The following is a 230,686-nucleotide window of genomic DNA, read 5'->3' as shown; positions in this document are numbered from 1 at the left end:
CTGGCGGAAGCCGTGCAAACCGTGATGCGCCGCTACGGCCTGCCCGAGCCCTACGAACAATTGAAGGCGCTCACGCGCGGTCAGGGCATCACCCCCGATTCGATGCGCGCCTTCGTCGACGGGCTGGACCTGCCGGCGGACGCCAAGCAGCGCCTGCTCGACATGACGCCCGGCAGCTACATCGGCCTGGCGGATCGTCTGGCGCGAGATATTTGACCCATCCCCCACCAGGAGTTTGCACATGATTCGTTCACTGTCGCCATCCCTGTTCGCTATTGCCATGCTCTCGTTGACAGCCTGTCAGCAAGCGGAAGCTCCACTTGCCGCTACCACCCCACAGGCGTCTGCTGCGCCCAACGCCAACCCCACGCCGGCTGAACCTGCATTGGCCGCGGCCACCGAAGCCGCCACGACTGCCAGCGCAGACGATGGCAAGCCCGTGCTTCGGGTGAATTCACGCAGCGGCAATATCGATTGCAACAACAAGCATGTCGAAGTGCTCGAAAATAATGCCCAGCTGACGTTCAAAGGCCAATGCCTGGACCTCTTTTTCATCGGCGACAACGTCACCGCCACGATTGCCGATGCGCGTCTGGTGCAGGTTGTGGGTAACCACGCAAAACTGACGATCGCCGGCGACATCAACGAATTGCGCCAGCTAGGCGATGGCGGCCAGCACACCCTGGCCAAGGTTGATGGCCTGCTCTATGTACAAGGCAACCAGAATCAAGTCGACCTTGTCACTGCAAAGGAGCTGCATGTGATTGGCCGGGACAATAATGTGCATTGGAGCGCAGCTACCCCTGAAATCAACGACCTTGGCAGCAGCAATGTATTGAAGGCCAAACAGTGATAAGAGCCTTGGCCGCCAGTGGCCTTCTCCTGGCCTGCGCACTAGCGTTCTCCGCTTGTCACGCCACGCCTGTTGCGCAGTCACCTGCACCACCGGTTTCCACCCAGCTACCCGTGCCCACACCCTGCGCCGAAGATGCAGGCTGGAGCGACCCGACCACGCCACGCCATGTGTTTGGCAACACCTGGTTTGTCGGCACCTGCTCCATCGGCGCGTTCCTGGTCACCTCACCGCAAGGCCATGTATTGATCGATGCGGCCACGGCTGAAGCGGCGCCGCACATCGCCGCCAATATTCGCGCCTCGGGTTTCAAGGTCGAGGACATCAAGACCATCCTTGTCACCCACGAACACAATGACCACGTCGGTGGCGTGTCGGAACTGCAAAGACTGAGCGGCGCCAAAGTGCTGGCCCGCAGCGCCGCCGCGGATGCATTGAAGGCCGGGATCGCGGATCGTCGCGATCCGCAATTCGACATTGCCGAACGTTTTCCCGTGGTCGCCAATGTGCACACACAAGTGGATGGCGAAGCTGTGGTGCTCGGCCCGCTGCGCATCGACCATCTGCCCAACACGGGCCACACCGCCGGTGGCTCGGGCTGGGCATGGACCAGTTGCGAAGGCGAGACTTGCCTTCGCATCGTCTATCCGGACAGCGTGACGGCGATTTCCGACAAGACGTATCGATACGTGGATCACCCCGCGCATGTCGCTGCCTTCCTCGAGACGCTAGCGCGCATCAAGGCAGAGCGATGCGACATCCTCCTCACCACCCACGTGCAAGCCAGTAACTTGCTGGCGCGCCTGGATGGCAAGCAAGCGTTGGTCGATACTGACGCGTGCAAGGCCTATGCGGACCGTGGCCTGCAGGTATTGGAGAAACGCTTGATGGATGAAAAGAACGGAGTCGCGCCATGATCGAAGTCGATGCCGCCAAGTCAAACCACGGCGTGCTGGGCATGCCGGCGGTGCAATTCCTGCGCGAGTACTGGCAGAAGAAGCCGCTGTTGATCCGCAATGCATTCCCGGCGTTTGACTCGCCGATCCAGCCGGAAGATCTGGCAGGCCTCGCCTGCGAGGAAGGCGCTTTGGCGCGCATCGTGCGCCACGACCGCAGCAACGACACCTGGCAGCTGGAAACCGGCCCGTTCCCGGAAGAAAAATTCCCGGACATGCCGCATCAGGACTGGACGCTCCTCGTGCAAGACGTGGACAAGTGGGATGCGGACGTGCGTGCGTTGTTCGATGCGTTTCCCTTCCTGCCGCGCTGGCGCATGGACGACATCATGGTGTCGTTCGCGGCGCCGGGCGGTTCGGTTGGAGCGCACATCGACAATTACGATGTGTTCCTGCTGCAGGGCGTGGGGCATCGCCGGTGGCAGATCGATACGCGTGCCAACCCCGACGAAGCGTATCGAGACGACGTTCCGCTTCGACTCCTCAAGCACTTCAACCCGAACCACGATTGGGTGCTGGGCCCGGGCGACATGCTGTACGTGCCGCCGGGCGTGCCGCATCACGGCACGGCCGAAGATGCCTGTCTGACCATTTCGGTGGGCCTGCGTGCGCCCTCCAGCGCGGAGTTGCTCGAGCACTATGCCGACACGCTGACCTTCGACGCCGACGAGCGCATCCGCTATGCCGATGGCGACATCGCCCTGCCGAAGGACCCGAACGAAATCGACGAGGCGGCGCTCGATCGCGCATTGGCCGCGCTGAACCAGTTGAAGCTCTCCAGCCGCGATGAACTCGGCGAATGGTTTGGCCGCTTCGTCAGTGCGTATCGCGTGGCGGAAGGACAAGCGCCCTCGTCCGCCGATGCAGTGGGCGAAGACATCGTTGCCAGCGTCAACGGCGGCGCTGCCTGGTTGCGCCATCCCTATAGCCGCATGGCCTGGCGCCGGATGGGCGATGGCGCGCTGTTGTTCGTCAACGGCGCGGCGTTCCAGACCTCGGTAGCTGATGCCAAGTTGATCGCTGCGACCGATGCGGTGGATGCCTCATTACCTGCCGGTCTGACTGCCAAGGGCCGCGAACTGTTGCAAACCCTGGCCGATGGCGGCCACTACCAACTGGACGAAGACCACGCGGAGGCTTGAGCATGGATACCCGGCGCGTGGAAACCGTGGACGAGATCATTGCGGCGATCAGCGACATCGCGGCAAATGCCGGGCGTCAGTTGATGTTCTTCCTCCCCGACGCGAGGGATGAAGTGTGGTCTTCGCCTGCCCTGCTGCAAATCGTGCGCAGCTACGCCACCGCCCGTAGTCATCGCGAGGCCAGCTGGCTATTCGGGGCGGTGGGCAACCTGGCCCGAGACCACGGCTCGCTGGCTGCCCTCGCCCAACGCCTGCCCAGTCTGGTGTTACTGCGCCAGGCTGATGTGGATTTCACGCTGCCTGCCGCGCAAGGCTTCGTCGCCAATGATCGCGGCCAGCTGTTGCTGCTCGATAGCGGCGAACGCCTGGCGGGCATCTTCACCAACACCAATGAGCGCTCACGGCCCTTGGCTGCGCGCTTTGACGAGGCCTGGGAGCGTGCTCGCCCCCTCTCGGAACTGCGCGCATTGGGTATTTGAATCAATCGGATCCCAACATCCAGCCAAGTCGTGATGCAGCGCAGCGCTGGGCGGCATATAATTTCAGGCCCTTCCAACCGGCCATTCAGCTTGTCTTCCGAGGCGGCGTGAAAACCTCGGGTAATTCAAACGCTTGGCCCATCGCAGACGTAGCGACCCGACATGGCGGATAGCCTCCTGAAGCAGTTTGCCCGGTCTTCCCAACTTGGCGCCAATGCGGCGTACATCGAAGACCTTTACGAGCAGTACCTTGCCGCGCCTGAGAGCGTCGGGCCGAAATGGAAGCAATATTTCGACGAATTCAAAGGCCGCGAGGCAGGTGATGTCCCGCACTCGGTGATCGCCGATGCTGTGGCTACGGCCGGCCGCGAGGCTAAGCGCGGGCAAGTCGGGGCCTCCACCGGTACCGGTGACGAGCGCGAACGCAATATCGGCCGCCTGATCACGGCGTACCGCTCACGCGGGCATCTGGCGGCGAAGATCGACCCGCTCGACATGCTGGTGCATCCGGACGCCCCCGATCTCTCGCTCGGCTTCCATCGCCTGTCCGATGCCGACCTCGGCAGCGAGTTCAGCACCGGCGGCGTGGCCGGTAAGGAGCGGATGAAGCTGGGCGATCTGCTGAGCACCCTTAAGGCTACTTACACCGGCTCGATCGGCGCCGAGTTCATGCACATCACCGACGCCGAACAGCGTCGCTTCATGTATGACCGTCTGGAAGCCGCCGCCGGCAAGTTCGGCCGCAGCGCCGACGACAAGAAGCGCATTCTCGAGCGCCTGACCGCCGCGGAAGGCCTGGAGCGCTACCTCGGCACCAAGTACGTCGGCCAGAAGCGTTTCTCGCTGGAAGGCGGTGACTCGCTGATCCCGATGATGGACCAGCTGATCCGCTACGCGGGTAGCGCCGGGGTCAAGGAAATGGTGATCGGCATGGCCCACCGTGGCCGCCTCAACGTGCTGGTCAACACGCTCGGCAAGCCGCCGCGCGCCCTGTTCGACGAGTTCGAAGGCAAGTTCGAGCACCCGACGCACGATCGCGCCCACACCGGCGACGTGAAGTACCACATGGGCTTCTCGGCCGATGTCGCGACACCCGGCGGCCCGATGCATTTGGCGCTGGCGTTCAACCCGTCGCATCTGGAAATCGTCAACCCGGTGGTCGCAGGCAGCGTCCGTTCGCGCCAGCTGCGTCGTGGCGGCAAGGAGCGCAAGCAGGTCGTGCCGGTGCTGCTGCACGGCGACGCCGCGTTCGCTGGCCAAGGCGTCGGCATGGAGCTGTTGCAGATGTCGCAGGCGCGCGGTTTCGCGGTCGGCGGCACGCTGCACATCGTCATCAACAACCAGGTCGGCTTCACCACCAGCGAGCGTCAGGACGCCCGCTCCACGCTGTACAGCACCGATGTCGCCAAGATGGTCGGCGCACCGGTCCTGCACGTGAACGGTGACGATCCGGAAGCCGTGGTGTTCTGCACCGAACTGGCCTTCGATTTCCGCCAACGCTTTGGCCGCGATGTCGTCATCGACCTCGTCTGCTATCGCCGCAACGGCCACAACGAGGCCGATGAGCCAGCCGCGACCCAGCCGCTGATGTACCAGAAGATCCGCGCGATGAAGACCACGCGCGAGCTCTACGGCAATGCCCTGGCCGCCGAAGGCGTGATCGGCGCGGATGCGGTGAAGGCCGCCGCCGATGCCTATCGCGACAAGTTGGATGCAGGCGAAGTCACCGCTGAAGTGGTCAAGGTCGCCCCCGATCCGCTGACGCCCGACTGGAGCAAGCTGCTCGAAGGCAAGCTGGACGACCAGGTCAATACCACCTTCCCGCGAGCCGAGCTTGATGCCTTGGCGGTGCAGATCAACACCATCCCGGCCGAAATCACCCTGCATCCGCGCGTCGCCAAGATCTACGACGACCGCATGAAGATGGCCAAGGGCGAGCAGCCGGGCGACTGGGGCTTTGCCGAGAACCTGGCCTACGCCACCTTGCTCAAGCAAGACTTCCGCCTGCGCCTGGTCGGCCAGGATTCTGGACGCGGCACCTTCTTCCATCGCCATGGCGTCCTGCATGATCAGAAGACAGACCAGTACTACCTGCCCCTGCAGCAACTGGTGAAGAATCCGGAATACGCGACCATCATCGATTCGCTGCTCAGCGAAGAAGCCGTTATGGCGTTCGAATACGGTTATTCCACCACCGATCCCAACACGCTCGACATCTGGGAAGCGCAGTTCGGCGACTTCGCCAATGGCGCGCAGGTGGTCATCGACCAGTTCATCGCCTCGGGCGAGGCCAAGTGGGGTCGCCTGTGCGGTCTGGCGCTGTTCCTGCCGCACGGTTACGAAGGCCAGGGCCCGGAACACAGCTCGGCGCGCTTGGAGCGCTTCCTGCAGCTGTGCGCGCTGGACAACATGATCGTCTGCGTGCCCACCACGCCGGCGCAGGCGTATCACATGATTCGCCGCCAGCTGTGCATGGATACCCGCAAGCCGCTGGTGGTGATGACGCCCAAGTCGCTGTTGCGCCACAAGCTGGCCGTGTCGTCGCTGGAAGAACTCGCCGACGGCGAATTCCAGCACCTGATCCCAGATGCCAAGGCCGATGCGAAAGCAGTCAAGCGCGTCGTGCTGTGCTCGGGCAAGGTCTATTACGACTTGCTGGAAGATGCAGAGAAGCGCGGCCAGACCGATGTCGCCCTTATCCGTGTCGAGCAGCTGTATCCGTTCCCGCGTCAGCAGCTGACGGCGGAGCTTTCCAAGTACCCGATGGCACGCGATGTCATCTGGTGCCAGGAAGAGCCGCAGAACCAGGGGGCGTGGTTCCAGATCCGTCATCACCTGGTCGCCTGTCTGGCCAACACGCAGTCGTTGTTCTACGCCGGTCGCGGACGTTCGCCGTCGCCCGCCGCGGGCCATTTCAGCGATCACGTCGCCGAGCAGCAGAAGCTGATCGCCGACGCCCTCGTCAACGAACCTGGCCTTGAGCCGGGCGTCGAGTAACCTTTCCAATTCATCGAACAATTCATCGGACCCCATCATGGCCACCGAAATCAAAGTCCCGGTTCTTCCCGAATCCGTCTCCGACGCCACCATCGCCGGTTGGCACAAGAAAGTGGGCGATGCCGTCAAACGCGACGAGAACCTGGTGGATCTGGAGACCGACAAGGTCGTGCTGGAAGTCCCCTCGCCCGCCGACGGCGTGCTGAAGGAAATCAAGTTCGACACCGGCGCGACCGTCAACAGCCAGCAAGTGATCGCGATCATCGAAGAAGGTGCGGTTGCTGAGGCCGCACCCGCAGTAGCACAGCCCGCCGCGGGTGCGCAGGAAGTGCAGCCGAAGGCTGAGGCCGCGAAGGAACAAGCGGCAGCACCGAGCAGCACCACCCCGCAGTCGGCCGCTGGCAACACCTCGCAGCTGCCGCCGGGCGCCGCCTTCACTGCGAAGAAGGAAGGCATCGATCCGGCGCAGGTCGAAGGCACTGGCCGTCGTGGGGCGGTGACCAAGGAAGACCTGATCAATTACGCCAGCGGCAAGACCGCGGGCGTCGGTGGTGGTGCACGCCCGGAAGAGCGCGTGCCGATGACGCGCATCCGCAAGACCATCGCCAAGCGCCTGATGGAGTCGAAGGAATCGATCGCCATGCTCACCTCGTTTAACGAGGTGAACCTCAGCAAGGTGATGGCGATGCGCACGGAGCTGCAGGACGACTTCGTCAAGGCCAACGGCATCAAGCTGGGCTTCATGAGCTTCTTCGCCAAGGCCGCCGCCAACGCACTGCAGAAGTACCCGGTGATCAACGCGTCCGTGGATGGCGACGACATCATCTATCACGGCTATGCCGACATCTCGATCGCCGTGTCCACCGACAAGGGCCTGGTGACGCCTGTGCTGCGCAACGTCGAGCGCATGGATTTCGCCGAGATCGAGAAGAGCATCGCCGGCTACGCCAAGGCGGCGCGTGATGGCGGCCTGAAGCTGGAAGACCTGCAGGGCGGCACCTTCACCATCACCAATGGCGGTACCTTCGGTTCGCTGTTCTCCACCCCGATCGTCAACCCACCGCAGTCGGCCATCCTGGGCATGCACGCCATCAAGGACCGCGCCATCGTCGAGGACGGCCAGGTCGTGGCCGCGCCGATGATGTACATCGCATTGTCCTATGACCACCGCATCATCGACGGCAAGGACGCAGTACTGTTCCTGGTCGACATCAAGAACCAACTCGAGAACCCGCATCGCATGCTGCTCGGCATGTAATCGGCCCTCGCCTCACGCCCCGCCCGTGCGGGGCGTGTCGTTTCAAGACTTCGCAAAGGAAGCAACATCATGTCCGAACAACAGCAATTCGATGTCGTCGTGATCGGCGGCGGTCCCGCCGGCTACCACGCCGCCATTCGCGCTGCCCAACTGGGCCTGAAAACGGCCTGCGTTGACGCCGCACTCGGCAAGGATGGCCAACCCGCCCTCGGCGGCACCTGTCTGCGCGTCGGCTGCATTCCGTCCAAGGCGCTGCTCGATTCCAGCCGCCAGTTCTGGAACATGGGTCATATCTTCGACCAGCACGGCATCAGCTTCAACGACGCCAAGATGGACGTCGCCACCATGATCGGTCGCAAGGACAAGATCGTGAAGCAGTTCACCGGCGGCATCGCTTCGCTGTTCAAGGCGAACAAGGTCGCGGCGTTCTATGGCTTCGGCCAGCTGCAGCCGGGCAACGTGGTGAAGGTGAAGCAGCACGATGGTTCGGAGATCGAGCTCAAGGGCACCAATGTGATCCTGGCCGTCGGCTCCGTCTCCATTGAACTGCCCTTCGCCAAGTTCGACGGCAATCACATCGTCGACAACGAAGGCGCGCTGGACTTCACCGAAGTACCGAAGCGCCTCGGCGTGATCGGTGCCGGCGTGATTGGCCTGGAGCTCGGCAGCGTGTGGAACCGCCTGGGTTCGGAGGTCACCATCCTTGAAGCGATGCCGGAATTCCTGGCTGCCGCCGACAAGGAAGTGGCCAAGGTGTCGGCCCGTGAGTTCAAGAAACAAGGCCTCGACATCAAACTTGGGGCGAAGCTGCTGAAGGCCGAGGTCAAGGGCAACGAAGTCGTCCTGACCTATAACGACGGCAAGGAAGACCAGACCCAGACCGTCGACAAGCTGCTGGTGGCCGTCGGCCGCCGCGCCGCCACTAAGGACGTGCTGGCCGAAGGTACGGGCGTCAAGCTCAACGAGCGCGGCCAGATCGAGGTGGACGAGCACTGCCACACCGGCGCCAATGGCGTGTGGGCGGTCGGTGACTGCGTGCGCGGGCCGATGCTGGCGCACAAGGGCTTCGAAGAGGGCATTGCGGTGGCGGAACTCATCGCCGGCCTACCCGGCCACGTCAACTTCGACACCATCCCGTGGGTCATTTACACCGAACCGGAAATCGCCTGGGTCGGCAAGACCGAAGAGCAACTCAAAGCCGAAGGCGTTGCCTACAAAGCCGGCAGCTTCCCGTTTGCAGCGGTCGGTCGCGCGGTCGCGATGGCCGAGCCGATTGGCTTCGTGAAAGTACTGGCCGATGCCGAGACCGATCGCATCCTGGGCATGCATCTGGTCGGCCCGAACGTGTCCGAGCTGGTGCACGAAGGCGTGATCTCGATGGAGTTCAAGGGCTCCGCCGACGATCTCGCTCGCATCTGCCACGCGCATCCCTCGCTGTCGGAAGCCGTGCACGATGCCGCAATGGCCGTGGACAAGCGCGCGATCCACAAAGCGAACTGATCTCACTCCAAGGACACGACGAAACGGCGCCGATGGCGCCGTTTTCGTTTCCAGCCGCCATCGCTGCGCCCCTGCCTCATAATCGAACCATGGCCGATCACTTCCATCACAACCCGCTCTGGACCGTTGCAGCCCCGTTGATTGGCGTGGTGACGCTGTTGTTGGCGATGTTCGCGCCTGCCATGCCCGGCGGCACCCTGCCTCTGGTCATCGGCCTGTTCGGCAGCGTCATCGCCGCGGTCCACCATGCGGAAGTCATCGCGCACAAGGTGGGCGAGCCCTTCGGCACGTTGGTGTTGGCGCTGGCGGTCACCGCGATTGAAGTCGCCCTGATCGTGACGATGATGCTGGCGGGTGGTGAATCCACCGCAGGCCTGCCGCGCGACACGGTGTTTGCCGCGGTCATGCTGATCTTGAACGGCATCATCGGATTCAGCTTGCTGGCGGGCAGCCGCCGCCACAGCATCCAACGCTATCGACTCGATGGCATGACCGCAGCACTGACCACCCTCACCGCGATTGTCGTGCTCACACTGGTACTGCCGAACGTCACCACCAGCGTACGCGGCCCGGTGTACGGCGATTCGCAACTCATCTTCATCGCCATCGTGACGTTGATCTTGTTCGGCTCGTTCACCGCGTTCCAGACGATGCGACATCGCGACTATTTCCTGCCGGTGGATGATGGCGATCCCACCACCGATGACCACGTCGAACCGCCCAGCCGGAAAGAAGCTCTGGCCAGCCTGGCGCTGCTGCTGGTCAGTCTGGTCGTGGTGGTGCTCTCGGCCAAGAAGCTCGCGCCAGGCATGGAGTCACTGCTGGCTGCGGCCGGCGCACCTCCGGCGGTGATCGGCATTGTGATCGCGGCGATCGTCTTGTTGCCCGAAGGCGTGGCCGCGGTACGCGCCGCGATCAACAACCGCGTGCAGACCAGCCTCAACCTGGCGATGGGCTCGGCGATTGCCAGCATCGGCTTGACCATTCCCACGGTTTCGATCGTCGCTTTGATGATGGATTGGGAACTGGCGCTGGGCCTGGACAACAAATCGACGGTCCTGCTCTTGCTGACCTTGTTCGTCACATCGATTTCCTTGCGCACCGGCAAGACCAACATCCAGATCGGCATCGTCCACGTGGTGCTGCTGGGCACCTACCTGTTCCTCAGCTTCGTACCCTGATGAACATCACATCACCCGAGGTCAAGATTTGAAGACGATTTGCGTGTACTGCGGCTCCAACGCTGGCGCCCGCCCCGTGTATGCCGAGGCCGCGAAGGCACTGGGCACACTCATCGCCCAGGAAGACGCTGCGTTGGTCTATGGCGGCGGCAATGTTGGTTTGATGGGCATCGTCGCCGATGCAGCGCTGGCAGCAGGCGGCCAAGTCATCGGCGTCATCCCGCAGCAATTGGTGGATTGGGAAGTCGCGCATCGCGGACTGACGCAGTTGGAAGTCGTCGATTCGATGCACACGCGTAAGATGCGGATGTTTGAATTGTCGGATGCCTTCATCGCCCTGCCCGGCGGCTTCGGCACGATGGACGAAATGTTCGAGATGCTGACTTGGCGGCAACTTGGGCTGGGCAAGAAGCCTTGCGCCTTTCTCGACGTGGATGGCTTCTGGCAACCCTTGATGACGATGATGGACACGATGGTGTGCGAACGCTTCCTGCACGCGGACCAACGCACGGATCTGTGGCACGGGGAAGATATCGACATGCTTTTTTCATGGTTGCGTGACTACGCACCGGCCGACGCCGACAAGTGGATGGACGAAAAACGCCGCAGCCAATTGACGTCACTGGAGGACGTATGAGCATTCCCGATCGCTTCAACGCGTTCCGCATCTTTGATGACGAACAGGGCTATCGAAGCGGCATCGAACACCTCACGCTGGATGATCTTTCGCCCGGCGAAATCGTGATCAAGACGGCGTTCTCCTCGATCAATTACAAGGATGCACTGGCGGGAACGGGCCAAGGCAAAATCCTGCGCCGTTTTCCGCTCAACGGCGGCATTGATGTAGCAGGCCACGTCGTGCGCTCCGAAGACCCGGCGTTCAAGGAAGGCGATGCGGTGGTGGTCACCGGCTGCGGCCTGTCCGAGACCCGCGATGGCGGCTACAGCGAATATGCGCGCATCGAATCGAAATGGGCGATCGCGCTGCCGCAAGGATTGAGTCTGCGTGAATCGATGATCCTCGGCACGGCGGGCTTCACCGCGGCGCTCGCGCTGTTTCGCATGCAGGACAACCGACAGACCCCGGATCTCGGCCCCATCGCCATCACCGGCGCGACCGGCGGCGTGGGCTCGCTCGCTACCGCCATCTTCAGCCGCGCAGGTTTCGACGTGCATGCGATCAGTGGCAAGGCCGACCAACGCACCTATCTGGAGGCCCTAGGTGCGAAAGAAGTGCTTGGCCGCGATGTACTGCAAATGGCTCGCCCACTGGAGTCGGCTCGATTCGGTGGTGCACTGGACAACGTGGGTGGCCCGATGCTGGCTAGCCTCCTGGCCCAGACGGCTCCTTACGGCAATGTCGCCACCGCGGGTCTGGCAGCCACCGCGGAGCTGCCCACCACCGTCATGCCCTTCATCATCCGCGGGGTGTCCCTTTTGGGCGTGGCATCGGCGGGCACGGCTCGTGACATCCGCGAACAAGTCTGGGCGCATCTTGCCAGCGACTGGAAGCCGGCCAACCTGGAGGCCATCTGCACGTCCGAGGTAGGCCTTGAGGGCCTACCGGCGATTTTTGACCGAATGTTGGCCGGCGGCTCGCTGGGTCGAACACTTGTCCGGCTTTAACACCATTCACGCGGGTACGGGAGACGCTAGAATGCCCGTATCCACAAGGGGGACTTATGGCGCGCATCTTGGTCATCGATGACTCACCGTCGCAGTTGATGGGTATTCGTCGCATCGTCGAAAAATTGGGTCACGATTGCATCACCGCCGAAGACGGCGCCCAGGGCGTCGAGCTCGCCAAGGCAGAATTGCCCGACCTCATCCTCATGGATGTGGTGATGCCGAATCTCAACGGCTTCCAAGCCACGCGTGCGATCAGCCGCCATGAAACCACTAGCCATATCCCGGTGATCCTGGTCACGACGAAGGATCAGGAAACCGACAAGGTCTGGGGCATGCGCCAAGGCGCGCGCGGCTACCTCACCAAGCCGTTCACTGAAGGCGAATTGTCTGAAGTCATCGCCGGTGCACTTTAAGCCCGGCGATTGACCAACTTGGCTCAGCCTTCACCGAAGGCTGATTTGAGATCTTCGTAAGCACTGCGTTGTCGCTCGTTCTGCGGCACGGGTGCCAACACTTCCAACTCGACGATTTGGTCACCCGCCGTCGCGCCCGGCAAGCCACGTCCGCGCAGGCGCAATTTTCGCCCAGCTTCCGAGCCTGCGGGAATCTTCAGATCCACCGCGCCGCCGAGGGTTGGCACCGTGACCGTGTCACCCAATGCAGCCTGCCATGGCATCACGGTGAGTACGTGGATAAGGTTGCGGCCGTCGACCTCGTATTGCGGATGCGCGGCGTATTCGATCTCCAGCAACAAGTCGCCATGCGCCCCCTGCCCCTTGAGGCGAATCGCCTGGCCCGGCTTGATGCCTTTGGGGATCTTCACGTCCAACGATTTGTTATTGACCCCAATGCGCACCGAATCGCCCCGATACACCGCTTCCAAAGGCACGCTCAGTTTCGCCCGGGTATCGCCGCGCGGCGCTGATTGCGGCCTGGCCCGCGGGCCGCCCCCCATGCCGCCACGTCCAAACACTTGCTCGAAGAAATCACTGAAACCGCCACCGGCACCGCCGCCCGCGAAGATTTCCTCGTAATCAAAATCCGGGTGGCCGCCGCCGGGACCGCCATAGCCGCCACCAAATCCACCGGGAGGCGGAACTTCGTCGCCGGGGCGATAGCCGCCTGCTCTCAACTGGTCATACGCAGCGCGTTTTTGCGGATCGCGAAGCGCTTCATAGGCCTCATTGACCGCCTTGAACTTTTCCTCGGCCCCAGCCTCTTTGCTGACGTCAGGGTGGTATTTGCGCGCCAAACGACGGTAAGCCGTTTTGATTTCGGCCTCGCCTGCGCCCGGCTCCACGCCCAGGGTTTCGTAATAGTCCTTGAACTGCATGTGCATCTCCGCGCCACAACCAAATCAAGATGAGGCCAATCGGCCTTCGCTTCAACCCGCCGCCCGGCATTGACGAGAATTTTCACATCATCGGCATAGACTGCGTCTTCACTTTGGCGAGTCCCCCGACATGAGCATCGAGACCGGGCAAAAAATACCCGAAAACGTGTTGCAGATCATTCGTACCGGCGTCGAGCAAATCGACACACATGCCATCTTCGGCGGCAAACGGGTGGTCATGTTCGCCGTGCCAGGCGCCTTCACCCCGACCTGCTCAGAGCGGCACTTGCCGGGTTACGTGCAGCATTACGATGAATTTCGTCAGCGTGGCGTCGAGGTCGTGTGTGTATCGGTAAACGATCCGTTTGTGATGCAAGCCTGGGGCGAAGCTGAGCAAGTGCCGGCGGGCATGTTGATGTTGGCCGATGGCAATGGCGACCTGACCAAAGCCCTTGGCCTACAAATGGACGCGAGCGCCTACGGCATGGGGCTGCGCAGTAAACGCTATGCCTTGTATGCCGAAGATGGGGTCGTGAAGGATCTAGAAGTCGAGGCTCCGGGCGAACTCCGCGTCTCCACCGCCGAGTACATGCTTTCCAAATTGCCTCCTGCTGGGTAATCATCCTGGGCAGGCAACGACGACGCTTGTCGATGATGCAAAGAAAAGGCGGCCATCGGCCGCCTTTTCAGTGGAGGAAGCAACACGGAGCCGTCAGTCTTGCTCGGTGCTCTCGACCACGACAACATCCGTAACCACGGTCTCCTCGGCCTCGTCGCTGTCCAGCGAGACATCCAGACGCTCGACAGCCTGCAACTTCTCGCCGGCCTGCACGCGCATCAGGGTCACACCCTGCGTATTGCGGCCTACCTGCGCGATATCCGCCGCCGGCGTGCGAACCAAGGTACCGCCATCGGAAATCAGCAACACGTCATGATGCTCGCTGAGCTGGATCGCACCGACCAATTGGCCATTGCGCTCCGTGGTCTTTAGCGCGATCACGCCCTGCGTGCCACGGCCCTTCTTCGGGAAATCGTCGATCGGCGTGCGCTTGCCAAAACCATTTTCGCTGGCGGTCAACACATCGCCATCGCCATCGACCACGATCAGACTGCGGACTTCCTCGCCCTCGGCCAAGCGCATGCCGCGTACGCCGGTCGCGGTGCGACCCATCGCACGGACCGTGCCTTCGTCGAAGCGCGAAGCCTTGCCGTTGCTGGCGAATAGCATGATGTCGCACTCGCCGTTGGTGAGCTCGGCGTTGACCAGCGCATCACCTTCGTCCAAGTTGATCGCGATCTTGCCGCGCTGCAGGCGATAGGCGAACTCGGTCAACGCGGTCTTCTTCACCGTGCCGTTCTTGGTGGCGAAAAACACGTACTTGCCGTCTTCGTAATCGCGCACCGGCAACACGGCTTGGACCTTCTCACCTTCTTCCAGCGAAATCCAGTTGATGATCGGACGACCACGCGCGTTCGGGCCCGCATCCGTCAACTGGTACACGGACAGCCAGAACACCCGGCCCGCGCTGGTGAAGGTCAACAACGTGTCATGCGTATTGACCAGCCAGAGCTTGTCGATGAAATCCTCGTCCTTGGTCGCGGCTGCATTCCGGCCCTTGCCGCCGCGCTTCTGCGCACGGTAGGTCGTCGCCGGCTGGCGCTTGGCGTAACCCGCGTGCGACAGCGTCACCACAACGTCTTCCGGCGCGATCAGGTCAAGGATGTCGAGGTCTTCTTCGCTGGCGCGAATCTCGCTGCGACGTTCATCGCCAAACTCTTCGCGCACGTTTTCAAGCTCGGTGCGGATAACCTGCATCAGCACGCCCGGGTTTTCGAGAATCTCGATCAGCCCACGAATGGTGTCGAGCAACGCACGATATTCGTCGGTGAGCTTTTCCTGCTCAAGGCCGGTCAGGCGATGCAGGCGCATTTCCAAAATCTGCTGTGCCTGGATCTCGGTGAGCTGATAGCCATCGGCCAAGAGGCCCACTCCCTTCGGCAGGTCTTCCGGACGCGAGGCTTCCGCACCCGCCGCGCCCAAGAGCGCACCAACCATGCCCGGCTGCCAGCGACGCGCCAGCATCTTCTGCCGTGCTTCATCGGGATTCGCTGAAGTCTTGATCAGCTCGATCATCTCGTCGATGTTGGCGAGTGCGACGGTCAGGCCTTCCAGGATGTGCGCGCGCGAACGTGCTTTGCGCAGCTCGAAGATCGTCCTGCGGGTCACTACCTCGCGGCGATGTTTGAGGAAGGCCTCAAGGATCTGCTTGAGATTGAGCAACTGCGGGCGGCCATCGACCAGCGCGACCATGTTGATGCCGAACACCGACTCCATCTGCGTCTGCGAATAGAGGTTGTTGAGCACCACTTCGGCGGATTCGCCGCGCTTGACCTCGATGTAGATGCGCATACCGTCCTTGTCGGACTCATCACGCAGCTCGCTGATGCCTTCGAGTTTCTTTTCCTTGACCAGCTCAGCGATCTTCTCGATCAACCGCGCCTTGTTCACCTGATACGGGATCTCGGTGACGACGATCGCTTCGCGGCCGTTGTCGGCCACCTCGATGTCGGCACGCGCACGCATCCGCACACGGCCCTTGCCGGTGCGATACGCCAAATGGATGCCGCCCACGCCATTGATGATGCCCGCGGTGGGGAAATCCGGGCCCGGGATGTATTCCATCAGGCCATCGATATCGATGTCGGGCGTTTCGATCATCGCCAGCAACGCGTTGATCACTTCGGTCAAGTTGTGCGGCGGGATGTTGGTCGCCATGCCGACCGCGATACCGGCCGAGCCATTGACCAGGAGATTCGGGAACCGGGTCGGCATGACCGTCGGCTCCAGTTCCTTCTCGTCGTAGTTGGGCTGGAAGTCGACAGTTTCCTTGTCGATGTCGGCCATCAACTCGTTGGCCATCTTCGACATGCGCGCCTCGGTGTAACGCATTGCCGCAGCGGGATCGCCATCGACCGAACCGAAGTTGCCCTGCCCGTCCACCAAGAGGTAACGCAGCGAGAACGGCTGCGCCATGCGCACCAGCGTGTCGTACACCGACGCATCGCCGTGCGGGTGGTATTTACCGATGACGTCACCGACGATACGGGCGGATTTGTAATAAGGCTTGTTGCTGTGCGCGCCAAGCTCGTTCATCGCGAACAACACGCGACGATGCACTGGCTTCAAGCCATCGCGCACGTCAGGGAGGGCGCGTCCCACGATCACGCTCATGGCGTAATCGAGGTAGCTTCGGCGCATTTCGTCTTCGAGGTTGACCGGGATGATTTCGCGGGCAGAATCGGTCGGCTGGGACATCAGGCATCCGTGTAAAGAGCGATTGGGCGTCCTTGCCAGCTGGCTTGCACAGCGCTTCCATCGCGCCTTGCGCGCCCCTGTTCAGGTCGCGCCGGAAAGACAGGAAATTCTACCATGTCCGACGCCTGAATGACAGCCGGAATTTCATGGAGAAACAATAAGTTACGCGTGTTTTTAGGGGTATTTACAGACTCAGGCGAAACGCGGGCCAAACATCACTTGCATGCTCATCGAATCAGGGCGCTCTACCACCCCGCGTTCGGTCACGATCGCATCGATCAACTCGTGCGGGGTTACGTCGAACACCGGGTTCCACGCAGCGATGCCTTCGGCCACGGTGCGCTCGCCGCGATGCGACAGCAACTCCGCTGGATCACGCTCCTCGATCTCGATTTGATCACCAGACGCCGTCGCCATGTCCACCGTCGATGACGGCGCGACCACCATGAATTTGACGCCGTGGTGACGCGCCGCGATCGCGAGCTGATAGGTGCCGATTTTGTTGGCTGTGTCGCCATTCGCGCAGATACGATCCGCGCCAACCACCACCCACTGCACCGCCCCACTCTTCATCAGGTGCGATGCGGCGGCGTCGGCGATCAAGGTGGCATCGATACCATCTTGCTGCAGCTCCCACACGGTCAGGCGTGCGCCCTGGTTCCACGGCCGCGTCTCGCCCGCAAACACCCGCGCGATGCGCTCTTCGGCCACGCCTGCACGAATTACACCAAGCGCCGTGCCGAAGCCCGCGGTCGCGAGCGATCCGGTGTTGCAATGCGTCAGCACACCACTGCCGGGCGCGATCAACGCCGCGCCCATCGCGCCCATCTCATGGTTGGCGGCCAAGTCCTCGGTTTCGATATTGCGTGCTTCGCGCTTGAGTACTTCACGCCAATCATCACCAGCACGATGCAGCACCTCGCGCATGCGCGCCAGTGCCCATGCAAGATTGACTGCGGTCGGTCGCGCTGCGTTGAGATGCTGCATCGCCGGTTCGAGTTTGATCAAAGCATCGACGCCGTTATCGGCATCGACATCACGTGCCGCAAGCACTACGCCCCACGCCGCGGCAATACCAATGGCTGGTGCGCCACGCACGATCAGTGCATGGATAGCATCAGCAACGGCATCACTGGTACTCGCACTGACATATTCCGTCTGGAACGGCAGCTTGCGTTGATCCAGCAACTCAAGTGCATCGCCCGTCCAGCGGATCGGGCGGATGCGGTCGTATCGGGCATAGTCGATGTCGGTCATGCGCTCAGTTTACCGGGCGCGGACGCCATCGATCACCAAGCGCGGAACTCGCCGCGACAGCCGTTACTTACCCACACGCCGCCTCGATCAAAGCCCCAGGTTTGACCCTGCACGCAAGCGCTGCGTGATGTTTGACGCAGTAATTCGACGCCACGATAGACATTGGTGCGACAGTAGTTCTGGCGGCCATCGTTGGAGGCGCAAGAAAACACTTGACCATTGCCGGCGTTGCCATACCCGCCCTGGCCATAACCGTTTTGAGGATAACGATTGCCATAGCTATTACCGTAGCGACCAGAGCCGGGGGCGAATTCGGCGCGGCAACCATGATCAACCCAGATCTCGCCACGCTCGGCGCCCCAGTTATGGCCTTCGCGGCAACGTGTATCGGAGAGCTGCCGGACCATGATCACGCCGTAACGCGTATCGATAGGGCATCGGTTGTGGCGTCCGCGCGGTGATTCACACACAACAACCCCATTACGGTAATAGTCGTTGTTATTGCCATAGCCGTAGCCGCTATTGCCATAACCGGCAGCTCCAACGGCAAATTCAGCGCGACACCCACGATCCACCCATACGCCGTTGCGATTCACGCCCCAACTTTGCCCTTCGATGCATTGTGAGCGTGATGTCTGCCTGACCAGCTGCACACCTTGCCGTACATCCACGCGACACTCACGATAGCGACCGTCGTTGGAGTCACAAGTGAAGCGCGTGCCGGGCGCATAACCACCCTGCCACTGCGCTTGGCTAGCACCAGGCAATGCCCACAGGACAACAGCGGTGGCGACGAAGGCAAAGGGGCGTAAAGGATTCATGGGCGTCTCCACAGTGGCGATTGGCCCCAAGATACGGCGCTCCAATTGAATCCAGAGCAAAAGAAGCACGTCTGGCCATTATTGGACCAGCTTCCATTCAGTTATCTGACTACCAGAGCAGGAACTCGGCGCGGCAGCCTTCGGCGACCCATACGCGCTGGGCATCCCAGCCCCAATTCCTGTTTACCTTGCAGGTAGCGCGTGAAAGTTGACGCACCAGCTCAACCCGCGTGGCCCCCTCCGTCCGACATTCCTTGCGCTGGCCATCGATGGATTCGCAGCGCAGTGGCCGTCCCATCTTGGCAACAGGGGGCGCTGCATCACCACGGCCAAACAAACGGCGCAGGAATTGCCCACTGGGTCTCGAAACGGCTTCCACTTCGAACTCGGCACGGCAGCCTCGGGCAACCCATACGCCTTTCTCGTCATAGCCCCAGCTCTCACCCAGCTCGCAATCCATGCTGGAAAGTTGCCGGGTCAGACGAACGCTGCCGGCGATCTCGATGGGGCAATGATCCATTCCGTGCCCGCGAGATTCGCAGCGCAGGACTCGCTTGCGCACTGCCGCGTCGCCACTGGATTCAACATTTTCTGCACTTTCGCGCCCAAATTCCGCACGACAGCCACGCGCGACCCACAGCCCTTCATCGTCCACGCCCCATGAATTATTGCGAATACAAGCATTGCGTGAAAGCTGGCGCAGCAAGATGACGTCGCCCTTTCCTTCGGGGAGGCGACAGTGCTGCCATCGCCCATCCTTGGACTCGCAACGAACACGCGATGCGGTCGCAGCCTCCGCGGGTGAAGGCCACGAGGCCAAAACGACACCGCCCGCCAGGGCAGTGGTGATGCATGCAAGTGTCAGTGTGGTGCGAGTCCCCATGTGGCGAATGTACCGCAGCCAGATGAACGTCTGGAGAAACTGCTCGCTTTGTTCAGGCACGAGAAAAATCAAACGCGAGCACGTCGGCGATGCGTGATGTAACCAGCATCGACATCATCAGGCGATCGACGCCCAACGCAACACCGGCGCAGGGTGGAAAACCATGCGCCAGTGCATCCAACAAAAATTGATCCATCGGTGATGCACTTCCATCACGCCGATGTCGAATGCTTGCATCACGCTCGAATCGCATACGTTGCTCGGACGCATCACCTAGCTCGTTGTAGCCATTGGCTAGCTCCAGCGGACCCAGATAAAGCTCGAAGCGCTCAGCCACGGGGTGCCCATCACTTTCATCGCGGATGCGTGCCAGTGCAGCTTGCGATGCCGGATAATCATGCATCACGGTTATCGTATCGTGCGCAAAATCAGGTTGGATGCGATGGGTCATCAGCAGGTCCAGCCAGTCATCGCGCGTTAGCCCTGCAGGGTCGATGACGACATCCCCCAGCGCATCGCGCAGCTCGTCGATGCTGGCAGTGAATGGATCAAGGCCGATCGTGCGTTGATACAGCTCACGATACGTGATGACGGTGGTTGATGATGCTCGCTTGCCCACCAATGCCAAGGCCGCTTGTACCAGGTAGACGGTTTCATCGATCAAACGATGATGGTCCCAACCCACGCGATACCACTCCAGCATCGTGAACTCGGGGTTATGCCGCCCACCTGCCTCACCATCGCGGAACACACGCCCCAACTCGTAGCAATCGCCGATGCCGGCGGCGAGCAAACGCTTCATCGGATATTCGGGAGAGGTGCGCAACCAACGTGTGCGCGATGCGCCATCGGTGCGACCAGAAAACTCCAGATGGAATGGTGCGATGTGCGGATCACTCACACCCGCGAGTGACATGACCGGCGTTTCTACTTCCAGCACGCCGTGCTCGTGGAAAAACTCGCGAATCAAGCGATTCAGCCGTGCACGCAGTCGCAGTACGTCGCGCGTGGCCGAAGGTGCCCACGATTGCGCTGACGTCACACCGTCTTTCCAGCCTTCTGCCGACTCGAAACGACTCATGCGGATGCATCTTGACTAGTGAGGAAAGCGAGCAGCGCAGCTTCGTCCCATATTTCGATACCGAGCTCCTCGGCTTTGGCGAGTTTGCTACCCGCCGCTTCGCCTGCGACAACAATCGAAGTCTTCTTCGACACGCTGCCAGAAACCTTTGCGCCCAACGCTTCCAGACGCGCTCCAGCCTGGTCTCGCGTCATCGCGCTAAGTCCGCCTGTGAGCACCACGGTCTTGCCTGCCAAGGGGCCGTCCGCTGAGCGTTGAGGCGCTCCTTCTGGCCAATGCACACCACGCTCGCGCAATGCATTGATCACCTCGCGGTTGTGTGACTCGGCAAAAAAATTGGCGATGTGAGCCGCGACGATCGGGCCAACATCCGGCACTTCACGCAATGCATTTTCATCCGCGTCCATCAAAGGATCTAGCGCACCAAAGTAGCGCGCCAGTGTCTTCGCCGTGGATTCGCCGACATCCGGAATACCCAGCGCAAACAGCAGTCGATCCAGCGTGGTAGCACGACTGACATCGATCGCATTAACCAAGTTGTGTGCCCATTTGTCCGCAACCTTGCCCGCCTTGACCGTCGCCGGAACCGTGCCGTCGCGCTCGTCGGCACGACGTTTCATTTCAAGGAGGTCATCGACGGTCAGCGTGTACAAGTCGTCGACCGTCTGCACGTAGTCGAATTCAACCAGTGCTTCGGCAAAACGCTCACCCAGGCCCTCGATGTCCATGGTTCGACGCCCCGCGAAGTGGAAAATAGCCTGCACGCGCTGCGCCGGACAGAACAGGCCGCCGCTACAGCGTGCGACGACTTCACCTTCCTCTCGCTCGATGGCCGAGCCGCATATTGGACATTCCGTCGGCAATGCGTATGGGGCATGCAATGGCTCGCCTCGCGCGTCCAGTGGCCGCTCGCCTTCGACGACGCGGACGACTTCGGGGATGACATCGCCCGCACGACGCACGATGACGGTATCGCCGACGCGCACATCGAGACGCGCGATCTGGTCAGCGTTATGCAGGGTGGCGCGAGTCACGGTGACACCGCCGACATGCACCGGTTTCATCAACACCCAGGGCGTGACCGCACCTGTGCGCCCGACATTCACTTCGATCGATTCCACCGTGGTGCTTGCTTCTTGCGCGGGGAATTTGTGCGCAATCGCCCAACGCGGCGCGCGCGAGACAAACCCCATCGCACGTTGCTGATCGAAGCGATCAAGCTTGTAAACCACACCATCGATGTCATACGGCAGTGCATCACGACGTTCACCGATGCGCTGGTAATAAGCCAGCAAGCCTTCGAGACCCTGCGCAGTGCCAACTTCGGCGCTCACAGGCAGACCCAATTCACGCAGCCATTGCAAGGTTTCCGAATGTGTCGGCGGCAAGGCCACGCCGTGGACCTCACCCAGTGCATAGGCGAAGAAAGACAAGGGGCGTTGTGCGCTAATGCGTGGGTCCAGCTGCCGCAGTGAGCCCGCTGCACCATTACGCGGATTGGCCAGCGTCTTCTGCCCGTGTTCCAGTGCCCAGGCGTTGTAGCGATCAAAGGCGGCTTTCAACATCACCACTTCGCCGCGCACCTCCAGCACCGGCGGCGCATTACCGCGCAGGCGCAGCGGCACGGATTTCACCGTGCGCAGGTTGGCCGTGACATCTTCACCCGTACTGCCATCGCCTCGTGTGGCACCGCGCACGAAGATGCCGTCTTCATAGCGAAGACTGATGGCAAGACCATCCAGCTTCGGCTCAACCGAAAATATCGGCGCGGCATCACCCGTCTCTTTTTCGATGCGGGCAACAAACTCCCCCACTTCTTCGTCGGTGAAGGCGTTGGCCAGCGACAACATCGGCACCGCATGCGCAACGCTGGCGAACTTGCCGGACGGCACAGCGCCAACGCGCTGTGTGGGTGAATCTGACGTGATGAGTTCCGGATGCGCACGCTCAAGCGCTTCCAGATCACGCATCAACCTGTCGTAGTCGACATCCGGCAGATTCGGATCATCGAGGACGTAATAACGATGGTTGGCCTCGCGGATGCGAGCCACCAGTTCTGCATGTTGGCGAGCGACGTCGGTCATGCCGTCATTATCGACGACCGCTCGCGTTCGGTGTCAGTCGGCGTTGCCGAACGTTGGTTTGCGATGATCGCGAAAATTGAACAAACCTTCGAGCAATACCATCGCAAAACCCCAGAACAGCAGCTGTGCACCCCAGCCGGCGCGGCCTCCCTGCCCGATCACCGTATCGGCCTGGTGATAGACGATGAAACCGACGATCAAGCCCAAGAGGCCCACGACGATCTGCACGTATTCTTCTTTGCGCGCCTTGCCAGCGAGCCCGGCCAAAGACGCAATGATGCCAAGCGCCGCCAGCACGTAGAGCAGGAAGGCCAAACCATCCGCCTGACCGACAAGGAAAGTACCGCTCGCGTTCGCGACGAGCGGCAGGAAGCAACCGGCCAGCGCACTTATGCCACCTACCAATCCCACGACGTTCTCAAGCTTCATGCGGCCTCCCGTCTGGCTTTGAATTCAAAACACGATGATGCGATCACCAACGTCCCGGCCGCGTGAGCGGCGGTGCTTCGCGTTGGCGATCGTAGGCACGCAGCTCGTCGCGGATATGGGCGATGCGCTGGCGGCCGAGCGCATTGCGCTCTTCATCCAGCACCACGCCATCAAGCAGCTCCGCCATGCGCTGCGCCGTGGGCAGCATGGTGTCCCACGCTTCCAGCGCACTGACAGGCGCGGGCAAGGTGAGGAAGAAGGCGATCGCCGGCGTTTCCAGTGACTGGATGCTCGCCATATCGAAGCTGCCCGGCTTGAGGATGTTGGCCACGCTGAAGATCGGACCGGCCTCGGGCTTGCGGTCGATCAGGCGATGGAACACGTCCATGTGACCATAGGTCAGGCCGGCTTTCTCAGCCGCCACGACGATATCCGGCCCGCGCAACAACTGGCCAGCACGCGCAGCGACGAACAACGACACGATCTTGTCGAAGTTTTCATCGACGCGTTTGCCGAGCTCTTGCCCTTGTGGCGGCGCTTCGAATCCCAAGTCTGCCTGGCGATCGACATCCGTCGGCTCTTCACCATCGGCATCCAGCTCGGCACGCACCTCGTCGCCCAAAGTGGGCGCGATGCGTTCACCGCGCGCATCCACACGCCGCCCCTGCCCCGGCTTCTTCGGCCTGCCGAACCAGAGGATAGCCGCGAACAAAATGATGCCGGCGACGAGAATGCCGATGCGAATGAGCGTGGTTTCGGACATGTTGTTCTTCCGTATGGCTTATGCAGCGCCGACCATGCGCGAGGCTTCCGCCAAATCCACGGAAACCAGGCGACTCACACCCGGCTCCCGCATGGTAACGCCAGATAGCTGCTCGGCGGCTTCCATCGTGGCTTTGTTATGGGTGACGAACAAGAACTGCACGGCTTCGCTCATCTCCTTCACCATGGCGGTGAAGCGACCGACATTGGCTTCGTCCAGCGGTGCATCCACCTCGTCCAGCAGGCAGAACGGCGCGGGGTTGAGGCGGAAGATGGCGAACACGAGCGCGACGGCCGTCATCGCCTTTTCACCGCCCGAGAGCAACGAGATATTGGCGACGCGCTTGCCGGGCGGACGCGCCATGATGGCGACGCCGGTGTCGAGCAGGTCTTCGCCCGTCAGCTCCAGATAGGCATGGCCACCACCGAACAGGCGCGGATAAAGCTCTTGCACGCCGGTGTTGACGCGATCGAAGGTGTCCTTGAAGCGGCCGCGGGTCTCGCGGTCGATCTTCTTGATGGCTTCTTCGAGTGTTTCCAAGGCAGCGGTGAGGTCCGCGTCCTGCGCGTCAAGGTATTCCTTGCGCTGCGCCGCTTCGGCGTGTTCGGCAATAGCGGCAAGGTTGACCGGCTCAAGGCGACGCAATTTGGCGTCGAAGTCAGCGACGGCTTTCTCCCACACGCTGGTTTCAGCTTCTTCGACCAAGGTGTTGATGACGTCTTGCAGCACGAAGCCGGCTTCGACGACTTCGGTCGAAAGGCGATTCGCGGCGATCATCGCGGCCTGTTGGTCCAACTTGCGCTGGCTGATCGCCTCGCGCTGCTGCAATGACTGGCCATCGCGCTCCTGACGCGTCTGCTCGAAACCGCGCAATTCGCCTTCGATGCTTTCCAAGGCAGCGCGCGCGGACGCCAAGGCCTGATCAACGCGCACGCGCTCATCGAGCGCGGACTGGCGTTCATCCTGCAATGCCTTGACCGGATCATCGCCGTCGGTCAATTGCGCAGCCAATTCACCCAGACGCGTATCCAGCTGGCCACGCTGCTGGCCCATGCGCGAAAGCGCTTGCGTCAGCGATACCACCTGCGTGCGCTGCGTTTCCACGGTCAGCGCCAAGGCATGCGCGGTTTCACGTGATTCGCGAGCACGATCACGCGCGGCGTCACGCGCTTCGGCCAAGGTGCGACGCTCATTTTCCAATACCTGGCGCGCGTCCTGCAGCTCGGCCATGCGGGCGATGGCGGTCTCGAGTTTTTCGCGCGCTTCGCGGGCCTGTGCGTTGCCGTCTTCGTTGAACTGGGTGATCTGCGCCAATTCGCTGTCGATGTTGGCAAGGCGCCCGCGCGCGGACTCGACGCGACCCTTGTGGCTCTGCAACTGGCCGGCCAATTCCGACACGCTGCGATGCGCCTGATACAGGCCGCGCTGCGCTTCCTCACGTGACTGCTCGGCTTCCAGCGCGCGTTGGCGCAGGCCCGCGATCTGTTCCTCCAGCGATTTTTCCTGCAGCTGGAGGGCTTCGATCTCGCCGCGCAGCGACTGGATCTCGCGCTCGCGCAGCAGCGCACCCTGTTTCGCAGCACCGGAACGCAGCACGCGCACCCAACCTGCACCCAGGCGCTCGCCTGCACGGGTAATGACCGAAGCACCATCGCCCAATTGCGGCAACAAAGTGCGCGCGTCGGCCAAGGTTTCGGCGACGTGCAGGTTGGCCAGCATGCGACGAATCGCCAATGGGCCACGCACCTTGGATGCCAGCGAAGTGGCAGCAAAACTTGCATCGGACTCTTCAGGCGAAACCAGGCTCAAACGCCCATCGGCGAGTTCGCCCAGCGCATCGACCAAGGCTTCCGGCGCCTCGACCAGCACGCCTTCGATCATCTGGCCCAGCGCGCCTTCGACCGCCGCTTCCCAGCCGCCTTCGACGCTGAGCTTCTCGCCCACGCGCGGCGCTTCATCCAGCCCACGTTGGCGCAACCATGCAACAGCCGCGCCTTGCTCCTGCCCGAGTGCAGCGCTCTGCAGGGTTTCCAGCGAACTCAAGCGGCCACGCTTGTCCTGCGCGGACTTGCGCGCATCGGCCAGCTGCGAGGCCAACTGGCGCTGTTCATCCTGCAGCGCGGTCACGGCTTGCTTGCGACTCTCAACATCAGCGGTCAGCGTGTCGATGCCGGCTTTTTGGGTGTCATGGCGCTGTTCGATGTCGGCGAAGGCGGCCGCCAACGCTTCCAGATCCAGCTGGGTGCGCTCGCCGGCCAGTTTTTCGCGGCGGCGCTCGGCGTCCAGCATCTGGCGGTCGAGGTAGTCGACGCGGGTGCGCTCGACATCGCCCGCACGCGCGGCTTCGGATTGATCCTTGTTGAGGGCATCCCAACGCTGCTGCCAATCGGCGAGTGCGGTTTCGGCTTCCTTCAATTCGGCTTGGCGCGCGTCATCGCCGCTGCGCAGCTCGGCAAGCTTGGGTTCGGCGTCCTGCAGGTTGGTCTGCAGGCTGGTTAGCGCAGCCTCGTCACTGCCGATGTGGGCGATGACTTCGGCCAGTGCCGTTTCAGCTTCCGCGCGCGCAGTGGTCAGGCGCGTTGACATCTCTTGTTGATGTTGAATCTGCTGCTCCAGGCGCGCGATCACGCCGCCGACGCGATACACCTCGGCCTGCGCCTGGGCATGACCATCGACGGCCGCCTGATGCCGCTCGCGGCCGGATTCGATCTCGCGTTCGGCCTGGCGCTGCTCGGCAATCAACTGCTCCAGCTTGGTTTCATCGGCGGCCAAGGCTTGGCGATGTTGCTGCAGGTCGGCATCCAGCGCACGGTATTGCAGCGCCTTCCATTCGGCATCCTTCACCTTGCGCTCGGCCTGGATGGCCGTGTACTGCTCGGCCTGACGCGCCTGGCGGGCAAGATGGGTCAGCTGCTTGCCGACTTCCTCGCGCAGATCATTCAAACGGTCCAGGTTCTCTCGGGTGGAGCGGATGCGGCTTTCGGTTTCCTTGCGGCGCTCCTTGTACTTGGAGATGCCGGCGGCCTCTTCCAGATACACGCGTAGTTCTTCGGGTTTCGCTTCGATGATCTGCGAGATCATCCCTTGCTCGATGATGGAATAGCTGCGCGGGCCCAGGCCGGTGCCCAGAAACAGATCCGTGATGTCCTTGCGGCGGCACTTCGACCCGTTGAGGTAGTAGGTGCTGTGACCATCGCGGCCCACCGTGCGCTTGACCGAGATCTCGTTGAACGCCGCGAATTCGCCGGTCACCGCGTGATCGCTGTTGTCGAAGATGAGCTCCACCGTCGCCTGCGACACCGGCTTGCGCGCGCTGGAGCCAGAGAAGATCACGTCGGTCGCATTGTCGCCGCGCAGGCGGCTGGCCGAGGACTCGCCCATCACCCAGCGCACGGCGTCGATGATGTTGGATTTGCCGCAGCCGTTCGGCCCCACCACGCCGGTCATGTTGGTCGGCAGGTGCAGCGTGGTCGGATCGACGAAGGATTTGAAACCGGCAAGCTTGATCGTGGACAGGCGCATGAACGATTCGCACCCGCCCACGCAGTCCGCGGGCGAGTCATTGAGGTTGGATTTATGCCTTCAACTTGTTGATTTTATTGATGGCGATGGAGTGGGTTTTGCAATTCCACAGCCGAGTATAAGCGGCTCGCGCCCTATCGGTTCAGGCTGAGCCTTCCGGCGCGCGGGCATCGATGGCAAGGGCATGGATATCGTCGGTCATCATCTGGCCCAGCGCGGCATAAATGGCGCGATGGCGAGCCAGCGGCAGCATCCCCGAGAACTTGTCGCTGACGATACGGACGCTGAAATGCCCATGGCCCTGCGCTCCACCGCCATGACCTGCATGCTTGTGGCTGTCATCGGTAATGACGAGCTCCACCGGCCAGAACGCATCGGTCAGCAGCTCGCGCATGCGTTCGATCCGCGCGGGGTTGAGGCGCGGGATGTCGGCTTCTGTATGTGTCATGGCAATACCTTGCGGAACGGACGCACTTCTACCCGCTCGTACACGCCGGCGGCGACATACGGGTCGGCATCGGCCCAGGCGCGTGCGGCCTCGAGCGCGTCGAATTCGGCGATCACCACGCTGCCGCTGAAACCGGCGGGGCCCGGGTCTTCACCGTCGATGGCCGGGCACGGGCCGGCTAGGAGCAGACGGCCTGCATCGCGCAAGGCCTCCAGCCGTGCGATGTGCTCGGGGCGCGCAGCCAGGCGCCTGGGCAACACATTCGGGCCGTCATAGCCTTCGATCACGTACCACATCGGGCGGCATTCCTTGTTCGGGACAATCCAACATTCTAAATGCCCCGCTGGACACGACGCCCACGTTCCGCTTACCCTAAGGTCAACGCAAGGCCCGTCCTGCTTGGGTTTCAAGCAACGCCGCCTGCACTTTCTTCCGATTTCCATGCGCGACCCGCCCGACGGCGAGACGGTCGTGGATCGGATATTGATGTTGTATCGATGCCCCGAACCCCGCCGTGCCACCCGGCCCGGCCATTGACGCATCCATGACCGAAGACCGCGCCCCCGAGGCCACCTCACCCGCCATGTCGCTTCACCCCCAGCAGCGTGCGCCCGAGCAGCACGAGATGCCGCTGGCGACCGTGCTTGGCCAGCCGGTGCTGGAGATCCCGAAGGATCTCTACATCCCGCCGGACGCGCTGGAAGTGATCCTGGAGGCGTTCGAGGGCCCGCTGGACCTCTTGCTGTACCTGATCCGCCGGCAGAACCTCGACATCCTGGATATCCCGGTCGCGGAAATCACCAAGCAGTACGTCGATTACATCCAGGCCATGCACGAGATGCGTTTCGAGCTGGCCGCCGAATACCTGGTGATGGCCGCGATCCTGGCCGAGATCAAATCGCGCATGTTGTTGCCGCGCCCACCCAACGAGGAAGGGCTGGAAGACGACCCGCGCGCGGACCTGGTCCGCCGCCTGCAGGAATACGAGCGTTACAAGCAGGCCGCCGAGGATCTGGACACCCTGCCCCGGCAGGAGCGCGACACCACCGCGGCTGCCGCGGCGTACATGCCCGATCGCAGCACCCTGCGCGAGCCGCCAGCGGTGGACATGCGCGAGATGTTGCTGGCCCTGCACGACGTGCTCAAGCGCGCCGAGTTGTTCACCCAGCACGCGATCAAGCGCGATGCGCTATCGGTCCGCCAGCGCATGGGCGAATTGCTCGACCGCCTGCACGATGGCGCCTTCCACCGCTTCGAGAGCCTATTCACGGCCGAAGAAGGCCGGCTGGGGGTCGTCGTCACCTTCCTGGGCCTCTTGACGCTGGCCAAGGAGCAACTGGTCGAGATCATCCAGGAAGCGCCACTTGCACCGATCTACGTGAAATCGCTCGCGACGCGGGACGCCCCGGCGGAACTGCCTGAAAGCGAATTCGACGAAGGCGATGGCATTGCCGCATCGACCGATACATCCGAAGCACCCGCGACGCCTGCGGCCTGAGCCGCCGACGCAACCACAGGTAACCCATGGACCAGACCCTCGTCACCCGCATCGTTGAAGGCGCCTTGCTCGCCGCCAGCCAGCCACTGACCGTGGCCCAGCTCGCCGCCCTCTTCACCCTGGACGAGCCCGCGCCCGACGGCAGCCTGCAGAACGCATTGGCCGAGTTGCAGGCGCAGTGCGCCGAGCGCGGCGTGGAGCTGGTCGAAGTCGCCTCCGGCTGGCGTTACCAGGTCAAGGCCGATGTCCACCCGTGGGTCACCCGCATGTGGGCCGAGCGCACCACCAAGTACACCCGCGCCACACTCGAAACGCTGGCGCTGATCGCCTACCGCCAGCCGATCACCCGCGGCGAGATCGAGCAGATCCGCGGCGTGGCGACCAACAGCAACATCATCAAGTCGCTGGAAGAACGCGACTGGATCCGCTCGGTCGGCCACCGCGACGTGCCCGGCCGCCCGGAACTGCTGGGCACCACCAAGACTTTCCTCGACTACTTTGGCCTGAAGCGCCTGGACGAATTGCCGCCGCTGTCGGAGCTGAAGGACTTCGGCGAGTTGGACCCGCAGCTGGATTTCGACGCCGCGCCGATCGCTGCGAATACCCCGGTGGAAGGGGATGTCGATGTCGCTTCGGATGGCGAAAACGCGCTGGATGTCGACGCCGCTTCCGATACCGACGCGAATGACCCCGATCACGGCGATGACGAAGCCGCATCGCCCACCCAAGACCACGACGCCGAGGCCGATGCCGCCGACGCACACCCCGAAGACGATGCCGGTTCTGATGCCGCATCCCACACTGAACAAGACAACGAAGAAGACATCGCCGCCGATGGCGAGGTCAGGAGCCACTGATGAGCAATAACGAACCCCGCAAACCCCTCTCCCTCAAGCGCGGCAGCGACGAAGCTCCGACCAGCAAACTGGAAGAACGCCTGCACAAGGTGCTGGCGCAGGCCGGCCTTGGCTCGCGTCGTGCGCTGGAGCAGCGCATCGCCGACGGCAAGGTCATCGTCAATGGCGAGCCGGCGAAAGTCGGCATGTCGATCAAGGCCGGTGACAAGGTGGAGATGGATGGCCGCGGCTTTGTCGCGAGCGCACTCACCGAGCCGCCGCGCGTGTTGATCTACAACAAGCCGGAAGGCGAAGTGACCACCCGCGAAGACCCCGAAGGCCGCCCGACCATTTTTGATGGCCTGCCGGTGCTGAAGGGCTCGCGCTGGATCTCGATCGGCCGCCTCGACATCAACACCAGTGGCCTGTTGCTGCTGACGACCGATGGCGAACTCGCCAACGCGATGATGCATCCCTCGCACGAGGTCGAGCGCGAGTACATCTGCCGTGTGCGCGCACCTGAAGGCGAAGACGAGGTCAGCGACAAATTGGTCGACCGCCTACGCCGCGGCGTGGCACTGGAAGACGGCCCGGCCAAATTCGACAAGATCGATCGGATGTCGGGCACCGACATGCCGCATGAGAGCCGGCACGACTGGTTCCGCGTCACCCTGACCGAAGGCCGCAACCGCGAAGTGCGCCGTTTGTGGGAATCGCAGGGCTGCCAGGTGTCGCGCCTCAAGCGCATTCGCTACGGCAAGGTCAGTCTGCCGCAGCCGCTGCTCCGCGGCCAATCGCAGGAACTGCCCGACGCGCAGGTCGAAACCATGCGCAAGGCCGTGGGCCTGGAAGACAGCGTGCCGGCCGCGCTGACCCTGTTGCCGGTGATCGGCCAGCGCCGTGCGGCGAAGTCCACCGTGCACCTCGGCAATGACCGTCGCGCCCAGGGTGGCTACGTCAACGGCCACAACGCCGCCGATGAAGGCCGCGAGTTGCGCCGCTTCGACCACGTCCGCGAGGACCGCAACCGCCGTGGCGGACCGCGCAAGTCCGGCGGCCTGACCGTCAGCGGTGAAGCCGCCGCCAACCAAGCCAACAAGCGCCTGAAGGTGAAGGGCCAGCAGCGCCAGCCCGGCCAGCGCATGCGTCCGGGTGAGCAACGCGGTGACAACCCGGCCGCGATGCGCACCTGGTACGTGCCCGAGGGTGTGGATACCGGCCCCAGCGGGCATCGCAACGCCGATGGCCGCGGCCCCAAGAAACCTTATGGCAACAAGCCGCGTCGTAGCGGTCCGGGCGGTGGCAGTGCTGGCGGTGGGTATCGCCAAGGCGGCGACGGCCCACGCGGCAATGCCGGTGGCGGTTACCGCCAGGGCGGCGATGGTCCACGTGGCCAAGGCGGTCAGGCCAAGCCGAAGCATCCGTACGGGCACCCGGGCAATGCGCCCAGTTTCCCGTCCGACCACGCCAACCCCGGCAGCCACAACCCTTACGGGCAGGCCCCGCGCCAGAACCGTGGCCCGCGCCCAGGCGGTCCAGGCGGCTCGCGTCCCGGCGGCAATCGTCCTGCTGGCAACCGTGGCCCACGTCCGGGCGGCGGCAATCGCGGTCCGCGTGGTGCAGGCGGTGGCGGCAATCGCTGAGCCGTATTCGGCCTGACACAGGATTGATCAACGACGCGCCTTCGGGCGCGTCGTTCGTTTCAGCGCTCGATCAACTCGAAAGCATCGCCATCATGCATCGCCGGGAAACGCTCGCGATGCTTCTGCAATTCGTCCCATTGCAGGGTGGTGGTCGCGACCATCTCGCCGTGGCCGTCTTCGCTGACCGGCTGGCCGAGGAAATCGATCACCGCGCTGTCGCCCGCGTAGTCGATGTCGTTGCCATCGCGACCGACGCGGTTGACGCCCGCCACGTAGGCCAAGTTTTCGATGGCACGCGCCCGTAGCAACGTCTTCCACGGATAGGCGCGCACTGCCGGCCAGTTGGCGACGAAGATCAACAGGTCGTAATCCGGCCCGTCCTTGCGTTCGACATCGAAACGGTTGCGCGCGAACACCGGGAAACGCAGGTCGTAGCAGACGAGTGGGCAGATGCGCCATCCCCGCCACTCCACCGTGAGGCGTTCGTTGCCTGCGGCGTAGCGCTCATGCTCTTTGGCAAAAGTGAAGAGGTGCCGCTTGTCGTAATGCTGCACATCGCCGCCCGGCGTCACGAACATCATCCGGTTGAACACATCCTTGCCCACGCGCAGTTGCACGCTGCCGCAGATCGCGGCATCAAGCTTGGCGGCTTGCTCGCGCATCCACGCGACCGTCGGGCCTTGCATGTCTTCAGCCGAGTCGATCGCGTCGTTGGAAAAGCCGCTGGTGAAGGTCTCCGGCAGGATGACGAGATCGGTCAACCCGCGCAGATGCGAGATTTTTTCGCCGTAATACGCGCGATTACCCGCCGGGTCATGCCAGCGGGTATCGCCCTGCACCAAGGAAACACGCAAGTCCTGCTGGGAGGTCATTGCTTGGCCACCGCCTCGTCCGGCACGAACTTCAGTACGTTGCCATTGATGCAATAACGCTTGCCGGTCGGCGGCGGGCCGTCGTCAAAGACGTGGCCGAGATGGATGCCGGAGCTCTTGCTCAACACCTCGACGCGGCGCATGCCGTGGCTGTTGTCCACGCGCAATTCCAGCGCGCCCTCGACCGGGTTGAAGAAGCTCGGCCAACCGGTACCGCTCTCGAACTTGGCGTCCGAGCGGAACAGATTCGCGCCGGTGATCGGATCGACATAGAAACCGGGACGCTTCTCGTCTAGATGCGAACCGCTGCCAGGCACCTCGGTGCCCTGCTCGAACGCGATTCGCTGCTGCGCGGGCGTCAACAGCTGGAACCCCAGCCACTTCCAGAACGCCTGCTGCTCGCCGTTGTAGCCGGTGTAGCGCGAGACCTCGCGGCCATTCTTGAACAGGACGATAGTCGGCGTGGCAAACAGCGCCTTCTCCAGCGTCCAGCCCTTCGGCGGTTGCGCGGACAAGGTGGTCGCTACGGGCACGTCAGCCTTCCACTTCGACAACACGTCGTTCTTGAACTTCTCGCAATACGGGCAAGTCTCGGCTTCAAACACGATCAGCTGGCGCTCGGCGTTGAGCGTCGCCGGATCCAGCGCGGGATGCGCCTGGCCACCGCTGCCGTCCATCGCATACTTCACGCCCGTGCCGCCCAGCCCGCAATAGCCGTTGGGGTTCTTCACCAGATAGTCCTGATGATATTCCTCGGCGCGCGTGTAGTTCTTGAGCGGCGCGATCTCTGTCGCGATCTTGCCGAAGCCTTCGCGCGTCAGCGATTGCTGGTAGATGTCGCGGGTCTGCTCGGCCAGGGCTTGCTGCTCGGGCGTCGAGGTGTAGATGGCGCTGCGATAGTTGGTGCCGATGTCGTTGCCCTGCCCGTCCACCTGGGTCGGGTCATGGTTTTCCCAGAACGCGGCCAAGATCGTCGCCAGCTCCACCTTCTTGGGGTCGAAGCTGACCTTGATCACTTCGGCGTGGTTACGCGCCTCGCTGCGGCCGCGTTTGATCTGGCGCTCAAGTTCCAACACGTCGTCGTAACTGGTCTTGCTGGCATCGCCATTGGCATAACCGGATTCAACATCCACTACACCCGGAATCGCAGACAAGCGCTTCTCCGCGCCCCAGAAACAGCCCATGCCGAAGACGATGCTTTGGACATCCGCACTCATGTGTTTTTCTCCCGATGACAACAACGGCGTGGCGGCAGGTGGCCGCAACACGAACATGGCGAGCAAGCCGGCGACCACCAGGGTGACGATGACGGCGATGAGGTTCACGGTTTTCATGGCCATTGGAGCCTAATCAGCAGTGATAAGTTCCTTACGCTTCCCAGGCCACTGGGGATGCAAGCAGCCTGGATGCCAACCCGGCGGTCAAGGCGCCTTCAAACGCTCGATCGCTGCATCCAAAGTGGGTTCGCTCTTCGCAAAACACAAGCGCAACAGGCGCTGCCCGGTTTGCGGCGTCTCGTAGAAGGGCGAGAGCGGAATGCCGGTGACGCCGTGCTCTTTGGTCAACCAACGGCTGAACTCGACATCATCCAGGTCACTGACCGCCGAGTAATCGACCAACTGGAAATAACCGCCGGGCACGGCCAGCGGGCGGAATTTCGTGCCTGCCAGCTGCTCGCGGAAACGGTCGCGCTTCTCCTGGTAGAACGCGCCCAGCGTTTCGTAGTGCGCGGGATCGGCCTCGATCATTTCGGCAAACGCGGCCTGCGCCGGGTGGAAGGTACAGAAGGTGTTGTACTGGTGCACCTTGCGCAGCTCCGCGCTCAACGCGGGCGGTGCCACCGCGTAGCCGACCTTCCAGCCGGTGCAGTGATAGGTCTTGCCAAAGCTCGAAATGACGAACGCACGCTCGCGCAGTTCGGGGTAATAGAGCGCGGATTCGTGGCGACGACCGTCGAACACAATGTGCTCGTACACCTCGTCGGAAATGAGGTAGAGGCCATTCTTCTGAACGATGTCGGCCAACTCGCGCATGTCGTCGGCGGTGAGCATCGCGCCCGACGGGTTGTGCGGCGTGTTGGTGATGATCATGCGCGTCTTGGATGTCACTGCATCGCGCACCTTCTGCCAATCGGGAGCGAAGGTTTCGGGATCCAAGGCCACGTGCACCGCGCGCGCACCAGCCAGGTCAATCGCCGGCTCGTAGCAGTCGTAGCACGGGTCCAGCACGATGACTTCCTCGCCCGCACGCACGACCGCATGCACGGCGTCGAAGATCGCCTCGGACGCGCCACTGGTGACGGTGATCTCGCTGTCCGGGTCCGGCCGGTAGCCGTAGCAGCGCTCGGTTTTGCCCGCGATAGCCTGCCGCAGCGCCGGGGTGCCGGTCATCATCGCGTACTGGTTTTGGCCTGCACGCATGGCCTTGTCCAACGCCTCGATCAATCGCTCGGGCACCGGGAAATCGGGGAAGCCCTGACCCAGATTGACCGCGCCGTGTTGGGCGGCCAGCTGCGACATGACGGTGAAAATGGTGGTGCCGACGTTCGGAAGCTTGCTCTGCATTGCGCGGGGGTCGATGCGGTGGGGGTCTGAGTTTACGTGCTGGCGGTTAAGATGCCGCATCGCCGCCCATCCACGCCCCGTGCCGATTTCGTCTTCCCCGTCCTTGCTCACCGTGCGTGGCCTCTCCTTCTCGCGCAACGAGGAACCGTTGTTCGGCCCGCTGGATTTCAGCGTCGATGTCGGCGAAGCCCTCTTGGTGCGCGGCGACAACGGCGTCGGCAAGACCACGCTCCTGCGCGTGCTGGCCGGCTTGCTGCGCGCGGACGAAGGCACGCTCGATATCAAAGGCCATGCCGCCGATCGCGAAAGCCGGGCTCGCGCCATCGCCTATCTCGGGCATTTGCCTGCCTTCAAGGCAGACCTGACCTCGCTGGAAAACCTTGAATTTCTCTGCGCGCTGCATGGCCGCCGCGAAGGCCGGTCGCTGGAAGCCGCGATGGCCACCGTGGGCCTGGCCGGTTACGAGGACAGCCCCGCGCGCACGCTGTCCGCCGGGCAAAAGAAGCGCCTCTCACTGGCACGCATGTGGCTGTCGCCCGCGCCGTTGTGGTTGTTGGATGAGCCTTACGCCAATCTGGATCTGGGCGGCATTGATCTGGTGAATCGGTTGATCGTCGGCCATCTGGACGATGGCGGCGCCACCCTGGTCACCACGCATGGTGCGTACGCCGCGCCGCCGGTGAAGACCCGTGAGTTGGTCATGCAACGCGCGGTTTGGAGTGGCGCCGAATGATCGCCGCTGGTTACGCCTTGCTGGTCCGCGACCTGCGCCTGTTGTGGCGCCGTCGTGGCGATGCCTTCCAGCCTGCGCTGTTCGCGGTGCTGGTCGTGGTGCTGTTCGCGCTGGGGCTGGGCGGCGAAGCCGAACTGCTTGCCCGGGTGGCACCTGCAGTGCTGTGGCTGGCCGTGTTGCTTTCGGGGATGTTGTCGTTGGACACGCTGTTGCGAGGGGATGCGGAAGATGGCTCCCTCGACCAATGGCTGCTCGCCCCGGTGCCGCTGTCCTGGCTGATCGCCGTACGCGTCTTCAGCCATTGGTTGACGACTGCGCTACCCCTGCTGATCGCGGTGCCGTTGCTGGCTGAACTCATGCAGCTGCCACGCGCACAATTGCCCTTGTTGATGATGTCGCTTCTCATCGGCACGCCGCTGCTGAGTTTGATCGGCGCGGTGGTCGCCGCGCTCACCGTCGGCATGCGCCGTGCGGGGATTTTGCTGGCGCTGCTCGCCCTGCCGCTCTACGTGCCTGTGCTGGTGTTCGGCGCGGGCGCGGTGGCCGCCGATGCGCAGGGGCTGGATGCCTCGGGCGCCTTGCTGATGATGGGCGCAGGCCTTGTCGCCGGTGCGGTCCTTGCACCGCTGACGGCAGCGGCAGCGCTGCGTATCGCACTCAGCGGCGAATAGTCCCAAACGCCCAACTCTTGAGCCAAGTCAACGTGTTGCTGGGTGCGATTGGGGACAATAGGTCATCGACGCCACGCTCGGCGCACCTGTTTCCCTCATGGAGATCGTGATGAAGCTTCGTTCCCCCTTGTTGGCCGCCGCCATCGTTTTGTCCCTGACTGCTTGCAGCCAGCCTGCCGAACCCGAGGCCAACACCCCCGCCGCCGCCGAAGCCGCGCCTGCACCCGAAGCGACATCGACCGCCCCCGAAACCGATGCCAACGCCGCGACCGATGCTGCGCCCGCGACGGGCGAATGTGCCTTCAACCTGGAAGGCAACGACGCCATGCAATACAACGTCAAGAACATCGACGTGCCGAAGTCCTGCGCGACATTCACCATCCACCTGAAGCATGTCGGCAGCATGCCGATCGCCGCCATGGGCCATAACGTCGTCATCGCCAAGACTGCGGATATCGGGGATGTCGCGGCCGACGGCTCCGCGGTTCAGCCCGATCATGTGATGGCCGGTGACACCCGCGTCATCGCCCACAGTCCGATGGTCGGTGGCGGCCAATCTACCTCGGTCACGTTCGAGACCGGCAAGCTGGCCGATGGCGGCTTTTCGTTCTTTTGCACCTTCCCGGGCCACTCCGGGATGATGCAGGGCACGCTCAGCCTCAAATAAGCTCCTTGTGTGCATGAACGCCCGCGCCTTGGGGTTGCGGGCGTTCGCGTACCCCACATGCCTCCGCGCGGGTCGGCTGGTATCCTTGGCGTTTGACCGACGCGGCCCGCCGCGCCCGGCCGCCCAGGTGCGCGGCCCCTGCCTGATCCGTGCAATGAATCCCCTCGTCCGCTGGTTCCATCAACTCGCCTCGCCCCCCTATTTCGACCGCTTCGCCGCGCGCTGGTCGCCGTGGTGCTATGGCGCTGGCCTGTTGATCATGCTCTTCGGCTTGTGGGGCGCCCTGTTCAATGTCCCCGCCGATTACCAGCAAGGCGACAGCTTCCGCATCCTCTACATCCACGTGCCGGCCGCATGGATGAGCTTGGGCGTATTTGCCGGCATGGCGATCTATTCGGCCATCGCGCTCATCTGGCGCATCAAGCTGTGCGAGATCCTGGCCATGGCCTGCGCCGCACCCGGCGCCGCCTTCACCTTGGTCACGCTGATCACCGGCGCGATCTGGGGCAAGCCGATGTGGGGCACTTGGTGGGATTGGGACCCGCGCCTGACCACTGAGCTGATCCTGCTTTTCATGTACCTCGGCGTCATTGGCTTGTATCACGCCATCGAAGACCGTCGCGCCGCTGCACGCGCCGCAGGCCTGTTGGCGATTGTCGGCGTGGTGTTGCTGCCGGTCATCCGTTATTCGGTGGTGTGGTGGAACTCGCTGCACCAGGGCCAGACGATCAAGATGTTCGGTGAATCCTCGATGGACCCCAGCATGGTGATGCCGCTCTGGGCGATGGTGATCGGCACGCATGTGTGGTTCGTCGGCTCGCTGTTGGCCCGCGCGCGCGCCGACAACCTGCGCCGCGAGGCCGGCAAGGACTGGGTGCTGCGCAGCGCCGGGGAACGCACATGAGCTATCGCGAATACGTCATCGCCGCTTACGTGGTGTTCGCCCTGATGCTGGCGTGGGATTGGCTGGCACCGAAGCTCACCATCGCGCGGGCACGCCGCGCGGCCTTGCAATTGGCCAAGCGCCGCGCCGCGCGTGATGGCCAGTCGGAGACCACACGATGAATCCCGTACGCAAACGCCGCTTGATCGTGATCGTAATGATCGTGGCGGCAGCAGCGCTCGCCGTCACCTTGTTGTCGATGGCCCTGCAGCGCAATGTGGCTTATCTCTACACGCCCAGCGAAGTGCTGCGTGGCGAGGCCGGCGACAAGGCGCGCTTCCGCCTGGGTGGCATGGTGGCGGAGCACTCCTTCAAGCGCGCGACCGGCTCGCTGGAGGCCCATTTCGAAGTCGATGATGGCGATGCGCGCATGCCGGTCGTCTACACCGGCATCCTGCCCGACCTGTTCCGCGAAAAGCAGGCGGTAATCGCGACCGGCTCGATGAAGGATGGCGTGTTTGTGGCGGAGCAAGTCCTGGCCAAGCACGACGAGACTTACATGCCGAAAGAAGTCGCCGACAAGATGGGCGCCGCGCACAAGAAGCACAACGTGGAAGACAAGCCGGCGGCGGCCAACTGATGCTGGGAGAACTGGGTCATTTCGCGCTGAACTTGGCGCTGTGGGTCGCCGTGATCCAGTCGGTCATCCCGCTGATCGGCGCACACAAAGGGCGCAACGACTGGATGGCGGTCGCGCGTCCGGCAGCCTTCGTCCAACTCGCGCTCATCGCTTTCGCTTTCATTCTGCTCACCCACGCGTTTGTGGTGCAAGACCGTTCGCTGCAATACGTGGCCGATAACAGCAACTCGCTGCTGCCGATGGTCTATCGCTTCACCGCCGTGTGGGGGGCGCACGAAGGCTCGCTGCTGCTGTGGCTGCTGGTGCTGGCCGGATGGACCGGCGCCGTCGCCGCGTTCTCGCGTCATCTACCGCTGTCGGTGATCGCGCGCGTCTTGGGTGTGATGGGCATCGTGTCGATCGGCTTCCAAGCTCTTTTGTTGTTCACCAGCGATCCGTTCGAGCGCTTGCTCCCCGCCGCCAGCGAAGGCCGCGATCTCAACCCGCTGCTGCAAGACCCGGGCATGATCATCCACCCGCCGATGCTCTATCTCGGCTACGTCGGTTTCGCGGTGCCATTCGCGTTCGCCATCGCCGCCTTGCTCGATGGAAAAGTGGACGTGCGCTGGCAGCGTTGGACGCGCCCGTGGACCAATATCGCGTGGGGCTTCCTCACCCTCGGCATCGGGCTCGGAAGCTGGTGGGCGTACTACGAACTGGGCTGGGGCGGCTGGTGGTTCTGGGACCCGGTCGAAAACGCCAGCTTCATGCCCTGGCTGGTCGGTGCCGCCCTCATCCACTCGCAGGCAGTCACCGAAAAACGCGGCAGCTTCGCCAACTGGACGCTGCTGCTGGCCATCGCCGCGTTCTCGCTGTCCTTGCTCGGCACCTTCCTGGTGCGCTCGGGCGCGATCACCAGCGTGCACGCCTTCGCGGCCGATCCCGAACGCGGCATGTTCATCCTGGCGTATCTCGGCGTGGTCGTTGGCGGCTCGTTGCTGCTGTACGCATTGCGCGCGCCCGGCGCGACGGCGGAAGCGCGCCCGTTCGCGCCGTTCTCGCGTGAAACCCTTCTACTCATCAACAACCTGCTGCTGACCACCGCCGGCGCGATGGTCTTGATCGGCACGCTTTACCCGATGCTGGCGGATGCGTTGGAGCTCGGCAAAGTCTCGGTTGGCCCGCCGTATTTCTCGTTGATGTTCGTGCTGCTCATGGCACCCGTGGTGATGCTGCTGCCGTTCGGCCCGCTGGTGCGCTGGCAGCGAGAACAGCCGCAACCGGTCATCGCGATGTTGATGCCGTGGGCCGCATTGGCCTTGGTCATCGGTGCCATCGCCTGGTGGATGGCACCGCAAGGCGCGATCAAGACCGGCGTCGGCATCGCAGCGGCGCTGTGGGTCGGTCTCGGCACGCTGTTGTTCGCATGGCAGCGCCTGCGCAAGTCGGGTCGGATGACGCGGGAGATGACCGGGATGACGCTCGCCCACGTCGGCGTCGCGCTGTTCGTCGCCGGCGCGCTGCTGAACGCTGCGCTCAACGAGCAACGTGAAGTCGCGCTCGCGCCCGGGCAAACGCTCAGCCTGCATGGCGATGACTATCGCTTCGACGGCGTGCGTCGCGAAGCCGGCCCCAACTACGATGCCGACATCGGCACGGTCACGCTGATGCGCGATGGCAAGCGCATCGCCACCCTGCATCCTGAAAAGCGCAGTTACGCCAGCGGCGGCCAGGTGATGACCGAGGCCGCCGTGGATTGGGGCGTCTTCCGCGACCGTTATGTGGCGCTGGGCGAATCGCTGGGCAATGGCAGCTGGGCCGTGCGCGTGCACAGCAAACCGATGATGGGCTTCATCTGGCTGGCCGTCGTGTTGATCGCGCTGGGCGGTTTCGTCACCGCCGCCGATCGCCGCTTCCGCCGCTATCAGGAGGAAAAAACCACATGAGCAAGAACCGCTGGATCCCCCTCGCCATCTTCATCGCGCTCGGCGCGTTGTTGGCAGCCGGCGTGTGGATGAGCCGTCGTCCGGATCGTGATGCACTGCCCTCGCCGCTGATCGGCAAGCCCGCGCCAGAATTTTCCCTGCCCGAACTCTTCGACCCCACGCGCACCGTCACGCTCGCCGATCTCAAGGGCGCCCCCTTTGTGATGAATGTGTGGGGCAGCTGGTGCGTGGCCTGCCGCGACGAACACGCCGCATTGACCGCGTTCTCCGAAACCAAGCGCGTGCGGGTCATCGGCTACAACTGGAAGGACGAGCCCGAAGACGCCAAGCGTTGGTTGGAACAACTCGGCAACCCTTACTTCATGATCCTGCAGGACATCGAAGGCCGCACTGCGCTCGATTTCGGCATCTACGGCGCACCCGAAACCTTCCTCATCGATGCCAAGGGCATGATCGTGTGGAAGCACGTCGGCGTACTCACGCCTGAGCTCATCCGCAACGAGCTGGAACCCAAACTGACCCAGTTGGAGGCCGCACGCTGATGCGCAAGGCGCTGGCCATCCTGTTGTTGGGCCTGTGGCTGCCGCTGGCGGCCTTGGCGCAAGTCAAAGGGGATGTCGCCCCGCCGGTGTTCCGCGACCAGTTCGAAGAGCAGCGCTTCCGCCAGCTCACCCATGAGCTGCGCTGCGTCATGTGCCAAAACCAGTCGCTCGCCGATTCCAACGCCGAGATCGCCCGCGACTTGCGCAACGAAGTCTTGGTGCTGATGCGCCAAGGCAAGACCGATGCCGAGATCCGCGATTTCATGGTCGCGCGTTACGGCGAATTCGTGCTGTACAAGCCGCGCCTGGAAGGCGGGACGATGTTGCTCTGGTTCGGCCCGCTGCTGCTGATATTGATCGGTGGCGCGCTGGTGTACGTGCTGGTGAAGCGCGGTGGCAAACGCAGCGCGGTGCCCATCGACGACAAGCAGGAGTGGTAGGGATGGCGATGTTCCTGATCGGCGCCGCAGTGCTGCTGTTGCTCACGTTGTACGCCGTGCTGCGCCCACTGCTGGGTCGCAGCAAGACGCTGGCTGCGGGCATCGCCTTCGCCGTCATCGCCGCCAGCACCGTGCTGTACCTGCAACTGGGTACGCCTGCCGCGCTCGATCCCGCGATGGTGCGCGCGCCGACCAATTTGGCGGAAGCCCGCGCGCAGCTGGAACGCAAATTGGCCGAAAGCCCGGGCGATGCCGAAGGCTGGCGCTTGCTGGGTCGCGCCTATGCCGCCGAAGGCAATGCGAAAGAGGCCGCACGCGCCTACGCCGAAGCCGCGAAGCGTGCCCCGCGCGACGCCGATGTGCTGACCGAAGCCGCCGAAGCCCGCGCACTCACGCGTGAAGATCGCCGCTTCGATGACATCGCCACCGCGCAGCTGGAACAAGCCATCGCCATCGAACCGATGCATCAGCGTGCACGCTGGTTCCTCGGCATCAGCCTGCGTCAGGCCGGCGAACACGCCAAGGCGGCCGAAGTCTGGTCGCCGCTGCTCTCGCGAATCGATGCCAAGACCGCCGCCACCTTGCTGGTGCAGATCAACCAAGCACGCACCGAAGCCGGGCTGGCACCGATGAAGCTGCCGACCGAAGCAACATCCACCTCAGGCTTGGCCGTTCAAGTCACCTTCGCGCCCGGCATCGATATCCAGCAACTCCCCGATACCGCTCGCATATTCGTGATCGCGCGCGCCGCGGGTGGCCCACCGATGCCTGTTGCCGTACAAAAGCATGAAGTGAGTGCGATGCCGCTATCGATTCGCTTGAGCGATGCCGACAGCCCCATGCCTACCGCCAAGCTGTCCAGCCTCAAGCAAGTCGAGGTGATCGCGCGTCTGTCGATGAATGGCATAGCCAATCGTCAGGCCGACGACATCGAATCCCGACCCGTGCAACTCAGCTTGCCGCACACGCAAGCCGTCGAACTGGTGATCGGCAACGAGTGAGCGACACGCTCGGTTAGCATTGTCGGCATGAGCGAATTCATACCGCCCGCGACGCGCTTCATCGCCTTGCCCTCGCCGTTCCCGATGAAGGATGGCGGCCAACTGCACGGTGCCCGCATCGCGTATGAAACCTGGGGCATGTTGGATGCGGACGCCGGCAACGCCATCCTGATCCACACCGGCCTCTCGCCCGATGCGCACGCCGCCAGCCATCCTGATGATCCCAGCGACGGGTGGTGGGAACGCATGATCGGCCCGGGCAAGGCCATCGACACGGATCGTTGGTTCGTGGTCTGCGTCAACACGCTGGGCAGCTGCAAGGGCTCGACCGGCGCCGCGTCGATCAACCCCGCCACAGGCAAGGCCTACCAACTCGATTTCCCTGAGCTTTCCGTCGAAGACTGCGCCGATGCCGCCGCCCATGTCGTGCGCGAACTCGGCATCACGCAGCTCGCCTGCGTCATCGGCAACTCGATGGGCGGCATGACGGCGTTGTCGATGATCGAGCGCCACCCCGGCCTTGCCCGCCACCTCATCGACATTTCCGGCGCGGCGCGCGCGCTGCCGTTCTCCATCGCGATTCGCTCGTTGCAGCGAGAGGCCATCCGCCTGGACCCGTTGTGGAACGAGGGCCAATACGATGATGAGCGTTACCCAGAATCGGGCATGCGTATCGCCCGCAAACTGGGCGTCATCACCTATCGCTCGGCGATGGAATGGGATGGCCGCTTCGGTCGTATCCGTTTGGACCCGGAAGCGCGCGAAGACGACATCCCGTTCGCCGCGGAATTCGAAGTGGAAGGCTATCTGGAGAACCATGCGCGTCGCTTCGTGCGCCGGTTCGACCCCAACTGCTATCTCTATCTTGGCCGTGCGATGGACCGCTACGACATCGGCGAATCCAGCCTGACGCCCTGCGGCGACCGTCATCGTGACGCGCTGGACGCCCTCGCCACGCTCAAGCTCGACAAGGCGCTGGTGATCGGCGTCGAGACCGACCTCTTGTTCCCGCTGGAGCAGCAGCAGGAAATCGCCGAAGGCCTGCGCCGCGGCGGCGTGGACGCGCAATTCGTGGCGATGCCGTCTCCCCAAGGCCACGATGCGTTTCTGGTAGACATCGAACGCTTCGGGCCTGCCGTGCGCGACTTCCTGAATACGCTTCTTCCGGCAGCTTGATGACGACTTGGAATGAGCAGGTAAAATAAAGCCATGAACACCAGCGACAGCAATGCCCTGCGCGATTTTCCCGGCCGCGATCGCCTCATCGAATCCGTGGACGAGGCCGTGTCGAATGGCGAATGTTGCGCCATCGCCCAGCAATTGCGTCGCAATCTGTGTGCGCTGATGCGCGATGGCAATGTCCAATTACCTGCCTGCGTATTCGAGTCCGTCGACGGTCACTACGCGCGCCGCGAGATCCACCGCAGCGAGGAACACGGCTACGCCATCATCGCCATGACCTGGGGCCCCAACCAAGGCACGCCCATCCACGACCACTCCGGTATGTGGTGCGTCGAAGGCGTCTGGGCGGGCCAGCTGGAAATCACCCAGTACGACTTGGCCGAACGTACCGGCGAAGAATTCCGTTTTGTCGAAGTGGGCACACTGATCGCCGGCACGGGTTCGGCCGGCAGCCTCATCCCGCCGCACGAATATCACGCGATTCGCAATGCGAGCGATAGCGATGTCGCCGTCTCCATCCACATCTACGCAGAGCCGATGACTTGCTGCGGCGTGTTTTCCGAAGCCGAGGAACAAGGGGATGGTTGGCACCGCTACATCGAAAAGCAACTGGCGTTGGATGCGGCGGCTTGATGCTGGCCAGGTTACGAAATATTGAAAAAGCCGCCTTGGGGCGGCTTTTTTACAGCCTCTGAAGGGGCAAACAGAATTTGCCCCTTGAACTTCAGAGACTGCTTTCGGCCAGAAAAGCGGTTATTCATCGAGTGCGCTTATACCGTGGCGCTCTTAGCGCTACACGATGATCTGAAAGTTTCAGGATGCACGTTCGTTTAAAAGACGCGCCAAGATGTGTTCACGGCATACATCGAGTATTTCGTCCGTCAGAGGTGAGTTGTCGGGACAGGACCTCGACAACACCACCGCCCCGACAGCTTGAGCCATCAGGACGATCCGACGTGCGCGCGCTTCGTCTTTTACGCTATCGGGCAACGCGTCTTCCTTGTGCGCTGGCGCAGACAACTGACGCTCGATGCCCGCTGCAAACGCCGCCTTGACCGATTCCGGTTGGCGCGCCGCATCCGCACATAGCGCGGCCATCGTGCAGCCGTCGCCCGGGTTGTCCCGATGCTCCCGGGAAACGTAATAGCTCAAGAAGTCACTCGGATCACCGCTCATCGCCGCGTCTGCCGAACGCGCCAGGCCGCAGCTTGCCGCTTCGGCCATCAGATCGGTCTTGGAGCCGAAATGCTTGTAGAAGCCGCCATGGGTGAAGCCGGCCGCCGCCATCAGATCCGCGACGCCCACACCGTCGTAGCCCCGCTCCCTGAAAAGGGTGGAGGCGGTTTCTACGATATGTGCCCTATTTGCCTGGGCTTGTTGCTTCGTGACCTTCATGGACCGTGTCTCTGGATGCCCCCCTGCGGAGGTTTTTCACTATACCACCAATAGATTATGGTCATAATCAAACCGTTGACATCAAAGATTATGGTCATCATCATTGAACTCTCAACCAGCACTAGACCAGGGGGAACGCTTCCCCGGCCATCCACCATTAGCTCTCAGGCACGACATGTCCGACACCACGCTATTCCAGCCCTATCCGCTTGGCCCGCTGACTCTGTCCAACCGCATCGTCATGGCACCTTTGACACGTAACCGTGCGGGCGCAGGGTTGGTGCCCAGCACCCATGCTGCCACTTATTACGCGCAGCGCGCCTCGGCCGGGCTAATCATTACCGAGGCCACCCAGGTCTCGGCGCAAGCCCAGGGCTATCAGGACACCCCCGGGCTGTACACGCAAGACCAGATTGATGGCTGGCGCGAGGTCACCGATGCCGTACATGCCCAAGGCGGGCGCATCTTCGTGCAGCTGTGGCACGTTGGTCGCATCTCACACGTCGATCTGCTCGGCGGTGCCGCGCCTGTCGCCCCTTCGGCCATCCGCGCGCAGACCAAGACCTTCGTCAATAACGGCTTTGCCGATGTTTCCGAGCCGCGTGCGCTCGTCATCAACGAATTACCGGGCATCGTTGACGACTTCCGCCAGGCCGCGGCCAACGCGATCGCGGCCGGTTTCGATGGCGTCGAAATCCACGGTGCCAACGGGTATCTGCTGGAACAATTCATCAAGGACGGCGCCAACCAGCGCACCGACGCCTATGGCGGCTCAGTCGAGAATCGCGCGCGCCTGTTGCTGGAAGTCACTGCCGCGGTGGTTGAGCAAATCGGTGCCGAGCGCACCGGCGTCCGCATCTCGCCGGTGTCGCCGGCCGGAGCCATCTCAAGCAGCAACCCGCAGGCGCAGTACGACTACATCGTCGAACAACTGGATGCGCTCGGCATCGTCTATCTGCACGTGGTGGAGGGCGCCACGGGGGGGCCCCGCGAGGTGGCGCCGTTCGACTTCGATGGTCTGCGCCGTCGCTTCACGCGCACCTATATTGCGAACAACGGCTACGACCTGCCGCTGGCCAGTGCCCGCCTTGCTGAGGGCAAAGCGGATCTGATTGCATTTGGCCGGGCCTTCATCAGCAACCCCGATCTGGTCGAGCGCCTGCAGTCCGGTGCCCCGCTTGCAGCGTTGAACCCTGCCACGTTGTACGGCGGTGGCGCCGAGGGCTACATCGACTATCCGACCTCGGCTGAAGTACACACGCAATAACGCCGCAAACACCGTGCTGACACTTGCCTATTAGTCAGGTGCAGCACCTGCCGGACTTTCTTCCTCATCCCCAGAGACAGCCGTCATGACCCTACTCCCTACCACCCTCATCACCGGCGCCTCCAGCGGCATCGGCGCCACGTACGCCGAACGATTCGCAGGGCGCGGCCACGGCCTCGTGCTTGTCGCACGCGACAACGCGCGCCTGGAAGCACTCGCCGCCCGCTTGCGTCAGGAGACAGGCGTCGCCATCGACGTACTGCCGGCTGACCTCACCCAACACGATGAACTGGCGACCGTCGAGGCGCGCCTGCGCGACGATGCCACCATCGGCATCCTCATCAACAACGCAGGCGTCGCCCAGTCCGGAGGATTCACCGACCAGTCGACCGACAGCATTGAGCGGCTGATCACCTTGAACACGACCGCATTGACGCGCCTGGCCGCCGCCGCCGCCCCGCGGATGGCGAAGGCCGGCGAAGGGGCGATCGTGAACATCGGGTCCGTTGTAAGCCTGGCACCGGAATTGGGCATGTCCGTCTACGGCGCGACGAAGGCCTTCGTGCTGTTTCTCTCCCAAGGGATGAGCCTGGAACTCGGCCCCAAAGGGGTCTACGTGCAAGCGGTGCTTCCCGCGGCGACCCGTACCGAAATCTGGGAGCGCTCCGGCATCGATGTCGACACACTGCCCGAGGTCATGGATGTCGGCGAAATGGTCGATGCGGCGCTGGTTGGATTCGATCGCCGCGAATCCGTCACCATTCCTCCTCTGCATGTGGCCACACGCTGGGACACCTTGGACGCCACGCGCCAGGCATTGCTTGGCGACATCCGCCAGGCGCAAGTTGCCGAGCGCTATCGCGTCACTGTTTAAGACTGGAATACGGCAGCCGCATCTTCTCCTCAGAGAACAAAATAATGAAAGCTTTCATCATTGATCGCTACGGCAAGCGCGAAGCCGGACGAATCAGCGATCAGCCCGAGCCACCGCTGCGGGATGATGATGTGCTGATCCAGGTCCATGCTGCGGGCGTTAACGCGCTTGACTCCAAGATCAAGAGCGGCGAGTTCAAACTGATCCTGCCCTACCGCCTTCCCTTGATCCTCGGTAACGACGTGGCCGGCACGGTCATTCGGGTCGGCACCCGCGTCGATCATTTCAAACCGGGCGACGAAGTCTTTGCACGCCCAGACGATGACCGCATCGGTACTTTCGCCGAGTTGATTGCCATCAAAGCATCGTCGGTGGCACGCAAGCCCAAGAATATTGACATGGTCGAAGCCGCCTCCCTGCCACTCGTGGCACTGACGGCATGGCAGGTGCTGGTGGAGACTGCCAAACTGAAAAAGGGCAGAAAGTCTTTATCCAGGCCGGTTCTGGTGGCGTCGGCACCATCGCCATACAGCTTGCCAAGCACCTTGGCGCTTTCGTCGCCACGACGACGAATACAGCCAACGTTGCTTGGGTGAAGGCCTTGGGCGCGGACGTCGTCATCGACTACAAGCGGCAGGACTTCGTTACAGAACTGCGCGACTACGACGTCGCACTCAACAGCCTCGGCAGCGATGAACTGGAGAAATCACTCCAGATTCTCAAGCCCGGCGGACATCTGATCTCGATATCCGGCCTGCCCCGACCTTCGCCACGGCACGCGGACTGCCATGGCCGCTCAAGCAGGTGATGCGTCTTTTGAGCCATGGCATTCGCAGCAAGGCGAAGCGCAAAGGCGTCGATTACACCTTCGTCTTCATGCGAGCAGACGGACAGCAATTGTGGGAGCTGGCCGCCCTTGTCGAATCAGGGGCAATCCGCCCTGTCGTGGACAAGGTGTTCGCGTTCGAGGACACCCAACAAGCTTTGGCCTACTCAGAAAGCGGGCGCGCTAAAGGCAAAGTGGTCGTGCAAGTGCTCTAGCTGTCCGCAAGCGGCCTGCCTAAGAGATCCCGTGTTACCTGACACAACAGCTGACGCGCAAGATGTTGCATCTCCACATCGCTGATGGCATTGCTTTCGGCCACAAGCCAACACCTGCGATCATGCACGGATGACCCAGCCCATCACCTTTGCCGACCTCGCCCTGGATGCATCCCTGCGCCCCGGCCTCGATGCCCTCGACTACGCCCACCTGACCCCGATCCAGGCACAAGCCTTGCCGGCAGTGCTCGAAGGCCGCGACCTGATCGCTCAGGCACCGACCGGTAGTGGCAAGACCGCGGCGTTCGGGCTGGGCCTGCTGCAGGGCATCGATGCGAGCGCGATGCACACCCAAGCGCTGGTGCTCTGCCCCACCCGCGAACTCGCCGACCAAGTCGGCAAGCAGCTGCGCAAGCTGGCGACCGGCATCGCCAACCTCAAGCTGTCTGTCCTGTGCGGCGGCATTCCGCTGGGGCCACAGCTGGCCTCGCTGACACATGCGCCGCATGTGGTGGTCGGCACGCCCGGACGCGTACTGGAACTGGTGCAGAAGGAGGCGCTGGACCTCGGCAATGTGCGCACCCTGGTGCTGGACGAGGCCGACCGCATGCTGGACATGGGCTTCGATGAGGCGATCCGCGCACTGGTCAAGCGCACACCCAAGGACCGGCAGACGCTGCTGTTCTCGGCCACCTTTCCCGACACCATCCGCACGCTGGCCAAGGCGATGCTGCGCGAGCCGTTGGAAATCAGCGTGGAGGGTGGTGCGCAACCGACGGCCATCCGCACACATTTCTTCGAGGCTGATGCCACGCGTCGCGCCCCGCAACTGGCTGCACTGCTGCTGCAGTTCAACCCCGAATCCACGGTGGTGTTCTGCAACATGCGCCGCGACACCGAGGAAGTGGCCGGATCACTGGCCCACTACGGCTTCACCGCACTCGCGCTGCACGGCGACATGGAACAGCGCGATAGGGACGAAGTGCTGGTGCGCTTCGCCAACCGCAGTTGCAGCGTGCTTGTGGCCAGCGACGTCGCCGCACGCGGGCTCGACATCGACGATATCGGCGCCGTGGTGAACTACGAGCTGCCCACCGACGCCGACACCTATCTGCATCGCGTGGGCCGCACCGGACGCGCCGGGCGCAATGGGCTTGCACTGAGTCTGGTCGCGCCACAGGAGCGCGGGCGCGCCGCCTTGATCGAGGAACGCCAAGGCAGTGCGATCCACTACGAACGCATCGCCCCGCTCGACGGCCGGCCACGCGGCGTTCCGCAGGCGGCGATGGTCACCCTGCGCATCGACGGCGGCCGCACCGACAAGCTGCGCCCCGGCGACATCGTCGGCGCACTGACCGGCGATTCAGGCGGCCTGGCGAAGGATGCGATCGGCAAGATCGACGTGTTCGCGACCCGCAGCTATGTCGCCATTGCACGCACCCAGGGCAACCATGCGCTGGCGCAGCTCCGCGCAGGCAAGATCAAGGGCCGCAAGTTCCGGGTCAACATGCTGTAAGCGGGTGCGTCGATGTAATTCGCGAATGGGTGAACGTCTCGAGCTATCGAAGTTTTACGCAGGTGGCTAGAGGATGACTGAAATTAGAGATTGAAGAAGTCGCCTTTGGGCGACTTTTTGCGGGAATGGCTCGGACATAAAAAGTCCGCTATCGGCCAGAAGCAGACTTTGGCCTCACTCTAAGGCCATGCGTGGCGACCTAGGATCAACTTAGGCATCGTGGGCTATAAATGGTCCGATATAAGCGACGTCAGCGCCCCAAGCGCTCATCGCGCCACCTGCGACGCAGCAGAACAACGAGATCTTCGGTGATGTTCCGCGAGCGCATCTTCAACGCTGCGCGCGGCATGTGCCCAGGCGACAGTTGCACGGCCTGCCCGCGCTCCACCTCGCGACCCATCATCGACCACGATCCACTGTTGGGGCTCGCGGCATGCTCTGCAGCCGTGCGCCAGCCCATGACACTGTCGCCAACGACGCGCGCCGCAACGCTTACGTGGGTCAACCGCTCCGTTGGGTCGACGTGGCCCAGCACCCAATCGGCGAACGTCAGTGCGGAAGCAACCGTTTCAGCGACCGCTTCCTCGATGACGTAGGACATGTGCGAACCCGTGCTTCGAGGGAGCGGAACGGACACGCGCAAGTCGCCAGTGGACCAAAACTGCACCTCGGCAGTCGGAGCGTTGCGCTCGCCCTGAAAGATGGATACGGCCTGGTCGACCACCGCCACGTCAGCTCCCAGTCGAACATCAAATAGTGGTTGTGGGCCGAACATCAGAGCTTGCTGCAACTGCGACGCCAAATCTCTACCTTCAAGTTCGGCAGGGCGAAGGATCGTGGCCACCGGTCCCGCGGCAACTCCCAGGTGCAGCACCGCGCCGTAGTGATTGCGCTCTCTAACCTGCTGCACTACTTCAACCGCGCGCGCGGATAGCGCGCCCGGGTTCATTGGAGTCGTTGCGCTAGACAGTGCCATGCGGTGCAGGGCACGGGTTACCAGCGCGTCTAGCTGCTGAGGGTCGGTATAGCTTTCGCGAAACAGTCCGCCCTCCCAGCCGCTGACCTCCGCGACGAAGTCAGCCTGCTCGAGCTCCGGGGTCTGCTCGCCATCTTTGAGAAAAATGATCACAGGCTTTTCGCCTTGAGCCGACCGGTATTCCTCGTGAGTCGCCGACAGGCCCGACGCCTGCTGAGCGCCGTAGCGGGCACCCAAAACCAATACAACCGCATCGGACCTGCGCAGTTCGCGCAAGCACGCCACTTGGGGTGAGTCGGGTCGCGCGCCAAAGTCCTCGGCCATTACCGCCCGGTGCCCCAGACGCTCAATGGCGCGTCTGACGGCCGCCCGGTCCTCCTCCATTCCCGAAATCAACGAGCTGACAAAGACTTCCATGGTGCCTCCTGATCTAAAGAGCCTACTAGATCAGGTCACAATGCGTGGGATAGCTCAACTAACGGGGTCTTATTCGCTTCCTGATGCCCGTACGTGAGAAGCTGCAGTACTGCGGGCCTTGTCTTTTCACATAATGCGAACGTCCGCAGTCGGTCGAATAACGCCTTGATACTGGATGTAGGAGAACACGGACCGCCCCCATCATTAGGAGTTGGTCATGGCAATTCTTCATGCAGCTCAGCCTCACGAGCCTTGGAACAAGGGAGGGCTGATTGGCCAAAAGTCGCCGCTCAAACTGAAAGATGTCTGGGCCATCCGGATCAGACTTCAGCTTGGCCACAAGGTCCGAGATCTCGCCCTATTCAATCTGGCGATCGACTCGAAGCTCCGCGCCTGCGACTTGGTGAAGCTCCGGTATCCGACGTATCTCATGCCGGGCAGATGTCTTCGCGAGCTATGGTGATGCAACAGAAGACCGGTCGCCCCGTGCAATTTGAAATCACCCAATCGACTCGTGAAGCCGTGCAGGCTTGGATCACATTGACCTGCCCCCACCGGACGTACCAGTGATTACTGATAAAGCCCGGGGTTGAAGGGTACTGCGTTGTTGCCGGTTTGCGCACGATGGTTGGTGGCGAACAGTGATGGCGGGATTCGCCCACAACTGCTGTGCGGTCTGACTTCGTTATAGTCGCGACGCCAAGTGGCGATGGCATCGCGGGCTTGGGCGAGCGAGGTGAACCAGTGCTCCTTGGGCACACGAAGCTGGAAAGCACGGTGCGCTACCTAGGCATCGAGGTAGATGATGCCCTAGAGATCGCGGAGCAGATGGATGTTTGAACCTAAAGTGCCCGATCCTCCACCTGAGAGGGTCGAGGATCGGACAGGGGCGGCCACGCTTTGGTTCGGCTGTGAAGATTGATGACGTGGTATGTGCCCTGTTGTGTAAGAGGGCATAACATGCGTTTCGCAAATCATATGAAGAGCTGCGTCGTCACGCATGCACATCATGATCACCACAGGGTACGGCCTCGACCTGCAAGGTTGCATGCTCAATCGCAAACTGCTCCTCGAGCATCGCGCTCAATGCAAGCCTCAACTGCTCCGCTGACGCCTTGGTTTCATCGCCCACCACATGAGCTGTCAAAACAGCCTCCTTCGACCCCAGCGCCCATGCGTGTAGGTCGTGAACCTCGGTGACGCCGGGGAATTCGCTCAGCGCTTTGCGAACTGCATCCATATCCAACCCATCGGGCACACCCTGCATCAAGATGTTCCCGGCTTGGCGCATCAACACCCATGTGCGCGGCAACACCCACAGGCCGATGAGGACAGCGATGATGGGGTCGGCAATGGTCCAGCCGGTAAGCTTGATCAGGATGGCGCCCGCGATCACACCGATGGACCCTAGCATGTCGGCCCACACTTCCAGATAGGCGCCTTTCACATTGAGGCTCTCGCCTGACCCGGCTTTGAGCAGGCGCATGGAGATCAAGTTCACCACCAGCCCCAGCGTGGCCACGACCAGCATGCCAGTGGACGCCACTTCCGGCGGCTGACTGAAGCGACCCACCGCCTCCCACAGGATGTAACCAGCCACCACGAACAGCAGTCCGCCGTTGATCATCGCGCCGATCGCTTCCATGCGGGCGTAGCCATACGTGCGCTTCGCGTCCGCTGGTCGGCGGCTCAAGCGCACGGCGAATAGTGAGATCGCCAAGGCGAGTACGTCGGTGCCCATGTGTGCGGCATCCGAGAGCAAGGCCAGGCTGTTGGTAATCAACCCCCCGATGACCTCCGCAACAAGAAACACAGAGGTCAATCCCAGTGCTATCCAGAGCGGTTTTTCATGCTTGATTTCACCGCCACCGTGATCGTGTCCAGCAGACATACGCTTACTCCATCAAATTTAAGTAGTTACGTGCTCCGCCAATTGGCCAGCACAATAATCGAAGCGCCCGGGATCATCATCGCGCCGCCCACCAGGTCCCATCTCCCGATGGGCACGCGGTCAACCAGTGCCAGCCAGATCAGTGCTACCGCGACATAGATGCCGCCATACGCCGCATACACGCGCCCGGATGCTGCGGGATGAAGGCTGAGTAGCCACGCGAAGGCCGCCAGACTAAGTGCGGCCGGCAGTAGCCACCCCAATGAACGACCGGGCTGCTTGGCAAACAGCACCAACCAGCACCCCAGAATTTCTGCCACTGCCGTTATCGCGAATAACGCCATTGTCTTCATGAGCATGGCGGTGTCTCCTTCAAGAGTCGGATAGCCATGCGAAGCGCAGCGCATTCGGCCGCGCTGGCGCGTTCGCAGCAGTCAGACATGAGCTTGCTCTTGTGGTGAAGTGTCATTTCGATGCAAGCGACGATAAAGCGCTGGCAGCACCAGCAGCGTGAGCAAGGTGGACGAGATGATGCCGCCGATCACTACCGTGGCCAGCGGCCGCTGCACTTCGGAACCCGCACCCACATTGAAGGCCATCGGGATGAAGCCCAGCGAGGCCACTAGCGCTGTCATCAGCACCGGGCGCAAACGACCGAGCGCGCCGTCCACCACGGCATCGTCCAGTGCATCACCCTGCTCACGCAGTTTGCGGATAAAGGCAATCATCACCAGCCCGTTGAGTACGGCAACGCCGGATAGCGCGATGAAACCCACGCCGGCCGAGATCGACAGCGGAATGCCGCGCAACGCCAATGCGATCACGCCGCCGGTCAGGGCCAGCGGCACGCCGGTGAACACGATGCCGGCGTCCTTGATGGAACCAAACGCCCAGAACAACAGCGCAAGGATCAATATCAGGGTGACCGGCACAACCACAGCCAGACGTTGGCTGGCGGAGATCAGTTGCTCGAACGTGCCGCCGTAATCGAGCCAATAGCCTGCGGGCATTTCGACCTCCGCGTCGATCGCGGTGCGCAACTCCTGTACGAAGCCACCCAAATCACGGCCCCGCACGTTGGCGGTCACCACCACGCGTCTTTTGCCGTTCTCGCGGTTGATCTGGTTTGGGCCCAGCGTCATCTCCAGCTTGGCGACTTCGCGCAATGGCACGGTGCCCGGCGCAGGCGCGTGACTGCCGACCGTGCCGCTGGATGCATCCGCTGTCGCGCTGGCGGCAGGATCGAGCGCGATGGGCAAGTCTTCCAGCGCAGCCGGGTCGCGGCGGATCGCTTCCGGCAATCGCACGACGATATCGAAGCGTCGGTCGCCTTCGAACAGTTGCCCTGCGGTTTCGCCGCCCACGGCCGTGGCAAGCGTTTCCTGCACGACACCCGGGTTGAGCCCGTAACCCGCCAAGGCCTGGCGGTTGGGAAGGATGCTGAGCAACGGCAGCCCCGTCGCTTGTTCAATCCGCACATCGGCGGCCCCCGGCACGGTTTTGGCGACCGCTTCGATGCGATTACCCACGTCGACCAAGGTGTCCAGGTCATCGCCGTAGACCTTGATCGCCACGTCCGCGCGCACACCCGAGATCAGCTCGTTCATTCGCATCTGGATCGGCTGGGTGAATTCGTAGTTGTTGCCGGGGATTTTCTTGACGGCCACTTCGATTTCATTGACCAGCACATCGCGCGGTTTACGCGGATCGGGCCACTCGCTGCGGGGTTTGAGCATGACGAAGGTGTCGGTCACCGATGGCGGCATCGGGTCGGTCGCGACTTCGGCCGTGCCGATCTTGCCAAACACGCGTTCGACCTCGGGGAATTGCTTGATGCGGCGTTCCAGCGTTGCCTGCATGGCAACCGCTTGATCCAATCCCGTGCCGGGAATGCGCATTGCGTGCACGGCGAGGTCGCCTTCGTCCAGATTGGGGATGAATTCGGTGCCCAAACGCGTGGCCAGCAGACCACTGAGCACCACCAAGGCCGCTGCGCCCGCAAACACCCATCGGCTGCGTTTGAGCGACCAGTCCAGCAGCGGCACGTAGCGCTTGCGAAGCCAGGCCATCACCCGGTTCTCTTTCTCTTCGACCTTTCCGCCGAGGAAAACGGCGATGGCAGCGGGGACGAAGGTCAGCGACAGCAGCATCGCGCCGGTCAGCGCCAGCACCACGGTGATCGCCATGGGGTGGAACATCTTTCCCTCCACGCCGGTCAACGCGAAGATCGGCAAGTAAACCGCCGCGATGATGCCGAGACCGAACAAGCTGGGACGAATCACTTCCGCTGTGGCCGAGGCCGTGGCATCGAAGCGTTCTTCCTTGGTGAGAATCCGGCCCAACTGATGTTGCAACTCGCCGAAGCGTCGCAGGCAGTTTTCGATGATGATCACCGCGCCATCGACGATCAGGCCGAAGTCCAAGGCGCCTAGACTCATCAGGTTGCCGGACACGCCGCCGCGCACCATGCCGAACACGGTGAACAACATCGATAGCGGAATGACTGCGGCTGTAATCAATGCGGCGCGGAAATTGCCGAGCAAGGCGAACAGCACCGCAATCACCAGCAAGGCGCCTTCCACCAGATTCTTGGTGACCGTCTTGATGGTGCGATCCACCAATGCGGTTCGGTCGTACACCGCATGCGCCTGCACGCCCTTGGGCAGACTCTTGTTGGCTTCTTCAAGCTTGGCAGCGGACGCTTGCGCCACCGTGCGGCTGTTGGAGCCGACCAGCATGAACACCGTGCCCAGCACAACTTCATCACCGTTCTGGGTCGCCGCACCGGTGCGCAATTCCGGGCCCTCGCCCACACCTGCCACGTCACGCACGCGGATCGGCACGCCTTCGCGGCGATCCAGCACGATGTCGCGGATCTCATCCAGATTCGCCACTTGGCCCGGCACGCGCACCAGAAACTGCTGCCCGTTGCGCTCGATATAGCCAGCGCCGACGTTCTGGTTGTTGGCGGCGACGGCGCGCACCACGTCTTCCAGAGTGAAGCCCAGCGTGCGCAAACGCGCAGGATCCGGGGTGATGTGGATCTGCCGCGCGTAACCACCAATCGTGTTGACCTCGGTCACGCCGGGCACGTTGCGCAGCTGCGGCCGGATCACCCAGTCCTGCAGCGTGCGCAAGTCAGTTGAGGTCCACGGCGCGCCATCAGGCTTGCGTGCGCCTTCTTTCGCCTCGACGGTGTACATGAAAATCTCGCCGAGGCCGGTGGCGATAGGTCCCATCTCGGGCTCGATGCCTGCCGGCAATTGCGACTTCACTTGCTGTAGGCGTTCGGCCACTTGCTGGCGGGCGAAGTACAGATCGGTGCCGTCCTTGAATGCCACGGTTACTTGCGACAGCCCGTAACGCGAGATCGAACGGCTGTAGTCCAAACCCGGGATGCCGGCCATGGCGGTTTCCACCGGCCAGGTGATGCGCTGCTCGGATTCCAGCGGCGAGTAGCCGGGCGCGGCGGTGTTGACCTGCACCTGCACATTGGTGATGTCAGGTGTGGCGTCGATCGGGAGTTTGGTGAAGCTCCACACGCCAAGCGCGACCAAGGCGAGGGTCAATGCCAGCATCAGCCATCGATGGGCGATGGCAAAGCGGATCATTCGCTCCAGCAGACCGGTGTCGTTAGTGGTCATGCGACGCCCCCGACTTCTCGATATCCGCCTTCACCAGGTAGCTCTGTTCCACCACCACCTGATCACCCGCCTTCAATCCTTCAAGAATCTCGACCTGAGCGGCGTCGCGCTTGCCCAAGGTGACCGGGCGGATCTCGTAGGTATCGCCGACGCGGATGAACACCACGTCCCAATCGCGGAACTTTTGCAGCGCGGCCAAGGGCACGACGAGTGCGGCCGGCTGTTGGTCAACGGTGATGCGCGCCTTGACCGCAGAACCGGGCCGCCACTGGCCATCAGCATTGGCGATGGTGGCGCGAGCCACGGTGCTCTGGCTGGCGGTTGCCGTGCCGGGCAGGATGCGGTCAATGACCGTGTCGAGCGTGGCGCCATCGCTCATGCGGGTGACCTGCACGCGGCCACCAGGTTGGATGTGCTGCGCATCCGCACCAAAGATGTGCAGGTCGACCCACAGGCGGGTGAGATCAGCCACTTCATACAGCACCATGCCTTCGCCTGCTACGGCGCCAACGGGGGCGTCGCGCGTCACCACCACGCCGGTCAGGGGCGAGGTGATGCTGTAATTGCTCAGGCTCAGGTTGCTCTCGATCACGGCAAGGGTCTGGCCGGCACCGACTCGGTCACCCACTTGCGCGGTCAATCGCCTGATCGGCCCGGGGAAGCGTGCGGTCACTTTGGCGCTGCGGCCTTCGATCGGCGTCAGCAACCCTTGCACTTCATGTTCGTCGGCGATGATGCCGGGGCTCGCCGGTGCGATTTTGATCCCCGATTGCTCCGCCATCGCACGCGCGATGGTGGTGCGGCCTTCATAGCTGTCGTAGGCCCAACGCAGCGGCTTGCCTTCGATCTGGGCCAGCACCTCGACATCGAACGAGTGCGGCTCGCCTACCGTGCTGGTCGCCATGAGGCTGCCATCCGCTTGCGGCGCGAGCGTGTGCGTTTCGGCAATATTGCCCAGACGCTTGAGCCTGACTTCCACTTTGCCAGCACTCGCCGGCAGTGCTTTGTCACCCTTGTATAGCCAGGCCTGATACTTCGGCGGCGTGCCATCCTCGGCAATGGCCAACTCGACGGCGTAGCCCTCTTGTTCCAGCAGGCGTCCGCCATGCGCACCCTTGACGGCTTCCTCGGTGAGCTCGGTGCCCGCTTCGCCTTCTTCGGCGTGACCATGCTCATCGTTGGCCGCATCACCGCCGCAAGCCGTGAGCGCCATCACCAAAGCGATCGGCAACATCCAGTGGCGCAGGTTCATTGGTCTTCCCCTTGTTCATTGGTGGCCGCGCCCTCGACAAATGGCTGGCCGGTGAGCCGCTGGATTTCGATCAGCGCACGCTGCGCTTCCAGAGCGGCTTCAAGTTGTTGTTTGCGCGCAATCGTGCGTTCGGACTGCAGCTGCGCCCATTCCAGATAACTGATCGCACCCGCGCGATATGCGCGTTCGGCCGCATTTTCCGCCTGACCCAGCTTGGGAATGACCTCGCGCCCAAGAAGCCTGACTTCCAACTGCGCGCTGAGGTAGCGCCCGTGCGCGTCAGCCAAGGTGGAGTACAGACTGAGATCGCGGGACTCGCGCTCGATCTCCAGCATCGCCAACTCGGCTTCTGCCGCACGGATCTCTGGCTGCGCGCGCGACCGGCTGCCGAGTGGGATGGAGATGCTCGCCAGCACTCCTACATCGTTGCCTTCACGGAAATGCCGCGCACCCACTTCCCAACTCCAGTCGGGCGTCGCCTGACTGCGGGCCAGCTGCAGGCGCGCCTCGCGGATGCGCCGCTCGCCCGTGAACTGCACAATCTCCGGCGTGCGGTCCAGCCACGCTGACAATGCCGAGAAGGCCTCCAAGGCAGGCAGCGCATAAGGGTTACCACTGGCCACGGCGAACTGCGGATCACGCTCGCCCCACAGCGCGGCCAGGTGCTGACGGGCGCTCCGCTCGCGTTGTTGTGCGCGGGCGCGCTCGAGTTCTGCGCGTGACAGCGCTGCCTCCGCTGCGAATACCACCGATTGGGGCGAGGCACCGGCGGTGAAGCGGTGACGTGCGCCGGCAACAGTTCGTCGGCGCTGGGCGATATCTTGCACTGCGACGTCACGCTGACGTTGCGCTGCGACCACCGCCAAATAACGGCGCGCGACTTCGGCAAGCAGATCAAGGCGTTTGGCCTCGCGATCAACAGCGAGGGCATCGATCCGCGATTGCGCCAACGTGCGCCGCGCCTCCAGCTTGCCACCTCGCTCGAACACCGAGGCCAGCGTCACCGTGGCTTCGGCGCTGTCGAGGAAACGGCGGTCGCCGGTGCCCATGACGTTCTCGACCGATGCCCCAAGCACCAATGGAGGGCGCAAGGAGGCCTGATCGAGGCCAGCGGCGAGCACGTCGCGCTTGGCGCCGACCAGACGCAGGTCTGGGTGGGCTTGTTCGACGCGACGAATCGCATCATCCAGGGTCAATCGATCAGCGGCCATCGCTGGCGCGCACGCCAGAAATGCCGCAAGGCACGCGGCAAGCGCCGCGATACGCATGTGCATGGAAGTCTCCGAAATGTCAGGCGAAACGGTTGCACGCAGCAGCAAGGCGTGCGATTGCGTTACGCCTGGATCGGAGGCCTGAGGACGTCGTCGAGTGCGTTCCTTAGCGCCAGCGCCAAACCACTCTCTGGCGGCATGATGGACCCGCTCAAGAACAACATGACCGGCGCACCATTGAGAACTGCACTCGACGCGTGGCCACAACAATGGGCGAGGTGCGACAGGACGTGCAGCGCTTCTCCACCTCCGTCCCCGCCCTCTCGGGAGGGGTCGGCCTTCCCAGCTTCATCGAACTCCGCATGCGCTGTCGTTGAGCCGTGACTGAGCTCGTGGACTTCACCGATGGCCGCCAAGGCTGGCTGAACCACGAACGCGAGCACCAGCAATCCGCTCCATAAGAAGCGGATCAACAAACCTTTTCGATGGGGTTTCAGCCCAAGCATGCGCAAGATGGTAGCGATCTTGGATTGCGGTACACAATCACAATCAAGACGTCTGCGATTCTTGCCCTGCACGGGGAATCCATGCAGCGACCAGCTGTTTTGATGGCGTCCGCTTTGGGTCGGAAGCAGACCCACACCCCCACAAAAAAACCGCCACAAAGGTGGTTTTTTCGTCTGGTGCCGGGGGTGGGACTCGAACCCACACGGTTTTAAGGCCGGCGGATTTTGAATCCGCTGCGTCTACCAATTCCGCCACTCCGGCGCGGAGGGCAAGTATACCGGTGAATGCGCTGCGGTGGCAGTGGGCGATTCATTTCTGTGGCACTTGGCGACGCGTTCATCACCACTATTACCTGGCAACCCGGCGGTGCCCCCAAGGCCACCACCCCTTCCCCGTATGCGCGTAGCGGTCGGCGGCGCGTTCCAGCGGATTACGCACGCTCACCCCACCCAGCAACAGGTACAAGGGCAGGAACAACGGCCCCAGCAGCATGTACTGGTAGACGTGGGCGCGCTCGTGGTCGCCCAGACGCACATGCGGCTCTTCGAGATGGCCGGCGCGGTGTTCGTAGGTCATGCATTGGGCGTCCAGCCCGTCATGCGTGTTGATGATGCAATTGCCCAGCGTCATCGCCCCACCCGGCCCCCAGGGCCAGCGGTCGAAGACGATGGCAAACTCCGCTCGCGACCATCGAGCCCGCGCGCCGAACGGCATGCCGGCCACGCCTGCGATCAACCCGAACAAGGTGTTGGGCACCGTCCATACGATGCCTAGCGTGCGCAGCAAGAACACCGTCACCGGGTGCATGGGCTTAGTCGTTGGCCTCGGGCATCAACAGCCAGAGGATCAGGTAGACGATGATGCCGGGAAACGCCGCCGACAACACCGAGACCACCACAAAGATGATGCGCAGAAGATTGGCATCCCAGCCATAGCGCTTGGCAATGCCGCCCATCACGCCGGCGATCATGCGGTGGCTGCGGGAGCGGGTAAAGCGGTTATCGATACTGTTCATGCGGGTCGTCGTTGAAATATGAAGATGAGCTGTTGCGCTCAACGCTTGCGCAACCACTCGTGGATGGTGTCTGGCACTTCCTTCTGCGCGCGGCTGGACACGTAGATGCCGATATGGCCGCCGCGGAAACTGAGCTCGGTGTAGTCACGCGTGCCGACCAGGCCCTGCATCGCCTTCGATGCCATCGGCGGCACCAGATGATCTTGCTCAGCAAAGATGTTCAGCACCGGCATGTCGACGAAGCCGAGGTCCACGTCTTCATCACCAATTTTCACGCCGCCGTTGATGAAGCCATTGCCTTGGTAGAACTGCTTGATGAACTGGCGGAACGCTTCACCGGCTTGGTCGGGTGAATCGAAGATCCACTTCTCCATGCGCAGGAAATCTTCCATTGCCTTCGCATCGTCCAGGATATCCACCATGCCGACGTACTTCTGCAAGTTGAGCCGGAACGGCTTCAACATGAGGTAGGACCAGTTCATCAAATCCGCGGGCACATTGCCCATGGTGTCGACGAACAGATCCACGTCCATCGCACGGGTCCAGTTGGACAGCATATTGTCCGGGGTCTGGAAATCCACCGGCGTCACCATGGTGATGAGGTTGCGTACCTTGTCCGGGTTGAGCGCGGAATAGCACAACGACAGCACGCCGCCCTGGCAGATGCCAAGCAGGTTGATCGCCGCCACACCATGCGATTCGCGCAGGTGGTCGATCGCGCCGCCGATGAAACGTTGCACGTAATCCTCAAGATCAAGGTAGCGATCAGAACGATCGGGATAGCCCCAGTCGAGCACGTAAACGTCCTCGCCGCGCTCCAGCAGGCCTTTCACCAGCGAGCGGTTGTCCTGCAGGTCGATCATGTACGGGCGATTGACCAGCGCGTAGCTGACCAGGATCGGCACGCGTGCGGTCGGCGCCTTGGGGCCGACGAAGCGATACAGCACCGTCTTGCCGTCGCGCCAGACCTCCTGCTTCTGGGTGACGCCGTAGTCGAATTTGTCCACCTCGCGCAGCGTTTCCAGACCGGCAGCCAGCTTGGACTGCATGCGCAGCGCTTCGTTGGCGAGTTCTTCTGGCGTGAGTTTCAGCGGGCTGGTCATCTCAGCGGCTCCGTTTCACGGTTTTGCGTGCGGTTTTCTTCGCAGGGGTCTTTTTCGCGGCAGTTTTTTTCGATGCGGCTTTCTTCGCGGCTGCTTTCTTGGCCGGCGTTTTGCGTGCTGAAGGTTTGGATGCCGGCTTCGTCGTAGCCTTGCGCGCGGCCGGGCGCTTGGGCGCTGCGTCACTGGCAGCGCGCGGCGAGGGCGCCGCTTCGCCCCGCATCATCCGGCGGACGATGCGTTCGAGTTCAGCGATCTTGCGATGCGCGGCTTCGATTTCGGTACGCGTCGGCATGCCCAGCTGGCCAGTGGCGTGTTCGATTTCCTTTTGCACGTCCTGACGCAGGCGCATCTGCGCATTGACCATCGCGCCATAGGCTTCGCGGTAATCGCCGGACAGCGCCATATCGGCAAACGCATCTTCCGCGGCATCGATCCACAAATCGAACAATGCGCGGGCGCTGGTGATCTCGAGGCCCGGCGATTCGTGCTCCGCCAATTTCTTCTCGAAGTTTTCGTACGCCTGCTGGGCCGACTTCGACAACATGGCGTTGTGCGCGGCGAGCGTGTCCTGATAATCCAGCTGCGCCTGCATCATCTTCTGCAAACGCTCTTGATGCTCGCGGCCAATGCCAAAGGTAGGCGTACCCAACCAGCCGCGCGCTTCGTTGCGCCAGCCGGCCAGCATCGGTTGCACGGATTCATACCACTGGTCGAAGCCGTGCATCTGCGGCGACTGCATGCTGCGGAACATCTCCAGCCAGGCGCCTTCGCCGTTCTGCTCGAGCAATTGCTTCCAGCGCTCGGCGATATCGCCCGCACTCACAGCCTGCCCGCTCAGCTCACCGGCAAGTTGCTGCATGCGGCCATACCAATCACCGGCTTGCTGTTGGAAGCGGCCCAGCGTGTCGTTGAGGGTCGCGTTCAAGTCCGGCGGCTGTTGCGCGCCCATCGATTGCGCGAAGCGGGTCCATTGACCCAGCGCATCCTGCCAGCCGCCCATGTTAGGCATGGCGCTGGGCCAGGCTGGTTGTGCAAACGCGGGGGCACCAAAACCCGGCATGGCGAAGCCCGGCCCCAGCCCGCCGAAAGGGGAAACAGGCGCCGATTGTGCGCCTGCGGCCTGCCGCATCATCTCGTTCCAACCCGCCCAATATTGCCGCGCGAGCGCGTCGAAATCACTGTTCCAATTCGCCATGGTTCCTCCTGTATGCGCCCGATGCTAGCACGCACCGATGACCGCTTTCGGTGCCCTCAGGGCTTGGGAATCCGCATCGTCTTACTGATCATCAGCGAGCCCGAAATGGCGAACATCAGCACCAGCGGATGGAACTGCCAAGGGCCGATCTTGATCATCCCGAACCACAGGTTGTCGCCGATCGCGCCCTGCATGGTGGCGATGGCCAGCACCACCACCAAGGCCAGGCTGGTGGGGATGGGCGTGCCTTCAAAGTATTTCACCTTGCCCTCGTCACCCGAGAGCTGTTCGGCGGTCACGTTGTAGCGCGCAAGTCGACTTACGCCACATCCCACGAAATAACTCAACACGATCCAGTCCCAGCCACCCTGCATGCCGCAGGCATAGGCCAGTGCGGCGGGCGCGACGCCGAAGGAAATGATGTCGGCCAATGAGTCCAGCTCGCGCCCCAATGTGGACGAGACCTTGCGCCAGCGCGCGATGCGGCCATCGAGCGCATCGAAAATGAAGGCGAGCGGGATCAGTGCCATGCCGATCATGAGGTCACGCACCACGCCGTCCTGCAGGAAGCGCATCGCGGCAAAAATGGCACCAGTGCCGCAGAAGGCGTTGGCCAAGGTGAACCAGTCGGCCAGGTGGAAGTCACGCAGCATCGAGAAATGACGTTGTTTCATCGGAAACCTCGGTGTTGATAGGCAAAGATTGCCAGAAAGCACGCGAGTCGCGAGTGAAGTCGCGGCGCGCTCGCACCTGCGGGACAATGTGCGAATGACAGACCCGCGCAAGATCATCCACGTCGACATGGACGCGTTCTACGCGTCCGTCGAACAGCGCGATGATCCGGCGCTGCGCGGCCGTCCGGTGGTGGTGGCATGGCGGGGGGCGCGCTCGGTGGTGTGCGCGGCCAGCTACGAGGCGCGCAAGTTTGGAGTGAGATCCGCGATGCCGGCCATTCGCGCCGAACGCCTATGCCCCGAAGCCGTCTTCGTGCCACCGGATTTCGTGCGCTACAAGGCGGTGTCCAGGCAGATCCGTGAGATCTTCGCCCGCCACACGGACTTGATCGAACCACTGTCGTTGGATGAGGCCTATCTGGATGTCACATCACCCAAACAGGACTTGGGCAGCGCGACCGCCATCGCACGGGACATCCGCGCGGCGATACGGGATGAGACATCGCTCACGGCGTCCGCAGGCATCGCGCCGAACAAGTTCCTGGCCAAGATCGCGAGTGACTGGAACAAGCCCGATGGGCAGTTTGTCCTGAAGCCGCAGCATGTCGATGCGTTTCTTTCCACGCTCGCCGTAGGCCGCCTGCCCGGGGTCGGTCGCGTCACCGAGGCGCGCATGCAGGCGATGGGCTTTCACACTTGCGCCGATATACGCGCGCAACCGGTGGAAATACTGGAACGCCAATTGGGACGTTGGGGCCGACGCCTGCATGAGCTGGCGCATGGCATTGATGAGCGCGCCGTGCAAAGCCAACGCGTCACCTTGCAAGTCAGCAGTGAAGATACTTTTCCGAGCGATTTGCCCTTGGACGCACTCGATGACGCCATCCGTGAGCTGGCGGGCAAGACTTGGCGCGCGTATCAGCGCGAGCGCGAGCAATATCCCGATCGCATCGCGCGCACGGTGGTACTGAAGCTGAAAACCAGCGATTTCCGCACGCTGACTCGTTCATTGACCAGTAGTGCTCCACCGGATGATGCCGAAACACTCGCGATGATCGCCTCTGGCCTGCGCTCGCGCGTGCAGCTGCCGGAGCAAACACGCTATCGATTGGTCGGCGTCGGGCTCAGTGGCTTCATCGACCAAGATGATCAACAAGGCGCCCTGTTGCTGGACACCGAGTAATCACGGCGCGCCCGCTCAGACATCGAAAGCCAGCAGATCCAGGCCCGTCATCGCACGTACCGCGCGTCGGTACAAAAGATTGCCTTGTGTCGCATTGGTGAGCACCACCAACGCACGCTGGCGCGCCGCGTCCCCCATCGCAAATGTCTTGAAGATGTTGCCATTGCTACCCGAGTGATAAAAGATCGCCCCTTGATGGGTGTGCTCGATGTTCCAGCCGAGCGCCTTGTCGGTCCAACGCCCCGTGACATTGATTTGTCGCGTCAACATGAGCTCGCGCGTCGCAGGACGCAGCGCCCAATCAGGCGATAGCGTGCTCACCATCAATGCCATGAAGCGCGCGTAATCCTGCACGGTGCAGCGCAAACTGGCCGCCGAATTGGCAAGGATGTCACCCGGCCAATTGACCAGACCTGCGGGTGCAGCGGCTTGCACGTCGGGCAGCGCGCGTTCGGCATCGACATAGCGCCAGTCGGATAACGGCCTACTCCAGCCCGTCGCGACTTTTTGCGCACCGCTCCATTGCTCGCGCAGCATTTGCGATGGCATGCCTTGGGTCATTTCATCCGGCGTGCCATGCCCGTAGACCGAGCGTTCGGCAAAGGCATCGCTCCATGCATAGCTGCTGTCGCGCATGCCTGCCGGTTGAAACAACAGGCGCTGCATCGTCTCATCCAGGCTTTCATCGGTGATCGATTCGACCACCAGCTGCAACCACATCAAGGCCTCGCCCGAGTAGTCGATGCGTTTGCCCGGCTCCACGAGCGGCATCAGCTTTTCCTTGGCTGGATCCTTGCGCCAATTCGGCATGCCGCTGGAGTGACGCAAGACATCGCGGGCGGTGATCTTGTCCACCCAAGGATGCCGGGCAAGATAATCGGGACGCCGATACTCCACTAGCGGCCTGTCAAGATCCAACAAGCCGCGATCGACCATCTGCAACACGGCATAGGCGAACACCGGCTTGCTGAGCGAGGCGACTTCGAAAATCGTGTCGCTGTTTGCCGGGGTTTTGTGTTGCGCATGCAACACGCCCGTCACCACTGACCAACTCAACCGCCCACGCTCGACCACGGCCATGCCGATCGCCGGTACACCCAGCGCCTGCATTTGTCGCGGCAGGTCATCCAGGAAAGACTGGGGCGGCATCCAATCGTGTTCTGGGTTGCACTCGGGCGGCGCGAAGGCACGCAAGGGCAAGCTCGTCAATGCAGCCATGCCCAAACCCGTGGTCAGTAACCGGCGGCGTGACAAATCGCTGATGGATTCGGGTCCGCTCATGACGTGCGCCACTCTCATTCAAACCAGATGCGATGGCCAGACTCTAGCATCGCCATCGAATCGCTTGCCTTTCAACTGATGCTCTCGAAGCAAATACTGAGATCACATCCTCCATCCATGCGCCATCGGCGAATCACTGCGCGTCTTTCTCGCAAAAGAAAAGCGGGCACCAAGCCCGCTTTTCCTAACTCACGGCGATTGCACGCGGCTTACTCAGCCGGCACGCCCTCGCCTTCTTCCACGGCCTTCATCGACAGGCGGATACGGCCCTGCTTGTCGACTTCCAGCACCTTGACCTTGACCACGTCGCCTTCTTTCAGCTTGTCGCTGACCTTTTCGACGCGCTCGTTGGAGATCTGCGACACGTGCACCAAGCCGTCCTTGCCCGGCAGGATGGTGACGAATGCGCCGAAGTCCATGATCTTGGCGACCTTGCCTTCGTAGATGCGGCCCGGCTCGACATCGCTGGTGATCTGCTCGATGCGGGCCTTGGCGGCCAGCGCAGCGGCGTTGTTGACCGAGGCAATCGTGATGGTGCCGTCGTCCTGGATGTCGATCTGGGTGCCGGTTTCCTTGGTGATGCCCTGAATGGTGGCACCGCCCTTGCCGATCACCTCGCGGATCTTGTCCGGGTGGATCTTGATCGTCAGCAGGCGCGGCGCGAACTCCGACAGCTCCTCACGCGGCGCGGTCATGGCATTGGCCATCTCGCCCAGGATGTGGATGCGGCCAGCCTTCGCCTGCACCAGTGCGGCTTTCATGATCTCTTCGGTGATGCCTTCGATCTTGATGTCCATCTGCAGCGCGGACACGCCATTGGCGGTACCGGCCACCTTGAAGTCCATGTCGCCGAGGTGATCTTCGTCACCCAGGATGTCGGACAGCACGACGAAGTTGTCGCCTTCCTTCACCAGGCCCATCGCGATGCCCGCAACCGGGGCCTTGATCGGCACGCCGGCATCCATAAGCGACAGCGAGCTGCCGCAGACCGAGGCCATCGAGGACGAACCGTTCGACTCGGTGATTTCCGAGACCACGCGGATGGTGTACGGGAACTCTTCCATCGTCGGCATGACGGCGAGCACGCCGCGCTTGGCCAGGCGGCCGTGGCCGATTTCGCGGCGCTTCGGACCCATCATGCGGCCGGCTTCGCCCACCGAGTACGGGGGGAAGTTGTAATGGAACAAGAAGTGATCCTTGTACTCGCCGGCGACCGAATCGATGATCTGGCCGTCGCGGGCGGTGCCCAGCGTGGTCACGACGATCGCCTGCGTCTCACCGCGGGTGAACAGCGCCGAGCCGTGCGTACGCGGCAACACGCTGACCTTCGAGGTGATCGGGCGGACGGTGTCCAGGGCGCGGCCGTCGATGCGGACCTTGGTGGCCAGGACCGAGCCACGCATGGTCTGGTATTCCAGCTCACCGAATTCCTTCGACAGCTCGCCGTTGCTCCAGCCTTCGGATTCAGCGCGGCCGGCCAACGACAGCAGTACGTCTTTCTTGATCGCGGCGATCGCGTCACGGCGCTGCAGCTTGTCGCGCACCTGGAAGGCGGCTTCCAGCTGGCTGCCCACGGCTTCCTTCAGCGCGGAGATCAGGGCTTCGTTCTTGGCCGGGGCCGACCAATCCCAATTCTTCGTGCCGGCTTCGACGCTCAGCTCGTTGATGGTGTTGATGACGACCTGCATCTCGCGGTGGCCAAACATCACCGCGCCCAGCATCACGTCTTCCGACAGCTCGGCGGCTTCGGATTCCACCATCAAGACGGCGTTCGACGTACCGGCGACGACGAGCTCCAGCTTCGAATCCTTAAGCTCGCTGACGGTCGGGTTGAGCACGTACTCACCATTGATGTAACCGACCTTGGCCGCACCAATCGGGCCGTTGAACGGCGCGCCGGTCAGGGTGACGGCAGCCGAAGCGCCGATCAGAGCCAGGATGTCACCGTCGATTTCCGGGTTCAGCGACATCACCGTGGTGATGACCTGCACTTCGTTGCGGAACTCTTCCGGGAACAGCGGACGCAGCGGGCGGTCGATCAGGCGGGAGATCAGCGTCTCCTTCTCGGTCGCGCGGCCTTCGCGCTTGAAGAAGCCACCCGGGATGCGGCCACCGGCGTAGAACTTCTCCTGGTAGTCCACCGTCAGCGGGAAGAAGTCCTGACCCTCGCGCGCCGACTTGGCAGCGACTGCCGTTGCCAGCACGACCGTGCCTTCGCACGAGACCAGCACCGCGCCGCCGGCTTGGCGGGCGACTTCGCCGGTTTCGAGGGTGACGGTCTTGCCGCCGTACTGGAAGCTCTTGGTGATTTTTGCCACGTTTATTCCTTGGTTGTCACTTGCGAATGAACCGTCGGGCCCCTGCCCGCTCGGCATGCATGTTTCGATGGGTATTGCGATGTTGCGATGGCGCACAAACGAAACCGCGGCGTTTTGCGACGCCGCGGTTTGGTGGAATCTTAGCGACGCAGACCCAGTTTCTGGATCAGTGCCTTGTAGCGCTCGGCATCCTTGTGGTGCAGGTAGTCGAGCAGGCTGCGGCGACGGTTGACCAGCTTGAGCAGGCCGCGGCGGCTGTGGTGATCCTTCTTGTGGATCTTGAAGTGCTCGGTCAGCTCCACGATGCGGGCGGTCATCAGTGCGATCTGCACTTCCGGCGAACCGGTGTCGTTCGCGCCACGCTTGTTTTCTTCGATGATCTTGCTGGTGTCAATGGACATTTCATGTTTCTCGGTAGATGCGAAACCCGCAGGAACCACCAGAAGGCAATGGCCTCTGGCGCACCGCTGGTCCGCCGTGAACTTAAGGGATAAATCGCCGTGAAAACGGCGCGCAAATTGTAGCCCCGATGGGGCATCCCGGGCAAGGCGGGCCGGTCAGCCCTCTGCCGTAGTCTGGACGGCTTCGTTGGCTTCGGGTTGGCGCGTGGCCCAGCTGAACAACCGTTTGGCGCGCAGGACGCCTTCAGCATCCACCATCCCCAAGCCCAGCGCGCGGCCATCTGCATCACATGCGGCGACCTCGCCCAAGGCGCGGAATGGGCCGCGCACAGCTTGGCCTTGTCCCAGTTTGGCGGCCTGGGCGGGTGTCAGGCGGATGTCGGGCCAGGCCACCATGCCGGACTCGATGGGTAGCAGGCAGGCTTCCAGATGGTGCTCGCCACGCGCAGCCATGGCCTCCAGGGCTTCGAAAGTCCATAGGCGCGGTTGCCGGAACGGGTCCACCCACAGGCGGCGCAGTTCGGCGACATGCGCGCCACAGCCCAGCAACTCGCCCAGATCGCGCACCAGCGAGCGCACATAGGTGCCGGAGCCGCACTCCACATGCAGGCGCAGCTTGGGCACCGGATCCAGAAGATCCGTCGCCGATTCAAGGGTAAATTCGTGAACGTCGACCGCGCGCGGCTCGATCTCGATGGTTTCGCCGCGACGCGCCTTCGCGTACAGCGGCTCGCCGCCACGCTTGAGCGCGGAATAGATCGGCGGCACTTGCTGGATACGCCCCGTCAGCTTGGCCAGGGCCGCATCGATGGTGGCGATGTCCAGCGGTGGCACCGGGCGCTCGCGCAACAATTCGCCTTCGGCATCATCGGTGTCGGTGGTCATGCCGAGGCGCGCGACGGTCTCGTAGGCCTTGCGTGCACCGAGCAAGCCGCCGGCAATCTTGGTCGCCTCGCCAAAACAAATGGGTAAGAGGCCAGTCGCCAACGGATCGAGTGCACCCGTGTGCCCTGCCTTGTCCGCGCGAAACAAATGCCGCACGCGCTGCAAGGCCTGATTGGAACTGGGCCCACTCGCCTTGTCGAGCAGCAGGATGCCGTGCAGCTTGCGAAAACGATGGCGCGTGCGCGGCTTGGACATGGTGGGGATTGTAAGCGGCTTCGCGCCGGTCATTTCCGTTGTTAGCGCAGCATCCATGCCGGGAACGTGCCCGGCACGGCGATCATTCTTCTTCGTCGCGGACGTCGGGCAGATCGCGCAGCAGGGCGTCGATGCGCTCGCCACGGTCCACCGAATCGTCGTACATGAAATGTAGCTCGGGCACGTGGCGAAGCTTCATCACCTGCGCCAGCTGGTAGCGGATTTCCTTGGCGTGCTCTTTCAAGCCTTTCACCGCCTCGACGGACTTTTCGCTTTGCAGCGCGGTCACGAAGACCTTGGCATGCGCCAGGTCACGCGTGACCTCGACATCCGACACGCTGACCGAAGGCAACCCCAGCTCGCGCACGGCGTCGTGCACGAGGGTGCCCAGGTCCCGACGCATCTGCGCCGAGACCCGATCGGTCCGATGGAACGACTTGCGTTGACCGGCCATTGATCAGAGCGTCCGCTGCACTTCGATGCGCTCGAAGCACTCGATCTGATCGCCGGCCTTGACGTCGTTGTAGGCCTTAACGCCGATGCCGCATTCGGTGCCTTCCTTGACCTCGTCCACGTTCTCCTTGTAGCGACGCAGCGATTCCAGCTCGCCTTCGAACACCACCACGGAATCGCGCAGGACGCGGATCGGCTTGGACTTGCGCACCACGCCTTCGATGATCATGCAGCCCGCGACCGCACCAAACTTGGAGCTGCGGAACACGTCGCGCACTTCGGCGATGCCGATGATCTCTTCGCGGATCTCGACGCCCAGAAGACCCGAGGCCACCTGCTTCACTTGGTCGATCACGTCATAGATGATCGAGAAGTAACGCAGGTCGACGCCGTTGCCTTCGATCACCTTGCGTGCGGAAGCATCTGCACGCACGTTGAAGCCGATCACGGTGGCCTTGGAGGTCGCGGCCAGCTGCGCATCGGATTCGGTGATGCCGCCGACGCCCGAGCCGATCACGTTGATGCGGATCTGGTCGTTGGACAGCGAGGTCAACGCATCGCGCAGTGCCTGCATGGAGCCATGCACGTCGGCCTTGACCACCAGGTTGAGCACCTGCTGCTCGGAGCCGGCGCCCATCTGCGCCATGATGTCTTCCATGCGGTTGCCCGCAGCGGCGACCAGGCGCGATTCGCGGCGCTTGGCATCACGCTGCTGCGCAACATCCTTGGCCAGACGCTCATCAGCGACGACGACGAAGTCATCGCCCGCGTCCGGCACGCCGGACAAGCCGAGCACCTGCACCGGGATCGACGGGCCTGCGGACTGCACCTGGCTGCCGGTTTCGTCGAACAGCGCACGCACGCGGCCGTACTGCACGCCGCACACCAGGTAATCGCCCTTCTCCAGCGTGCCCTGCTGCACCAGCACGGTGGCGACCGGGCCACGGCCCTTGTCGAGCGCAGATTCGATCACCACGCCCGCGGCGCGGCCGTTGACCGGTGCCTTCAATTCCAGCACTTCGGCCTGCAGGCTGATCGCATCCAGCAAATCGTCGACGCCCGCACCGGTCTTGGCCGAGAGTTCGACCATCTGCGTGTCGCCACCGAAATCTTCGGCGACCACTTCGCTTTCCAGCAGTTCATTCTTGACCCGCATCGGGTCAGCATCGGACTTGTCGATCTTGTTGATGGCGACGATCAGCGGCACGCCGGCAGACTTGGCATGCTGGATCGCTTCCTTGGTCTGCGGCATCACGCCGTCATCGGCCGCCACGACCAGCACCACGATGTCGGTGAGCTTGGCACCGCGCGCACGCATCTGGGTGAACGCCGCGTGGCCCGGTGTATCGAGGAAGCTGATCACGCCCTTGTCGGTTTCGACGTGGTAGGCACCGATGTGCTGGGTGATGCCGCCCGCTTCGCCCGAGGCGATCTTGGTGCGGCGGATGTAGTCCAGCAACGAAGTCTTGCCGTGATCGACGTGACCCATGATGGTCACGACCGGCGGACGCTGTTCCTGCTCGCCCGTGATTTCTTCGGCATGCGCGAGAAGTTCTGTCTCGGCATCGTCCGCATCGGCGCGCACGGCCTTGTGACCCAACTCTTCGGTGACCAGTACGGCGGTGTCGTGGTCGATGGACTGGGTGATGGTGGCCATCACGCCCATCTTGAACAGCGCCTTGACCACGTCGCCACCCTTGAGCGCGAGTTTCTGCGCCAGGTCGGCCACGGTGATCGCTTCGCCAATCGCGATTTCGCGCACGATCGGCGCAGTCGGGCGCTGGAAGCCATGCTCGCCGCCGCCACTGCGCGATTGCTCGACGGCGCGACGCGCCTTCGGCTTGCCACGCGTGGCACCGCGACGGGCGCGATCCGCCGCCGACAAGTGCAGTTGGCCGGCGAACTTGGAGGTGGAATCATCGTCTTCCACACCCGCGACCATCGCGTGGGAACCGCGCGGCTTGGGCGACTTGGCACCGCGATCATCGCGCTGCGGCTCGCGCGCGCGTGGTGCGTGCGGCGTGCCATGCGTGCCCGGCTTGCGCGCAGCAGGCGCTTCGCCTTCGACGCTGGCGGAAGCAGCGGCTTCGGCCGCTTCGGCTGCCAGGCGCTTGGCCTCTTCCTCGGCACGCAGACGTTCGGCCTCGGCTTCTTCAGCGCGACGACGATCGTCTTCCGCCAGACGCTGCTGTTCTTCCAGATTGCGCTGGCGCGACTCTTCAAGCTTGCGCAGGGCTTCGGCGCGCTCGTCGTCGACCGGGGCCTTGTCGCCGCCTGCGGCCTGACCTTTGTTGACCAGGGTGACTTTCTTGCGTACGACCACGTCGACGGTCTGCTTGTTGCGACCACCGCCCACGGTGATTTCCTGCACCTTGCGGCGTGCCAGCGTGATCTTCTTCGGCGCCTCGCTGGTCTCGGCGGCGGCATCGGCACGCCCATGGGTACGACGCAGGAAGCCGAGCAGCTTGACCTTCTGGGCGCTCGTGACTTCCTCGTCGGCATCCTTGAACGGCATACCGGCTTCGGAGAGTTGCTCCAACAGCTTCTCGACCGGCGTGTTGACCAGTTCGGCAAGCTTGCGGATGGTGGTTTTCTGCGACATGCGTTTTCCGTGTTCGGGCCGACGCGAGGGCGTTCGGCCAATTTTCCATTCTAGCGCGCGGCGGTTTTACAGCCCGTCATTCGAACCAGTGCTTGCGTGCTTCCATGATCAGCGCAGAGGCGCGCGCTTCGTCCATGTCCTCGAGGTCGGTGATCTCGTCCACCGCCAACTCGGCCAGGTCTTCGCGGGTGCGCACGCCGCGGCTGGCCAAGACGTAGGCGGTCGCCTCGTCCATGCCTTCGAGCGTGAGCAGGTCCTCGGCGGGCTGGTGCTCGTCCAGCTCTTCCTCGGCGGCCAGCGCTTCGTTGAGCAGGGCGTCGCGGGCGCGGGCGCGCAGCTCCTCGACGATGTCCTCGTCGAAGCCCTCCACGGCCAGCAACTCGCCGACGGGCACGTAGGCGATTTCCTCGACCGTGCTGAAGCCTTCGGCCACCAGGATGCCGGCGATTTCCTCGTCGACCTCGAGTTTGTCCACGAACAGCTGGCGGGCGACGGCCTGCTCGGCCTCCGACTTCGCCTGCACCTGGTCCGCGGTCATCACGTTGAGCTGCCAACCGGTCAGGCGGCTGGCGAGGCGCACGTTCTGGCCGCCCTTGCCGATCGCCTTGGCCAGCAGTTCTTCGGCCACGGCGAGGTCCATCGAGTGCTTTTCTTCATCGACGATGATCGACTGCACTTCCGCCGGTGCCATTGCGTTGATGACGAACTGCGCGGGGTTGTCGCTCCACAGCACGATGTCCACGCGCTCGCCGTTGAGCTCGTTGGTCACCGCCTGCACGCGCGAGCCGCGCATGCCGATGCAGGCGCCGATCGGATCAGTGCGGTTGTCGTAAGCCAGCACCGCGATCTTGGCGCGGTCGCCCGGGTCACGCGCACAGGCCTTGATGTCCACCAGGCCCTGGCCGACTTCCGGCACTTCCAGGCGGAAAAGTTCCATCATGAATTCCGGCGCGGCGCGGCTGATGAACAGCTGCGGGCCGCGTTGCTCGCTGCGCACGTCGTACAGATAGCCGCGCACGCGGTCGCCAGTGCGCAGGATGTCGCGCGGGATGCCCTTGTCCTTGGGGATGAAGCCTTCGGCGTTGCCGCCGAGGTCCACGTAGATGTTGCCGCGCTCCACGCGCTTGACCGTGCCATTGACCAGCTCGCCGACGCGATCCTTCCACGCATCGACCACCTGCTGGCGCTCGGCCTCGCGCACGCGCTGCACGATCACTTGCTTGGCGGCCTGGGCGGCGATGCGGCCGAACTCGGCGTTCTCGATCTGCTCTTCGATGAAGTCGCCGACCTCGACGCCTTCGCTCTCGTCCACCGCGTCCATCAGGCGCAGCTGGCGGTCGGGCGATTCCATCACCACGTCATCGGCCACCACTTCCCAGCGGCGGAATGTCTCGTAGCTGCCGTCCTTGGGGTCGACGACCACGCGGATGGCGACGTCCTGCTCGGGGTAGCGCTTCTTGGCGGCAGACGCCAGCGCGGCCTCGATGGCCTCGATGATGACTTCGCGCGGCACGCCCTTTTCGTTGGCAACCGCATCGACGACGAGCAACAACTCCTTACTCATGTTCAGACTCCGCATCGGCGGGGGTTTCCGCCTGCTTGGTGGATTCGGGGTTCTTCGGCTTGGCGCCGGATTTCTTGCCAGGCTTGCCGGGGGCATAGCCGAGTGCGGCCCAGTCGGGGACCAGCCGCGCCTTGTCGATGTTGTCGATGGCGGCCTCGAAGGGCTTTCCATCAACCTCGAAACGGATGCTGTCGTCGGTGATGTCGACGATGCGACCGGTCAGGCGACGACGACCTTCCTGCGGCAACTTCAACCCAACCTTCGCGGTTTGGCCAAGGAAGCGTTGGAACTGCGCCGGCGTGAACAACGGACGATCAATGCCCGGCGACGACACTTCCAGCGTGTAATTGCCGCTGATCGGATCTTCTACATCGAGCTGCGCGGAGACCTCGCGGCTGACCTGCTCGCATTCGTCGATGCCAACCATCGGCGGTGCCATCTGGCCGTCTTCACCAGCGACCGGTGTGGCATCGGCCGGATAATCGATATACAGGCGCACGACGGCGCTGCCCGGCGCGGGGAGATATTCCACGCCCAAGAGATCCAGCCCGAGCGCTTCCACGGTCGGGGCGAGCAGATCGCTGATTTGTCTAGCCTTGTCCATCCAGTTGTCTGTGTGTCCGTGCGCGTTGCGGCGCTTGAAACGAAAAAAGGGCCCATTGGGCCCTTTCCGGTATTGCGATGTCCGGTTCCGGCGATGACACTAGCCGGAGGCCCTGGATCGGCGATGACGCTGGCCCGATCCGGGAAACGGCCGACGAGCAGCCGCTTTCAAGCCGCCTATGGTAGGCCGAACCGGCCGTTTGGGCAAGCCTAGCCCCCTGGAGGGCCGTGGGCGCGACGGGGTGCAATCGTATGCACCATTACGCACGCATCCAGGGCGCTACGCTGGCCGATTCAGGAGCCCGTCATGTCCGTCCACCCACAGCCAGCCCGACTCCTTGTCCTGTTCGGCGCCACCGGCGACCTGGCCCTGCGCATGCTCTGGGCGTCGCTCTACGACCTGCAATCCGAAGGCCTGCTGCCGCACGACCTGCGCCTGCTTGGCACGGCGCGGGGAGAGCTGGATCGCGCAGGCTTCCAGGCGGTGGTCGCGGAGGCCATCCAGCGCCGCGTGGCCGTATCCGAGCTGCGGGAGGAGGTCCTGCAATCGCTGCTGGCGCGCATCGACTACATTCCGGCCGAGCTGGGAGATGCGGCCTCCGCCAACCGACTGTGCGCGCGCATCGCCGAGCTGCGCACGGGCGACATCGTCTATCACCTCAGCACCGCGCCGCGCTTCTACGTGCCCATCTGCCAGATATTGGCCGCGCACGGCCTGAACGATCCTGGCACCCGGGTCATGCTGGAGAAGCCGATCGGGCATGACCGCGCCAGCGCCGACGCGATCATCGATGGCGTCGGCCGCTGCTTCGACGAATCGCAGGTCTATCGCGTCGATCACTACCTCGGCAAGGAAGGCGTGCAGAACCTGATCGCGCTGCGCTTTGGCAACGGCCTGTTCGAGCCGCTGTGGAATGCGCGCTACGTGGAGCAGGTCCAGATCACCGTAGCCGAGACCGTGGGCGTGGAGGGGCGCGGCGATTATTACGACCACTCCGGCGCCAGCCGCGACATGCTGCAAAACCATTTGCTGCAGATGCTGGCCCTGGTGGCGATGGAGCCGCCGGTCGCGTTCCTGCCCACGGCCGTGCGCGATGAAAAGGTCAAGGTGCTGCGCGCATTGCGCCCCATCAGCGCGGACAACGTGGCCGCCGAGACGGTGAGCGGCCAGTACACCGCCGGCGCCATTGACGGCGTGGCGGTGCCCGGCTATGTCGAGGAACTGGGCCGGCCCAGCAACCGCGAGACGTTCGTGGCCGTACGCGCCCACGTGGACAACTGGCGCTGGTCCGGCGTGCCGTTCTATTTGCGTACCGGCAAGCGCCTGCCCAAGCGCTGCACGGAAATCCTGGTGCAGTTCCGCGGCGTGCCCCACTCCATCTTCGGCGGCGGCGCACAGCGCGACATCCGGCCCAACGCGCTGCTGATCCGCCTGCAGCCCGAGGAACGCATCGAACTGCAACTGATGAGCAAGACGCCGGGCCTGGACCGGCACGGCCTTCGCCTCTCCCGCGTGGCGCTCGACCTCGACTTCCACGAAGAGTTCGCCACGCAACCGCGTCGCCTCGCCTATGAACGCCTCTATCTGGATGCGCTGGAAGGCAACGGGACCTTGTTCGTGCGTCGGGACGAGATCGAGGCCGCCTGGCATTGGGTGGATGGCATCCTCGGCGCATGGCACCAACTGGAAATCACTCCCCGCCCCTATCCCGCCGGCACCTGGGGCCCCAGTGCGGCGATGACCCTGGCCGAGCGCCACGACCACCACTGGCGCGACTGACCTTGAGCATCCATTTCCACCCGCACGCGGATACGGCCTCGATGGCGGCGGTCATCGCCACCGAGCTGCTTGCCGCCTGCCAACGCGCCCGCCATGAGGAGCGCAGCCCGCTGCTGGCGCTCGCCGGCGGCAATACGCCCCTGCCGGCTTATCGCGCACTCGCCGCCAACCTGGGCGACATGGCGCTCACCGTCATCCCGAGCGACGAGCGCTGCGTGCCGCACGATGATCCCGCCTGCAACTTCGACGCCTTGCGCCGGTTCTTTGCCGATGCGCGCGGCGTGCGCTGCCTGCCGCTCACCACCGCGGACGGCATCGCGCCGGATTCGCTCAAGCTGGCGCGTGACACCCTGGCCACCTTGCCAATGTTCGATGCCACCGTGCTCGGCATGGGCGCGGACGGCCACTTCGCCTCCTTGTTCCCCGGCTCCGCGGGACTGGCCGGGGGCCTGGACCCCAGGACCGAGGACGATGCCATCGCCCTGATGCCCGCCCACCTGCCCGCCGAAGCGCCCTATGAAAGGATCACGCTCACCCTGCCCCGGCTCCTGCGAAGCCGGCATGTGATGCTGGTGATCAGCGGCGAAGCCAAGCGCGATGTGCTGGAATCGGCCATGACGCGCGAAGCCGACCCGATCCGCTGCCCGGTCGCCGCATTGCTGCGCGCCGCGCCCGCGCTGAGCGTGCACTGGAGCCCCTGATGAGCCTGCATCCCACCATCGAACGCGTGACCGAACGAATTGCCGAGCGCAGTCGCGACTTGCGCGCGGAATACCTTGCCCGCACGCTGCAGCCGCGACCGCAGGCGCCGGCGCGCGACGCGCTGCCCTGCGGCAACCTCGCGCATGCCTTCGCCGCGGCCGGGAGCGACAAGCCCGCCTTGCGCGCCGGGCATGCCGGCAACATCGGCATCGTCACCGCCTACAACGACATGCTGAGCGCGCACCAGCCGATGGAGCAGTATCCGACGCTGATCCGGATGGCGGCCCGCAACCTTGGCGGCACCGCACAAGTCGCCGGCGGCGTGCCCGCGATGTGCGATGGCATCACCCAGGGCCTGGAGGGGATGGAGCTGTCGCTGTTCTCGCGCGACACCGTGGCGATGTCCACCGCCATCGCCCTGTCGCATCAGGCGTTCGATGCGGTTCTGTGCCTCGGGGTTTGCGACAAGATCGTGCCGGGCCTGTTGATCGGCGCCCTCAGCTTCGGGCACTTGCCGGTGATCTTCGTGCCAGCCGGCCCCATGCCGTCGGGCATCCCCAACAAGCAAAAGGCGGCGGTCAGGCAACGCTATGCCATCGGGGAGGCCTCACGCGAGGAACTGCTCGATGCCGAAGCCGCCTCCTATCACGCGCCAGGCACCTGCACGTTCTATGGCACCGCCAACTCCAACCAGATGTTGATGGAAGTCATGGGCCTGCACATGCCGGGTGCTGCCTTCGTGCCGCCCGGCACCGCACTGCGCGATGCCTTGACCGTGGCGGCCACCGAGCAGGCCTTGCGTATTTCTGCGCTCGGCAAGGATTACCGCCCGCTGGCGCGCACGGTGGATGAGAAGGCCATCGTCAACGCCCTGGTCGGCCTCGCAGCTACGGGGGGATCGACCAACCACACGATGCATCTGGTCGCGATCGCCCGGGCAGCCGGCCTCCAGATCAACTGGGACGATCTGGATGAAGTTTCACGCGTCACGCCGCTGCTGGCGCGCATCTACCCCAACGGCAACGCCGACGTGAACCAGTTCCACGAAGCCGGCGGGCTTGGCCTGGTGATCCGCGAGCTGATCGATGGCGGCCTGCTGCATCCGGACATCCTCTGCGTCCATGGCGGCGATCTGCGCCAGCAAACGTTGCGGCCGGCGCTGGAAGACACGCGCCTCGCCTGGCATCCGGCGCCGGCAACCTCGGCCGACACCGACATCCTCCGCCCGCTCGCAGCGCCCTTCGACGCCGAGGGCGGCCTGCGCCGGCTGGAAGGCAATCTTGGCCGCGCGGTGGTGAAAGTCTCGGCGGTGTCGCCGGAGCACCGGATGATACAGGCTCCGTCACGCGTGTTCGAATCGCAGGACGCGGTCTTGCGCGCCTTCAAGGCGGGCGAGCTGGATGGCGACTTCGTCGCGGTCGTGCGCGGGCAAGGTCCCCGGGCCAATGGCATGCCGGAGCTGCACAAGCTCACCCCCACGCTTTCGGCCCTCCAGGACCGCGGACAACGGGTGGCCTTGCTGACCGATGGCCGGATGTCCGGTGCCTCGGGCAAGATCCTTGCCGCCATCCACGTGACGCCCGAGGCGCTGTCCGCGGGCGGCATCTCCCGCGTGCGCGAGGGCGACATGATCCATATCGATGCGCAGGCCGGGACGATGAACGCCTTGGTCGCTCCCGACACCTGGGCGCAGCGGGAACCCGAACTGCCGGACACGCGCGCCAACACGCATGGCTGCGGCCGTGAGCTGTTCGGCTTGATGCGCGAGCGCACCGGCGATGCGGAACATGGCGCTTGCAGCCTGTTCGGCGAGGCACCGTCCGCATGAGCACGATTTCTGCCGGATTGGCCTTGCTGGGCGATGTGGGGGGCACCAATGCCCGTTTTGCCCTGGCCGACATCACCCTGGAAACACCTCGCATACTCGAATCGCACGCGCTGCAAAATTCCGACTTCGCTAGCCTTCAACACGCGATCGAACATTACCTGGACAGGGTGGGTGCCCGTCCACGCACCGCGGCGATAGCCGTGGCCTGCCCGGTGAACGAAGACGAAATCCGCCTGACCAATCGCGCCTGGTCCTTCAGCCGACGTGAACTGGGGGCAGCACTCGGATTCGACCGGCTACACATGCTCAATGACTTTGGTGCGGTGGCCTGGGCCATCCCCGCGCTGGGACGCGAAGACCTCTTGACCCTGCACGAGGCTCGGGCATCGCCTTCCATACGTGGACCGGTCACCGTGCTGGGTCCGGGCACCGGCCTTGGTGTTGCCTTGTTGCACGGCGACCGCGACAACGGCTGGCACGTGATCGAGACCGAAGGTGGCCATGTGAGTTTCGCGCCCCAGGGCGAGGAGGAGCGACAGATCGAACGCTGGATGAGCGCCCGCCACGGACGCACGTCAAACGAACGACTCCTGTGCGGGAAGGGCCTGAGCGAAATTGATGCGGTCATGCGCGGAATTCCGGCCATTGGAGCCGGCGGACCGGTACTGCCTGGCGAAGCCACGCTCACCGAAATCGAGTTGCGTCACCCGGCCGACATCGTCAGCGCGGCCCTGGATGGTCATGACGTGGCTGCACGACAGGCATTGGCGCGCTTTTGTGCCGTGCTCGGCAGCGTCGCGGGTGATTGCGCCCTGGTCCACGGCGCACGACACGTGGTCGTTGCCGGCGGGATCATCCCGCGTTTCATTCCGTTCCTGCGCAGCAGCGCCTTCCGCGAAAAATTTCTGGCCAAGGGGCGTTTTGCCGCGCACCTGGAACGCGTAGGCGTGCACGTGATCACCCATCCGCATCCGGGGCTGCTTGGCGCAGCAATGTATCTGCATGAGGTTGACCAATGACAGTGATGACGCCTGAAGACGTGCTACGCAAGGCGCCAGTGGTTCCGGTGGTGGTGATCGAGGATGTGCGCGACGCCCTCCCGCTCGCGCGCGCCCTCTTGGCCGGTGGCTTGCCCGTGATCGAAGTCACCATGCGCACTGATGCTGCACTCGAGGCAATCAAGCTCATCGCGAAGGAAATGCCGGATGCCGTCATCGGGGCAGGCACGGTGCTCTCCCCGTCGCAGTTCGATGAGGTCGCAAAGGCAGGCGCCCGCTTCGCGATTTCACCGGGCGCAACGCCCGCCTTGTACACCCATGCCCAAGCGCATCGTTCGATGCTGGCTTACTTGCCTGGCGTGGCCAGCGCCAGCGAGGTCATGCATGGCCTAGATGCCGGATTCGACTGCTTCAAGTTGTTCCCCGCAGAAGCCGTCGGTGGCATCCCCTTGCTTAAATCGCTGGCGGGCCCCTTCCCCCAGGCGCGCTTCTGCCCAACCGGGGGAATACACGCTGGAAACGCCGGGCAGTACCTTCAACTGCCCAATGTGCTCACCGTGGGCGGATCCTGGATGGTGCCGGTGGACGCCATCCAGTCACGTGACTGGCCCCGTATCCAGCAGCTGGCGAGCGAGGCCGCCCACCTGGCCTGATCCCGATTAGGTTTTCGCATTGCCGGCGCTGCCCGCGCTCGGCCCCATGAGCCGACTCAGCACGATGGCCAATGCAATCGTGCTCACCAGGGTGATGAACATCAGATGCAGGTAATGCAGCGGTGTCCATGCGAAGGTGAAGATTGCATACAACATCACACCGAAAGCCAACGCGATGCGCAGCGCCTTCGCGTTGGCACCCCGCACGAAGATGGCGACGATGAACGCAGCCAAGACCGGCATCGAATACAGACCGTTCAACTGCTGCAGCGTCGCGATGATGCTCTTGGAATGGCTGTACAGCGGCACCAACGCCAAGGAAATCAGCATGGCGACGATTTGCGTCCACTGCCCTACGCGCTTGGCATCCGCCTGCTTGTTGAACACCGGCAGGTGAATGTCGACGGCATACAACGCCGCGGCCGAGTTCAGCCCGGCGTTGTAACTGGAAAGCACCGCCCCCGTCATCGCCGCGGCAAAGGCACCTGAAAGCCAGGGCGGCAAGACATCGCCGGCCAACCGACCATAAGCACTATCGTCGATGTCGCCGTAAAGCTTGAATGCAATGATGCCCGGCAACACCACAATCAATGGCGTCAGCAGCTTGAGGAATGCCGCCGCATAAATGCCTTTCTGTGCCTCACGAATGTCCTTGGCAGCCAACGCGCGCTGGGCAATGACCATATTGGTGCCCCAGTAGAAAATGTGCGCGAACATCATTCCCGTGAAGAGCGTAGGCCACGGGATGTCCGAATCCGGACCACCCCACAAGGTCAGGCGGTCAGCCGGGATTCCCGAAAAATCCCAACCGATGCGCTCCAGCGCAAACCAGGTGACCAAGCCGCCCATCACCAGCAGGATGACGCCCATGTACGTATCGGATATGGCGATGGCGCGAAGCCCCCCCAAGGCCGCATAAGCCAACCCGGCCAGCGCGAACAAGATGGAGATGGTCATGATCGACATGTCGGGCTCGAACATCGACTTCATGAATCGGGCACCGGTGTAGAGCACCATCGGCAACAAGATGAAGAGATAGCCCATCAGGAACAAGAGCGACACCGCACGTCGCAAGGCGGCGTCGTTCATTCGACGCTCAAGCAATTCTGTCGTCGTCGTGCATTTGTACTTGTAATACATCGGCACCAGCACTTTGGCCAACACCAGCAGGCCGACCACTGCACCGAACTCCCACCACACCTGAAGCAGGTTCTGCGCGCCATTCATGCCAACGATCTGCTCCGCGCTGATGTTCGTCAGCAGTAGCGAGCCAGCGATGAATGGCCAGCTCAAATGGCCACCGGCAAGAAAAAAATCCTCCGCGCGGTTCTTGCTGCGCTGTGCTCCACGGATCTTCCACCAGGTCATAAACGCAATCCCCAGCGTCACCGCAAAGAACACGCCCAGCTGGATTGCATTGCCTTCCATGTCCGTCCTCCAAAAAAAAGCCCCATCGTCCATGACCGAACGACGGGGCGAGGTTTCACTCCAACCGCGATGACCGGTTAGAACTTGTAGCTGAACCCGAGCAGTGTCGTGCGCCCATATTCGAAGAACGAAACAGGTCGGTTGGCAGCATCGCCCGAATTGTAAGTGCCGAACGGTTCATCACCGATATTGCTGACTTGCAGATACAAGGACAAGCCTTCCAGAACACCTGGGCCAAAGCTGTAGTTCACTTGCGCGTCCTGCACCACTTCCGGCTTGATGTCGATGACTTGCAAATCGGCGCCAAACCCCTTGGTTTCACCTCGGAAAGCAGAGCGAGTGCGGCGGCTGTAACGCAGCGAGAAGCCATGACGCTCGTAGTAGGCCGTGATGTTAGAAACATATTTTGACAAGCCTGGCAGCGGCTCTGTCGTTCCGGGGCCGTTCGGGTGGATCGAGCTATCGGTATCAGAATATGTCGCCTGCAAGCCAAGGCCACTCAGTGGTGCCCACAAAATATCAAGTGGTAGCTGGGCCGCGAATTCGTAACCACGAATGTTGCCGCCTTCGCCATTGGTAGGCTGGGTGATACGTCCACTCGTACTTGCAGGATAATTTGTCTGTCCCGTCGTGGGCGCAGGCAGCGGATAACCCGCGTAGTCGAACGACACAGTCTGGTTATAGATGTACGTGGACAGATCCTTGTAGAAGTATGCAAGGCTCACATAGCCCTTGTTGCCCGCTTTCGAGCTGAAATACTTTTCAAACGAGAGGTCATATGCATTGGCCAACCACGGCTTGAGCGTTGGATTGCCACCGCCACCGGACCAGATCGGGCCACTGCTTGAGCAATCATTGCAGATACCGACATCCATGCCCGCCTTCAACTGGTCCATGCGCGGACGCGCCATCTGCCGGGCCGCTGCAAAACGAACATAGGCCTCACTTGCAAACTCGAGGCTTAGGTTCATGCTGGGCAATACGTTCCCGTAACTGGTTCCCTTCGAAACAAGCGTCCCGCCAGGATTGCCAGCGAAGGTGCTGTACCCCTCGGAATTCTGCTTCGCACGAACATACTGAACACCCAAATTGCCACGCAGCGGCATTTGCCCCAGATCGGTATCGATATTGCCTTGTACGTAGATCGTGGTTAGATCTTCATCGATACCCCAATTCTTGGCAGCGATGTCTGCGTGGTAGTTCCCGGAGAGGTTATAGACGCCGGAGTTCAGCAGATCGTTCGCATCTACGGTGGCGAGATTGCCGATGCCACCAAAGTTGAACGCCTGGGAGGAACCCGGGAACGCCAGTGATGCACCTGGGGTGGCGCAATCCACGATGCAAAGCTTTGCCTCGCGCGAGGATTTTTCCTTGCTGCGACTCGTAAAGTTCGCGCCGAACTCAAGACTGTCCAGGAAACCTTCATCGAATTCGCGCAGGAAGTCCAAACGAAGAGCCTTCACCGAGTCACTGATGTTGAAGTCCTTGAGGTAGCCATCCTGCCCCCAGCCACCCGCATCAACTAGACGAATGTTTGACGGATTGCCGAAATCAGTACCGAAGACATAGTTATTGAAGTCACCCGAACCATCCAACACTACATTCGCAGTGGTGGTGCCGCCCGGGTAGACACCCGCATAGGCTTCAAGCACACGGAAGTCACGGTCCACTTTCGAACTGGAGAGATCTAGCGTCATCGTCCATTGTTCGTTGAAGTGGAACTTGTTGTTCCAACCAAGAGAGGTGAGCTTGTCATCGATGGGGTTACTGTCCATGCGGATGACAGGGAGAACACCTGTCCAGCTGGTATTCGTGGCCGTGCTGCCGGTAATGGTGGGAGTACCCGACAGTGTGCCGCTACCCCATACCGTACCGAACTCCACGCCGGTCTTGATTTCAGTCTTCTCAAACTTCGAATGGAAAACGTCTAACGTGCCTTCGTAAAAATCGTTGGGCTTGAACTGGAGCGTGGCTGCAATACCGTTGCGCTTGTGGTTGTTATCGAAGCGGTAAAGCTTCCCGCCACCCATTACCTGGACACCGCTATAACCTGGTAGATCCGTATAACCCCAAGCCTCGTTCTGATAGCCGGGTTGCGGGCTATCCATGTGCGATAGGCCGACCATCAGACCCAGCCGGTTGTCCATGAACTGATCCACATAAGAGAAGGTGACACGGTTGCCGTGCTCCTTCTGATCGCGAATTTTGTTTATGTCGTAACGTGCGTTGACGTTCATCACACGTTCGCTGTAATCCAGCGGACGAATAGTGCGCAGATCAACCGTACCAGACAGACCCTGGCCAACCAACGATGCATCCGGTGTCTTGTAGATAAGCACCGAGCTCATGAGTTCAGACGGATATTGATCAAACTCGACACCACGGTTATCGCTTGTGCTGGCCTGTTCACGGCCATTGAGCGTAGTAGTCGCGAAGTCGCCCGAAAGGCCACGAATATTGATCTGGGTGGCACGACCACGTTCACGCTGAGCGGTCAGGCCGGGAAGGCGGGCGATGGATTCAGCGATGGAGGAATCCGGCAGCTTGCCGATGTCCTCGGCCGAGATCGCCTCGACGATTGAATCTGCGTCCTGCTTGGCCTCGATGCTGCGTTCAATCGAACCGCGAATGCCGGTCACGACCACGGTGTCCAGGGCCTTGGCCTCTTCTTCTTTCTTCTTCTCGGCGTCGGTCTTGTCCTGGTCCGCGGCCTGCGCGTACACGGGCGCAGCCACCATCGACAAGGCGGTGAGCAAAGCCACGCTCAGCAGGTTTTTCTTCAACTCAACCATCGGGATCTCCGGGTCCTGTGATGCTTTCCACACAAATTGAGGAAGGCAGGGATTCATGTCCGCTTCATGCGGTTGCGGACAGGCGGGATGTTATTCAGGCGTTAGTTGTTGGACAGGGGGCTGCATACGTATTCATTACGGATTCGTGAAATCCTGTCGAAGAACGTTGCCATCGCAACGTATTCAGCTAACCACTTCTTCCGCGCGATGTGGTCCGATGCCATCCGGGCCGACACCGGAACGCCGCTTATGCCGCAGCGCAATAACCACCAGCGCAAACGTTGGCTGCACGCCACTGCCTGGCTGCTCGCCTCATCACCGCTCTTGGCGGTGGCCACACCGCCACCTGCGCCGCCCCGCGATTGGCGCGATGAAATCATTTACTTCGTGATGACCGATCGGTTTGCCGATGGCGATGCCGGCAACAACGACCAGGGCACCGGTGAATACGACCCCGCCGACGAAGCCAAATACAACGGCGGTGACCTGGTCGGCCTGCGCCGGCACCTGGATTACATCCAGCAATTGGGTGCGACGGCGCTCTGGATCACGCCGCCGGTGCTGAACCAGTGGTGGCATGCGGGCTCTCGCTACGGCGGCTACCACGGTTATTGGGCGAGCGACTTCAGCCGCATCGACCCCCACTTGGGCACGGTGGCCGACTACCAGGCCTTGGCAGACGACCTACATGCCCGCGACATGAAACTGGTGCAGGACGTGGTGGTGAACCATGTCGGCAACTGGCTGCAGTACGGGAGTGAGTGGCGCGCAAGTGATCCCGCGCGGTCGGCCTCGCTCGAAGTGGATGGCCAAGGTGCGCTGGCTCCATCCCAAGCGCCGTTCGACGCCAATGACCCTCGTGATGCACGTCAGCGAGAGCTCGGCATCTATCACTGGACCCCGAGTGTCCGCGACTTCCGCGATCGCCACCAATCGGAGAACTGGCAGCTGTCCGGTCTGGATGACCTCAACACGGAGAATCCCCTCGTGCGTCGCGCGCTGCGCGAAAGCTATGGCCGGTGGATCCGCGACATCGGCGTGGATGCGTTTCGCGTCGACACCGCCATCCACGTACCCGCGGGATTCTTCGAGGACTTCATGTACAGCGAAGATCCCGAGGCGCCAGGCATGGCGAAGGTGGCGGCCTCACGCGGCATCCCGGACTTCCTCGCGTTCGGTGAAGGTTTCACCATCGACCGGCCCTACGACAACGCGGGCGCGAAGTTGCTGGAAACCTACGCCGGCCCGCGCGGCCTGCATTCGATGATCAATTTCCCCCTGTACGGCACCTTGGGCGATGTCTTCGCCCGAGGTCATGCCACGGCTGAGCTCGCATGGCGCATCGACGACATGATGCGCACGCACGGTGACCCGTGGCGCATGCCGACCTTCATCGACAACCATGATGTCGATCGCTTCCTGGCGGGGAGTGATGTGACGGGCCAGCGACAAGCGCTATTCGCGATGCTCTCGCTTCCCGGCATTCCGGTCATTTATTACGGCACTGAACAGGCGATGCACGAACGTCGCCCGGCGATGTTTGCGAACGGGCAAGGCGCCGGTGGGCGTGACCACTGGGATGCGGCATCGCAGGGCTATCGCTGGCTGCGCGAGGCCATCGCCATTCGTCGCACCCACCCTGCCCTGCGTCGAGCGCACCCGCGACTGCTCGCCTCCAACGCGGCAGGCCCGGGTGGCATCGCGTGGCGAATGGAAAGCGACGAAGAAGATCTCGTCGTGCTGCTCAATACGGCCACCCATCCAGCACTGCTTGATGCATCGATGCTGCCCAAGGACAAGCACCTGCAGCCCTTCTACTCCATCCGCGCCGACCAGGATCCCGATGCGCTGCGATTCGTGGAGCAACAGGTGTGGTTGCCGCCGCGATCAGGATTTCTGGCGCGCGTCGAGCGCGGGCGGGGAGACACGCGCCGTGCCGGTGCCCCTTCCATCGATGCACTACCCGCAAATCCGTTGCGGGGGGATACGCAGGTGGGCGGCCAAGCGATCCCGGGCGATTGCGTGCAGCTGGTGGTCGATGGCGCAGCCGCAGGCGATTGTGCGCTTGCCGATGACGGCGGCCGTTGGGCGGCGCGATTGAATGTCAGCGAGATGATCGACCCCAGCATCACGCATCGCTTGACGGTATGGGTGCCGAAGACGGGCGCCATTGCATCGGCGCAAACGTTCAAAGTCCAACGCGAGTGGCGACTGGCCGGCGAGCTGCGTGACCCAGCCAACGACGATCAAGGCTTGGATGGGCGTTACCGCTATCCCACCGGTGATGGCTGGCCCGGCCACCATCCCGCTGATCTACTCGGCGTGCGTGCCTTCACTTCGGGTGGCGCACTGAAGATCGAGTTGTCGATGCAGGAAATCAGCACCACCTGGAACCCGGCCAACGGTTTCGATCACGTCGCCTTCGATGTCTACATCGACCTGCCCGGCAACCAGAGTGAGGGTCAATCACTGATGCCGCGCCAGCACGCACGATTGCCTGACGACATGCGTTGGGATGTGCATGCCCGTGTGGGCGGTTGGAGCAATGCCGCCTTCCGTGCAACGGGCAGTAGCGCGGTGCAAGATGGCGAAGCCTTGACGCGTGCGCCGCGCATCGAGGTGGATGCCGATGCCCGGACGATCACGCTCACCTTCGACGCGGGCATGTTGGGCGGTTACCCGGATTTGGCCGGTAGTCGCCTCCATGTCACCACCTGGGACATGGATGGCGAATACCGCCCATTGCAACCGGAGGCCGGGGCCAATGCATTCGGCGGTGGCGATGCCACGTCGCCCCGCATTATGGACGCGGTGGGTCCACTCCTGCTGCGTTGACCTTGCGAGACAGCAGAAAGGCAAGGATCTCGCCTGCCCGGTCGCGCCAGGCCTTTTCGCTGTGCTCGGTACCGGGGTAGACGCGGCTCACCCAGCCAGCGCCTTCGACAAAACCGCCTTTCTGCATCTGCACATCCATCTTCTGCTGATACGGCGCATAGCGGGCATCCAGGGTTTCGGTGCCATGGTCCATCCATATGCGATGCGTATCGGCGGATGGCAGATGATGGGCGAACCAATCAACCATCGCGCCCTCGCCTGCCGGCCAATGCGTCGACACCGCGGCGGCATTGCCGAAGACATCGGGATGCCTTGCCATCGCATACAAGGAAATCAGCCCACCCATGCTCGATCCCATGATGGACGTGTCGGCGCGACCCGGCCGCGTGCGGTACTGCGCATCGATGAAAGGCTTCAACTCGTCCACGATGAAGCGAAGATAGGCATCGGAGCGAATGTCGGCGCTCGCGAATGACTCGCGGCCGGGAACGCCACTCGTCACACGCGGCCCATCGACCACCGCCGGCATGTACTCCTCGAAGCGTCGCGACGTGTTCGCGATGCCAACGATGATCGCCGGCGGCAACGCGCCAGACGCAATCCCGCTTGTCATCGCACCATCGATATCCCAGTCGGTGTGGTTGAAGACCAGCGCAGGGTCGAACAGATTCTGGCCATCGTGCATGTAGATGACGGGATACCGTCGATCGCGGTGCGCGTGATAACCCGGCGGCAACCAGACATCCACATCCCGCGCCGTCACATGACGGGAGGCAAAGTCCTGCCAGCCTTCGATCCGACCGGTGGCATCGAGCGCCGGGGCACGCACGCCATTTGCCCATCGCAAGAACGCCGGCAACATCCGCGCCCAGCTTTGCTGGTTGTGTTGGCCGCCCGGCAATCGATACAGCACGGCAAAGGCGCGATCAGGCTGCGCGGCAAAATCCAGGTTGATCCAATAGCCCTTGGCACGCAGGCCGCCTTTCCCATCGACGCCCTGCAACAGGTCGCGACTGTCATCGATCACGTCGATCAAGCCATCGCCGTCGCGATCATCGGTTTCTTCCGCATCACCCACGGCGAGGAAAAACCGCGGCCTTGGCTTCCACTCGCTGTCTTCCACCAGGTGATGGGCGATGCGTGATGCCTGTACGGCCTGTGCATCCTCGTTGCGCGTCGATAGCCAGAACGATGGCGAGAACGCGCCCACCCGACCAAAAGTCTCGGGATACTGCCAACCCACCGAGAATGCATTCAGCGCGCCCAGCGACCAGCCCAGCAGACTGCGTGATGCCGCATCGCCGCGCGTGTTGTACCGCGCATCGATGGCCGGCACGAGCGTCTTCACCAACCATTCGGAATACGCATGCGCCTGCGTGCCGACCGGGCCGTACTTGGTCGGCGCGATGACCGATCGCCCTGCTGCACGATCGGACAGGCCATAACCCGCCATGCGATCCGGCGGCATGTCGATGGCCACCACTAACATCGGCCGTATCTCTCCGCGCCGCTGCAGGGCGGACACCGTGGCCTGCACGTCCACGGCCTCCAGATCTTGCCCATCGTTGACGTAAAGCACCGGATACCCCGGGCGCGCGTCACGCCGATAGCCCGCAGGCAGCAGGACGCGAACACGCAGCGGGGCCGATGACAGCCCCGGCGCAGGCACATGCAGGGTCTGGATTGCAGTGCGCGTGTCAGCGAGGGTGGCCGGCGCAACAAAACTCATTGCAACCAAGATGAAGATGCCGCACCCCACTTTCACGGCAACGGCACCAACAACACGGCCGCCCCGCCCCCCGGTGCGAGCGTCATAGCCATCGTGTCATCGGCGCTGACGATCTTCTCCTCGCGCACGAAACGGAAGCGGGCATCGCCACGCCAATCGGCCCCCTCGCCATCGCGATAGATCTCGGCACGATAGCGTTGGCCGGGTGTGAGGAAATCCAACTTGAATTCCACTGGGCGCTGCTGGGTATCGGTCATGGCGCCGATGGCCCACGTGCCGCTGCCGCGCGCCTTGCGTGCGATGGTGACGAACTCGCCGACTTCGCCATTGAGCACACGCGTATCGTCCCAATCCACCGGCACGTCACGGATGAACTTCATTGCTTCGGGCTGCTTGGCGTAATGCTCCGGCAGATCGGCCACCATCTGGATGGGGCTGTATAGCGTGACGTAGAGTGCCAGCTGACGCGCCAAGGTGCTCGGGATCTCCTGTCCGCCCCGCCCGGTCAAGCTGACGATGCCCGGCGTGTAGTCCATCGGTCCTGACAACAATCGGGTGAAGACGAGGTTGATCTCGTGATCGGGCGGATTGGGTGGCTGGCCCCAGGCGTTGTATTCCATGCCGCGTGCACCTTCGCGCGAGACCCAGTTTGGATAGGTCCTGCGCAGGCCGGTGTCCTTGATCGGCTCGTGCGGGTTGACCGCGACATGATGCTTGGCAGCCGCCTGCACCACACGCAGATGATGGTTGCTCATCCACTGGCCATCGTGCCATTCGCGGGTGATGTCGCCGCCCTTGCTGTCTTGTCTTTCGATCTGCCCGGCATCGCAGACATAACCGGTCTTAACCACGTCAATGCCGTACTCCGCGGCATAGGCCATGGACGCATCGAGTTGCGTTTCGTAATGACTGACCGCGCATCCGGTTTCGTGGTGCCCTACCAGATGCACGGCTTGGGTCTTGGCATACGCGGTCAAGGCCGGCAGATCGAAATCCGCCACGGGACGCGTGAAGTCGAAGTCCCAACCGTTGCCGAACCACATGCCGTCCCATCCGGGGTTCCATCCTTCGACCAGCACGCCACGGATGCCGTTCTGCGCGGCGAAATCGATGTAGCGCCGCGTGTTGGCGGTCGTCGCGCCGTGCTTCGACCCCGTTGCCCAGCTTTCCGTATCGAGGTGCAAGGACCACCACACCCCGACGTACTTCGCCGGCTTGAACCAGCTGACATCGCCCAACTTGTTCGGCTCGTTGAGGTTGAGGATCAGGCTGGATTCCACCAAACCACCTGCGCGATCACTGATCTGCACTGTGCGCCATGGCGACGAGAACGGTGTCATCCGCACGACGCTCGCTCCCTCCTTGCCGCCCGGCGCTAGATGCGCACGCAATCGTTGCCCATCCACACGGCGAAGCCACATGGCGGCGTAATCCACCAACGCTGCCTCGTGAAAGGACAGGTGCAGCCCGTCGTCGGTGCGCACGGTGATCGGCGTGTGCGCCTGCGACACCTCCGACAACGGCGTCTTTTGATAGAGGTATTCGTAACGATTCCACTCACCGGCCGGAATCCACCATGCGGTCGCTGGCCGGGCAACGGCGAATTCGCTGAGGTCGTCCTCGATCTCCACGCGCGTCGCATGGGGCTGGCGCGGCATCTCGTAACGGAAGCCGAAGCCATCGTCGTAGACGCGGAAAACCACATCGAAATGGCGCTGGGCGCGCACGGTTTCCTCGATACTGACGCGCAGCTCTCGATAATGGTTGCGAACTTCGCGTCGCTCGCCCCAAGGCAATTCCCAGTCCGCTTCGACTTCGCGCGTCGCTTGCTTCACCAGTTTCAGATTTCGAAGCAAGGCCTCAGCATTGCGGAACTGAAAGCCAAGACGGGAGTCCTCGAGCACCGGCTTGCCATCGCGGTCCACGCGATAGGCCAGACGTCCTTCCGGGTTGATGTCGAGTTGCACGCGGATGCGACCGTCGGGCGAGGTCACTTCCGCCACCGGATCGGCCGCGGCCATCGAACTCCACAGACACATCGTCAACGCGAGGGCATGCATGCGTTTCATCGGCCAGTCTCCTTGCTCGGGATCACGAACACCACGGCGCTTCGTCCGGGAATATTGAATACACCGCCGCGATGGCGCGCTTCATTTCGCACGCGTGCATCAGCTGCCGCAGCCGCCGCTTGCACTGGGTGCAACCGCCAACGCTTGTCATCTTGTTCCGGCAGATTCATTACACGCGCATCGGCTGAGGTGTTGAGGAAGTACAGCACCTGTTCGAAACCCGCATCGGATAGCCCGCGTCCATCGAGATGGCCCACGATGACCGCCGGATCTTGTCCGGGCCCGGTGTTCTCGAAGCGAAGGCGACGCTGCACCGCTTCAGCATCGTGCAACCGGAACAAGGGCGTACTCGCACGGATTTGCGTCAAATCGAGAAAGGCATCGCGCATGAACGTGATGTCGCTTGCCGATGGCTTGATTCCCTCTGCTTGCAGCAAAGGTTTGAGCAGGGCCCAATCCTTGCCGTTGTCCTGCGGCGGCGGCAGGCCTGCAGCAAAACCGTTGTCGCGGTAACGCCAATCGAGCCGATTGAACCAATCGCCCGAATCAAAGCTGTTGCGGTCGAGGGATTTCGAGCGCAGGACATCGATGCCGCCGTGGTAGTACGCCACGCCTTGCGAGAACGCCACCAGCGCAGCCCCCAGCAACTGCATGCGTGCGCGTTCGCTGGCAGAAGTGGCCAACGGCATCTTCATTACACCCACATCGAACAAGGTCGGGTTGTCGTGGTTTTCGACATAGTTGACGACCTCGCCAGGTTGGCGGGTGTAACCGGCGGGGCCGCCCGCGTAATCGATCGCGGACAAGGGCGTGACTTGTCCATCGGATGTCTGCATCCGGTAATCACGCAGCGTGCCCGCCAGCCCGATGCGAATCATGTCCGCGGCTTGCATTTGCGCCTCACGCGCAGGCAGTTCGCCTCGGCCATTGGGCGCACCGACCATGCCGGTCAACCAACCTTGCCGGGCCAAGAGCGCTTCACCGCTGTCGCAACATCCGCCGCCGCGCGCCGCATCCCGCATGCGGTCGCTGAAACTGGCGATGCCGCTGCCGGCCAGTGGCAACTGCGCAGCCTGCACGAAGCGTTTTCCATCAGCGATTTCGCCGAAGTTCCAACCTTCGCCAATAAAGGGGATGCGACGTCCGGCCACACGCTCGACTTCCTCACGCGACCGCAGCATCGCCTCCAAAGGCTGATGGCCCATCAAATCGAAGCGAAAGGAATCGATGCGGTAGTCACGCACCCAACGCACCAGGGTGTCCCGCATCAGTCGCGCCATCATCCGATGCTCGGTGGCGGTGTTGGCGCAACAGGTCGAGGTGGTGACCTTGCCCGCCTCGTCCAAGCGCTGGTAATAGCCGGGCACCAAGCGATCCAGCACTGCATGGGGCGCCTGTCCACTGGCGCTCATGTGGTTGTAGACCACGTCCATCCCCACGCGCAGTCCGGCGCGATGCAGGCCTTGCACGGCTGCGCGCAGTTCACGCACACGCTTGACCGGATCGGTCGCATCACTGGCGTAACTGCCTTCCGGCGCGCCGTAATGCAGCGGGTCGTAACCCCAGTTGAAGCAATCCCGCGCCGCCACAGCCATGACGGCTGCCTGCTGCGCATCGCTGTCGGGCGCGGCAGTGGGTATCTCGGGCGTGATGCATCCAACTTCAGGCACGGTAGCGATGTCGAAGACCGGCAACAAATGGATGTCGGTCATCCCTGCCTTGCGCAACGCCGTCAGGTGTCGCATACCCGCACTGTCTTGATGGGTGAAGGCGAGATACTTGCCGCGTTCGTTGACCGGCACCGTCATGTCGCCGATGGAAAAATCACGCACGTGCAACTCGTAGATGACCATGTCGGTCTGGTGCTCGAGCGCCGCGGGTCGCGTCTGCGCTGACGCCGCCCACCCTTCCGGCTGTGTGGCTGGATCCTGCAGGTCCAGCAGCACGCTGCGCACGCCGTTGGCCGTGACCGATGTCGAATACGGATCACTCACGCGATTGCGGACACCTCCCGTGCCTGGCACGAACACATCGACTTCGTAGGCATACACGCGCCCCTGCTGGCGGCCGGGAAGTGATGCGGTCCATGCGCCACTGTCGTCCTCGCGCTGCATCGGCAAGGCGCTGCCCTGCCCTGCACCGTCGTAGACGCACAGCGTCGCGTTCTGTGCCGTCGGCGCCCACAGTCGCCATTCGGCCTGACCGGGCGATGCCTGCCAGGCCCCCAGGTCTCGCCCATCGTCGGCGCTGGCGTAAAGATCATCCAAAGCACCGGGATGCTGCAGATAAGTGGCATCTATGACGCGACCGCGTGTGTCCAGCTGGGCCAGCAACACTTGGCCACGCAGCAACATCCGCACGTCGACATCGCCACGCAGCTGCAAGCCCACGCCTTCGCCAGTAAACGCGAAGCGGGAACGCGTCGCGTCATCCGCCTCTCCCGTCGCAAGTGCAATGACCTGCAGATCAGGCGCGGCAGGACGATCTCCCAACGCCGCACGCAGGCCGCCTTGTGCCGATGCCAGCAAACGGTAATGACCCGTCGCGGGTTTGCCGGGCCATCGCAGGTGACGGCCATCCAGCCAATAGGCGCGGGTCTCCCTCACACCCGATGCGTCCGTCGACAGTGACACCGTGTCCTCGCCATTGCAGGCGGCCGTATTCGCCGCGCTGGCCATCGCCGGTAGCAATGAGGCAAGGCACAAAGCCAGGCTCACCCAACGGGCGCGGCGCGCGGCATACTCGCGGCTTCGGTCAGCCTTGGGTGTGATTGGCATGTCGCTTCTCCCGATACAGAACATCACCATCGTGGGGGGCGGCACCGCCGGCTGGATGGCCACCGCGGCGTTGTCCAAGGTGTTGCCACCGCATTGCCGCATCCGCTTGGTCGAATCCGACGAAATCGGCACCGTCGGTGTAGGTGAAGCCACCATCCCGATGATCAAGCTCTACAACAGTGCACTGGAACTGGACGAAGCCGAGTTCATGCGTGAGACGCAGGGCTCCTTCAAGCTGGGCATCGAGTTCGTCGATTGGGGCGGGCTGGGCGAGTCCTACATCCACGGTTTCGGCACCATCGGACAGGACCTGGGCTTGGTGCCTTTCCATCATTACTGGCTCAAGCAGCGGCAAGCGGGCAAGGCGGCAGAGCTCGATGCCTATTCCATCAACACCTGGGCCGCGCGGCATGACCGCTTCATGCACGCGACGACCGACCGTCCGAATTCGCCGTTGGCGCAGATCGCCTACGCCTACCACTTCGACGCCAACCTCTATGCCCGGTTCCTGCGCAAGTACGCCGAAGCGCGCGGCGTGCAGCGCATCGAAGGCAAGATTGTGGATGTCGGGTTGGATCCGGAAAGCGGCCACGTCACCCACGTCACCACCGACCGGGGCGATATGGTCGAAGGGCAGTTGTTCATCGATTGCTCCGGCTTCCGCGGCTTGTTGATCGAACAGGCGTTGCAGACCGGCTACGAGGACTGGACCCACTGGCTGCCCTGCGACCGCGCGGTAGCCGTGCCCTGCGTGGGCAGTGGCGAGATCACGCCCTACACCCGATCGACCGCCCGCAGCGCCGGCTGGCAATGGCGCATCCCGCTGCAACATCGCATCGGCAACGGGCATGTGTTCTGCAGCCAATTCATCAGCGAGGATGAAGCCACCGCCACTTTGCTGGCAAATTTGGATGGCGAAGCGCTGGCCGAGCCGCGCGTGCTGCGCTTCGTCACCGGCAAGCGCAGGCAAGTGTGGAATCGCAACGTGATCGCCGTCGGCTTGGCGAGCGGCTTCATGGAACCGCTGGAATCGACCAGCATCCACATGATCCAGACCGCGATCGCGCGGCTCACCGCCTTCTTCCCGCATGCCGGCATCCAGCAGCCCGATGTGGACACGTTCAACCGGCATGTGAATGAGGAATTCCTGTCGATCCGCGATTTCCTCATCGCGCATTACCACGTCACCCAGCGCGATGACACGCCGTTCTGGAATCATTGCAGGACGATGGACGTGCCCGTCTCGTTGCAGCGCAAGCTGGATTTGTTCGCCAGCAACGGGCGCGTGTTCCGCGAGAACAACGAACTCTTTGCCGAAGCGAGCTGGATCCAGGTGCTTTACGGTCAAGGCATCCGTCCATCCGGCTACCACGGGCTGGTCGATGCGTTGCCTGAAGAAAAACTGGCCGAATTCCTCGGCAACGTGCGCGGCGTCATCGACAATTGCATGAAGGCCATGCCCGGCCATCGCGCCTACATCGAACGCTTGCTGTCCTGATCGAAGCGCCGGCGTCGTGCTCACGCGGCGCCGAAGAATACGCCACGCGCGGCCAATCGCAGGCCGCCCTCCACCCGCTCGCCGCCCATCGGGAATCCGGGTATCTGCAGCGGCGTGACGCCATCCGCTTCGGGCATGGGGATGTCGACAGGCTGATCCGAGAGATTGAACACGACACACAGCGTCTGGCCATCACTCCGCCGCCAGAACGCCAACGCGGGCGTCGGCACATCGATGAACGCGATGTCGCCTTCGACCAATGCAGGCTGCTGTTTGCGCCAGTGCAGGAAGGCGCGCGTGACATGCAGGGTCGATTCGGGATCAGCCTCCTGCTGCGCCACCGACAATGCGCGATGCGACTCTGCCACCGGAAGCCAGGGCGCATCGCTGCCAAAGCCAGCATCGCCCTCTGACTGCCAGGGCATCGGCGTTCGGCAACCGTCACGGCCCTTGAAATTGGGCCAGAACGCGATGCCGTACGGATCCTGCAATTGCTCGAATGGCACCTCGGCTTCAGGCAGGCCGAGCTCCTCGCCTTGATACAGGCACACCGAACCACGCAAGGACGCGACCAGCGCGACCAGTTGCGCTGGCAAGCGTGGGTGGGGATGCGCTCCGCCCCAGCGCGTCGCGACGCGCTGAACGTCGTGGTTGGAGACGGCCCAGCAAGGCCAGCCTTCCGGCATTCGGCTTTCCAGCGCCTCGACGGTCGCACGGATATGCGCCGCGCTGGATTCTTCGGTCAACAACTCGAAGCTGTAGGCCATGTGCAGACGCGTGGGCGAGACGTACTCGGCCATCGTCGCGAGTGAATCATCCGAAGAAATTTCACCGAGCGTGACGCTACCGGGATAGGCATCAAACAATGCGCGCACGTCTTCCATCAAACCCAGGTTCTCGGGACGCGTGTTGTTGTAGGTGTGGTACTGGAAAGCGTACGGATTGTCGGGCGAAAAGCCGCGGCCGATGCGCAGGTGTTCGGGCTTGGCCGGGTTGTCGCGCAATTCGGCATCGTGATACGGGAAGTTGATCGAGTCGAGGCGAAAGCCATCCACGCCGCGCTCGAGCCAGAACTGCAGGTTGTCGAGCTGCGCTTGCCTGACTTCAGCGTGGTGGAAATTGAGCTGCGGCTGCGAGCTCAGGAAGTTGTGCAGGTAGTACTGGCGACGACGCGAATCCCACGTCCATGCCACGCCACCGAAGATCGACAGCCAATTGTTGGGCGGGCTACCGTCGGGCTTGGCATCGGCCCAGACATACCAATCAGCCTTGGGGTTGTCGCGACTGGCTCGACTCTCGGCAAACCACGCATGCTCGATGGAGGTGTGACTCAGCACCTGGTCGATCATCACACGCATGCCCAATGCGTGCGCACGCGTGAGCAGCTGGTCAAAATCCGCGAGGGTGCCGAACAAGGGATCCACATCGCGAAAATCGGCGATGTCGTAGCCGAAGTCCGCCATCGGCGATTTGAAGAACGGCGACACCCAGAGCGCATCGACACCGAGCGCCTTCAGGTACTCGAGCCGCGTCGTGATGCCGGGCAAATCGCCGACGCCATCGCCGTTGCTGTCCTGAAAGCTGCGTGGGTAGATCTGGTAAATGACCGCGCCACGCCACCATGCATGCGTCATGGGGTTATCCCTGCCTCGAGTCCGCGCACTATCGCCGTGCGGCAGATGGTATCGCGATGAATACGTATGCAATTACGTTCCGGATGCCAGCAACTTTGACCTCTTCCACGAAAACCCTTGGATTTCGGCCATTTGCATCCCTAGCGATGTTTGCAGTGCAACATCCAACGCGCGACGAAGCTGGCAGGATGTCGCAACTGTCGATCTCCATGGAAACTTCATGTCTGCGAAACCCCGCCTCTCGTTCTGGCAAATCTGGAACATGTGTTTTGGTTTCCTCGGCATCCAGTTCGGCTTCGCACTGCAGAACGCCAACGTCAGCCGTATCTTCCAGACGTTGGGCGCGGAGATGGATTCACTGCCAGGTCTGTGGGTCGCTGCGCCGCTGACGGGCCTGATTGTGCAGCCGATCATCGGCTATCTGTCCGACCGCACTTGGACCGGACTGGGTCGCCGTCGCCCTTACTTCCTGGTGGGCGCGGTGTTGTCGTCGATCGCACTCATTTTCATGCCCGACTCGCCGACCTTGTGGATCGCCGCCGGCCTGCTGTGGGTGCTGGATGCGTCGATCAATATCTCGATGGAGCCGTTCCGCGCTTTCGTCGGCGACCAGTTGCCGGTATCGCAGCGCGCGAAAGGCTATGCGATGCAGAGCTTCTTTATCGGCGTGGGCTCGGTGATCGCCAGCATGTTGCCGTGGATGTTGGAAAAATGGGGGGTGGCGAATACGGCCGAAGCAGGCCAGGTGCCGGATACGGTGCGCTATGCGTTCTACGCAGGGGCCGGCGTGTTGCTCGGCGCGATCGTCTGGACCGTGCTGACCACGCGCGAATATCCCCCCGAAACCTTGCACGCCTACGACGAAGCGGCGCCGTTGGACCGACCGGCATTGGATCGCGCGCGCGCAACACGCTTCGGGTTCCTGTGGCTGGGCCTGGGTGCGCTGGGGCTCGCGCTGGTGGCGATGCAAGGCCTGCCGCGTGAGTTGTACCTGTTGGGCGCCTTGCTTGCCGCGTACGGCCTCGCCCTGCTCGCGTTGAACGTGGTCAACCCGGACAACGGCTTCTCGCAGGTGATGACCGACATTTATGCAATGCCGACCACGATGCGTCGGCTCGCCATCGTGCAGTTCTTCTCGTGGTTCGCGTTGTTCGCGATGTGGATCTACACCACCGCGACCGTTACTTCGGTCTATTACGACACGACCGACACCACTTCCGCCGCGTACAACACCGGCGCGAACTGGGTTGGGGTGCTGTTCGCGGCGTACAACGGCTTCGCGGCATTGGCAGCCATCGCGATCCCGTTCATGGCTCATCGGCTTGGCCTGCGCAAGAGCCACCTGATCAATGTCGCGCTGGGCGGGCTGGGCCTCGCCTCTGTGCCTTTCATGCCGAACGAAAACTGGTTGGTCTTGTCGATGGTCGGCGTCGGCTTCGCTTGGGCTTCGATTCTTTCCCTGCCCTACGCCCTTCTGTCTGACAGCGTGCCGGCGCAGAAGATGGGCGTGTACATGGGCATCTTCAATTTCTTCATCGTCATCCCGCAGTTGGTCGCGGTGGCCACGCTTGGCTACATCCTCAAGCACGTGTTCGCTGACGACCCTGCCAAAATCCTGATCATGGGCGGCATCAGCATGCTCGTGGCCGGCTTGTGCGTATTGCGCGTGCCGGAACCCGCCGCGCACGCGGCCTGACGGAACCCATTACATGCGCATTGCCATCGCCTCGCTCGCTGCAACCATTGCCCTTGTCATTGCCGGCTGCAGCCCATCACCAACCCCGCCCAAGATTGAGGCCAAGCCTGCAAGGGCAGCGCTGCCCGACTATTACGGCACGCTGGAACCCTTCGCCAGTGATGCGGTGTACTTCGTGCTCACCGACCGCTTCGTCAACGGCGACCCGTCCAACGATCATCGCGATCAGGGCAAGGCAAAGGGCGATGCGTTCTACACCTTCGACCGCCCGGTACCCGGCGCGCCCGCCGGCAAGCATGACAACGTGGGCTATCTGGGGGGTGACTTCAAAGGCATCGCTGACCATGCGCAGTACATCCGCGACATGGGCTTCGGTGCGGTCTGGATTACCCCAATCGTTGACCAGCCGGATGAAGCCTTCACCGGCGGCGAGCCAGCCAAATGGGAAGGCTTCTGGACCGATGGCGGCAAGACCGGCTACCACGGCTATTGGGGCGTCAATTTCTATCAACTCGACGAGCATCTGCCCTCACCCGGCCTGGATTTTCGCGGGCTGACCAAGACGCTGCGCGCGCACGGCCTGAAGACCGTGTTGGATATCGTGGCCAACCACGGCTCGCCTGCCTACACGATGCCGGTGGACCAACCAAAGTTTGGCGAGATCTACGACAGCAAGGGCACACTGATCGCCGATCACATGAATCTTCCGCCGGAAAAACTGGACCCGAAGAATCCACTGAACGCGTTCTACAACCACAAGGTCGGCATCGCCCAGCTTTCCGACCTCAATGAGCATGACCCGCACGTATTGCCCTACCTCGTAGGCGCGTACGAACAATGGATCGATCAAGGTGCTGATGCGTTCCGCATCGACACGATCAGCTGGTTGCCGCATTCGTTCTGGCATGCATTCTCGCAAAAGATTCGCGAGAAGCGTCCCGGCTTCTTCATGTTCGGCGAAGCCTTCGACTACGACGCAAAGAAGATCGCCGAACATACCTGGGCCGAGAACGCCAACGTCAGTGTGCTGGATTTCCCGCTGAAGCAGGCGCTGGCCAACCTGTTCGAGAAGCCTGCGGGCGATTTCGCATCGCTGGCAGAACCACTGCATCTGACTGGCGGGCCATACGCCAATCCCTACGAGCTGATGACCTTCTATGACAACCACGACATGCCGCGCATGAATGCCAGCGACGCCGGTTTCATCGATGCACACAACTGGTTGTTCACTGCACGCGGCATCCCGGTGATCTACTACGGCTCGGAAATTGGTTTCGAACGCGGCACCGCCGAGCATGCAGGCAACCGCAACTACTTCGGTGTCGAGCGCATTGAAGCGGCGAAGACCCATCCCATTCAGGCGGCGCTCACCCGCATCGCCAAAGTACGCGCGGCTTCGCCAGCGCTACAACGCGGCCTGCAGATCAACATCGAACTACAGGGAGATCGCGCGGCGTTCTATCGTGTGTACCAACATGACGGCAAGCACCAGATCGCACTGGTACTGCTCAACAAGGGCGATGCGCCGACCAAGTTCAGCATCACCCAGATGTTGCAAGCAGGCCAGTGGCGATCGGGCTTCGACAACTCGGTGCGCGATGTCGCGGTTGGTGGCGCGTTGGATTCCGAAGTGGCAGCGCATGGCGTACAGGTCTGGCTACTGGATGCGCCGATATCCAACCCCGCTCTGGTCGCTGCACTGGGCGCGGCGATGGCAGACAAAGGCGTGAGGAAGCACTAAGCCTTGGCTTGCGGATGCGAGGAATCGCGCACAATCAGGCTCGGCGCCAGCATCACCTGCTCCACCGGTTGTCCACGTATCTGCGCCATTAGCGCACCGACCAGCCGCTCGCCAGCGGCGGCCGTGTTCTGCGCCACGGTGGTCAATGGCGGCGTTGCGTAGGCCGCAATCGGAATACCGTCGAAGCCCACCACGGCCACGTCATCGGGCACGCGTAGACCGTGTTCGCGCAAGGCCCGCATCGCGCCCAGCGCAATGGTGTCGCAGGCCGCGAAGATGCCATCGAACGGCAGACCGCGTGCCAACAACACCTGCGCCGCGGCATAGCCGGATTCTTCGGTGCTTTCGGCATCGACTTGCAAGGCCGGATCGACTTCGACCCCCGCCTCGGCCATCGCCTCTACGAAACCCGTGTGACGCGCCTGGAATTCGGGCGCATGCTCGGAAGCGTCGCCGATGAAGGCGACGTGGCACCGCCCGATCGCAGCCAAGTGTTCCCCCGCCAATCGACCGCCTGCCACGTTGTCGCAACCGAGGGTGATGCCGGGCTGATCGGGCAACACTGCACCCCATCGCACGAAATGCGTGTCTTGCGCCACCAGGAGCTCCAGTTTTGCGCGATGAGTAACGTAGTCACCATAGCCCAGCAGGATCAGCCCGTCGGCCTTCATGCTGTCTTCGTAATCGGCATGCCAGTCATCGGAGAACTGTTGGAACGAGACCAGAAGGTCTTGCCCGTGGCGCGCGGCAGCCCGCGTCACCGACCCCAGGATGGCCAGGAAGAAGGGGTTGATGCCGGAATCATCCGCCGTCGGGTCTTCGAACAACAACAACGCCAACGTGCTTGCCCGCTGCGTGCGCAAACTGGAAGCATGACGATCCACTTTGTAATTCAGGTCACGCACAGCCTCTTCTACGCGACGGCGCGTTTCGGGGCTGACCAATGTGCTGCCGGACAGCACACGCGACACGGTGGCCTGCGAAACACCGGCCCTGTCCGCGATGTCCAGTGAGGTGATGCGATGCTTCTTGCGTTGATCGGGCAAATTCATCCGAAGAGTCTAACTCCGTAACCCGATTTCATTGACAACGCGCACGCTTAGCGCGGTATGGCCAGCTCCTCGACACGCAGGTTTTGACCGGCCGCACGTGGCTTGGCTTCGATGACCGCATCGCCAGGCAACCTGCCCTTGCCATCCAGGTGCGCATCCAACCGATCCAATGCTGCATAGACATAGGGCAACAAGGGAACGTAGTGCGGCGTGAATTGCGGCAGCGCAAGGAAGGCATCGAAGTGCTGGGCACGCCTCACCTGCCAATAGCGCACGTCGTCGCGGCCGCCTGCACGCGCGGCGGCCACGTACGGCGCACTGCTGAAGGCCATCGGGATCAGACCATCGTCGGCGCCGTGAACCACGATCACGGGCAGCCCTTCGCGCGGCAACGCCGCCCGTGTCTGAGCGACGCCTGCCTGAAGTTGTTGCGCGATGTCGCTTTCCTGAGTCCACAGCCCACGCAGGCAACGCAGGCCTTCAATGCCCATCTCGCCGGCCGAGGAAGGATCGATGATGTGGACGCCTGCGCCAGGCGGGATGCCGCTGCCATCGCTCCACCATGCGGCCCGTTCTTCCGCGGTGGCGGCGCGCGGTGCACCCGCCTCCATCGCCGAAAAGCGATATGCACACGGATGCGCATCGATCGACGAGCGCGTGTAGGCCGAGGCATAAGTCACGGCGACTGCGCGCCACAGGTCAAACGCGGTGCTGGTTGCCCCCGAGACCAAGGCGGCATCGCTCCAGCCGCCGGCACGCAGCTTGGCCAGCGCCGAGCGCTGCTGGGCGGCAAGATCGCGGCCTTCGATCACGCCATCGGCCACCATCGCCTCACACAGCTTCGCGGTATTGGGCATTGCGGGTAGACCAAGCGCGGGGAGTGCACAGGGCATCAGCAAGGCAGCCTCGGTCGTGTAGTCGTACAGCGCGCGGCTGCCATGCCCTTCCACCCTCACATTGGGCTCGCCCGCGACTACACCATCCAGCCAATCGCCCTCGATTTCCGCAGCCCGCAGCACCGCACCGCCGCCATTGGAAATGCCGGTTGCGATGACTCGCGTATTGTCGAAGGTGAAGGGTGCCTGGTCTGGAAAGGCCATGGCCAGGGCACGCAGGCCAAACTCGGCCGCCTGTCGCGTGTGGCGGCCCCAATCGGCCTCCGGATTGTCTTGCGAGTGCGCGTGCTTGACCGCGATGCCGTTGCCCGCCCCGGTCGCAGGGACGAAAGCCAATGCGCTTTTGTCGGCGCTGACGCGACCGTCGATCGCGACGCCCATGCCGGCATCTACATCGTAGTAATCACTGCCCGCGGCTTTGTCGGTGTGGACCACCGCACATCCTCGCGGCAATCCCCAGGCCGCACCGACGGCCATCGCGCCGTACACGCCACGCGAACCAGAGGCCACGCTCACGACCAGACAACGTTTTTGAGCGTCAAACGCATCCGGCACCTGTGCCAGTACGCGGTGCGGATGTCGCGCATTCGGCAAAAAAGTCAAACTGGAGAATTCACGCCCGGGGACGTTGGCCAGACTGCCGTAGGTCGAACCGTAGCCGCCCGTCGGACCAAGATCGGCGATGCCGCGCCAACTGCTCCATATCGCCCGGCGACGCAATTCCGCCGCCGTCGGCTGCACAGGGTCGGCAAAAGCCGGGGCCTGTATCGCGCGCAAGCCCTCTCCCCCCAGCCCAGCGGTGAGCAGGTCATCACCGTCACGATGGATGGTGGTGATGACATCGTTGGCAGGCATGGGCATCCGACCTCCAGGGCTGACACAGGACGAGAGCGCCAACACGGCGCCGCACAGCGTGATGCGCAGCCATGGCGCACGATGATCGGTCATGTTCATCAGCCGAGGATACGATGCGACGCCACCACTCGCATCGTACTTTGGTACCAAGGCAAGCCAGTCGCAAGCTGATAACGTGGTGAGATGGGTGCAACCTCTCTTCTCATCGCCGATGACCATCCGCTGTTCCGCGCCGCTCTGCGGCAAGCGGCGCAGGATGCATTGGGTAGCGAATTGGTGTTGCACGAAGCCGGCACGTTGGAAGCCGTGCTCGACGTACTCGACCGCAGCCCGGACATCGATTTGGTTCTCTTGGATCTGCACATGCCCGGCAGTCACGGCTTGGCCGGACTGGCGGCCGTACGTGCGCAGCACCCCGGCGTCGCCGTGGTGGTGGTGTCAGCGAACGAGGATCCGCGCGTAGTGCGTCGTGCGTTGGACCATGGCGCCGCCGGCTACCTGCCTAAAAGCTCGGGCCTGGATGAATTGCGCGAGGCGATTCAGACGGTTCTGGCTTGCCAGCAATGGCTGCCCGCTGCCCTGCGAACCGCCGTAGCCGGTGCGGCTTCGGCACCGGACGATGCCGTGCTTGCCGCGCGGCTGGCCAGCCTGTCTCCGCAACAATTCCGCGTATTGACCCTGGTGGCGGAAGGTCTGCTCAACAAGCAAATCGCGGATCGCCTGCAGGTACAGGAGCGCACGGTCAAAGCCCATCTTTCCGCGATCTTCGAGCGGCTGGGGGTACGCAACCGGACCCAGGCCGGCGTGGTCCTGCGCGAGTTGGAACTCAAGGATCCAAGCCGTCAACCCGTTTAGTTGGCAGAGACCCGACGCGCGGCAAGCATCCGGTCCAGCATCGACTTCAATGCAAGTGGCCGCAACGGTTTCAACAATAGCGGTAGCCCCGCGTCTTGCGCAGCCACTCGCACCACCCCTGTCTGGTCCGCACTCAGCAACAAGCAAGGGCGTTGTCCGTAATGGGCGACAAGCCGCGCATGCAGGGCTATGCCATCATCACCGTCGTCCAAGTGGTAATCGAACAGCCACAAGTCGAATGCACGCATTTGCATCGCCTGCTCTGCGGCAGCCCCATCGTTGCAAGCCACGACATCGACCCCCCACCCCTGCAGCACCGCAGCCAACGCAGCCAATGCTGACGGATCATTGTCGACCAGCAGTGCACGCACGCCTGATAATCCATTCGTGCCAGCGGGCAACCGGGATTGCGCTTTCGCCATGGGAAGATCGACTTGGAACACGCTCCCCTTGCCGAGATGACTTCGCAGACCGAGCGGCGCATCCAACACTTGTGCAATGCCACGTGCAATGGACAATCCCAGGCCCAGGCCCTGCCCGCGCGCCTGCTCGCCTCGACGGAACTCTTCGAAGATCAGCATGCGCTGGCTTTCATGGATCCCCGGGCCAGTGTCATGGATCTCGATTCGCGCGACATGGCCAACACGGCGCATGCCAATCAATACGCGACCGGAGGATGTGTGGCGTAATGCATTGGAGAGGAAATTTTGCAGGATTCGACGCAGTAAGCGCGGATCGCTTCGCACCCAGGCGGCGGTCGGCATGTAGATGAGCTCAAGCGATTGCTCGGCGGCAACCGCCCGCCCTTCGGAGACTAAGGGATCGAGGACTTCGGCCAAGGCGAAATCGCGAATTTCGGGCACCAAGCCTCCGGCCTCGAGCCGCGACATGTCGAGCAAGTCGGTGAGTAAGCCGGTCGTCGAGTCCAAGGCGCCGCTAACCTGTGTGATCAATCCTTGCGCTTGGGTTTCGTGCACGCGTTGTTGCAACGCGTCGACGAACAAATGTGCGGCATGCAGTGGCTGCAACAGGTCATGGCCAATCGCGGCCAGAAACCGACTTTTCGCATCATTGGCGCGCTCGGCTTCTCGACGCGCGCCATCCAGCAACGCGGTGCGTTCGGCGACGCGGTGCTCCAGCGTCTCATTGACGCGCTTGAGACCCACCTCCGCTTCTCGGAACGCAGTGACATCGGTGAAGGTGGCAACGAAGCCGCCGCCCGGCATCGGATTGCCCCGAATTTCGATGATGCTGCCATCAGGAAACACGCGCTCGGAAAGATGACTGGTGCCCGCGCGCATGTGCGACAGACGACGTCGCAAGGCCTTGCCCTCATCAGGCGGTTCATGGATGCCGGCGATCTCGCGCAATGCCCAAGATGATGCCTCGGCGATCGGCATACCCACTCGCAGCATCCCGGACGGATAACCAAACAACTCCTGATAACGCCGGTTCCATGCAACCAATCGCAATTCGGCATCGACCACGCTGATGCCTTGGCTCATGTTCTCCAACGCGGCTTCAAGCACACGTTGGTTGAAGCGCAGATCTTCACTGGCCTCGCCGACAATCGCAGCCACGGTGTCGAGGTCGGCGCCCTGCTGATCACGTCGTGCGGCATCCAGCAAAAGACGCGCCGATGCGCTGCCCAAAATTGCGGCCAACTCATGTTCCATCCGCGATTCGATCACCGCCGGCACCGGGCCTTGCGCCGGGGCCTGACGCAAGACTTCATCCACCCTGTGCGCAGGCAGGAAACGACGGCCCGCATTGCGCAATGTTTGCTTGTCCGAGCCGCGCGCTTCACGCCGGTTAGGCGCACTTTGCATCCCACCTACCAGCAGGGTGGCGATGCTGCCTATGAACAGACTCACACCCACCGCACGCCCAAGCCGGCTCCAACCGGTCAGGCCGAACAAGGCATCCGGTGCCAGCCAATGCAGGCCCAGCGGTCCATCACGCAACCACGCGGGGTCGGCATCGAGCGTGGCGGCAATCGTCGGCACCAACATCACCCATGACCACGCTGCGAATCCTGCCAAGACACCTACTGTCGCAGCGCTCGCAGGTGTTTGCGGGCGCCACACGGCAAAGGCCAACGCAGGCGCCAAGGTGGCCAGGGCGGAAAACGAGACCGCGCCCACATCGGCCAGCGCTTCGTTGCCGCTGACCAAGCGACTGTAGGCCCAGCCCAGCAACATGATGGCGACGATGCCGATCCGGCGCAGCATCAACAGGTCACCACTGCGATCCCCACCCTGCCCACGTGCCCACGCACCACGAAGCAAACCCGGTGCGAACCAGTGATTGCCGATCATGAGGCTGAGCGCCAACGTACCGACGATGACCATGCCCGTCGCCGCACTCAGACCGCCAAGAAACACCAGCAACGCGATGGATTGATTGCCCTGCGCCAAGGGCAAGGCCAGCGCGTACATGTCGGACGGCACCTTGTCGCCGAACAATGCCGTACCCGCGCGCGCCAATGCCAATGTGGGTAACGCGATCAACAGCAGGTAAAGCGGAAACTGCCAGCGCGCCGTGCGTATATCACGCTCGTCACGACACTCCACGACGCCAATGTGGAATTGATGCGGCATCAAGAACATCGCGAGCGCGCCAAGAATCACCAAGGGCATGAAGCCGCCGGCCGATTGCACGGGCAAGCGTGACGGCGTGGCCGCAATGTCACCGATACCGAACCAGACGAACGCACCCAGAACCAACATCGCGAACAACTTGAACATCGACTCGAAGGCGACGGCCATCACCAGGCCACGATTGTGCTCGGCGGCACTGGCGCGACGCGTGCCAAACAGGATCGCGAACACGGCCATCGCCAAGGCCACGTACAAGGCGCTGTCCCGCCAGAACGGCGACGCGCCTTGGGGCACACCTTCAGGGCCTGAGGTCAGCGTTGAAAAGCTCAAGGTCACCGCCTGCAACTGCAGCGCGATGTACGGGATCAAACCCAGCACAGTGACCAACGTGATCGTGGCGGCCAACCACGCATCCTTGCCCAGGCGCGTGGCGATCAAATCAGCGAGCGACGTGGCATTGCTTTCGCGCGCCAAACGCACCAACCGGATCATGAAGAATACGGCCAACGCATAGAACGCGATCGCACCGATGAATGTAGGTGGCAACGGCCAACCGTAGCGCGCAGCTTGGGTCACCGTGCCGTAAAACGTCCACGATGTGCAATGCACTGCCAAGGACAGTGGGTACACATGACGCCAATGGCCTGCCATGAGTTGCGGGCGACGTTCCGCCACCACGGCCACGATGAACATCAGGAGCAGCCAGGCCAGGCTGCTGGCGATCACAACGCCGGTGCTCAGCATGTGGTGGTCGACTCGTGAGGCATGTATGCGTCGGTCATCGCGAAAGCATAACGCCGTAACAACGACGCCGCCGATTGACGGCGGCGTCGAAGCATCCCTACACGATCAGAAGTCGTAGCGAGCTGTCAGGGTGTATTGGCGCGGCGGGCCGTAGAAGCCAGTCAGCACGCCATAAGCCGCGATGTTGTATCCCGTCGTGCGGTACTCCTCATCCGTGAGGTTGCTGCCCTGCAGGGACAGGGTCCAATCCTCGCTCGGCTTCCAGGTCACACCTGCGCCCAGCAAACCATACGAAGGCTGGTAGATCGCCTTGCTCAGATCGGTAGTCGGGTATACGCCGGTCTGGTAGCTATAGCCTGCGCGGGCGGAAATGCTGCCGCCATTGGCAAGCTGGGTGCGCCACTCCACGTTCAACGCACCAGAGAACTCAGGTGCATTGGTGAACTTCTGCACATCCGCGATGTTCACGCCACGGTCCATGTACTCGTCGTACTTCGCATCCAGCCAAGCCAGATTGCCGCTGATGACCCAGTGCTCGTTCGGCAACCACTGATACTCGACTTCGGCGCCGTTGACCGTGCCGCGCCCCGCATTGGTGAAGTCACCAAAGAAGCTTTGCGAGCCATTCGGCAGGGTGAAACTGGTGAACACCGACAATTGGATGTCCTTGTAGCGGTTGTGGAAAGCCGCCAGGTTCAAGAACAAAGTGTTGTCGAGCAGGCCCATCTTGGTGCCGATTTCGTAACTATCGACGGATTCATCCTGGAATGGCTCACCCGAGCGGGGTACCGCGGTCGTGTTGGCGCGGATGTTGTAGCCACCGGATTTGAAACCGCGCGATGCCAGGCCATACATCATGATGTCCGGCGTGACCTGATAGTTCAGCGACACCTTGGGCGAAACGTTCTTGAAGTTGACCGTCTTGTCGAAGTTGGCCGCCGTACCCCAGGCCGTGGTGTAGCTGAGATTGGTGTAGAAGCGATTCAAAGCGATCGCATGCTTGTCTTCATCGGTGTAGCGCGCACCCACGTCCAGTGCGAGTTTGTCAGTAAGGTCGAACGTCCAATCTGCGTACACGGCAATGGACTGCGTGTTGACGTAACCGCGCGTATCACCGAACAGCGGATTGGTGATGCCCGGCGCTACCAACGGATTGAAGAAATGGTTGCGAACAAGGCCACCAGCATCACCATTGAAAGCATAGATGCCCAACACGCCACGCGCACGACCACCGCCGTCGTAGTTGGCCTGGACTTCATGGCTGACTTGGCTGTCGTTGTAGTCGGCATACACATCGACCAAGGTCAACGGCGTGGTGTCGAAATCGATGGCAGTGCTTGTTTCGGATTCGCGCTTGGCAATCACGTATTTGAACGCCCAGTCATCACCGGGACGCCAGTTCACCGTTGCCGACATGCCCTTCATGGTGGTGTCATTGATGTTGCGCATGCCACTGCGCATGTCATAGCGACTATCCAACGGCGGATAAGCCGGCGCGAGCGGGTTGGCTGCCAGCATCTTCGCACCGCGCATACCGGATTTGTCATCCATCCAATCCAGCGCGAACTGCACGTCGAAGTCATCCTGCGAGAACGCCCCTACCTGCAGGCGAGCAGCGGTGATGTCCTTGTCGCTGACGTCTTCACCGCGACCGATTAGCTCGCCATAGCCATCGCGCTGCATGTTGGCCACGGCCAAGCGAGCGCGCAGGCCGCTATCTTCTCCGCCGATCGAGCCGCCCAATGCCGCCTTTACGTCACGCTGGGAATGGTTGCCCACGCTAACCGAGGCGAAGCCCTGCGTTTTAGCAGGCAGCGGCTTGGAAATATATTTGATGGCGCCACCGATGGTGTTTTTGCCGTACAACGTGCCCTGCGGCCCGCGCAGGACTTCGATGCGGTCGACATCGAACACATCCAGCAACGCACCTTGCGGACGTGCGATGTAGACGTCATCGAGATAAATGCCCACGCCCGGATCCACGCCCCAGAGCGGATCAGCCTGGCCAACGCCGCGAATGTATGCAGTCACCGTGCTGGTCGAGCCACGTGCAGCGTAGATGGTCAGGTTCGGGACTTGTGCATCCAAATCCCCCAGATCATTGACGTTGAGCTTGTCCAAGGTTTCAGGCGTGAACGCCGTGACAGCGACCGGCACTTCTTGCAGAGTTTCCTCGCGCTTGCGGGCCGTCACCAGTACGGTACCCAGATTGCGATTGGACTGTGCATCGGTAGCAGCAGCTGGCTGTTCCGCCTGCTCTTGTGCCCAGGCATTGGGCGCGATCCAGGCGGATCCCGCCAATGCCACAGCGATCGCCAGACTCAAACCATTGTTTTTCATGCGCCCTCCTCAGGAATGTTGCGATGCGGCCAAGCCTCCCCGGCGGCCACGTTGGAGCGAATCATCCAACCTGCCGGTCGAGCGCGGCATCGTACCTTCGGACAATGGGCCGGCCCACGGCATCTCTGGACACTGCATCGGCCGCCCGTCGTCTCGGGTGCGATGGAGTTGTCGATGTCATTTCTGATCGTGCTGGCTGCGCTGTGCTTCCTGATGTGGGTCGCCTATCGCGGCTACAGCGTCATCCTGTTCGCCCCCATCGCCGCCTTGGGCGCCGTGTTCCTGACCGACCCCGGTCTTGTCGCACCGATGTTCACGGGTCTCTTCATGGATAAGATGGTTGGCTTCTTGAAGCTCTATTTCCCTGTGTTTTTGCTGGGCGCGGTGTTCGGCAAGCTGATCGAGGTATCAGGCTTCTCCAAATCCATCGTCGCCGCCACCATCCGCGTGGTTGGTGCGCAGCGTGCAATGCTGGCCATCGTGTTGGTCTGCGCATTGCTGACGTATGGCGGCGTGTCATTGTTCGTCGTCGTGTTTGCCGTGTACCCGTTCGCGGCCGAACTCTTCCGCCAAGGCGACATCCCCAAACGTCTGATCCCGGGCACGATTGCCCTGGGCGCGTTCACCTTCACCATGGATGCGTTGCCGGGCACGCCGCAAATTCAGAACATCATCCCCACCACCTTCTTCAAGACCGATACCTGGGCAGCACCAGTTCTCGGCACTGTCGGCGGCCTCTTCATCCTTGCGTTCGGCTTGCTGTATCTGGAATGGCGCCGCCGCGTGGCACTACGCGCAGGCGAAGGCTATGGTGATCCTGCGACCCTGCTCAACGAGCCAAGCGCCTTCACCGGCGGACGATTGGCCAATCCGTTCATCGCCTTGCTGCCGTTGCTTTTAGTCGGCATCAGCAACAAGGTGTTCACGATGTTGATTCCCCGCTTCTACGGCACCGAGCATTCGTTCGTGCCGGCGGTGATAGGCAATCCTGCGCCGGTAGTGCAGGAAGTATCGAAAATAGCAGCGATTTGGGCAGTGCAAGGCGCACTCTTGGTCGGCATCTTGTGCGTGTTGGCATTCGCATGGAAGCCGGTGATCGCCAGTTTCGCCGAGGGCACCAAATCAGCGATTGGTGGCGCGCTGCTCGCCGCCATGAACACCGCATCGGAATATGGATTTGGTGCGGTGATCGCTGCGCTGCCCGGTTTCCTGGTGGTTGCAAATGCGCTGTCTGCGATCCCGAATCCATTGGTGAACGAAGCGATCACAGTAAGCGCACTTGCTGGCATTACCGGCTCCGCGTCAGGTGGCATGTCAATCGCCTTGGCTGCGATGGCCGAAACCTTCATCGCCAACGCGCAAGCAGCTGGCATCCCAATGGAAGTACTACATCGCGTGGCCTCGATGGCGTCAGGCGGCATGGACACCTTGCCGCACAACGGCGCGGTGATCACCTTGCTCGCCGTCACTGGCCTCACCCATCGGCAGGCCTACAAGGACATCTTCGCGATCACTTTGATCAAGACGACAGCCGTGTTTTTCATCATCGGCGTGTTCTATGCGACGGGATGGGTGTGATGTCGCATCACTGAGACTTCGCGACATCGGCCATAAATAACGGCGCTTCCTTGAGGGAGCGCCGTTTGTGCTTCTACATGCTGCAGATAAGAAAACGGCGCGACCGGAGCAGGGGTCACGCCGCAGATAACAATGGTAGCGGGGGTAGGATTTGAACCTACGACCTTCGGGTTATGAGCCCGACGAGCTGCCAGACTGCTCCACCCCGCAGCAGAGAGGCGGCATTATGGAGAGTTGGCGCATGTATTGCAAGTGCTGACTGCGACCAATCTCAACAATGCGCTGAATTCAGTGCTTTACTCCGGCCTGGATCAAGCAACGAACACCTGACGGCACCAAGCCAGCAACGGGTTCAAGCCCAGGCTTAGCACCAGCAAACCCAGCGCATTGACCGCGAACAAGATGCGCATGCCGCGATTGTTGCGCGCATGGATCTCGCTGCCCTCTTCGGCCTGCTCGAAATACATCGCCTTGATCAAACGCAGGTAGTAGAACGCGCCCACCACCGCGAACACGATACCGACGATGGCCAGCCACAGCATGTCGCCCTGCACGGCTGCACGGATCACATCGAGCTTGGCAAAGAAACCGATAAAGGGCGGCACGCCGGCCAGCGATGCCATCACGCACAACACCAGGAACGCGATCCACGGGTCACGCTTGGCGAGGCCGCGGTAATCGGTGATCTCTTCCGCCTCGAAGCCCTTGCGCGACATCAGCACGATCACGCCAAACGCAGCGACCGTGGTGATCGCATAGATGACCGCGTAGAAAAGCGCGGCGCTGTAACCGATGACGCCACCGCCGGCTAGGCCCATCAGCAGAAAGCCGATGTGCGAGACCGTCGAGTACGCCAGCATGCGCTTGAGGTTGGTCTGCACCAGCGCCATCAGGTTGCCGACGATGAGCGACAAGGCGGCAAGCCCACCCACCAGCACGCGCCATTGCTCGTTGATCGGGCCCAGACCGTTTTCAAGCAGGCGATAGGCCATGATGAACGCAGCCACCTTCGGTGCCGCACCGATGAACATGGTGATCGGCGTGGGTGCGCCCTGGTAGACGTCGGGCAGCCACATATGGAACGGCGCTGCGCCCAGCTTGAAGGCGAGACCGGCGACCACGAAGACCATGCCGGCCAGCAGCAGGTTGGCGTTGTCGCCGCCTGCCTCTGCCGCTGCACGAATCACCGGCAGGTCCAGCGCGCCAGTCGCGCCGTAGATCAGCGACATGCCGTACAACAACATGCCCGAGGCCAACGCGCCCAGCACGAAGTACTTCATGCCGGCTTCGGTCGCGAGCGGGTTGTCACGCTCCAGCGCCACCAATGCATAGGAACAGAGCGCCAACATCTCCAGGCCCACATAGACCATGACGAGGTTGTTGGACGACGCCAGCAGCATCATGCCCAGCGTGGCGAAGAGCACCAGCACGGGGACTTCCCCTTTGTAGCTGTTGCGTTCCTTGAGATAGTCGAAGCCATAGGCCAGCGCCGCCGCACTGGTGAAGCAGATCACGCCCTTGGCGAGATCGGACAGGCCATCGCGCACGAACATTTCGTGCATGACGATGCCGTGGCCGCCCATGCCCGTCGCCGCCATGAAGCCCACCACCAGCAAAACGGCAACGGCAAGCAGCTGCGTCCAGCCACGCTGGCGCGCATCGAAGAACAGATCAAACAACAACAGCGCGAAGGCGGATGTCGCGAGCACCAACTCCGGCAGCAGGGGCCAGAGTTCGGCGGTGGTCAGGGCGGGAAGCGTATTGGCCATCGGTTACGGTCCGGAAATCTTGCTGGTGGCGAGCTGGGTCGCCAGTTGCGCGATGGACGGTTCCATCAGGTCGGTCAGCGGCTTCGGCCACAGGCCGATCGCCAGCACGCCGACGGCAAAAGCCGCCAGCACGAAGGCTTCGCGCTTGTTGATGTCGGTGAGCTCGGCCACGTGTGCGTTGTTGACCTTGCCCCAGATCACGCGCTTGGTCAGCCACAAGGTGTAGGCCGCGCCGGTGATCAGCGTGGTCGCGGCGGCAAAGGCCAGCCACGGGTTCTGCTGGAAGCTGGCCAGGATCACCATGAATTCGCCAACAAAGCCGCTGGTGGCGGGCAAGCCGGAGTTGGCGAAGGCGAACAGCACGAAGAACGCGGCGAACATCGGCATGGTATTCACCACCCCGCCGTAGTCGCGGATCATGCGCGTGTGCATGCGGTCGTACAACACGCCGACGCAGGAGAACATCGCGCCGGAGATGAAGCCGTGCGAGATCATCTGCACCATCGCGCCCTGCAGGCCCAGGCGCGCCGCATCGGCATTGCCCGAATCGCGCATCAGCCCCATCGCGATGAAGATACCTAGCGTCACGAAGCCCATGTGCGAGATTGAGGAATACGCGATCAGCTTCTTCATGTCGTCTTGCACCAGTGCGACGAGGCCGATGTAGACGATGGCCACCAGCGACAACGCGATCACCACCCAGGCGTATTCGTAGCTGGCATCCGGCACGATCGGCAGATTGAAACGCAGGAAGCCGTAACCACCGATCTTCAGCATGATCGCCGCCAGCACCACCGAACCCGCGGTGGGCGCTTCGACGTGCGCATCCGGCAACCACGTGTGCACCGGGAACATCGGCACCTTGACCGCGAACGCGGCGAGGAACGCGAAGAACAACCAGGTCTGCTCCTTCATGGTCAGCGGCAAGGCGGCCATGTCGGCCAGCTGCCAGCTGCCGCCCTTCATGTACAGGTAGACCAGGCCCACCAGCATGAAGACCGAGCCCAGGAAGGTGTAGAGGAAGAACTTGACCGACGCATACACGCGGCGCGGACCACCCCAGACCCCGATGATGATGAACATCGGGATCAGCATGCCTTCGAAGAAGACATAGAAGAGGACCGCATCCAGCGCGGCGAACACGCCAACCATCAAGCCTTCCAGAATCAGGAAAGCGGCGAAGTATTGATTGACCCGATCATCGATCGATCCCCACGCACCGAGTACCACCAGCACACTCGTGATCGTGGTGAGCAGGATCAACGCGACGGAAATACCGTCTGCACCGAGGTGATAGAAGATGTCGTAGCTGGCGATCCACGGCTTGTTCTCGACGAACTGCATGCCCGGATTGGCCATGTCGAAGCCGGTGACCAGGCCCACGCTGAGGACCAGCGCCAAGAGCGAGATCGCAAGCGCGGCCCAACGAGCGGTGTTGGCCGGCAGGCGACCCATCGCAAGCAGGGCGACGCCGCCGAGGATCGGCAGCCACACCAGCAGGCTGAGCAAAGGCAACTGGCTCACAGGTCACTACCCCTCATGTTTCGCGTCACGTCCATCGAATCCACCTGCCTCACATCCACGTCCGGATCAGCCAGCCCAACAACACGATCAGGCCGATGATCATCGCGAAGGCATAGCTGTACAGCCGGCCGTTCTGCACCTTGCGCACCTTGCCAGCAATGGCGCCGATGGTGCCGGCGCTGCCGTCGACGATGCCCTTGTCGATCACGGTCGAATCGAACCAGCGGAACGCCTTGCCCAGCAATACGCCACCGCCTGCGAACCCGTTGATCCACAACTTGTCGAAGCCGTATTTCTCTTCAAGGATGCGAATCGGCAATTTGAAGAGTTGCGCGGCCTTGGCCGGCAGTTCGGGCTTGATGATGTACATCAACGTCGCGAGCGCGAAGCCCGCGAAAGCCAACCAGAACGCCGGGGTCAGGAAGCCGTGCAACGCGAAGGCCACCGGGCCGTGCCATATCTCAGCGCCGATCTTGGCGATGATGTCGCGTGCCGGCGCAAGATCGATCGCGCCTTGGAAGAACGGCGCCTGCTTGTGGTGACCGCTCCAATCCGTGCCGAACAGCATCGGGCCGGCAGTGAAGAAGCCAATGATGATTGACGGGATCGCCAACAGCACCAGCGGCACGGTCACTACCCACGGGGATTCGTGCGGCTCGTGAGCGCCGTGATGGCCATGGTAGTCATCGTCTTCCGCATGGGCATCATCCGCATGCGCTTCATCATGATGATGATCGTCATGGTGCGCATCGCGGAAACGCTCGGGACCGAAGAACGTCAAGTACAGCAGACGGAAGCTGTAGAAGCTGGTGACGAAGGCGCCTAGCAGCACTGCCCAGTAGCCATAGGTGGCGATGAAGCCGCCGGCCTCGTGCGCATGCTCACCGGCCGCGACGATGATCGCGTCCTTGGAGTAGTAGCCGCTGAAAAACGGTGTCGCGACCAAGGCCAGCGTGCCGATGACCGAGGTCCAGAAAGTGATCGGCATGTATTTGCGCAGGCCCCCCATCTTGCGCATGTCCTGCTCGTGGTGCATGCCAATGATCACCGAACCCGCGGCCAGGAACAGCAGCGCCTTGAAGAAGGCATGCGTCATCAAATGGAAGACCGCAGCGGAGTATGCGGACACGCCGAGCGCCACGGTCATGTAGCCCAGCTGCGAGAGCGTGGAATACGCGACGACGCGCTTGATGTCGTTCTGCACGATGCCGATGAGGCCCGTCCAGAAGGCCGTCGTCGCGCCGATGAACAACACGAAGTTAAGCGCGGTTTGCGAGAGCTCGAACAGCGGCGACATGCGCGCCACCATGAAGATGCCCGCGGTCACCATCGTAGCCGCGTGGATCAGTGCGGAGATCGGCGTCGGGCCTTCCATTGAATCAGGCAGCCAGACGTGCAGCGGCACCTGCGCCGACTTGCCCATCGCGCCGATGAAGAGGCAAATGCAGATAAAGGTCGCCGCCGTCCACCCATCGAAGCCCGGCACCGTCTGACCATCAAGGACCGGGATGTTGGCGAACACGGTCGCGTAGTCGAGCGTCTTGAACCAGAACAGGATCGCCGCGATGCCCAAGAGGAAGCCGAAATCGCCCACGCGGTTGACCAGGAACGCCTTGAGGTTCGCAAAGATCGCGGTCGGCTTCTTGTACCAAAAGCCGATCAACAGATAGGACACCAGACCCACCGCTTCCCAGCCGAAGAACAGCTGCAGGAAGTTGTTACTCATCACCAGCATGAGCATCGAGAAGGTGAACAGCGAGATGTAGCTGAAGAAACGCTGGTAACCCGGGTCATCGGCCATGTAGCCGATGGTGTAGAGGTGCACCAACAGCGAGACGAAGGTCACCACCACCATCATCATCGCGGTCAGCTTGTCGATCATGAAACCGACGTGTGCCTGATAGCTGCCAATCTCGAACCAGGTGTAGATGTTCTGGTTGTACGGCGAGGCGCCCTGCCCGACCAGTTGCCACAGCACGAAAAGCGACATCGCGCAGCTGATCGCCACGCCGGCGATGGTCACGGTGTGCGCGCCCGCGCGGCCGATCTGGCGGCCGAACAAGCCAGCCAGGATCGAGCCCAGCAACGGCGCCAGCACGATGATCAGCAGATGGGTGGTGGAAATGGTCATGTGTTCGGTGTGCCTGTTTGCTTGCCGGTTGCCGCGCCTGTTGCCTTAGCCCTTCAGCGAATCGATCTTCATCACTTCGATCGTGCGGCGGCTGCGGAACAGCGCCACCAGGATCGCCAGACCAATCGCGGCTTCTGCGGCCGCCACGGTCAGGATGAAGAACACGAAGATCTGTCCGGCCGGGTCGGCCATGTGACGCGAGAACGCCACGAAATTGATGTTCACTGCCAATAACATCAGCTCGATCGACATCAACAAGATGATGACGTTCTTGCGATTAAGGAAGATGCCGGCCACGCTGATGCAGAACAGCACCGCGCCCAGCGCGAGGTAATGGCCGAGGCCCACGGGTACGTCGAACATCAGCGGGCCTCCTCGTGGTCTTGGGCGACGGGCTGCGGCTTCACCGCGTCCATCTTCACCATGCGGATGCGGTCTTCCGCGCGCACCGCCGACTGCAGCGACGGGTTCTGGGTCTTGATGCCCGTGCGACGACGCAGGGTCAGCATCACTGCCGCGATCACGGCGACGGTCAGGATGACGGCGGCCAGCTCGAACGGCAGCAGGAACTTGGTATACAGCGTCTCGGCCAGCCATTTGGTGTTGGCGGTACCCGTCGTGCCGACCGGGTCCGGGCCGAAGCCCGCGATGCGGGACTTGACGCCAATCAGGGTCAGGATCTCGACCAGCATCACCACTGCCACCACCAAACCAACCGGCAGATAGCGCACGAAACCTTCGCGCATCGGCGTGGTGTCGATGTCGAGCATCATGACCACGAACAGGAACAACACCATCACCGCGCCGACGTAGACGAGGATCAAGGCGACGCCCAGGAACTCGGCGCCCGCAATAATCCAGGTGCAGGCGACCGAGAAGAAGGTCAGCACCAGCAACAGCGCGGCATGCACCGGGTTCTTCACGCTGATCACGCCCACGGCCGACATCACGGCCACAGCGGCGAAAGCGTAGAAGGCGAACAAGATGATGGAATCCATGTCGTCCTCAGCGGAAAGGTGCGTCAGCGGCGCGGCGTTCGGCGATCTCGGGTTCGAGACGATCACCAATAGCCAGCAGGGTTGGCTTGGTCAGGATGGCCTGACCGCGCTTGTCGAAGTGGTACTCGTGCACATGCGTCTCGACGATCGAATCGACCGGGCAGGATTCTTCGCAGAAACCGCAGAAGATGCACTTGAAGAGATCGATGTCGTAGCGCGTCGTGCGGCGGGTGCCGTCCTCGCGCTTCTCGGAATCGATGGTGATCGCGAGCGCTGGGCACACGGCTTCGCACAATTTGCAGGCGATGCAACGTTCTTCGCCGTTGGGATAACGACGCAGCGCGTGGATGCCGCGGAAACGCGGCGACTGCGGGGTCTTCTCCATCGGGTACATCAGCGTGTACTTGGGACGGAACAGATACTTCAGCGTCAGCCATAGGCCCTGGAACAGTTCCAGCAGCATGAGGCTCTTGAAGTAATGGACGATGCGATTGATCACGTCTTACACCCCTGCCTTGATCACGCCGTAGAACACCAGGAGCGCGGTGAACGCGATCCACGCGATGCAGATCGGGATGAACACCTTCCAGCCCAGGCGCATGATCTGGTCGTAGCGGTAACGCGGGAACGACGCGCGGAACCAGATGAAGCAGCTCATGAAGAACGCGACCTTCATGAACAACCACCACCAGCCATCGCCCAGCACCGTGGACAACACCGGGATGTCACCGATCCACGAGGCCGGGATTGGCGAGAGCCAGCCACCCGCGAAGAAGATCGCGGTGAGGAAGCTCACCAGGATCATGTTGGCGTACTCGGCCAGGAAGAACAGCGCGAACTGCGAGCCCGAGTATTCGACCATGTGACCGGCGACGATTTCCGACTCGCCTTCGACCACGTCGAACGGGGCGCGGTTGGTTTCAGCCACGCCCGAAATGAAATACACACCGAACAGCGGCAAGAGCGGCAACCAGAACCACTCAAACAGACCGGCATTACCCTTCTGCGCGAGTACGATCTCGGAGAGATTCAGGCTGCCTGAGGCGATCATCACGCCGACCAGCGCAAAGCCCATCGCGATTTCGTAACTGACCACCTGCGACGCGGAACGAATCGCCCCGAGGAAGGCGTACTTGGAGTTGGAAGCCCAACCGGCCAGGATGATGCCGTACACACCCAACGAGGTCATCGCGAGCAGATACAGCAGGCCGGCATTGGCATTCGACAGCACCACCTGATAATCGAATGGCACGACGGCCCAGGCCGCGAAGGACGGTGCGAGCACGATGAGCGGCGCGAGGATGTAAAGGAACTTGCTGGCCTGCGAGGGCTGCACCACTTCCTTGAACAACAGTTTGAAGACGTCGGCGAAGGCCTGGAACACGCCGAAGCCGACATACATCGGCCCATGACGGACGTGCATCCAGCCGATGAGCTTGCGCTCCCACACCACGTAGAACGCGACCGCGATGATCACCGGCACGGCGATGGCGAGGATCTTGAGCACGATCCAGAGCACCACGCCGATGTCGCCAAGCGACAACAGCCAATCACGCAAGGTGTCGATGAGATTCATCATGCTGACTTGACCTCCACGCGGCTCGCGGCCAGCGGCGCGGTGGCGCCATAGCCCGATTCCACCCAGACCACGCCCGGCGACACCTTGTCGCTCAAGGCGACTGGCAACGTAGCAGTACCGGCAGCTGTCGAGAACTTGCCCATCACGCCATCGGCCAAGCCCGCCGAAGCAGCGGTCTCCGGATTCAGCACGGCGCGAGCGCCGACATTCAGCGGATGCGCCTGCAACGCAGCCGCACGGCGCACCGTGGCATCGCTGCGATAGATCGCCTGAGAGACGGCCAGTTCGATGCCAGGGGCACCCGGTTGCGCGACATTGCCGCCACGCACCTCGACCGCACGCGGCTGGATCGATGCGCGCAGGCCGGCGAGATCGTTGAAACCAAAGCCATCAGCGAACAAAGCCGCGCCAAGCGCACGCAACACACGCCAACCTTCTCGCACATCGCCGCGCAACTTGCCCGCAGGGTATGCGCGCTGCTCGAAGCCGTCGATATTGGTGAGACTGGCTTCGAGTTCGGGCAGCAAGGCGACCGGCAGGATCACGTCGGCGACGCTGCGCGTCGAACGACACGCGTAATGACTGAAGGCAATCGTCTTGGCACCGGCCAGCGCGCGCATCGCGACGCCTTGGTCGGCGAAATCCAAACCCGGCTCGATGCCGTAGATCACATAGGCCTGGCGTGCCTCGCGCAGCATATCTTGGGTCGGACGCTGGCTGGGCAATACGCCCAACTGCGACAAACCGACCGCATTTGCGCCTTGCGGAATACGGCACAGGCGTGCACCAGACTTCGATGCAAAATCACGTGCGGCTTTGCGAATGCTGGAAGCATGTTGACCGTTCTCGGCCACGCCACCGACGATTACCACGGCACGCTCAACCTGGCCGATGTCGAGCGATCCCAGCGCCTCAGCGATCTGCGACGGCGGCACGATGATGCTGCCTGCCAAATCGAACGCGACATCGAATTCAACCGGATTGACCGAATACACCTTCGCGCCACGCTGCCATGCCTGACGCACGCGATGGTGCAACAGCGGCACTTCATGGCGCAGATGACTACCGACGATCACCACGACATCGGCATGCGCGATGTCTTCCACCGGCACGCCGGAAACCTCCGCGACCGCGGCATCGGACACATCATGCTGCGATAGGCGATGGTCGATGTTGCCGGTCTCGAGCGACGCAGCCAGACGCGTCAGCAACGCCCCTTCTTCGTTGGACGTGGCCGGGTGCACCAGCACGCCGAGCGAATCGCCGGCATGGTCGCGCAGGATCTGCGCGGCCAGGCCTAGTGCCTCGTCCCAGCTGGCTTCGCGGAAATCGGATGTCTCGTTGCCTTCGCCCACGCGAATCATCGGCACCAGCGCGCGGTCATCCGCATACATGCCCTGATTCGCAAAGCGATCACGATCGGACAACCAGCATTCGTTGACCGATTCATTGTCGCGCGGCACCGCGCGCATCACGTCGCCGCGGCGTGCATGCAGGAACAGATTGCTGCCCAGCGCGTCCTGGAATCCCAGCGAGTCCTTAGCGATCAATTCCCAAGGACGCGCCTTGAACTGGAACACCTTGTTGGTGAGCGCGCCGACCGGGCAGACATCGATGACGTTGCCCGAGAGTTCGGTCGTCAGTGGCTTGCCGTCGAACGTGCCGATCTGCAGGTTTTCACCGCGCTGCATGCCGCCCAGCTCGTACGTGCCGGCGATGTCCGCGGTAAAACGCACGCAGCGCGTGCACTGGATGCAGCGCGTCATCTCGGTCGCCACCAGCGGACCCATGTCCTCGTCGGCGACGACGCGCTTCTTCTCGGAATAACGACTGATGCCGCGGCCGTAGCCCATCGACACATCCTGCAGCTCGCACTCGCCGCCCTGATCGCAGATCGGGCAATCCAGCGGGTGGTTGATCAGCAGAAATTCCATCACGTTGCGCTGCGACTTCAACGCCTTTTCGCTGCGCGTGAATACCTTCATGCCATCGGCGACCGGCGTGGCGCAGGCCGGCAGTGGCTTCGGGCTCATGCGGCCGCCCATTTCGGCTTCCACTAGGCACATGCGGCAGTTGGCGGCGATCGGCAGCTTGTCGTGATAGCAAAAGCGCGGGATCGGGATGCCGGCCTTGTCGGCGGCATGAATGATCATGCTGTTCTTGGGTGTCGCCATTTCCACACCGTCGATGAAGACGGTGACGTGGTCAGGCGGCAGGTTCGGGTTCACCGGTGACGGGGGCGTACTCACGCGGCCTCCTTCGCAACGACGGTGCCGTTCTGCTGGTCATCCACCAGGAAACGCTTGTTCACGATCGCGTATTCGAATTCGTCCCAGAAATGATGCAGGAAGCCCTGCACTGGCCAGGCGGCGGCTTCGCCGAACGCGCAGATGGTGTGCCCTTCGATCTGGCCTGCGGACGCACGCAGCATCTGCAGGTCTTCCAAGGTCGCTTCCATGTTGACGATGCGACTCAGGAGGCGATACATCCAGCCCGTGCCTTCGCGGCACGGCGTGCACTGCCCGCAAGATTCCTTGAAATAGAAACGCGATATGCGATGGCAGGCACGCACCATGCAGGCGGTGTCATCCATCACGATCACCGCGCCCGAGCCCAAGCCCGAGCCGGCCTTGCCGATGCTGTCGTAATCCATCGTACAGGCCATCATCGTGTCGGCCGGCAACACCTTCATCGAGGAGCCACCCGGGATCACGGCCTTCAACTTGCGACCTTCGCGCATGCCACCGGCCAGCTGCAGCAGGTCGGCGAACGGTGTACCGAGGCGAATCTCGTAATTACCCGGCTTGGCGACATTGCCGGACACCGAGAATACCTTGGGGCCACCATTGTTCGGGATACCGAGATTGGCGAACCATTCCGCGCCGTTGCGGATGATCGCTGGCACCGAGGCATAGGTCTCGGTGTTGTTGATCGTGGTGGGCTTGCCGTACAGACCAAAATTGGCCGGGAACGGCGGCTTGAACCGCGGCTGGCCCTTCTTGCCTTCCAGCGACTCCATCATCGCGGTCTCTTCGCCGCAGATGTAGGCGCCGGCGCCGAGCGCAGCATAAATATCGATGTCGATGCCGCTACCGAGGATGTTCTTTCCCAGCCAGCCGTGCTCGTAGGCTTCCTTGAGCGCCGATTCAAAATGCTCGAAAGGCTCGTGATGGAATTCGCCGCGCAGGTAGTTGTAGGCAACGCTCGAGCCCGTCGCATAACAGGCGAGCGCCATGCCTTCAACGACCGCATGCGGGTTGTAACGCAGGATGTCACGGTCTTTCGCGGTGCCCGGCTCAGACTCATCCGAGTTGCAGAGAATGTACTTCTGCATGTCGCCCTTGGGCATGAAGCTCCACTTGAGGCCTGTCGGGAAACCTGCGCCGCCACGTCCACGCAAACCCGACGCTTTGACCATCTCGATCACGTCGCCCGGCGGGATCTTTTCTTCCAGCACTTTGCGTAGAGCGGCGTAACCACCGGTCTTGAGGTAGTTGTCGTACGACCACGGCTTGTCGAAATGCAGCGTCGTGTAGACGACGTTGTGTTCCGTCGGTGCCGGACCGACCGGTCCGTAGCCTTCGCTGTAATGAGCGTGATGAGCCATAGATTTACTTCGCCGACCTCATTTCAATTGGTCCAGCAGCTCGTCCACTTTCGTGGCATCGAGCTTCTCGTGGTAATGGCCGTTGATCACGACCACCGGTGCGCCGCAGCAAGCCGCCACGCATTCTTCTTCGCGCTTCAGATAGACACGGCCATCAGCGGTGGTTTCACCCAGGCGGCAACCGAGTTTTTTCTCCGCATGCGCGACCAGGTCTTCGGCACCATTCAACCAGCAGCTGATGTTGGTGCAGAACGCGACATTGTTACGGCCGACAGGCTCGGTTTCGAACATCGAATAGAACGTCGCCACTTCGTACGCCCACACCGGTGGCAAGCCCAGATACTTGGCAACCGCAGCGATGATCTCGTCCGAAAGCCAGCCGCCGTTTTGCTCTTGCGCCGCGAACAAGCCCTGCAGCACCGCGGAACGCTTGCGGTCAGGCGGAAACTTGGTCAACCAGTGGTCGATGTGCGCGCGGGTCTCGCCCGACAACACCACCATCGGGTCCACGTTGCGCGCGTTTTCGAAATTGCCCGTGGCTTTCATCGATCAACCTCGCCAAACACGATGTCGTAAGTGCCGATCATCGCCACCACGTCCGCCAACATGTGGCCCTTGACGATGGCGTCCATCGACGAAAGATGGGCAAAGCCCGGCGCGCGCAGCTTGCAGCGGAACGGCTTGTTTGCGCCATCGGAAATCAGGTAACAACCGAATTCGCCCTTGGGCGCTTCGACCGCGGCGTAAGTCTCGCCCGCCGGCACGGAATAGCCTTCGGAGAACAACTTGAAGTGATGAATCATCGCTTCCATGTCGTCCTTCATTTCCTCGCGCGATGGCGGCGTCACCTTGTGGTTATCCAGCATCACCGGACCCGGGTTGGCCTTCAGCCACTTCACGCACTGCTGGATGATGCGATTGGACTGACGCATCTCGGCCACGCGAACCAGATAGCGGTCATAGCAATCACCGTTCACGCCAACCGGGATATCGAAATCAACTTCCGCGTACTTGGCGTAGGGCTGCTTCTTGCGCAGGTCCCAGGCGATGCCCGAACCGCGCAACATCGCGCCCGTCATGCCCCAGGCATAGGCCTGCTCAGGGGTGACGATACCGATGTCGACCGTACGCTGCTTCCAGATGCGGTTGTCGGTCAAGAGCGTTTCGTATTCGTCGACGCGCTTGGGGAAGTCGTGAGTGAAGGCTTCCAGGTAATCCAGCATCGAGCCTTCGCGCCATTCGTTGAAGCGCTTGAGCTTGCCGCCCTTCTTCCACTTGGATTCCTTGTACTGCGGCATGCGATCCGGCAGATCGCGATACACGCCGCCCGGACGGTAATAGGTCGCATGCAATCGCGCACCACTGACGGCTTCGTACACGTCCATCAGCTCTTCGCGCTCGCGGAAGGCGTATAGGAAGACCGCCATCGCACCAAGATCGAGTGCGTTGGAGCCGATCCACATCAAGTGATTCAGGATGCGGGTGATCTCGTCGAACATCGTACGAATGTACTGCGCACGCTCAGGCGCCTCGATGTTCAGCAAGGTTTCGATGGCGCGCACGTAAGCGTGTTCGTTGCACATCATCGACACGTAATCGAGACGATCCATGTAACCAATCGACTGGTTGAACGGCTTGGACTCCGTCAACTTCTCGGTGCCACGATGCAGCAGGCCGACGTGCGGATCGGCGCGCATGATGGTTTCGCCGTCCATCTCCAGGATCAGGCGCAACACGCCATGCGCAGCCGGATGTTGCGGACCGAAGTTCAGCGTGTAGTTGCGGATTTCCTGACGGGCTTCGGCCAGATTGCTGGCAAAGCCTTCAGAAGCCGGCGGGTTTTGCAGACTGGGCGCGCTCATTGGGCGCCTCCATTGATCTTGAGGTCTTTCGATTCGCCGAACGCGGTGTCCATGCGCGAATCCTCGCGCACTACGCGCGGCACGCCAACGCGCGGCACGACCGAGGTCACGGGTTCATAGATGACGCGTTCTTTCTCGGCGTCGTAGCGCACTTCGACATTACCGATCAGCGGGAAATCCTTGCGGAACGGATGGCCGACGAAACCGTAATCGGTCAGGATGCGGCGCAAGTCCGGATGACCGCGGAATACGATGCCGAAGAGATCAAACGCCTCGCGTTCAAACCAATCCGCGCCCGCCCAGACGGAGGTCAGCGAATCAACCACCGGCATTGAATCATCCGCACAAAATTCGCGCACACGCAGGCGTTGGTTGCGCGAGATCGACAGCAGGTGTGCCACGGCAGCGAAACGCTTGCCTGCGACAGACTCGATACGTTCCACGCCCATCGGCTGCGGCGCTTGCTCGGTGAAGGCCTCACCCCATTTGAAACGACCGGGACCGCGCCCCTCCACGCCGCGGCTGAAGCCATGCGAAGAGACATCGGTATCCCACTCGTCACTACCGTAGCCGAGGTAATCAACGCCACTGACATCGATCAACTGCTCGAAGGCGAACTCATCGCGCAGGCTACGGGCGACATCGAGCCAGCCGCCCGAAGGCACCTGCAAGGTGATTTCACCACGCGGCTCGGCGACGAATACTTCGCAACCCGGGAAGCGGGCGCGCAATTCATCGGCGAAGGTCGCTGCGTTCTGGTTCATGCGGCTTGCACTCACGAAGGAATGGCGATGGCGTCCTGCGACGACTTGTCGCCAAACACCGTCGTGCGACGGATCTTTTTCTGCAACTGCAGGATGCCGTAAGCCAATGCTTCAGCCGTAGGCGGACAACCCGGCACGTACACATCCACGGGCACGATGCGGTCGCAGCCGCGCACCACGGAATACGAATAGTGGTAGTAACCGCCGCCGTTGGCGCAGCTGCCCATGGAGATCACCCACTTGGGGTCGGGCATCTGGTCGTAGACCTTCCGCAGCGCCGGGGCCATCTTGTTGACCAGCGTGCCGGCCACGATCATCACGTCGGACTGGCGCGGCGACGGGCGGAACACCACGCCGAAACGGTCCATGTCAATGCGCGCGGCGCCCGCATGCATCATCTCCACGGCGCAACAGGCCAAACCAAACGTCATCGGCCACATCGAACCGGTGCGCGCCCAGTTCCACAACGCGTCCATGCTGGTGGTCACGAAACCCTGCTGCATCACCGGGTTGTCATGCTCCGGACGGAGCAGATCATCCAGCCGCCCTTCCGGCAGCGGGTTGTAAAACGGCGTGTGGCTCACTCCCATTCGAGTGCTCCCCTCTTCCAGACGTAGACGAAACCGAGGAACAACATCCCGACAAACAAGCCCATGGTGACCAGGCTGCGAGCGCCGATCTCCATGAACACCTGCGTCCATGGCACGATGAAGATGATTTCCAGGTCAAAAATGATGAACTGGATGGCGATGAGGTAGTAGCGCACGTCGAACTGCATACGGGCATCCTCGAACGGGAGGAAGCCGCACTCGTAAGGCGAGAGTTTTTCGGCGCTGGGCTTCTTCGGGCCCACCAGGTTGCCGATGATGATCAGCGCAATGCCGATGCCAGTGGCAACGATCAAAAACAGCAGGGTCGGCAGGTATTCGGCCAGCACGTGCAGTCTCTTCGGCTATGCCGCGAGAGGTGCGCGGCGTGGCTAGAGTGCAGTGGGCCTCGATGAGGCCCGCCTGCGCGAATAATGGTGCCCAAGAGGGGACTCGAACCCCTACGACCTAAGCCGCTACCACCTCAAGGTAGTGCGTCTACCAATTCCGCCACCTGGGCAAAGCTTCCATCCGCATCGAGATGCATCAGGAAGCAAATATTGTAATGCGTTGTTAGTTGCCTTGCGCAGGTTTTTGCGCATCCGCCGGCACTGCAGCAGGCGGCGTGGGCATGGTTTCCGAAGGTGCGGCTTGCGGAATCACCGGGCTGGCAGGTGCAGCAGGCACCGTCGGCGCAGGCTGGGTGCTATCTGCTGCCGGCACTTGCTGCCCAGCCATCACACCCAGGTCAGCACGTTGCTCATTGGCCGACTGCGCACCCTGCATGTGCAACCAAGCCATGCCCAGCGTCATGCCAAAGAAGGCCACGGCCAACCATTTAGTGGACTTGGACAGGAAGTTGGAAGCACCTCGGGCACCGAACACCGTGCCGGAAGCGCCACCACCGAAGCCGGAACCGGCCTGCGCACCCGCGCCGCGTTGCATGAGGATGAGCGCGATCATCGCGATCGCAACCAGCACATAGAAAATATTGAGGACCCAGAGCAGCATGTTTCAGTTCCGTGAGGCCATCGCCGCAGCGATGATGCCGTTGAATTCGTTGGCCAGCAGCGAGGCGCCACCGACCAGTCCGCCATCGACATCGGGCTGGGTGAACAGCTCGGCGGCGTTGTCGGCCTTGACGCTTCCGCCATAGAGGATCGGGAGCGAGCCGGCAATATTAGCATCCTGCCTGGCGACCTGGCCACGAATAAAGGCATGCACTTCCTGCGCCTGCGCCGGAGTAGCGGTCTTGCCGGTACCGATCGCCCAGACTGGCTCATACGCCACGATAGCCCCTTCCAGCGCCTTGGGGCCGGCGGCATCGAACACGGCATTAAGCTGCTCGGCAAGGCGCGCCTCAGTCTGACCGGCCTCGCGCTCTTCCAGCGTTTCGCCGATGCACAGCACTGGCACCAGACCTGCCGCCTTGGCCGCCATAAACTTGCGCGCGACGATCTCACTGGTTTCGCCGTGGTATTGGCGGCGCTCGGAATGCCCAACCAAGGTGTGGCCTGCGCCCACTTCCTTCAGCATCGAAGCGGCGATTTCACCAGTGTAGGCGCCCTTGACGTGTTCGCTGACGTCCTGCGCACCGAAACCGATGCCGCTTCCACCAAATTTCGATACCAGACCCGCCAGGTAGGCCATCGGCGGGAATACCAATACCTCGACACCTTCGGCCTTAGGCACCTGCAATGCGCCCAACAATTCGTCGGCGAAGGCGAGGTTTCCGTTCAATTTCCAGTTGCCAGCGGCAATTTTGCGGCGCATGCGTGTCCTCTCGTGTGTTATGTCGATGCAGCGTCTTGGCGTGCTCAGGCCAGCTTGATTTCGCGCAACCGTTCAAGCAGGTAACCGTGCGCGGTGATCGGCTCGGCATAGCGATTGGGGTTGTCGTCCGTCACGCACTGCGGCAGGGCATCGATCAGGAAATCCGGATTGGGATGCAGGAAGAATGGCGTCGAGTAACGCGGCTGGCGGGCAGCCTCGCCCGGTGGATTGGTCACACGATGCGTGGTCGACGGGAACACGTGATTGGTCAGGCGCTGCAGCATGTCGCCGATGTTCACCACAATCGTGCCCTCTTCCGCCGTATACGGCACCCACTCGCCCTTGCGGGACAAGACCTCCAAGCCCGCCGCGCTCGCGCCGACCAGCAAGGTGATGAGGTTGATGTCTTCGTGCGCACCCGCGCGAACGTTGGGTACGTCGGGGGTGGTGATCGGCGGGTAGTGGATCGGGCGCAAGATCGAATTGCCGTAGTTCGTCTTGTCGGCAAACCAGTCCTCCGGCAAGTCCAGCGATAACGCCAGTGCCGACAGCACATTCGAACCCAACTTATCCAGCGCTTCATACAGCGCATAGCCATGTTCGCGGAACCCGGGCACTTCATCAGGCCAGACGTTGGCCGGCATGACATCAGCCTGCGCGTGATCGCGCGGGATCTCGCGACCGATATGCCAGAACTCTTTCAGGTCGTGATGCTGCGCGCCTTTCGCCGTTTCGATACCGAAAGGCGTGTAACCGCGCGCGCCGCCGCCACCGACCACGTGGTACCGCTTTTTCACAATCTCCGGCAGCCCGAAGAATGCCTCGAAGTCTTCATACGCGGCATTGGTCAGGGTGTCGGGGATGCCGTGCCCGCGAATGCCCGCGAAACCCCATTCGCGATAGGTCTCGGACAACTCTCGTACGAAGGCGGCGCGATCTTCCGCACTGGTCGGATGGGTGAAGCGACGGATATCGAGGCTGGGGATGCTCATCAGGATGCTCTTGTCGATGTCAACTGGCGGCCTTGACCGCCGCTTCCAATTTTTCAATGACGGACGCCACCAGCGATGCATCATCCGCCTCCACAGTGACGCGAACGACCGGCTCGGTACCCGAAGGACGCAGGAATGCACGCCCCCTGCCCTTCACCATCTCTTGCGCTTCGTGCAGCGCTGCTTGCACACTTGCATCATCCACCGGCTTGCTGCCTGGCGCGACGCGTACATTGACGGTCTTCTGCGGGATCTTCTCCAAACCTTTGAGCGCCTCCGCCAATGATTGGCCAGTGCGACCCAAGACTTCGAGCACCTGGAGCGCGGCCATGATGCCGTCACCGGTGCTGGTGCGATCCAGGCACAGCAGATGACCAGAAGCTTCACCGCCCAAGATCGCGTCGTTTTCCAGCAACATCTGGTGGACGTAACGGTCGCCGACCTTGGCGCGCATGAAACCGATGCCGGCGTCGGATAGCGCTTTCTCGAGTCCGTAATTGGTCATCAGAGTGCCAACAACGGGGCCGGTCAGTCGACCGCTGGCCTGCCAGTCTCTTGCCAGCACGTAGATCAAGTCATCGCCATCGCAGATGCGGCCGGTTTCATCGACAAACAGCACGCGATCACCATCACCATCAAACGCAATGCCGAGCGCAGCGCCGCGCTTGACGACTTCTGCCGCCAGCGCTTCGGGATGGGTGGAGCCAACGCCTTCGTTGATGTTGAGTCCATTCGGATCGATGCCAATCGCATCAACCCGTGCGCCAAGCTCGCGCAATACCAGCGGGCCTAATTGGTAATTGGCGCCATTCGCACAATCCACCACCACATGCATGCCGCGCAGATCGAAGCCCTTGGGCACCGAGTTTTTGCACGCCTCAACGTAACGTGCCACCGCGTCGCGAGTACGCACAGCGCGGCCCAGCTGATCGGAGGCAACCGTCGAGAAAGGCAGGTCGAGCGCGGCCTCGATGGCGAGCTCTGCCTCATCATCCAGCTTCTCGCCATCGGCAGAGAAGAATTTGATGCCGTTGTCATGGTGCGGGTTGTGCGAGGCGGAAATGACGATGCCGCCATCCGCGCGCATGGAGCGCGTCAGATGCGCGACGGCCGGCGTCGGCATCGGGCCCATCAATTGCACATCGACCCCTGCGGCAACCAACCCGGCTTCGAGCGCAGCTTCGAACATGTAATTGGAGATGCGGGTGTCCTTGCCGATCACCACCATCGGCTTGCGCCAGCCATCGCCCAAACGTGCACGCAGGGCATGGCCATAGGCATTACCGAGGCGCAGGACGAAGTCGGCCGAGATCGGCGAGTCGCCGACGCGGCCACGGATGCCATCAGTGCCGAAGTACTTGCGACTCATGCAACCAGCTCCGAATCTTCGGGCGGATGTGGCAGTTTCATCATCAGGGCGTTCAAATCGGCGATGCGGTCGCGCAGCTCTCGGCGGTCGCAGATCTGATCGATCGCGCCATGCTCCAGCAGAAATTCACTGCGTTGGAAGCCTTCGGGCAATTTTTCGCGCACGGTCTGTTCGATGACGCGCGGGCCTGCAAAACCGATCAAAGCTTCAGGCTCGGCGATGTTGATGTCGCCCAGCATCGCGAAACTGGCCGACACCCCACCGGTGGTGGGATGTGTCAGCACGGAGATGTAAGGCAGCCCCTTGGCGCGCAAGCGACCCAGCGCCGCCGATGTCTTGGCCATCTGCATCAATGAAAACAGGCTCTCCTGCATGCGTGCCCCGCCGCTGGCGGAGAAGCACACGAAGGGCGCACCTATCTGTGCTGCACGCTCCACGCCCAGGCTGAAACGCTCACCGACGACCGAGCCCATCGAGCCACCCATGAAAGCAAAATCGAAGGCGCTGGCAACGATCGGACGCTGTTTCAGCAACCCCTCCATCGTGACCAATGCATCGCGTTCGCCGGTCGCCTTTTGCGCGACCTTGATGCGTTCTGCGTATTTCTTTTGATCCTTGAACTTGAGCACATCGACCGGGCCCAGCTCGGCACCGATTTCCTTGCCCGTCCCCATGTCGAGGAAGCTGGCCAGCCGCGCACGGGCGCGGATCGGCATGTGATAGGCGCACTTGGGACAGACCTCGAGGTTTTCCTCGAGCTCGGGCCGGTACAGCACGGCGCCGCAGCGGTCGCACTTTTCCCACAGCCCTTCCGGGACATTGCGTTTACGGGGGCCGGCATCGGTACGGATGCGGGCCGGGGTCAGTTTTTTGAGCCAGGACATGTGTCGCTTATCCAGCAGGGTCAGCGGGCCAGTTTAGCCCACGGCCTCGTGTTCACCATCCAGTGCCGCACGCAACGGCTTCAGGAAAGCCCTTGCACGCTCGGCTGCCTGGGCACCATCAGACGCATCCGCCAATGCCGCCACCAAAGCGCTACCCACGACCACACCATCGGCCGAGCGGCCCATGGCGGCGGCACTCGCGGCATCCTTGATCCCGAAACCGGCCAGTACCGGCACTGGGCAGCCGGCACGGATCGACGCCAAGCGGGTGCCCGCCGCATCCGTGCTGAGGTGATTGGCTCCGGTCACGCCGGCATAGCTCACGTAGTACAGATAGCCTTCGGCGATCTGATTCAGCATCGCCAGACGCTTGGCATCGGTGGTGGGTGATGCCAGCCAGATGAGGGCGATGCCGTGCTGGGCGAAAGCCTCACGAAACGGCCCGGCTTCTTCCGGCGGCAAATCGACCAACAGCACACCATCGATACCCGCCGCTGCCGCTTCAATGGCGAAGGTCTCTGCACCGCGAATTTCGATCGGGTTGAGGTAGCCCATCAGGACCACGGGCGTATCGGCGTCTTGTTGCCGAAATGCACGCACGCTATCGACCGCGTGGGTCAGGCCTGCGCCACGTGCAATGGCGCGCTCGGAGGCCTGCTGGATCACCGGGCCATCCGCCATCGGGTCCGAAAACGGCACGCCGAGTTCGATCACGTCAGCGCCCGCATCCACCAAGGCATGCATCACCGGCACGGTGGCGTCCAGCGACGGGTCGCCGGCGGTGACAAACGGCACCAGCGCCTTGCGCTTGGCCGCGCCCAGGGCTTCAAAACGACGTTGCAGACGCGTCATGCTCAAGCAGAATCACTCGATGTTGCGAGCTCCGACGGCCCGACATCAATGCCACGCTCTGCGCCTATGGCATCGAGATGCTCGTTCAACATGCGGCGGTACAAATCCGTCATGTAATCGAGGAATTCGGTGCGGCTGCCGCGCGCATCCCGTTCAAAACCGATGTAGGCATGCGCGTTGAAGCGGGCGGCGGCATACAGGCTCGCTGCGCTGACGCGCTTGAGGCCATGGGTCTTGGCCTGCCGATTGGCGATGCCTATGTATTCGTTGACCGCATCGAAGAAGGCTGGATCGACTTGATCGGATTGCAAGGTGCTGCTCACTTCATCGTGTCCCAAAGTTCAAAGTTGAATGCCTTCGCGGGCGGCAATCGTATGTACATCCTTGTCGCCGCGACCGGACAAGTTGCACAGCACCACAGCGTCCTTCGGATACTCGCGTGCCAACTTGATCGCCTCGGCGATGGCATGACTGGACTCCAGTGCAGCGAGGATGCCTTCGGTACGTGCAAGTTGGTGAAAAGCCGCTAGCGCCTCATCGTCCGTCACGCCGACATATTCCGCACGCCCGGTGTCTTTCAGGAAAGCGTGCTCTGGCCCGACGCCCGGATAATCCAGCCCCGCGCTGACCGAATGCGTCTCGATGATCTGGCCCTCGTCATCGCACAAGACATAGGTGCGATTTCCGTGCAGCACGCCCGGACGACCTGCGGCGAGTGAGGCCGCATGTTGCCCGGTATCGATGCCCTCGCCCGCGGCTTCCGCGCCGACGATGCGCACATTGCGATCATTGAGAAACGCATGAAACAGGCCGATCGCATTGCTGCCACCGCCAACGCATGCCGTAATCGCATCCGGCAGGCGACCGTATTCGGCCAGCATCTGCGCGCGCGCCTCGCGCCCGACGATGGCGTTGAAGTCGCGCACCATGCGCGGATACGGGTCAGGGCCGGCAACCGTGCCGATGATGTAGAAGGTGTCGGCAACGTTCGTGACCCAGTCGCGCATCGCCTCGTTCAATGCATCTTTCAACGTGGCCGAGCCGGACTTGACCGGCACCACGGTCGCGCCCAGCAGCTTCATCCGCCACACGTTGGCTTTCTGGCGCTCGATGTCGGTCGCGCCCATGTAGACGACACACTCAAGCCCCAAGCGCGCGGCAACCGTGGCGCTGGCAACGCCATGCTGGCCAGCACCTGTTTCGGCGATGATGCGGGTCTTGCCCATGCGGCTGGCGAGCAGTGCCTGGCCGATGGTGTTGTTGATCTTGTGTGCGCCCGTGTGGTTCAGGTCTTCGCGCTTGAGCAAAATACGCGCACCGCCTACTTCGCGCGACAGGCGCTCGGCGAAGTAGATCGGGCTGGGGCGACCGACGTAATGCGCCAGATCTTGGTCGAATTCACGCTGGAATTCCGGATCGATGCGGGCTGCATCATAGGCCGCGGCCAGTTCCTGCAAGGGTCCGATCAAAGTCTCGGCAACAAACCGCCCACCGAAACGGCCGAAATGGCCATCGGCATCAGGGTAGGCGTGGAAATCGACGATATCTTCAGCCGCCACAGTGGCCAGGTGTTGGCCAGCGGTAGCCGGATTCGTGTTCGTTTTCGCAATCGGCACGGTGAACCTCAGCAACGAAGGCTCGCATTTTATCGCCATCCTTCACCCCAGGGGCCGATTCAATCCCCGAAGCCACATCCACCGCCCAGGGGGCCCGCCCGGTAACCAGGCCATGCACGTTCTCAGCAGTCAGCCCACCCGCGACCATCACCGGCTTGGTGGTGTCATTCGGCAGTCGCTGCCAATCGAAGACCTGCCCACTGCCGCCTTGCTCGCCCGCCAAATGTCCATCGAACAAGAAGGCTGCCGCGTGCGGGAATCGCGCGTGCAAAAGACGGACATCGGCGGATTCACCATCCCCGCCCATCGGGATCGCCTTGAGATAAGGGATGCCGAAGCTGCGGCAGAAAGCATCTTCCTCGTCGCCGTGGAATTGGAGCGCGCCGGGACGCAACAAACGCACGATCTCGCGTACCTGCTCGGGCGGATTGTCACGGAAGAGGGCCACCACATTCACCAGCGGCGCGACCGCCTGACGCAGCGCGCGGGATTCCTCGACCTGCAATTTGCGCGGGCTGCCTTCGGCGAACACCAGGCCAATCGCATCAACACCCAATTCGCAGGCCAGGCGTACGTCGCCAGCGCGGGTCATGCCGCAGAATTTGATTCGAGTACGCACCGAGGCGGTCTTCATGCGGCGCCCCCGACGGTGACTTCCGCAGGCAAGCCACAGTTCGCTTCGTAGACGGGATGCAGGAAGGTCAGTCCACTGGCAGCGGCAGTCGGTCCGGCGACCGTGCGGTCACGACCTGCGAGTAATTCGGCGATCCACTCTGGCTTGCGCTCGCCGCAACCAACGGGAATCAATGAGCCGATGATGTTGCGCACCATGTGATGCAGGAAGGCATTCGCCTGGATTTCCATCGACACCACATCCCCCGTCCTGACCACCTTGATCTCCTGAATCTCGCGTCGTGCGTGTTTGGCTTGGCAATGCACGGTGCGGAATGCCGAAAAATCGTGATCCCCCACCAAGACCTGGGCGGCCTGATGCATCAATTCAACATCCAATAATCGCCTTTCCCACGCCAAATAGGCACGTTGATAAGCAGGACGCACTGAACGATTCAGTATCTCGTAGCGATAACGCCTAGCCCGTGCCGAAAAACGTGCGCTGAATCCCGCTTCCACTGGCACGCACCAGCGCACAGCCATGTCAGGCGGCAAGTTGGAAGTGATGCCGAGTGTCCATGCGCGCGGCATGCGCGTAGCGTCGCTATCAAAGTGCACGACCTGACAACGCGCATGCACGCCGGCATCGGTGCGACCAGCGCAAACGGTTTCTGTCGCGGCGTTGGCGACACTGGAAATGGCATCTTCCAAGGTTTGCTGGAGCGATGGCCCGGCATCGCCCAAGCGCTGCCAACCCAAATACCGGCTACCGTCGTATTCGATGCCGAGCGCGTAGCGCGTCATCGGCCTTCCCTGGTCACTGCAGCGAACCGATCCGCTCGAGGATGCGACGGGCCTCGTCCGCGCTAGCACCCCCATCGTTGATCACCTCCTGCAACAGATGGCGCGCGGTGGTTTCGTCGTCCAGTTGCAGGTATGTGTCAGCAAGGGCGATGCGCTCGTCTCTGCTGTCGGCAGCCAATCTGGACGCCACGTCTGCGACAGGCTGATCCGGCGCATCGAACACACCCATGCCCGGCGGCAATTCACGCGGCATGGGCTCGTTGTGGATGCTGGGCACCGTATCCGGGGTCACCGGTTTGGCGGCACCAGCAAAACTAGGCAGCGTTGCCGATGGTTGCGTCCCTTCTTTCGCGGCACGCCAATCAAGCGAAGCATCATCGGCGATAGCCGGAGCGGCAGCGCTGGTCTTGGCCGCCACACCCATCCACGAGGGCTTGCGCAAGGTCGATGTTGCTTCGGCAGCAGGCTTTGAAGTCGGTGTTTCTTTCTTGTCCGGAAATAAGCTCGCATCTTCACTGACACGCGGTTTGACAGGTGCCGGTGCGGCTTTCGTGAAGCTGGGCTCTGCCCCTGCCGTGGCGGCAGGCCGACGGCGACGCATCCACCACGCCCCCAGGCCAATGAGGATCAATAGCGGCAGGCCAAATGCCAGGGCCGTAAACCACGGGTTATTTGGATTGGCGGCAGACGGTGCTGCGGTCGTGGCGCTTACTTGCTGGCGTTGCTGCAATTGCTGCTGTGCGGCGGCCAACTCGCCATCCTTCATCTGCACCAGCTGTGCCTGTTGCTTCTGCAGGTTTTCGAGTTCCGCCACGCGCGACTTGAGTTCCGCGACTTCCGCATCGCGAGTGGCGATCGTTTCGCGTGCTTCCTGCAACTGCTGGGTCATTTCCGCATCTCCTTCACCACCCGTGCCCGACCGTGTTCCCGCAGCTGCAGCCGCACTCGCCGTTGCCGGCATGATTTCAAGGCGCGCGTCGCGCACGCGTCGCACTGCCGGTGCCGGCGCAGGTGTCGATGCTGCCGCGATGTCGCGGGCACTCGCCACATCCACGGCATCCATGCGTCGGCTGCGTGTACTACGCCAACCGGCAAGCTGCTCTTGCAATGCCGCCGCGCTGCCATCGCGGCTGGCTTCTGCAACGGCATCTGCAGCCGGAATGTCTAACGTTGCCCCACGCCGTAACAGGTTGGGATCGTTATTGATGAAGGCGTCCGGATTCGCGCTCATCAAGGCCGCCATCAAGGCATTGACCGATTGCCCCGGGCTGCGCATTTGTGCGGCGACCCCGGACAAGGTGTCTCCTGCTTGCACAGTGTGCTGTGCGCCATTGGCGACGACGGCAGCTGCCGCAACCGGAGCGGCACTCGCGATTGGACGAGGCACAGGTGGCGACTGGGTCGGCGTGGTGAGCCGGTTAGGCGCGGGCTGCGGCTGGACCGGTGCGGCGGCAGGCGGCGGTAGCGGCTCGCTGCGCACGATGGTGTTGGATGGCGCCGCAACTGGCGACTCGATCGACGGCTGGGCCGCGGCAGCCACGGCCTCGGGCTCAGCCAACAGCACTGAATATTCGCGCACCAATCGCCCATCGCCCCAGTCGACTTCCAACAGGAAGGTCAACATCGGCATCGCCACCGGCCCCGGGCTGGTCACCCGGATCAGCGGCTTGCCAGCAGCGTCATAAACCAAGGCAAAGCGCAGGTCCGACACCATCTTGTCAGGCAACGGCAGGCCAACACGCAGGAAGGTATCCGGCGCAGCCAGACGCGCCTGCAGGCTCTCCAGCTCGGCCGGATCGGCGGAAATCACCGGAATTTCCGCCAACAGCGGCTCACCAAGTTTCGATTTCAGCTGCAACTGGCCCAGCCCCAACGCCCATGCGGGCGCGGAGACCAGCACGAGAAGCATCGCCAAGACAGCCGCTTGCAGGAATTTCTTCATGATCGGCCGCAACTCTAGCGGCGATCAGCCCTCGGAGGCAACGAGTTCAGCAATCTGTACCGCATTCAAGGCCGCACCCTTGCGGATATTGTCCGAGACGATCCACATATTAATGGCGGACGGATGCGATTCATCCTCGCGGATACGGCCGACGTAGACTGGGTCATTGCCCGAGGCATGCGTCACCGGGGTCGGGTAGCCGCCGGGCTTGCGCTCATCGACCACTTCCACGCCCGGCGCGTTCTCAAGCAGCGCGCGCACGTCCTCGGCGCTGAGCTTCTTGCGGGTCTCGACGTTCACCGCCTCGGAGTGCCCGTAGAACACCGGCACACGCACCGCGGTCGGGTTCACCTGGATCGTGTCGTCGCCCAGGATCTTGCGGGTCTCCCAGACCAGCTTCATTTCTTCTTTGGTGTAACCGTTGTCGAGGAAGTCGTCGATCTGCGGGATCAAGTTGAAGGCGATCTGGGCCTGGAACTTCTTCGGCTCGGGCGTCTGGAAATTGAGCAGTTCCGCGGTCTGGCGACCCAGCTCTTCCATGCCGCTCTTGCCCGCGCCCGAGGTCGATTGATACGTCGCCACGTTGATGCGGCTGATGCCCGCTGCGTCGTACAGCGGCTTGAGTGCGACCACCATCTGCATGGTCGAGCAATTGGGGTTGGCGATGATGCCGCGCGGGCGATTCCTTGCCGCTTCCGGATTCACTTCGCTCACCACCAGTGGCACGTCGCCGTCGTAACGGAAGGCCGATGAGTTGTCGATGACGACGGCCCCTGCCGCCACAAACTTCGGGGCATATTCTTTGGAGATCGCGCCGCCAGCCGAAAACAGCGCGATGTCGACGCCGGTCGGGTCGAACGTGGCGAGATCCAGCACGTCGATGTCATCGATGCCGTATTTGACTTCGGTGCCGGCCGAACGCGCGCTGGCCAACGCGACCACTTCGCTGGACGGGAATTTGCGCTCGGCCAGGATCGACAACATCGTTTCACCCACTGCACCAGTGGCGCCGACCACGGCAACTTTCAACTTTTTGATGCTCATCGTTTCTTCTCAGGGGATTCGGGGGGAAACCTCACCGACATCGCCGCATTGCGCACGATGACGAAGGGCCTGGTCCATCAGCACGAGCGCCATCATCGCCTCGCAGATGGGCGTGGCGCGGATGCCGACGCAGGGGTCGTGACGCCCCGTGGTGACGATGTCGACTTCATTGCCCTGCACGTCCAACGTGGGCGCAGGCAGGCGCAGGCTGGAGGTCGGCTTGAACGCGATGCTGGCGCGCACAGGCTGGCCGGTCGAAATGCCGCCTAGGATGCCGCCGGCGTGATTGCTCTCGAAGCCTTCGGGTCGCATCAAGTCGCGATGGGTGCTGCCGTGTTGGGCGACGACATCGAAACCATCACCGATCTCCACGCCCTTCACTGCATTGATCGAGAGCATCGCCGCGCCCAGCTCGGCCGACAACTTGCCGTACACCGGCTCGCCCCAGCCGGGCGGCACGCCGGTCGCCTCGACAATGACCTTGGCGCCTACCGAATCGCCGGACTTACGCAGCGCGTCCATGAAGGCTTCGAGCTCGATCACTTGCGCCGCATCGGGCCAGAAGAAGGGATTGGTGTCGATCACGCCGGCATCGAAACCCTTCGGGGTGACATCGCCAAGTTGCGCCAACCAACCCTGCACGCGTACGCCGTGGCGATCTGCCAGCCATTTTTTGGCGATGACGCCCGCGGCGACGCGCATCGTGGTTTCGCGCGCACTGCTGCGCCCGCCACCGCGTGGATCGCGAATGCCGTACTTCTGCCAATAGCTGTAGTCCGCATGCCCCGGGCGGAATTGCTGCGCGATGGCGCTGTAATCCTTGCTGCGCGCATCGGTGTTGCGAATGAGGAGCGCAATGGGCGTGCCGGTGGTTACTCCTTCATAGACACCCGAAAGAATCTCGATCTCATCCGCCTCGTGGCGTTGCGAGGTATGGCGGCTGCGTCCCGTCGCGCGACGTTCCAAGTCACGCACGAAATCCTCCGGCGCAATGGCAATGCCCGGCGGGCACCCGTCGATCACACAGCCGATGGCCGGCCCGTGCGATTCGCCAAAGGTAGTCACCCGGAGCAATTGCCCGAAGGTGTTCATTCGCGTGCGGCGGCCAGCTCGGCGATGCGGGCGTGGTGGGCGACGAGGTCTGCGCGCTCCACCACGAAGATGCCCATTTGGCCCACCTTGAACTCGATCCACGCCATCGGAAGCTCCGGCAGCAGGGCGGACAGCGCATGCTCGGCCTCGCCCACTTCGCAGATCAAGAGGCCATCGTCGGTCAGGTGATCGGGGGCATCGCGCAGGATGCACAACGCCAGGTCCAGGCCATCGTCGCCCGCACGCAGGCCGAGCTCCGGCTCATGCGCGTATTCCGGCGGCAAGGCGTCGGTTTCGTCGTGAGTGACATAAGGCGGGTTGGTGACGATGAGCTCGTACTTCTCGCCGGCAACGGCACTGAACAGGTCCGACTTCAACAGGCGGACGTTATCGGCCATCAGGCGCTCTTTGTTTTCTTCCGCCAGCGTGAGCGCTTCATCGCTGATGTCGACGCCATCGACCTGCCAATTCGGGTTGTAGTGGCCCATCGCAATCGCAATACAGCCCGAGCCCGTGCAGATGTCTAGCGCGTGGTTCACCTCACGCCCGCCCAGCCACGGCTCGAAGCCCGACTCGATCAGTTCGGCGATCGGTGAACGCGGGACCAAGGCGCGCGCATCGCTCTTGAACGACAGGCCGGCAAACCATGTCTCGCCGGTGAGGTAGGCCGCCGGGATGCGGTCCTCGATGCGGCGACGGAAGAGTTCCAGGATATCGTCCTTTTCCTCCGAGGTCAGACGAGATTGGCCGTAGACCGGCGAGAGGTCATGCGGCATGTGCAGCGCATGCAAGACCAACTGCGTCGCCTCGTCGATGGCGTTGTCGAAGCTATGGCCAAAGGTCAGCCCGGCAGCATTGAAGCGGCTGGCGCCGTAACGGATGAAATCGATCAGGGTGCGCAGCTCGCGCGCGGCGTCGGGGTTCACGATGGCGGGGCTCGCGGAAATCAACCAGCAGTATAGCGACGGCCCGGTATCATGGCCGGGCTCAACGCCCCGGATTCCTCATGTTCAATCGTAATACCCTTATCGTTCTGGCCATCGCCGCGGCCTTCGCCGGCCTTGTGACAGGTTGGCATGTCAGCAATCGCCACTTGGCCGATGCTGCCGGTCCCGAGCTGCAGACGATGAAGCGCTTCGAGACCCCGCGCGCCCTGCCGCCGTTCCGGCTGACCCGCCACGACGGCCAGCCGCTGGACAACGCCGCGCTCAAGGGGCATTGGACAATGGTCTTCATCGGCTTTACCCACTGCCCGGACGTGTGCCCGACGACGCTCGCACAGCTGAAAGTGGCGCAGGACCAGTGGACATCGATCCCCGAGGCCAAACGCCCGCGCGTGATGTTCGTCGCGGTCGATCCCGAACGCGACACCCCGGAAATCACCGGCACTTATGCGCATGCCTTCCACCCAGACACGATTGCAGCCACCGGCACGCAAAAGCAGTTGGAAGATTTCGCCCGCGGCCTGTCGCTGGTGTTCATGAAGAATCCGCCGGATGACCCCAGCAAGCCGGAGCGCTACAACGTCGATCACTCCGCCGCGCTGGCCGTGATCGACCCCGAAGGCCGGATGTCCGGCGTGATCCAGCCGCCCCTCGAACCCAACAAGATCGCCACCGATTTCATCGCCTTGACGGAGGAGATCAAATGAGCCCCGTCACCGCGCTTACTTATGTGTTGCCGCATCGTTTCTTGTCTTCGATCGCGCGCAAGCTGGCGTATTCGCAGCATCCCGGCATCAAGCAATGGTTGATCGACACCGTCATCCAGAAGTTCGGCGTGGACATGAATGAGGCAGCCAACCCAGACCCAGATGCCTACCCCAGCTTCAATGCGTTCTTTACCCGTGCATTGCGCGATGGCGTGCGTGTCGCCGATGCCGATCCGCGCGCGCTGGTGATGCCGGCCGATGGCCACATCAGCCAATGCGGCCCAATCGAAGGCGGTCGTATCTTCCAGGCCAAGGGTCAATCATTCACCGTAGAAGAACTATTGGGCGATGCGGCTTCCGCCCTGCCCTACGCGGACGGCCTGTTTGCCACGGTCTACTTGTCACCGCGCGATTACCACCGCGTGCATATGCCCTGCGCTGGTCACTTGGTCGAAACCGTGCACGTCCCGGGACGCTTGTTCTCGGTCGGGGCCGATGCCGTCGCCTCGGTCCCGCGCGTGTTTGCTCGCAACGAACGCCTGGTCTGCCACTTCGAGACCGAATTTGGCCCAATGGTGCAGGTGATGGTCGGCGCTCTATTGGTGTCCGGTGTCGAAACCGTGTGGAGCGGCATCGAGATCCCGGCCTATGGCGACCGCATCACCCGCAAGGATTGGCGCGAGCAGAACATCTATCTGCAACGCTTCGCTGAAATGGCCCGCTTCAATTACGGTTCCACCGTGATCACGCTATTACCCCCCGGTGTCGCCGAACTCTCGCCCAATTTGCATGCGGAGAGCCCGGTTCGACTGGGTGAGCGATTGGCGACCTTGGTCGGCTGACCGAATTCAGCCCCAAGCCCGCCAAGCCATCCACAACGCCATCGCGATCATCATCAGGTTTTCGGTCAGCGACACGAAACCCAGTGGCACGTTGCTTGAACCACCGACACAGGCGCATTTCAATTCGCGTTTGTCGATGTAAACCGCCTTGAACACCGACGCCGCACCAATCGTGCCGATGAGCAGCGCCAGCGGCACCGACAACCAGTGCGCGACGTTGGCCGTCATCAAGAGACCAGCCAGGCCTTCAGCAAACGGATAAAGCGTGGCATACGGCACCCAGCGCTGCGCCAGCAAGTCGTAATTGAGAAACATGGTGGAGAACTTCTCCACGTCCTGCAGCTTCAACAACGCCAACACCACCATGCTGAAGGCAATGAACCACTCGCCGGCCTGCATCGTCCACGGTGAGGCGAATGCGGCCTGGCTTGCAGCCAAGGCCAGCAGCAAGGTCATCACGAACAAGGCGATGACGGGGCGGTAGCTGGTCGCAGAGGGATCGGCAACACGCTTGCCCAAATACCGGCGCAGGTCGTCATGTCCGCCAATGCGCTGACCATCGATGAACACCTGCGGCGTGGTCTTGACCTCGTGTTGGGCCTTGAACGCATCGACCTCTTCCCGCGTGGTCAGCGGGCGATCATCCACCACATAGCCATTACGCTCGAGCAGATGTTTCGCTTTCAACCCGTAGGGGCAGGTGTGCCCGGGCATGACCATGCGATACAGGGTCGCGCCTTTAAGCCCAGCGTTCGCGCTCATGTGGCACCTCGCGTATTCGATTGAAATCGGACACCACTATGGACCCTTGACCCCGCTCCAGAGTCAAGGTTGACAGCGGTGCGCTTGCCGCGGCTTTGCCTGTTACTTGGCGCAGCCTTCCAATTTCAGTGTCTGGCCAGGGCGAATGGCATAGCGAGGCGCATCCAGTTCATTCGCCTCGATCAATTTGCGCGTGTCGCATTGATACCGGCGCGCGATGGCTGTGAGGTTGTCCCCCGCGGTGACGCGATGGGTCTTGGTCACCTTCTTTGCGGGTGTTGGTGCGGCTTGCGCACGTACGGCAGGGTTGGCAGGCACAACAGTCGCCGGCGTCGTGGATTCACTTTCACCTGCCGAATTGGACTCATCCGCCACCAACGGTCCGACACGAACCAAGGCATGGCTCACATCGCTATTGATCAGCTGTCGCGCGATCTCCGCACGCTTGCCATTCACGCAATAGCGGCTGTACAGCGTCGACATGGTGCTGGTGGCATTGATGATGCCGCCCTGCGGCAGCCAAGCGCTGGGCGTCAGGCGCGGATTGAGATTGCGCAGCGCACGCAAGTACCCATCGGTACCGCGCGCATTGCCCATGCAAATGCTAAGTTCGTTAAGCGAAGTCGCACGCTTGAGCTGGATCTGCGCCGGGCGCCCAGCACCCCATGTGCGTGGAAAGCGCAATCCGTATTCGGACGGATGCAGGTACAACCATGCCGCCGCAATCACCATCGGCACATAGTCCTTGGTCTCGGCCGGGAATTGGTCGTATACGCTCACATCCCAGAAGTTGCGTCCACCGCTTTGTTGATAGACGCGGGAGGCTCGTCCCTCGCCGCCGTTGTAAGCAGCAAGCGACAATTCGATGCTGTTGTTGAGCTGCGCGTAACGCTCAAGCAAGTACGCCGCGGCTGCCTCGGCCGACATCTTCGGGTCATAACGTGTGTCGAAGCCGGTGCCATCATTGCCCAGACCGAAGCGGCGACCGGTGGCCGGCATGAACTGCATCGGGCCCACTGCGCCTGCACGTGAGCCAACGTGAACCTTGCCGTTCGACTCTTTGGCCATGATGCCGAACAAGAGCGCCTCCGGCAGACCTGCACGCTGGAAGGCAGGGGCCATCTGCGGACGCAGGAACTGGTAATTGACGTAGCTGTCCATCAGCGCCGGACGCATGTCGGTCAACCAGCGACGAATGCCCGCCTGCACCGCTGGATTGAACTGCACCATCTGCACGAAACGCTTGTTGCGATCATCCAGCAACGCATCGGCGGTTGCACCCTCGGGCACCGTATCGCCCGCGATATTGATCGGATTTTCGTCTTCGTCACCTTCATCAAGGGCATCGGGCGTTTCCGCAGGCATCAACATGCCGCGGTACATCGGCACCAGCCGTTCCATCGGACAGCCCTTCTGCTTGCCGCAATCAGCCATCAGCTTTTCCATCGACGCAACGGCCGCAGCCTGTGCATCGGGATCTTGTGCGCCCTTGAAGCTCGCTTCGGCCGCTTGCGCCTGCTCCAAGATGGCGTTGGCCGCCCGTGAGAGCCGCTGCGCCGACAATGTCTGGGGCATCAACATCGCGCCCATCGCTGCCACATACAAGGAAAGTTTCAGCGATACGCGCCAATCAACAGACATTCAGGGGGTCCAGGCTTCTATGGATGAGCGTTGCAGGTTACCGGCCGCCTTCCACCCCCACAACCCGCGCAATGCGTGTTTGAGCGAATAGAATCAATCCGTTCATCGCTTGGAAACCTTCATGAATTCGATCCTCGTCGGCAAAGCCGTCACCACGCCGGACAGCGGCAATGTCCAACTACTGGCCAAGTACGGCAACCGCCATGGTCTGGTCGCGGGTGCCACTGGCACCGGCAAAACCGTCACCTTGATGACACTGGCCGAAGGTTTCAGCAAGCTGGGTGTCCCTGTTTTCATGGCTGACGTGAAGGGGGATGTTGCGGGCCTGGCCCTCGCCGGCACGCCCAATGACAAGATCACCCAGCGCATCGCGGAGATCGGCATAGAGGGCTATGTGCAGCAAGCCAATCCGGTCATTTTCTGGGACATCTGGGGGCAAAAAGGTCACCCGATTCGCGCAACAGTCAGCGAGATGGGCCCCTTGCTGCTCTCACGCATCCTGGAGCTCAATGACACCCAGTCGGGCGTGCTGGATATCGTGTTCAAGCTGGCCGATGACCGCGGTTTGTTGCTGCTGGATCTTGAAGACCTGCGCGCCCTGCTGAATCTGGTTGCAGCCGAGCGCAAGGACATCTCCACCCAATACGGCTTGGTGAGCACGCAATCGGTCGGGGCGATCCAGCGTGCACTGCTGCGCATCGAACAAGAAGGCGGTGATCGTTTCTTTGGCGAGCCCGCACTTGACCTCGCCGACCTGATGCGCACGCAAGTCGATGGCCGCGGCATCATCAACATACTGGCCGCCGATCAATTGATCTTGAAGCCGCGTTTGTACTCGACTTTCCTCTTGTGGCTCCTATCGGAGCTGTTCGAGCAATTGCCGGAAGTCGGTGATCTGGACAAACCCAAGCTCGTTTTCGTGTTCGACGAGGCGCATCTGTTGTTCGATGATGCACCGGCGGCGCTCAAGCAGCGTGTCGAGCAAGTGGTGCGGATCATTCGCTCGAAGGGTGTCGGCGTGTACTTCTGCTCGCAATTCCCGGACGACGTGCCTGATGACATCCTGGGGCAGCTTGGCAATCGCTTCCAGCACGCGCTACGTGCATTCACCCCTCGCGACCAAAAGGCGGTGAAGACAGCAGCTGAAACTTTCGTCGCCAATCCCAATCTGGACGTGGCCGAGGCCATCAGCCAGCTCGGCGTCGGCGAAGCCTTGGTCTCGACGCTACAGGACAAGGGTATTCCGATGCCGGTCGAGCGCACCCTGATCGCACCGCCCGGTTGCCGCATGGGCGCGATCACCGATGCCGAGCGCATGCAGGTGCGCGCAGGCTCGCCGGTCGGGCTGAAATACGACGAAGCAGTGGACCGTGACTCTGCCGCCGAAATGTTGGCGAAAAAAGCGGAGGCCGCCTCAGCATCCGCCGATGCCCCGCCGGCGAAAAAGGTCGAAGCCGAAGAGGCCGAAGGCGGCTTTACCCAAGCCATCAAGGACGCGGTATTCGGCACCAAGCGCCGCCAAGGGATGGTCGAAACCATGGCCAAGCAGACCGCACGCACCGTCGGCAACCAGGTAGGCCGACAAATTTTGCGCGGCGTGCTGGGCGGACTGTTCGGCAATCGTCGTTGATTGATGAGCCAGCCGCCCAAAGGTCGCTGGCGTCCGCCTGCGCAAGCCAGCACCGAGCTCATCACCGCTGAGGGCCACGCGCGCTTGAAAGCCGAGCTGGATGATTTGTGGCGGGTGAAGCGCCCCGAGGTGGTGCGTGCGCTCGCCGCCGCCGCCGCGGAAGGCGACCGTAGCGAAAACGCGGAATACACCTATCGCAAAAAGCAGCTGGGCGAGATCGATCGTCGCGTGCGTTACCTGTCCAAACGCATCCCGGCGCTGCGCGTAGTCGATGTCGTGCCCGCCGACCCCGAAGCCGTGTTTTTTGGTGCGGAGGTCGAACTTGAACGCATCGACGACGGCGAGCTACTGAATTACCGCATCGTCGGCCCGGATGAAACCGATGCACGTCTGGGCCATATCAGCATCGACTCGCCGCTTGCCCGTGCCATGCTGAAAAAACGCATCGATGACGAGTTTTCGGCCACGTTGCCCAGCGGCATCGCCCAATTCGTCATCTTGGACGTGCGCTATCCCGGATCAGCGTGACGAGGGAAGGCTCCGGATACACGCGCCCTTCGCGCAACGGCTGAAAGCAGGCCGCCTCACGAAAGAAAGCTGCGTCCTGCCCGACGTGCCAACCTGGCACGCCGGCGAGTGGCAGCGGACGCAGCTCCAGCGGATCGTTCAATAGTTCGCCGGCAGCGATGCCGTCCGCGATTCGCGCCACGCAAGTAGCGTCATCGACGTCTCCCTGCACTACCAGGGCCTTGCCCACGATGTATTGCGCTGGTTGCAGCCCATGTTCCAACAAGGCGTGTCCGACAACGGCGGCAATCGCGATGTCACCGCTGGCCCAGGCATCGGCATGAGCATGAAAAAGCGCAGTCCAATCATGCGCATCCCACAGCGACAGCAAGGATGGGTCACGCATCCGCACGATCACACCCGCCTCATCGAATTGGGTCAACGCGTATTGAGCGCGATTCCGATTCGACGGCCCCATCTTTGCGATGTGGCTGCGTTGTAGCGCATTGAATGCCAATTTCAACGCAGGCCATCGACACCAGACCATCGCATTGAACAGGTCATGCCAGTTTTCCGCGCGGGTGGCGATGCGTCCTTTCTCGCCAATGCGCACTTCGTAATGCAGGCCATCGGCCAGTAGCGCTTGATCTTGCAAGACGAAACGATGCGCGTCCAGCGACATCTTCCGATTCAAGTCCTCGATGCAGGGCCATGCAGTGGCTTGCATCCAATCGATGTAGTCCGCGTACTGTGCATATAAAGGATGTGCGAAACACGACGAATCAACCTCGCTTCGCGAGGGTGCGATGAAGCGTCGTTTCACCGCCATGTCGCGTCAGTCGTCGTAAGCGACTTCGCCAAACAGATCGTGTTCGTCGCTACCCATGATTTCGACATCGACAAACGCGCCTGGCTTGAGTCCCGCATCGCGGCCATCCTGGATCTGCACGAGACCATCGATTTCCGGCGCGTCCGCCATCGAACGCGCAATCGCCAATTCACCGTCGATCGCATCCACCAGACAACGCTGCGTGGTGCCGACCTTGTCCGCCAGCTTCTCTTCCGAGATTTGCGCCTGCAGTTCCATGAAACGGGCCAGACGTTCTTGCTTCACTTCCTCCGGCACCGAGTCCGGCAAGGCGTTGGCCGCCGCGCCTTCGACCGGCGAATAAGTGAATGCGCCAACACGATCCAGCCGTACTTCCTCGATGAAATCCAAGAGCTCTTCGAAGTCGTCCTCGGTTTCGCCGGGGAAGCCGACGATGAATGTGCTGCGCAGGGTGATGTCGGGGCAGATGTCGCGCCAGCGCGCGATGCGCTCGCGGGTCTTGTCGATCGCGCCCGGGCGCTTCATCAACTTCAGGATGCGCGGACTGGCGTGCTGGAACGGGATGTCGAGGTACGGCAGGATCTTGCCTTCGGCCATCAACGGAATGATGTCGTCGACATGCGGATACGGATACACATAGTGCAGACGCGTCCACACGCCCAGTTCGCCCAAGCCTTCGCACAGCGCTTTCATGCGCGTGGCATACGCCTTGCCATGCCATTCGCGCTCCGCGTACTTCACGTCCACACCATAAGCGCTGGTGTCCTGCGAGACGACCAGCAATTCCTTTACACCGCCCATCACCAATTTTTCAGCTTCGCGCAGCACCTGGTCGACCGGGCGCGAAACCAGGTCGCCGCGCATCGAAGGAATGATGCAGAAGCTGCAACGGTGGTTGCAGCCTTCGGAAATCTTCAGATATGCGTAATGCTTGGGCGTCAGCTTGAGGCCGTAATCCGGCACCAAGTCGATGAACGGATCGTGCTTGGGCGGCAAGGCGGTATGAACCGCATCCATCACACTGGCGTAATCCTGCGGGCCGCTGATCGATAGCACATCGGGATAGGCCTCTCGGATCACCTCGCTACGCTTGCCGAGGCAACCGGTGACGATGACCTTGCCGTTTTCGGCCATCGCCTCGCCAATGGCGTCCAATGATTCGGCCACCGCGCTGTCGATGAAGCCGCAGGTGTTGACCACGACGACATCTGCATCGTCGTAGTTGGGCACCAAGTCGTAGCCTTCGACTTTCAGCTGGGTAAGGATGCGCTCGGAATCGACCAGCGCCTTTGGGCAACCAAGGCTGACGAAACCGACTTTGGGCTGACTGAGAGACATCGAACGGGCACCTGTGAGCAAGGGCGAATTATACGGGGAGGCTAGAATCAGGCCTCCCTCCCCGTGGAGCCCCAATGGGCCACTGGATCCCATTAAGCACAGCCCGTGGCGATATTCGCGCCTGGCAGGCCACGCCTGTTTCAGCGCCGAAGGGCGCAGTCATCGTGGTGCAGGAGATTTTTGGCGCGAATGCGCACATCCGGGATATCGCAGAACGGCTGGCCGATGCCGGCTTTGTCGCGCTCGCCCCCGCGATGTTCGACCTGGTGGAGCCCGCCGTTGAGCTGGACTATGACGAGGCCGGCATGGCACGTGGCCGCAAGCTGGCGGCAGAGCTGGGTTTCGATGCCGCTGTCGACATTCTCAGCGCGGCGAATCACATGTTCAACGAACGCAGCCTCGACTGCGCCATCGTCGGTTTCTGCTGGGGCGGCAGCGTGGCATTGCTGGGTAACACACGCCTTGGCCTGCCCGCCGTTTCCTACTACGGTGCACGCAGCATTCCTTTCCTTGATGAGCCACTGCAAGCACCGATGCTGCTCCATTTCGGCGAAAAAGATGACCTTATCCCGCTCGCGGATATCCATCGTCATCGCGCGGCCTATCCGCAAGCTGAGATCCACATGTACGAGGGTGCGGGGCATGCTTTCAATCGCGATAGCCAGCCGAACGCCCCTCATTACGAACCGCAAGCTGCAGCCCTGGCTTGGCGGCGCACCCTCGATTTCCTGCAAACGACGCTCATATGACATCCACGTTCGAGCTTGACCCGCGACTCGCCGCGGATACTCATCGGGTGACCCAATGGCCGCTCTGCGATGTGCTGTTGATGGATGACGCCCGCTATCCGTGGCTAATCCTAGTGCCCCGTGTGGCCCAGGCCCGCGACCTGATCGACCTGGATGCACCTGCGCGAATGCAGCTGCAGCAAGAGGTCGATGTCGCGGCGATGGCCCTGCGCGACGTCTTTGCGCCCGACAAATTGAACGTGGCTTCGCTCGGCAATGTCGTTGCGCAATTGCATATTCACGTCATCGCGCGTTTCCGCGACGACGATGCCTGGCCCGCGCCTGTCTGGGGCGCACATCCGCGCATCCCTCGCGATGCCGCCGCGCGTGACAGCTTGCTCCATCGCCTGCGTCCCGCACTTCCCCTCTTCACCTTCAAGGAATACATCGCATGAAGACTCTCATCGTCGCACTGGCGCTGACCGCCTGCCTTGCCGCGCCAAACGCCGATGCGCGTCTGTTCGGCAAGTCACCGGAGAAATCCGCCGCCGAGGCCGCCAGCCAGCAGCTGCAAGCCGTAACGATCTGGGTCGATGCCAGCTGGGGGTTTCGCAATCAAGGCGCCGCCAATGACCTCAGCGCCGCGCACCGCGCCTTTTACCAGCGCGGCTATCACGTGGTGAGCGTGGAACCCTATATCGAAAACGGCGACCTGCAGGGTTTCTTCGTCACCTACGAGAAGCGCTGAAAGAAACGCAGCTCAGATAACGCCGCGCTTCTTTTCGAGCAAAAAATATCCGATCCCGCCCACCGTGCCGATGGCGAGTGAAACCAGCCAGTCGGCATCGGCCAACCATCGCACCAGCATGGCGAGGATCAGACCGACGATGACGAACTGGCTGTAACGCCACGGGCTTTCGCGGAAACTGCGGCCAACGTTGTTGGGGTCCATCGCCATCTCTCAGGTCTTAGGCAGCGTGACGCCGACCTGACCTTGATACTTACCGCCGCGGTCGCGGTAACTGGTCTCGCAGACATCATCTGCATCAGACTGGAAGAACAGCATCTGCGCAACGCCCTCGTTCGCATAGATGCGCGCCGGCAACGGCGTGGTGTTGGAGAACTCCAACGTCACGTGGCCTTCCCACTCGGGTTCCAGCGGTGTGACATTGACGATGATGCCGCATCGCGCATACGTGCTCTTGCCCAGGCACACCACCAGCGTGTCGCGCGGGATGCGGAAATACTCCACCGTGCGGGCCAGCGCGAAGCTGTTGGGCGGGATGATGCAGACATCGGATTCGATGTCGACGAAGCTGCCCTCGTCGAAATGCTTGGGATCGACGATGGTCGAGTTGATGTTGGTGAACACCTTGAACTCGCGCGCGCAGCGCACGTCGTAGCCGTAGCTGGAGGTGCCGTAGCTGACGATGCGCTCGCCGTTGACTTGCTTGACCTGCCCGGCCTCGAACGGCTCGATCATGGCTTTTTCCTCGGCCATGCGGCGGATCCAGCGGTCGCTCTTGATGCTCATCGATATCCCGGATGTGGTGGTGAAGCGCGATTGTAAAGGCTGGCGGCCTCAGACCAACGAGGCAGCGATGGACATTGGCGCGCGCGGGCGCCTGGCGAGCGCCTCCAGCAGGTGCTGGGCGGCCGCGCGATAGGCCTCAGCCACGGCGGAGTCGGGCTCGGCCACCACGACGGGCACGCCGCCATCGCCACGCTCGCGGATGCGGATGTCGAGCGGCAGCGCGCCCAGCATCGGCACGCCGTAGCGCGCGGCCATTCGCTCGCCGCCGCCCTCGCCAAACACGTGTTCGGCATGGCCGCAATTCGTGCAGACATGGACGGCCATGTTTTCGATCAGGCCCAGCACCGGCACCTCGACCTTCTCGAACATCTTGACCGCCTTGCTGGCATCGAGCGTGGCGATGTCCTGCGGGGTCGTCACCACGACCGCGCCCGCGACCGGGATCTTCTGCGACAGGGTGAGCTGGATGTCGCCCGTGCCCGGCGGCAGGTCGATGATGAGGATGTCGAGGTCACCCCAGCGGGTGTCATTGAAAAGCTGCATCAGGGCGGAGGTCGCCATCGGACCGCGCCAGATCATCGGCGTGTCCTGATCGACAAGGACGCCGATTGACATCGCCTCAAGGCCATGGCCGCGCATCGGCTCGATTGTCTTGCCGTCAGGGCTGTCCGGCTTGCCCTCAATGCCGAGCATCGCCGGGATGCTGGGGCCGTAGATATCCGCATCAAGCACGCCAACGCTGAGCCCCGACTGCATTAGCGCCGCAGCGAGATTCACCGCCGTCGTCGACTTCCCCACCCCGCCTTTTCCAGACCCCACGACGATGACATTGCGGATCCCCGGATGCAGCGGCAGATCACGTTGGACAGCGTGGGAATCAAGTCTGGGCATGGCGAGAAGGATCGTTATCGGGCAGCAAGTTTAACGCCGGCAGAAATCGCAAGGTTTATTGAAGCTTCTTTTCATTTAGCCACTGCCCCATTCATGCAAACAATCCAGCCCGAATGAGAACTTGTCGAATCATGAAAAAAAGCATGACGCAGAGCTTATTTTGTTGTTAATTTCAGATTCCGGCCAAGGTCGGCTTTGCGGTCAGCCGGTGTGTGAAAACAAAATTTCAAGGGGAATTCAATGGCTGTTTTCTGGGGAGAATCGATGGCTATCCGAAACAACGCGCGTCCAAGCCGCAAGACACTGACACTTGCACTCGCCACTGCTTTGCTTGCACCCGTCGGCGGGGCGATGGCGCAAGACACCAAAGCTCCTGACGAAACCAGTGAGGCGACACAGACCGAAGCATCCAGCACCGGCCAAAGCCCGCCTTCGAAAAAGACCATCGACAAGGTGACCGTGACTGGCTCACGCATCAAACGCGCCGATATCGAAGGGCCTGCGCCTGTCACCGTCATTACGGCGGAAGAAATCCAGGCCACAGGCCTCAACACGATTCACGAAGTCCTAAACACCCTCACCCAAAACACGGGTGACGTGGACAATGACATGACCTCCGGTGGATGGACGCCGAACGGCTCCTTCATCAACCTGCGCGCGATGGGTCCGGGCTACACCCTGGTCCTGGTCAACGGCCGCCGCATGGCGGATTACCCTCTTTCGTATCGCGGCGCATCGAATGCCGTCAGCACTAGCAGCATTCCGTCAGGCGCGGTTGAGCGCATCGAAATCCTGTCGGGCGGCGCATCGGCCATCTATGGCTCCGACGCAGTCGCTGGCGTGGTTAACATCATCACCAAGGAAAATTACGAAGGCGATCAGTTCCGCATCAAAGGCGGCACCACACTAGAAGGCGGCGGCGGCAATTTCACCCTGCAATGGACAGGCGGCCGCAGTGGCGACAATTGGTCGGTCACTTATGGCGCCGATTATTTCTATCGCAAGCCGATCATGGCCAGCCAGCGCGATTTCATGGACTCGTATTACGATAACCCGGCTTTCGAAGGCCGCGAAGAGTTCGTGAACAATCCGGCCACGGGCATTCGCGCCTATCGTTACGCGCGCTCGTCGACGCGGCCGGGCCTGCCGGGCGTACCAGCCACCGCGAACTACTGGATCGACGCCAACGGCAACCTAGTCCCCTCCGCTCCGGCCGAGGCTACCGGCGCTGGCCTTGCTGCCCTGCAACACAACTGCGGTATGTTCGGGGTCTTCGAGCCCTTTAATTCGTCGGCAAGCATCAACAACAACCGGCCCAACCAGTGTGGTTATTTCGGTCAGCCTGCAACGCAGACCATCCAGAACAAGTACGACCGTTTAGGCGCCTTCGTTTCAGGCACCTATGACTTCGATAACGGGATGCAGTTGTATGGGCAGTTCCTGGGCACTGAGCTCAGCAGCATGACCGCCAGTAGCACGCGCTTCTTGCAGCCCTCCGGCGGCTATTCGACCAGCCCTCTAGGCCTTATCTATCACTTGCGCTACCTGACGCCGGATGAAATCGGTTCGCCACAGCGCATCCTGCACGATGAGAAGTCTTTCAATGTCGCCACTGGTCTGCGCGGCACCATCTGGAACGACAAGTTTGATTGGGATATTGGTGTTGCTCATTCGCGCTTCAAGTATGAAGGCAAGCGTCCGTGGATCTTGACCGGCCCCTTCTACGACTACTTCTTCGGTGGCCAGCCGCAGCGGGCACCCGCAGGCGTATACAACGTGTATCCGTACTTCCCGAATTACAACGAGGCGTACCTCAAACGCTGGCTGTCGCCCATCACGCCGCAGATCTATCGCTCTTTTGCCGATGATTTAGTGACGACCGGTGATTCACAAAGCACGCAAGTCAACTTGACCGTCGGTGGCGAGCTGTTCGACCTGCCCGCCGGCCCGGTTGGCGTAGCAGGTGTATTGGAATGGGGCAGCCAGGAGTATGAAAACAGGCCCGATATCCGCACCACCACGGACTACACCGGCTATGACAAGGCAATGGGCCTGACCAGCACCCGCGGCGAAGGCAAGCGTGATCGCTGGGCTGCGGGCGTAGAGTTCAGCATCCCGATTTTTAGCAAGCTCAACATGAGCTTGGCCGGTCGTCATGATGACATCGACGGCATGGCGGAATCGGCCAACACGTGGTCGGCTGGCCTGGAGTTCCGCCCGTTCAGCAACCTGCTCTTGCGTGGCAACTACGCCACCAGCTATCGCGCGCCGGACATGGCCTATGTGTTCGCGCAGGAGTCCGGTGGTTACTACAGCGTGGTCGACTACTATCGTTGCCGTCGTGATGGTCTGACGCCGACCTCGGGCGAAGGCAATCCGTGCTCGAGCACAGCCAACCCGAACCTTAGCGCCTACGCCTACCAGGTGTTCGGCCTGCGCGAAGGCAGCCAGAAACTCGGCCCCGAGAAGGGCAAATCCTTCACCACGGGTTTCGTGTGGGACATGATGGATGGCATGTCGATCTCCGTCGATTACTACAACATCGAGCTGAAGGGCAAAGTGGCCTACCTCAGCAGTGTCTACATGCTGCGCACCGAGGCTGACTGCCGCCTGGGTCAGACCGAAGACGGAGCACCGGTCGATGCCAATTCGCCGCAATGCCGGGAATTCCTGTCGATCATCGAGCGCAATCCTGACGCCGAGCAGCGAATCAACACATTCTCGGTCTATCCGTACAACCAATCGTTCTCCGAAACCGCAGGTGTCGATACTGCATGGAACTATCGCTTCAGCACCGGCTGGGGTGATTTCGCCTTAAGTGCAAGCCACACCATCGTGACCAAACTGCGCGACCAGGAGTTCCCGGGGAGCACAGTGCTTGATCGACGCATCCACAAGCAGTACTTCGATTTCCGCAGCCGCGCCAACTGGAGCATGAGCTGGAGCAAGAACGGTTGGAGCACCTACTTGGGCGGCTATCGTTTGGGCTCACTCCCGAACTGGGCGGAGGATGCGCGCATCGGGCCCTTCATCGTCTGGAATGGCAGCATCAGCAAGAGGATCACAGAAAAACTGCAGATCGGTTTGCAAGTCTCCAACCTGTTTGGTGCCCGTCCACCACGTGATGACACCTATGACAGCTATCCCTATTTTTGGCGTAGCTATCAGACCGGCGCCATCGGCAGACAGTTCGGTGCAGACCTAACGTACAAGTTCTGATCGCGCTGAAGAAGCAAGGAAAGACCCGGCGCATGCTGGGTTTTTCTTTTGTAGCGATTGAAAGCGACACCAACAGCCAAGCGAAGAGCGCTCTATCTGAACAAGCCCTCCCCCAGCAGCTTAATTCCCGCCATCACCCGCTCAATCTCCCCTGAATTGCTGCATCGCAGCTTTCACCGTTCGCCTGCGGATGGGATATAACGGGCCTATCCGATGGCAGTGGCCACCGGGGGAGCCCATCATCAGGAGATACACATGCGCAAGACGTTATTTGCCGTCGCCGTCGCTTTGGCCGCAATGCCGATACTGGCCTCGGCACAGCAGTCGCCCGTCGGCAAATGGAAGACCATCGACGACGAAACCGGCAAAGCCAAATCTATCGTTGAAATCACTCAGGCCAGTAATGGCACGCTGCAGGGCCGCGTCATCGAAGTCCTCAGTTCCGATCGCGGCCCGAACCCGACCTGCAACAACTGCAAAGGTGCCAACAAAGACAAGCCCGTAAAAGGCATGACCATCTTGTGGGGCTTGCGCCCGGATGGGGCCGGCAAGTGGGCAGGCGGCACTGTCTTGGATCCAGCCAAAGGAAAGTCCTACAAGTCCAAGCTTGAAGTCAAGGACGGCGGAAAGAAGCTGGGCATGTCAGGCTGCGTTGCTTTCATTTGCCGTGAGCAAACCTGGGTCCGCAATTGATCTGAATACATCAAGCAGGGATCGCTGCATCTAAGCCCCGCCTCTCGACAGGCGGGGCTTTTTCATGCCATGTCATGGCCAAGCGCACCAAATTCCGCATGGACGCGCAGCAAGCGAGCTATCCACAATCATTGCTTGTTGATTTTTTTAATCGATTTTTTGATTTCATATTTCTGAATAGGCAGACCCTCGTTAGGAAAGTGTTACGCTCCCGAGACAGTTGCGTTCGGTTCATATCCGACTGAACGAACTGCTATGCGTGACTGTCTAGGAGATGAACTGCAATGAGTAAGACCCCACGATATACGCGATTGGCATTAGCACTTGCTGCAAGCCTGACTGCATCGACCGCATTTGCCCAGGAGCAAACCGCCGCGCAGGCCGACGCAAACGCAACCCCCCAAAACACTTCGCAGGCGAACAAGCAGCTGGATCGCGTCGTCGTCACGGGCTCACTGATCCCGCAAAGCGAGATCGAAACCTCCACCCCGGTGACGGTCATCACGGCCGAGGACATCAAGAGCCGCGGCCTGTCCACGGTTGCTGACGTCCTGAAGGAATCTTCCTTCTCCACCGGTGGCGTGCAGAACAACCAGTCATCTGCCTCCTTCACCCAGGGCGCAGAGACGATGAGCATGTTCGGCCTGCCGGCCGGCTATGTGAAGTATCTGATCGATGGTCGCCCGATGGCGAACTACCCGGCGCTGTACAACGGCAGCGACGTGTTCAACAACATCAGCGGCGTGCCGATCGACCTGGTCGAGCGCATTGAAATCCTGCCGGGCGGCGCTTCGTCGCTGTACGGCTCCGACGCGATCGCCGGCGTGGTCAACATCATCCTGAAGAAGCGCGTCGACGGCACCATCGTCAGCGCACGCTATGGCTGGTACGACGAAGGCGGCGGCAAGAGCTATCGCGCCAGCGTCGCCGACAGCTTCAGCAGCGCCGACGACAAGTTGAACGTCCTGGTTGGTGTGCAGGCCGAGAAGTCGGACCCGATCTGGGCCTACGACCGCGACCTGACCAAGCAGTTCAACACCAATGGCTACAACGGCGCGGCTCCGCTCGCCAGCCGTGACTGGCTGGTCTACAGCCCGTTCACCAGCTACAAGTTCCTGGACCCGGCGAATTGCGCCAATGTGTCTTCCGGCTTCGGCGGCACGGTGGACATGCAGACCCGTCCCGGCTTTGGTGACGAAAATTACTGCGGCTCGATGTACACGCCGGGTTACCGCACCCTGAAGAACAGCAAGGACGGTGTGCAGCTCTATGTCAACACGACTTATGACATAGATGAGAACAACCAGTTCTACACCGATGTCCTGCTGAGCAGCGAAAAGGTCAAGTACCACATTGGTTCGAGCTATACCTGGTGGGGCACGGGCGTCAAATGGGGTTACTACTACGATCCGAACCTGGACGACTTCCTGAACCTCCAGCGCGCCTTCACCCCGGAAGACATGGGTGACTGGGAAAACAGCATGGCGGAAAACAAGAGCCGCTCCTATCACCTGAACGTCGGATTCCGTGGCACGATGGGTTCGGAATCCAACTGGGACTACGACATCGGCGTCTCGCGCACCGAATACCGTCTGGACGAGAAGGACCTCGCCCGTCTGGCCGATCCGATCAATGACTTCTTCCAGGACCGCGTGCTTGGCGACCAGCTGGGTTGGGACCCGTACTACGGTGCCTACCCGATCTTTACTCCGGACTACGCTGCGTTCTACCAGATGCTGACGCCGCAAGAGTTCTACAGCTTCATGGGTGAAACGGTCTCCAAGAGCAAGACCTACGACAACATGATCCGCGCCATGTTCACCAATGGCTCGCTGTTCCAGCTGCCGGGTGGTGATGCAGGTATCGCCGTGGGCGCCGAAGTCGGCACGCAGGGTTGGGAATACAATCCTGACGCGCGTCTGTTGAATGGCGAAATCTGGGGCACCACGGCGGTCAGCGGCCAAGGTGATCGTTCGCGTTATGCCGTGGTTGGTGAGCTGCGCCTGCCGGTGTGGGAGCCGCTGACCATCTCGGCCTCGGCCCGTTACGACGGCTATCGCGCCGCCGGCAACGAACTGTCGAAGCCGACCTACAGCCTCGCGTTCGAATACCGCCCCATCCAGTCCTTACTGGTACGCGGCAAGTACGGCACCGCATTCCGTTCGCCGAGCTTGGCTGACCAGTTCCAGGGCGTGAGCGGCTTCTACAGCACCACTACTGACTACTACAACTGTCAACTGCTTGGCTTTGAGCCGGGCAATACCGATGGTTGCCCTGCCCGCTTCTCCAACGTGCAGTACTTTGGCCAGCAGGCCGGCAACCCGGAACTGGAGCCGATCAATGCCAAGGCATGGACCGCGGGCGTGGTGTTTGCCCCGACCGGTCGTTTCTCGATCAGCGCCGATTATCTGAACTGGCAGATCGAAGACGAAGTGGCGCAGCAGAGCGTCGATCAGTTGATGCGTGACGAGATGTTCTGCCGCACCGGCCAGCTCGATATCAACTCGGGCACCTGCGTGGCCGCGTTGTCGCAAGTGGTGCGCGGCAGTGCCGGCACCATCCAGTCGATCTTCGTCAACAAGATCAACGTGGCTCGCCGTGACCTGGAAGCCGTGAACGTGGCCATGAACTACCAGCAGCCGCTGGGGGGCTATGGCGACTTGTTCTTCAACGCCAATTGGACGAAGAACTTGAAGCACGTGGCACAAACCTATCCGACGGATCCGGAAGTCGACCTGCTGAACGATCCGTACTACAGCTCGGATCCGAAGTACCGTGCCAACGCATCGCTGGGCTGGAAGTGGAACCGTTTCTCCAGCACCGTGTATGCCAATCACATCGGCCCGACGCCGAACTACCGCGCACAGCTGAGCCCGACCGGCTACGCTTTCGCCGGTGCCGGCCAGCTGTCGTCGTACACCACGTACAACGCCAGCCTCGGTTTCGACGTCACCGAGGACTTCGAGCTGTCTTTCATGGTCAACAACCTGACCAACAAGATGCCCGACATGGATGTACGCAGCTACCCGGGTTCCTCGGGCGCTCCGTACAACGGCAGCAACTTCAGCCCGTACGGCCGTGCTTACTACCTGGAAGCACGTTGGAACTTCGGCAAGTCGGAGTAATTCGGCTTCTGCAGGAAAAACCCCCGCTTCGGCGGGGGTTTTTTTGTGCATCGGTGGCTGAGTCAGTCACAAGCAACAACGGCCCCTGGCAGGCCGTCAGTCGATAGCGACGCCCGCATCCTCCAGTAGACGACGCAGGGGCATCAATTCGTTATCATACCGACGCCAGCGTCCAATCGAACGATTGTTGAGCGGCTCGCGCACCTGCACCGCACTGGCCGTGGCGACCGGCGCCGCATTGTCCTGGAACGCCAAGCAGGCGTCATTCCATGGAAGCCCGCAGTGCTCAAGAACCGCGTTGAGCGCTGCGGTTTGATCCGCCACGATGTCTTCATAATTCACTTGCAGGATCCTGCCCGGCAAGACCTGCGCCCAATGGCGCATCAGCCGGTCGAACATCAGCCAATAGCGTCCGCAATTCTCAATGTCGAACGAATAATCGTAGTAAGGCGATGTCTGCGCGAAGAGTTGGCGAAAATTACCCAAGCAACTATCCATGGGGTTACGCCGCAGGCAAACGATTTTGGCGTTCGGCAACGCCTTGGCGATGAAGCCCGCATAGAGAAAATTGTGCGGCAGCTTGTCGATGAAGCGTGGCGTGTGGCCGGTGTTGGGGCGCGTGGCATGGATGTAGGCTTCGCCCACCCTCTGCCAATCACACCCAGCCGCCTTTTCTACCGTATCCACGTCCAGCAGGTGACGGGTCCGACTACCCGATGCACGCTTCAACACGATGCCAAAATCCTGCAACTCCCCAGCGGAGTGAACATCCGGATGACTCGACAGCATTCGGTCGACCAAGGTCGTCCCCGATCTCGGCAACCCGATGATGAAAATAGGCTCTTCGCTGTCATAGCCGCCCGACACCTGCACCGGCTCGGGAAAGGCTCGGGCAATCGCATCAAATATGGCTTGATCGTCCGCTGACTTGTACCCCCTCGTTTCACCACCCGCCTTCTTGCCCTCGACTAGGTGAGCGAAAGCAGCTGGATAATCCCCCATATCCTCCAGTTCCTTGGCCATCGCCAAGTTCAAATACATCCGAGGCTGATCGCGGCCGCCAGAATCACTGAGCAACGAACGCAAGCGTTCCAAATGATTGCTGTCAGCCGACTGCTTCTTTAACTGCGCCAGCGCCAGATGGGCCTTCCAGTAGCCCGGGTCAATAGCGAGACAGGCCTCGTACTCACGCTCGGCCTCATCCAACTCGCCGATGAAGGTCAGTGATGTCGCGTGGTTGAATCGGTAACTCGCACTGCCCGGCACCATCTCGGCCGCCTTCTTGAACAGCTCGGATGCCTTCTTGTTTTCGTTACCTTGCGAAAAAATGACACCCAGGGTGTCGAGCGTCAAAGGATCCGCCGGTCCTGCAGCAACGGCCTTGTCCGCCATTTCTACGGCTTGCCGAGTCTGCCGGGTCTGAGCAAGGGCTCTCGCATACTGTGCAGCATAGTCCGCACGCTGCGGGCTGAGGCGCGTGGCCTCGCGCAGGTGGGCCATCGCCTCGGGCATTCGTTGCATCTGCAACGCAGACACCCCCATGACAAAGTGGACGCCCCCATGTGTCGGCACAACGGCAAGCAACTGCTTGCCCATGTCGAAGGCCTGTGGCCACTGCCCTTTATTGAGCGCATGAACAGCGGATTGGTAGAGCGATCTGGGATCAAAATTCGGCTTCATGCCACCATGCTAGCAGCGCGGTCGATACGCATACGCGTGCGATAATCAACACATATCTGGATCAAACACCTATGCAACAACGCCAAGCCCTCGTCACCTGCGCCCTGCCCTACGCCAATGGGCCATTGCACCTCGGCCATCTGGTCGGCTACATCCAGGCGGATGTCTGGGTGCGCGCGCGCCGAATGGAGGGCTATACGACGCACTTCGTGTGCGCCGACGATACCCATGGCACGCCGATCATGCTGGCCGCGGAAAAGGCAGGCACGACACCCGAAGCCTTCATCGCCACGATCCAGGCCGGGCACGAAGCCGATTTCGCTGCCTTCCATGTCGCCTTCGATCACTACGATTCGACCAACTCCGTGCGCAACCGCGCCCTGACCGAGTCGATCTACGGCAAGCTCAAGGCGAACGGCCACATAGGCCAACGCACGGTGTCGCAACTGTATGACCCCGAACGCGGCATGTTCTTGCCCGACCGTTATGTCAAAGGTATTTGCCCCAATTGCGGGTCACCCGACCAATACGGCGACAACTGCGAAGTCTGCGGCGCCACCTATGCACCCACTGAGCTAAAGGAACCGAAGTCGGTGGTGTCCGGCGCAACGCCCGTGTTACGAGACTCCGAGCATTACTTTTTCGAGCTGGGCCAGTTCGAAGATTTCCTGCGTGAATGGTTGCAGGGTGATGTCGCCGTGCCGGGCGTGAAGGCGAAATTGGCGGAATGGCTGGATGGCGATGGTGGCCTGCGCGCCTGGGACATCTCGCGCGATGCGCCTTACTTCGGTTTCGAGATTCCGGGCGCACCCGGCAAGTATTTCTACGTCTGGCTGGATGCACCGATCGGCTATCTCTCCAGCTTCCAGGCGCTGTGCGAGCGAGAGGGCTACGACTTCGATGCCTTCCTTAAGCCTGACAGCTCGGCGGAAATGCATCACTTCATCGGCAAGGACATCGTCAACTTCCATGGACTGTTCTGGCCGTCCACGCTGCACGGCGCGGGTATGCGCGCACCGACACGACTGCATGTCAACGGCTATCTGACTGTTGATGGCGCAAAGATGTCCAAGTCGCGCGGCACCTTCGTCATGGCGCGCACCTACCTTGACCAAGGTCTCGCGCCAGAAGCCTTGCGTTATTACTTCGCGGCCAAGACCTCGGGCGGTGTGGATGATCTCGATCTCAACCTGGCTGATTTCGTCAGCCGCGTAAACAGTGACATCGTTGGCAAGTTCGTCAACCTGGCCAGCCGTTGTGCTGGTTTCATAGACAAACGTTTCGGCGGAATGTTGGCCGATGCACTGCCAGAGCCGGCGATGTACGCGCGTTTCATCGAACAACTTGCAGCAATCCGCTGCGCCTATGCCGCGAACGATGCCGCGCAAGTGCTTCGCCTGGCGATGGCGATGGCGGACGAAGCCAATAAATACATCGATGAAAAAAAGCCGTGGGTAATTGCCAAGCAAGAAGGCAGCGATGTCCAATTGCAGGCCGTCTGCACGCAAGGCCTGAATCTGTTCCGCGTGCTCGCACTCGCGCTGGCACCCGTGTTGCCCGCAACTGCGGCGCGCGTGGCGGAATTCACCGCGGCCCCGCTCTCGACATGGGGTGATTGCGATGCGCCGCTGCTCGCCCATCGCATCAATGCCTACCAACCTTTGTTCACCCGAATCGACCCGAAACATATCGACGCCATGACCGACGCCAGCAAGGAAACCCTGAAGCCCACACTCGATGCCGCGAAACCTGCAGCGGCAGTTGCCGCGCCCAAGGAATCACCGGCTGAATTCATCGGCATTGATGATTTCGCCAAGCTTGATCTTCGTATCGGCAAGGTAATCGAATGCGGTCTCGTGGAGGGCTCTGACAAGTTGCTGCGCTTCTTGCTGGATGCCGGTGACCTGGGCCAGCGACAGATCTTTTCCGGCATCCGTGCCAGCTATGCCGCGCCGGAACAACTGATCGGCCGCAGCGTGGTATTCATCGCCAACCTGGCCCCGCGCAAGATGCGCTTCGGCGTGAGTGAAGGGATGATTTTGTCAGCCGGTTTCGACGGCGGTGCGTTGGCGCTCCTGGATGCCGATGATGGTGCACAAGCCGGCATGCCGGTTCGCTGAGGACGACATCATGGTGGTGATCGCATGAGCATGCACGCGCAGGCATCCGCCACGGCAGCCTCACTCGTTGAACGCATCGATCGTCTACTGCCACAAACCCAGTGCGGCCAATGCGGCTATGAAGGTTGCCGGCCTTATGCAGAGGCCTTGGCACGCGGCGAAGCCGACATCGACCATTGCCCACCCGGTGGTGATGCAGGTGCACGCGCCTTGGCGAAATTGCTGGATGTCGATCCCAAGCCTTTCGACCGTACGCGTGGTGAACACCTGCCTGCCATCGCCGCGCTGATTGTGGAGGACGATTGCATCGGCTGCACGAAGTGCATCCAAGCCTGTCCCGTGGACGCGATCATCGGTGCCTCCAAACTCATGCACTCGGTCATCGCGTCGCTGTGCACGGGCTGCGAGTTGTGCATCCCGCCCTGCCCGGTCGATTGCATCGTGATGCAGCCTGCCGTCAGCTAAAGTTATTTCTTGTTGGGCTTGGCGGTGCAGGCCGAACAGACGCGATCGACCTTATAGCCCTTGGCACGCAGCTTCTCGACTACGCCGTCGCTGCCAAGCAGGTGCATCGCGCCGACCACCACCAGATGGTCATCCGTGTTCGCTGCCTTCAAACGCTGCTCGAGTTTCGGCACCCAGGCATCGTTGCGATCCACATTGATCGCTTTGTAAAGCCGCGGATATTCTTTTTTCATCTCGACGATGGTGCCGTTCAAGAGTGCGTCAACGTCGCCGCGACGCCAGGCTTCGTGAAGCTTTTTGGTCTCGATGCCACCACCACTGACAGAATCCAACGATTCTTCGAGCATTTGCCGCTGCTCTTCCGCTGTCATGCCGGCAAGCAATTCAATCTGCCCTGCACCCGTTTCCAGCCCACTGACCGACTTCCCGATCTTGTTGGCATTGCCCATGAAATGGCGATCCAGGCCAAGCTCTGGCTGCATGCCTAACTCAGTCATGCCGGTCATTGTGACCATCAGGCTTGCGAACCAAGGCTTGAACATCTGGAACATGGCCGGGGCAACGCCCTGTTTGGCCAATGCCGCTTCGTTCTTCTTCAGCCACGCATCGAGCTTGGCGTTTTGCTCCGCGGTCAATTCGCTCCTGAGCTGGCTGCCGTCACGGCGCATCGCGGCCATCAGCATGGTCTGCTGCAATTCCGGCGATTCCATTTCCTGCGGCGGAATCTCGAATACCAGTTTCTCGGCATCGGCAAATGCCGCATCGACATCCTTCGACAGGGGGTAGTCGGTCGATTTCAGCAGATGGAAGCTTCCCAGCAGATACAGACAATTGTCTGCATCGCACGCTTTCCATAGCAGCGGCACCGGCGCGGTGTTGGCAGCCGGCTGTTTGGCAACAAGTGCGGGGCTGGCAAGCCCCAGAGCGAGAGCAATGGCAAGCGTCTTCAACATTCGAAAATCCGTATCGATGGGTGACGCCGCCATTTTAGGCAGATTGGCGCGAACGCCGCATCAACGCCCGCGCAGGAACCAGCGATCGATCTCGGCCAGAGAAAAGCGCGCCCAAGTTGGGCGGCCGTGGTTGCATTGTGCGGAACGCTCAGTAGCTTCCATCTCGCGCAGCAAGGCATTCATCTCCGGAATGCTGAGCCGACGATTGGCCCGAACGCTGCCGTGGCAAGCCATGGTGGAAAGCAGTTCGTCGCGCGCTTCGGCCACGCGCGGGCTATGGCCATGCTCGACGAGATCGGCCAATACGTCGCGCAGCAGGGCCTGTGGGTCACCTTGTGCAAGCAGGGCCGGCACGGCACGCAGCAGCAAGGATTGCTCGCCACTGCGAACGACCTCGAAGCCCAACTGCTGCAGGGCATCGCCTTCGCGCTCGACCAGTTCGGCTTCGCGCAAGGACACCGCCACAGGGATGGGCACCAGCAACGGCTGCAGGCGCAGGCCTTCGCCATCGAAGGCGGTTTTCAGCTTTTCGTAATTGATGCGTTCGTGGGCGGCATGCATGTCCACGACCACCAGACCCTCGGCGTTCTCTGCCAGGATGTGGATGCCATGCAATTGCGCGATGGCGTAACCGAGTGGCGGGATGTCGCCATCTTCCGGCCGCGCTTGGGGTGCAGACGACGTCATTGGCGATGATGAGGCAGATCCGCCATTGCCATACAGCGATGCATACGCCGCTGGCGCATCAGCCACGTGCAGTCCCAGCGGTGTTTGCGGACGCGGATAGTGACCGAATGGCATGCTGGATCCGGCTTCGGGATGCGACATCGGAGTGACATTCCCACCGCCCATGTTGGGCGTCGCGGTCACGCCCGCACGCGTTTGGGCCAACGCATCTTTGAGCGTGCGGTAGACAAAGTCATGCACCAGTCGCGCATCGCGGAAACGCACCTCGTGCTTGGCCGGGTGCACATTGACATCGACACGGCGCGGATCAAGCTCTAGGAACAAGACGTAGGCCGGCTGGCGTCCATGGAAGAGCACATCCGCATACGCCATCTTGACCGCATGGGCGATGCTGCGATCGCGCACAGAACGGCCGTTCACGTACAGGTATTGCTGGTCGGCGCTGGGGCGGTTGTACGCCGGTTGCGCGATCCAGCCACGCAGGGCCAGACCGGCGGCCTCGTGACCGACGGCCAGAGCGTTGCGGGTGAATTCTTCGCCCAGTGTCTGCAACAAGCGATCATCCGCGATCAATGCATCTTGGCCACCGCGATAACGACGCGTAGCCTTTCCGTTGTGGCCGAGGCGCAGCTCCACATCAGGGCGCGCCAGTGCGAGTGAACGCAGCCATTCTTCGATATGACCAAGCTCAGTGCGTTCGGCGCGCATGAATTTTTTGCGCGCGGGTACATTGAAGAACAGGTCACGCACTTCGACCGTGGTGCCCTCGCCGTGCGCTACAGGCACGGGTTTGTCCACACGACCACCTTCGACTTCCAATGCGTGGCCATGTGGGTCATGGGCGCGCTTGGAGAGGATGCGGAAGCGGCTGACTGATGCGATCGACGGCAACGCCTCACCGCGAAAGCCAAGTGTGGCCACCGCTTCCAGGTCATCCAATGTGGCGATCTTGCTGGTGGCATGGCGCTGCACCGCAAGTGCGAGCTCTTCTGGCGCGATACCGCCGCCATCGTCACGTACGCGAATCAGCCGCGCGCCGCCTTCTTCAAGATCGATGTCAACGCGTCCTGCGCCCGCATCCAGCGCGTTCTCGACCAGCTCCTTGACGACTGACGCCGGTCGCTCGACCACCTCGCCTGCGGCAATCTGGTTGGCGAGAGTTTCGGGCAACAGGCGGATGCGGGTTTCGGTCACGGCGACAGCACGGATGGGGGCTGTCGATGATACCCGCGCCTCTTTCAGGGTGCGGCGTCGGCGCTGCCGTCAGATGAGCCCAAGCTGCCGCTGCGCTTGGCCGCATACCAAGTGCCTGGCGGCGGCAGGCGACTGAAATAACGGTCGATGCCGTCAAGCACCGCACGCGCCAGTTGGCGCTGGTAGGCCGGGTCTTTCAGGCGGCGTTCTTCATCGGGATTGCTGATGAAGGCGGTTTCGACCAGCATGGAAGGCACATCGGGCGAACGCAGCACCACGAAGTTAGCGCGCTCGATGTCGCGCTTGTGGGTCTTGCCGATGCGAGCAAGGCCGCCAAGCACATCCTTGGCGATAGCCTCGGACGCGCGCTGGGTGGCGCTCTGCGAGAGGTCAAGCAGCACGGATGCCAAGGTGTCGCTTTTGTCCTTCAGCTTCACGCCGCCGACGAGATCAGCCGCGTTTTCCTGATTGGCCAGCCAGCGCGCAGCCTGCGAGGACGCCCCGCGTTGCGACAGCACGAATACCGATGAGCCATTCGCCTGCGGATTGGTGAAGGCATCGGCGTGGATGGACACGAAGACATCGGCCTTCGCCGCACGCGCCTTCTTGTAGCGCTGATCCAGCGGAATGAAGAAATCCGCGTCACGAGTGAGATAAGCCTTCATCCCCGGCATGGCATTCACTTGCTTGGCCAGTTCGCGGGCGACTTGCAGGGTGATGTCCTTCTCGCGCGTACCGCTGGCGCCGATGGCACCGGTGTCCTGCCCGCCATGACCAGCATCAATGGCGATCACCAGTTGACGCAGCTTGGCATTGCGCGCCACGTCTTGCGTGCTTTGGACCGGGTTGGCTTCGGCCGGAGCGGGAGGCGCTGCGACCGGCTGCTTTGCAATCTCTGTCCGCACAGGCTCGCCCGTCGCCACCCGGGTCGGGACACCGGTGGCAACGGTGCCGCTGCCTTGTTTCACCGTGGGCATGGCATCCGGCGTCGACTTGGCTGCGAGGATGTCCGCAGGACTGTTGGATGGCGGCGCGGGGTCAGGTTTGGGCGGCGCTGGATTTGGGGCGATGGGCGGAGCTGGGGTCTCGGTGGCGACTGGCTTGCCATCCCCCGGCCATTGCAGGACGAGGACGGCCTGCCCCTCTCGCCATTCTAGATTGGGTCCGATCACCGCGACGGGTGCAGCCAGATCGAAGACGATGCGGGTGATGCCAGGCTCGGGCGTGCCGGTACGGACGGCTTTGACGATACCGCTGCTGGCCGGGACGCGCACCTTGGGCGATAGCCCCGTATCCAGCACGTCCAGCACCAAGCGGTCCGGGTTGCTGAGGGGGATAACACGGAATTCGGCACGACTATCCAAGGCGATTTCTGCCCGCGTGCCGGTCGCGGTGTCGCGTAACTGGACCGATTTGACCTCGCGGGCCTCGGCCAGATTCCAGCACAGCGCGAGCAGGAGCATCAGCCCCAGCATCGCCTGTTCCAACCGCAGTCCCCGTGTGCGCATGCTCGGATTCAACCATCCAGCGCCCATCAATTCAACCATTTTTCTTTAATAATCCGATACATCGGTTAACTTCCTCTCAGCTTTCCGAGGTTTCAGCCCGCAAACGACCTAGCCAGGCCTCCCCGGCCAGGGTTTTCGCGATGGCTTGCAGATGCCTGCCCTCACCTTCGATGGCCAATGCGATGTGCAAATCCGGGCTCGGCAACGCCCCTGTCCCACGCTCGGGCCATTCGATCAGCCATAACGCCGTCAGTTCAGGCTCGATGCCCAGGAATTCCAGTTCGCCCGGGTCGCCGATTCGATACAGGTCCAGATGCAGCGCCTCCCGGCCATCGGGCAACGGGTAGCGCTCGACCAGGGTGTAGGTCGGGCTGCGAATCGCGCCGGTCACACCGAGCGCGCGCAGGAAGGCGCGGGCGAAGCTCGATTTGCCAGCGCCCAGATCCCCATGCAGGTGGACCATGGCGGAAGCTGGACGTGCACGGGCGAATTCCGCCGCCAATGTATCGGTGGCGACAGGATCGGGAAGGAAGCGTTCAAAGATCATGCCGTGCATTCTGCGATGGTTGCAGGCAATTCGGCGATCAGGTCGCTGGCCAGCATGCCGATTTCCCCTCGTTCGGCCGCTCGATCGCCTGCCCTTGCATGCAGCCAGACGCCGATCGAAGCGGCATCGAAGGGAGCATGCCCTTGCGCGAGCAAGGTGGCGATGATGCCGGTCAACGCATCGCCCATGCCGCCGCCTGCCATGCCGGGATTGCCCAGCATGCAAACCCTGGTGGTTCGCCCCGGGGCAGCAATCAACGATCCCGCGCCTTTGAGCACCACCACGCAATCAAATTTGTCCGCCAATTGGCGCGCCGCCGTATAGCGATCTGACTGCACGGTGTTCTTGTCGGTGCCCAGCAGGCGCGCGGCTTCTCCAGGGTGCGGTGTAAGCACGGCCGCAGGCAATGGCCTGGGAGAATCCACGAGGATGTTGAGCGCATCGGCATCGATAACAGATGGCTTGTCGGCGCATGTCGCGGCATCGAACAAGACACGCCCCCAATCAGCTTGCCCCAACCCGGGACCAAGCGCGAGTGCATCGGCACGTCGCAGCAATGCATCCAGGGACGCTGCATCCTCCACGGCATGCGCCATCGCCTCGGGCCGCCGCGCCATCAACACCGGTACATGTTCACTCCGTGTCGCGACACTGACGAGCCCTGCCCCGGCGCGCAATGCCGCTTGGCTGGTCAGGATGATCGCGCCACCCATGCCGTGATCGCCGCCGATGGCGAGCACGTGGCCATGCCGCCCTTTGTGCGAATCACGCAGACGCGGCGTCAACTCTGGTCGCGCAAGCGCTTCGGCGGCCGCATCCAGCCCGTCGAAGCATTCATCGGGCACATCCAGTCCGCTCAGTGAGAGTGAGCCGACATGATCCAATGCAGCGCCGGTCGCAAGCCCCGCATGCGCAGCGATAAATTGAATCGTATGCATCGCGTTGATCGCCATGCCGGGCACGTGGCCCGTATCGGCATCCACCCCGCTCGGCACGTCCAGCGCGAGAACAGGGAGCAGCGAGGCATTCACCGCATCGACAAACAAAGCCATGCGCCCTACCGGCGCGCGATGGCAACCGATCCCGAACAGCGCATCGACGATGACATCGGCATCTGGCAGTCCACCATCGAATACATCGACGGCGCCGCCCGCCTTGCGATAGGCATCGGCCATTTTTTGCGCCAGTGGGGTGCGTGGCAACTCATCGGCAGGCATCAAGACCCGGACTTGGCGACCGGCATCCAACGCATGTTGGGCCAGCACCCAACCATCACCACCGTTATTGCCAGGCCCGCACAAGACCAGGATGCGCTGTGCCTGCGGCCACGTGTGCAACAGCTGCCGCCACGCCGCCTGCCCAGCACGGCGCATCAAACTGTCCTCGTCGATGCCGGCAACACCCATGGCGCGCTTTTCGACTTCGCGCAACGCGGTGCTGATGTAGAGCGCGAAGGGCCTGGGCATGCGGCGATTCTATACTTCCCTCATGCACGCTCCGAACGCCGACATCGATCAGTTGATTGCCCGCATCCGCGAGGAAGCCGCGTCGCTTGGCTTCACTCGCTTCGGCGTAAGCGGGATCGAATTGAACGAGGATGCCGAGCATTTGCGCCGCTGGCTCAAGGAGGGCCTGCACGGCACGATGCAATGGATGGCGGCCCATGGCGACAAGCGCATGCGGCCGGAAGAATTGATTCCCGGCACTGTCTCGGTGATTTCCGTGGGCCTCGACTACGGACGCGACCACGACGAGGCCTGGGCCACGATTGAGGATGGCGAACGCGCTTATGTGGCTCGCTACGCATTGGGCCGCGACTACCACAAGCTGATGCGTAGCCGCCTGCAGAAACTGGCCGAACGCATCGAAGCGATCATCGGGCCATTCGGGCATCGCGTGTTCGTCGATTCCGCGCCGGTGCTGGAACGCGCGTTGGCACGCAATGCGGGACTGGGATGGATCGGCAAACACACATGCCTGATCGACAAGGATGGTGGGTCCTGGTTTTTCCTGGGTGAGTTGTATGTCGATTTCGCCCTTCCCGCCTCGTCACCCGCCACCAATCACTGCGGCAGCTGCAGGCGCTGCATCGATATCTGTCCGACGCAGGCGATCGTCGCGCCCTACCGGCTGGATGCGCGCCGCTGCATCAGCTACCTCACCATCGAACACGAAGGATCGATCCCCGAAAAATTTCGCGTACCGATGGGCAACCGCATCTTCGGTTGCGACGACTGCCAGCTCGTCTGTCCGTGGAACAAGTTCGCGGAGCGCTTCGACGAACCGGACTTCCGCACGCGCAATGACCTCGATCGCGCAACGCTGGCCGATCTCTTCGCCTGGGATGAAGCGGAGTTCCTGCGCCGCACGGAAGGCTCGGCGATCCGGCGCAGCGGCCATGAACGCTGGCTACGCAACATCGCCATCGCCTTGGGCAATGCACCGACGACGCCCGACGTCATCGCGGCGCTGCAGTCACGCCAGGATCATCCATCAGCGATCGTGCGCGAGCATGTGCAATGGGGCTTGATGCGCCACGACGCAGGCGAGTGAACGATGCCGCATCCACACGCCCCACGCCTCAGCGCCGGGCGGCGATTTCGGTGACCAATGCGTGCGTGATCGGGTCGCTGGCGGCTTCTTCGCCGCGCAAGACCGGCAACAGTCCATTCGCGAGCTGCTTGCCCAACTCCACGCCGAATTGATCGAAGGCGTTGATGCCCCACAACACGGATTGCAGATACGTGCTGTGCTCGTAGAGGGCCAACACATGACCGAGCGATGCCGGCGTGAGCGCATCCAGCAACATCAAGGTGCTGGGACGTCCGCCGGGATAGCGTCGATGCGGATCGGCGTGGTCCTGCCCGTTGGCGAGCGCTTCGCTTTGCGCCAATAGATTGGAGAGGAGCGCAGCATGACTGGCCGCCTGGTGATGGTCGGGCCGCACGACGCCGATGAAATCGGCCGGCACGATCTGCGTGCCTTGGTGCAGGGCCTGGAAAAAGCTGTGCTGCACATCGCTGCCGATGCCGCCCCACCACACCGGCACGGTGTCGCCGGCGACATCCTGGCCATCCGACTGGACGCGCTTGCCCAGGCTCTCCATCACCAATTGCTGCAGGTAAGCCGACAGCAAGCGCAGACGCTCGTCGTAGGGCAGTACCGCCTGGGTCGCTGCGCCAAGGGCGGTGGCATTCCACAGCGCGGTCAATGCGTGTCGGATGGCGAGGTTCTGCGCGATCGGCGCTTGCACGGCATGCCGATCAAACGATGCCGCGCCTGCGAGCAATTCGCGAAAAGCCGGCATGCCGATGGCCAAGGCGATCGGCAGGCCCACCGCCGACCACAACGAATACCGCCCACCAACCCAAGTCCACATCGGCAGGATATGCTCGGGGACAATGCCGAACGCACCCGCGCGCTGGACGTTGGCGCTGACCGCATACAACCGGCTGTCATCCCCCAGCCAGTCCCGCAGGATGCCGCCATTGAGGAGCGTCTCCTGGGTGCCGAAGGTCTTGGAGATCATGATGCCGGCGCTGTGACGGGGGTCGAGGCCCGCCAGCGTGCGGTTGATCGCCGCCGCATCGACATTGGAAACGAAGTGCACGCGCAGCGGCGCGCCAGGAACGGCCAGCGCATCGACCACCAGCCTCGGGCCCAGATCCGACCCGCCAATGCCCACGCTGATCACGTCGGTGATGTCGGGATCGGCGCGGAGACGGCTTACCCAGGATTCCATCTGCGCCAACGCCGCCTGCGCCTGTGCGTGCGCGTCGCGTGCGGGCGCTGCGTTCGAGACATCACCGCGCAGGGACGTATGCAAGGCTGCGCGTTGCTCGGTGGTGTTGACGATGTCGCCATCGACCAAGCGACGCATCGCCCCCGGCAAATCGGCATCCCGCGCCAGCGCGAACAAGGCGTCCAGCGCCGCACGGTCGTAACGCTGGCGGGCGAAGTTGGCGTACAGCGGGCCGACGCGCAAGGCGAAATCGGCGCCACGGCCCAGATCCGCCGCCATCACGTCTTGAAGGGAAACACCATCCAGTCTCGCCGCTTCATCGCGCAGGCGCGCCAGCGTGCTCATTCAGGCCGCCTGTGCGGGGATCGACTCGTTGGTGTGCGTCAGCCGGTTCTCGCGGTCGACATAGACCAACTTCGGCTTGTAGGCGGCGGCCTCGGCTTCATCACACTGACCGTAGGCACAGATGATGACCAAGTCGCCCGGCTGCGCCTTGTGCGCGGCCGCGCCATTGACCGAGATTATGCCGCTGCCGGCCTCGGCGCGGATGGCGTAGGTCGCGAAACGCTCGCCATTGTTGATGTTGTAGATCTCGACGCGCTCGTTCTCGCGGATGCCGGAAATCTCCAGCAGGCGGCTGTCGATGGCGCAGCTGCCCTCGTAGTGCAGCTCGGCATGCGTCACCGAAGCACGGTGAATCTTGGCTTTCAAGAGGGTCAGCAACATGGTCGGCTCCAGGCCGTTGGATCTGCACGCAGTGTAGGCATGGGATTTGCGCGCTGCAACATGGCGCCTCGGTCGTTCAGCTTGTGATGCCGAACGCCGAGTCATCCAAACACCTCAATCCAGCACGAATTCCAGATTGTCGATCAAGCGTGTGCGGCCCAATCTTGCCGCAATCAGGGCCACTCGCGGCCCGGTTTCACCATCCTCGGGCTCGGCGAACTCCGGCGTGCGGATCACCGCGTAATCCGGAACGAATCCGGCATCGACCAAGGCATTCGATGCCTCGCGCTCCACATCAGCATGCGAGCGACCCGCCCGCAGTGCATCGCGCATCGCCAACAAAGTTTGGTGAATGAGCGGTGCCCTGGCGCGCTCGTCCTCCGACAAATACTGGTTGCGCGAGCTCATCGCCAGGCCATCCGCCTCGCGTTTGGTGTCGGCACCAAGGATCTCGATGGGAAATGCGAGATCCCGCACCATGTGGCGAATCACCGCGAGCTGCTGGTAATCCTTGCGCCCCAGGATCGCCACATCGGGCAAGACCTGATTGAAGAGGCGCGCGACCACAGTGGCCACGCCGTCAAAGTGCCCAGGTCGATGCGCACCATCCAGGGTTTCAGTCACCCCAGGAACACTGACTTTGACTGCTGCCGACACACCGAGCGGATACATCGTCTCGACCGACGGCAACCACAAGACGTCACAACCGGCGGCGTCCAAGCCCGCGGCATCCGCTTCAGGCGTGCGCGGATAGCGGTCGAAATCTTCGTTCGGACCAAACTGGGTCGGGTTGACGAACACGCTCGCCACCACGCGGTCCGCACGTTGCCGCGCCAGCGCGATCAACGAGTAATGCCCCGCATGCAGATTGCCCATGGTGGGTACGAAGGCGATGCGTTGGCCCGATTGGCGCCAGCCACGTACTTGGGCACGCAACGCATCGAGCATCGTGACGGTAATCATGTCGAAGCGACCTCGTCAGGCAGCGTAGCTGTGATCGGCGGTGGGGAAACTGCCATTTTGTACAGCGTCGGCGTAGGCACGCACCGCCCCCGCGATGGACCCGCCATCGGCCAGGAAGTCACGCACGAAGCGCGGACGGCGATGACCGCTGTCCAAGCCCAACATATCGTGCAACACCAAGACCTGGCCGTCGCAATCGGGACCGGCACCAATGCCGATCGTCGGGATGGGCGATACGGCGGTAATCTCGGCCGCGAGCGCGGACGGCACCGCCTCCAGCACCAGCAAGGCGGCGCCCGCCTCGGCCACGGCGAGCGCATCGGCGCGCAGCTTTTCCGCCGCCGCATCGCCCCGCCCCTGCACCTTGAAGCCACCGAAACGCAGCACCGATTGCGGCGTCAGACCCAAGTGCGCGCACACCGGGATTTCGCGCTCGACCAGGTAACGAATCGTGTCGAGCTTGTGGCCCGCGCCTTCCAGCTTGACCATGCCGGCACCGGCTTGCAGGAAGGCCGTCGAGGCATCCAACGCGCGCTCGGGCGTGGCATCAGCCTGGAACGGAAGATCGGCGACCACCAATACACGCTGCGTGGCTGCCGCGACACACGCCGTGTGATACGCGATGTCGTCGATGGTGACCGCGAGCGTGGAATCCGCGCCCTGCACCACCATGCCGAGCGAATCGCCGACCAGGATCAAGTCGACGCCGTTCGCGTCCAGCGTGCGGGCAAAGCCGGCGTCGTAGCAGGTCAGCATCACCAACTTGTGGCCGGCTTCACGCAGCACTGCGAGATCGGGGACGGTGACAGGTTTGGCAGGGACGTCGGTCATCACGGACTACAGGTTTGGCAAGAGGTCTAGCCTAACGCTTCGCAGGTGAAACTTTCGAGCGCGCCCAGCACCTCGCGCGCTGTGCCATGCCCGGGGATGATCGCCTCGGGCGCTATCTCTACCAGCGGCACCAGCACGAACGCACGTTCAGCGATGCGCGGATGCGGCACGCTGAGACCATCGACATCGATCACCTCTTCGCCATACAGCAACAAATCCAGGTCCAGCGTACGCGGCCCCCAACGCTGCTCTACTGCGCGATCACGGCCATGGGCGCGCTCGACACCGAACAACGCTTGCAGCAGCTCTTGAGCTGGCAAGATGGTTTCAATCTCGGCCACGGCGTTGATGAAGTCCGCCTGATCGATGCCGCCAACCGGCGCGGTGCGATACAGGCTTGATGCTGCAAGCAAGCGCGTGTCCGGCAGCTGATCCAATTGGTCAAGCGCGCTGCGCAATGTGGATGTTGCATCGCCCACGTTGCCACCCAGCCCGATGAAAGCGATCACGGGTGGATGTCGCATCGCCGTCATTCCGTCTTGGCAGGGGAACGTCGACGACGTCGCCGCTTGCGTGGCGCGGCTTCTTCGGCGGCGATGTCATCGGGGGATGTCGAATCAAACTCAGCATCCCCATCGCCACCATTCACGGCGACGTGTACCAGTTGCTCATCGCGCCAATACACGATGTCGGCGGCATGCTCGTCCGAGGCATGTTGGCGCAACTGCAGAAAGTCGAAAGCCGCGCGGAAACGCGGATGCGCCATGAAACGCCCGACCCGCTTGCGCTGCGAGAAGCGCGGCTGCAACAACCAGATTTCCTGCATCGGCACCGAAAAGCGCCGCGGCAAGGCGATGATGTGGGTCTGATGCAGAGTTACGCGGTCGGCGGCGCGGCGCTGCGCCTCGGTCACGTGCACGCCCTGTCCCTGCAAGGCCATCAAGGCGCGGCAATACGCCGGCCACAGCAGCAGCGCGAACAGGAAGGCCGGCGAAACCGGCTCATCACGCGCGACACGGGCATCGGTATTGGCCAATCCTGCGATCACCATGCGACGGAGTGCGCCACTGCGGTTGGCTTTCAACGCCTCGGCACTCTCAGGCAGCAGCACCGCCAGCAAGCCGTGACGTTCCAGGCCTTCGAAACTGGCGACGGCATGGCCCGACAGGAACAACTTCAGGCACTCCTCGAACAGGCGCGCGGGGGCGGCTTCGGACAGCAAGCCTGCCAATTTAGGCAAAGGCGATGCCGTGGCGGACTCGATCTCGAAATCAAGCTTGGCCGCCAAACGCACGGCACGCAGCATCCGTACCGGGTCTTCGCGGTAACGGGTTTCCGGGTCGCCTATCAGGCGCATGCGGCGCGCCAGCACATCCTCGTAGCCACCTACGTAATCGCGGATGGAGAAATCCTCGATCGCGTAATACAGCGCATTGGCGGTGAAGTCGCGGCGCACCGCGTCTTCTTCGATCGTGCCGTAGATGTTGTCGCGCAGGACGCGGCCGTCGTCATGCACCTTGCGGTCGCCGTTGCCATCATCGTCATTGCTGGACGCCGCACGAAAGGTGGCAACCTCGATGATCTCGCGGCCAAAGACGACATGCGCCAGGCGAAAACGGCGGCCGATCAGACGGCAATTACGAAACAGCGATTTGACCTGCTCAGGCGTCGCGTCGGTAGCGACATCGAAATCCTTGGGGATGACGCCGATCAACAGGTCGCGCACGGCGCCACCCACCAGATATGACTGGAAGCCGGCCTCACGCAGGCGATACAGCACGCGTAGCGCGTTCTGGCTGATGTCGCGACGGGATACTGGATGGGCATCACGCGGGATGACCTGCAGGATCGGTGCAACGGCATTGGTAGATTGTGTGTCGGACATTCGTCCCGCGGGCGTGCCAATTAACGCGAAGCCGCCTATACTATCCTGCCTCGCATTCACGCGACCAATTTGCTCCCTTCGTCTAGCGGTCCAGGACGTCGCCCTCTCACGGCGAAAACACGGGTTCGAGTCCCGTAGGGAGTACCACCTTGAGACGTGGGTTGGTCGGCGTGATTGCCGAGCGCCCCTCGCCCATCGCGAATTTGCCATGCCCTTCGTCGTCACCGACAACTGCATCAAGTGCAAGTACACCGATTGCGTCGAGGTTTGCCCGGTGGATTGCTTCCACGAAGGCCCCAACTTCCTCGTCATCGATCCGCTGGAGTGCATCGACTGCACCCTGTGCGAGCCCGAATGCCCGGCCAACGCGATCTATCCCGAAGATGACGTACCGGCCGGTCAGGAGCATTTCATCGCGCTCAATGCCGAGCTCACCGCCGAATGGCCGGTGATCACCACGCGCAAAGAACCGCTACCCGAAGCCAAGGAATGGGATGGCAAACCGGACAAGTTGCCTTTCCTGGAACGATAGGCCCAGGCGCCAAGCCAGACGATGCAACATCCCCAACGAGAAAGGGCGCCCAAGGCGCCCTTTTCGCTATCCGCAAGGACAGATTACTGGCCGCCGAGCGCCGTCTTGAGCTGGGCGATAACGGCCACCGGATTGGCGCGGTTGTCGGGCATGCCGCGCGGATCAACGGCCGAGATGTACACGCCGCTCGACGTCTGCGAGGTCCGGACCAGGAAGTTGTCGCCGCCGTAGCTGACGTCATAGCTGCCCAGGAGCTGGGCTTTGCTGGCGACGGTCAAGCCCTGCACGCCGGCAAGGGCATCGCCCAAGCGGGTGAACACCTCGTCACGCTGGGCACCGGCGATAGTAAAGCCAGAGGCCGACGCGGCACCTTGGGTGGCGCGACCACTGCTGGAGGCCATCACGCTGCCGCTCGGCAGCGCCATCGCGCCCTCGGTGCTGGGCTGATCCAGCGGCGGCGGCACTTCCAGTGGGCGCGCTTCGCCGCTGAGCTTGTATGCATCGTTTTCCTTGCGAAACCAGCTGCAGCCGGAGGTCAGGGCCACGGCGACGGCGAGGCTGGTAATGGCGGCGACGCGGCCGGGGGAAACGATGCGCATGTAAATCTCCTGGGGGTTCATGACGAGGTCACCGCCGGTCGGCGGCATTCGTTCTCAAGTGCAAGGATAGCGGCTGCGGCCGGTGCCAGGCGCCCTTCGTTCAGCAACGAGAGGGGCGTCAGCGGCAAACGCAGGCCATACCCGATGCCCGCATGACGCAGCAAGGCCTTCACCGGGATCGGGTTCGGCTCACAGCCGATGAAGTCGAACAAGGGCTGCAGGGCATTGTCGACCACGACAGCGGCGTCCACTTCGCCTGACCGCGCGTGTTCACACAGACGCCGCATCGCCGCAGGCAATACATTCGAGGCGACCGAGATCACGCCGTCCGCACCGGCCAGCAGCGCGCGGCAGGCGGTCGGATCATCCCCAGACAGGATGACGAAGCCATGCGATTTCAAGGCCAGTAGCGCAGCCATCCGGGCAGGGTCGGCCACTGCTTCCTTGATCCCGATGATGTTGTCGTGTGCGACCAGCTCGGCCACGGTTTCAGGCTGCATGTCGCAGCCGGTCCGGCCCGGTACGTTGTAGAGGAGCACTGGCAGGCCACCTTCCGTGGCGACTGCGCGGTAATGCGCCAGTAAGCCAGCTTGGGTCGGCCTCACATATGGCGGCGTGACCACCAGCGCGGCATTGGCGCCCAAGGCGGCAACGCGGCGAGTCAATTCGATTGTCTTGGCCGTGTTCGACAAACCTGTTCCGGCCAGCACCGGCACGCGCCCGGCAACCTGAGCCACCGCGCGGTGAAGCAATTCGTCGTATTCGGCGTCGGTCAAGGCCGCGGCTTCACCGGTGGAGCCGGCGACGACCAGTGCCTGCGTGCCAGCATCCAGCTGGCCGTCGATCAAACGCGTCCACGCATCGAAATCGACCGATCCATCGGCCGCGAACGGAGTGGCCAGCGCGGTGATGCTGCCGGCAAGTGCAAGAGAGGCGTGTGGCAAGGTGATGCCCATGAAAGTGGCGATAAGATGACGCAGAGGCAAAATAGCCGTGCATCGGATAACACTGGATGTTACTTGCGGCGTGAAATACCCGGCAAGTATCCTGCACATAGCTCCCGGCCACATGCCGGCTACCGTTCAGGCCTTGCGCCTGTCACCCGGAACCGCCTTGAACGACCAAACCGCTCGACCCTCACAGAACGAAAACCATCTGTTCATCAGTGCCTACAGCACGCATCCGACGTCGCCCCTGCTTTCGGTGACCCGACGCATTGCCGACAGCGGTTGCAACCTGGTCGATGCACGCCTCACCACCGTTGGCCGCGATGTGTCGGTCGCGGCGCTCGCCGCTGGCTCTTGGGATGCCGTGGCCAAGCTGGAGTCGATGATCGAGCGCCTGGGCCGCGACGAATCCCTGCGCATCGTCCAGTACCGTACCGGCCCCAAGCCGCTGCAGTCGAACCTGATCCCCTACATGGTCGAAGTCGTCGCGGCCGACAAGCCCGGCATTCTCTTCCAGTTGGCGGATTTCTTCGACAAACAGGGCATCACGGTCGAAAACCTGCACAGCTCGCGCTACAAGGCCATGCAGACGGGTGCCGAAATGTTCACCGCGCAACTGACCATCGGTGTGCCGGCCGATATGCACATCGCCGCCCTGCGTGATGATTTCCTCGAGTTCTGCGACCATCTGAACCTTGACGCCATCATGGACCCGATGAAGTTCTGACGATGACGACACCGCAAACCGGCAAGAAACTCACAGCAGCGACATTGAAGCTGCCGCTGGCATTGGGCGATGGCACTTCGACCACCCTCGCCGGCTACCAAGGCCGCTGGCTGGTCTTGTACTTCTACCCGAAGGACAGCACTCCCGGCTGTACCACCGAAGGCCTAGACTTCAACGCGTTGCTGCCGAAGTTCGGCAAGCTGGAGGCGGACGTCCTTGGTGTGTCGAAAGACTCGGTGAGGTCGCATGCCAACTTCAGCAGCAAACAAGCCTTCAAATTCAACTTGGTCAGCGATGCGGATGAGAAGCTTTGCCGCGCTTTCGGGGTGATCCAGATGAAGAAGCTCTATGGCCGCGAATATGAAGGCATCGTGCGCAGCACCTTCCTGATAGACCCCGAAGGCCGGATCGCGCACATCTGGCAGCCGGTGAAGGTCAAGGACCACGCCCAAGCCGTGCTCGACGCACTCAAGGACGCGCAATCGCAGTGACCGCTGCATCCCGCATTCGACGCCATCGCCCGGCCCCGCCGGTCGGTGGCGTTTTCATTTCCACGCCCGCAAGGAAGAACGCCGCATGACCGATGGCAAGCGCCTCTACGTCCTCGACACCAATGTGTTGATGCACGACCCCACCGCGCTGTTCAAATTCGAGGAGCACGATGTCTTCCTGCCGATGCAGGTCATCGAGGAACTGGACAACGGCAAGAAAGGCAATACCGAGGCCTCTCGCAATGCACGCCAGGTCAGCCGCTTCATCAACGAGCTGATCGAGGAACAGGGTGCCGACAAAATCGCCACTGGCCTCAAACTGCGCCCACCGGGTGGCCTGCAACTCAAGAGCGAGTCCGGACGTGGGGTGCTGCGTTTCCAGACCGCAGAGTTTGGCGGCGGCGAAGCGCTCGGCAAGGCGATGCCGGACAACCACATCATCGCCGCGATCCTTTCGCTCACCGCGCGCGAAACCGGCCATGACGTGGTCTTCGTGTCGAAGGACATCAACCTGCGGATCAAGGCAGCGATCGCCGGCATCCCCAGCGAAGACTACGAGAACGATCGCGCGATCGACGATTTCAACCTGCTGTTCACCGGCTCCACCGCCCTGCCGGAGGATTTCTGGCAGCGCTCAGGCAAAGACCTGCGCTCGTGGACGGACAAGGGGCGCACCTACTACGAAGTGATGACGAGTGATGAGGACGATTGGTATCCCAACCAGTTCCTCTACCTGCCGGGTGACGAGCAAAGCGAGTTCCGCGTCGTGTCGATCAACGGCGACAAGGCGGTGCTGCAGATCGTCGATGACTTCCGCAACCAGCAGCACGCGGTCTGGGGCATCACGGCGCGCAATCGCGAGCAGAACTTCGCGCTTAACGCGCTGATGGACCCGGACATCGACTTCGTCACCCTACTCGGCACTGCAGGTACCGGCAAGACGCTGCTGACGCTGGCCGCCGGTCTTGCGCAGACGATGGATGCGCAGCGGTATCGCGAGATCATCATGACGCGTGCCACGGTGAGCGTGGGCGAAGACATCGGTTTCCTGCCCGGCACCGAAGAAGAAAAGATGACGCCGTGGATGGGCGCACTGACCGACAACCTGGAAGTGCTGATGCCAAGCAACAAGGGCAGCGGCAGTTGGGAGCGCGCAGCGACCAATGACCTGCTCGCCTCCCGCATCAAGATCCGCTCGATGAACTTCATGCGTGGCCGCACCTTCCTGTCGCGCTATCTCATCATCGACGAAGCGCAAAACCTCACGCCCAAGCAGATGAAGACGCTGATCACCCGCGCCGGCCCGGGGACCAAGATCGTGTGCCTCGGCAACGTCGAGCAGATCGACACGCCTTACCTGACCGAAACGACATCGGGTCTGACCTATGTGGTCGATCGCTTCAAGGGCTGGGGTCATAGCGCGCACATCACGCTCCGTCGCGGCGAGCGCTCGCGCCTGGCCGATCACGCCTCGGAAGTGTTGTAACGGGGATGGCCGAGGATACGGCGCATGTGCACATCCGACCTTGGCGAGTAGAGGATGTCGACGCGCTGTATCGGCTGGTGCGTGAATCCCACGCGTCTTTGTCACGGTGGCTGGCGTGGTGCCATGCTGATTACGGCTTGGACGATGCGCGACGCTGGATCGATCATTCGCTCGCCAGCTGGCAGGCACGCAGCGCGTTTCCCTTCGCGGTGGTGGATGCAGGTGCCGAAACGTTGCTCGGCAGTACCGGCCTCAGCCAACTCGATGATTCGCAAAAAGTCGCCAACCTCGGCTATTGGGTCGGCACACCGTTCGTCGGACAGGGCATCGCGACCGAGGCGGCGCGTCAGGCCGCGCGTTTCGGCTTCGACCAACTTGGCCTGCAACGCATCCTCGTCCGCGTGCTGCCGGACAACCATGCCAGCTTGGCAGTTGCACGCAAGCTGGGAGCGAGATACGAGTCCACCGTGCAAGACCCGATCCATGGTCATGGCGCGCAGGACATCCTCGTGCACGCGCTGACTGCAAGCGACATCCCATGAGCGCGGTTCGATGAAAGCTTCCGATCACCTGCCCCTCTGGGTGATGTTGGGGGCCTGCGCCCTCGCCTGTATCGCCGGCATGGTGAACGTGGTCGGTTACATGGGCTTCGAGCATCAAGGCATCACCCACCTGACCGGCACCACGACCTTGTTGGGCGAAGCGCTCTCGGGCGCAGATTGGCGCGCCAGCTTGCAATTGGCGGCAATGATCCTCGCCTTCGTGTTGGGCGCGGCGATGAGCGGTGCAATCATCCAGGATGTGCAATTGAGGCTGGGGCGCCGCTACGGCGTCGCATTGGCACTGGAATCGATCCTGCTGTTCTCGGCGGCGTCATTGTTTAAACAGGGCAGCATGGCGGGGCCACTACTCGCCGCGGCTGCCTGCGGCCTGCAAAACGCGATGGCGAGAACCTACAGCGGCGCCCTGGTACGCACGACACATTTTTCGGGGCTGTTCACCGATATCGGCATCAATATTGACCATGCAGCGCGGGGCATGCCACGCCAAGCCAGCCGCACGCGGTTGTCGCTTTTGACCATTGGCGCATTCGCCGCCGGTTGCGTGATCGGTGCGATGCTATTCCGCCGCCTGTCTTACGATGCCCTCTACGTGCCCGCCATCTGGACGGGCCTGGTGGGCGTCGGTTACGCCTTCTATCACCACTATCGTTACAGCCGACATGCCCACTGACCATCGCCCGCCATCCGCATTGACCATCGCCGGTAGCGATTCTGGTGGCGGCGCCGGCATCCAGGCCGATCTCAAGGCCTTCGCCGCACTTGGCGTGCACGGGCTGAGTGCGATCACTGCATTGACCGCGCAAAACACCCAAGGTGTCGATGCCGTTCATGTGCCGCCCGTCGATTTTTTGCGTGCTCAGATCGACACCTGCTTTGCCGATTTTGATATTCAAGCCGTCAAGTTGGGGATGCTGGCGAATGCCGAGGTCGTCGATGCCGTCGTCGATGCCTTGCGTCAACACCAGCCACGATTCGTGGTGTTGGACCCGGTGATGATCGCGACATCAGGCGCACGTTTACTCGATGCCGATGCGCAATCTGCATTGCGTGGTCGTTTATTGCCGCTCGCCAGCGTATTGACCCCCAATATTCCCGAGGCCGAATGGCTGCTGGGCCATCGGATCAGCGATGCGGCGGCAGCAGACAAGGCCTTGCATGCCTTGCACGCGCTCGGTGCCGATGCTGTTTTGTTGAAAGGCGCGCATCTCGATGAAGGCGACGAAGTAATCGATCGCTGGTTTGATGGTGAAGCCGAAGCCAAATTCATCCATCCGCGCCTGGACATCGAAGGTCACGGCACCGGCTGCACACTTGCATCGGCGATTGCTGCAAATCTTTGCCTTGGTCTCTCACCACGCGACGCCGCGCAGGCCGCCAGCGACTATGTCGCGCATGCGCTGGCATCGGGCTACAGCCCAGGCCGCAGCAACGTGCGCGTGCTGGACCATTTCGGTGCGATGGGCAGCACTCGGGCTTAGTCCGCCGCGATATCCCACATCCCGAGCTGCTTGGGCGTTCGGTCAACCATCACCCCATGCGATAATTAGCTGAATTGGCTCCGTAGCTCAGCTGGATAGAGCGTCCCCCTCCTAAGGGGAAGGTCGTGCGTTCGAATCGCGCCGGGGCCGCCACCCGCAAAGATGCAAAGGAGTCCCCCGCATGTCCCATCCCGTCCTCGACAAACTCGGCCTGGCCGCCATCGAATCCGGCAGCTACATCGGCAATGGCGAATGGTCGAAGACCACCGATGCCGGCGTGCTGGAGCCGGTCAACCCGACCACGGGCGAGGTGCTGGGCAAGGTGCATGCCTCCTCTAAGGCCGACTACGACACCCTGATGGAGCGCGCCGAAGCCAACTTCAAGGTGTGGCGCAAGACGCCAGCGCCCAAGCGCGGTGAAGCGATTCGCCTATGTGCCGATGCGCTGCGCAAGCACAAGGACGCACTGGGTTCGCTGGTGGCGTTGGAAATGGGCAAGTCCAAGCCCGAAGGCGACGGCGAAGTGCAGGAAATGATCGACATCGGCGAGTTCGCCGTCGGTCTCTCGCGCCAGTTGTACGGCCTGACCATGCACAGCGAGCGCCCGGGCCACCGCATGTACGAGCAGTGGCACCCGATCGGCATCGTCGGCGTGATCTCCGCCTTCAACTTCCCGGTCGCCGTGTGGGCGTGGAACAGCTTCATCGCCGCCGTCTGCGGTGATATCACGGTATGGAAGCCGTCGCCGAAGACCCCACTCTCGGCCATCGCCAGCATGAAGATCTGCAACGAAGCCCTGCGCGAAGGCGGCTTCCCGGACATCTTCTTCCTGTTCAACGATGCCGGCACGGAACTGGCGCAAGAGTTTGTCGATGACAAGCGCGTCGCGCTGGTGAGCTTCACCGGCTCCACCAAGGTCGGCCGCACCGTGGGCGAGCGCGTCGCGCGTCGCATGGGCCGCTCGTTGCTGGAGCTGGGCGGCAACAACGCGATCATCGTTGATGAAACCGCCGACCTGAAGCTGGCGATCCCGGCGATCGTGTTCGGTGCGGTGGGCACTTGCGGCCAACGCTGCACCTCGACGCGTCGCTTGATCGTGCACGAGTCGGTTTATGACGATGTGCTGTCGAAGCTGATCGCTGCCTACGGCCAGGTCGAAGGCAAGATCGGCGACCCGACCGACCCGAAGAACCTGGTCGGCCCGCTGAACTCCTCCGATGCGGTCGATGCGTTCCTGGATGCCATCGCGCAGGCGAAGGCAGCCGGCGGCAAGATCGAGATCGGTGGCACCGCGGTCGAAGGCAAGGGCTTCTTCGTCAAGCCGGCCATCGTCACCGGCCTGACCAACGAGGCGGACGTCGTCCAGCATGAAACCTTCGCGCCGATCCTGTACGTGATGAAGTACAGCGACATCGACCAAGCCATCGACATGCAGAACGCCGTGCCGCAAGGCCTGTCATCCTCCATCTTCACCACCAATCTCAAGCGCGCGGAAGCCTTCCTGGCCGCATGGGGCTCGGACTGCGGCATCGCCAACGTCAACATCGGCACCTCGGGCGCCGAGATCGGTGGCGCATTCGGTGGCGAGAAGGAAACCGGCGGCGGCCGTGAATCGGGTAGCGATGCCTGGAAGGCCTACATGCGCCGCCAAACGAATACCATCAACTACTCCGACGCATTGCCGCTGGCACAGGGCATCAAGTTCGACCTGTAAACACCCATGTATCCACTCGCCAGGCCATTCCTGTTTGCACTAGACGCCGAACGTGCTCACGGCATGGCCTTGCGCGGGATGGATCTCGCCCATTCGATGGGCTTGTCGCGTCTGCTGACAGCCCCATCTGCGCCCTTCCCGACCAAGCTGCTTGGCCTGACCTTTCCCAATCCGGTCGGTCTGGCTGCTGGATTGGACAAGAATGGCGACCACATTGAAGCTCTGTTCGCCCTGGGCTTCGGCTTTGTCGAAGTGGGCACGGTGACGCCACGTGCGCAGGCAGGCAATCCTGCCCCGCGCCTGTTTCGTGTGCCTGAACACCGCGCCATCATCAACCGGATGGGCTTCAACAATCTCGGTGTTGCGGCGTTGGTCAAGAATGTCGAAGCGCTGAAGACGCGCCCGGGCATCCTTGGCATCAACATCGGCAAGAACAAGGACACGCCCAACGACCAGGCGGCGCGTGATTACTTGAACTGCCTGGAGCGCGTATATCCGCTGGCGGATTACATCACGGTCAACATCTCCTCGCCCAACACGGCGGGGCTGCGTGAGTTGCAGGAAGAGCAGCAATTGCGCGCACTGGTCAGCACCCTGCGAGAAGCGCAGGAAAAACTGGCCGCGCAGCATCGCAAGCGTGTGCCGCTACTGGTGAAAGTTTCGCCGGATCTGTCCGATGAGGACATCGATGCCGCGAGCCGCGTCCTCAACGATCTCGGCGTGGATGGTGTCATCGCCACCAACACCACGGTCAGCCGCGTCGCAATCAACCAACATCGGTTGGCAAAGGAAGCTGGCGGTCTGTCTGGCGCGCCCTTGCTGGGACGCTCGACGGCCACACTGCGCCGCCTGCGCACGCGCTTGCCGGAAGCAATGCCCCTGATCGGCGTGGGCGGCATTATGTCGGGCGCCGATGCAGTGGCAAAGACCTCCGCCGGCGCGCAATTGGTGCAGCTCTACAGCGGTCTGATTTATCGCGGCCCAAAATTGATTGGCGAGTGCGTGGAAGCGATTCGTCGCCGCAAGGAAGGCCGCAGCTCCGGGATGCGCACGGATCATGAGTGAGCCCGCGCTGCGCGAAACCCGCGACGCGCCTTTGGCCAACACCTTCGGGATCAACGCACGCGCACGTCGATTGATCGATGTTGCGGATGTCGATGCACTGCCGATGGCGCTTGTCGATGCCGGGCGAGATGCGTTGCTGCTCGGTAGCGGCAGCAATTTGCTCATCGTGGCGGACGATGTCGATGCCGTCGTGCATGCAACCGATGCCCGCATCGAGCTCATCGAAACGCTGGGCGATGACGTCCGCATCCGTGCTGCTGCTGGCGTCGTCTGGCACGACTTCGTCATGCATACCCTCACGCAAGGCTGGTATGGTCTGGAGAATCTCGCGCTGATTCCGGGCACGGTCGGTGCGTCGCCGATCCAAAACATCGGCGCGTATGGCGTTGAGGTAATGGACCTGATCGATGCAGTCCAGGTTCATGATCGCGCCACCGGCGAGACGCGTTGGTGGTCGCACGATGCATGCGGCTTCTCCTACCGCGACAGCGTATTTAAATCCGATCCGCAGCGCTATGCGGTGATGCGCGCGGACTTTCGTTTATCGCTTATTCCACATGCCAACTTGGGCTATGCAGGCATCGGCGAAGAGTTGCAGGCGATGAGCATCGACGAGCCAACACCTCGCAATATCGCCGATGCAGTAATCGCCTTGCGGCGTCGCAAGCTGCCGGACCCGCTCGTCATCGGCAATGCAGGTAGTTTCTTCAAGAACCCCATTGTCGATGTGGCGACTGCCGATGGCTTGCTGGCGCAACACCCTGGCATGCCCGTATTTCATGCAGGCGATCCGTCACAACGAAAACTCTCGGCCGCCTGGCTAATCGACCAATCCGGCTGGAAAGGCCATCGCGATGGCGATGCGGGTGTTTCGCCCGGGCATGCGCTGGTGCTGGTCAATCACGGGAATGCAAGCGGTGCGCAACTGCTCGCGCTGGCACGTCGCATCGCTGACAGCGTGCATGAAGGCTTCGGCATCCACATCGAACCCGAACCGCGACTCATTGGAGCGACGTGGTGAGCAAACCGCGTAGCGTGCAGGCACAGGCCGCCTTGTTGATGCTGGCCAGCACGCTCAGCTTCGGCGTCATGGCGATCTGCATCCGTCTCGCATCCGCAACAGAACCGACATGGGAAGTCGCCTTCTTCCGCAACTTCTTTGGCCTGTTGGCTATGCTGCCCATCTTGTTGATGCCGGTACTGCGCTCGGCCAAGCCCCGCGAAACCTTGGCCAGCATCGTCCATACCAAGCAGTTACCGCGCTATTTCAGCCGCTGCCTGATCGGCGTAATCAGCATGTTCTGCGGCTTCTGGGCCATCGGGCACTTGCCGCTGTCGCAGGCGATTTCGCTGGCCTATTCCTCGCCGATTTTCGTGACTATCGCCGCTGTATTCCTGTTGGGCGAAAAAGTCCGCCTGCGTCGCTGGATGGCCGTGCTCGCGGGCTTCATCGGCATGATGATCATCGTGCGCCCGGGTTCGCAAGCGTTTTCGCCCGGCCTTTTGGTCGCAGTCGCTGCCGCCGTGTTGTCGGCCATCGTTGCGATCCAGATCAAGCAACTGTCGAAAGTGGATGGCCCGGACACCATCGTGCTGTGGACGTATCTATTCTGGGTGCCGATGTCGCTGGTGCCGGCCTTGTTCGTCTGGCATTGGCCCGAGGGCATGGCCTGGCTGTGGCTGGTGTTGTGCGGCGTATTCGGCACGGGTGGGCAATGGCTATGGACGCGCGCATTGAAGTTGGGCGAAGTCTCCGCACTCACGCCCATCAGTTTCATGCAGTTGCCGGTAGTGACGTTCGCGGGTTGGTGGCTGTTCGATGAATCCGTGGATCGATGGACGATGATCGGCGCAGCCGTCATCCTTTCGGCAACCGCTTACATCGCACATCGTGAGGCACAACTCGCCAAGCGCAAGGCCAGCCACGCGCCGAGTGAAGCGGTCGAACCGGGCAACTGACTGGCGCGGCACCCTCGACTGGCGCATGCTTCGTCCATCGCCTCCTAGATGGATTCGCCCTCATGCGCATCACTTGTATTGCTGCCTTGTTGATTGCCAGCACCAGCCTTACCGTTTCTGCGCAGACCGCGCGGCCGGAAAGGACGCCGAGCCCGGTTGTCAGTAACGTACCAAAAGCGGCTGAATCGGATGTCGCCTCGGTCGATACCATCGTCAGGGCGCTGTACGAGACGATCTCCGGCCCGGCAGGCAAGCCGCGAGACTGGAATCGGCTGCGCTCACTATTCGTGCCGGAAGGCCGAATGATGCCGGTCGGCAAGCACGGGCAAGGCGAGATTCGGATGCGGATGATGGGCGTGAACGATTACATCGCGACATCCGCGCCGCTCATCGAAGAACATGGCTTCAACGAGCGCGAAATTTCCCGCCGTGAGGAACGCTTCGGCAACATCGCCCACGTCTTCACGACATATGAGGCCAGCACCGAGATCGAACCGATCCACATGCGCGGCATCAACTCTATCCAGTTGATGAATGATGGCAAGCGTTGGTGGATCGTGTCGTTGATGTGGCAAGCCGAAACGCCGGACGTGCCGCTTCCCAAGGACTACGTGCCCAAAGATTGAGGGCGTTGCCACGGTCGGCGCGCGCCGCGGAACATCACCAGGTAAACACCGAACACCCAGGCCAAGGCTGCAGCCCAGCCGGCCAGGATGTCGCTTGGGTAATGCACGCCCAAGTAGATGCGTGATGCGCCGACCATCACTACGAACGGGATCATCACGCCCAGCACCCACCAGCGCCAGCGTGTGCGCCAAGCGAGCAATACCAACACGGCCGCCAGCGTCATCGACCCCATGGCATGACCGCTGGGAAAACTGAAGGTGGTCTCGGGTGAGATGGATTCCCACAAACTTGGACGTGCGCGGCCAAAATAATTTTTTGCCGCGACATTAAGCAGTCCGGAACCGGCGAGCGCGATGCCGGCAAATATCGCCTCACGCGGCTTGCGCTTGAGCGCCAGAAACAAGACCAATGCGATATCGACCGGCACCACGCCCCACATGTAACCGATCTTCGAAAAAAGCAAGAAAACACGATCCATGGCAGGCGAATGCCAAGTCTCTGCCCACCGCAGCAGAGGTTGGTCGAAGAAGAACGTATCCCCTTCCCAAACCTCTTCGGCCAATGCGCCAAAGCCCCATAGCGGCAACAACAGTGCGATAAACAATAGCGCGAAACGCACGCCGTGTTGCTTGAGTATGCGAACGCCGTAGCGAATCTCGCCCGAAAGCGTTTTGCGGATGTCAGTCGATGATGGCGACATAACGGGTTTCAACGTATTCGTCGATCAGGGCAATGAATTCCTGCGCAATGTTTTCACCACGAAGGGTTACGGTCTTTTCACCATCCACAAATACCGGCGCTGCAGGTGCTTCGCCCGTGCCCGGCAGCGAAATACCGATGTTGGCATGACGCGATTCACCCGGGCCGTTGACGATGCAGCCCATCACCGCGAGCGTCATGTTCTCGGCGCCCGGGTGCTTGATCTTCCACTCCGGCATGCGCTCGCGCACATGGTTTTGCACGACGCCCGCCAGCTCCTGGAAGAATTCGGACGTGGTACGGCCGCAGCCTGGGCAAGCCGTCACCATCGGCGTGAACGCGCGCAGGCCCATCGTCTGCAAGAGTTCCTGCGCGACGATCACCTCTTGCGTGCGTGACTGGCCAGGTTCAGGGGTGAGCGAAATACGGATGGTGTCGCCAATCCCTTCCTGCATCAGCACGGCGAGTGCCGCGCTGGACGCAACGACTCCCTTGCTGCCGATGCCGGCTTCGGTCAAACCGAGATGCAGCGCGAAATCCGAGCGTGCTGCGAGATCGCGATAGACCGCGATCAGCTCCTGCACGCCGCTAACCTTCGCGCTCAGGATGATCCGGTCGGCCGGCAAGCCAATTTCGACCGCACGATGGGCGGAGTCGAGCGCCGATCGAATCAGCGCCTCGCGAAGAACACGTCCCGCATCCCAAGGCTCGGCGCGCTGTGCGTTCTCATCCATCAAGGTCGCGGCCAGCGATTGATCCAGCGAGCCCCAGTTGGCCCCGATGCGCACAGGCTTGTTGTACTGGATGGCGAATTCGATCAACTGCGCGAACTGGGTGTCGCGCTTCTTGCCGAAACCAACATTGCCAGGGTTGATGCGGTACTTCGCAAGCGCTTGTGCACACGCAGGCTCGTTGGTGAGCAACGTGTGTCCGTTGTAGTGGAAGTCGCCAATCAGCGGCACATCGATGCCCATCATCGTGAGCTTCTCAACGATGCGCGGCACCGCGGCGGCGGATTCGGCATTGTTCACCGTCACCCGCACCATCTCCGAACCCGCACGCCAAAGTTCCGATACCTGCTTGACGGTGGATGCAACATCCGCGGTATCGGTATTGGTCATCGACTGCACGACGACGGGCGCGTCGCCGCCCACCTTCACGCCACCAATGGCGACCTGACGAGTGGCATGGCGTGGGCTGGCACCGAAGTCGGGCGGTTCCGGAAGTGGCATCGAGTTATCCATGGGGGAATTGTAACGAGGGCGCGTGAGGTAGAGCTTCAGCACATCATCGATTGCAGCCTGGGCGGGATGCGGAATGGCTTGAGCCGGCCATGCACCGCCCGCATCCGCAAACCCAAGCCAGATGCGCAACTTGAGCGCCAAGCCATACTGCACCCCGGCAAGGCGTGAACAGCGACACCCGGTATCCTGTCCGCATGACCGAATCCGGCCGCGACGACATCCTTAGCCCCAGCCAGCTCAACACGCTGGCTCGCAACCTCTTGGAAGACACCTTCCCGATGGTGTGGGTCGAGGGTGAGCTGGGTAACGTGGCGCGCCCCTCCTCCGGCCACCTGTACCTGACACTCAAAGACGAGCGTGCGCAGGTGCGGGCGGCGATGTTCAAGCCGAAAGCCGGTTGGCTGAAGTTCGTCCCGCGTGAAGGCATGCGCGTGTTGGCGCGTGGCCGCCTTACCTTGTACGAAGCGCGCGGCGAATACCAGCTGGTACTCGACCACATGGAGGAAGCCGGCGAAGGCGCTCTGCGGCGTGCCTTTGAAGAGTTGAAGGCCAAACTGCAAGCCGAAGGATTGTTCGATGCGGCCCGCAAGCGTCCGCTGCCCGCGTTCCCCCGTCGCATCGGCGTGCTTACTTCGTCCACCGGCGCTGCGGTACGCGATGTGATTTCGGTATTTGCGCGTCGCTTTCCTTTGCTCGAAGTCGATGTCTTGCCAGTGCCAGTTCAAGGTTCAACCGCTGCTGCACAGATCCGCGGCATGTTGTCGCGCGCGATTGCCGCACATCGATACGATGTACTGCTATTGACACGTGGCGGGGGCTCACTGGAAGACCTCTGGGCCTTCAATGACGAGCAGTTGGCCCGCGCCATCGCTGCATCGCCCGTGCCGATTGTCAGCGCCGTTGGCCATGAAACCGATTTTTCGCTCAGCGATTTTGCCGCCGATCTGCGCGCTCCTACACCCTCGGTCGCGGCTGAGCTCATCGCGCCGGATCGGGTCGCACTTTTGCAGCGCGTGCGTCGATTGCAGCAGCGGCTGGACGATCAGGAACAACATCGTCTACGCGCAGCGATGCAGCGGCTAGATCGCGTATCACTTCGTCTCCATGCGCAACGCCCGCAAGCACGACTGGCCTTGCTGCGAAGTCGCGAACGCGATGCACGACGACGACTGGATGCAATCCTCGCGCGCCGCCTGCAGGAGGCACTGGCGCGAACGCGTCACGCAGGTGCACGCCTGCGCAATCAAGCGCCCGAGCGACGTCTGGCGTTGTTGGCGCAACGCATGGACAGCTTGCGAGCGCGGGCACGCAGCTCACTGCAATCACGTATGCAGCTCGACCAGCAGCGACTCACCGGGCTTGCTCGCGCCTTGGCCGCGATCAGCCCATTGGCAACCGTGGCACGCGGTTACGCCATCCTCCATCACGAAGACGGACATTTGGTGCGCAGCGTGAAGGATGCCAAGCCGGGCGACCCGATCCGTGCACAGCTGGCCGATGGCGAGCTACATGTGCGCGTCGAAGACTAGCCACGTCTTGCCGCCAAGAAAACATCTGGCGGGTTAGATTGAACACATCCCATTGATGCCTTGGCCATGAAGCTGAAGAAGTCTTATCCGATCTATCTCGCCAACCGTCCGGTTGAAGCGAAACAGACACTCGACGTACTGGACAAATTCACTGGCAAGCGCGCCACCCGCGTTGGGTTTGGCGATGCCGCCCTGATTCGCAAGGCGATTGTCGCTGGCCATAAAGCTCGCGAGTCGATGGCAACGTTCCCGCCGGATGCACGCCGCGACGTGCTTGAGCATTGCGTTCGTCGTTTCACCGAGCGCAGCGAAGAGCTGGCATTGGCCCTGTGCATCGAAGCCGGCAAACCCATTCGGGATGCACGCGGCGAAGTTGCGCGCCTCATCGACACCTTTCGCATCGCTGCGGGCGAGGCCACGCGCATCGGTGGTGAAGTGCTGGAGCTCGGCATCAACGAGCGCACGCGGGGCTATCACGGGATGACCCGGCGCGTGCCGGTCGGTCTGTGCAGCTTAATCACCCCGTTCAATTTTCCTCTCAATCTTGTTGCACACAAAGTCGCACCCGCGATCGCCGCAGGCTGCCCGTTTGTACTTAAACCTGCAGCCAAGACGCCCGTGGGCGCGCTGATCATCGCAGAAGTGTTGGCCGAAACCGATCTCCCCAAAGGCGCGTTCTCCGTCATCCCCTGCAGCAATGAGGATGCAGCTCAACTGATTGAAGACCCTCGCATCGCCGTGCTCTCTTTTACCGGCGGCCTGATCGGCTGGGATATGAAGGCGCGCGCCGGCAAGAAACGGGTCGTGCTTGAACTCGGCGGCAATGCAGCCTGCATTGTCGATGCCGACCCCGGCGCATCGCTGGACCATGTCGTCGAGCGGCTGGTGTTTGGTGCGTATTACCAAAGCGGCCAGAGCTGTATCAGCGTGCAACGCATCTACGCCCATCGCGAGATCTATGAAAAATTGCGCAAGAAGATGCGCGCCGCAGTGAAGTCTTTGCCTACGGGTAATCCGGCGGTCGAGAAGACTTTCATCGGCCCGGTGATCGATGAGCCTGCCGCCAAGCGCATCGAAAGCTGGATTACTAGTGCGGTGAAACGGGGCGCGAAGATCATTGCAGGCGGTGAACGCCAGGGCAACATGCTGCCCGCGCACCTGTTGGAAAAAGTGCCGCATGACGCCGAACTCTATCGCAAGGAGGCCTTCGGCCCTGTCGCGATGATCGAGGCTTTCGATGACTTCGACGATGCATTGGCCAAGGTGAACGATAGCGGTTTCGGCCTGCAAGCGGGCGTTTTCACTGGCCGTCTGGACCACGCCATGCGTGCGTGGGACCGACTGGAGGTCGGCGGCGTGATCGTCGGCGACGTACCCAGCTTCCGCGTCGACAACATGCCCTACGGCGGCGTGAAGGACTCGGGCGTGGGCCGAGAAGGTGTGCGCTGGGCCATTCATGACATGACGGAAGAGCGTCTGCTGGTGATCCGCCAGCGCTGATTCGGGGCCGTTCAACCCCGTTTCCACTGTTCATGCGTTCTCCCGGTTGCCCAACCAGGAGTTTTGCCATGTCTCCCAAATCCACCTTTGTTACCGCACTGGCCTGCGCACTGATGTTGGCTGCCTGCCAGAGCGGGCCACATGCCACGGCCGATCAGGCCATGGCAGAGGCGTCGATGTCACCTGTCGCGCCGCCCCCGCCCGCACCTCCAGCCCCAATCAGCGTACAGGCCTCGGCAATGGATGCCACCGCCTACGCGGGCAACGCCAAAGCCGCACGCATGGTGGCGATGCCAAGCTATCCGATGCCGCCGCCAACCAATATCGAGAACTACGAGCGCCCGGATGACAATCCGGTCAAGCGAGCAGCTGAAACGCCGCTGTCTACATTTTCCATTGATGTCGACACCGGCAGCTACAGCAATGTGCGGCGGATGCTGGCCACCGGCGTGCGTCCACCGACCGATGCGGTGCGTGCCGAAGAGTTCATCAATTATTTTCGCTACGGCCATGCCGCGCCCAGCTCGCGCGATGTGCCTTTCGGCGTCAGCACAGAATTGGCACCGTCGCCATTCAACGCAAACCGTCAACTGCTGATGATCGGCATCAAAGGGTATGACGTACCCAAGACCACGTTGCCGCCCTCGAACCTTGTGTTCCTGATCGACACCTCGGGCTCGATGATGGACGAAGACAAGCTGCCACTGGTCAAGGCCGCGTTGCGCAAACTGGTGCCGCAGATGCGCGAACAGGATCGCGTGGGCATCGTCGCGTATGCAGGCTCAGCTGGACTGGTCCTGCCGCCGACGCCCGGCAATCGCCATGACGAGATCCTAGATGCACTGGATCGCCTGGAGGCGGGCGGTAGCACCAACGGCGGCGACGGCATCCAGCTGGCCTACAAAGTGGCACGCGAAGCGTTCCGCGAAGGGGGGGTAAACCGCGTATTGCTGCTCACCGATGGTGATTTCAATGTCGGCGTAGTGAGTCGCAAGGCGCTGGAAACCCTCGTCGCTGACCAGCGCAAATCCGGCATCGCGCTGAGCACGCTGGGTTTTGGCACCGGCAATTACAACGACGCGATGGCCGAACGCTTGGCCGATGTCGGCAACGGCAACCACGCTTACATCGATAGCGTCCGCGAGGCAGAGAAAGTACTGGTGCGCGACATGCAGTCGACCCTGCTCACCATCGCGAATGACGTCAAAATCCAGGTCGAATTCAATCCGACCGTGGTCGCCGAGTACCGCCTAATCGGTTACGAGAACCGCGCACTGCGTGATGAGGACTTCGACAACGACGCTATCGATGCCGGCGAAATCGGTGCCGGTCATGAGGTCACCGCGTTGTACGAAGTCGCCTTGGTTGGCGCTGGCGGCGAACGCCTGCCGAAGCTGCGTTACGCATCGTCCAATACAGCTGCGGGCAATAGCGGCGAGATCGCCCACCTAAAACTGCGTTACAAGCTGCCCGGCTCGACATCCAGCCGTTTGATCGAACGTCCGATTAGTCGCAATGAACTACGTGCCAGCACCAGTCCCACCTTGCGCTTTGCTGCAGCGGTCGCGGGCTTCGCCGACCTCTTGCGAGGGGGTCAAAATATCGAAGGTTGGGATGCGAAGCGCCTGCGCAATTTGGCCGCCAGCGGTTTGGGCTCGGACCCCGAAGGTGACCGCACCGAGTTCCTCGGCCTAACCCGAAGCGCCGACCGCCTGATTCTAGGCGACGACGATGGCTTGCACGTCGGCGGCGATTGACACCGCATGGACTGGGGCGACGACGCGGCATAGGCTGCGCCGTCGCTTCACCCTTCATGCCCGAACGCGTAGTCTGTGTGGCATGGAGCAACCCCTTGGCCAACCTGTCGACGAACCCGGCGATGCCGCGTTGATGCTGGCCTACGCGGCCGGCGACATGGAGGCATTCTCCCAACTGTATGCGCGGCATCGCACGCCGCTTTACCGTTTTTTGCTGCGACATCTGCGCAACGCCGCGCTGGCCGACGAGCTGTTCCAGGATATTTGGCAACGCGTAGTGACGCATCGGGCCAAGTGGAAACCCGATGCCCCCTTCACCGGCTGGTTGTACCGCATCGCGCACAATCGACTGAATGATCACTGGCGGGCGCAGAAACATCGCCCCGCCGCACCCGGTGATGCCGAGGAACGCGTGGCACGCATCGCCGACAACGACACGCCGGAGCGCGCGTTGTCAGAGTTCGAACAACGTCGCCGATTGCAGTTGGCGCTGTCCGAACTCCCGGAAGACCAACGCACGGTGCTGTTGTTGCGCCTGGAGCAGGAACTGACTTTGGAGGAAATCGGCGAAGCGACCGGTGTGGGCCGGGAAACGGTGAAATCGCGATTGCGCTATGCGATGGACAAGTTACGTGCGAGGTTGAACGAATGACGATGCGACGCGACCCGATGTGGAGTGACGAAGAACGCGAGCTGGCGGGCCAGCTTGCGCGTATCGCGCCGCATGGCGAGCCGTCCGCCGACCTCGACGCACGCATTCTGGCGATGGCCGAACGCGACTTGGCCGGCGTGTCCCCTGTCGCCACGGCTCGCCGTCGCCCGCATCGCTGGCCGGTCTGGCTGGGCGCGGCGGCCTCCCTGACCGTCGTTGCCGGTCTGGTATGGCAGTTGCAGCCGGTGCTGCAACCGCGGGAAACCATCAGCTACGAAGCCCCTGCCCCGGTGGCTGCCGACACCGACCCCAATGGCAGGCGTCAGCCCATCGATTACGTCGAATCCGCTGCGGCCGATGCCGCGATGACACCTCCTCCACCACCACCGCCTGCCGAGCCCATGCCGGCGCAAAAGCCCAGCCTGCAGACACGTCCCGCCGCGTCCTCGGAGCCGTTACCTGAGATGGCCGCAGCGCCCGTTGCGCCGCCCCCTGCCCCTCCGGCTACCCGGCCTGTCGCAGCCAATGCAGCGGCTCAAGCCGATGCAGCAGCCATCAAGTCCATGGCCGCTGACCGCGCCATGGCCCAGGAGGCCCCGCATCGGCCCGTGCCCACGGCTGCCGAAGCAGCGGTGGCTGCCCCGGTGTCGGTTTATGGCTCGCCAGCTGCAGCCCCCCCAGCGCCTGCCCCCGCGCGCGCCTTGAAACGCGCCGCGTCGACACCCCAATCAGCCGATGAGCTGATCATCCAGGACGCGCCGCCACCTGACCAGGACCGTGCCGGCTTTGACGCACGGCCGCCGATTACCGCCGACACGCCCGAGGTCCAGCGTGCCTGGCTCAAGCGTATCCGCGAGTTGCGCGATGCAGGCGATGTCGATGATGCCCGCCTGAGCCTAGCAGCCTTCGTGAAGCGCAACCCCAAGGCCGAGATCCCCGCCGACCTCAGGCCGCTGCTTCCTGCAACAGCCGCACCATCGACCCAGCCTTGATGCCATGCGAGGATTGAAACATCCACGCATCGACACCATCGCTACCTGATGTCCAATACTGCTCCGGCCTCGACCGAGGCCCCCACCGGCAAAACCCCCGTCGGCACTCTTCGCGCGCTATGGCCCTATGTCATGCGCCAGCGCGGCCTGTTCGTCGCCTGGCTGTTGGCGCTCGCCTGCTCGTCCGCCGCCACGCTCACCTTGCCGGTCGCCTTCCGGCAAATGATCGACCACGGCTTCTCAAGCGGCAGCAACATCGACCGCACCTTTAGTCTGGTGTTTATCGTCGTGGTTGTCCTGGCGCTGGCCACGGCTGCGCGCTTCTTTTTCGTTTCGCTATTGGGCGAGCGCGTGGTCGCTGATTTGCGCGAGCGCCTGTACGCACATCTGATTGGTTTGGATGCGGCTTTCCATGACCGCACTCGCAGCGGCGAGTTGATCTCGCGCCTGACCGCTGACGCGGAACTCCTGCGCAGCGTGGTCGGCTCGAGCATGTCGGTGGCGCTGCGCAGCACCGTGACCGTACTGGGTTCGCTGGTGATGTTGTTCGTCACCAGCCCCAAATTGGCGGCTTGGGCGATGCTGGGCATTCCGCTGGCGGTGTTGCCGATTGTCCTGGGCGGTCGCCGCCTGCAGAAAATCTCCCGCGATGGCCAGGACCGCTTGGCCGATGCCAACACCCACGCTGCCGAAGCCTTGGGCGCGGTCAAGACCGTGCAAGCCCACGCGCGCGAGCCCTATGAACGGGGCCGCTTCGGCCAAGCTATCGCGATTGCAGTGGAAACCGCGCGGCGCCGCATCGGCTGGCAGGCCTTAGTGACGGCACTCGCCATCGTGCTGATCTTTGGCGCGGTGACATTGGTGCTATGGACCGGTGCGCATGATGTCATCGCCGGGCGCATGACTGCGGGCACGCTGGGTCAATTCGTGTTCTATGCGCTGATCGGCGGCGGCTCGGTCGGGGCATTGGCAGAAGTCTGGAACGAGCTGCAACGCGCAGCCGGCGGCATGGGACGCATCAACGAACTCCTGGTTGAAGAAGCACAGGTACGCGCACCAGCCCAGCCGGCCACGCTCCCCAATCCTTTGCGCGGTGAAGTGCGCTTTGACGATGTCACTTTCCATTACCCCGCGCGTCCCGACACCGCTGCGCTGGAAAATTTCAACCTGCGCGTATCTCCCGGCGAAACCGTTGCACTGGTCGGGCCTTCCGGCGCAGGCAAAAGCACGGTGTTTTCGATGTTGCTGCGCTTCCACGACCCGGAACAAGGCCGCATCGACATCGATGGCACCGACATCCGCACACTGGACCCGGCCGAACTACGCGGCGCGATCGCGCTGGTCCCGCAATCGCCCACCATCTTTGCCGCCAGCGCCGCCGACAACATCCGCTATGGTCGCTTGGAGGCGAGTGACGAAGAAGTCGAGATCGCTGCGCGCGCCGCCGAAGCCTACGATTTCATCCGCGCACTGCCCGAGGGCTTTGACGAACAACTCGGCGAACGAGGTGCACGCCTGTCAGGTGGCCAGCAACAACGTATCGCCATCGCGCGTGCGTTGCTGAAAGACGCGCCCATCCTGCTGCTGGACGAAGCGACCTCTGCGCTTGATGCCCAAAGCGAGCGCGCCGTGCAAAGCGCGCTGGAGCATCTGATGGCGGGACGCACGACGCTAGTCATCGCGCACCGACTTGCCACCATCCTCAAGGCGGATCGCATCGTGGTGATGGACGGTGGCCGCATCGTCGCCGAGGGTACGCATGCGGAACTGCTGGCGCAGGGCGGCCTCTATGCTGAGTTGGCGAAACTGCAGTTCCTCGACTGAAGCACCGCATGCGCAACCAATTTAATCAAGCATCGCCTGCAGGATGCGCGGCACTTGATCCATTGCTGCCTTTACGTTGGCCAGCACCTCATCCATGGTGATGATCTCGTCCGGGTCCGGGCCTGCTCCCGCGGCCCAATTGGCGACGATGCCCAGACAGGCATAGTCCAGCCCCATCTCGCGCGCGAGACCCGCTTCCGGCATGCCGGTCATGCCAACCAAATCGCAACCATCGCGCTTCATGCGGGTGATTTCCGCCTTGGTTTCCAAGCGCGGCCCCTGGGTCGCGCCATAGCAACCTTCGGCGACCAAGTCGATACCTAGACGGCCGGCAGCCGCCAATACGCGTTCGCGCAGGCTTTGCGTGTACGGATCACCAAAATCGACATGCAAGACTTCAGTGCCCGGCTCTTCACTGAGCGTGGAGATCCGGCCCCAGGTGTAGTCAATGAGTTGATCAGGCATCACCAGCGCGCGCGGGCCGCAACGCTCGGTGATCCCACCTACGGTATTGAGTGCAAGCACGGTCTGCGCACCCAGCGCCTTCAATGCAGCCAGATTGGCGCGGTAATTGATTTGATGCGGCGGAATCGAATGGCCCTCGCCATGACGCGCGAGAAAGGCAACACGCTTGCCCGCCAACGTACCGATGCGAATCGGGCCTGAAGGCGCACCGTAATGGGTGACCGGCTGATGTGTATCGACATCACCGAGATCCACCAAGGCGTAGACACCCGTGCCGCCGATAATCGCAAGATCGATGCTCGTCATGATCAGCCCTTGAGTGCGTAGATCGCCGGCAGGTTGCGACCTTGCTCGTGGTAATCCATGCCGTAACCGAACACGTAGCGGTCCGGCACTTCAAGGCCGACGTAATCGGTTTCGATGCCCTCGACGCAACGATCATGGTCCTTCACCGCCAACACAGCGATGCGCACATCATCCGCGCCCTGGTCTTCGCACCAACGCTTCACCGCCAGCATGGTGTGGCCTTCATCGAGGATGTCATCGGCCAGCAGCACCCGGCGTCCTCGCAAAGACGTTGCCGGACGGTGCAGCCATGCCAAGCCCGATCCACTGGTCTGGCCGCGATAACGGGTGGCGTGCAGATAGTCGAATTCAAGATCAAGGCCACGCTCACCCAATGCCATCGCCAGATCACTGGCAAAGGGCATGCCGCCATTCATCACCGTGATGTAGAGCGGCGGTGGCATTTCGTTGTCGTAATCGGCGCGAATGTCATCGGCGATTTCATCCACTGCGACGCGAATGGCAGCGCGGTCATGGATGATCTCGGCATCGACGAGTGCGGCGGAAAGGCTGGGTGTCATGCGACATCTCCCACATCAAAGGCCCCGGAATATCCGGTGGTGTTGGCGATGTCGCCAAGTTTTTGTGTCAGGTCACTCTGCGCACGCCCGTAGCGGGCATCGGCAAGCAATGCGTCCCAGCCGAGCGGACCGCGACCGATCAAGCCAGTCAAGGCAGCCGTATCGGTCTTGCGATCTTCTACTGCCGCGAGCGACTCCTCGATCAAATCCGGATGGCAGACCAACACGACATCACAGCCGGCATCCAGATGATCATCGATACGCGCTTTCACGCCGCCAGCTGAAAACGCCGCCGCCATGCCGATGTCATCGGAGAACACCACGCCGCGGAAACCCATCTCACCCCGCAGGATGTCCTGGATCCAGCGTTTGGAATAGCCGGCAGGCTCGGGCGCGACTTGTGGATACACCACATGCGCCATCATCACCGCGTCTGCGCCGGCATCGATACCTGCAACGAATGGCACCAGGTCTAGTTTGCGCATGTCGTCGAGCGAACGATTGTCGATCGCCTCATCGAAATGGGTGTCTTCAAGCACGGAGCCGTGACCGGGAAAATGTTTCAGCGTCGCGGCCATGTCGGCGTCGTGCATCCCTTGCACATACGCGCGGGTGAAGTCGGCGACGATATGCGGGTCTTCAGAAAACGCACGGTTTCCGATCGCGCGATTGCCGCGCCCCAGGTCCACCACCGGCGCGAAGCTCAGATCGATACCGCTCGCACGGATTTCGCTCGCCATCAACCAGGCATGTTCGTGTGCCAGCTCCAAAGCGGCTTGCTTGTCCTTCGAATACAGCTGACCAAAACCTTCCAGCGCTGGAAGATCGCTGTAACCGTCCCGAAAACGCTGCACGCGTCCACCTTCCTGATCCACGCACAGGAACATGGGGCGCGGCGCAGCTTCACGGATCGATTGCGTCAGTTCCATCATCTGCGTCTTGCTGACGAAGTTGCGCGTGAACAAGATCACGCCGGCGCAGGCATCGTGCTGTAGCCATTCTCGCTCATGCGCTTTCAACTCATGTCCGGCGATGCCTATGACCAGCATGGGAATCCTCGTTGCATTAAAAAGGGCGCGGAGTGCGCGGCCTTGCATTGTCGCTCAAAGCGCGGAATGTGGCATGAAACCGCATCCCCATGTATTTCAGTCGATACTGCAGCCGTCCGGGCCACAGGCAGCGCCATCGCCGTCCTTGGTTTGCGAAACCCCGGCATGCCGAAGCTTCTCGAAGATTTCCGCAAACAGCTCCGGCGGTTGCGCACCTTGCACAGCCAGCTGGCCATCGAAAACAAAGGTGGGCACAGCGCGAATTCCCAATTGCTGGGCTTGGGCGATCTCAGCTTCAACCTCATCCTTGCCAGCGTCGGAGGCCAGGAAATCAAGCACCAGCTGCCGCGCCAGACCGACCGCCTCACCCACATCGGCGAGTACCGCGTGATCGGCGATGTTGCGGCCTTCAGCAAAATGCGCGCGGAACAAAGCTTCGCCCATGGCATCGGCCACACCTTCATGCGCGGCGAGCAGCATCAGCCGATGCGCCTCGCGCGTGCTGGCACGCACTTGGCCGCGGCTGAAGTCCATTGGCAGGCCTTCGGCTTGGGCGGTGTCCTGTGTATGGCTCAGGATCTGCTCGACCTTGTCCGCACCGCCGAATTTCTTCTCATAGGCTTTGCGCAGCGGCACCGGTGCAGCGTCCACCGCCACGTCCGGATCCAACAGGAAGGGATGCCAGTGGATGTCGACTTCAGGCGCACCTTCTGCTTTCAGCGCTTCGCGCAAGCGGCCTTTGCCAATCCAGCACCAAGGACAGACCACATCCGACCAGACATCAACACGTAAAGGTTCGACTTTTGTATTCATGCCTCACAAAGTGGGGCCGAATTCGTTCGGAATCAAGCTTCCTCGCGCTCCGCAGCACTCCAGCGGGAGAACGGGTGCGAGGCCAGATTGAGGTTGTAATAGCGTTGCAGATGGGTGACTTCTGCGCCCGCCCATGCCGGCACGGCAAAAATCTCGTCGATGCTATCCAGCTCCAGCTCGGCGACGACCAGCCCAGCGTTATCGCCCAGAAATTCGTCGACCTCCCACTCATGGCCCTCGTGCAGCACGTAGTGCCGACGCTTGATCACCGTCCCACCCACGCATAAGGCGATCAAACCACGCGCGTCCTCGACCGGAATCAGATAATCGAATTCTTGTCGCGATGCACCCATCTCGCGCGACTTGATATTGAGCCGCGCTTCATCGCCCTCCAAACGCACGCGCACCGACGTGTTTTGCCGCCCGATCACCACCGACTCAGCATCATTGAGATAGCCTTGAGCCATGTCGATGCTACGGTGTGCCTGTCCGCGCCAAGCATCCGACACCACCAGAAATTTGCGCTCGATCTCGATGCCCATGGCTTAGCGCTCGAACACGGCGATGGATTCCACGTGCGCGGTGTGCGGGAACATGTCCATCACCCCCGCACTCTTGAGCTTCCAGCCTCGCTCGTTCACCAGATACCCAGCGTCGCGGGCCAGCGAACCCGGATGGCAGCTCACATAGACGATGCGCTTGATGCCATCGAGTGGAATTTGCTTCAACACTTCCAATGCACCGGCACGCGCCGGGTCCAGTAGCAGTTTGTCGAAGCCTTGCTTGAACCAGCGCTCCTGACACAAATCGGTCGTGAGGTCAGCCATGTGGAATTCGGCATTGGCAAGGCCGTTGTGCTCGGCGTTTTGGCGCGCACGCGCAACGAGACCCGCATCGCCCTCCACGCCCACGACTTCAGCCGCGGTACGCGCAAGTGGGAGCGTGAAGTTGCCAAGGCCGCAAAACAGATCCAGCACCCGCTCACCGGGCTGCACATCCAGCAACTCCAGCGTACGCGCAATCATCTTTTCGTTGAGACTGCCATTGACCTGAATGAAATCGAGTGGACGGAACAAAAGTTCGACATCCCACGGCGCCAGACGGAAGGAGAGCTTCGGCGGCGGCGCGTCATCGAGCGTATGCACCGAATCCAAACCCTTCGGTTGCAGGTAGATGGCGAAATCCTCCGCAGCGGCAAAATCGCGCAACTTTTGCAAATCGCCTTCCGACAGTGGCTCAAGGTGACGGAAGACCAGGGCCCGGGCCTCATCGCCTGCGATGAACTCGATCTGCGGCAACACGCTGCGCGCATCCATGCTGTCAACCAAGGCAGACAGTGCAGATATTTTCATGCCGATCTCCGGCACCACCGTATGGCATTCATCGATATCGGCGACGAAACGAGGGTCCTGCTCGCGAAACCCCACCAACGTCTTGCCCTTCTTCTCGACCCGACGCACCGAGAAGCGCCCCTTGCGGCGATAACCCCAGGCCGCATCGACCAAAGATGGCAATACTTCACCAGGCGTCACATGACCGATCCGCTCCAGGTTCTCCAACAGCACGCGCTGTTTGGCGTGGATCTGCTTGTCTTCGGCCAAGTGCTGTAGCACGCATCCGCCACAGACCCCAAAATGCAGGCAACGCGGCTCGACACGATCAGGCGATGCTTCTACTACTTCCAGCGTCTTCGCCTGATCAAAACTGCGCGAGCGTGACGTCTGTTGCACCATCACAGTCTCGCCCGGCAACGCGCCGGAAACGAACACGGTCTTGCCGTCATTCGTGCCACCCTCGCGGCGCGCAACGCCTCGGCCATCGTGGCTGAGGTCAAGGATGTGGGCCTGAAAAGGCGTTTGGTCGATGCGTGCCACGGACTGCCCAAAAGCAAAAGGGCGTGCATTTTCGCACGCCCCTTGTCTTGCTGCCGATGTGCGGCTTATTTCTTGGCTGTCGCCGAATAATGCTGGTAGCGCTGCTTGGCGAAGGCGTTGCAGGTCTGGATTTCCTTCTCCAGCACCCCCTTGTTCGGCTTGTCCTTGGAGCCGATACGGGTCAGAAGATCGCCGGTCCAGTCATCAAACTGCGCCTTGCTGACTTTCGCATCCTGCATGGTGCGCGACATCAGCCCACCCAGCTTGGCAATGTCATTCTTGTGCGCGGCATTCGCCGGGGCCGCAGCCGCCATCTTGTAGATAACGAAGCACTGGCTGGCTTGCTGTCCATTATTGATGGCCGCCTGTGCACCACCCGCAACGAGCATGGTGGTTCCGAGCGCGATAGCGCCCATGGTCTTGATCAGGGTCATGGGGACTCCTTGGTTGATTATTTCTGTTTCCAGCTGCCGCCGGATTGGTACCACCAGCCGCTGCGGGCGCTTTCCACCCATTGGCGCGCGAATACATCACGGATCTGCGCTTCCCATTCGGGATGACCGTTGGCCACGGCGACTTCGCGATAAAGCGCTTTGCGGTCGCGGTTGTCATCTGCGACGGCACTGTTGATCGCCACACGGTCTTTCAGCTGCAGTTTCGACGCATCACGCACAGTGATCAGTCCATCACTGCTGAAGCCCAGCGCACCCACATCGAAACCTGCGCGCAGACTGCTGTTGAAACGATCTTCCATCTTCGACTGAATCGCGCGGATGGCGGGCGTGTTGATGGTGATGTCGGGCGCGGACTGCGCGTAGGCACTGCCCACGCCCACCAGCGACCACAGGTCTACGCGACGTTGCAGCATGGCCATTCCGCCACCGGATTTCTCGGATTGCGGCGTTGTTTGGCCTTCATCACCGATGACCTTGTCAACGAATTCTTTCGCCGCTTCCTTCGCCTCGGCGGCGGGGAAGTAGACATTGATGGTGACGCAGGCCGCCAGCGCGAGCGCGGCGGGCAGCGGCATCCAATGTTTGATCGCCATGTTGTCCTCTCCCCAAATTGATTCAAGTTAATCGATGACCGGCTTCACATCGCCTTGGCTGACCGCCTTCATGCGTTCGACCAAGGTCGGCCAATCCACATGACGGTTGTAGCCGACGACAGTCAGCCGCGGCAGGCCAGAACCTTCGACAATAGTAAAACCCGAGGAATCTGAACGCGGCGTGTCGAGGTCACCCAGACCGCCCATCAGGCATACCTCGTTGTTCAGCTGACAGCGAATGCCCAGGCGCCCATAACCAAAGTCGTCAAACAGGCCAATCAGCTGCCCCTGCAGGCTGGACACGAAGCTGGCATCACCCACACTGGAGATGTTTTGCACCGCGCGCTGACTGATTCGCTGGCGTACGCCGGGTTTACGTTGGGTAATGAATGCTGCATCGAAACGCACCGGCGTCCAATCGACCAGGCGCAATTCGTGGATGTAGCCATCCAAACGCCCACTGATGCTGCCAAAGTCGAATACCTCAGTCAGACGGAGCAGGTCGATGTCGTTGAGGTCGATGTCGGCGCTGAGCGTCGGCGCGGTGCCGAAGGGGCGCTCCATCGCCAACTGGGTGATCTGCACCGCGCCATCGAACACGCCCAGACTCAGGCCACCATCGAAGGTCAGCTGGTCATCAGCGTAACGTGCGTGCGGAATTTCACCGTTCAACTCACCGCGGAATTCCGGCAACCCAAAGGCCTTGGCCATCTGACCCACGTCGACCGCTTCCAGTGCAAGACCGAAATCCATCTGCAGTCCGGCCGCTTCGCCCGGAGGCACGATACGCAAGCCCTGCACGATCGCGCGTCCACCAAACAATGGAATGCGTGCATCCTCTTGCAGCATCAACGCGCCATCGCGACTGCTGAATGGCAAGCGGGTTTGGCCAAAGTCCAGGCCATACATCCGTGCCTGCTGCCAGCGCAATTCCGACGCGACTGGCACGTTCGCGGAGAACGCGATAGTGCCGTCAAGTCCGTTCAGCGCAAAGCGTTCGCGTGGATCGCGCAGATCGACATCGCGCAGTGTCGCCAACGCTTGCTGCAGCTGCCCATTGGCTAGACGAATCCGCCCATCCCACTGCCCACTGATTTCTGCATCGCCCAGCCCAACCTTGCCCAGCAGGGCGCTGAGGTAACGATCGCGCAGGCCTGAAGCATCGCGGCCATCCAAGGCCAAATCGATTGCGGCGATCGCATTGTCCGGCGTGAAACTGGCATTCCCGCGCGCTTGCAAGGTCGCGCCATCGACCCATTTGATCACTGGCAAGCGCCAGCCTTGGTTCGGTAATTTCTCCGCGCGAAGCTCCAAACCTGCGGGCTTCCCACCCAGACCAAGATAGGTTTCGCCGAACAAGAGCTCGCCACCTACCGTGCCGCCAATGGCCAATTGCGTTGTACCCTGGCGCGTGCGGTAGTCGATGACAAAGCGGGCATCCAGGTTCTCGCCAACGATGCTGCCGTCATCGGACTGAAGCGCCGCGCTGGTCAAGGTCAGCGGGCCTTGTACACGCACCGGGCCATTGCGCGGGGTTGTGACCGACAGCTTTCCATCCAGCGCGCCCTGACTGAATCTGCCGCTTGACCAGGCTTGCGCCGCCAAAGCCTCGGCCCACTGCACCGGCACGCGGGTCAGGTCGATTCGGGTGAGATCGGGCGTCGTCGTGCGCCTTTGCAACGCCAGCCGCGATGCTCCGCGCGCGAGCAACGCGTCCATACCCACATCGTCGAACTGCAGTGAAAGCTTCGAGGTGGCAAGTCCGGGCGCACGTATCACGCCATCACAAGCCCAACCCGAACGCGGCAATCGACGCAGCGGACATCGCCAATCGAGATCCTGGAAGCGATAGCCCAGATCGTCCGCACGCACGACCCGCGCACGCATCGCCAACTGTCCTTGCGTGGCATTGGCTGGCCAGTTGAGTTGGACTTGCACGCCTTCCAGTGTCGCCACGGGCGTAGATACGCGCTGGATGCGCGCTTCAACCGTGCGCGCCCATGCGGGCCCGCAGGCGAGCAAGCCGAGCACGAGCCAGCAGCATGGGCGTAGGATGCGGGGCAACATGCGCCTAAGGATAAGGACGATGCGCGATAGTGGAATGAATCCACGCCTGCTGCTGGTTGAGGATGACCCGGTCAGCCTGGCCTATCTGGGTGAGGCTGCGCGCGCGCTACCCGCGGAAGTCGACTGCGCAGCCAATTTGGCCGAAGCGTTTGCGCTGGCCTCGCGGCATCGATACGACGCGTGGTTGATCGACGCCAACCTGCCTGACGGCAGTGGCGCGGAGCTGTTGTCGCGTTTGCGGGAAACGCTCGCATCCCCGCCCCCTCGTGCCTTGGCCCACACGGCATCCCAATTGCCAGAGGAGTTGGCCGCATTGCGCGCCCTTGGCTTTGATGACGTTGTCAGCAAACCGTTGCCGGTGGATGCATGGCAACAAGCGATCCGTCAATGCCTGGGGGATAGCGGACAAACATCGACATGGGACGATGATGGCGCGTTGCGAGCCCTTAATGGGAACGTGGAGGCGGTGGCATCCTTGCGCGCACTGTTCATTGCGGAATTGCCCAGGCAATCCCTCGCGATCCATGCCGCTCTGGATGCCGGGGATGCCGATGCCGCCCGTGCCGAGCTGCACAAATTAAAGGCGAGCTGCGGTTTCGTTGGCGCTGGGCGGATTCGACGGGCGGTTGATGACCTGCATGCGAATGTGTCGGATATGGATGCGCTTGCGCATTTCGATGAGGCCGTGGGCCACACACTCGATCCAGCGCGCGCGAAGGCGTGATGGCTCGATTTATCAGCCGTTGGTGGCTGGCTGAAGCCGTCTCAACTGCGCCGCCATCTCCCATGATTTCAGGCCGCGCCCACCCAGATGGTGGGCCAGCAGGACGCGCATCGGACGACGCAGGCTGAGTAAGTCTTCATCGGCTGGCGGGTGATCACCCGCTAATCCCAGCAAGGCCGCACCGGTCGCGGCATCACTGCGATCACTGCTGCCACGATCATGCAACAGACGTCGCGGTCCATGCTCGGCATCCAACCGGTAACGCGCCGCCGGGTCGATGGCGACGCCATCCCCATCCACATGCCAGTCAAATCCGAAGCCGATGGCTTCCAGCAAATCGCGCTCGTAACAACGCAGCGCCCAGGCAAGTGATCTTGGCGGTTCGCCCAGTAAATCGCGGGTGCGGGCATAGGCTGCGTGCAGGGTGGGCAACGGATCCATGCGCGGTGACAAACGCAAGGTGAGTTCGTTCAGATAGAAGCCGGCCAATGCACCCTCGCCCGACAAGCGCGGCGCTGTGTCGATGGCCTCGGCGCTACGCAGTGTCGCCAACTCACCACGTTGCACGGCCTCCAGGCGGATGCATTGCAAGGGCTGCAATGCAGCCCTTAGCGGATGCCGCTTGGGTGTGGATACACCACGCGCCACCAAGCCCACGCGACCATGGTCGGCGCAGAGAACTTCGACCACCAAGCTGGTCTCTCGCCAGGCGCGTGCATGCAGGACGTAGGCGGACTCGCTGGTGATCTGCATCAGACGATGACGATGTTAACCAGGCGATCTCACTCGCTATAGCCCAATGCGCGAAGCGCAGCCTCATCATTGGACCAACCTTGACGCACCCGCACCCAAGTCTCCAGGAAGATCTTGCGGCCGAAGAGTTTCTCCATCTGCTCGCGCGCCTTGGTGCCGATACTGCGCAGCCGAGCCCCGCCCTTGCCGATGACAATCGCCTTCTGGCTGTCGCGCTCAACCCATATCACCGCGCCGATGCGGAACATCGCGCCGTCTTCCTCGAACTTTTCGATCTCCACAGCAGCCGCATACGGAAGCTCCGCACCCAGTTGGCGCATCAACTGCTCGCGTACGAACTCGGCGGCAAGGAAGCGCATGCTGCGGTCGGTGACATCGTCCACGTCATACAGCGCGGGTTGCTCTGGCATCAGCGGCAGCAAGGTATCGACCAATGGCTCCAATCCTTGGCGCTTCACTGCCGATATCGGATGCACTGCGGCAAAATCACGGCCTTCGGTCACTTTGCTCAAATAAGGCAGCAGATCGCCCTTCTCGCGTAGGCGATCAACTTTGTTGACTACCAAAACCACGGGCACTTTGGCCTGCTTGAGGGCATCGAAGGCCATCTGGTCCTCTTCGTCCCAACGGCCAGCTTCAACCACCAGCATCGCGGCATCCACACCTTCCAGCGCACCGCGCGCCGCCCGATTGAGCACACGACTCATCGCCTTGTTCTGCGCGCCATGGATGCCGGGCGTGTCAACCAACACCAGCTGCCCTTTGTCGAAACTGGCGATACCCAGCATGCGATGCCGCGTGGTCTGCGGGCGGTCCGAGGTGATGCTGACCTTGGTGCCGACCAGGCCATTGATCAGTGTTGATTTGCCGACATTGGGACGGCCGATGACGGCGACGTGGCCGGCTCGATAAGGTTGATCGCTCATGCCTGCATTGTAGGCGAGGCGCCGTCGGGGAATGTGATCAGCCTTGTTCCAGCAAGGCTAACATCGTGGCCGCGGCTTGTTGCTCCGCCGCACGGCGTGAGCTGCCTTGGCCCTGCGTTTGTAGTGCCAATGATGCGATGCGGCAGGCCACTTCGAAATGGCGAGCGTGCTCTTCACCGGATTCAGCCAGCAATTCGTATGCCGGCAAAGGGCGCCCACGTGCCTGCAACCATTCCTGCAGTGCGGTCTTGGCATCCTTGCCTATTTTGTTGGGCGGCGGCAAGGCAGCAATCAAGGGCTCGAACCAGGGCATGGCCACCGTTCGACAGGCGTCCAATCCCGCATCCAGGTAGATGGCGCCCACCACGGCTTCGACTGCATCGGCCAGGATCGAGTCGCGACGGTGGCCGCCGGATTTCATTTCACCGGGTCCCATCCGCAGCAGTTGCCCCAATTCCAGCGTTCGCGCGATGCCTGCCAAAGCCGACTCTCGCACCAGCTCGGTGCGGGCACGGGTCAGCGTGCCTTCGTCTGCTTTTGGCCAAGCCGCGTACAACGCCTCGGCAGCCAACAGATTGACGATGGCATCGCCCAAAAATTCCAGCCGCTCGTTATGCGGCTGGCCTGCACTCCGATGCGTCAGCGCCTGCGTCAGCAGGTCTGCGTCGTGGAATGCGTGCTCGATTTTATTACTCTGCACTATTGCTGCTGATGGTTTCCTTGGCACTAAACTTGCCAACAACATCAAGGTTGTAAACCAAGGGTTTACGAACTTCGTAATCGATGCTGACCACGGTTCCGTTACTACCACGTTCAATTTTGATGTGCTGGGGCTCAACGCTAGTCACGTACCCGACTCTCATCGATCGAATCAAAGCCGTTTTCACCCCGCCCTGCTCGGCAACAGATTGCGAAGAAGAATTCGCCAAGTTTTTGAGTGCTCGTTGCACGCCCCAATACTCCTGGTACATCGGGAACAACTTCATGCCGATGAACAGCGCGAAGCCGACCACGGCCAGAAGCACCAGGAAACCGGTCAAGGACACGCCTTTTTGATTCTGTTTCATCATCACTCCTCCCCTCGAGGATGTCGTCTGGTTGGGCGCAGGCTTGCGCCTTGGCGAAGCTTACGGGATACGGTCGCCGATGCGCGAGAGATCCTTGAAATTCATCCAGATCAGGAAGGCCTTGCCGCGCAAATTGGCTTCGGGGAGCATGCCCCAGAACCGTCCATCAAGACTGTTGTCGCGGTTGTCCCCCATCACCAGATACTGTCCGGCTGGCACCTCGAACTCACCATCGCCCTGGTTCCCGACTTCCAACGACTGCACGTAGTTCTGGACCAAGTGACGATGCTCGCCCAACTGCTCCCACGCGACCACGCCCGGCATGCCGTACTGCTCGGTGCCGTTGCCTATCTCTTGCTGCGCCTCAACCTGGTATTTGAGCGGCTCGCCGTTGATCGACACCACGCCACGGTGGTAGCTCACCTTGTCGCCAGGCAAGCCGATCACGCGCTTGACGAAGTCCACGCCCTTGTCCGGATCATCCGGGCCCATGCCCGGGTACTTGAACACGGCGACATCACCGCGTTCGGGCAAGCCAATCGGCACGATCTTGGTATTGGTGATCGGCAGGCGCAGGCCATAGGCGAATTTGTTGACCAGGATGAAATCACCGATCTTGAGGGTCGGGATCATCGAACCGGTCGGGATGCGAAATGGTTCGGCGATGAAACTGCGCAGGATCAGAATCGCCAACAGCACCGGAAAGAAGGCATTGGCATAGTCGATATACCAAGGAATTTCGTCACGCGCGAGAAAGCCTGCCTGCTCGCGGCGGCGACGCAGGTGCCAGCGATCCAGTGCCCACAACAAGCCGGAAAGCAGGGTCAGGGTGACCAGGAGAATTTCGAACCAGCGCATGCGTGTTCCTTGTGATTGCGGCGTCGCGCGCCAGCGATATTACTTGTTGTCGACCTGCAAAACGGCGAGGAAGGCTTCCTGTGGAATTTCCACGCGTCCCACCTGCTTCATCCGCTTCTTGCCTTCCTTCTGCTTCTCCAGCAGCTTCTTCTTGCGCGAAGCGTCGCCACCGTAACATTTGGCCAGGACGTTCTTGCGCAGCGCCTTGACCGTGGTGCGGGCGATGATCTGGCTACCGACCGCTGCCTGGATCGCGACATCGAACATCTGCCGTGGAATGAGGTCTTTCATCTTTTCGGTCAGCTCGCGACCGCGACGGTCCGCGTATTGGCGATGCACGATGATCGACAACGCATCCACCTTGTCTCCATTGATGAGCGTATCCACGCGCACGAACGGACCGGCTTCGAAACGGACGAAGTGATAGTCCAGCGACGCATAACCGCGACTCACCGACTTCAGTTTGTCGAAGAAATCCAGCACCACTTCGGCCATCGGCAGTTCATAGCTGATCTGCACCTGGTTGCCCATGTAGGTGATGCCGATCTGCATGCCGCGCTTTTCTTCGCACAGCTTGATCACGTTGCCGACGTAGTCCGGCGGCGTGAGGATGTTGGCGCGGATGATTGGCTCGCGAATTTCCTCGACCATGTTCGCCACCGGCAGTTTGGCCGGGTTGTCGAGCGGCATCACCGTGCCGTCGGTCTTCAGCACTTCATACACGACGGTCGGCGCGGTGCTGATGAGGTTGAGGTTGTATTCGCGCTCCAGCCGCTCCTGCACGATCTCCATGTGCAGCATGCCGAGGAAGCCGCAGCGGAAACCGAAGCCCATCGCCTCCGAGCTTTCCGGCTCGAAGCGCAGGGCGGCATCGTTCAAACGCAGCTTTTCGAGGGCTTCACGCAGGTCTGGGTAATCCTCGGCATCGACCGGAAACAGCCCGGCAAACACGCGCGGCTGCATTTCCTGGAAGCCGGGCAACGGCTTGGGGGCAGGGTCGGCGGCCAGGGTCAGCGTGTCGCCGACAGGCGCGCCATGCACGTCCTTGATCGAGGCGGTGATCCAGCCCACTTCACCGGCCTTGAGTGATTTCAGCACCTTGCGCTTGGGGGTGAACACGCCGACGGCATCGACCTGATGCGCGCGACCGGTCGACATCACCAGCATCTTCTGCCCAGGCACGATCTCACCCTGCATCACGCGCACCAGCGAAACGACGCCCAGGTAATTGTCGAACCACGAGTCGATGATCAGCGCCTGCAGCTTGTCGGTGTCACGCGGGCTGGGCGGCGGGATGCGATGCACGATCGCTTCCAGCACGTCGACCACGTTCAGACCGGTCTTGGCGCTGATCGGCACGGCGTCTTCCGCGTCGATGCCGATGACCGCCTCGATCTCGCCCTTGGCACGATCAATGTCGGCCGTCGGCAAGTCGATCTTGTTGATGACCGGAATCACTTCCAGCCCCTGCTCCACTGCGGTGTAGCAGTTGGCGACGGATTGCGCTTCCACGCCTTGCGCGGCATCCACCACCAGCAGTGCGCCTTCGCACGCCGCCAGCGAGCGGCTGACTTCGTAACTGAAGTCGACGTGGCCGGGGGTGTCGATGAAGTTGAGCTGGTAGGTGTGGCCGTCCTTCGCGGTATACGGCAGCGAGACGGACTGCGCCTTGATGGTGATGCCGCGCTCGCGCTCGATAGGGTTGCTGTCGAGCACCTGGGCTTCCATCTCGCGGTCCTGCAGGCCGCCACACAATTGAATGATGCGGTCGGCCAGCGTCGACTTGCCGTGGTCAACGTGCGCGATGATCGAGAAGTTGCGGATGTTCCGCATGCTGGCGGGGATTTCGGACGACATTGGCGGCAATTAGCCGCCCATGCGGCCCTACGTGAATTCAGCCCATCATTATCGCACGCCGGCCCGTGCCGCGACGGCCGGGCCGGTCATACCGGAAACCAAGCAATATCGCCGAGTCAGGCGATCAACCGCCGGCCTTGATGGTGACGAAGCGTGGGCCGCCGCGGCCACTGAGCCGCAACATCACCGTCTGCCCCGGCTTGACGTCGGCCAACGCGGAGTCGAGCGCCTTGGCCGAGCCTACCGGCGTGCGCCCGACGGCCAGGATCACGTCGCCCGGCATGATGCCGGCCTCACGCGCCGCCATGGATGCAACACCCGTCACACCAACGCCTTCGCTTGCACCCAGCTTCAGTTGGCGGCGGTCATCCGGGTCCAGCTCGGCGATACGCAAGCCCAGCAAACCGCTTGAAGGCTGGGCTTGCGGGGCATCGCTGCGATCATCGCCACCGCGATTGAAGGCGGATGCACGCTCGGTCTCGGCTTCACCCAGCACCACATCGATATCGCGCTCGCGGCCATCCCGCCACACGCCCAGCTTCACCTTCGCTCCCGGTGGCAACGCGCCGACCATCGGCGCCACATCACCCACATCGCTGACGGCCAAGCCGTTGAAGCTGCGGATCACATCGCCCGGTTGGATGCCGGCCTTGGCCGCGCCACTGCCTATCTGCACATTGGTGACCAGGGCACCACGGTTATCGGGCAACCCCAAGCTACGGGCGAGATCGGCATCGATATTGGGATTCATATTGACGCCCAACATCCCGCGCCGCACTTGCCCGGTTTTCTTGAGCTGCTCGACCGCGTTCATCGCCGTGTCGATCGGGATGGCGAAGCTGATGCCCTGGTAGCCGCCGGACACGCTGAAGATCTGCGAGTTGATGCCGACCACCTCGCCGCGCGTGTTGAGCAGCGGGCCGCCCGAATTGCCGCGGTTGATCGCGACATCGGTTTGAATGAAAGGCACGTACTGCTGTCCGCCACCGGTATTGCGCCCGATGGCACTGACGATACCTGCCGTCACCGAGCGATCCAGGCCGTAAGGCGAGCCAATTGCGACCACCCATTGCCCCGCTTGCACACCGGATGAATTACCCAGGCGCAGCGCCGGCAGGTTGTTGCCTTCCACTTTCAGCAAGGCGACATCGGATTGCGCATCGCTGCCGATTACTTTCGCTTTCAGCTCGCGACTATCGGCTAGCTTGACCGTGACTTCATCGGCGTTGTCGACCACGTGGTGATTGGTCAGCACATAGCCATCACCGGAAATCAGGAAGCCTGTGCCCATCGACAGGCCACGCGGTGCCTGTGGCATCTGACCCCGCGGGCCTTGCATCCCCGGCGGCATCGGCATACCGAAGCGGCGGAAGATTTCGGCCATCGGGTCATCACTCATTTGCGTCGAGCGTTGCGGAGCGATCTTGGCCTCGATGCGCACGACGCCCGGCTCGACGCGATCCACCAATCGGGTGAAGTCTGGCAGCCCGGTCACCAGCTCGGGCGCTGGTGCCGCGGCAGGGGTTTGTTGCGCATCGGCCGAAGGCAACATCACGATGCCGGCCGTCGCTACCGCAGTGAGGGGAACAAGCATGAGCGGATGCAGGAATTTCTTCATCGGGAAAAATCTCGACGTTGAGGGAATTTTTTGGTTGATGCGCGAAGCCAGCTCGCCAACGATTACTCTTCGTCGGCAGGTTCCGCGCGGCGCGGCGCGAACGGGAAATACGACGCATCACTGTTCAAGCTGGCGTTGAACGTGCCATTGCCAGCGCTCGGGAGTACTGCGCGCGGCCACGGTTTGGCTGCAGGCGGCTGGAACGGATTGGTATTGCCCGCAGATTCCGCTTGCGCCGTGCGCACGGCCGACGCTTCGGGAAGGCTCACGCGAGGCGCGGCAATTTCAGCTTCACGCACAGGTGCAGATGTTTTTTGCGAAGGCGCAGCACGCGCCACGCGGACAGGTGCGCGCGCCGTGCCACTCGCGCGGATGGGGCTGGTCGATGTCGCGGCCGGGTTGATTTGCTCACGGCTGGGCACCGACGCTGCGGCCACGGTGATCGGTGCAGAAGCGGCGATATCAGTGGTCGATGCCAGCTGCGCGCCCGACGATACGGGCGTACTGGGCGATGCTACTTCGGTGACGGCGTAATCAGTTGGCGCCACGGCCGGTGCATCGGGACGCAAGGCCAGGACGCTGGCAATGGCCAGCGACGCGGCCATCGCGCCACCACCAAACCAGCGCCAACGCGCACCACGCGCGACCGATGTGCGCGTGGCGACTTCGTTCACCACGACTGCTCGCGCGGGCAGGCCCACCCCCTCGCCCTCGATCATCGGTATTGGCTCGTCGGCGATGCGCGCGGCAATGGCCTTGGCAAAACCGGCGGGCGCGGGCGCATCGGCCTGCTTGCGCAGGACATCGCCCGCGAATTGCCAGCGCGACAAGCGGTCGGCCAGTTCACCATCGTGCTGCAGCCGACGCAGCAGGAAGCGGCTCTGGTCGGCGTCGAGCGCACCGTCGATAAGGGCGGAGAGTTGTTCGCGATGGGTGTCGTTGGGGTTCATGCACGTCCTCGTTCACGCGATGTGGCTTTCGCATCCAGGAGCGGACGCAAGTCACGATCAATCGCCTCGCGGGCACGGAATATGCGTGAGCGCACCGTGCCGATCGGGCAGTCCAGTCGCAGGGCAATCTGGTCGTAAGACAGGCCATCCACCTCGCGCAGGGTGATGGCCAATCGCAATTCCTTAGGCAATGCATTGACCGCCTGCATCACCGCTTGTTCCACTTCATGGCGCAGCAATTCGCGCTCTGGCGTGTCAGTGTCGCGCATCTGCAGCGCACCGGCGTATTGCTCGGCATCAATCGCGTCGATGTCGGCGGTCGGCGGACGCCGCTTCATCGACACCAAATGGTTCTTGGCGGTATTGACCGCGATCCGGTGCAACCAGGTGTAAAACTGGGCATCACCGCGGAAACCGCCAATCGCCCGGTACGCGCGGATAAACGCCTCCTGCGCCACATCCTGCGCTTCCGACCAATCGCCCACATAGCGCGCGACCAGCGCGACGATGCGGTGCTGGTAGCGACGCACTAACAAGTCGAACGCCGTCGTTTCGCCGTCTTGCACACGACGTACCAGCTCGTGGTCAAGCACGTCGATCGGGACATTGGAACTATCGATGTCGTTGTCGGCTGTCAAAGCCGCAGCTCCAGCATGCATGGCGCCGTCTCGGATGATTGCCGGTTCTGACCGGGACGATGCACGAAAGTTCCCGATGCGACATCCGACAGCGCAGGGAATACCCCCATCATGCGGTGATTTGACGCGATATCAATGCCAGCGGGATGATGATGGGCTTCCATACCGCTTCGGATGTGCCCCATGATCGCTGCACTCGCCGGCCTGAAACCGCGCCATTGGCAAACTCGACTGCGCGATGACGGCGTACTGGTCCTCGCGTTCGACCGCGCTGACGCCAGCGTGAATGCGTTCTCCCAGGACGTATTGATCGAGCTGGACACGCTACTGGAGCGCATCGCGCTGGAACCGCCGAAGGGCGTGGTGATCGCGTCGGCCAAGCAGTCCGGCTTCATCGCCGGCGCAGATTTGAAGGAGTTCGCCGAATTCGACAAAAAAGGCACGGTCAACGACGCGATACGCCGCGGCCAGGCGGTGTTCCAGAAATTGGCCAAACTGCCCTGCCCGACCGCCGCCGCGATCCACGGCTTCTGCATGGGCGGAGGTACCGAAATCTCGCTGGCTTGCCGCTATCGCGCTGCGTCGACTGACCCCTCGACCCGGATTGGTTTGCCGGAAGTGAAGCTCGGCATCTTTCCTGGCTGGGGCGGCAGCGTGCGCTTGCCTCGTTTGATTGGCGCGCCGGCCGCGTTCGATTTGATGCTCACCGGCCGCAGCGTGTCGGCCACTGCTGCGAAAGCGATGGGGCTGGTCGACAAGACCAGCGAGCCCGCCACGCTGGAAGACACCGCCGCGCAGCTCGCCCTGCGGGGCTTCAAGCGCCCGCTCAAGCAGCGCCTTCTGGCTTGGATTACCAATACTTGGCCCGCACGCCAGTTGCTTGCACCGATGTTGATCAAACAGGTCGCGCGCAAGGCCCCAAAGGCGCACTACCCTGCGCCCTACGCGCTCATCGACAGCTGGAAGAACGCGAAAGGCGGAATCCAATCGCAGCTGGATGCCGAGCGTCGCGGCGTGGTCAAGATGGCCTCCACCCCGACCGCGCGCAACCTGATTCGCGTGTTCTTTCTGCAGGAGCGCATGAAGTCGCTCGGCAGCGGCGACAGCGGCATCAAGAAAGTACATGTGGTCGGCGCAGGCGTGATGGGCGGCGATATCGCGGCGTGGAGCGCTTACAAGGGCTTCGATGTCACCCTGCAGGACCGCGAACAGAAATTCATCGATGGTGCATTGGCGCGCGCGGGTGAACTCTTCGCCAAGAAGGTGAAGGATGAAACCAAGCGCCCGGCCGTCGCCGCACGCCTCAAGGGCGACCTCAACGGCGATGGCGTGGCCGATGCGGATCTCGTCATCGAAGCCATCATCGAAAAACCCGAAGCCAAGCGCGACTTGTACGCATCGGTCGAGCCGAAGATGAAGGCGAGCGCATTGCTCACCACCAACACCTCGTCCATCCCGCTCGTCGAGCTGCGCGAGCACATCCAGCGCCCGGCGCAATTCGCGGGCCTGCATTACTTCAACCCGGTCGCGTTGATGCCACTGGTCGAGATCATCCACCACGACGAAATGGCACCCGAGACGCAGCAACGCCTCGCCGCATTCTGCAAGAAGCTGGACAAGCTGCCTGTGCCCGTCGCGGGTACGCCAGGCTTCCTGGTCAATCGCGTCTTGTTCCCCTACATGCTGGAGGCGATGACCGCTTACTCCGAAGGCATCCCCGGCCCGGTACTGGACAAGGCCGCGGTGAAGTTCGGCATGCCGATGGGCCCGGTGGAACTAATCGATACGGTTGGCTTGGATGTTGCGTCGGGCGTTGGCGCAGAGCTCGCGCCGTTCCTTGGTCTGCAGATTCCCGCCGCGCTCGCCGCGCCGCCCGAGGCTGGCAGGCGCGGCAAAAAGGATGGCCAGGGTCTGTACAAATGGGAGAACGGCAAGCCAGTCAAACCCGAGGTGCCGGATGACTATAAGGCGCCCGAAGACCTGCAAGATCGCTTGATCCTGCCGATGATCAACGAGGCGGTGGCCTGCCTCAACGACGGCGTGGTCAGCGATGCGGAATTGCTCGATGGCGGCGTGATCTTCGGCACCGGCTTCGCGCCGTTCCGCGGTGGCCCGATCCAGTACGTGCGCGAAACCGGCGTTGATGCCGTGCTCGCACGGCTGAAGGCCTTGCAGGCCAAGCATGGTGATCGCTTTGCGCCGCGCCCAGGCTGGGACAATCCAGCCCTGCGCGTTCAAGGCTGACCGAAGCGACATCGCATAAACAAACGCCGAGCACTGCTCGGCGTTCTTGTTTGATCGATGTGGCCCCCGGGGCTTACATCGTGAAAGTCGGTTTCTCGCTCTCCAGGCGGCCGGCCAACAGCGATTCAATCTTGGCCTTCAATTGGTAGCCCTCAGGCGTGTCATCGAACTGCACGCCAACGCCGGCCGGCCGATTGCCCTGCGCGCCAACGGGCGTAAACCAGCAGACCTTGCCCGACACCGGCAATTTTTCCGAAGAATCCGGCAGCGTGACCATCATGAAGACCGGCTGCCCCAGTGGCAGGCGGTTGGGCGTCTGCGCAAATAGCCCACCGCCTTTGATGAAAGGCATATAGGCACTGTAGAGCGCGCCTTCATCAGGCAGATTGACGTTGAGGATGCTCTGGCGGGCCGCGCCGGCTGTCGGGGTCATGGATGGTTCCTGCTCAATGCCTATGGTGGAGGATACCTGCTGGACTCAATCCAAGCAGCCCTCGGCCTGCAAGGAATGCCAAATGGTTTGACGACCAGCCGGTTGCGAGAGACCCAGCGGCACTTGTTCCTTCGCGGCATCCAGTCGCATTCCTTCCCATTGTCTGAGCAATGCACCACACACCTTGAGCTGCGCGCTTGAAGCCAGCCCACCTGCACTACGCATGCGCAGCTGCAAACGCGAAATACTCGCGGGCATCGGAGAAGGCCGGCGCAATTGCAGGGGATCTGCTGGAAGCTGCACCCCGTCGCCACTGGCACTTCCTGCATCGCCGATTTGTGGATCTGGATACCAGCGATCACTTCCGGCAACCGGCCGGGAGGTTTGGTCTGCTGATGAAACTGCATCCCTACCAGACACCTGTGATGTCTGTAATGTCGATGGTGCCAACGCCTTCAAGCCCGAGGCAACACGCTGGGGCACCGCAGAGTCGTCGGAAGCGCTGGCATCAGGCAAGGATGGCGCTGGCGCTGCCGATGGCAACCAGACAATCGGAGTGCGCCTAAGCTCCACTCGCGCCATATCCTCCGTGGCCTGTTGGTACAGCAACCACAAGGTGGACCAAACCAATGCATTGATGCCGAGTGAGGCCAGCAGCGCGCACCATGACAGAGGTGCGTCATAGCAGCCATCCATTTTTCGTGAGCAATTGTCCGACGGCTGCATGCGCGCTTCCCTGCGGGCGACGCAAGCTGTGACAAGCGCACTGGGATGAAGTTCCGCGCTTAGCGGGCCGATGCGGGCCAGGCCAGCAGAAGCTCCATTACGGCAAGGTCAGCGCGGATCGTGGTTCGCAATAGTTCATGCGTCCGGTTGGCCTTGTCGAACCAGGCCGCCAAGGGGCGGATGTCGTATCCATTCGCGCTGCGCGCGCGTTCGGCCGCGACGTCTGCGGCAAAGCGCAGTCGCAGCGCAACATCGTCATCACTAACCCAGCGCTGGGCGATGGTGTTCGCAGCACTGGCATCACGCGTTAGTCGATCAAGATCGGCCACGATTTCCGCGCGCAGGGCCAGGGCGTCCTGCTGCAACCATGCATGCGCAAGCCCTGGGTGCCCGCGGGCGATGGACAACGCCTCGTCCGCTTGCTTCGCAGGATGCCCCTGCGCAATCAACCACGCCCGCGCTTCGCCTTCCTGCGGCAAGCGAAACTCCATTACCTGTACCCGACTGCGGATCGTCGCCGGCAAGCGTGCGGGTTGTGCACTGATGAGCCACAGGAAACGTCCGGGTTGTGGTTCTTCCAAGGTTTTCAACAAGGCGTTGCAGGCAGCGTGGTTGATTGCATCGGCCGGCTCGATGATGGCGACCTGATTCTCGCCATACTGCGGCGTGAGCGACAACTTGCTGCTCATCGTGCGAATTTGGTCGATGACGATTTCACTGCGCAACTTGTGGGTCTTGTCATTGACCGCATAGCTGATGAAACGTACGTCTGGATGAGCGGGGTGACCGTCGGGATGCGCCAAGCTGCCATCCGGACGCACCTCCACTGGATCCATCTGATTGCGCGACAGGTAAAGTTTGCAGCTGCGGCACTGGCCGCACGCTTCATTGCCCGGCGCACGCGCGGCGCATAGTGCGCGCATCGCCAGCTTTTCCGCGACCGCGCGCTTGCCTAGCCGCGATGGGCCAGCAAACAACAAGCCGTGCGGAAGGCGTCCCGCATCCAGCGCGGCGGCAGCTTGGTCGTAGATGCGCTGTTGCCACGGAGCTAGCTCGACGCTCATGAGCGATACGTCTTCAATGCGGTGAGAGCGGCAGCGGCAACGACATCTGCAGCTTGGGCGGCATCTATGACACGGAAGCGCTCGGGTGCATGTTCGGCGCGCTGCATGAACCCGGCACGCACGCGTTCGAAAAATTCCTCGCGCTCGCTTTCGATGCGATCAGGCGCACCGCCTCGCGAGTGCATGCGCGCACGACCCGCTGCGACATCGATATCCAGCAAGAAAGTCAGCCCAGGCTCGATGCCGACGCACTCGTGCTCCAGCATGGTGATCAGCGCCTCGTCCACGCCACGCCCAGCGCCTTGGTAGGCGTAACTTGAATCGGTGAATCGATCACACAAGACCCACGCGCCTGATTCGAGCGCCGGGACGATAGTCTCACGCACATGCTGCGCGCGCGCCGCGAACATCAACAAGGTTTCGGTTTCGTGTGTCGCCGGCTCATGCGAAGGGTCGAGCAACAAGGCACGAATCATTTCCGCCAGCGGCGTGCCACCGGGCTCGCGCGTGCTAACGACACGCTCGCCCTGTGATTCGAGTGCATCGCGCAAAGCATGGATGACCGTGCTCTTGCCAGCACCCTCACCTCCCTCGATGCTGACGAAACGCGGGTACGACTGGAGTGGTTTCATCGTGTGGGGGGCAACGGTTGCTCGGCCGGTAGCGCTGGGGTGTCTGCATCAGCCGCATCGGCCGGGGGCACATCAGTAACATTCTCAGGCGCACCATCCTTCGAGACGGTCACGGTGCCACGCATCGGCTCGTCAGCCCGGCTGGCGTCGGCACGGCGATTGGCTAGGTAAGCAGCGACATTGCGCTGGTGTTCGGGATAGGTCGATGCAAATCGGCTGCGACCGCTGCCATCACCCATGGCAACGAAAAACAATGCATCGCCAGGCGCCGGATGCGCGGTTGCCTGCAGCGAGGCCCGTCCCGGCATGGCGATCGGTGTCGGCGGCAGGCCTGCGCGAGTGCGCGTGTTGTATGGGCCATCGGTACGCAAATGCGCCCAGGTGATGTTGCCCTTGTAAGCATCACCCAGGCCATAAATGATGGTTGGGTCGGTTTCCAGGCGCATACCCAGCTTCAGTCGACGATCAAAAACGCCTGCGATTTGTGCGCGCTCGTCGGGGATGCCGGTTTCCTTCTCGACGATCGATGCCATCGTCAACAATTCGTACGGCGTCTTGAATGGCGTTTCCGGATCGCGCGCCTTCCAGGTTTCATCGAGTGCCTTTTCCATCGCTGCATACGCGCGCTTGAGTACGCCCAAGTCGCTCTCGGTGCGGTTGTACTGGTAGGTCTCGGGCAGGAAGCGGCCTTCCGGATGCTGATCCGCATGCCCCAGTGCTTTCATCAACGCCTCGTTGCTAAGACCTGCGGTTTCTTGCTTTAGATTCTGCGCGCGGCTGAGCGCGCGGCGCAGATCGCGGATGGTCCAACCTTCGACGATAGTGAAGCGATAACTGACCACTTTTCCATCGCGCATGTCGAGGAGTAGCTGGCGCGGCGTAATGCCTTCGCGCAGCGCGTACTCTCCGACCTGGATCTTGCCTGCCGTGCCAGTCAGGCGCGCCAAAGCCTGCCATTCAAAATCATGCCCCGACTGGATGCCGACACCACGAATCTTTCCCAGCACCGCCTGGAACGAGTCGCCCTGCGCTACAACCAAGGATGCATCGGGCTGAATGCCGTCGATTGGCGCATCCGCGAAACTCTTCTGCCGCTGCCAAACCACGCCCAATGCCAGCACGATGCAGACAAGGAGCAGGAATGCGGTGGTCAGGGCGCTACGGCAGCCTCTTTTCTTCACGATGCCTCCAAAAGTGGTTCAAAGCCGGGATGTGACTGTGCCAATGCCGCCTGCAAAGCGCGAATCTCCGGGTGGGTCCGTGGCCAGGCGCGCGCGCCCAACCGCTGGACAGGCAGGATACCGCGCACCGCATTGCACAGGAAAACCGCATCAGCACACTCGACATCGCTAGGCTTAAGTGATGTGACGTGGGCATCGACCTGCGCAAGTACCCACTCGCGCATCACCCCGGCCACCCCGCAGGCATCCAGCACAGGCGTTTGCCAGTGGCCATCGATCAAAGCGAAGAAATTGGCCGATGTCGCCGCGATCACTCTGCCTGCGCCATCACACATCAAGCCCTCATCCGCATTCGCTGCGCGCACCTCGTTTGCCGCGAGGATTTGCTCCAGGCGATTGCCATGCTTGAGTCCGGCAAGACGCGGTTGCGATGCCAGCGTGATTTCGCACCAAATCGTATCCAGGCTATCGATGCGGTTCGGAAGTGGATGCATCGATAACATCCAAAATGGCGCTGCATCTGAATTGGCTGCATAGCCGCGCACGCCACCGCCACGAGTGAGTTGCAACTTCAGCACGCCGTCTGCGCCATCCAGCAGGGCCATCGCTTCGGCATACATCCGCGTGGCATCCGGCAGCGGCATCGCCAAACGCTGGGTGCCATGCGTCAACCGCGCCATATGCGCATCCCACCACGGGATATCACCGCGATGTATACGCATCGTCTCGAACAAGGACTCGCCATAGGCAAGCCCGCGGTCATCCGGCGCAATCGCGTCCACGCGCGCATCGCCCATAAACATGCGCACGGTCATTCCGTGGCTCCCAGCGCGCGCAACATGCCGCGCGCCTTGGCCCGGGTTTCGGCGAGCTCCTTGTCTGGATCCGAATCGATCACGATGCCGGCACCGGTGCGGAAACGCAGCACGTCACCCTCCACTTCCGCACTCCGAATGAGGATGTTGAGGTCCAGGTCGCCGTCGCGGTTCAGCCAGCCCATCGCGCCGGTGTATGCGCCACGACCGACGTCTTCCAGCTCGGCGATGATTTCCATGCAACGTACCTTGGGCGCCCCGGTGATCGTGCCGCCCGGAAACGTCGCGCGGATGACATCGACGGGCGTGGCATCGCCACGCAACACGCCGCGCACATTGCTGACGATATGATGCACGTGGGCGTAGCTTTCCACGGTCATCAACTCGTCCACCACGACGCTACCACCCACGCACACGCGACCCAGGTCATTGCGTTCCAGGTCGACCAACATCACGTGCTCGGCGCGCTCCTTGGGGTGACCGATGAGTTCACGCACGCGGTCGGCATCATCATCGCCCGCAGTGCGCGGGCGCGTGCCGGCGATGGGCCGCGTTTCGGCGATGTCGCCACGAATAGACACGAGGCGCTCGGGCGAGGCGCTGACCACCGCCCAATTGTCATGCGCGAACACGCCGGCAAACGGCGCAGGATTGGCCACAGTCAACTGCCGATGCAGCATCGCGGGATCGAGTGGCGTATCGAAGCGTGCCTGCCATGCACGCGACAGATTCACTTGGAAGACATCACCCGCGACGAGGTAATCCAACACGCTGCGCACGCCATCGGTGAAGCGACCGGGCTCATCTTCGGAAATCGAGGACGGCGGCTGCCATGGTGGCAAGTCGGGCAATGCAGCGATCGCGGCGACATCCGCCAATACGGCATCTCGCAGCGCTTCCGCACCCGCTTCGGCCATCAACAACAGTTCGCCATTAGCATGGTCGTGCAGCAGCGCCACCGGGCAACGCAGCGCCGCTGCCATCGGCAGGCCGCCCGCAGCACGTGGCAGGTGCAGGATCGGCTCGACTTCCTGCGCCATCTCGTAACCCAGACTCAAGGCCCAACCACCCCGGAACGGCAATGCATGATCGCCGCGATCCGGCAAGCGGTGCGCCTGCCAGACCTGCTCGAGATGGTCGAAGAAACCGCCTTCTAGCTCGTTGCCCGAAAGATCACGCAGCTGGCCATCGGCATCACGCAGGAAGCCTTCACCATTCGTCACCAGCAGCATGTCCCAACGCGCATGCTTGCGCGCGGAGGCATCCAGCGCCGCCGCTGACGACACCGCCAGCAGCGGGTAACGTGACGGTGCCACGCGACGCAACGCCGCAAGATCTAGCGGCATCGGGAGTCGTTCGATCAACATGGAAGGCTGCGCCGGTCTAGCCCGGCGCCGATGCTCAAGCGCGCCGGAATACCAGCGTGCCGTTGGTGCCGCCGAAGCCGAAGGAATTCGACATCACGACATCCACCTGCACGTCACGTGCGGTATGCGGCACGTAATCGAGGTCACAACCTTCTGACGGATTGTCCAGGTTGATCGTCGGCGGAATCACGCCTTCCTTGAGCGCCATTGCGGAGAACACGGCTTCAACGCCACCGGCTGCGCCCAGCAAGTGACCGGTCATCGACTTGGTCGAACTGACCATCACCGATTTAGCCGCCTCGCCCAAGGCGGCCTTCACCGCCATCGTTTCGGCCAGGTCACCTGCAGGCGTGGAGGTGCCGTGTGCGTTGATGTAGCCGATGTCGCTTGCGTTGACGCCGGCATCGCGCATCGCGTTGACCATGCAGCGCGCCGCACCTTCGCCGCTCTCGCTCGGGGCAGTCATGTGGTACGCATCGCCGCTCATGCCGAAGCCGATGACTTCCGCATATATACGTGCGCCGCGCGCCTTTGCGCGCTCGTATTCCTCGATCACCAAGACGCCTGCGCCGTCACCCATCACGAAGCCATCGCGGCCTTCGTCCCATGGGCGCGAGGCGCGGGTCGGATCATCGTTGCGGGTGGACAGCGCCTTCATCGCGCAGAAACCACCGACGGCGGTCGGCGTGGTGGCGTATTCGGCGCCGCCGCAGACCATCACATCGGCCTCGCCATACTGGATCATCCGGTAGGCCAAACCGATGTTGTGCGTCGCCGTGGTGCATGCGGTGACCGCGGCGATATTCGGACCCTTCGCACCGGTCATGATCGACAGCTGGCCGGAGACCATGTTGATGATGGTGCTGGGTACATAGAAGGGCGAAATCTTGCGCACGCCACCATTGGCGTATTTCAGCGTGGTGTCCTCGATGCCGGACAGGCCACCAATGCCCGCACCGACGGCGATGCCGATGCGCTCGGCATACTCACCTGCGATCTCCAGCCCCGCATCCTTGATCGCCATCAGGCCCGCTGCGACACCGTAATGCACGAACGGGTCCATCTTCTTGATGTCTTTCGGGCTGATGAAGGCAGCCGGATCGAAATCTTTTACCTCACCGGCGATGCGGGTCGGAAAAGTGCTGACATCGAAATGGGTGATCGGACCAATGCCCGAACGCCCAGCCTTGATGCCGGCCCAACTGGATTCAAGGTCGTTGCCAAGCGGCGAAAGAATGCCGAGGCCGGTGATGACGACGCGACGTTTGGACATGCGAGCTCCGGTACTGCGTGATTCGATGTTGCGGGTTCAAACATGCACAAGGCCGCTCTAGGCGGCCCTGCGCGTCAAGCCTGCGTGCGCAGGATCAAGCCTTGACGTGAGCCTTCACGTAGTCGATCGCCTGCTGCACGTTGGTGATCTTCTCGGCTTCTTCGTCCGGGATCTCGCACTCGAACTCTTCTTCCAGTGCCATGACCAGCTCGACGGTATCAAGCGAATCGGCGCCCAGATCGTCAACGAACGACGAACCATTGTTGACGTCGTCTTCCTTCACGCCCAGTTGTTCAACCACGATTTTCTTGACGCGCTCTTCGATATTGCTCATGTGTGACCCCTCCGGGGGTATGTTCGGATGAAAGCTGGTGGTAAGTGTACGGGAAACCGCCCAACGCACGCGACGCCGGCGCATGGTCGCATTCAGCGGCATCGCGCACGGTTTGGCAAGCCCTCAGGGCATGTACATGCCGCCATTGACGTGCAAGGTTTCGCCAGTGATGTAGTTCGCATCCGGGCCGGCCAGAAAGGCGACAGCACGGGCGATGTCGGATGGCTCACCCAAGCGCCCGAGTGCGATTTGGTCGGCCATCGCGGCCTTCGCATCGTCCGGCAAATCCTTGGTCATGTCGGTGGCGATGAAGCCTGGCGCGACCACGTTCACCGTGATGCCGCGGCTGCCAATTTCCTTGGCCAATGACTTGGAGAACGCGATGATGCCGGCCTTGGCCGCGGCGTAGTTCGCCTGCCCTGCATTACCTGTAACGCCAATGACCGAGGCGATGTTGATGATGCGGCCACGGCGCGCCTTCATCATGCCGCGCATGACGGCCTTGCTGGAGCGATAGACGCTGGTGAGGTTCGTGTCGAGTATGGCCTGCCAATCCTCGTCCTTCATGCGCATCAGCAGGTTGTCTCGGGTGATGCCGGCGTTGTTCACCAGGATCGACAGCCCGCCGAATTCCTTCTGAATATCGTCGATGAGGCCTTCGATGCTGCCCGCCTCGTTAACGTTGAGCACGCGGCCGTTACCGCCCACCGACTTCAGGCGCTCGGCAATCGCGGCGGCACCGGATTCGCTGGTCGCGGTGCCGATGACGGTCGCACCGCGCGCCGCCAGCTCATCGGCGATGGCTGCGCCAATGCCGCGCGAGGCGCCGGTCACCAGGGCGATTTCGTTTTCCAAGGGCTTCGTCATCAGGCTTTCCATTCTTCCAAGGCAGATTCGAGGTCGGGCAGGCTGCCCAGTGCGCGTCCATCGAGCGACTTGTCGATGCGCTTGACCAGGCCGGTAAGCACCTTGCCCGGGCCGCATTCACCGATGCGCGTTGCACCATTTCCTGCCAGCACTTCCACGCAACGCGTCCACTGCACAGGCAGGTAAAGCTGGCGCACCAAGGCATCGCGGATGGCATCGACATCCGGCTGCACGGCAGCATCGACGTTCTGTACCACCGGGATATTTGGCGCATGCCATGACAGGCCTGCCATCGTCTCGGCCAAGCGGTTGGCGGCTTCGCGCATCAGCGGCGTATGCGAGGGCACGCTCACCGCAAGCTTGACCACTTTGCGCACGCCTTTTTCGCCGAGCAAGGCAATCGCGCGATCCACCGCCGCCGCATCCCCGCCAATCACGATCTGGCCGGGCGAGTTGTAATTAGCCGGCACGACCACTTTGGTATCGGAGGCCTCCTTGCACACCTCGGCCACCAGCGCGTCTTCAGCGCCGATCACTGCCGCCATTGCACCGGTGCCGGCAGGCGCGGCATCCTGCATCAACTGACCGCGGATGCGTACCAAGTGCGCACCATCCTTCAGTGACAGTGCGCCCGCAGCGACCAGCGCGCTGTATTCGCCCAAGCTGTGACCGGCCAACTGCGCCGGCAGCGCGCCGCCCTCCTGCTGCCACACGCGCCACACGGCGACGCCTGCAGCCAGCAGTGCGGGCTGGGTGAACTCGGTGCGATTGAGCATTTCCTCGGGTCCGCCCTGCGAGAGCGCCCACAGATCAGTACCGGCGCCGTCGGAGGCCTCTTCGAAAGTCTCACGCACGATGGCGTGGGCCTCGGAGAGCTCGGCCAACATGCCGATACTTTGCGAGCCTTGCCCGGGGAAGACGAAAGCCAGTTGCTTGCTCACGCGCACATCCGTTTAGCTGAAACGGGGCAGTTTAACGTTGGGTGGCAAAGCCCGTCTGTACTCACGCGTATGCGAAACGCGGCAAGACTCAGTAGCGCAGCAGCACCGAGCCCCAGGTGAAGCCGCCGCCGAAAGCCTCCAGCAGCAGCAGCTGGCCACGCTGCACCTTGCCGGAACGCACGGCGAAGTCCAACGCCAGCGGCACCGAGCCCGATGACGTGTTGCCATGCTGGTCGACGGTCACCACGACACGATCCATCGGCATATCCAGGCGCTTGGCGGTCGCCTCGATGATGCGCAGGTTGGCTTGGTGCGGGATGAGCCAGTCGATGTCGTGGCGGTCTAAGCCGTTGGCTTCCAGCGTTTCCTCGACCACCGAATCCAAGGCCTTGACCGCGTGCTTGAACACGTCGTTGCCGGTCATCAGCACGCGAACGCCCGCGTTCTCTTCTTCCGGCTTGAAGCCTTCTGACACGCCCACGGGGTTCCAGAGCAGTTCCTTCTTGCTGCCATCGGCATGCAGATGGGTGCTGAGGATGCCGGTGTCGGCATCGGCCCTGAGTACAGCCGCACCCGCGCCATCGCCGAACAACACGCAGGTGCCGCGATCGGACCAATCGATCATCCGGGTCAGCGTTTCCGAGCCGACCACCAGCACCGTCTTGGCATCACCGGTGCGGATGAATTTGTCGGCGACCGTCATCGCATAGATAAAGCCCGAGCACGCCGCGTTCACATCGAACGCCGGGCAGCCAACGATGCCAAGCTCAGCCTGCAAGAGACAGGCCGATGACGGAAAGATCAGATTGGGCGTGGTGGTGCCCAGCACGATCATGTCGATGTCGCCGGGCCCGACGCCTGCCGCGTCCATCGCCTGGATCGCCGCATCACGCGCCAGCGACACCGTGGTCTCACCCTCGCCTGCGACATAGCGCTGACGGATGCCAGTGCGCGCGGTGATCCACTCGTCGCTGGTATCGACGCGCTGGGCAAGCTCGTCGTTGGTGACTACCCGCTTGGGCAGGGCACTGCCAGTGCCGGCGATGCGGGAATAGATGCGCTGCTGGGCGGTCATGCGACGTCTCCGTGGTGCGAATCGGTGCGCAATGGCTGGCTTAGCCGAATTGCGCGCACGAAAAGACGATACCGGCTTGCACCGGCATCGTCATGTGTCTCGTTCCTGCGCAGGAAGCGCGGGATCAATCTTCGTCGACGACCTTGGACTTGGTCTCGATGACCTTCTTGCCGCGGTAGTAGCCATCGGCGGTCACGTGGTGACGCAGATGGGTTTCGCCGCTGGTCGGGTCGGTCGAAAGCTGCTTCGCCGTCAAGGCGCTATGCGCGCGGCGCATGCCACGCTTGGACGGGGAAACGCGGGACTTCTGGACTGCCATGATTCAACTCCAATGAAACTGTGATGTAGCGTGGAACTTCAATTCTTGTTGTCGGACTTCAGCGCTGAAAGCGCAGCAAACGGGTTGGTCGCCGCCGCTTCCTCTTCACGCACCGGCCAATCGCGCTCGACCGCTTCCGAACCCGGCGCAACCGGTATCACCGGCACGGCCAAAATCAGCTCGTCCTCAACCAGCTCAGCCGGCACGACGCGGCCGTCTTCCGGCACCAGCAGCGCCTCGTAACCTTCAGGCAACGCGGCTTCACCAGCTTCGTCGCGGATCAGACCCAAGGTTTGCTCGATGAGCACTGGTTCGATGAATCCTTGCAGGCTG

209 protein-coding genes, 5 tRNA genes and 1 pseudogene (2 of these 215 only partly in view) are annotated in these 230,686 nt (G+C 62.2%); 83 read left to right on the top strand and 132 right to left on the bottom strand.

Annotation, left to right across the window (positions count from 1 at the left end; genetic code table 11):
• The 12 genes from purB to BW989_RS09645 form a co-directional block, all read left to right on the top strand.
• Positions 1-216: the final stretch of an adenylosuccinate lyase gene (gene purB / locus BW989_RS09700; RefSeq protein WP_076587735.1), read on the top strand. Its footprint begins 1,149 nt before the window's first position; the window shows 216 of its 1,365 coding nt (coding positions 1,150-1,365); its start codon lies beyond the left edge, outside the window; it ends in the stop codon at positions 214-216.
• Positions 217-241: 25 nt separating this feature from the next.
• Positions 242-853, top strand: coding sequence for a DUF3060 domain-containing protein (locus tag BW989_RS09695; protein ID WP_076587733.1), 612 nt, complete (start codon positions 242-244; stop codon positions 851-853).
• 113 nt (positions 854-966) lie between these two features.
• Entirely contained in the window at positions 967-1,770 is an 804-nt protein-coding gene (gene bla, locus BW989_RS09690) for a subclass B3 metallo-beta-lactamase (RefSeq protein WP_165688584.1), read from the top strand.
• The gene (locus BW989_RS09685) at positions 1,767-2,951 is read left to right on the top strand and encodes a cupin domain-containing protein (RefSeq protein WP_076587729.1); all 1,185 of its coding nucleotides are present in this window, start codon (positions 1,767-1,769) and stop codon (positions 2,949-2,951) included. The genes bla and BW989_RS09685 overlap by 4 nt, the downstream gene beginning before the upstream one ends.
• A gap of 2 nt (positions 2,952-2,953) precedes the next feature.
• Entirely contained in the window at positions 2,954-3,430 is a 477-nt protein-coding gene (locus BW989_RS09680) for a DUF7931 domain-containing protein (protein ID WP_076587727.1), read from the top strand.
• A gap of 162 nt (positions 3,431-3,592) precedes the next feature.
• The gene (locus BW989_RS09675) at positions 3,593-6,427 is read left to right on the top strand and encodes a 2-oxoglutarate dehydrogenase E1 component (RefSeq protein ID WP_076587725.1); all 2,835 of its coding nucleotides are present in this window, start codon (positions 3,593-3,595) and stop codon (positions 6,425-6,427) included.
• A gap of 37 nt (positions 6,428-6,464) precedes the next feature.
• Positions 6,465-7,685 carry a dihydrolipoyllysine-residue succinyltransferase gene (sucB, locus tag BW989_RS09670; RefSeq protein WP_076587723.1) on the top strand — a complete coding sequence of 407 codons (1,221 nt, stop codon included), beginning with the start codon at positions 6,465-6,467 and terminating at the stop codon, positions 7,683-7,685.
• Positions 7,686-7,754: 69 nt separating this feature from the next.
• Complete coding sequence (gene lpdA / locus BW989_RS09665; RefSeq protein ID WP_076587721.1) at positions 7,755-9,185, top strand: dihydrolipoyl dehydrogenase; 1,431 nt, start codon at positions 7,755-7,757, stop codon at positions 9,183-9,185.
• A gap of 89 nt (positions 9,186-9,274) precedes the next feature.
• The gene (locus BW989_RS09660) at positions 9,275-10,366 is read left to right on the top strand and encodes a calcium:cation antiporter (RefSeq protein ID WP_076587719.1); all 1,092 of its coding nucleotides are present in this window, start codon (positions 9,275-9,277) and stop codon (positions 10,364-10,366) included.
• A 28-nt stretch (positions 10,367-10,394) separates the two neighbouring features.
• Positions 10,395-11,003, top strand: coding sequence for an LOG family protein (locus BW989_RS09655; protein WP_076587717.1), 609 nt, complete (start codon positions 10,395-10,397; stop codon positions 11,001-11,003).
• Entirely contained in the window at positions 11,000-11,992 is a 993-nt protein-coding gene (locus tag BW989_RS09650) for a YhdH/YhfP family quinone oxidoreductase (protein ID WP_076587715.1), read from the top strand. The genes BW989_RS09655 and BW989_RS09650 overlap by 4 nt, the downstream gene beginning before the upstream one ends.
• A 56-nt stretch (positions 11,993-12,048) precedes the next feature.
• Positions 12,049-12,408 (top strand): response regulator, encoded by a 360-nt coding sequence (locus tag BW989_RS09645; RefSeq protein WP_076587713.1) that lies wholly within the window; start codon positions 12,049-12,051, stop codon positions 12,406-12,408.
• 23 nt (positions 12,409-12,431) lie between these two features.
• Here the strand turns inward: BW989_RS09645 and BW989_RS09640 are convergent, their stop codons facing one another.
• A complete protein-coding gene (locus BW989_RS09640) occupies positions 12,432-13,328 on the bottom strand; it encodes a DnaJ C-terminal domain-containing protein (protein WP_076587711.1) in 897 nt (298 codons plus the stop codon).
• A gap of 130 nt (positions 13,329-13,458) precedes the next feature.
• On the opposite strand from BW989_RS09640, the gene BW989_RS09635 reads away from it, so the two are divergent.
• Positions 13,459-13,947 (top strand): peroxiredoxin, encoded by a 489-nt coding sequence (locus tag BW989_RS09635; RefSeq protein WP_076587709.1) that lies wholly within the window; start codon positions 13,459-13,461, stop codon positions 13,945-13,947.
• 93 nt (positions 13,948-14,040) lie between these two features.
• Here the strand turns inward: BW989_RS09635 and gyrA are convergent, their stop codons facing one another.
• From gyrA to BW989_RS09580, 11 genes are all read right to left on the bottom strand, one after another.
• Complete coding sequence (gene gyrA, locus BW989_RS09630; RefSeq protein WP_076587707.1) at positions 14,041-16,644, bottom strand: DNA gyrase subunit A; 2,604 nt, start codon at positions 16,642-16,644, stop codon at positions 14,041-14,043.
• 192 nt (positions 16,645-16,836) lie between these two features.
• Positions 16,837-17,901 carry an S-methyl-5-thioribose-1-phosphate isomerase gene (gene mtnA / locus BW989_RS09625; RefSeq protein WP_076587705.1) on the bottom strand — a complete coding sequence of 355 codons (1,065 nt, stop codon included), beginning with the start codon at positions 17,899-17,901 and terminating at the stop codon, positions 16,837-16,839.
• 32 nt (positions 17,902-17,933) lie between these two features.
• Complete coding sequence (locus BW989_RS09620) at positions 17,934-18,722, bottom strand: DUF3011 domain-containing protein (RefSeq protein ID WP_076587703.1); 789 nt, start codon at positions 18,720-18,722, stop codon at positions 17,934-17,936.
• A gap of 109 nt (positions 18,723-18,831) precedes the next feature.
• The gene (locus BW989_RS09615; RefSeq protein ID WP_076587981.1) at positions 18,832-19,605 is read right to left on the bottom strand and encodes a DUF3011 domain-containing protein; all 774 of its coding nucleotides are present in this window, start codon (positions 19,603-19,605) and stop codon (positions 18,832-18,834) included.
• Positions 19,606-19,657: 52 nt separating this feature from the next.
• Positions 19,658-20,686, bottom strand: a complete 1,029-nt coding sequence (gene epmA, locus BW989_RS09610) for an EF-P lysine aminoacylase EpmA (protein WP_083688463.1) — start codon at positions 20,684-20,686, stop codon at positions 19,658-19,660.
• On the bottom strand, positions 20,683-22,770 hold the full coding sequence (gene ligA, locus BW989_RS09605) for an NAD-dependent DNA ligase LigA (RefSeq protein WP_076587701.1): 2,088 nt from the start codon (positions 22,768-22,770) through the stop codon (positions 20,683-20,685). Before ligA ends, epmA begins: the two co-directional genes overlap by 4 nt.
• 33 nt (positions 22,771-22,803) lie before the next feature.
• Positions 22,804-23,199: a hypothetical protein gene (locus BW989_RS09600; protein ID WP_076587699.1), complete on the bottom strand. Its 396-nt coding sequence runs from the start codon at positions 23,197-23,199 to the stop codon at positions 22,804-22,806.
• Positions 23,200-23,242: 43 nt separating this feature from the next.
• On the bottom strand, positions 23,243-23,962 hold the full coding sequence (gene zipA / locus BW989_RS09595; protein ID WP_076587697.1) for a cell division protein ZipA: 720 nt from the start codon (positions 23,960-23,962) through the stop codon (positions 23,243-23,245).
• 18 nt (positions 23,963-23,980) lie between these two features.
• The gene (gene smc / locus BW989_RS09590) at positions 23,981-27,484 is read right to left on the bottom strand and encodes a chromosome segregation protein SMC (RefSeq protein WP_076587976.1); all 3,504 of its coding nucleotides are present in this window, start codon (positions 27,482-27,484) and stop codon (positions 23,981-23,983) included.
• A gap of 142 nt (positions 27,485-27,626) precedes the next feature.
• Positions 27,627-27,932, bottom strand: a complete 306-nt coding sequence (locus BW989_RS09585) for a BolA family protein (protein ID WP_076587695.1) — start codon at positions 27,930-27,932, stop codon at positions 27,627-27,629.
• Positions 27,929-28,228, bottom strand: coding sequence for a YciI family protein (locus BW989_RS09580; protein ID WP_076587693.1), 300 nt, complete (start codon positions 28,226-28,228; stop codon positions 27,929-27,931). Before BW989_RS09580 ends, BW989_RS09585 begins: the two co-directional genes overlap by 4 nt.
• Positions 28,229-28,476: 248 nt before the next feature.
• On the opposite strand from BW989_RS09580, the gene BW989_RS09575 reads away from it, so the two are divergent.
• From BW989_RS09575 to BW989_RS09565, 3 genes are read left to right on the top strand one after another with little or no spacing between them, the layout of a single operon-like run.
• Positions 28,477-29,430 carry a segregation and condensation protein A gene (locus tag BW989_RS09575; protein ID WP_076587691.1) on the top strand — a complete coding sequence of 318 codons (954 nt, stop codon included), beginning with the start codon at positions 28,477-28,479 and terminating at the stop codon, positions 29,428-29,430.
• Positions 29,431-29,456: 26 nt separating this feature from the next.
• Positions 29,457-30,287 carry an SMC-Scp complex subunit ScpB gene (gene scpB, locus BW989_RS09570; RefSeq protein WP_076587689.1) on the top strand — a complete coding sequence of 277 codons (831 nt, stop codon included), beginning with the start codon at positions 29,457-29,459 and terminating at the stop codon, positions 30,285-30,287.
• Complete coding sequence (locus BW989_RS09565) at positions 30,287-31,909, top strand: pseudouridine synthase (protein ID WP_076587687.1); 1,623 nt, start codon at positions 30,287-30,289, stop codon at positions 31,907-31,909. The genes scpB and BW989_RS09565 overlap by 1 nt, the downstream gene beginning before the upstream one ends.
• A 59-nt stretch (positions 31,910-31,968) precedes the next feature.
• On the opposite strand, the gene BW989_RS09560 is transcribed toward BW989_RS09565, so the two are convergent.
• The 3 genes from BW989_RS09560 to BW989_RS09550 form a co-directional block, all read right to left on the bottom strand.
• Positions 31,969-32,781 carry an amidohydrolase gene (locus tag BW989_RS09560; protein ID WP_076587685.1) on the bottom strand — a complete coding sequence of 271 codons (813 nt, stop codon included), beginning with the start codon at positions 32,779-32,781 and terminating at the stop codon, positions 31,969-31,971.
• Positions 32,778-34,115: a peptide-methionine (S)-S-oxide reductase MsrA gene (gene msrA, locus BW989_RS12840; protein WP_242651413.1), complete on the bottom strand. Its 1,338-nt coding sequence runs from the start codon at positions 34,113-34,115 to the stop codon at positions 32,778-32,780. The genes BW989_RS09560 and msrA overlap by 4 nt, the downstream gene beginning before the upstream one ends.
• An 87-nt stretch (positions 34,116-34,202) precedes the next feature.
• Complete coding sequence (locus tag BW989_RS09550) at positions 34,203-35,345, bottom strand: pyridoxal phosphate-dependent aminotransferase (protein ID WP_076587683.1); 1,143 nt, start codon at positions 35,343-35,345, stop codon at positions 34,203-34,205.
• Between the two features lie 79 nt (positions 35,346-35,424).
• Here BW989_RS09550 and ccmA point away from each other — a divergent pair, with 79 nt between their 5' ends.
• The 12 genes from ccmA (at position 35,425) to BW989_RS09495 (ending at position 44,662) form a co-directional block, all read left to right on the top strand.
• The gene (gene ccmA / locus BW989_RS09545; protein ID WP_076587681.1) at positions 35,425-36,078 is read left to right on the top strand and encodes a heme ABC exporter ATP-binding protein CcmA; all 654 of its coding nucleotides are present in this window, start codon (positions 35,425-35,427) and stop codon (positions 36,076-36,078) included.
• A complete protein-coding gene (ccmB, locus tag BW989_RS09540; protein WP_076587679.1) occupies positions 36,075-36,749 on the top strand; it encodes a heme exporter protein CcmB in 675 nt (224 codons plus the stop codon). Before ccmA ends, ccmB begins: the two co-directional genes overlap by 4 nt.
• A gap of 109 nt (positions 36,750-36,858) precedes the next feature.
• Positions 36,859-37,416: an azurin gene (gene azu / locus BW989_RS09535; protein WP_076587972.1), complete on the top strand. Its 558-nt coding sequence runs from the start codon at positions 36,859-36,861 to the stop codon at positions 37,414-37,416.
• Positions 37,417-37,570: 154 nt separating this feature from the next.
• Positions 37,571-38,320: a heme ABC transporter permease CcmC gene (ccmC, locus tag BW989_RS09530; protein WP_076587971.1), complete on the top strand. Its 750-nt coding sequence runs from the start codon at positions 37,571-37,573 to the stop codon at positions 38,318-38,320.
• Positions 38,317-38,481, top strand: a complete 165-nt coding sequence (gene ccmD, locus BW989_RS12445; RefSeq protein ID WP_129582886.1) for a heme exporter protein CcmD — start codon at positions 38,317-38,319, stop codon at positions 38,479-38,481. Before ccmC ends, ccmD begins: the two co-directional genes overlap by 4 nt.
• On the top strand, positions 38,478-38,939 hold the full coding sequence (gene ccmE, locus BW989_RS09525) for a cytochrome c maturation protein CcmE (RefSeq protein ID WP_076587677.1): 462 nt from the start codon (positions 38,478-38,480) through the stop codon (positions 38,937-38,939). The genes ccmD and ccmE overlap by 4 nt, the downstream gene beginning before the upstream one ends.
• Positions 38,939-40,864: a heme lyase CcmF/NrfE family subunit gene (locus BW989_RS09520; RefSeq protein WP_076587675.1), complete on the top strand. Its 1,926-nt coding sequence runs from the start codon at positions 38,939-38,941 to the stop codon at positions 40,862-40,864. Before ccmE ends, BW989_RS09520 begins: the two co-directional genes overlap by 1 nt.
• Positions 40,861-41,406: a DsbE family thiol:disulfide interchange protein gene (locus tag BW989_RS09515; RefSeq protein ID WP_076587673.1), complete on the top strand. Its 546-nt coding sequence runs from the start codon at positions 40,861-40,863 to the stop codon at positions 41,404-41,406. The genes BW989_RS09520 and BW989_RS09515 overlap by 4 nt, the downstream gene beginning before the upstream one ends.
• On the top strand, positions 41,406-41,846 hold the full coding sequence (locus BW989_RS09510; RefSeq protein ID WP_076587671.1) for a cytochrome c-type biogenesis protein: 441 nt from the start codon (positions 41,406-41,408) through the stop codon (positions 41,844-41,846). Before BW989_RS09515 ends, BW989_RS09510 begins: the two co-directional genes overlap by 1 nt.
• 2 nt (positions 41,847-41,848) lie before the next feature.
• Complete coding sequence (locus BW989_RS09505; RefSeq protein ID WP_076587669.1) at positions 41,849-42,847, top strand: tetratricopeptide repeat protein; 999 nt, start codon at positions 41,849-41,851, stop codon at positions 42,845-42,847.
• A gap of 27 nt (positions 42,848-42,874) precedes the next feature.
• Positions 42,875-44,023, top strand: coding sequence for a homoserine O-acetyltransferase MetX (gene metX / locus BW989_RS09500; RefSeq protein WP_076587667.1), 1,149 nt, complete (start codon positions 42,875-42,877; stop codon positions 44,021-44,023).
• Positions 44,024-44,056: 33 nt separating this feature from the next.
• Positions 44,057-44,662, top strand: a complete 606-nt coding sequence (locus tag BW989_RS09495; RefSeq protein WP_076587665.1) for a cysteine dioxygenase family protein — start codon at positions 44,057-44,059, stop codon at positions 44,660-44,662.
• 180 nt (positions 44,663-44,842) lie between these two features.
• Here BW989_RS09495 and BW989_RS09490 read toward each other — a convergent pair whose 3' ends face one another.
• Positions 44,843-45,424 carry a TetR/AcrR family transcriptional regulator gene (locus BW989_RS09490; protein ID WP_076587663.1) on the bottom strand — a complete coding sequence of 194 codons (582 nt, stop codon included), beginning with the start codon at positions 45,422-45,424 and terminating at the stop codon, positions 44,843-44,845.
• Positions 45,425-45,599: 175 nt separating this feature from the next.
• On the opposite strand from BW989_RS09490, the gene BW989_RS09485 reads away from it, so the two are divergent.
• From BW989_RS09485 to dbpA, 6 genes are all read left to right on the top strand, one after another.
• Positions 45,600-46,691: an alkene reductase gene (locus BW989_RS09485; protein ID WP_076587661.1), complete on the top strand. Its 1,092-nt coding sequence runs from the start codon at positions 45,600-45,602 to the stop codon at positions 46,689-46,691.
• Between the two features lie 85 nt (positions 46,692-46,776).
• Positions 46,777-47,565 (top strand): SDR family NAD(P)-dependent oxidoreductase, encoded by a 789-nt coding sequence (locus BW989_RS09480; protein WP_076587659.1) that lies wholly within the window; start codon positions 46,777-46,779, stop codon positions 47,563-47,565.
• 44 nt (positions 47,566-47,609) lie between these two features.
• Complete coding sequence (locus tag BW989_RS12835) at positions 47,610-48,161, top strand: NADP-dependent oxidoreductase (RefSeq protein WP_242651412.1); 552 nt, start codon at positions 47,610-47,612, stop codon at positions 48,159-48,161.
• Positions 48,056-48,373, top strand: a complete 318-nt coding sequence (locus BW989_RS12890; protein WP_278245869.1) for a zinc-binding dehydrogenase — start codon at positions 48,056-48,058, stop codon at positions 48,371-48,373. The genes BW989_RS12835 and BW989_RS12890 overlap by 106 nt, the downstream gene beginning before the upstream one ends.
• Positions 48,373-48,606, top strand: a complete 234-nt coding sequence (locus tag BW989_RS12885; protein WP_278245867.1) for a zinc-binding dehydrogenase — start codon at positions 48,373-48,375, stop codon at positions 48,604-48,606. The genes BW989_RS12890 and BW989_RS12885 overlap by 1 nt, the downstream gene beginning before the upstream one ends.
• A 130-nt stretch (positions 48,607-48,736) precedes the next feature.
• Positions 48,737-50,122 carry an ATP-dependent RNA helicase DbpA gene (gene dbpA, locus BW989_RS09470; protein WP_076587657.1) on the top strand — a complete coding sequence of 462 codons (1,386 nt, stop codon included), beginning with the start codon at positions 48,737-48,739 and terminating at the stop codon, positions 50,120-50,122.
• A 250-nt stretch (positions 50,123-50,372) separates the two neighbouring features.
• On the opposite strand, the gene BW989_RS09465 is transcribed toward dbpA, so the two are convergent.
• Positions 50,373-51,515 (bottom strand): DUF4062 domain-containing protein, encoded by a 1,143-nt coding sequence (locus BW989_RS09465; protein WP_076587655.1) that lies wholly within the window; start codon positions 51,513-51,515, stop codon positions 50,373-50,375.
• Between the two features lie 217 nt (positions 51,516-51,732).
• Here BW989_RS09465 and BW989_RS09460 point away from each other — a divergent pair, with 217 nt between their 5' ends.
• Positions 51,733-51,978 carry a site-specific integrase gene (locus tag BW989_RS09460; RefSeq protein ID WP_242651411.1) on the top strand — a complete coding sequence of 82 codons (246 nt, stop codon included), beginning with the start codon at positions 51,733-51,735 and terminating at the stop codon, positions 51,976-51,978.
• Positions 51,979-52,085: 107 nt separating this feature from the next.
• Here BW989_RS09460 and BW989_RS09455 read toward each other — a convergent pair.
• The 12 genes and pseudogenes from BW989_RS09455 to BW989_RS09395 all read right to left on the bottom strand — a co-directional run.
• Positions 52,086-52,265 (bottom strand): annotated as a pseudogene (locus tag BW989_RS09455) (integrase core domain-containing protein); the annotation flags it as partial.
• A gap of 244 nt (positions 52,266-52,509) precedes the next feature.
• Positions 52,510-53,406, bottom strand: coding sequence for a cation diffusion facilitator family transporter (locus BW989_RS09450; RefSeq protein ID WP_076587653.1), 897 nt, complete (start codon positions 53,404-53,406; stop codon positions 52,510-52,512).
• 26 nt (positions 53,407-53,432) lie between these two features.
• The gene (locus BW989_RS09445) at positions 53,433-53,759 is read right to left on the bottom strand and encodes a YnfA family protein (protein ID WP_207551644.1); all 327 of its coding nucleotides are present in this window, start codon (positions 53,757-53,759) and stop codon (positions 53,433-53,435) included.
• An 81-nt stretch (positions 53,760-53,840) separates the two neighbouring features.
• On the bottom strand, positions 53,841-57,029 hold the full coding sequence (locus BW989_RS09440; protein WP_076587968.1) for an efflux RND transporter permease subunit: 3,189 nt from the start codon (positions 57,027-57,029) through the stop codon (positions 53,841-53,843).
• 10 nt (positions 57,030-57,039) lie between these two features.
• Positions 57,040-58,302, bottom strand: coding sequence for an efflux RND transporter periplasmic adaptor subunit (locus BW989_RS09435; protein WP_076587649.1), 1,263 nt, complete (start codon positions 58,300-58,302; stop codon positions 57,040-57,042).
• Positions 58,299-59,576, bottom strand: coding sequence for a TolC family protein (locus BW989_RS09430; RefSeq protein ID WP_076587647.1), 1,278 nt, complete (start codon positions 59,574-59,576; stop codon positions 58,299-58,301). The genes BW989_RS09435 and BW989_RS09430 overlap by 4 nt, the downstream gene beginning before the upstream one ends.
• A gap of 618 nt (positions 59,577-60,194) precedes the next feature.
• Positions 60,195-60,281, bottom strand: a tRNA-Leu gene (locus BW989_RS09420).
• 87 nt (positions 60,282-60,368) lie between these two features.
• Positions 60,369-60,827 carry a hypothetical protein gene (locus BW989_RS09415; RefSeq protein WP_076587643.1) on the bottom strand — a complete coding sequence of 153 codons (459 nt, stop codon included), beginning with the start codon at positions 60,825-60,827 and terminating at the stop codon, positions 60,369-60,371.
• Positions 60,828-60,831: 4 nt separating this feature from the next.
• On the bottom strand, positions 60,832-61,053 hold the full coding sequence (locus tag BW989_RS09410; RefSeq protein ID WP_425476660.1) for a PspC domain-containing protein: 222 nt from the start codon (positions 61,051-61,053) through the stop codon (positions 60,832-60,834).
• 20 nt (positions 61,054-61,073) lie between these two features.
• Complete coding sequence (locus BW989_RS09405) at positions 61,074-62,138, bottom strand: class III poly(R)-hydroxyalkanoic acid synthase subunit PhaC (RefSeq protein ID WP_076587639.1); 1,065 nt, start codon at positions 62,136-62,138, stop codon at positions 61,074-61,076.
• 1 nt (position 62,139) lies between these two features.
• Positions 62,140-63,333, bottom strand: a complete 1,194-nt coding sequence (gene phaE / locus BW989_RS09400) for a class III poly(R)-hydroxyalkanoic acid synthase subunit PhaE (RefSeq protein WP_076587637.1) — start codon at positions 63,331-63,333, stop codon at positions 62,140-62,142.
• Between the two features lie 56 nt (positions 63,334-63,389).
• Entirely contained in the window at positions 63,390-64,007 is a 618-nt protein-coding gene (locus BW989_RS09395) for a CDP-alcohol phosphatidyltransferase family protein (protein WP_076587635.1), read from the bottom strand.
• Positions 64,008-64,101: 94 nt separating this feature from the next.
• On the opposite strand from BW989_RS09395, the gene dinB reads away from it, so the two are divergent.
• Positions 64,102-65,190 (top strand): DNA polymerase IV, encoded by a 1,089-nt coding sequence (gene dinB / locus BW989_RS09390; protein WP_076587633.1) that lies wholly within the window; start codon positions 64,102-64,104, stop codon positions 65,188-65,190.
• 15 nt (positions 65,191-65,205) lie between these two features.
• On the opposite strand, the gene BW989_RS09385 is transcribed toward dinB, so the two are convergent.
• From BW989_RS09385 to BW989_RS09350, 8 genes are all read right to left on the bottom strand, one after another.
• Complete coding sequence (locus BW989_RS09385; protein WP_165688583.1) at positions 65,206-66,471, bottom strand: serine hydrolase domain-containing protein; 1,266 nt, start codon at positions 66,469-66,471, stop codon at positions 65,206-65,208.
• A gap of 209 nt (positions 66,472-66,680) precedes the next feature.
• The gene (pnp, locus tag BW989_RS09380; RefSeq protein ID WP_076587630.1) at positions 66,681-68,789 is read right to left on the bottom strand and encodes a polyribonucleotide nucleotidyltransferase; all 2,109 of its coding nucleotides are present in this window, start codon (positions 68,787-68,789) and stop codon (positions 66,681-66,683) included.
• A 140-nt stretch (positions 68,790-68,929) separates the two neighbouring features.
• Entirely contained in the window at positions 68,930-69,190 is a 261-nt protein-coding gene (gene rpsO, locus BW989_RS09375) for a 30S ribosomal protein S15 (protein WP_076587628.1), read from the bottom strand.
• A gap of 156 nt (positions 69,191-69,346) precedes the next feature.
• The gene (gene truB, locus BW989_RS09370) at positions 69,347-70,330 is read right to left on the bottom strand and encodes a tRNA pseudouridine(55) synthase TruB (protein ID WP_076587963.1); all 984 of its coding nucleotides are present in this window, start codon (positions 70,328-70,330) and stop codon (positions 69,347-69,349) included.
• Between the two features lie 82 nt (positions 70,331-70,412).
• Positions 70,413-70,784 (bottom strand): 30S ribosome-binding factor RbfA, encoded by a 372-nt coding sequence (gene rbfA / locus BW989_RS09365; RefSeq protein WP_076587626.1) that lies wholly within the window; start codon positions 70,782-70,784, stop codon positions 70,413-70,415.
• A gap of 3 nt (positions 70,785-70,787) precedes the next feature.
• On the bottom strand, positions 70,788-73,385 hold the full coding sequence (infB, locus tag BW989_RS09360; RefSeq protein ID WP_076587624.1) for a translation initiation factor IF-2: 2,598 nt from the start codon (positions 73,383-73,385) through the stop codon (positions 70,788-70,790).
• 76 nt (positions 73,386-73,461) lie between these two features.
• Positions 73,462-74,949 (bottom strand): transcription termination factor NusA, encoded by a 1,488-nt coding sequence (gene nusA / locus BW989_RS09355; protein ID WP_076587622.1) that lies wholly within the window; start codon positions 74,947-74,949, stop codon positions 73,462-73,464.
• On the bottom strand, positions 74,942-75,553 hold the full coding sequence (locus BW989_RS09350; protein ID WP_076587620.1) for a ribosome maturation factor RimP: 612 nt from the start codon (positions 75,551-75,553) through the stop codon (positions 74,942-74,944). The genes nusA and BW989_RS09350 overlap by 8 nt, the downstream gene beginning before the upstream one ends.
• Positions 75,554-75,859: 306 nt before the next feature.
• Here BW989_RS09350 and zwf point away from each other — a divergent pair, with 306 nt between their 5' ends.
• The 5 genes from zwf to eda are packed head-to-tail and all read left to right on the top strand — an operon-like array spanning position 75,860 to position 81,513.
• Entirely contained in the window at positions 75,860-77,332 is a 1,473-nt protein-coding gene (zwf, locus tag BW989_RS09345; RefSeq protein WP_076587618.1) for a glucose-6-phosphate dehydrogenase, read from the top strand.
• Between the two features lie 2 nt (positions 77,333-77,334).
• Positions 77,335-78,033, top strand: coding sequence for a 6-phosphogluconolactonase (pgl, locus tag BW989_RS09340; protein ID WP_165688582.1), 699 nt, complete (start codon positions 77,335-77,337; stop codon positions 78,031-78,033).
• Entirely contained in the window at positions 78,033-79,862 is a 1,830-nt protein-coding gene (gene edd, locus BW989_RS09335; RefSeq protein WP_076587615.1) for a phosphogluconate dehydratase, read from the top strand. The genes pgl and edd overlap by 1 nt, the downstream gene beginning before the upstream one ends.
• Complete coding sequence (gene glk / locus BW989_RS09330) at positions 79,859-80,881, top strand: glucokinase (RefSeq protein ID WP_083688455.1); 1,023 nt, start codon at positions 79,859-79,861, stop codon at positions 80,879-80,881. Before edd ends, glk begins: the two co-directional genes overlap by 4 nt.
• Before the next feature lie 5 nt (positions 80,882-80,886).
• A complete protein-coding gene (gene eda / locus BW989_RS09325; protein ID WP_242651409.1) occupies positions 80,887-81,513 on the top strand; it encodes a bifunctional 4-hydroxy-2-oxoglutarate aldolase/2-dehydro-3-deoxy-phosphogluconate aldolase in 627 nt (208 codons plus the stop codon).
• A 6-nt stretch (positions 81,514-81,519) separates the two neighbouring features.
• On the opposite strand, the gene BW989_RS09320 is transcribed toward eda, so the two are convergent.
• Both BW989_RS09320 and BW989_RS09315 read right to left on the bottom strand, forming a co-directional pair.
• Entirely contained in the window at positions 81,520-82,941 is a 1,422-nt protein-coding gene (locus BW989_RS09320; protein WP_076587612.1) for a solute:sodium symporter family transporter, read from the bottom strand.
• A gap of 77 nt (positions 82,942-83,018) precedes the next feature.
• Positions 83,019-85,790 carry a TonB-dependent receptor gene (locus tag BW989_RS09315; RefSeq protein WP_083688453.1) on the bottom strand — a complete coding sequence of 924 codons (2,772 nt, stop codon included), beginning with the start codon at positions 85,788-85,790 and terminating at the stop codon, positions 83,019-83,021.
• 192 nt (positions 85,791-85,982) lie between these two features.
• Here BW989_RS09315 and BW989_RS09310 point away from each other — a divergent pair, with 192 nt between their 5' ends.
• Positions 85,983-88,568: an alpha-amylase family glycosyl hydrolase gene (locus BW989_RS09310; protein WP_165688581.1), complete on the top strand. Its 2,586-nt coding sequence runs from the start codon at positions 85,983-85,985 to the stop codon at positions 88,566-88,568.
• Here BW989_RS09310 and BW989_RS12610 read toward each other — a convergent pair.
• Genes BW989_RS12610 through BW989_RS09290 form a run of 3 tightly spaced genes read right to left on the bottom strand, consistent with a single transcriptional unit; the run spans position 88,534 to position 95,143 of the window.
• On the bottom strand, positions 88,534-90,297 hold the full coding sequence (locus tag BW989_RS12610; RefSeq protein WP_165688580.1) for an alpha/beta hydrolase-fold protein: 1,764 nt from the start codon (positions 90,295-90,297) through the stop codon (positions 88,534-88,536). The two genes, BW989_RS09310 and BW989_RS12610, sit on opposite strands and share 35 nt — an antisense overlap.
• 32 nt (positions 90,298-90,329) lie before the next feature.
• Positions 90,330-92,336 (bottom strand): glycoside hydrolase family 97 protein, encoded by a 2,007-nt coding sequence (locus BW989_RS09295; protein ID WP_242651423.1) that lies wholly within the window; start codon positions 92,334-92,336, stop codon positions 90,330-90,332.
• Between the two features lie 26 nt (positions 92,337-92,362).
• Positions 92,363-95,143 (bottom strand): alpha-1,6-glucosidase domain-containing protein, encoded by a 2,781-nt coding sequence (locus BW989_RS09290; RefSeq protein WP_083688451.1) that lies wholly within the window; start codon positions 95,141-95,143, stop codon positions 92,363-92,365.
• Between BW989_RS09290 and BW989_RS09285 the strand changes: the two genes are divergently transcribed.
• Positions 95,142-96,641: a tryptophan halogenase family protein gene (locus BW989_RS09285; protein ID WP_076587603.1), complete on the top strand. Its 1,500-nt coding sequence runs from the start codon at positions 95,142-95,144 to the stop codon at positions 96,639-96,641. The two genes, BW989_RS09290 and BW989_RS09285, sit on opposite strands and share 2 nt — an antisense overlap.
• 20 nt (positions 96,642-96,661) lie before the next feature.
• Here BW989_RS09285 and BW989_RS09280 read toward each other — a convergent pair whose 3' ends face one another.
• Positions 96,662-98,275: an alpha-glucosidase family protein gene (locus tag BW989_RS09280; RefSeq protein WP_076587602.1), complete on the bottom strand. Its 1,614-nt coding sequence runs from the start codon at positions 98,273-98,275 to the stop codon at positions 96,662-96,664.
• A gap of 220 nt (positions 98,276-98,495) precedes the next feature.
• Between BW989_RS09280 and BW989_RS09275 the strand changes: the two genes are divergently transcribed.
• Both BW989_RS09275 and BW989_RS09270 read left to right on the top strand, forming a co-directional pair.
• On the top strand, positions 98,496-99,971 hold the full coding sequence (locus BW989_RS09275) for an MFS transporter (protein WP_076587601.1): 1,476 nt from the start codon (positions 98,496-98,498) through the stop codon (positions 99,969-99,971).
• Between the two features lie 13 nt (positions 99,972-99,984).
• A complete protein-coding gene (locus BW989_RS09270) occupies positions 99,985-101,712 on the top strand; it encodes an alpha-amylase family glycosyl hydrolase (RefSeq protein WP_076587599.1) in 1,728 nt (575 codons plus the stop codon).
• Here BW989_RS09270 and BW989_RS09265 read toward each other — a convergent pair.
• Together BW989_RS09265 and BW989_RS09260 are read right to left on the bottom strand one after the other, a co-directional pair.
• Entirely contained in the window at positions 101,709-102,764 is a 1,056-nt protein-coding gene (locus BW989_RS09265) for a LacI family DNA-binding transcriptional regulator (protein ID WP_076587597.1), read from the bottom strand. The genes BW989_RS09270 and BW989_RS09265 overlap by 4 nt on opposite strands.
• A gap of 47 nt (positions 102,765-102,811) precedes the next feature.
• Entirely contained in the window at positions 102,812-104,614 is a 1,803-nt protein-coding gene (locus BW989_RS09260; protein WP_083688449.1) for a 3-hydroxybutyrate oligomer hydrolase family protein, read from the bottom strand.
• A gap of 84 nt (positions 104,615-104,698) precedes the next feature.
• On the opposite strand from BW989_RS09260, the gene BW989_RS09255 reads away from it, so the two are divergent.
• Complete coding sequence (locus BW989_RS09255; RefSeq protein WP_076587595.1) at positions 104,699-105,370, top strand: response regulator transcription factor; 672 nt, start codon at positions 104,699-104,701, stop codon at positions 105,368-105,370.
• On the opposite strand, the gene BW989_RS09250 is transcribed toward BW989_RS09255, so the two are convergent.
• Together BW989_RS09250 and BW989_RS09245 are read right to left on the bottom strand one after the other, a co-directional pair.
• A complete protein-coding gene (locus BW989_RS09250) occupies positions 105,367-108,714 on the bottom strand; it encodes a hybrid sensor histidine kinase/response regulator (protein ID WP_076587593.1) in 3,348 nt (1,115 codons plus the stop codon). The genes BW989_RS09255 and BW989_RS09250 overlap by 4 nt on opposite strands.
• 105 nt (positions 108,715-108,819) lie before the next feature.
• Complete coding sequence (locus tag BW989_RS09245; protein ID WP_076587590.1) at positions 108,820-111,054, bottom strand: TonB-dependent receptor; 2,235 nt, start codon at positions 111,052-111,054, stop codon at positions 108,820-108,822.
• Positions 111,055-111,228: 174 nt separating this feature from the next.
• On the opposite strand from BW989_RS09245, the gene BW989_RS09240 reads away from it, so the two are divergent.
• Positions 111,229-112,632, top strand: a complete 1,404-nt coding sequence (locus BW989_RS09240; RefSeq protein WP_076587955.1) for a GntP family permease — start codon at positions 111,229-111,231, stop codon at positions 112,630-112,632.
• Positions 112,633-112,765: 133 nt separating this feature from the next.
• On the opposite strand, the gene BW989_RS09235 is transcribed toward BW989_RS09240, so the two are convergent.
• From BW989_RS09235 to prmB, 30 genes are all read right to left on the bottom strand, one after another.
• Positions 112,766-112,842 (bottom strand) — tRNA-Met (locus tag BW989_RS09235).
• A 101-nt stretch (positions 112,843-112,943) separates the two neighbouring features.
• The gene (gene nuoN, locus BW989_RS09230) at positions 112,944-114,401 is read right to left on the bottom strand and encodes an NADH-quinone oxidoreductase subunit NuoN (RefSeq protein WP_076587587.1); all 1,458 of its coding nucleotides are present in this window, start codon (positions 114,399-114,401) and stop codon (positions 112,944-112,946) included.
• Between the two features lie 3 nt (positions 114,402-114,404).
• Complete coding sequence (locus tag BW989_RS09225) at positions 114,405-115,925, bottom strand: NADH-quinone oxidoreductase subunit M (RefSeq protein ID WP_076587585.1); 1,521 nt, start codon at positions 115,923-115,925, stop codon at positions 114,405-114,407.
• Between the two features lie 49 nt (positions 115,926-115,974).
• Positions 115,975-118,056 carry an NADH-quinone oxidoreductase subunit L gene (gene nuoL / locus BW989_RS09220; protein WP_076587583.1) on the bottom strand — a complete coding sequence of 694 codons (2,082 nt, stop codon included), beginning with the start codon at positions 118,054-118,056 and terminating at the stop codon, positions 115,975-115,977.
• Positions 118,057-118,101: 45 nt separating this feature from the next.
• Positions 118,102-118,419, bottom strand: a complete 318-nt coding sequence (gene nuoK / locus BW989_RS09215; protein WP_076587581.1) for an NADH-quinone oxidoreductase subunit NuoK — start codon at positions 118,417-118,419, stop codon at positions 118,102-118,104.
• Positions 118,419-119,054, bottom strand: a complete 636-nt coding sequence (locus BW989_RS09210) for an NADH-quinone oxidoreductase subunit J (protein ID WP_076587579.1) — start codon at positions 119,052-119,054, stop codon at positions 118,419-118,421. The genes nuoK and BW989_RS09210 overlap by 1 nt, the downstream gene beginning before the upstream one ends.
• 7 nt (positions 119,055-119,061) lie before the next feature.
• Positions 119,062-119,550: an NADH-quinone oxidoreductase subunit NuoI gene (gene nuoI / locus BW989_RS09205; RefSeq protein ID WP_076587953.1), complete on the bottom strand. Its 489-nt coding sequence runs from the start codon at positions 119,548-119,550 to the stop codon at positions 119,062-119,064.
• Between the two features lie 6 nt (positions 119,551-119,556).
• Positions 119,557-120,633, bottom strand: a complete 1,077-nt coding sequence (gene nuoH / locus BW989_RS09200) for an NADH-quinone oxidoreductase subunit NuoH (RefSeq protein WP_076587577.1) — start codon at positions 120,631-120,633, stop codon at positions 119,557-119,559.
• Positions 120,630-122,861 (bottom strand): NADH-quinone oxidoreductase subunit NuoG, encoded by a 2,232-nt coding sequence (gene nuoG / locus BW989_RS09195; RefSeq protein WP_076587575.1) that lies wholly within the window; start codon positions 122,859-122,861, stop codon positions 120,630-120,632. The genes nuoH and nuoG overlap by 4 nt, the downstream gene beginning before the upstream one ends.
• A 17-nt stretch (positions 122,862-122,878) precedes the next feature.
• Positions 122,879-124,240: an NADH-quinone oxidoreductase subunit NuoF gene (gene nuoF, locus BW989_RS09190; RefSeq protein ID WP_076587573.1), complete on the bottom strand. Its 1,362-nt coding sequence runs from the start codon at positions 124,238-124,240 to the stop codon at positions 122,879-122,881.
• A gap of 18 nt (positions 124,241-124,258) precedes the next feature.
• Positions 124,259-124,786: an NADH-quinone oxidoreductase subunit NuoE gene (gene nuoE, locus BW989_RS09185; RefSeq protein WP_076587571.1), complete on the bottom strand. Its 528-nt coding sequence runs from the start codon at positions 124,784-124,786 to the stop codon at positions 124,259-124,261.
• Complete coding sequence (locus BW989_RS09180; protein WP_076587569.1) at positions 124,783-126,102, bottom strand: NADH-quinone oxidoreductase subunit D; 1,320 nt, start codon at positions 126,100-126,102, stop codon at positions 124,783-124,785. The genes nuoE and BW989_RS09180 overlap by 4 nt, the downstream gene beginning before the upstream one ends.
• Positions 126,099-126,866 (bottom strand): NADH-quinone oxidoreductase subunit C, encoded by a 768-nt coding sequence (locus BW989_RS09175; protein WP_076587567.1) that lies wholly within the window; start codon positions 126,864-126,866, stop codon positions 126,099-126,101. The genes BW989_RS09180 and BW989_RS09175 overlap by 4 nt, the downstream gene beginning before the upstream one ends.
• 11 nt (positions 126,867-126,877) lie before the next feature.
• Entirely contained in the window at positions 126,878-127,456 is a 579-nt protein-coding gene (locus BW989_RS09170) for a NuoB/complex I 20 kDa subunit family protein (protein WP_076587565.1), read from the bottom strand.
• A complete protein-coding gene (locus tag BW989_RS09165) occupies positions 127,447-127,803 on the bottom strand; it encodes an NADH-quinone oxidoreductase subunit A (RefSeq protein WP_076587563.1) in 357 nt (118 codons plus the stop codon). Before BW989_RS09165 ends, BW989_RS09170 begins: the two co-directional genes overlap by 10 nt.
• An 85-nt stretch (positions 127,804-127,888) precedes the next feature.
• Positions 127,889-127,973 (bottom strand) — tRNA-Leu (locus tag BW989_RS09160).
• Between the two features lie 53 nt (positions 127,974-128,026).
• Positions 128,027-128,464: a preprotein translocase subunit SecG gene (gene secG / locus BW989_RS09155; protein WP_076587561.1), complete on the bottom strand. Its 438-nt coding sequence runs from the start codon at positions 128,462-128,464 to the stop codon at positions 128,027-128,029.
• Positions 128,465-128,467: 3 nt separating this feature from the next.
• On the bottom strand, positions 128,468-129,226 hold the full coding sequence (tpiA, locus tag BW989_RS09150) for a triose-phosphate isomerase (protein ID WP_076587559.1): 759 nt from the start codon (positions 129,224-129,226) through the stop codon (positions 128,468-128,470).
• A gap of 44 nt (positions 129,227-129,270) precedes the next feature.
• On the bottom strand, positions 129,271-130,218 hold the full coding sequence (locus tag BW989_RS09145; protein ID WP_076587557.1) for an isopenicillin N synthase family dioxygenase: 948 nt from the start codon (positions 130,216-130,218) through the stop codon (positions 129,271-129,273).
• A 19-nt stretch (positions 130,219-130,237) separates the two neighbouring features.
• Positions 130,238-131,587, bottom strand: a complete 1,350-nt coding sequence (gene glmM / locus BW989_RS09140) for a phosphoglucosamine mutase (RefSeq protein ID WP_076587555.1) — start codon at positions 131,585-131,587, stop codon at positions 130,238-130,240.
• Complete coding sequence (gene accD, locus BW989_RS09135; RefSeq protein ID WP_076587553.1) at positions 131,584-132,471, bottom strand: acetyl-CoA carboxylase, carboxyltransferase subunit beta; 888 nt, start codon at positions 132,469-132,471, stop codon at positions 131,584-131,586. Before accD ends, glmM begins: the two co-directional genes overlap by 4 nt.
• A 33-nt stretch (positions 132,472-132,504) precedes the next feature.
• Entirely contained in the window at positions 132,505-133,323 is an 819-nt protein-coding gene (trpA, locus tag BW989_RS09130) for a tryptophan synthase subunit alpha (RefSeq protein WP_076587551.1), read from the bottom strand.
• A 2-nt stretch (positions 133,324-133,325) separates the two neighbouring features.
• Positions 133,326-133,646 (bottom strand): DUF3144 domain-containing protein, encoded by a 321-nt coding sequence (locus tag BW989_RS09125; protein WP_076587549.1) that lies wholly within the window; start codon positions 133,644-133,646, stop codon positions 133,326-133,328.
• Positions 133,647-133,664: 18 nt separating this feature from the next.
• Positions 133,665-134,882, bottom strand: coding sequence for a tryptophan synthase subunit beta (gene trpB, locus BW989_RS09120; RefSeq protein WP_076587547.1), 1,218 nt, complete (start codon positions 134,880-134,882; stop codon positions 133,665-133,667).
• The gene (locus BW989_RS09115) at positions 134,872-135,573 is read right to left on the bottom strand and encodes a phosphoribosylanthranilate isomerase (protein ID WP_076587544.1); all 702 of its coding nucleotides are present in this window, start codon (positions 135,571-135,573) and stop codon (positions 134,872-134,874) included. Before BW989_RS09115 ends, trpB begins: the two co-directional genes overlap by 11 nt.
• Positions 135,570-136,355 carry a tRNA pseudouridine(38-40) synthase TruA gene (truA, locus tag BW989_RS09110; RefSeq protein ID WP_076587542.1) on the bottom strand — a complete coding sequence of 262 codons (786 nt, stop codon included), beginning with the start codon at positions 136,353-136,355 and terminating at the stop codon, positions 135,570-135,572. The genes BW989_RS09115 and truA overlap by 4 nt, the downstream gene beginning before the upstream one ends.
• 13 nt (positions 136,356-136,368) lie before the next feature.
• Complete coding sequence (locus tag BW989_RS09105; RefSeq protein WP_076587540.1) at positions 136,369-138,297, bottom strand: FimV/HubP family polar landmark protein; 1,929 nt, start codon at positions 138,295-138,297, stop codon at positions 136,369-136,371.
• A 24-nt stretch (positions 138,298-138,321) separates the two neighbouring features.
• The gene (locus tag BW989_RS09100; protein ID WP_076587538.1) at positions 138,322-139,341 is read right to left on the bottom strand and encodes an aspartate-semialdehyde dehydrogenase; all 1,020 of its coding nucleotides are present in this window, start codon (positions 139,339-139,341) and stop codon (positions 138,322-138,324) included.
• A 9-nt stretch (positions 139,342-139,350) separates the two neighbouring features.
• Positions 139,351-140,433 (bottom strand): chorismate synthase, encoded by a 1,083-nt coding sequence (gene aroC, locus BW989_RS09095; protein ID WP_076587536.1) that lies wholly within the window; start codon positions 140,431-140,433, stop codon positions 139,351-139,353.
• Positions 140,430-141,359, bottom strand: coding sequence for a 50S ribosomal protein L3 N(5)-glutamine methyltransferase (gene prmB / locus BW989_RS09090; protein WP_076587534.1), 930 nt, complete (start codon positions 141,357-141,359; stop codon positions 140,430-140,432). Before prmB ends, aroC begins: the two co-directional genes overlap by 4 nt.
• Positions 141,360-141,439: 80 nt before the next feature.
• Here prmB and BW989_RS09085 point away from each other — a divergent pair, with 80 nt between their 5' ends.
• Together BW989_RS09085 and asd are read left to right on the top strand one after the other, a co-directional pair.
• A complete protein-coding gene (locus BW989_RS09085; protein WP_076587532.1) occupies positions 141,440-142,084 on the top strand; it encodes an SCO family protein in 645 nt (214 codons plus the stop codon).
• Positions 142,081-142,926 carry an archaetidylserine decarboxylase gene (gene asd, locus BW989_RS09080; RefSeq protein ID WP_076587530.1) on the top strand — a complete coding sequence of 282 codons (846 nt, stop codon included), beginning with the start codon at positions 142,081-142,083 and terminating at the stop codon, positions 142,924-142,926. The genes BW989_RS09085 and asd overlap by 4 nt, the downstream gene beginning before the upstream one ends.
• A 6-nt stretch (positions 142,927-142,932) precedes the next feature.
• Here asd and BW989_RS09075 read toward each other — a convergent pair whose 3' ends face one another.
• Complete coding sequence (locus tag BW989_RS09075; protein WP_076587528.1) at positions 142,933-143,688, bottom strand: glutaredoxin family protein; 756 nt, start codon at positions 143,686-143,688, stop codon at positions 142,933-142,935.
• 102 nt (positions 143,689-143,790) lie between these two features.
• Positions 143,791-145,329 (bottom strand): transglycosylase SLT domain-containing protein, encoded by a 1,539-nt coding sequence (locus BW989_RS09070; RefSeq protein ID WP_242651407.1) that lies wholly within the window; start codon positions 145,327-145,329, stop codon positions 143,791-143,793.
• A gap of 121 nt (positions 145,330-145,450) precedes the next feature.
• Here BW989_RS09070 and BW989_RS09065 point away from each other — a divergent pair, with 121 nt between their 5' ends.
• Both BW989_RS09065 and greB read left to right on the top strand, forming a co-directional pair.
• Positions 145,451-146,959, top strand: coding sequence for a helicase HerA-like domain-containing protein (locus tag BW989_RS09065; RefSeq protein WP_076587526.1), 1,509 nt, complete (start codon positions 145,451-145,453; stop codon positions 146,957-146,959).
• A 3-nt stretch (positions 146,960-146,962) separates the two neighbouring features.
• Positions 146,963-147,487 (top strand): transcription elongation factor GreB, encoded by a 525-nt coding sequence (gene greB, locus BW989_RS09060; RefSeq protein ID WP_076587524.1) that lies wholly within the window; start codon positions 146,963-146,965, stop codon positions 147,485-147,487.
• On the opposite strand, the gene BW989_RS09055 is transcribed toward greB, so the two are convergent.
• Both BW989_RS09055 and rimO read right to left on the bottom strand, forming a co-directional pair.
• Positions 147,453-148,295: a DUF3025 domain-containing protein gene (locus BW989_RS09055; protein WP_076587522.1), complete on the bottom strand. Its 843-nt coding sequence runs from the start codon at positions 148,293-148,295 to the stop codon at positions 147,453-147,455. The genes greB and BW989_RS09055 overlap by 35 nt on opposite strands.
• A gap of 6 nt (positions 148,296-148,301) precedes the next feature.
• Entirely contained in the window at positions 148,302-149,633 is a 1,332-nt protein-coding gene (gene rimO / locus BW989_RS09050) for a 30S ribosomal protein S12 methylthiotransferase RimO (protein WP_076587520.1), read from the bottom strand.
• A gap of 74 nt (positions 149,634-149,707) precedes the next feature.
• Here rimO and BW989_RS09045 point away from each other — a divergent pair, with 74 nt between their 5' ends.
• Genes BW989_RS09045 through BW989_RS09035 form a run of 3 tightly spaced genes read left to right on the top strand, consistent with a single transcriptional unit; the run spans position 149,708 to position 151,109 of the window.
• Entirely contained in the window at positions 149,708-150,382 is a 675-nt protein-coding gene (locus BW989_RS09045; protein WP_076587518.1) for a dienelactone hydrolase family protein, read from the top strand.
• On the top strand, positions 150,379-150,816 hold the full coding sequence (locus BW989_RS09040; RefSeq protein ID WP_076587516.1) for an HIT domain-containing protein: 438 nt from the start codon (positions 150,379-150,381) through the stop codon (positions 150,814-150,816). The genes BW989_RS09045 and BW989_RS09040 overlap by 4 nt, the downstream gene beginning before the upstream one ends.
• Entirely contained in the window at positions 150,813-151,109 is a 297-nt protein-coding gene (locus BW989_RS09035; RefSeq protein ID WP_076587515.1) for a hypothetical protein, read from the top strand. The genes BW989_RS09040 and BW989_RS09035 overlap by 4 nt, the downstream gene beginning before the upstream one ends.
• A gap of 12 nt (positions 151,110-151,121) precedes the next feature.
• Here the strand turns inward: BW989_RS09035 and BW989_RS09030 are convergent, their stop codons facing one another.
• The 3 genes from BW989_RS09030 to apbC are packed head-to-tail and all read right to left on the bottom strand — an operon-like array spanning position 151,122 to position 152,786.
• Positions 151,122-151,313, bottom strand: coding sequence for a hypothetical protein (locus tag BW989_RS09030; RefSeq protein ID WP_076587512.1), 192 nt, complete (start codon positions 151,311-151,313; stop codon positions 151,122-151,124).
• Between the two features lie 9 nt (positions 151,314-151,322).
• Positions 151,323-151,895, bottom strand: coding sequence for a dCTP deaminase (dcd, locus tag BW989_RS09025; RefSeq protein WP_076587510.1), 573 nt, complete (start codon positions 151,893-151,895; stop codon positions 151,323-151,325).
• A 48-nt stretch (positions 151,896-151,943) separates the two neighbouring features.
• On the bottom strand, positions 151,944-152,786 hold the full coding sequence (apbC, locus tag BW989_RS09020) for an iron-sulfur cluster carrier protein ApbC (protein WP_076587508.1): 843 nt from the start codon (positions 152,784-152,786) through the stop codon (positions 151,944-151,946).
• Here apbC and BW989_RS12605 point away from each other — a divergent pair.
• The 4 genes from BW989_RS12605 (at position 152,739) to BW989_RS09005 (ending at position 159,823) form a co-directional block, all read left to right on the top strand.
• A complete protein-coding gene (locus BW989_RS12605) occupies positions 152,739-152,903 on the top strand; it encodes a hypothetical protein (protein WP_165688577.1) in 165 nt (54 codons plus the stop codon). The two genes, apbC and BW989_RS12605, sit on opposite strands and share 48 nt — an antisense overlap.
• A 147-nt stretch (positions 152,904-153,050) precedes the next feature.
• Positions 153,051-156,005 carry a TonB-dependent receptor domain-containing protein gene (locus BW989_RS09015; protein WP_165688579.1) on the top strand — a complete coding sequence of 985 codons (2,955 nt, stop codon included), beginning with the start codon at positions 153,051-153,053 and terminating at the stop codon, positions 156,003-156,005.
• Positions 156,006-156,260: 255 nt separating this feature from the next.
• Positions 156,261-156,698, top strand: a complete 438-nt coding sequence (locus BW989_RS09010; RefSeq protein ID WP_076587506.1) for a DUF2147 domain-containing protein — start codon at positions 156,261-156,263, stop codon at positions 156,696-156,698.
• Positions 156,699-156,982: 284 nt separating this feature from the next.
• Complete coding sequence (locus BW989_RS09005; RefSeq protein ID WP_083688443.1) at positions 156,983-159,823, top strand: TonB-dependent receptor plug domain-containing protein; 2,841 nt, start codon at positions 156,983-156,985, stop codon at positions 159,821-159,823.
• A 96-nt stretch (positions 159,824-159,919) separates the two neighbouring features.
• Here the strand turns inward: BW989_RS09005 and BW989_RS09000 are convergent, their stop codons facing one another.
• Positions 159,920-161,503, bottom strand: a complete 1,584-nt coding sequence (locus BW989_RS09000) for a tetratricopeptide repeat-containing sulfotransferase family protein (RefSeq protein WP_076587504.1) — start codon at positions 161,501-161,503, stop codon at positions 159,920-159,922.
• Between the two features lie 71 nt (positions 161,504-161,574).
• Between BW989_RS09000 and metG the strand changes: the two genes are divergently transcribed.
• Entirely contained in the window at positions 161,575-163,623 is a 2,049-nt protein-coding gene (gene metG / locus BW989_RS08995) for a methionine--tRNA ligase (protein ID WP_076587502.1), read from the top strand.
• Between the two features lie 30 nt (positions 163,624-163,653).
• Positions 163,654-164,088 (top strand): Rnf electron transport complex subunit RnfB, encoded by a 435-nt coding sequence (rnfB, locus tag BW989_RS08990; protein WP_076587945.1) that lies wholly within the window; start codon positions 163,654-163,656, stop codon positions 164,086-164,088.
• Positions 164,089-164,090: 2 nt separating this feature from the next.
• Here the strand turns inward: rnfB and BW989_RS08985 are convergent, their stop codons facing one another.
• The 5 genes from BW989_RS08985 to BW989_RS08965 form a co-directional block, all read right to left on the bottom strand.
• Positions 164,091-165,041 (bottom strand): TraB/GumN family protein, encoded by a 951-nt coding sequence (locus BW989_RS08985; RefSeq protein ID WP_129582883.1) that lies wholly within the window; start codon positions 165,039-165,041, stop codon positions 164,091-164,093.
• A gap of 60 nt (positions 165,042-165,101) precedes the next feature.
• On the bottom strand, positions 165,102-166,922 hold the full coding sequence (gene mutL / locus BW989_RS08980; RefSeq protein WP_076587498.1) for a DNA mismatch repair endonuclease MutL: 1,821 nt from the start codon (positions 166,920-166,922) through the stop codon (positions 165,102-165,104).
• 44 nt (positions 166,923-166,966) lie between these two features.
• Entirely contained in the window at positions 166,967-168,430 is a 1,464-nt protein-coding gene (locus tag BW989_RS08975; RefSeq protein WP_076587943.1) for an N-acetylmuramoyl-L-alanine amidase, read from the bottom strand.
• A gap of 76 nt (positions 168,431-168,506) precedes the next feature.
• Complete coding sequence (tsaE, locus tag BW989_RS08970; RefSeq protein WP_076587941.1) at positions 168,507-168,977, bottom strand: tRNA (adenosine(37)-N6)-threonylcarbamoyltransferase complex ATPase subunit type 1 TsaE; 471 nt, start codon at positions 168,975-168,977, stop codon at positions 168,507-168,509.
• The gene (locus BW989_RS08965) at positions 168,974-170,443 is read right to left on the bottom strand and encodes a bifunctional ADP-dependent NAD(P)H-hydrate dehydratase/NAD(P)H-hydrate epimerase (RefSeq protein ID WP_076587496.1); all 1,470 of its coding nucleotides are present in this window, start codon (positions 170,441-170,443) and stop codon (positions 168,974-168,976) included. Before BW989_RS08965 ends, tsaE begins: the two co-directional genes overlap by 4 nt.
• A 22-nt stretch (positions 170,444-170,465) precedes the next feature.
• On the opposite strand from BW989_RS08965, the gene queG reads away from it, so the two are divergent.
• Positions 170,466-171,530, top strand: coding sequence for a tRNA epoxyqueuosine(34) reductase QueG (queG, locus tag BW989_RS08960; RefSeq protein WP_083688441.1), 1,065 nt, complete (start codon positions 170,466-170,468; stop codon positions 171,528-171,530).
• A 28-nt stretch (positions 171,531-171,558) separates the two neighbouring features.
• Here the strand turns inward: queG and pgi are convergent, their stop codons facing one another.
• From pgi to pcnB, 6 genes are all read right to left on the bottom strand, one after another.
• The gene (pgi, locus tag BW989_RS08955; RefSeq protein ID WP_076587490.1) at positions 171,559-173,064 is read right to left on the bottom strand and encodes a glucose-6-phosphate isomerase; all 1,506 of its coding nucleotides are present in this window, start codon (positions 173,062-173,064) and stop codon (positions 171,559-171,561) included.
• Positions 173,065-173,445, bottom strand: coding sequence for an aspartate 1-decarboxylase (gene panD, locus BW989_RS08950; protein ID WP_076587487.1), 381 nt, complete (start codon positions 173,443-173,445; stop codon positions 173,065-173,067). It lies immediately after the preceding gene.
• Between the two features lie 114 nt (positions 173,446-173,559).
• Positions 173,560-174,408: a pantoate--beta-alanine ligase gene (gene panC / locus BW989_RS08945; protein WP_076587485.1), complete on the bottom strand. Its 849-nt coding sequence runs from the start codon at positions 174,406-174,408 to the stop codon at positions 173,560-173,562.
• Positions 174,409-174,423: 15 nt separating this feature from the next.
• Positions 174,424-175,239 carry a 3-methyl-2-oxobutanoate hydroxymethyltransferase gene (gene panB / locus BW989_RS08940; protein ID WP_076587483.1) on the bottom strand — a complete coding sequence of 272 codons (816 nt, stop codon included), beginning with the start codon at positions 175,237-175,239 and terminating at the stop codon, positions 174,424-174,426.
• A 26-nt stretch (positions 175,240-175,265) separates the two neighbouring features.
• Positions 175,266-175,772: a 2-amino-4-hydroxy-6-hydroxymethyldihydropteridine diphosphokinase gene (folK, locus tag BW989_RS08935; protein WP_076587481.1), complete on the bottom strand. Its 507-nt coding sequence runs from the start codon at positions 175,770-175,772 to the stop codon at positions 175,266-175,268.
• Complete coding sequence (gene pcnB, locus BW989_RS08930; RefSeq protein ID WP_076587479.1) at positions 175,769-177,124, bottom strand: polynucleotide adenylyltransferase PcnB; 1,356 nt, start codon at positions 177,122-177,124, stop codon at positions 175,769-175,771. The genes folK and pcnB overlap by 4 nt, the downstream gene beginning before the upstream one ends.
• 71 nt (positions 177,125-177,195) lie before the next feature.
• Here pcnB and BW989_RS08925 point away from each other — a divergent pair.
• Both BW989_RS08925 and fdxA read left to right on the top strand, forming a co-directional pair.
• A tRNA-Glu gene (locus BW989_RS08925) sits at positions 177,196-177,271 on the top strand.
• 61 nt (positions 177,272-177,332) lie between these two features.
• Positions 177,333-177,656, top strand: a complete 324-nt coding sequence (gene fdxA, locus BW989_RS08920; protein ID WP_076587477.1) for a ferredoxin FdxA — start codon at positions 177,333-177,335, stop codon at positions 177,654-177,656.
• An 83-nt stretch (positions 177,657-177,739) separates the two neighbouring features.
• Here the strand turns inward: fdxA and BW989_RS08915 are convergent, their stop codons facing one another.
• Positions 177,740-178,255, bottom strand: coding sequence for a hypothetical protein (locus BW989_RS08915; RefSeq protein ID WP_076587939.1), 516 nt, complete (start codon positions 178,253-178,255; stop codon positions 177,740-177,742).
• 17 nt (positions 178,256-178,272) lie between these two features.
• A complete protein-coding gene (dapA, locus tag BW989_RS08910; protein ID WP_076587475.1) occupies positions 178,273-179,211 on the bottom strand; it encodes a 4-hydroxy-tetrahydrodipicolinate synthase in 939 nt (312 codons plus the stop codon).
• A 112-nt stretch (positions 179,212-179,323) separates the two neighbouring features.
• Here dapA and BW989_RS08905 point away from each other — a divergent pair, with 112 nt between their 5' ends.
• From BW989_RS08905 to BW989_RS08850, 12 genes are all read left to right on the top strand, one after another.
• Complete coding sequence (locus BW989_RS08905) at positions 179,324-179,929, top strand: glycine cleavage system transcriptional repressor (protein ID WP_129582882.1); 606 nt, start codon at positions 179,324-179,326, stop codon at positions 179,927-179,929.
• Between the two features lie 2 nt (positions 179,930-179,931).
• Positions 179,932-180,420 (top strand): peroxiredoxin, encoded by a 489-nt coding sequence (locus BW989_RS08900; RefSeq protein WP_076587473.1) that lies wholly within the window; start codon positions 179,932-179,934, stop codon positions 180,418-180,420.
• Positions 180,421-180,505: 85 nt separating this feature from the next.
• Positions 180,506-181,906: a PhoH family protein gene (locus tag BW989_RS08895; RefSeq protein WP_076587471.1), complete on the top strand. Its 1,401-nt coding sequence runs from the start codon at positions 180,506-180,508 to the stop codon at positions 181,904-181,906.
• A gap of 5 nt (positions 181,907-181,911) precedes the next feature.
• Positions 181,912-182,448: a GNAT family N-acetyltransferase gene (locus BW989_RS08890; protein ID WP_076587469.1), complete on the top strand. Its 537-nt coding sequence runs from the start codon at positions 181,912-181,914 to the stop codon at positions 182,446-182,448.
• A 10-nt stretch (positions 182,449-182,458) separates the two neighbouring features.
• Positions 182,459-183,139 carry a YoaK family protein gene (locus BW989_RS08885; RefSeq protein WP_076587467.1) on the top strand — a complete coding sequence of 227 codons (681 nt, stop codon included), beginning with the start codon at positions 182,459-182,461 and terminating at the stop codon, positions 183,137-183,139.
• Positions 183,129-183,947: a bifunctional hydroxymethylpyrimidine kinase/phosphomethylpyrimidine kinase gene (gene thiD, locus BW989_RS08880; RefSeq protein WP_076587465.1), complete on the top strand. Its 819-nt coding sequence runs from the start codon at positions 183,129-183,131 to the stop codon at positions 183,945-183,947. The genes BW989_RS08885 and thiD overlap by 11 nt, the downstream gene beginning before the upstream one ends.
• 76 nt (positions 183,948-184,023) lie before the next feature.
• Positions 184,024-184,100 (top strand) — tRNA-Arg (locus BW989_RS08875).
• A 28-nt stretch (positions 184,101-184,128) separates the two neighbouring features.
• Complete coding sequence (gene amaB, locus BW989_RS08870; RefSeq protein ID WP_076587462.1) at positions 184,129-185,661, top strand: L-piperidine-6-carboxylate dehydrogenase; 1,533 nt, start codon at positions 184,129-184,131, stop codon at positions 185,659-185,661.
• Between the two features lie 6 nt (positions 185,662-185,667).
• Complete coding sequence (locus tag BW989_RS08865) at positions 185,668-186,726, top strand: quinone-dependent dihydroorotate dehydrogenase (protein WP_076587460.1); 1,059 nt, start codon at positions 185,668-185,670, stop codon at positions 186,724-186,726.
• The gene (murB, locus tag BW989_RS08860) at positions 186,719-187,747 is read left to right on the top strand and encodes a UDP-N-acetylmuramate dehydrogenase (RefSeq protein ID WP_076587458.1); all 1,029 of its coding nucleotides are present in this window, start codon (positions 186,719-186,721) and stop codon (positions 187,745-187,747) included. The genes BW989_RS08865 and murB overlap by 8 nt, the downstream gene beginning before the upstream one ends.
• A gap of 38 nt (positions 187,748-187,785) precedes the next feature.
• Positions 187,786-188,685, top strand: a complete 900-nt coding sequence (locus BW989_RS08855) for a DMT family transporter (protein ID WP_076587935.1) — start codon at positions 187,786-187,788, stop codon at positions 188,683-188,685.
• A gap of 62 nt (positions 188,686-188,747) precedes the next feature.
• A complete protein-coding gene (locus BW989_RS08850) occupies positions 188,748-189,311 on the top strand; it encodes a hypothetical protein (protein ID WP_076587456.1) in 564 nt (187 codons plus the stop codon).
• Here BW989_RS08850 and BW989_RS08845 read toward each other — a convergent pair.
• Both BW989_RS08845 and ispG read right to left on the bottom strand, forming a co-directional pair.
• Complete coding sequence (locus BW989_RS08845; protein ID WP_076587454.1) at positions 189,293-190,012, bottom strand: phosphatase PAP2 family protein; 720 nt, start codon at positions 190,010-190,012, stop codon at positions 189,293-189,295. The two genes, BW989_RS08850 and BW989_RS08845, sit on opposite strands and share 19 nt — an antisense overlap.
• Positions 189,993-191,255 (bottom strand): flavodoxin-dependent (E)-4-hydroxy-3-methylbut-2-enyl-diphosphate synthase, encoded by a 1,263-nt coding sequence (gene ispG, locus BW989_RS08840; RefSeq protein WP_076587933.1) that lies wholly within the window; start codon positions 191,253-191,255, stop codon positions 189,993-189,995. Before ispG ends, BW989_RS08845 begins: the two co-directional genes overlap by 20 nt.
• Before the next feature lie 194 nt (positions 191,256-191,449).
• Between ispG and xseA the strand changes: the two genes are divergently transcribed.
• The 6 genes from xseA (at position 191,450) to BW989_RS08810 (ending at position 199,509) form a co-directional block, all read left to right on the top strand.
• Positions 191,450-192,784 (top strand): exodeoxyribonuclease VII large subunit, encoded by a 1,335-nt coding sequence (xseA, locus tag BW989_RS08835; RefSeq protein WP_076587452.1) that lies wholly within the window; start codon positions 191,450-191,452, stop codon positions 192,782-192,784.
• 66 nt (positions 192,785-192,850) lie between these two features.
• Positions 192,851-194,284, top strand: coding sequence for an aldehyde dehydrogenase family protein (locus tag BW989_RS08830; RefSeq protein WP_076587450.1), 1,434 nt, complete (start codon positions 192,851-192,853; stop codon positions 194,282-194,284).
• Between the two features lie 68 nt (positions 194,285-194,352).
• Complete coding sequence (locus tag BW989_RS08825) at positions 194,353-196,041, top strand: vWA domain-containing protein (protein ID WP_129582881.1); 1,689 nt, start codon at positions 194,353-194,355, stop codon at positions 196,039-196,041.
• Between the two features lie 82 nt (positions 196,042-196,123).
• Positions 196,124-196,693: an RNA polymerase sigma factor gene (locus BW989_RS08820; protein ID WP_076587446.1), complete on the top strand. Its 570-nt coding sequence runs from the start codon at positions 196,124-196,126 to the stop codon at positions 196,691-196,693.
• Positions 196,690-197,685, top strand: coding sequence for a hypothetical protein (locus BW989_RS08815; RefSeq protein WP_076587444.1), 996 nt, complete (start codon positions 196,690-196,692; stop codon positions 197,683-197,685). The genes BW989_RS08820 and BW989_RS08815 overlap by 4 nt, the downstream gene beginning before the upstream one ends.
• A gap of 48 nt (positions 197,686-197,733) precedes the next feature.
• Complete coding sequence (locus BW989_RS08810) at positions 197,734-199,509, top strand: ABC transporter transmembrane domain-containing protein (RefSeq protein WP_076587442.1); 1,776 nt, start codon at positions 197,734-197,736, stop codon at positions 199,507-199,509.
• Between the two features lie 21 nt (positions 199,510-199,530).
• Here the strand turns inward: BW989_RS08810 and BW989_RS08805 are convergent, their stop codons facing one another.
• The 9 genes from BW989_RS08805 to BW989_RS08765 form a co-directional block, all read right to left on the bottom strand.
• Positions 199,531-200,280, bottom strand: coding sequence for an S-methyl-5'-thioinosine phosphorylase (locus tag BW989_RS08805; protein ID WP_076587440.1), 750 nt, complete (start codon positions 200,278-200,280; stop codon positions 199,531-199,533).
• 2 nt (positions 200,281-200,282) lie between these two features.
• Positions 200,283-200,840, bottom strand: a complete 558-nt coding sequence (locus BW989_RS08800; RefSeq protein ID WP_076587438.1) for a hypoxanthine-guanine phosphoribosyltransferase — start codon at positions 200,838-200,840, stop codon at positions 200,283-200,285.
• Entirely contained in the window at positions 200,837-201,889 is a 1,053-nt protein-coding gene (gene nagZ / locus BW989_RS08795; protein WP_076587436.1) for a beta-N-acetylhexosaminidase, read from the bottom strand. The genes BW989_RS08800 and nagZ overlap by 4 nt, the downstream gene beginning before the upstream one ends.
• Positions 201,890-201,985: 96 nt before the next feature.
• Positions 201,986-202,702: a DsbA family oxidoreductase gene (locus BW989_RS08790; protein ID WP_076587434.1), complete on the bottom strand. Its 717-nt coding sequence runs from the start codon at positions 202,700-202,702 to the stop codon at positions 201,986-201,988.
• Positions 202,703-202,734: 32 nt separating this feature from the next.
• On the bottom strand, positions 202,735-203,244 hold the full coding sequence (locus BW989_RS08785) for a CYTH domain-containing protein (protein WP_076587433.1): 510 nt from the start codon (positions 203,242-203,244) through the stop codon (positions 202,735-202,737).
• 3 nt (positions 203,245-203,247) lie between these two features.
• The gene (rlmD, locus tag BW989_RS08780) at positions 203,248-204,576 is read right to left on the bottom strand and encodes a 23S rRNA (uracil(1939)-C(5))-methyltransferase RlmD (protein ID WP_076587432.1); all 1,329 of its coding nucleotides are present in this window, start codon (positions 204,574-204,576) and stop codon (positions 203,248-203,250) included.
• A gap of 65 nt (positions 204,577-204,641) precedes the next feature.
• Positions 204,642-205,010: a hypothetical protein gene (locus BW989_RS08775; RefSeq protein WP_076587430.1), complete on the bottom strand. Its 369-nt coding sequence runs from the start codon at positions 205,008-205,010 to the stop codon at positions 204,642-204,644.
• A 17-nt stretch (positions 205,011-205,027) separates the two neighbouring features.
• On the bottom strand, positions 205,028-205,624 hold the full coding sequence (locus BW989_RS08770; protein WP_076587428.1) for a YdbL family probable chaperone protein: 597 nt from the start codon (positions 205,622-205,624) through the stop codon (positions 205,028-205,030).
• 27 nt (positions 205,625-205,651) lie between these two features.
• A complete protein-coding gene (locus BW989_RS08765) occupies positions 205,652-207,691 on the bottom strand; it encodes a hypothetical protein (protein WP_076587426.1) in 2,040 nt (679 codons plus the stop codon).
• A gap of 19 nt (positions 207,692-207,710) precedes the next feature.
• On the opposite strand from BW989_RS08765, the gene BW989_RS08760 reads away from it, so the two are divergent.
• Positions 207,711-208,415 carry a response regulator gene (locus BW989_RS08760; protein WP_165688578.1) on the top strand — a complete coding sequence of 235 codons (705 nt, stop codon included), beginning with the start codon at positions 207,711-207,713 and terminating at the stop codon, positions 208,413-208,415.
• 12 nt (positions 208,416-208,427) lie between these two features.
• Here the strand turns inward: BW989_RS08760 and recO are convergent, their stop codons facing one another.
• The 9 genes from recO to rpoE all read right to left on the bottom strand — a co-directional run bounded on the left by recO (position 208,428) and on the right by rpoE (position 217,103).
• On the bottom strand, positions 208,428-209,168 hold the full coding sequence (recO, locus tag BW989_RS08755) for a DNA repair protein RecO (protein ID WP_076587422.1): 741 nt from the start codon (positions 209,166-209,168) through the stop codon (positions 208,428-208,430).
• Between the two features lie 29 nt (positions 209,169-209,197).
• Entirely contained in the window at positions 209,198-210,094 is an 897-nt protein-coding gene (era, locus tag BW989_RS08750) for a GTPase Era (protein ID WP_076587421.1), read from the bottom strand.
• Positions 210,095-210,131: 37 nt separating this feature from the next.
• Complete coding sequence (rnc, locus tag BW989_RS08745; RefSeq protein ID WP_076587419.1) at positions 210,132-210,839, bottom strand: ribonuclease III; 708 nt, start codon at positions 210,837-210,839, stop codon at positions 210,132-210,134.
• Positions 210,784-211,164 (bottom strand): DUF4845 domain-containing protein, encoded by a 381-nt coding sequence (locus BW989_RS08740; protein ID WP_083688435.1) that lies wholly within the window; start codon positions 211,162-211,164, stop codon positions 210,784-210,786. Before BW989_RS08740 ends, rnc begins: the two co-directional genes overlap by 56 nt.
• Positions 211,165-211,221: 57 nt before the next feature.
• Complete coding sequence (gene lepB / locus BW989_RS08735; protein ID WP_076587417.1) at positions 211,222-212,019, bottom strand: signal peptidase I; 798 nt, start codon at positions 212,017-212,019, stop codon at positions 211,222-211,224.
• Positions 212,020-212,058: 39 nt separating this feature from the next.
• Entirely contained in the window at positions 212,059-213,852 is a 1,794-nt protein-coding gene (lepA, locus tag BW989_RS08730) for a translation elongation factor 4 (protein WP_076587930.1), read from the bottom strand.
• Positions 213,853-214,000: 148 nt separating this feature from the next.
• Positions 214,001-215,470 carry a DegQ family serine endoprotease gene (locus BW989_RS08725; protein WP_242651404.1) on the bottom strand — a complete coding sequence of 490 codons (1,470 nt, stop codon included), beginning with the start codon at positions 215,468-215,470 and terminating at the stop codon, positions 214,001-214,003.
• An 86-nt stretch (positions 215,471-215,556) separates the two neighbouring features.
• Entirely contained in the window at positions 215,557-216,444 is an 888-nt protein-coding gene (locus BW989_RS08720; protein WP_076587413.1) for an RseA family anti-sigma factor, read from the bottom strand.
• Positions 216,441-217,103 carry an RNA polymerase sigma factor RpoE gene (gene rpoE, locus BW989_RS08715; RefSeq protein ID WP_083688433.1) on the bottom strand — a complete coding sequence of 221 codons (663 nt, stop codon included), beginning with the start codon at positions 217,101-217,103 and terminating at the stop codon, positions 216,441-216,443. The genes BW989_RS08720 and rpoE overlap by 4 nt, the downstream gene beginning before the upstream one ends.
• 162 nt (positions 217,104-217,265) lie before the next feature.
• Here rpoE and BW989_RS08710 point away from each other — a divergent pair, with 162 nt between their 5' ends.
• Positions 217,266-219,326 (top strand): 3-hydroxyacyl-CoA dehydrogenase NAD-binding domain-containing protein, encoded by a 2,061-nt coding sequence (locus BW989_RS08710; RefSeq protein ID WP_076587411.1) that lies wholly within the window; start codon positions 217,266-217,268, stop codon positions 219,324-219,326.
• A gap of 73 nt (positions 219,327-219,399) precedes the next feature.
• Here the strand turns inward: BW989_RS08710 and BW989_RS08705 are convergent, their stop codons facing one another.
• The 14 genes from BW989_RS08705 to BW989_RS08640 form a co-directional block, all read right to left on the bottom strand.
• A complete protein-coding gene (locus tag BW989_RS08705) occupies positions 219,400-219,759 on the bottom strand; it encodes a PilZ domain-containing protein (RefSeq protein ID WP_076587409.1) in 360 nt (119 codons plus the stop codon).
• Between the two features lie 45 nt (positions 219,760-219,804).
• Entirely contained in the window at positions 219,805-220,017 is a 213-nt protein-coding gene (locus BW989_RS12600; protein WP_076587407.1) for a hypothetical protein, read from the bottom strand.
• A gap of 527 nt (positions 220,018-220,544) precedes the next feature.
• Positions 220,545-221,549 carry a DNA polymerase III subunit delta' gene (locus BW989_RS08695; RefSeq protein WP_076587405.1) on the bottom strand — a complete coding sequence of 335 codons (1,005 nt, stop codon included), beginning with the start codon at positions 221,547-221,549 and terminating at the stop codon, positions 220,545-220,547.
• A complete protein-coding gene (tmk, locus tag BW989_RS08690) occupies positions 221,546-222,181 on the bottom strand; it encodes a dTMP kinase (protein ID WP_076587403.1) in 636 nt (211 codons plus the stop codon). Before tmk ends, BW989_RS08695 begins: the two co-directional genes overlap by 4 nt.
• The gene (mltG, locus tag BW989_RS08685) at positions 222,178-223,365 is read right to left on the bottom strand and encodes an endolytic transglycosylase MltG (protein ID WP_083688431.1); all 1,188 of its coding nucleotides are present in this window, start codon (positions 223,363-223,365) and stop codon (positions 222,178-222,180) included. The genes tmk and mltG overlap by 4 nt, the downstream gene beginning before the upstream one ends.
• Positions 223,359-224,177, bottom strand: a complete 819-nt coding sequence (gene pabC / locus BW989_RS08680) for an aminodeoxychorismate lyase (protein WP_083688429.1) — start codon at positions 224,175-224,177, stop codon at positions 223,359-223,361. Before pabC ends, mltG begins: the two co-directional genes overlap by 7 nt.
• A complete protein-coding gene (locus tag BW989_RS08675; RefSeq protein ID WP_129582878.1) occupies positions 224,174-225,544 on the bottom strand; it encodes an aminodeoxychorismate synthase component I in 1,371 nt (456 codons plus the stop codon). The genes pabC and BW989_RS08675 overlap by 4 nt, the downstream gene beginning before the upstream one ends.
• Before the next feature lie 34 nt (positions 225,545-225,578).
• Positions 225,579-226,817 (bottom strand): beta-ketoacyl-ACP synthase II, encoded by a 1,239-nt coding sequence (gene fabF, locus BW989_RS08670; RefSeq protein ID WP_076587399.1) that lies wholly within the window; start codon positions 226,815-226,817, stop codon positions 225,579-225,581.
• Positions 226,818-226,911: 94 nt separating this feature from the next.
• The gene (acpP, locus tag BW989_RS08665) at positions 226,912-227,151 is read right to left on the bottom strand and encodes an acyl carrier protein (RefSeq protein ID WP_076587397.1); all 240 of its coding nucleotides are present in this window, start codon (positions 227,149-227,151) and stop codon (positions 226,912-226,914) included.
• A gap of 123 nt (positions 227,152-227,274) precedes the next feature.
• A complete protein-coding gene (gene fabG / locus BW989_RS08660; RefSeq protein ID WP_076587922.1) occupies positions 227,275-228,018 on the bottom strand; it encodes a 3-oxoacyl-ACP reductase FabG in 744 nt (247 codons plus the stop codon).
• Positions 228,018-228,959, bottom strand: coding sequence for an ACP S-malonyltransferase (gene fabD / locus BW989_RS08655; protein WP_278245862.1), 942 nt, complete (start codon positions 228,957-228,959; stop codon positions 228,018-228,020). The genes fabG and fabD overlap by 1 nt, the downstream gene beginning before the upstream one ends.
• Before the next feature lie 88 nt (positions 228,960-229,047).
• Positions 229,048-230,034 (bottom strand): beta-ketoacyl-ACP synthase III, encoded by a 987-nt coding sequence (locus BW989_RS08650; protein ID WP_076587393.1) that lies wholly within the window; start codon positions 230,032-230,034, stop codon positions 229,048-229,050.
• A gap of 124 nt (positions 230,035-230,158) precedes the next feature.
• Positions 230,159-230,353: a 50S ribosomal protein L32 gene (gene rpmF, locus BW989_RS08645; protein ID WP_076587391.1), complete on the bottom strand. Its 195-nt coding sequence runs from the start codon at positions 230,351-230,353 to the stop codon at positions 230,159-230,161.
• 38 nt (positions 230,354-230,391) lie between these two features.
• Positions 230,392-230,686, bottom strand: partial view of a YceD family protein gene (locus tag BW989_RS08640; protein ID WP_076587389.1) — the 3' portion only. 221 nt of this gene lie beyond the right edge of the window; the window shows 295 of its 516 coding nt (coding positions 222-516); its start codon lies off the right edge, out of view — the gene reads right to left on this strand; its stop codon occupies positions 230,392-230,394.

The sequence above is a fragment of the Solilutibacter tolerans genome, assembly GCF_900155935.1.
GTDB classification, from domain to species: Bacteria; Pseudomonadota; Gammaproteobacteria; order Xanthomonadales; family Xanthomonadaceae; genus Solilutibacter; species Solilutibacter tolerans.
The sequence above is the reverse complement of the archived record's forward strand: the minus strand, read 5'-3'. Positions and strand labels throughout refer to the sequence as shown.

What these genes read in the sequence shown, in the direction of transcription:
- BW989_RS09695 (WP_076587733.1), top strand. Translation starts at nt 242, where the DNA reads ATGATTCGTTCACTGTCGCCATCCCTGTTCGCTATTGCCATGCTCTCG.
- BW989_RS09685 (WP_076587729.1), top strand. Translation starts at nt 1,767, where the DNA reads ATGATCGAAGTCGATGCCGCCAAGTCAAACCACGGCGTGCTGGGCATG.
- BW989_RS09680 (WP_076587727.1), top strand. Translation starts at nt 2,954, where the DNA reads ATGGATACCCGGCGCGTGGAAACCGTGGACGAGATCATTGCGGCGATC.
- BW989_RS09675 (WP_076587725.1), top strand. Translation starts at nt 3,593, where the DNA reads ATGGCGGATAGCCTCCTGAAGCAGTTTGCCCGGTCTTCCCAACTTGGC.
- sucB (WP_076587723.1), top strand. Translation starts at nt 6,465, where the DNA reads ATGGCCACCGAAATCAAAGTCCCGGTTCTTCCCGAATCCGTCTCCGAC.
- lpdA (WP_076587721.1), top strand. Translation starts at nt 7,755, where the DNA reads ATGTCCGAACAACAGCAATTCGATGTCGTCGTGATCGGCGGCGGTCCC.
- BW989_RS09660 (WP_076587719.1), top strand. Translation starts at nt 9,275, where the DNA reads ATGGCCGATCACTTCCATCACAACCCGCTCTGGACCGTTGCAGCCCCG.
- BW989_RS09650 (WP_076587715.1), top strand. Translation starts at nt 11,000, where the DNA reads ATGAGCATTCCCGATCGCTTCAACGCGTTCCGCATCTTTGATGACGAA.
- BW989_RS09645 (WP_076587713.1), top strand. Translation starts at nt 12,049, where the DNA reads ATGGCGCGCATCTTGGTCATCGATGACTCACCGTCGCAGTTGATGGGT.
- BW989_RS09640 (WP_076587711.1), bottom strand. Translation starts at nt 13,328, where the DNA reads ATGCAGTTCAAGGACTATTACGAAACCCTGGGCGTGGAGCCGGGCGCA.
- BW989_RS09635 (WP_076587709.1), top strand. Translation starts at nt 13,459, where the DNA reads ATGAGCATCGAGACCGGGCAAAAAATACCCGAAAACGTGTTGCAGATC.
- gyrA (WP_076587707.1), bottom strand. Translation starts at nt 16,644, where the DNA reads ATGTCCCAGCCGACCGATTCTGCCCGCGAAATCATCCCGGTCAACCTC.
- mtnA (WP_076587705.1), bottom strand. Translation starts at nt 17,901, where the DNA reads ATGACCGACATCGACTATGCCCGATACGACCGCATCCGCCCGATCCGC.
- BW989_RS09620 (WP_076587703.1), bottom strand. Translation starts at nt 18,722, where the DNA reads ATGAATCCTTTACGCCCCTTTGCCTTCGTCGCCACCGCTGTTGTCCTG.
- BW989_RS09615 (WP_076587981.1), bottom strand. Translation starts at nt 19,605, where the DNA reads ATGGGGACTCGCACCACACTGACACTTGCATGCATCACCACTGCCCTG.
- epmA (WP_083688463.1), bottom strand. Translation starts at nt 20,686, where the DNA reads ATGAGTCGTTTCGAGTCGGCAGAAGGCTGGAAAGACGGTGTGACGTCA.
- ligA (WP_076587701.1), bottom strand. Translation starts at nt 22,770, where the DNA reads ATGACCGACGTCGCTCGCCAACATGCAGAACTGGTGGCTCGCATCCGC.
- BW989_RS09600 (WP_076587699.1), bottom strand. Translation starts at nt 23,199, where the DNA reads ATGAAGCTTGAGAACGTCGTGGGATTGGTAGGTGGCATAAGTGCGCTG.
- zipA (WP_076587697.1), bottom strand. Translation starts at nt 23,962, where the DNA reads ATGTCCGAAACCACGCTCATTCGCATCGGCATTCTCGTCGCCGGCATC.
- smc (WP_076587976.1), bottom strand. Translation starts at nt 27,484, where the DNA reads ATGCGCCTGTCCACGATCAAGCTTGCCGGTTTCAAATCCTTCGTCGAT.
- BW989_RS09585 (WP_076587695.1), bottom strand. Translation starts at nt 27,932, where the DNA reads ATGACACATACAGAAGCCGACATCCCGCGCCTCAACCCCGCGCGGATC.
- BW989_RS09580 (WP_076587693.1), bottom strand. Translation starts at nt 28,228, where the DNA reads ATGTGGTACGTGATCGAAGGCTATGACGGCCCGAATGTGTTGCCCAGG.
- BW989_RS09575 (WP_076587691.1), top strand. Translation starts at nt 28,477, where the DNA reads ATGACCGAAGACCGCGCCCCCGAGGCCACCTCACCCGCCATGTCGCTT.
- scpB (WP_076587689.1), top strand. Translation starts at nt 29,457, where the DNA reads ATGGACCAGACCCTCGTCACCCGCATCGTTGAAGGCGCCTTGCTCGCC.
- BW989_RS09565 (WP_076587687.1), top strand. Translation starts at nt 30,287, where the DNA reads ATGAGCAATAACGAACCCCGCAAACCCCTCTCCCTCAAGCGCGGCAGC.
- BW989_RS09560 (WP_076587685.1), bottom strand. Translation starts at nt 32,781, where the DNA reads ATGACCTCCCAGCAGGACTTGCGTGTTTCCTTGGTGCAGGGCGATACC.
- msrA (WP_242651413.1), bottom strand. Translation starts at nt 34,115, where the DNA reads ATGAAAACCGTGAACCTCATCGCCGTCATCGTCACCCTGGTGGTCGCC.
- BW989_RS09550 (WP_076587683.1), bottom strand. Translation starts at nt 35,345, where the DNA reads ATGCAGAGCAAGCTTCCGAACGTCGGCACCACCATTTTCACCGTCATG.
- ccmB (WP_076587679.1), top strand. Translation starts at nt 36,075, where the DNA reads ATGATCGCCGCTGGTTACGCCTTGCTGGTCCGCGACCTGCGCCTGTTG.
- azu (WP_076587972.1), top strand. Translation starts at nt 36,859, where the DNA reads ATGAAGCTTCGTTCCCCCTTGTTGGCCGCCGCCATCGTTTTGTCCCTG.
- ccmC (WP_076587971.1), top strand. Translation starts at nt 37,571, where the DNA reads ATGAATCCCCTCGTCCGCTGGTTCCATCAACTCGCCTCGCCCCCCTAT.
- ccmD (WP_129582886.1), top strand. Translation starts at nt 38,317, where the DNA reads ATGAGCTATCGCGAATACGTCATCGCCGCTTACGTGGTGTTCGCCCTG.
- ccmE (WP_076587677.1), top strand. Translation starts at nt 38,478, where the DNA reads ATGAATCCCGTACGCAAACGCCGCTTGATCGTGATCGTAATGATCGTG.
- BW989_RS09520 (WP_076587675.1), top strand. Translation starts at nt 38,939, where the DNA reads ATGCTGGGAGAACTGGGTCATTTCGCGCTGAACTTGGCGCTGTGGGTC.
- BW989_RS09515 (WP_076587673.1), top strand. Translation starts at nt 40,861, where the DNA reads ATGAGCAAGAACCGCTGGATCCCCCTCGCCATCTTCATCGCGCTCGGC.
- BW989_RS09510 (WP_076587671.1), top strand. Translation starts at nt 41,406, where the DNA reads ATGCGCAAGGCGCTGGCCATCCTGTTGTTGGGCCTGTGGCTGCCGCTG.
- BW989_RS09505 (WP_076587669.1), top strand. Translation starts at nt 41,849, where the DNA reads ATGGCGATGTTCCTGATCGGCGCCGCAGTGCTGCTGTTGCTCACGTTG.
- metX (WP_076587667.1), top strand. Translation starts at nt 42,875, where the DNA reads ATGAGCGAATTCATACCGCCCGCGACGCGCTTCATCGCCTTGCCCTCG.
- BW989_RS09495 (WP_076587665.1), top strand. Translation starts at nt 44,057, where the DNA reads ATGAACACCAGCGACAGCAATGCCCTGCGCGATTTTCCCGGCCGCGAT.
- BW989_RS09490 (WP_076587663.1), bottom strand. Translation starts at nt 45,424, where the DNA reads ATGAAGGTCACGAAGCAACAAGCCCAGGCAAATAGGGCACATATCGTA.
- BW989_RS09485 (WP_076587661.1), top strand. Translation starts at nt 45,600, where the DNA reads ATGTCCGACACCACGCTATTCCAGCCCTATCCGCTTGGCCCGCTGACT.
- BW989_RS09480 (WP_076587659.1), top strand. Translation starts at nt 46,777, where the DNA reads ATGACCCTACTCCCTACCACCCTCATCACCGGCGCCTCCAGCGGCATC.
- BW989_RS12835 (WP_242651412.1), top strand. Translation starts at nt 47,610, where the DNA reads ATGAAAGCTTTCATCATTGATCGCTACGGCAAGCGCGAAGCCGGACGA.
- BW989_RS12885 (WP_278245867.1), top strand. Translation starts at nt 48,373, where the DNA reads ATGCGTCTTTTGAGCCATGGCATTCGCAGCAAGGCGAAGCGCAAAGGC.
- dbpA (WP_076587657.1), top strand. Translation starts at nt 48,737, where the DNA reads ATGACCCAGCCCATCACCTTTGCCGACCTCGCCCTGGATGCATCCCTG.
- BW989_RS09465 (WP_076587655.1), bottom strand. Translation starts at nt 51,515, where the DNA reads ATGGAAGTCTTTGTCAGCTCGTTGATTTCGGGAATGGAGGAGGACCGG.
- BW989_RS09460 (WP_242651411.1), top strand. Translation starts at nt 51,733, where the DNA reads ATGGCAATTCTTCATGCAGCTCAGCCTCACGAGCCTTGGAACAAGGGA.
- BW989_RS09450 (WP_076587653.1), bottom strand. Translation starts at nt 53,406, where the DNA reads ATGTCTGCTGGACACGATCACGGTGGCGGTGAAATCAAGCATGAAAAA.
- BW989_RS09445 (WP_207551644.1), bottom strand. Translation starts at nt 53,759, where the DNA reads ATGAAGACAATGGCGTTATTCGCGATAACGGCAGTGGCAGAAATTCTG.
- BW989_RS09435 (WP_076587649.1), bottom strand. Translation starts at nt 58,302, where the DNA reads ATGAACCTGCGCCACTGGATGTTGCCGATCGCTTTGGTGATGGCGCTC.
- BW989_RS09430 (WP_076587647.1), bottom strand. Translation starts at nt 59,576, where the DNA reads ATGCACATGCGTATCGCGGCGCTTGCCGCGTGCCTTGCGGCATTTCTG.
- BW989_RS09415 (WP_076587643.1), bottom strand. Translation starts at nt 60,827, where the DNA reads ATGCACCCGGTGACGGTGTTCTTGCTGCGCACGCTAGGCATCGTATGG.
- BW989_RS09405 (WP_076587639.1), bottom strand. Translation starts at nt 62,138, where the DNA reads ATGACCAGCCCGCTGAAACTCACGCCAGAAGAACTCGCCAACGAAGCG.
- phaE (WP_076587637.1), bottom strand. Translation starts at nt 63,333, where the DNA reads ATGGCGAATTGGAACAGTGATTTCGACGCGCTCGCGCGGCAATATTGG.
- BW989_RS09395 (WP_076587635.1), bottom strand. Translation starts at nt 64,007, where the DNA reads ATGAAACAACGTCATTTCTCGATGCTGCGTGACTTCCACCTGGCCGAC.
- dinB (WP_076587633.1), top strand. Translation starts at nt 64,102, where the DNA reads ATGACAGACCCGCGCAAGATCATCCACGTCGACATGGACGCGTTCTAC.
- BW989_RS09385 (WP_165688583.1), bottom strand. Translation starts at nt 66,471, where the DNA reads ATGAGCGGACCCGAATCCATCAGCGATTTGTCACGCCGCCGGTTACTG.
- rpsO (WP_076587628.1), bottom strand. Translation starts at nt 69,190, where the DNA reads ATGTCCATTGACACCAGCAAGATCATCGAAGAAAACAAGCGTGGCGCG.
- truB (WP_076587963.1), bottom strand. Translation starts at nt 70,330, where the DNA reads ATGTCCAAGCCGCGCACGCGCCATCGTTTTCGCAAGCTGCACGGCATC.
- rbfA (WP_076587626.1), bottom strand. Translation starts at nt 70,784, where the DNA reads ATGGCCGGTCAACGCAAGTCGTTCCATCGGACCGATCGGGTCTCGGCG.
- infB (WP_076587624.1), bottom strand. Translation starts at nt 73,385, where the DNA reads ATGTCGCAGAAAACCACCATCCGCAAGCTTGCCGAACTGGTCAACACG.
- nusA (WP_076587622.1), bottom strand. Translation starts at nt 74,949, where the DNA reads ATGAGTAAGGAGTTGTTGCTCGTCGTCGATGCGGTTGCCAACGAAAAG.
- BW989_RS09350 (WP_076587620.1), bottom strand. Translation starts at nt 75,553, where the DNA reads ATGGACAAGGCTAGACAAATCAGCGATCTGCTCGCCCCGACCGTGGAA.
- zwf (WP_076587618.1), top strand. Translation starts at nt 75,860, where the DNA reads ATGTCCGTCCACCCACAGCCAGCCCGACTCCTTGTCCTGTTCGGCGCC.
- edd (WP_076587615.1), top strand. Translation starts at nt 78,033, where the DNA reads ATGAGCCTGCATCCCACCATCGAACGCGTGACCGAACGAATTGCCGAG.
- glk (WP_083688455.1), top strand. Translation starts at nt 79,859, where the DNA reads ATGAGCACGATTTCTGCCGGATTGGCCTTGCTGGGCGATGTGGGGGGC.
- eda (WP_242651409.1), top strand. Translation starts at nt 80,887, where the DNA reads ATGACGCCTGAAGACGTGCTACGCAAGGCGCCAGTGGTTCCGGTGGTG.
- BW989_RS09320 (WP_076587612.1), bottom strand. Translation starts at nt 82,941, where the DNA reads ATGGAAGGCAATGCAATCCAGCTGGGCGTGTTCTTTGCGGTGACGCTG.
- BW989_RS09315 (WP_083688453.1), bottom strand. Translation starts at nt 85,790, where the DNA reads ATGAATCCCTGCCTTCCTCAATTTGTGTGGAAAGCATCACAGGACCCG.
- BW989_RS09310 (WP_165688581.1), top strand. Translation starts at nt 85,983, where the DNA reads ATGCCGCAGCGCAATAACCACCAGCGCAAACGTTGGCTGCACGCCACT.
- BW989_RS12610 (WP_165688580.1), bottom strand. Translation starts at nt 90,297, where the DNA reads ATGAGTTTTGTTGCGCCGGCCACCCTCGCTGACACGCGCACTGCAATC.
- BW989_RS09295 (WP_242651423.1), bottom strand. Translation starts at nt 92,336, where the DNA reads ATGTGTCTGTGGAGTTCGATGGCCGCGGCCGATCCGGTGGCGGAAGTG.
- BW989_RS09285 (WP_076587603.1), top strand. Translation starts at nt 95,142, where the DNA reads ATGTCGCTTCTCCCGATACAGAACATCACCATCGTGGGGGGCGGCACC.
- BW989_RS09290 (WP_083688451.1), bottom strand. Translation starts at nt 95,143, where the DNA reads ATGCCAATCACACCCAAGGCTGACCGAAGCCGCGAGTATGCCGCGCGC.
- BW989_RS09280 (WP_076587602.1), bottom strand. Translation starts at nt 98,275, where the DNA reads ATGACGCATGCATGGTGGCGTGGCGCGGTCATTTACCAGATCTACCCA.
- BW989_RS09275 (WP_076587601.1), top strand. Translation starts at nt 98,496, where the DNA reads ATGTCTGCGAAACCCCGCCTCTCGTTCTGGCAAATCTGGAACATGTGT.
- BW989_RS09270 (WP_076587599.1), top strand. Translation starts at nt 99,985, where the DNA reads ATGCGCATTGCCATCGCCTCGCTCGCTGCAACCATTGCCCTTGTCATT.
- BW989_RS09265 (WP_076587597.1), bottom strand. Translation starts at nt 102,764, where the DNA reads ATGAATTTGCCCGATCAACGCAAGAAGCATCGCATCACCTCACTGGAC.
- BW989_RS09260 (WP_083688449.1), bottom strand. Translation starts at nt 104,614, where the DNA reads ATGAACATGACCGATCATCGTGCGCCATGGCTGCGCATCACGCTGTGC.
- BW989_RS09255 (WP_076587595.1), top strand. Translation starts at nt 104,699, where the DNA reads ATGGGTGCAACCTCTCTTCTCATCGCCGATGACCATCCGCTGTTCCGC.
- BW989_RS09250 (WP_076587593.1), bottom strand. Translation starts at nt 108,714, where the DNA reads ATGCTGAGCACCGGCGTTGTGATCGCCAGCAGCCTGGCCTGGCTGCTC.
- BW989_RS09245 (WP_076587590.1), bottom strand. Translation starts at nt 111,054, where the DNA reads ATGAAAAACAATGGTTTGAGTCTGGCGATCGCTGTGGCATTGGCGGGA.
- BW989_RS09240 (WP_076587955.1), top strand. Translation starts at nt 111,229, where the DNA reads ATGTCATTTCTGATCGTGCTGGCTGCGCTGTGCTTCCTGATGTGGGTC.
- nuoN (WP_076587587.1), bottom strand. Translation starts at nt 114,401, where the DNA reads ATGGCCAATACGCTTCCCGCCCTGACCACCGCCGAACTCTGGCCCCTG.
- nuoL (WP_076587583.1), bottom strand. Translation starts at nt 118,056, where the DNA reads ATGACCATTTCCACCACCCATCTGCTGATCATCGTGCTGGCGCCGTTG.
- nuoK (WP_076587581.1), bottom strand. Translation starts at nt 118,419, where the DNA reads ATGTTCGACGTACCCGTGGGCCTCGGCCATTACCTCGCGCTGGGCGCG.
- BW989_RS09210 (WP_076587579.1), bottom strand. Translation starts at nt 119,054, where the DNA reads ATGGATTCCATCATCTTGTTCGCCTTCTACGCTTTCGCCGCTGTGGCC.
- nuoH (WP_076587577.1), bottom strand. Translation starts at nt 120,633, where the DNA reads ATGATGAATCTCATCGACACCTTGCGTGATTGGCTGTTGTCGCTTGGC.
- nuoF (WP_076587573.1), bottom strand. Translation starts at nt 124,240, where the DNA reads ATGGCTCATCACGCTCATTACAGCGAAGGCTACGGACCGGTCGGTCCG.
- nuoE (WP_076587571.1), bottom strand. Translation starts at nt 124,786, where the DNA reads ATGAAAGCCACGGGCAATTTCGAAAACGCGCGCAACGTGGACCCGATG.
- BW989_RS09180 (WP_076587569.1), bottom strand. Translation starts at nt 126,102, where the DNA reads ATGAGCGCGCCCAGTCTGCAAAACCCGCCGGCTTCTGAAGGCTTTGCC.
- BW989_RS09175 (WP_076587567.1), bottom strand. Translation starts at nt 126,866, where the DNA reads ATGAACCAGAACGCAGCGACCTTCGCCGATGAATTGCGCGCCCGCTTC.
- BW989_RS09170 (WP_076587565.1), bottom strand. Translation starts at nt 127,456, where the DNA reads ATGGGAGTGAGCCACACGCCGTTTTACAACCCGCTGCCGGAAGGGCGG.
- secG (WP_076587561.1), bottom strand. Translation starts at nt 128,464, where the DNA reads ATGCTGCTCTGGGTCCTCAATATTTTCTATGTGCTGGTTGCGATCGCG.
- tpiA (WP_076587559.1), bottom strand. Translation starts at nt 129,226, where the DNA reads ATGCGCCGCAAAATTGCCGCTGGCAACTGGAAATTGAACGGAAACCTC.
- BW989_RS09145 (WP_076587557.1), bottom strand. Translation starts at nt 130,218, where the DNA reads ATGAGCATCCCCAGCCTCGATATCCGTCGCTTCACCCATCCGACCAGT.
- glmM (WP_076587555.1), bottom strand. Translation starts at nt 131,587, where the DNA reads ATGAGTCGCAAGTACTTCGGCACTGATGGCATCCGTGGCCGCGTCGGC.
- accD (WP_076587553.1), bottom strand. Translation starts at nt 132,471, where the DNA reads ATGTCCTGGCTCAAAAAACTGACCCCGGCCCGCATCCGTACCGATGCC.
- trpA (WP_076587551.1), bottom strand. Translation starts at nt 133,323, where the DNA reads ATGACGCGTCTGCAACGTCGTTTTGAAGCCCTGGGCGCGGCCAAGCGC.
- BW989_RS09115 (WP_076587544.1), bottom strand. Translation starts at nt 135,573, where the DNA reads ATGAAGACCGCCTCGGTGCGTACTCGAATCAAATTCTGCGGCATGACC.
- truA (WP_076587542.1), bottom strand. Translation starts at nt 136,355, where the DNA reads ATGACGCGCTACGCGCTCGGCATCGAATACGACGGTAGCCGGTATTTG.
- BW989_RS09105 (WP_076587540.1), bottom strand. Translation starts at nt 138,297, where the DNA reads ATGAAGAAATTCCTGCAAGCGGCTGTCTTGGCGATGCTTCTCGTGCTG.
- BW989_RS09100 (WP_076587538.1), bottom strand. Translation starts at nt 139,341, where the DNA reads ATGAGCATCAAAAAGTTGAAAGTTGCCGTGGTCGGCGCCACTGGTGCA.
- aroC (WP_076587536.1), bottom strand. Translation starts at nt 140,433, where the DNA reads ATGAACACCTTCGGGCAATTGCTCCGGGTGACTACCTTTGGCGAATCG.
- BW989_RS09085 (WP_076587532.1), top strand. Translation starts at nt 141,440, where the DNA reads ATGTTCAATCGTAATACCCTTATCGTTCTGGCCATCGCCGCGGCCTTC.
- asd (WP_076587530.1), top strand. Translation starts at nt 142,081, where the DNA reads ATGAGCCCCGTCACCGCGCTTACTTATGTGTTGCCGCATCGTTTCTTG.
- BW989_RS09075 (WP_076587528.1), bottom strand. Translation starts at nt 143,688, where the DNA reads ATGAGCGCGAACGCTGGGCTTAAAGGCGCGACCCTGTATCGCATGGTC.
- BW989_RS09070 (WP_242651407.1), bottom strand. Translation starts at nt 145,329, where the DNA reads ATGTCTGTTGATTGGCGCGTATCGCTGAAACTTTCCTTGTATGTGGCA.
- BW989_RS09065 (WP_076587526.1), top strand. Translation starts at nt 145,451, where the DNA reads ATGAATTCGATCCTCGTCGGCAAAGCCGTCACCACGCCGGACAGCGGC.
- greB (WP_076587524.1), top strand. Translation starts at nt 146,963, where the DNA reads ATGAGCCAGCCGCCCAAAGGTCGCTGGCGTCCGCCTGCGCAAGCCAGC.
- BW989_RS09055 (WP_076587522.1), bottom strand. Translation starts at nt 148,295, where the DNA reads ATGGCGGTGAAACGACGCTTCATCGCACCCTCGCGAAGCGAGGTTGAT.
- rimO (WP_076587520.1), bottom strand. Translation starts at nt 149,633, where the DNA reads ATGTCTCTCAGTCAGCCCAAAGTCGGTTTCGTCAGCCTTGGTTGCCCA.
- BW989_RS09045 (WP_076587518.1), top strand. Translation starts at nt 149,708, where the DNA reads ATGGGCCACTGGATCCCATTAAGCACAGCCCGTGGCGATATTCGCGCC.
- BW989_RS09040 (WP_076587516.1), top strand. Translation starts at nt 150,379, where the DNA reads ATGACATCCACGTTCGAGCTTGACCCGCGACTCGCCGCGGATACTCAT.
- BW989_RS09035 (WP_076587515.1), top strand. Translation starts at nt 150,813, where the DNA reads ATGAAGACTCTCATCGTCGCACTGGCGCTGACCGCCTGCCTTGCCGCG.
- BW989_RS09030 (WP_076587512.1), bottom strand. Translation starts at nt 151,313, where the DNA reads ATGGACCCCAACAACGTTGGCCGCAGTTTCCGCGAAAGCCCGTGGCGT.
- dcd (WP_076587510.1), bottom strand. Translation starts at nt 151,895, where the DNA reads ATGAGCATCAAGAGCGACCGCTGGATCCGCCGCATGGCCGAGGAAAAA.
- BW989_RS12605 (WP_165688577.1), top strand. Translation starts at nt 152,739, where the DNA reads ATGCAGCGGCAGATCACGTTGGACAGCGTGGGAATCAAGTCTGGGCAT.
- apbC (WP_076587508.1), bottom strand. Translation starts at nt 152,786, where the DNA reads ATGCCCAGACTTGATTCCCACGCTGTCCAACGTGATCTGCCGCTGCAT.
- BW989_RS09015 (WP_165688579.1), top strand. Translation starts at nt 153,051, where the DNA reads ATGGCTATCCGAAACAACGCGCGTCCAAGCCGCAAGACACTGACACTT.
- BW989_RS09010 (WP_076587506.1), top strand. Translation starts at nt 156,261, where the DNA reads ATGCGCAAGACGTTATTTGCCGTCGCCGTCGCTTTGGCCGCAATGCCG.
- BW989_RS09005 (WP_083688443.1), top strand. Translation starts at nt 156,983, where the DNA reads ATGAGTAAGACCCCACGATATACGCGATTGGCATTAGCACTTGCTGCA.
- BW989_RS09000 (WP_076587504.1), bottom strand. Translation starts at nt 161,503, where the DNA reads ATGAAGCCGAATTTTGATCCCAGATCGCTCTACCAATCCGCTGTTCAT.
- metG (WP_076587502.1), top strand. Translation starts at nt 161,575, where the DNA reads ATGCAACAACGCCAAGCCCTCGTCACCTGCGCCCTGCCCTACGCCAAT.
- rnfB (WP_076587945.1), top strand. Translation starts at nt 163,654, where the DNA reads ATGCACGCGCAGGCATCCGCCACGGCAGCCTCACTCGTTGAACGCATC.
- BW989_RS08985 (WP_129582883.1), bottom strand. Translation starts at nt 165,041, where the DNA reads ATGTTGAAGACGCTTGCCATTGCTCTCGCTCTGGGGCTTGCCAGCCCC.
- BW989_RS08975 (WP_076587943.1), bottom strand. Translation starts at nt 168,430, where the DNA reads ATGCGCACACGGGGACTGCGGTTGGAACAGGCGATGCTGGGGCTGATG.
- tsaE (WP_076587941.1), bottom strand. Translation starts at nt 168,977, where the DNA reads ATGATCTTTGAACGCTTCCTTCCCGATCCTGTCGCCACCGATACATTG.
- BW989_RS08965 (WP_076587496.1), bottom strand. Translation starts at nt 170,443, where the DNA reads ATGCCCAGGCCCTTCGCGCTCTACATCAGCACCGCGTTGCGCGAAGTC.
- queG (WP_083688441.1), top strand. Translation starts at nt 170,466, where the DNA reads ATGCACGCTCCGAACGCCGACATCGATCAGTTGATTGCCCGCATCCGC.
- pgi (WP_076587490.1), bottom strand. Translation starts at nt 173,064, where the DNA reads ATGAGCACGCTGGCGCGCCTGCGCGATGAAGCGGCGAGACTGGATGGT.
- panD (WP_076587487.1), bottom strand. Translation starts at nt 173,445, where the DNA reads ATGTTGCTGACCCTCTTGAAAGCCAAGATTCACCGTGCTTCGGTGACG.
- panC (WP_076587485.1), bottom strand. Translation starts at nt 174,408, where the DNA reads ATGATTACCGTCACGATGCTCGATGCGTTGCGTGCCCAAGTACGTGGC.
- panB (WP_076587483.1), bottom strand. Translation starts at nt 175,239, where the DNA reads ATGACCGACGTCCCTGCCAAACCTGTCACCGTCCCCGATCTCGCAGTG.
- folK (WP_076587481.1), bottom strand. Translation starts at nt 175,772, where the DNA reads ATGACGGCGATGCGACATCCACCCGTGATCGCTTTCATCGGGCTGGGT.
- pcnB (WP_076587479.1), bottom strand. Translation starts at nt 177,124, where the DNA reads ATGTCCGACACACAATCTACCAATGCCGTTGCACCGATCCTGCAGGTC.
- fdxA (WP_076587477.1), top strand. Translation starts at nt 177,333, where the DNA reads ATGCCCTTCGTCGTCACCGACAACTGCATCAAGTGCAAGTACACCGAT.
- BW989_RS08915 (WP_076587939.1), bottom strand. Translation starts at nt 178,255, where the DNA reads ATGCGCATCGTTTCCCCCGGCCGCGTCGCCGCCATTACCAGCCTCGCC.
- dapA (WP_076587475.1), bottom strand. Translation starts at nt 179,211, where the DNA reads ATGGGCATCACCTTGCCACACGCCTCTCTTGCACTTGCCGGCAGCATC.
- BW989_RS08905 (WP_129582882.1), top strand. Translation starts at nt 179,324, where the DNA reads ATGCCGGCTACCGTTCAGGCCTTGCGCCTGTCACCCGGAACCGCCTTG.
- BW989_RS08900 (WP_076587473.1), top strand. Translation starts at nt 179,932, where the DNA reads ATGACGACACCGCAAACCGGCAAGAAACTCACAGCAGCGACATTGAAG.
- BW989_RS08895 (WP_076587471.1), top strand. Translation starts at nt 180,506, where the DNA reads ATGACCGATGGCAAGCGCCTCTACGTCCTCGACACCAATGTGTTGATG.
- BW989_RS08890 (WP_076587469.1), top strand. Translation starts at nt 181,912, where the DNA reads ATGGCCGAGGATACGGCGCATGTGCACATCCGACCTTGGCGAGTAGAG.
- BW989_RS08885 (WP_076587467.1), top strand. Translation starts at nt 182,459, where the DNA reads ATGAAAGCTTCCGATCACCTGCCCCTCTGGGTGATGTTGGGGGCCTGC.
- thiD (WP_076587465.1), top strand. Translation starts at nt 183,129, where the DNA reads ATGCCCACTGACCATCGCCCGCCATCCGCATTGACCATCGCCGGTAGC.
- amaB (WP_076587462.1), top strand. Translation starts at nt 184,129, where the DNA reads ATGTCCCATCCCGTCCTCGACAAACTCGGCCTGGCCGCCATCGAATCC.
- BW989_RS08865 (WP_076587460.1), top strand. Translation starts at nt 185,668, where the DNA reads ATGTATCCACTCGCCAGGCCATTCCTGTTTGCACTAGACGCCGAACGT.
- murB (WP_076587458.1), top strand. Translation starts at nt 186,719, where the DNA reads ATGAGTGAGCCCGCGCTGCGCGAAACCCGCGACGCGCCTTTGGCCAAC.
- BW989_RS08855 (WP_076587935.1), top strand. Translation starts at nt 187,786, where the DNA reads ATGCTGGCCAGCACGCTCAGCTTCGGCGTCATGGCGATCTGCATCCGT.
- BW989_RS08850 (WP_076587456.1), top strand. Translation starts at nt 188,748, where the DNA reads ATGCGCATCACTTGTATTGCTGCCTTGTTGATTGCCAGCACCAGCCTT.
- BW989_RS08845 (WP_076587454.1), bottom strand. Translation starts at nt 190,012, where the DNA reads ATGTCGCCATCATCGACTGACATCCGCAAAACGCTTTCGGGCGAGATT.
- ispG (WP_076587933.1), bottom strand. Translation starts at nt 191,255, where the DNA reads ATGGATAACTCGATGCCACTTCCGGAACCGCCCGACTTCGGTGCCAGC.
- xseA (WP_076587452.1), top strand. Translation starts at nt 191,450, where the DNA reads ATGACCGAATCCGGCCGCGACGACATCCTTAGCCCCAGCCAGCTCAAC.
- BW989_RS08830 (WP_076587450.1), top strand. Translation starts at nt 192,851, where the DNA reads ATGAAGCTGAAGAAGTCTTATCCGATCTATCTCGCCAACCGTCCGGTT.
- BW989_RS08825 (WP_129582881.1), top strand. Translation starts at nt 194,353, where the DNA reads ATGTCTCCCAAATCCACCTTTGTTACCGCACTGGCCTGCGCACTGATG.
- BW989_RS08820 (WP_076587446.1), top strand. Translation starts at nt 196,124, where the DNA reads ATGGAGCAACCCCTTGGCCAACCTGTCGACGAACCCGGCGATGCCGCG.
- BW989_RS08815 (WP_076587444.1), top strand. Translation starts at nt 196,690, where the DNA reads ATGACGATGCGACGCGACCCGATGTGGAGTGACGAAGAACGCGAGCTG.
- BW989_RS08810 (WP_076587442.1), top strand. Translation starts at nt 197,734, where the DNA reads ATGTCCAATACTGCTCCGGCCTCGACCGAGGCCCCCACCGGCAAAACC.
- BW989_RS08805 (WP_076587440.1), bottom strand. Translation starts at nt 200,280, where the DNA reads ATGACGAGCATCGATCTTGCGATTATCGGCGGCACGGGTGTCTACGCC.
- BW989_RS08800 (WP_076587438.1), bottom strand. Translation starts at nt 200,840, where the DNA reads ATGACACCCAGCCTTTCCGCCGCACTCGTCGATGCCGAGATCATCCAT.
- nagZ (WP_076587436.1), bottom strand. Translation starts at nt 201,889, where the DNA reads ATGCTGGTCATAGGCATCGCCGGACATGAGTTGAAAGCGCATGAGCGA.
- BW989_RS08790 (WP_076587434.1), bottom strand. Translation starts at nt 202,702, where the DNA reads ATGAATACAAAAGTCGAACCTTTACGTGTTGATGTCTGGTCGGATGTG.
- BW989_RS08785 (WP_076587433.1), bottom strand. Translation starts at nt 203,244, where the DNA reads ATGGGCATCGAGATCGAGCGCAAATTTCTGGTGGTGTCGGATGCTTGG.
- BW989_RS08775 (WP_076587430.1), bottom strand. Translation starts at nt 205,010, where the DNA reads ATGACCCTGATCAAGACCATGGGCGCTATCGCGCTCGGAACCACCATG.
- BW989_RS08770 (WP_076587428.1), bottom strand. Translation starts at nt 205,624, where the DNA reads ATGGCGATCAAACATTGGATGCCGCTGCCCGCCGCGCTCGCGCTGGCG.
- BW989_RS08765 (WP_076587426.1), bottom strand. Translation starts at nt 207,691, where the DNA reads ATGTTGCCCCGCATCCTACGCCCATGCTGCTGGCTCGTGCTCGGCTTG.
- BW989_RS08760 (WP_165688578.1), top strand. Translation starts at nt 207,711, where the DNA reads ATGCGCGATAGTGGAATGAATCCACGCCTGCTGCTGGTTGAGGATGAC.
- recO (WP_076587422.1), bottom strand. Translation starts at nt 209,168, where the DNA reads ATGCAGATCACCAGCGAGTCCGCCTACGTCCTGCATGCACGCGCCTGG.
- era (WP_076587421.1), bottom strand. Translation starts at nt 210,094, where the DNA reads ATGAGCGATCAACCTTATCGAGCCGGCCACGTCGCCGTCATCGGCCGT.
- rnc (WP_076587419.1), bottom strand. Translation starts at nt 210,839, where the DNA reads ATGTTGTTGGCAAGTTTAGTGCCAAGGAAACCATCAGCAGCAATAGTG.
- BW989_RS08740 (WP_083688435.1), bottom strand. Translation starts at nt 211,164, where the DNA reads ATGATGAAACAGAATCAAAAAGGCGTGTCCTTGACCGGTTTCCTGGTG.
- lepB (WP_076587417.1), bottom strand. Translation starts at nt 212,019, where the DNA reads ATGCGCTGGTTCGAAATTCTCCTGGTCACCCTGACCCTGCTTTCCGGC.
- lepA (WP_076587930.1), bottom strand. Translation starts at nt 213,852, where the DNA reads ATGCGGAACATCCGCAACTTCTCGATCATCGCGCACGTTGACCACGGC.
- BW989_RS08725 (WP_242651404.1), bottom strand. Translation starts at nt 215,470, where the DNA reads ATGCTTGTTCCCCTCACTGCGGTAGCGACGGCCGGCATCGTGATGTTG.
- BW989_RS08720 (WP_076587413.1), bottom strand. Translation starts at nt 216,444, where the DNA reads ATGAACCCCAACGACACCCATCGCGAACAACTCTCCGCCCTTATCGAC.
- rpoE (WP_083688433.1), bottom strand. Translation starts at nt 217,103, where the DNA reads ATGCATGCTGGAGCTGCGGCTTTGACAGCCGACAACGACATCGATAGT.
- BW989_RS08710 (WP_076587411.1), top strand. Translation starts at nt 217,266, where the DNA reads ATGATCGCTGCACTCGCCGGCCTGAAACCGCGCCATTGGCAAACTCGA.
- BW989_RS08705 (WP_076587409.1), bottom strand. Translation starts at nt 219,759, where the DNA reads ATGACCCCGACAGCCGGCGCGGCCCGCCAGAGCATCCTCAACGTCAAT.
- BW989_RS12600 (WP_076587407.1), bottom strand. Translation starts at nt 220,017, where the DNA reads ATGCCCGCGAGTATTTCGCGTTTGCAGCTGCGCATGCGTAGTGCAGGT.
- BW989_RS08695 (WP_076587405.1), bottom strand. Translation starts at nt 221,549, where the DNA reads ATGAGCGTCGAGCTAGCTCCGTGGCAACAGCGCATCTACGACCAAGCT.
- tmk (WP_076587403.1), bottom strand. Translation starts at nt 222,181, where the DNA reads ATGAAACCACTCCAGTCGTACCCGCGTTTCGTCAGCATCGAGGGAGGT.
- pabC (WP_083688429.1), bottom strand. Translation starts at nt 224,177, where the DNA reads ATGACCGTGCGCATGTTTATGGGCGATGCGCGCGTGGACGCGATTGCG.
- BW989_RS08675 (WP_129582878.1), bottom strand. Translation starts at nt 225,544, where the DNA reads ATGTTGATCGAACGACTCCCGATGCCGCTAGATCTTGCGGCGTTGCGT.
- fabF (WP_076587399.1), bottom strand. Translation starts at nt 226,817, where the DNA reads ATGTCCAAACGTCGCGTCGTCATCACCGGCCTCGGCATTCTTTCGCCG.
- acpP (WP_076587397.1), bottom strand. Translation starts at nt 227,151, where the DNA reads ATGAGCAATATCGAAGAGCGCGTCAAGAAAATCGTGGTTGAACAACTG.
- fabG (WP_076587922.1), bottom strand. Translation starts at nt 228,018, where the DNA reads ATGACGAAGCCCTTGGAAAACGAAATCGCCCTGGTGACCGGCGCCTCG.
- BW989_RS08650 (WP_076587393.1), bottom strand. Translation starts at nt 230,034, where the DNA reads ATGACCGCCCAGCAGCGCATCTATTCCCGCATCGCCGGCACTGGCAGT.
- rpmF (WP_076587391.1), bottom strand. Translation starts at nt 230,353, where the DNA reads ATGGCAGTCCAGAAGTCCCGCGTTTCCCCGTCCAAGCGTGGCATGCGC.